Raw genomic sequence first — 226427 nt, 5'->3', positions numbered from 1 at the left:
TCGCCGCCCTTGAGACCCGGTCCAGTGCCGATCACCGGAATGCGCTCGCGCGTGTGATCGGTCCCGCCCCAGGTCGGGTCGTTGCCGTGGTCGGCCGTCAGGATGAGAAGATCGCCCTGCCGCAGCCTCGCAAATGCTTCCGGCAGCCGCAGGTCGAAGGCCTCGAGCGCGGCAGCATAGCCTGCGACATCGCGGCGGTGACCGAATTCGGTGTCGAAGTCGACGAAATTGGCGAAGACGAGGTCACCGTCGCCGGCATCATCGATCGCACCCAGCGCCTCGTCGAACATCGCCATGTTGCCTGCCGCCTTGCGCACTTGCGAAATTCCGCGATGGGCGAAGATGTCGCCGATCTTGCCGACGGCGATGACACGGCTGCCACGCGCCGTCAGCCGGTCGAGCAGGGTCGGTTCCGGCGGAGGCACGGCGTAGTCATGACGGTTGTATGTCCGCTCGAAAGTGGCGGTGGTTTCGCCGACGAACGGCCGCGCGATCACCCGTCCAATCCTCAGCGGGTCAACCAGCCTGCGCACCACCTGGCAGAATTCATAAAGCCGGTCGAGGCCGAAATGGACTTCATGCGCGGCGATTTGCAGGACCGAGTCGACCGACGTGTAGCAGATCGGCTTGCCGGTCCGGATGTGCTCCTCACCGAAGCGCTCGATGATCTCGGTGCCCGGCGCATGGCAATTGCCGAGAATGCCCGGCACCTTGCCTTCACGGATGATCGCCTCGGTCAGTTCGGCCGGAAAGGCCGGAACCGTATCCGGGAAATAGCCCCAGTCGAGGCGCACCGGCAGGCCGGCGATTTCCCAATGGCCGGATGGCGTATCCTTGCCGCTCGAAACCTCCTGTGCGGCGCCGTGAAAGGCAGTTGGGAGCATATCCGCCCCGCTGTTGGCAAATCCCAGTCCCGTCGCGGTTTCGGCAGCCTTGCCAAGCCCGAGTGAGGCCATATGAGGGACAAACAGCGGTCCACTACGAGACCCTTCGCGATCCGCACGGCCCTCCGCACAGGCCTCTGCGATGTGCGCGAATGTGTTGGCGCCGGCGTCACCGTAGCGGTCGGCGTCGGCCGCGCCGCCGATGCCGAAGGAATCCAGGACGAAGAGGAAAGCGCGCGCCATCAAGTTGTTGCCAGTTTGACCGACCAGACATAGGGTTCCGCGACTTCATTGGCAATTCGGAAACCAAACGGCAACGGGCAGGCGTGACAATCAGTGCATATCGCCCAAAAGTGCGCAGCGGTTTTGGGGGCAACGACTTGCCCAAAGCAAGCAGTGCGTCGCCCAAAAGTGCGCAGCGGTTTGGGAATGACGATCTGAGCATCGATCCGGGAAAACAGACGGCGGTTCTGTCATGAGGGTTGCGTTAAAGACATATGCCGCTCTGTTGCTGGGGCCGGGCGCGCTCGTCGGGCTCTGGTCCAACCCGGCGCATGCCGACTGGCGCGATGATATCGGCACGTTTCGCATAGGCATCGTTGCCGAGCCAGGTGCCGGCAACGCCGTTCCGGGGCTGGCTGTGTTGACCGACGCCTACACCAAAGCATTGGGCATGAAGGTCGAGTTTGTCGTTGCCCGCAATTATGCCGCGCTGATCGAGGCGCAGGCCGATTCCCGCATCGAATATGCGATCTATTCGGCCACCGCCTATGCAACGGCCTCGCAGCGCTGCTTATGTATCGAACCGCTTGTCGCTCCGGTCGATTCAGACGGCGCGATCGGCATCCGCTCCGTTCTGCTGACGCGGGACGGCAAGCTGCCCGACCTTGCGGCGATGGACCGCCATCGTATCGCCATGGCGCCTTCGGACAGCGTCGGCGGTTCTCTCCTGCCATTGGCGGCGTTGGCCGCGGAAGGCCGCAAGATCGCGGAAGATGCACCGTTTCTGGCCCGTGCCGATTCGGCCGCGGCGGCCGAGACGATGCTGGTCGACGGCAAGGCTGATGGCCTGTTTGGCTGGGTGACGGCCGCTGCCGACGGCCCGCGAGAACCGTCGGGCACGCAGGCCAGGTTGGAGGCGGCAGGGCTCTCGGTGACGGCGCTTCGTGTCGTGTGGACGTCGGGTCTGCTGAGATACGGCCCGCACGCGGTCCGCAGCGATCTCGACCCGGAAGCCAAGCGTCGACTTGCCGTGTTCCTCACCAACCTCAAGTCGACGACGCCCGATATCTACGCCCTCCTGGAATCGGGACATTCCGGCGGCTTCGCTCGCGTGGCGCCAAAAGACTACGAGATGGCCGCTGCTATCGTGCGCTTCGTTTCGGACCGTGAGCCGCAGCAGTAGCGGCCCTGCGCAGGGCCTAGCTGGTTCTGTTCAACAGTCGCTGCAAGGGATCGTCACGCTTCTGCGGGGGCGCAGATAATAGGTTTCGCCCATGGTTATGTTGCTGAAAGCCGAGGTCAGTCCAAGCTTCTGTTGACTGCTCGCGCTCCACGCGATGGCTGGCGTATAGCCGAGGTTGCTTTCGACGCGAATGAGAAACGTGTTGGCGACTCTGAGCGACGTCGGGATCGTTGTCTCGGTGGTGGCGCCGGCGCCACGGCTGGCGACGCCGGCGACCAATTTGCGTGACCAAACCACCAGTGCCCTCGTCGCATCGGGCGTAACCTGTATCGCCGTGATGGTGATGCTAGGGGGCGAGCGGTTGTAGGGCTGAAGGGTGACGCTGCCGATCTGCATGATGGCGTCGACATCCGCCTTGAGGACGCTTGTCTGCTGGGTGACGAGATCGGCCACCATGCTGCCGATACGGCTGACCTTCTTGCTGGTCTCGATGGCTTGCGACGCTTCCATTGTGAGGAAATACATGATCAGCAGAATTGGCATGATCAACGCGAATTCAACCGCCGCGATGCCACGGCGATCGGACCAGAATCGACTTGCTTTCCGCCAAACTCCCGTAATCATAAGATGTGCCCCCGCACGCATCATGCCCTTGCCCTTTTCTTATACTGCTCGTGCATTCCGCTCAGTTGTCGAACGGCTCGTTCTGCCAGGTCACCGATGCGAAATGCAGGGTCTTGTTGCCGCCCATCGACTGCGCCAGCAGATCGGTCATAACAGGCCACTTGTAGAAGACCCGAAGCATGTTCCTCGACTCCGCCGCACCCGCTGTCACTGAGAACGATTGGGTTGCGGTGCCTTTCGTCAGTACGACATCGCCGTTCTGGATCTTGAAGCCAGCCGTGGCCGCATCGGCGAACGACGTATATTGGCGAAGATCCACCAGCAGTTGATTGGGACAATCCTGGGAAACGATGATCTGCAGTTTCGTGCAGATCATGTCCCTCAAATTGGTTCCGGCAACGTCAGCCGCCCTCAACTGGCCGGTGCGCAGCTTGCGCGCCACATCGTCGGTGACGTTGGCCATCACCTCCTGGCCGGCAAACGAGATGCAGCTTTCCAGAATGGCAAAGACAAGCAGCGCGAAGGGGACTGAAAGGATCGCGAATTCGATTGCCGTGGCGCCGTGCCGGTCACGAAGGAAGCGGGCGAAAAACCTTCGGCGTCCCGCTCTGTGGTCGCCTGCGCAGCCGAATTCCGTGCTCATGTCCAATCCTGCCGATCTCTATGCGGTCTCGGAAGGAGCATTAGCGCAAACCGATTGAGGTCCGGTTTGGATGATCGTTAAAGTCGGCGCAGGCCTCTTAACCAGCCAATAACCGGAACGGCAGTCGGCAACGCCACCTATCGGCTGACGCTCATCTCCGCTTCCGAAGACTTCTCCGCTTCGCTCTTGTACGAGCTTTCGCAATAGGGTGTGCACGACATCGTCTGGATTTCGGCGCGCCGATAGATGCGCACGGACGAGGCGGCTTGCCGCACCACGGTAACCTGCTCGTCGACGATGGGGCTGCCGTCCGTATCGAGCACAACCAGATTGGTGACCCCAAAGCCTTTGCCGGTGAGCACGATCGTTGAAGCGTCCTGCACCGAAGCGTCGGCGATTGCCGGGTTGCCGACCACGATGGTGTCGGCGGGACGCGACAGTTTGACGATCTTGGCCTGGTTCATCGTGACCTCGATGCCGGCGCCGGCCATGGCGGGCGCGACGAAGCTCGAGACGGCAAGAAGCGCGGCAATCAGGATTGACGATCTCGGCTGGGCCATTGAGGCGCTCCACGCAGGCGGACTGATCAACGGAACATGAACGAGATTGGTGAACCAACGGTTAAGCATGCGGTGTCGCCAATGATGCGATGGCAGACAAGGACGCCCGCCGGGCGCTGTCCGGAAGTCCACAAACCCGGGGCGAGAAGGCTCAGTGGTATATTAGCCCCAGGTTAACCACGCAATATGTTCGAACCGGGAAAGGAATCGGTAAGGCTGTTTCTTAAGCCGATCGAAAGAGCTTCTCCCTAGATTGGCAGCATCCGATCAACCATCACAGAAGTTGACGGAAGTGCTGTAACACGTGGAGTAGGAGCTCTCGAATGTCTAATCTCATCGCACGTTTTGTGAAGGACGAATCCGGCGCGACCGCTATCGAATATGGTCTGATCGCCGCTCTCATCGCGCTCGCCATCATCACTGGCGCCGGCACGCTCGGCAATGCGCTCAATGCTAAGTTCACCAACATCGGAACCACCTTGAACGGCACGCCGAGCGGCAGCTGATCGGCCTTATCGCCGAGCATTTGGATTGCGTTCTGGAAAAGGGCCGCCACGTGGTGGCCCTTTTTCTATGCCGCCGCCAGTATAGGTCGTCTTTTCGTTCCTGGCCTCATCAATCGTTAATCGAACATACTTAGATTGAGCCCCGTGAAATCGGACAATAGGCATAGCGCCGATGCTTGAAGCCCTGATCTTCGTCGTCTTTCCGTTCTGCATGCTGTTTGCCGCGATCTCCGACATGCTGTCGATGACGATCGCCAATCGCGTGCCGGTGCTGCTCGTCGTCGTTTTCGCGCTGGTCGCGCCGCTGACGGGTATGGACTGGGCGGTCTATGGCGGACATTTCGCCGCCGGCGCCCTGGTCCTGGCTGTGACGTTCGGCCTGTTTGCAATGGGCGGCATGGGCGGCGGCGACGCCAAGCTTCTGGCCGCCAGCGCGATGTGGATGGGCCTCAATATCAATCTCGTCGAATATTTTGTCGCCTCGACAATCATCGGCGGCCTGCTGACGCTCGCCATCATCCTCTACCGGAAGTCGCTGCTTGCGGCCGTTACCGGCCAAAATCCGTTTCTGCGCCATTTCGCCGACGAGGCAAAAGGTGTCCCCTATGGCGTCGCGCTCGGCCTTGGCGGGTTGCTGACCTATCCGGATTCGCCTTTGATGGTATGGGCGCTTGCCAGGCTGGCGGCTTGAGCACGATCTTATTTTTATTGTCTGTCAGCATTGCCGAAACCCCGTTCTCAACAGGGCCGGCCCGGCCATTTTGGCCGTCCAGACCACATTCCGGCTAATTTATGTAAACCTTAAATTAATCACGATCGTAAGCATTACATTAACCTTGTTTTGACGATTGCCGCTGCAAAGTCCGGCTTGGCTACGTGGTTTGCCAGGGCAAGGGTTCGGACAAATGCCAGCATCGCGATTGATAATTCTGAGCGTGGCGGTGGCCGCGGCGGGTGGCGCTGGCTATGTCGCGAAGAACATGGTGGCACCGCCGCCCCAGGTCGTCGTCGATTCCGGTCCCCAGGCCCCGGCAGTGGCACTCCAGGATGTGCTTGTGCTTTCAGGCGACGTTCCGATGGGCAGCCCGATCCAAAACAACATCGCCTGGCAATCCTGGCCCGCCGACGGCGTCAACGCGAATTTCATCACCCGCACCGCCGAGCCCGAGGCACTGGACAAGCTGAAGAGTTCCGTTGCCCGTGTGGCGATGTATGCCGGAGAACCGCTGCGGCGGTCCAAGCTGATCGGCGAGGGGCAGAGCTTCATGTCGTCGATCCTGCCTTCCGGCATGCGGGCGGTCGCCACGGCCATCTCGGCCGATACGTCGGCCGGCGGCTTCATTCTTCCCAACGATTTCGTCGACGTCATCATGACCCGCAGGGCCGATGCCGCCAGCGGCGCCGCCGGCTTCAACACCGAGACCATCCTCAAGAACATCCGCGTCCTGGCCATCGACCAGACCATTCAGGAGGACGAGGAAGGCAAGAAGACCAGGGTAGGTCAGACTGCAACGCTGGAACTGACGCCCAAGCAGGCGGAGATCATCACCGTCGCCCAACAGATGGCGGATCGCCTGACCCTGGCGCTGCGGGCAGTCGCGGACACGCAGGAAAAGAATCTGGGTGAGGCCGACTATCTCGTTTCCGGCAATGGCCGCAGGGGAACGGTGAGGCTGATCAAGTCGGGCGAAGTTTCCGAAGTGGGAGCAAGGAAATGAGGCTAAGCGGTAAACTGCCGGCAATTGTAGCCGCGGCGTTCGGCCTGCTGCTCGTCGGATCGAATTTGCAAGGCAGCGTCGTCGAGGCAAAGAACGCGCAGGTCACGGCATCGACGGCCACCCAGCGCGTCAAGCTCGGCCTCAACAAGTCTGTGGTCATCGACCTGCCGAGCGATGCCTACGACATTCTCGTTGCCAACCCGGCAGTTGCCGATGCGGTGACCCGCACCGCGCGGCGCATCTATCTGTTCGGCAAGGCGGTCGGCGAGACGAACATTTTTGTCTTCGGCCCGAATGGCGAGCAGATCGTCAGCCTGGACCTGGCTGTCGAACGCGATGTTGCCGGCCTTGAGGATTATATCAGGCGCTTCCTGCCGACGTCCACCATCAAGGTGGAACTGCTCAACGACAACGTCGTCCTGACCGGAACGGTCGACACGCCGCTGGACGCAAAACGCGCGGTCGACCTGGCGACGATCTTCGTTTCGGGTGGTGAAGCGACGACGGGACAATATTCGCAGACGGCGGCCGGCGGTTCGGCCCAGAGCGGTGTCGACATCAACAACCCGGACCAGGAGCGCCGCACCAGCAAGATCGTCAACCTGCTGCAGATCATTGGCGACGACCAGGTCACGCTGAAGGTCACGGTCGCCGAAGTCAGCCGTTCGGTGATGAAGCAACTTGGCGTCAACATGGTCGGCAGCGGTGGCAGCAACGGCATCAGCTACGGCTCGATCAGCGACAACTTCACCGGCCTTGGCAAGCAGCTGTCGAATTCGGGCTTCCAGATCGGCGCGTCGGGGCTGCAGGCCTATATCAACGCCATGGAGCAGTCCGGGGTCATGAAGACCTTGGCCGAGCCGACCCTGACCGCCGTATCAGGCGAGAAGGCGACCTTCAAGGTCGGCGGTGAATACAATATGGTGAGCAGCGTCTCCCAGAACGTATCCTCCGACAACCAGACTGGCCTGAAAACCTACACCCTCGACAAGATCGAGTACGGCATCGGCCTGGAATTCCAGCCGGTGGTGTTGTCTCCCGGCCGCATAAGCCTGAAGGTCAGGACGTCGGTTTCCGAGCCGACAACCGAGGGATCCGTATCGCTCTCCTCGGGCGTGACCAGTCCCGGAATGAATGCCCTGTCGCTGCGCAAGCGTCTTGCCGATACGACGGTGGAACTGCCCTCAGGCGGCTCCATGATGATCGCCGGCCTGGTTCGCGACGATGTCAGGCAAGCCGTCAATGGGTTGCCCGGACTGACAAAGATACCGGTGCTCGGCGCGCTCTTCCGCAGCAGGGACTTCGTGCGCAACGAGACCGAGCTCGTGATCATCATCACGCCCTATCTGGTGAAGCCGGTAGCACGCAACGACCTTGCCAAGCCGGACGACAATTTCAACGCCGCCAGCGATGGCGCCGGCATGTTCCTTGGCCGCGTCAATCGCGTCTACGGCACCATGCAGACAGACAAGCCCAACGGCCGCTACCACGGCGTTGTCGGCTTCATCTACAAGTGAGCGGGGAAGCGGACATGTCTCAGTCAGCATTGAAGGCAAGCACCATCGCGGCAGCGATGCGCTTTGGCCGCTCGCGGGTCTGCCGGGGAGCCGTTCCTGTCCTGGCGGTTGCGGTGGCGGCTCTGCTGGCCGGCTGCGCCCAGCGCGACAGCATCACGGTCGGCGCCATTCCGGACGATTACCGCACCAACCATCCGATCGTGATCGCCGAGAAGAATCAAAAGATCGACCTCCCGGTTGGTGCCGGTGACCGCGGCATGACCGGCTCTCAGCGCGATACACTTCTTGGCTTCCTCGATGGCTATGACAGAAGTGCCGCCCCGACGCTGACGATCCAGGTCCCGAGCGGATCGGCCAACGAGGTCGCCGCGACCGCGGCGGCCCGTGATTTCGCCCGGCTCGCGATCGCCAGCGGCGTCAAGCGCAACCGGCTTGTCGTCACCTCTTACCAGGCCGCCTCGAGCGAGATATCCTCGCCGGTCCGCGTCGCTTATGTTGCGGTGAGGGCGCAGACCGACAAATGCGGACGCTGGCCAGCCGACCTCGTCGATACGTCGGAGAATAAGCACTATGCCGACTTCGGCTGCTCCTATCAGAACAATCTTGCCGCCCAGATGGCCAACCCGGCCGATCTGCTCGGCCCGCGCAAGCCGTCCACAATCGATGCTGAAAATCGCGGCGCGGTGATCGATGTCTACCGTGCAAGAGGCCTTTCGGATGAGTTCCTGGGCAATTCGGAAGTAGACTACTAAGCCGCCAGTCTCGGATAGAACAGGCCACGGGAAAGAGCATGACGATGAGCAACCTTGCCTACGACGCCCCGGTGGATGGCAGCGATACCTCGCAGCAGGACATCGCCGCGATGCAGGCGTTGCGGCCGATCCCGCGCATCTCGATCCAGGCATTCTGCGAGACCGAGGGTGTCGCCAACCCGGTCGAGCGCGCCGGCGAGGACCGCCGCATGACGAAGGCGCATCTCAAGGTCCATATGGGCGGCGTCCCCACCGCCATCGAATTCTACCAATCGGCGCCGACGCCCAACCTGATCCTGCTGGAATCGCGCAGCGAGCCCAAGCAATTGCTGGAACAACTCGCCCAGCTTTCGGAATATTGCGATCCGACGTCGAAGGTGGTGGTGATCGGCCACTACAATGATGTCGGCCTTTACCGCGAGCTCATCCGCAACGGCATTTCCGAATATGTGATCGCGCCGGTCTCGATGGCCGACATCGTCAGCGTGGTGTCGTCGATTTTTATCGATCCGGAAGCCGAGCCGCTCGGCCGCTCGATCGCCTTCGTCGGCGCCAAGGGCGGTGTCGGCTCCTCGACGATCGCCCACAATGTGGCTTGGGCGATGTCCTCCCTGTTCAAATCCGAAGTGGTCGTCGCCGATCTCGATCTGGCTTTCGGCACCGCCAACATGAATTTCGACCAGGATCCGGCGCAAGGCATCGCCGAGGCGGTGTTTTCACCGGAACGCATCGATGAAGTCTATCTCGACCGGCTGCTGACCCAGTGCGCCGAGCATCTGTCGCTGCTGGCAGCACCTTCGACGCTCGAACGGGTCTATGATTTCGATCCCGAGGCCTTCGTTCAGCTCATCGACACCGCCCAGCGCAGCGTGCCGCTTCTGGTGCTAGACGTCCCCCATGCCTGGACGGGCTGGACCAAGAACACCCTGGTCAAGGCCGACGAGATCGTCATCACCGCGACACCGGAACTTGCCAATCTGCGCAACACCAAGAACCTCGTCGATATGCTCAAGCGGCTTCGTCCCAATGATCCGCCGCCCAAGCTGATCATCAACCAGGCCGGCGTGCCGAAGCGCCCGGAGATTTCGCCGTCCGACTTCGCCGAGCCGCTCGGCTTGTCGCCAATGTCGGTCATTGCTTTTGATCCGTTGCTGTTCGGCAATGCCGCCAACAACGGACGCATGCTTGGCGAAATGGATGCCAAGAACCCGGTCGTCGCGATGATCAACGAAATGGCGCATGTGCTGACCGGGCGCAGCGAAATCAAGATCAAGAAGAAGGCCGGGCTCGGCAGCCTGCTCGGCAAGCTCTCGCGCAACAAGAAGTGACGCTTCAGCAGTGGAATCGGTAGTCGATCATGTTTGGTAAAAGAGGCAGCGACGACGGCAACCGGTTCACGCCGGAATTTCGCCAGCCAGCACCGGCGCCCGTTGCGCCGCCGGCTGCAGGTTCCATGGACACGGCGGTTCTGATCCGGCCCGCGGCGGCGCCAAGCGCGCCTGTCGCACCGCCGGCGCGCCGTGCGGTCGAGGCACCGCCATTGGCGCCTGAGCCGAAGCGGGCACAGCGCGAAAAGAGCGAAACTTATTACGATACCAAGAGCCAGGTCTTCTCCGCGCTCATCGACACCATCGATCTGTCGCAGCTTTCCAAGCTTGATCCTGAAAGCGCGCGCGAGGAAATCCGCGATATCGTCAACGACATCATCGCGATCAAGAACTTCGCAATGACGATCGCCGAGCAGGAAGAGCTGCTCGAGGACATCTGCAACGACGTGCTCGGTTATGGGCCGCTCGAGCCGCTGCTCGCCCGCGACGACATCGCAGACATCATGGTCAACGGCTCCAGGAACGTCTACATCGAAGTCAACGGCAAGGTCGAACAGACCGGCATCCGCTTTCGTGACAACCAGCAGCTCCTCAACATCTGCCAGCGCATCGTCAGCCAGGTTGGCCGCCGCGTCGACGAATCCAGCCCGATCTGCGACGCGCGCCTTCCCGACGGCTCCCGCGTCAACGTCATCGCGCCGCCACTCTCCATCGATGGCGCCACGCTCACCATCCGCAAATTCAAGAAGGACAAGCTGACGCTCGATCAATTGGTCAAGTTCGGCGCCATCTCGCCGCAGGGCGCCGAAGTCCTCAAGATCATCAGCCGTGTTCGCTGCAACATCGTGATCTCGGGCGGCACCGGTTCGGGCAAGACGACGCTGCTCAATTGCTTGACCAACTATATCGACCGCGAGGAGCGCGTCATCACCTGCGAAGACTCGGCCGAGCTGCAATTGCAGCAGCCGCATGTGGTACGCCTCGAAACCCGCCCGCCCAATCTGGAGGGCGAGGGTGAGGTGACGATGCGTGACCTGGTCAAGAACTGTCTGCGCATGCGGCCCGAGCGCATCATCGTCGGCGAAGTGCGTGGACCCGAAGTGTTCGATCTGCTGCAGGCGATGAACACCGGCCATGACGGCTCGATGGGCACGATCCACTCGAACAGCCCGCGCGAATGCCTGAACCGTATCGAATCCATGATTGCCATGGGCGGTTATTCGCTGCCGCAAAAGACAGTGCGCGAAATCGTCGTCGGCTCCATCGACGTGATCATCCAGGCGGCGCGCTTGCGCGACGGATCGCGCCGCATCACCCACATCACCGAGGTGATCGGGATGGAAGGCGACGTCATCATCACGCAGGACATCGTCCTCTACAACATCAAGGGCGAGGACGCCAACGGCCGGCTGCTGGGTGAGCACGTATCGACCGGCATCGGCCGTCCGCATTTCTGGGAGCGTGCACGCTATTACGGCGAGGAGCAGCGTCTCGCCATTGCGCTCGAGGCGATGGAGAAACGCGCTGACTGACGTATGCTGGGGTGTAAGGGTTCGGGCCAATGTTTGGAATTGACGGCACAGTACTGGCGTTTGTCGTGCTCGCCGGCTTCAGCGCCGGCGCCGTCGCCTATGCATTTCTGTTCACCCGGATCAGCAACGAGAAACAGGCCGGCAAGCGGCTCGAAACGATCAGGACCGCCGAGACGGATCGCTCCGTCGTCAAGGCCTCGCGCGACCGCGTGGCGGAAGCCACCAAGCGGCGCAAATCGGTTCAGGATTCTCTCAACGAACTCGACGCCAAGCAGAAAACCAAGGACAGCCGCGTCAAGAAACCGCCGCTGAAAGCCCAGCTTCGTCAGGCCGGCCTCAAGACCACCATCGAGTGTTTCTATATATATTCCGCAATATGCGGCATCGTTTTGACGATGGTCGCCTTTGTGGCCGGAGCCCCGCTGATCGCCTTGCCGGGCGTGCTGTTGGCCGGGGGGCTGGGCCTGCCGCGCTGGTTCGTCACGTTTCGTCGCGCCCGCCGGGTCAAGGCATTCCTCAACGAATTTCCAAACGCGCTCGACATCATCGTGCGCGCGGTCAAGTCCGGCCTGCCGCTGAACGACGCCGTGCGCTTGATCGCCAACGAATCGCCCGAACCCGTGAAGACCGAGTTTCGCCGCATCGTCGATTCACAGCAGATGGGCCTCTCTATCCCCGACGCGACCTTGCGCATGCCCGAAACCATGCCTTGCACCGAGGCAAGCTTCTTCGGCATCGTTATCCAGATTCAATCGCAGGCCGGCGGCAATCTCTCCGAGGCGCTGGGCAATCTTTCGCGCGTGCTTCGCGATCGCAAGAAGATGAAAGCCAAGGTCGCGGCGCTGTCGATGGAAGCGAAGGCGTCCGCCGCGATCATCGGTGCGCTGCCCTTCATCGTCGCCTTTCTCGTCTACCTGTCGAGCCCGGCCTACCTGATGCCGCTCTTCAACACCAGCGTCGGAAACCTGATCCTTGGTTGCTCTGCGGTCTGGATGTCGATCGGCATCCTGGTGATGCGCAAGATGATGAACTTCGAAGTCTAGGATGCTGGCATGACCGAGCAAGTCATCAAGACCCTGACGGATCCGAGCTTCCTGATCGCGATGCTGGTCGCGATAGCGGTGTTTGCGACCGTCCTCACCTTGCTGCCGGCGTTTGGCGGAAACCAGCTCAAGTCACGCATGAAATCCGTTGCGCTGGAACGCGACGAACTGCGTGCGCAACAGCGCGCCCGGCTTGCGGTCGAGGCCGACCGCCGTCGCAAGGGCTTGCGCGAGGAACAGTCGATCGGCATGCGCAACATTGTCGACCGGCTGGATCTGAGACGCGCGCTCGCCGATGAGAGCACATTGCAGAAACTCAAGGTGGCCGGTTTTCGTGGACAGAATCCGCTGACGCGGTTCCTTTTCTTCCGTCTCGTGCTTCCTTTTGTCGGTTTCGCGCTGGCCGCAATCTACATCTTCGTGCTCGGAGGGCTGCCCGACAAGCCACTGGTCATCAGGCTGTTCGTCTGCGTCCTCGTTGCTTACGGCGGCTTCTACGCACCGGTCATCTACGTCAACAACCGCGCCACCAAGCGCAAGCAGTCGATCCAGATGGCATGGCCGGATGGGCTCGATCTGATGCTGATCTGCGTCGAATCGGGCATGTCGGTGGAAGCGGCACTGCGCAAGGTCGCCGACGAGATCGGTGCGCAATCGGTGGCGCTGGCGGAAGAATTCATCCTCACCAACGCCGAGCTTTCCTATCTGCCGGAGCGCAAGCAGGCCTACGAGAACCTGGCAAGCCGCACCGGCCTGGATTCGGTCAAGTCGGTGTCGCAGGCGCTCGTCCAGGCCGAGCGTTACGGCACGCCGGTGGCGCATGCACTGCGCGTGCTTGCCGCCGAAAGCCGCGACATGCGCATGAATGCGGCCGAGAAGAAGGCGGCCGCCCTGCCGCCAAAACTTACCGTGCCGATGATCCTGTTTTTCCTGCCGGTGCTCTTCGCCATCATTTTGGGTCCCGCCGGCATTCAGGTCAGCCAACGCGGTATCTTCGGCGATCATGCGGCGCCGGCAACAAACGCCCAGTAGCGGCGAGGTAAATTCCTGCATTCCCTCAAACGAAGAAGCCGCGCATGCAGCGCGGCTTCTTCGTTGGGCATCGGGATTGTGGTCTCAGTTGGTCGCGGATTTCGGCTTGTCCTGGTCCTTGAGCTGGCTCCAGGCATTCTGCTGGGCCAACATCTGCCTGAGATAGGCGACGTTTGCCTGCGCCTGTTCGGGCGAGAGCTCCTGCGAGGCGATCTTCTCGGCCTCGTCGAACCGGCCTTGCAGGCCGACGACCAGTGCCAGGTTCTGGCGGACGCGGCTGTCCGCGTTCGGCTGTTGCGCGGCCGAGCGCATGTAGGTTTCGGCGGTGCGCAGGTCACCTTCCAGCACATACGACATGCCAAGATTGGAGAGCACGGAAGGCTCGTTCGGCTTGAGGTCGAGCGCCTTGCGGTAAAGCCTGCGCGCATCGTCCTTCTGACCGGTCTGGTCGAGAATGGCCGCTTCGGCCGACACCAGCTTCCAGTCGGGATATTCCGGTGTCTGAGCGCGGCGCACGGCGTCGAGCGCCGCCTCGAACTGGCCATTGGCGGCCAGCGCCTTGCCATAGGAGGCAAGCACGTCACGATCCTTGGGCAAAGCGATGGCGAGCTTGCGCATCACGGCCAGCGACTGATCGGCGTCGCCATCCATCTGCAATGCCGCCGCATAGTTCGTCGCTATCCGCTTGTCGTTGGGGTTCTTCGCGTAGGATTGGCCAAGTGCGCCGGTGGCATTGTGCAGTTCGCCGGCCGACATGCTTTCCAGCGGTTTGCCGCTGGTGCGTGCGATAGAGCCGGTGGAGAGCTTGTCGGTTCCGCAACCGGCGACGCCCGCCGTCAGCGCCAGCACAAGAGCCGTGGTGATGAGCCGTTTTCCCCTGGCATTCATCCTGCGGTTGGTCGGCATGGCACCCTAAGCCTCCATTCATGCGCGGCCATTGCGTGGCCGTCTTCCCTCCCGCAGAAATATTCTGTTAACCCTAACGGACGGTTAAGAACGGCGACTCACACGGAGAACATCGCATGCCTGTCGAACTCGTCGGGAAGACATTGCCGGGCGCGCTGCCGGTCCATCTGGTCGCCAGGGACGGTCTGGACGCGGCCGGCCTTGCGCCGGCCGCTGTCGCCTGGGCCAGGGCCAACGGCTTTTCCGGCGAGGCAGGCAGGACGCTGGTCGTGCCCAGCGAAAACGGGGCGCTCGGCGGCGCCTTGTTCGGCGTCGGCGATGGCGAAGGCGCGCTCGCCCTCGGCGCACTGTCGAAGGCCTTGCCGGAAGGCGACTGGCATTTCGCCTCGGCGCCGGTCGAGCCCGAACTCGCGGCCACCGCACTGGTGCTCGGCGGCTATGTCTTCACCCGTTACGGCAAGAAGTCAGGCAGGGCGCTACGCTTCGGCCTGCCGGCAGGCGTCGATGCCGGGCGCGTTCGCCGCATTGCCGATGGCGTCTTCCTGACACGCGATCTGGTCAACACGCCGACCAGCGATATGGGCCCGGAAGATTTGGAGGAGGCGGTGCGGACCCTGGCTGCCAGGCACAAGGCCGAAGTCTCGGTGGTCAAGGGTGACGATCTCCTCGACCGGAATTTCCCGATGATCCATGCTGTCGGCCGTGCGTCGGCCGGCGCGCCGCGCCTTATCGATATGCAGTGGGGGCAGCAAGGGGCGCCGAAGGTAACGCTGGTCGGCAAGGGCGTCTGCTTCGACACGGGCGGTCTCGACATCAAGCCATCGTCCGGCATGCTGCTGATGAAAAAGGACATGGGCGGTGCCGCCAATGTCCTTGGCCTTGCCTCGATGATCATGGCTGCCGGGCTGAATGTGCGGCTGCGCGTGCTCATTCCCGCGGTCGAAAATTCGATTGCCGGCAACGCCTTCCGGCCTGGCGACGTGCTGGTGAGCCGCAAGGGCATCACTGTCGAGATCGGCAACACGGATGCCGAGGGACGGCTGGTGCTGGCCGATGCGCTGGCGCTGGCCGACGAGGAGGAGCCGCAGCTTCTGGTCGACATGGCGACGCTGACCGGGGCTGCCCGTGTCGCGCTCGGCCCCGATCTGCCGCCGTTCTACACCGGCGACGAAATGCTGGCATCCGATCTTGCGGCGGCTTCCGTCGCGGTCGAGGATCCGCTGTGGCGCATGCCGCTGTGGCAGCCCTACGATGCAAAACTGTTGTCGAAGATCGCCGACATCAACAATGTCACCCCGGATGGTTTCGCCGGCTCGATCACCGCGGCGCTGTTCCTCAAGCGCTTCGTCGAAAAAACCGCGGGCTGGGCGCATTTCGACATCTTCGCCTGGAACCCGGCTGACCGTCCGCATGGCCCCGCCGGCGGTGAGGCACAAGGCATCCGCGCGCTGGAGCGGATCATCGCGAAACGCTACGGCTGACGGTTGCAGGCGAGAGACGGCAATCGCTTTGACTGAAACGGAACCGAAACAATTTGCCGTCATGCTGGCGCGATGTCGATTGCGATGCGCCCGAGCCAGGCCTTGCGACTGTGGCAGCAGGTGATGCTGTCGCAGGTGCGCGACGACGCGCCCGATCTGACCATGCGCCAGACGGCAATCCTGTTCACCATCTATCTCGACCCGCCGCCGCACACCGTGCGCGGGCTCGCCGCGCGCCTCAATGTCACCAAGCCCGTGATCACCCGCGCGCTCGACACGATGGGCGCTTTGAAACTCGTCTCGCGCCATCGCGACGAACTCGACAAGCGCAATGTTCTGATCAGGCGCACGGTCGAGGGCGCGCTCTTTGTCGAGCGCTTCGGCGATGGTATCATCGCCAAGGCGCTCGAACTGCCGATGTGAGCGGATTACCTTTTCAGCATAGGTGCTCGATTTGACTGCCAGGGATGCCCGCCTTCACGCTTTTCGTTCCGACCTCGCCGATGCAAGGCTGAAGGGCGAGGTCGCCGCCGACCGCTTCGTCGCCGGCCGGCCGGCGCGGGTCATCGCGTCAGTGGCCGATATGCGCAAGGCGCCGCGGCCTGCTGCCGGCGTCAACACGCAAGCGCTGTTCGGCGACGATGTTCTGGTCTTCGATGTCGCTGAAGGCTGGGCCTGGGTCCAGGCCGAACGCGACGGCTATGTCGGCTATGTCGCCGACACGATGCTCGGGGGCCGGGATCACGCGGCCACTCACATCGTCTGCGTGCCGCGCACCTTCCTTTACCCCGGGCCGGATCTGCGCTTTCCGATCGCCGGACAATTGTCGATGGGATCGACGGTGACAGTGACGGAGGCCGCCGAGACGCGCGGTACGCACTATGCGGTCCTGCCTTCCGGCGAGGCGCTGATCGCAGGTCACCTGCGGCCGCTCAGTGAAGCTGCCTCCGACTATGTCGCGGTTGCCGAGGCGTTTCTAGGAACACCTTATCTCTGGGGCGGTACTTCCGGTTTCGGCATCGACTGTTCGGGGCTGGTGCAACTGGCGATGCGCATGGCCGGCAGAGACGTGCTGCGCGATTCCGATATGCAGGCGGCGACACTTGGCGAGCCGCTGGAACCGGCACCTGATTTGTCCGGGTTGCGACGTGGCGATCTGGTGTTCTGGAAGGGCCATGTCGCCGTCATGACCGATGCCGACACGATGATCCACGCCAACGGCCACACCATGCTGGTGTCGCACGAGAGACTGAAAGACGCCGTCGCGCGCATCGGCTATCTCTATGGCAGCCCGACAGGGTTTCGGCGGCCTTAGGGAAGAACGATCCCCTTTTGTTCCGATTCTTCTTGGCGATTGACTGCCGTCGCGCTACCTCTGGCAGGTGACAGAGCAGCCGCGCCTTGCCGAACAGAATGCCGCCGTGGCCCTGCCCGAACCATTCATCAGATGGTTTGGCGAGAAAGGCTGGTCGCCGCGCGCCCATCAGATCGAACTTCTGGCGAAAGCCCAGGCCGGGCAATCAGTCCTGCTGATTGCGCCGACCGGTGCCGGCAAGACGCTGGCCGGGTTCCTGCCTTCGCTGACCGAACTGGCCAACCGGCCCAAGAGAAAGCCGGGCCAGGCGCGTCGCGGTATCCACACGCTCTACATCTCACCGCTGAAGGCGCTTGCCGTCGATATTGAGCGCAATCTCGGCAAGCCGGTGGAAGAGATCGGCCTGCCCGTCACCATCGAAACGCGCACCGGCGACACGCCGGCGCACAAGCGCCAGCGCCAGAAGCTGGTGCCGCCCGACATCCTGCTGACCACGCCCGAGCAACTGGCGCTGCTGATAGCGGCAGGCGATGCAAAACGTTTCTTCGAAGATCTGCGCTACGTCGTGCTCGACGAACTGCACTCGCTGGTGACGTCGAAACGCGGACATCTGCTGGCGCTCGGTCTGGCGCGGTTGCGCAGCTTTGTCCCTGGTCTGCAAACCATCGGGCTGTCGGCGACGGTGGCCGAGCCGGACGAGTTGCGGCGCTGGCTGGTCAGCCAGAATCCGCCCAAGGGTTCGACAGGCCATGACATGGCGGAACTGATCGTCGTCACCGGGGGCGCGAAACCGGAGATTTCCATCCTCGATTCCGAAGAGCGGGTGCCATGGGCGGGACATTCGGCGCGCTACGCCACGCCGGAAATCTATCGCGAGATCAAGCGCCACAAGACGACCCTGTTGTTCGTCAACACGCGCAGCCAGGCGGAGCTGCTGTTCCAGGAATTGTGGCGGGTCAACGAGGATACGTTGCCGATCGCGCTGCATCACGGTTCGCTCGACGTCGCCCAGCGTCGGCGCGTCGAAAAGGCGATGGGGGAAAACGCACTGCGCGCCATCGTCGCCACCTCGACGCTCGACCTCGGCATCGACTGGGGCGATGTCGATCTGGTTGTGCATGTCGGTGCGCCGAAGGGGGCGAGCCGGCTGGCGCAACGCATCGGCCGCGCCAACCACCGCATGGACGAGCCGTCCAAGGCGATCCTCATCCCGGCCAACCGCTTTGAGGTGCTGGAATGCCGGGCCGCCCTCGACGCCAACTATCTCGGCGCGCAGGACACGCCTCCCTTGATCGATGGCGGTCTCGACGTGCTGGCGCAACATGTACTCGGCTGCGCCTGCGGCGCGCCGTTCCGTGCCGATGATCTGTTCGAGGAAGTGCGAACGGCAGCACCCTATGTCAGCCTCGACCGGCCGACTTTCGACCGCGTCATCGATTTTGTCGCCACCGGCGGCTATGCGCTCAAGAATTACGAGCGCTACGCCCGCATACGCCTGAACAAGGATGGATTCTGGCGGGTGTCCAATCCGCGCGTCGCCCAGCAATACAGGCTGAATGTCGGCACCATCATCGAGGTTCCGGCGCTGAATGTGCGCTATATCAAGGCCGGCGGCAAAGGTGCGGCTTCGCGCGGCGGCCGGGTTCTCGGCAAGATCGAGGAGGCCTTCCTCGAAACGTTGACGCATGGCGACACCTTCATGTTCGCCGGCAAGGTTCTGCGCTTCGAAGGCATCCGCGAGAATGAATGCTTCGTGTCGAACGCGCCCGGCAGCGATGCCAAGGTGCCTTACTATGGCGGCGGCAAGTTCCCGCTTTCGACCTATCTCGCCGAACAGGTCCGCATCATGCTGGACGACTCGCAGCGATGGAAGAAGCTGCCCGAGCAGGTCGCCGACTGGCTGCGATTCCAGGCCGACAAATCGGTGCTGCCCAAACGCGATGACCTGCTGATCGAGACTTTTCCACGAGGCAACCGCCATTATCTGGTGGCTTATCCGTTCGAGGGCAGGCTGGCGCACCAGACGCTCGGCATGCTCCTCACCCGCCGTCTCGACAGGGCAGGAGCCAGGCCGCTCGGCTTTGTCGCCACCGATTATGCGCTGGCGATATGGTCATTGGGCGACATGGGCGCGATGTTCAAAGCCAGGAAGCCTTCGCTTGGCGCGCTTTTCGACCAGGATATGCTGGGCGATGACCTCGAAGCCTGGCTGGCCGACAGCTGGCTTCTCAAGCGCACTTTCCGCAATTGTGCACTGATTTCGGGATTGATCGAGAAACGCCACCCCGGCCAGGAAAAGAGCGGCCGCCAGGTCACGGTCTCGACCGACCTGATCTACGATGTGCTGCGCAGCCATGAACCGGACCACATTCTGCTGCAGGCAACACGCGCCGACGCAGCGACCGGTCTGCTCGATGTCAGCAGACTTGCCGACATGCTCTCGCGCATCCAGGGTCGAATCGTGCATAAGGCACTCGAACAGATATCGCCGCTCGCCGTGCCGATCATGCTCGAGATCGGCAAGATGCCGGTCCATGGCGAAGCCGATGAAACGCTTTTGATGGATGCGGCGACATTGGTCGAGGAGGCCATGGGGCCGGGAATGAGTGTGGAATGAAATTTTCGCTGGCGCGCATATCGCTGATCGCCGAGGCCGATCTCGTCGGCATCGCCGGCGAGCGCGCTGTCTGCGACCCGCGCGGCGTGCTCTATTTTCCGGATCTGCGGCTTCTGGCCGTGTCCGATCTGCATCTGGAAAAGGGTTCGTCGCTGGCACGGCGCGGCACGTTGATCCCGCCCTACGACACCGGTGCGACCTTGCTGCGGCTTCAGGCGGTGATATCAGACTACCAGCCTTCGATCGTCATCAGCCTGGGCGACAGCTTTCACGATGGCGGCGGCGCCCAACGTATGCACGCAAGTTTCCGCGAGCGGCTGGAAGCGCTGATATCAGGCCGGCAATGGTTCTGGGTCACCGGCAATCACGACCCGGAAGCGCCAGCCGATCTGCCCGGCGAAACGGTGCGTGAACTTGCTATAGGCTCGCTGCTGTTCCGGCATGAGCCGTCGAAGCAGCGTGTCGAAGGCGAAATAGCGGGCCATCTGCATCCCTGCGCCCGCATAGTCCAGCAGGGCCGCTCGGTGCGGCGCCGCTGCTTTGCCGGCGATGGCGGCCGCATGATCATGCCCGCCTTCGGCGCCTATACCGGCTCGCTCAACGTGCTCGACCGCGCCTATGCCGGGCTGTTCCGGCTGGACACGCTGATGGCTTATATGCTGGGCGCCCAACGCATCTTTGCCATTTCCGGCTCGATGCTGCGGCCGGGCTAAACAAACCTTACCTGCCATAGTAGAGCGTAACCGTGTGCTTCGCTTCGGCGAAGAACAGCCAACGTTCGACCAGCATGCCGGCGAACTGGATTGCAGCAGCAAGTACCGACAGCAACGCTGCCAGCGGCCATGGCAGGGCGAACACAATGGCGAGCAGCCCCAAGGGCAACACGAAAGCCAGAACCTGCGTGATCTGGCGCAGCCGCGCGCTGTGCTTGCGCGCGATGCGAAAACCCATTTCCTTGAGCAGGTAGTTCTCCTCGGTATGCGGCCATTCAAGTGACCGCACCGTGCCGCCAGCCAGCCCGGTCGCGGTGTTGGCGTTGGTCGAGATTTCCAGCCGGTCGTTGTAGCGCCAGGTCGCGAGCTTCCAGCCCCAGCCGAGCAAGGTGAGCAGCGCGGAAGCCACCAGAAGAATTTTCGAGCCGAGAGCAAACCCCTGCAAAAGCGCGTTCAGCAGCACGCTGCCGGTCATCGCCGAAAAGATGAGGTAGCCGGGCAGGGTGAAGCGGCTATGCCATTGGGCGATCGGCTTCAGCGACGCATAGATCATGCCGGTGGTGCAGACGGTAATGATTGCGCCGATGGCGGCCAGAGATCCGGCGATGCCGGCCCAGCCATCTGTCTTGCCGAGAAACACCCAGCCGATGCCGAACAGCCCCGCCGGAATGAAGGTGATGACCGAGGCGACGCCCTCGCGCGACAGCCAGGAACTGCGCCACTGCGAGAACGCCCGCCAGGCGCGTTCGGGGCGGCCGAGATGACCCGTTGAGGACAACAGGCCGGCCACGATCAGGCCGAGTGCCAGCCCCATGCCGATGAAGCCCAGCCAGAAATCGGGCGGGATGATCTGGAAGCCTCCGAGCACGCCCAGCAGCGCGAGCAGGCCATAGCCCGCACCGGTGGCGGTGGTGAAGAAGACGACGGAGAAGGCTGGATGCATGGGTCAGTTCGAAAGCATGCGGTCGACCCAGCCGAGGAAACCGCCTTCGGCCCGCACCGGTTCGAGGGCGGGCGCGGCCACCGAGGCGGCGCGCGTGGTGTGGGCGCGCGGCGGCAAATATTTGTTGGTCGGGCGATAGCCGAGCTCAGGCATCAGGTCGACGCCGCCACGCTCCGCCACCAGTTGCGAAACCGCCGACAGGGGATCGCCGAGATCGCCGAAATGGCGGGCACTGGTCGGGCAAGCGGCGACGCAGGCCGGCACGCGGTCCTCTTCGGCCAGATTGTCATTGTAGATGCGGTCGACGCACAGCGTGCACTTCTTCATCACCCCGACATCAGTATCGAATTCGCGCGCGCCATACGGGCAGGCCCAACTGCACAATTTGCAGCCGATGCATTTGTCCTCGTCGATCAGCACGATGCCGTCCGAGGCCCGCTTGTAGGACGCGCCGGTCGGGCAGACGGTGACGCAGGCCGGCGTCTCGCAATGCAGGCAGGAGCGCGGAAAATTGACGGTGCGCCCGCCCATCTCGGTCGTGTGCTCGTAAGCGTGCACGCGGTTGAACCAGACGCCGTCGACATGGCCGCCATAAGGGTCGATGTCGGTCAGCGGTGCCATGTGGCCGCCGGTGTTCCATTCCTTGCAGGCGGTGACACAGGCCTGGCAGCCGACGCAGGTATCGAGGTCGATCACAAGGCCGAGTTTCTTGCCGCTTTGGCTTGGCAGACAGGTCATTCGGTCGCCTCTCTTGCCCGGCGGAATTCAGCGCCGAAAGTCAGTCTGTCGGGTGAGGGTTCGAAATGCGGTGGCTGCTGGAAACGCTCGAATTGCGGCTCGGTGAAGCCGGCTTCTTCGGCCGCGCATTTGACGATGCGCACGCGTAAATCGAACCATGCCGCCTGGCCGGTCACAGGATCGGAGTTCGAATAGCGTTTGCCCTGAGCGTCAGCCGAGGTCTGGTCGCCGATGATATGGTTGAGCAGGAAGCCGCGGTTGCTCTCGGCCGCGTCGTCCTTCAGCCCCCAGCTGCCGCGCCTTTTGCCGATGGCGTTCCAGGTCCAGACCGTGCTTTCGTTGACCCCGTCGATCAGCTTGATCTGCCCCTTCACCCTGCCGTTGATGCTTTCGATCCACACCCAGTCGTCATCGACAAGGCCAAGGCCGGCTGCCGTCCGGTGATGCACGAACAGCCGGTTCTGGCTGGTGATCTGCCGCAGCCACGCATTCTGCGAGCCCCAGGAATGGTACATGTGCATCGGCCGCTGCGTCAGGGCATGCAGCGGATATTTTTCGAGATCGACGGCCGCTTCCTCGAAGGGCATGTGCCAGAAGGGCAGCGGGTCCATGTAGGTCTCGATGCGCTGGCGATCGCCCTTTGGTGGCAAGACAGAGCCATGCCCACGCGCGGCGAGCCTGAAGCGCTGCAGCGGCTCGGAATAGAGCTGGAAAACGATCGGTTCGGCTTTCGGGATAAAACCCATCTGCACCGCGAAATCGAGATAGGAGCGGTTGGCCATCTTGTAGTAGCGCTGGTCATCCGCGAAATCGTGGTGCCAGAAGCCGCCATTGTCGATGTAGCGCTGCAACTGGTCGGGATTGGCCTCGCCCCTGCCGGTCGAGGTCCCGTCCTTGCCGCGCCAGCCGGCGAGCGGGCCGATGCCTGATGTGCGCTCATGGTTGACGATGTAGTCGGCGTAGTCGGCATACTTGGCCGAGCCGTCGCCGTTGATGAAACCGGGCAGGCCGAGCCGGGCGCCAAGTTCGATCAGCACCGACTGGAACGGCCGGACGTCGCGGTCAGGCTCGACGACGGGATGGCGGATGGCGTCGCCCGGTCCATCGGCATGGCTGATCGGCCGGTCGAGCAGGCTGATGCAGTCGTGGCGCTCGAGATAGGTGGTGTCGGGCAGCACGAGGTCGGCGAACGGCACGGTCTCGGAATAATAGGCATCGGAATAGATGATGAAGGGGATCTTGTAGTTGCCCGCTTCGTCGCTGTCGGTCAGCATGGCAATGGTCTCGACGGTGTTCATCGAGGAATTCCACGCCATGTTCGACATGTACATCATCAGCGTGTCGATCTTGTAGGGATCGCCGGCCCAGGCATTGCGGATAACCGTGTGCATCAGGCCGTGCGCGGCCAGCGGCGCGTCCCAGGAATAAGCCTTGTCGATACGAAGCGGTGTGCCGGCCTCATCAACCAGCAAATCGTCCGGCCCACAGACGAAACCGAGTGGCATGCCGTCAAGCGGCGTCATCGGCTTGACGGTCTTGCCGGCTGGCTTGGGACCGGGCGGAGCGGAGCGGGGGTAGGGCGGCTTGAAACGGAAACCGCCGGGAACATCCACCGTGCCCAGCAACACCTGGAGGAGATGGATGGCGCGGCAGGTGTGAAAGCCGTTCGAATGGGCCGAGATGCCGCGCATGGCGTGCATCGAGACAGGCCGCCCCTTGATCGTCTCGTGCCGGCGCCCGGCCCAATCGGTCCAGGCGATCGGCAGTTCGATCGTCTGTTCGAAGGCGACATGCGCAAGTTCGGCGGCGATCCTGCGGATCGTATCGGCGGCAATGCCGCAGCGCTCGGCGACCGCGTCCGGCGCATAGCTCTCATCGAGGTAGCGGTCGGCGATGAGCTGGAACACCGGGACGCAGTGGCGCCCGCCGATCGTGAAGCTGCCCGTCAGTGCCGGCTTCGCACTGGCATCGGTGGCGCCGACAGGCGTCTTCGCAACCCTGTCCCACGCCAGGGGATTTCCGTCGGCGTCGCGCACGAACAGCCCGTCATCGGCGGCACCCGGCTCCTGCATGACGAGAACATGGGCATTGGTGTAGCGCAGCAGATAATCGAGATCGACGCGGCCCGCCTTGAGCAATTCGTGGATGAGGGCGAACACGAACAGCCCATCGGTGCCGGGCCGAACGCCGATCCAGTCGTCTGCAATGGCATTGTAGCCGGTGCGGCACGGATTGATCGAGACGACCTTGGCGCCGCGCGCCTTGAGTTTGCCGAGGCCGATCTTGATCGGGTTGGAATCATGGTCTTCGGCGACCCCGAACAGCATGAAATACCGGGTGTTGTCCCAGTCGGGCTCGCCGAACTCCCAGAACGAACCGCCGATCGTGTAGAGGCCGCCCGCCGCCATGTTGACCGAGCAGAAGCCGCCATGGGCGGCAAAGTTCGGCGTGCCGAACTGGCTCGCCCACCAGCCGGTCAAGGATTGGGATTGATCGCGGCCGGTGAAGAAGGCGAGTTTCCTGGGGTCGGTCCGGCGGATGGCCGAGAGCCGTTCAGTGGCGATCGAAAACGCCTCCTCCCACTCGATCTCGCGGAACTCCCCCGAGCCGCGCGGCCCGCTGCGCAGCAAGGGCTTCTTGAGCCTAGCCGGGCTGTAGTGCTGCATGATGCCGGAGCTGCCCTTGCCGCAGATCACGCCGCGATTGACCGGGTGGTCCTTGTTGCCGTTGATGTAGCGGACCTTGCCATCCTTGATGTGCACATCGATGCCGCAGCGGCAGGCGCACATGTAGCAGGTCGTCTTGGCGATGCTGTCGGAAACATCAGGCGAGGTGTCGACGCCGTCGCCTTCATCGGGCGCGCGCGTGTCGGCAAGCGGGCGTTGCGATGGTGCCGAATTCGCGCCGCGCGGCGGTCCCTGCATCATGATCCGGTGGCGCCTGTACGACCCATGGACTTGGCCCGCGTCTTCGGTCCGGGGCCGCGCATGTAATGCTCTTCCGGGTGGTAGCGATCGCCGGCCAGCCGCCGTCTTATGCCGCGGGTCCAATGCGCAAGCAGGGATCTGAACCGCCCGACCATTCTGCTCTCTGCGATCTCTCGGCGAATTTTTTCTAACTTCGTTCGAAAACTTAGAATAAAGCTATCGATCTGTCTAATCAGTTGTTCTTGTAAATTCGATCGATATTGGTTCTTAATGCAGACATGACCCTGGACCAGTTGCGGATTTTCGTCGCCGTCGCCGAGCGCGGCCATATGACCAAGGCGGCGGAACTGCTGGGCATTTCGCAGTCGGCCGCATCGGCCGCCATCCGGGCGCTTGAAGAACAGCACGGCGTCCATCTGTTCAACCGCGTCGGCCGCAACATCGAGCTTGCCCAGACCGGCCACCGGTTCCTGCCGGAGGCCAAGGCCGTGCTCGAGCGGGCCGCCGCCGCGCGCAATGTGCTGGAGCATGTCTCACAGACCGTCACCGGCAGCCTCTCGATCGCCGCCAGCCAGACCATCGCCAGCTACTGGCTGCCGCGCCGGCTGGCTTCCTTCCACGAAGCCTATCCGGCCGTCAGGCTGAGCGTCTCCATCGGCAACACCAGGCAGGTCGAGGCCAATGTCCTCGATGGCGCGGCCGATCTCGGCCTGGTCGAAGGCCGGACCGAGTCCGACATACTGCGCCGCACCAAGGTCGACGTCGACAGGCTGATGCTGGTGGTTGCCAGCGCGCATCCGGAGATCCCCGAAGTCGCGCCCGGCCGCCCTGACATCAAGGGCCTGCGCTGGATCATCCGCGAGGGTGGTTCGGGTACGCGCGAGGTGCTGGAGGATCTGGCGCGCCACGAAGGGATTTCGCTCGCCGACCTCCAGATATTCCTGGTGCTGCCGAGTAATGAGGCTATCCGCCAGGCGGTCGAGGCAGGAGCCGGCGCCACCATCATTTCGGAGCTTGTCGTGGCCCGCGCCGTGGCCGAAGGCAGTCTGAGATCGGTGCCGCTCGAACTGCCGAAACGCGACTTCGCCATGATCACTCATCGCGATCGCCAGGCAAGCCTGGCCCAGATGGCGCTCAAGGCGCATCTGGGTACGTCAGCAGACCATGGGTGAGGCAGGCCGGATCAGCCGAACTTCCGCTGGGCGTCCAGCGCCAGGCCAAGTCCGACTGAGCCGAACATGTCGCCCTCGATGACGGACGCCTGCGGCACCAGCGACAGGATTTCTCGCCTTGCCAGCGGGATCGCGGTCGATCCGCCGGTCAGGAACACCGCGGTGATATCGGATGGCTTCACCTCAGCGTCCCGGATGGTCTGCGCCACCGTCGCCGTGATCCGCTCGATGTCCCGGGCAATCGTGGCATCCAGCCCGTTGCGCGTGATTTCGGCGGCGAACTCCGCACCCGGCAGCTTCACCGCGACATCTGCGGACGATCTGTCGGTCAGCTGTATCTTGGCCTTCTCGACAAGAGCCGCCAGCGCATGTCCGTAGCGGTGCTCGACGATGTGGATGAAGCGGTCGACCAGGTCGGCGCGCTCGGCCTCGTAACGGATCTGGCGCAGATGCGTCATCGCCCTGGCGGTGTAGACCAGGTTGATGCGCTGCCATGTCGCGAGGTCGATGAAATAGCTTGCCGGCAGATTGCGCTTGCCGTCCTTGGTTGGCGTCAAATAGCCGAGCTGCGGCATCACATGGGCGATGCTCAGCTGCCGATCGAAATCCGTGCCGCCGATATGGACGCCGCGGCTGGCCAGGATGTCGTCCTTGCGGTCGAGCGACCGGGAGCGCTGCGGCGAGACGCGCACGATCGAGAAGTCCGACGTGCCGCCGCCCATATCGATGATCAGCGCCAGTTCCTCGCGCGTCACCTTCTGCTCGTAGTCGAGCGCCGCCGCGATCGGCTCGAACTGGAAAGCGATGTGCTTGAAGCCCTGGGCACGCGCGGCGTTCTCGAGTTCGCTTTGCGCCTTCGCGTCGGCCTCGGCATCGTCATCGACGAATTGCACCGGCCGGCCAAGCACGACGGTCTCGACCGTATCGCCGGCATCTGCTTCCAGCCTCTTCTTGAGATGGCCGAGGAACATGCCGACGATCTCCATGAAGCCGATCGACCGCGATTTGATGCGGGTCTTTTCATGGGCCAGCGAACTGCCGAGCACGCTCTTCAGAGAGCGCATCAGCCGGCCTTCGATGCTGTCGGTGTAGTTGGCGATGGCGTGGCGGCCGAAGCAGGTGCGGTTGTCCTCGAAGTTGAAGAACACGGCACTGGGCAGCGTGACCTGGCCGTCCTCAAGCACGACGAGGCGCGGCTGCCCGTTGCGGACCACGCCAACGGTGGAGTTCGAAGTCCCGAAGTCGATGCCGCCGAAGGCTGGTCGCATGACAAGTTCCTGTATTTGTCGTCGGCGAGCCAAGAGGCGCCATGAGAAATCGCGCGCTGTCCGGGGACGGGCTGCTCTGCCGAACCGAATTGTTTGTGTCTGCCATTTGGCTGGGGAGCGCGGTCTACCGCATGCCTCGGCAAAGGGAAACCACTTTTCGGGAAAAGTTCTGAAGTGCGTCGCGTTTGAGCGGATTCACGCGACGCACTTCAGGTCTTTGGTTCGATGCATGTCGTCTCCCAAAACCGGGGCCACTTTTGGGCGACATGCATTAATCCCGCCGGAAGATCAGCCTTCCGAGCCAGCCGGTCAGCATGGCCAGCGATATCGCGNATGCCGCCAAATGCCTGATGCATTGCAGCCTCCTGTCATTGGGTCGTCGCTGTGGCAGGCGTCACAAGACGCGCGCCGTCCAGAGGCCGGACCGTTCTGCCGAATGATTGTGCGTGTAACCCGAGGGTTGGGAGGCGGCGGTCTATCGCAAGACTGAGAAAAGGGGAACCCCTTTTCCCCGGAAATGGGTCCTGCGCGTCAATCCCTGCGGAAAATCAGCCTGCCCAGCCAGCCGGTGATCATGGCCAGCGACACGGAGAAGACGCCGTAGAGAAACGAGTAATCATGCGCGACGCGGAAGATCGACTGTTCGAAGCCCGATTTGCGGATTTCGAGCTGGGCCGAGCTTTCCTTGATGAACAGGCCGCTCTTGAACAGGAACGCGCGGGCTTTATGGGTTCCAACTGGCACATTCGGTGCCAGCCTGACGGTGGCGCGGAAAAGGTTCTGCGACAAAAATTGCACGCCGCCGACATTCTCGCTGTAGAGGCCGGTCGCCGACTTGCGCTCCCGCAGTGCCGCCGTGAACTCCTCGATCGTCGCCGGGCTGTCGCCGGCATCGGCGGGCTGCATGTAGAGATTGGAGGCGCCGAGCGACAGCTGCTTGTAGCTGTTGGGTTCGGTGATGTCCTGCAGCGGCCGCGTCGTCGCCACCGAATAGGAGACCGGCACGTTCTCGAAGGTCTCGGAGTCCAGATTGACCCAGACGCCGAGCACCCTGTCCTTGCGGCGCACCACCACCGGTTTGGGCGGACCTTCGAGCACGACGATGACGTCGTAGCGGCCCTGGCGCGCGACGAGTGGATCCGGGTTTTCCAGCGAACCGAAGATGGTCAGGTCAGCCCCGGAAAAGCCGGCGGTGATCGAGACGTTGTCGGTGGAGAGACCGATCTGGATGCCTTCGGTCAGCGGGACCTGTGCCTTCGCCGGCACGGCGGCCGCAAGCAGCGTCAGGAGAATGGCGGTTGCGAATGTGTTGCGAGCCTTCATCAGTTGAGGCCTGCGGCAGACAGCGAATAGAGGTTGGGCGGGGTGACGAAAAGATCGATCGCCAATCGTATCGCCACCGCCAGCACCAGCAGCGCCAGCAAGGCCCTGAGCTGCTCGCCGCGCAGCCTCTGGCCTGCCTTGGCGCCGTACTGCGCACCGGCAACGCCGCCCGCCATCAGCAGGAAGGCCAGCACGACATCGACCGTCTGGTTGGTGGTGGCGTGGACCAGCGTCGTATAGGCGGAGGTGAAGATGATCTGGAACAGCGAGGTGCCGATGACGACGTTGGTCGGCACTTTCAGCAGATAGATCAGTGCCGGCACCATGATGAAGCCGCCGCCGACGCCCATGATCGACGACAGGAAGCCGATGCCGGCGCCAAGGCCAAGTACGGGGATGACGCTGACGAACAGTTTTGACGCCCTGAACCGCATCTTCAGCGGCAAGCGGTGGATCCAGTTGTGCTGGCCGGATTTCTTCAGCACCGGCGCCGCACCGCTGCGCGTGGCGCGCAGCGCATTGACGCTTTCGACCAGCATCAGCCCGCCGACGGTGCCGAGCAGCACGACGTAGAGCAGCGAGATGAACAGGTCGAGCTGGCCGAGGCGGCGCAGGAAGGCGAAGACGTAGATGCCGCCGGTGGAGCCGACAATGCCGCCGGCCAGCAACACCCCGCCGAGCTTGAAATCGAGCGTACCCCGCTTCATGTGCGAAAGGACGCCGGAGACGGAGGAGGCGATGACCTGGTTGGCGCCGGTGGCGACAGCGATCGCCGGGGGTATGTTGTAGAAGATCAACAGCGGCGTGATGAGGAAGCCGCCGCCGACGCCGAACATGCCCGACAGGAAACCCACCGCCGCGCCCATGGCCAGCAGGACGAAGATATTGACGGAAATTTCCGCGATCGGGAGATAGATGCCCACCCGTCAGTCTCGATCAGTTCTGCCTGTCGGCGAATGCAACCGTTGCGGGCATCTTGGACCGACAAGCCAATTCGTTCTTGCGCCGGAGGTGCTGCGAAGTCAAACCACGCTACGCCGCCGAAACAAAAAACATCTCAATCAGTTAACAGGCGAATGTGTGGCAGAGGCGTCGTGGAAACGACGCCTCTGCCGTTATTTGCGCGCCAGCAGCGCCTTGACCAGTTTTTCATCGACTTCGCCGGTCGCCGGCATCTTGTTGTCGGTCTGGAAAGCCATGATCGCGGTCTTCGTCTTCTGGCCCATCTTGCCGTCGGCGCCGCCGGCGTCGTAGCCGTTCTTGTTGAGAATGCGCTGGATGTTCTGGACGGCTTTCTTCATGTCGATGCTGGCTGTCGTCTGCGGTGTGCCGTCCTGCCAGGATTCGGGAATGTCGGCCGAATTGGCCGCCGCATCCAGCGGCTTGGCCTTCCACAGTTCGGTCGCGGCGCGGGCGCGTTCGAGTTGCTCGGGCCGCAGCGCATTGGCGATCTCGTCACGCTTGGCCGCCGCATCCTTGTCGCCGGTCTTGGCGACGAGCGCGAACCATTTGTAGGATTCCTCGAGGTTCTGCTTCATGCCGACGCCCTTGGCGGCGAGGATGCCGAGGTTGAACTGGCTGTCCTTGACGCCGACGTCGGCCGCCGCCTGGAACCAGTGCGCGGCCGATTCATTGTCGGTCACGCCGTCTGCCGCCATGGCGAACAGGACGGCCAGATTGTGCATGCCGCTGGCGTTACCCTGTGCTGCGGCAAGCTGGTACCAGGTCTTCGCTTTCTTGATGTCGCGCGCGACGCCGATGCCCTTTTCGTAGAAATTTCCGATGCGGTATTCGGCCGGCGCGAAGCCGAGTTCCGCCGATTTCTCGTACCATTTGGCCGCTGCCGCCATGTCTTCCTTGACGCCGCGCGACTCGGCATAGCGCGAGCCGATTTCGAACAGCGCCTTGGCGTCGCCGCCGGCGGCGGCATCACGCAAGGCGGGCGGGCCGGCGTCAGCGGGAATGTCGAACTTTGCCGTCGTCGCCGGCGAAGCGTCCACCGGCGGAACCGCGCCCGTGGTGTCCTTGGCGATGGTCGGCTCTGCCGCCATAGGCTGGATGCCGGTGTCGGTATCGGCAGCTTCCGGGGCGACCGGAACGGTCGAGGGCGGCGCAGCCGGGGCTGTTGTCTCGGACACCGCTGGGTTCGCATCGGCCGATGTGGCCAAGGCGACGGGCGCCGGAACCGGCTCGGCGGTCGGCGCGGCACCCATCGACGGCTCGGCGCCTGACGGCGTGGCAATCATGCTTTGCGCGGCCATGTCGTCCTTGGTTGCCGGTGCGGACGGCTCGGCCTGTCTGACGGCATGGTCCGGCGCGCTTTCCACTGCCGCGGGCTGCGCGTCCGTCTTTGGCTGGCTCGCGGCATCGAGCGAGGCGGTCTGCACCGGCTGCGAGGCGACGATCGGCGCGACATCGTTGCTCGCCACCTGGGCCGGATCAGCGAAGAAGGCCTTGCCCAGTTGCAGAGCGCCCAGCGCCAGCAGGATCGCGGTTGTCCCCATCAGGATTGGCTTGCGCCGTGCCTTGAGCAGGTCGCCGATCCGCAGCGCCTTCACCGGTCCGGTCACCGTCGACTGGCGCTTCAGCGCATCGGCCTCGGCGGCCGCGGCCTGCGCCGCGCGCCGGGCCGCGGCGATGAAATCCGATTTGGCGGCATCGGTGTCGCTGGGCTTGGCCGGCTGGCCGCGCTCGTCACGCACGCGCTTCATGATGGCATTGAGGTCAGGTGCGCCGGAGCCGGGCTCCAGCGGCCGGTTGGCCATTTTCGGATCGAGCGGCTCGTCGAGATCGACGCTCGGGATCGGGGCACTCGGCGCCGAGCCGGCCAGTGGCGGCATGTCCGCCTCCTTCTTGCCCTTGAAGGCGCGAGCCAGGCCACCGAACAACGACTTGCGGCCGCCTGCCTGTTCGCCTTTCTCGGCGATCGTGTCCGAACCGAGCGCGGCCATGGCAGCCGCCGCCGCAGCCTCGGCCGGCGTGCGCGTGCCGATACCAATACCCAGGTCGCCACGCGTACCCAGGTCGCCACGCGCACTCGGCTCGTTGCGCAGGATGGCGGCGGCACGGCCATCGAGATCGGCCATGTCCCCGGTCAATGGCAGGGGCTGATCGATATCCATCGACGGCGCGTCGACAGCCATCTTGGGCCGCCGGGCGCCGCGCCAGTTGCTCGGCTCGGCCGGTGCCGCATCCAGCAATTCGCTCATCGCCTCGACCGGCTCGCCGGGTTCGAGCGAACCTAGCCGGTCGACGATCTTGAGCAACGTGTCGTGGATGGCCTCGAACGTTCTCGAATTGCGCTCGTCGGAGCGCCGCGTCAGCGTTTCAAGTGTCTTCAAATCCTGGGCGAGGCCGGAAACCGCGGTCGTATTGGCGCTCGAACCGGCCAGCGATTGCACTGCGTTCTCGGCCGCTTCGCGCGCCGCGCCAAGGATGGAATCGCGGGTTCCTGCGAGCGACTTTTCAATTTCGTTGAGACGCGGGCTGATGTCCTCGAATTCCGGCAGCGGGGTGCTGGGCTTGGAAAGATGAGCGGACAGGCCGGCAACCTGTGCTTCCAGGCTGCGGATCAGCGCCGGATCGATGCCGGCGACCTGTGCGGCCGACGCGTCCAGCCGGCTTGAAATGTCTTCGAGCCGGCTCTCCAGGCCGCGGATCGCGGCTTCGCCCGCGGGATCGGGCACACGCGTTTCCATACGCTTGGCGAGCGCCGTAAAGCGGGCATCGATGGCTTCCATGATGCCGGCGCTGTCGACCTGCGGCATGCGCTGGTCGAGCCTGTCGGCAACCTCGTCCAGTCTGCGCTCGAGATCGCGGAACAGCATGTTGCCCTGTTCGATGGCGTCACCCTGGCGGCGTTCCATCATGCTCGACAGCACGTCGAAGCGCTGCTCCAGCCCATGGAAGATGTAGTCGGCGTCAGGCATGGCGGGCGCCTGGTCGATCTTGTCGGCGATGAGTGCGATCTGCTTGGCCAGGCGCTCCATCGCCTGCTCGGGCAGATTGGCGCGACCGCCGAGCTCGTCGACCCGACCGGACAGCGTGCTCAGCCGGTCCATGACCGCGTTGCCTGGACGATCCTGCGCCACTTCCTCGATCTGGCTGGCAAGCGAGTCGATCCGCCTCTCGATGCGCTCGAAAGCCTCGTGGTCGAATGAATTGGCTTGCGCCGCGACCGTGGATGCGACGATGGCGCGGGAGATCTCGTCCAGCCGCTCGTCGATCATGCCAAGTGTGTCGCTGCCGCGATTGTCCTGCTGGCTGGCGAAATGGTCGACAGCGCCGGCAAGCGTGCGCACCTTCTCCTCCAGCGAGCGCAGCGACAACGATTCCGGCAAATTGTTGACGGCATTGCTGATCTGCTCCAGCCGGGCGGTCAGAGCGGACAGGCCCGGGTCGTCCGAGCGCTTGCGCTGGTCGGCGTCGACGCGGTCTTCGAACGCCGTCCAGCGGCGATCGAAATCGTCCCAGCGGCGGTCGACCTTCTGCACACTCTCTTCGCGTGCCAGCGTTTCGAGTGCGGCTTTGACCTGTTCAAGCTCGAGCCGCAGCATGTTGACGCTTCTGTCGTCGCTCTTCTCGGCCAGGGTCTGGATGGCGCCCGAAAGCCGCTCGAACTCAAGGCCGAGTTCAGCACTGCCCTTGGCCGAAGCACCGGGCCTTGCGCCTGACTGGAATGCCCGCTCGATGTCCTTGCGCAGCGCTTCGAATTCCCGCTGCAGACCTGCGGTCATCTGGTGGCGCAGTTCCTCGCGCATGCCGCGCAATTCGCCGGCGATCTTGCCGACCATGGCAACGCCATCCTCCTGGCCGCGCACGCGATCGATATCGCGGGCAATGGCCTGGTAATTCTGCTCGAAAGCGGCGGCTCCCTGCAGCGGGCTCTTCGGACGCGGCGCGGGCTGCGGGTCCTCATACCAGCGCTGCTGGCCAGAGGGCCGGGCGGCGGGATAGCGCGCGTCGGCACCATATTGGCGGGGATCGGGTTGGCGCAGATCTGGTTGGCGGGGATCGGGACGTGCCATCGGATCCTCGCGCGTCCGCTCCAGCCGCTGCTCCAGCGTCTCCAGCGACTGGTTCAACTGCTCGAGCGTGGTCTGCGGCCTGCGCTGCCTGCCGGCATTGAGTGTATCGAGATAGGACCGCTTGCTGTTCATCGGTGCGTCCGTCTTTCAGAATGGCTGGCTCGCGGCCAGTTCCCCCAGGTCCCTATCGGAACGAAGGCGACCGGCGGCGATGCCGCGGCGGAAGACGAGCTTCCCGGGCTCTCGCCCGCGCTCCGAAAAACCGTGAAAAATTCGATACAGGATAAACACGGGTAGCCGACGCGCCCACATTTCCCCCAACGTGGTAAACAACGCGTTAACCAAACTTAAGAAATTGAAAGGATGTCGGCTGCTGGCCTGACGGTGCGGCATAAAGGGCGGCGCGCAGAACGCCCTTGCGTCATCATGCGGCAATCGGTATAGAATTGACGTAAACGTAAAAGGCGCATTGAGCGCATGTTTGCGATTTGTTTGTTGAAACCACGACTGGAAGCAGGCCCCCGCTTCCAGTCAGGCGACGCACGGTCCGGGACCGCGACGCCACCAGACGGGGAAGCCAGTGACCATGAAGCTTATCTCGGCCGGCGAGACCGCGGCCAATACCAATATGTCTGCCGAAGCCGGCGAGGACCTCGTCCGCATCGGCGAGATGGCGAAGAAATATGGAGTGACGCTGCGCACGCTGCGTTTCTACGAAGACAAAGGCCTGCTCAACCCGCAGCGTGACGGGTCGACCCGTCTCTACACGCGCCGCGACAAGGCCCGCCTCAAGCTGATCCTGCTTGGCCGCAAGGTCGGGTTCTCGCTGCGTGACGTCAAGCAGATGATGGATCTCTACGATCCGACCGGTTCAAACACCAAGCAGCTCAAGCTCGCGCTGGACAAGTCGGAAAAGCAGCTTGCCCGCCTGCAGAAGCAAAGGGCGCTGATCGACGACGCCATCAACGAGCTGAGCGGCTCGATGTCGGCGGTGCGCCAGATGCTGAGCGAGCGTTCGGCGCCGCAGGCGAGCGCCGCCAGCTAAAGCAATTCCGTCAGGAGTTGCGCCAGACACCAAGTCGTCCGCTGATTGTCCGAGTTCTGTCGAGCCGCGTGGCCTGCCACGCGGCTTTCGTTGTCCTGGCCCACTCTTATGGCCTTTCGGCGCTGGCTTGCGCAACGTCGCGCCGCTACGCTCATTGCTCCAGTGGGCGGGGAATCTTGTCGCATCGAAAAAATTGACGTTTACGCAAACGTCAATTTTTGCTATCCCACTCCCAATATGGGTCCGCATGCCGCCCTGGCTTGTCTTCGGGGTATTCGGACCGGGTTTGCAGGGTGGAGAAAAAGCATGCCGACATACAGGGCTCCGGTACAGGATACGCTGTTCGTGCTCAACGAGGTTCTGGGTTACCAGCGTTATTCGAACCTTCCCGGATTTGCCGATGCCACGCCCGATGTACTCGAGGCGATCCTCGCCGAAGGCGCCAAGCTCGCCGAAAACGTCATGCATCCGCTGAACCGTGTCGGCGACATGGAAGGCTGTGTGCGTCACGACGATGGCTCGGTGACCACGCCGAAAGGCTTCAAGGAGGCCTTCGACCAGTATCGTGAGGGCGGCTGGATGGGATTGGCCGCACCCGTCGAGTTCGGCGGCCAGGGCCTGCCCTATGCCGTGCACACCGCTGTCGCCGAATATATGGTCTCGGCCAATATGTCCTTGATGATGTATCCGGGCCTGACGCAGGGTGCGATCGCCGCGATCATCACCCACGGCACCGACGAGCAGAAGGCGACATGGTTGCCGAGGATGATCGAGGGTGCCTGGACCGGCACCATGAACCTGACCGAGCCGCATTGCGGCACGGATCTCGGCCTGTTGCGCACCAAGGCGGTGCCGAACGGCGATGGCACCTATAAAATTTCAGGCCAGAAGATCTTCATCTCGGCCGGCGAACACGACATGTCGGACAACATCGTCCATCTGGTTCTGGCCCGCATCGAGGGCGCGCCGGAAGGCGTCAAGGGCATCTCGCTGTTCATCGTGCCGAAGCTCAAGCTCGACCCGTCGGGCAATCCGGGCACCAGGAACACCGTCTCCTGCGGCTCGATCGAGGAGAAGATGGGCATCCATGGCAATTCGACCTGCGTCATGAACTATGACGAGGCTGAGGGCACGCTGCTCGGCGAGGCCAATGGCGGCCTGAAGGCGATGTTCACGATGATGAACGAGGCGCGCCTTGGTGTGGGCCTGCAAGGGCTTTCGCTGTCGGAGATCGCCTACCAGAACGCTGTCGGCTACGCCAAGGACCGTTTGCAGGGCCGCTCATTGTCGGGGCCGAAGGCGCCGGACAAGAAGGCCGACCCGATCATCGTCCATCCCGACATCCGCCGCAGCCTGATGACCATGAAAGCCTTCAACGAGGCCGGCCGCGCGCTGGCGCTGTGGACGGCGATCAAGTCCGATATTGCCCACCGCTCCGGCGACGATAAGGACCGCCAGGCCGCCGACGATTACACCGGCCTGATGACACCGGTGGTCAAGGGCGTGCTCACGGACAAAGGGTTCGACCACGCCGTCATGGCGCAGCAGGTGTTCGGCGGTCACGGCTACATAGAAGAGCATGGCATGAGCCAGTTCGTGCGCGATGCCCGCATCGCCATGATCTATGAAGGCGCCAACGGCATCCAGGCGCTCGACCTCGTCGGCCGCAAGCTCGGCCTGAATGGCGGCCGCGCCGTGCAGGCCTTCTTCAAGGAGGTCGGTGAGTTCTGCGAGGAGAACCGCTCCGACGAGAAGATGGCGCCATTCACCAAGGCGCTGAAGAAAGGTCTCAACGATTTGCAGGCGGCGACCATGTGGCTGGTGCAGAACGGCATGGCCAAGCCCGACAATGCCGGTGCGGCCTCGACCGACTACATGCATCTCTTCGGCCTGGTTGCTCTGGGCTATATGTGGGCGCAGATGGCCAAGGTGGCACTTGGCAAGACTGACGCCAATGGCGCGCAATCCTCTTATGAAAACAACGTGGCTTTCTACGACAACAAGGTCGTGACGGGGCGCTTCTTCATGGAGCGGATCATGCCGGAGACGTCGGCGCATCTCGCCCGCATTTCGAGCGGCGCCGACACATTGATGGCACTGCCGGCGGAAGCGTTCTAAAGATGACCTGCGTCCCCCTCCCTCTCGAGGGGAGGGTGGCCCGAAGGGCCGGGAGGGGTCGTTGCGGCAGTGCGCCGGCTTCAGTTTCGATGATGCATCTCGGGAGGAGTATCATACCAGCATGACCAACCCAGCTGAAATCCTTGGCCTTCCGAAGCCCGCCTGGGCGGCGGACGAGGTCGGCATGCTCTACGACATGGCGCATCGCTTCATGTCGGAGGAGATCGCGCCGCGCTACGACGAGTTCGAGAAGAACGAGATGGTCGATCGCGAAAGCTGGCTGAAGGCAGGTTCCGCCGGCCTGCTCTGCGCCTCGATGCCGGAGGAATATGGCGGTTCCGGCGGCACATTCGCGCATGAGAGCGCTATCATCGAGGCCATCGGCCATGTCGGTGTCGACGGGTTCGGCATCGGCCTGCACAATTCGATCGTCGCCCCTTATATCCTCCACTACGGCTCCGAGGAGCAGAAAAAGAAATGGCTGCCGAAACTGGCGACCGGCGAGCTGATCGGCGCCATCGCCATGACCGAGCCCGGCGCCGGCTCCGACCTGCAGGGCGTCAAGACGCGGGCGCAGAAGGATGGCAACCAGTACAAGATCAACGGTTCCAAGACCTTCATCACCAATGGGCAGCTTGCGAACTTCATCATCGTCGTCACCAAGACCGATCCGGAGAAGGGCGCCAAGGGCACCTCGCTGATCGTCGTCGAGACCGACGAGGTCGAAGGTTTTCAGCGCGGCCGTAACCTCGACAAGATCGGGCTCAAGGCCAACGACACGTCGGAGCTGTTCTTCAACGACATGCGCGTGCCGACCTCCAACCTGCTCGGCCACGAGGAAGGGCAGGGCTTCGTCCAGCTGATGCAGCAACTGCCGCAGGAGCGACTGCAGATCGGCACCGGCGCCATTGCGATGATCGAGCGGGCGCTGGCGCTGACTATTCGTTACGTCAAGGAGCGCAAGGCGTTCGGCAAGGCGATCATCGATTTCCAGAACACCCAGTTCAAGCTGGCCGAACTCAAGACCGAGGCCACCATCGGCCGCGTCTTCTACAATGATTGCGTCACCCGCCACATCGCCGGCGGCCTCGATCCTGTGACCGCGTCGATGGCCAAGTACTGGCTCAGCGACCTGCAGGGAAAAGTAGTCGACGAATGCCTTCAACTGCATGGCGGCTATGGCTACATGAATGAATATCCGATCGCCCGCATGTTCCGCGACGCTCGCGTCCAGCGCATCTACGGCGGCACCAATGAGATCATGAAATTGCTGATCGGCCGCTCTCTCTGAGGGCAACGACCGGCAAACCCAAGGAGCAAGCAAATGGCTGAAGCTTATGTCTATGACGCTGTGCGCACACCGCGCGGCAAGGGCAAGAAGGACGGATCGCTGCACGAGGTGCCGGCGGTGCGGCTTGCCGCCAAGACGCTCGAGGCGCTGCGCGACCGCAATGGGCTCGACACCGGCAATGTCGATGACATCATCTTCGGCTGCGTCGATCCGGTCGGCGAAGCCGGCTCGGTCATTCCGCGCGCCGCCGCCTTCGAGGCCGGCTACGACACCAAGGCGCCCGGCATGCAGATCTCACGCTTCTGCGCTTCCGGGCTCGACGCCATCAATTTCGGCGCCGCCAAGATCGCGCAGGGCGCCGATGAGATCGTCATTGCCGGCGGCGTCGAATCGATGTCGCGTGTCGGCATGGGCGCCTCGGGCGGCGCCTGGTTCATGGATCCTTCGGTCGGCCTGCCCGGCTGGTTCGTGCCGCAAGGCATCTCGGCCGACCTGATCGCCACCAAATACGGCTTCAGCAGAGACGACGTCGACGCCTATGCGGTCGAGAGCCAGAAGCGCGCCGCCAAATCCTGGGCCGATGGCCGCTTCAAGAATTCCGTCGTCCCGATCAAGGACCAGAACGGCCTGACCATCCTCGACCATGACGAACATATGCGCCCGTCCACCGACATGCAGTCGCTGGCCTCGCTCAACCCGTCCTTCGTCATGCCNGCCAACATCGGCTCCGAGCCGGTGCTGATGCTGACCGGCCCGGTCGACGTCACCGAGAAGCTGTTGAAGCGCGCCAAGATGAAGCTCTCGGACATCGACCTGTTCGAGCTCAACGAAGCCTTCGCTTCGGTGGTGCTGCGCTACATGCAGGCGTTCGACATCGATCACGACAAGATCAACGTCAATGGCGGTGCTATCGCTATGGGTCATCCGCTCGGCGCCACCGGCGCGATGATCTTCGGCACGGTGCTGGACGAACTCGAGCGCCGCGATCTCAACACCGCTCTGGTGACGCTGTGCATCGGCGCCGGCATGGGAACCGCAACCATCATCGAACGCGTCTGACGGGGAGAGAAACGATGAGCTACACCAATTTCACCCTCGACATCGACGCCGACGGCATTGCGCTGGTCACCTGGGACATGCCTGGCCGCTCGATGAACGTTTTCACCGAAGAGGCGATGCGGGAATTGAACGCCATTGTCGACAAGGTGGCTGGTGATGCCGCCATCAAGGGCGCCGTGATCACTTCCGGCAAGGACACCTTCTCCGGCGGTGCCGACATCACCCTGCTGCAGAAGATGCTGACGACCTTCGCCGCGGAAAAGGGCAAGGACGCCGAAAAGGCGACCAAGGCGCTGTTCGACAATGCCGGCATGATGACCGGCCTGTTTCGCAAGCTGGAAACTTGCGGAAAGCCGTGGGTGTCGGCGATCAACGGCACCTGCATGGGCGGCGCCTTCGAATTGTCGCTCGCCTGCCACGGCCGTGTCGCCGCCGACAGCGACAAGGTGAAGATGGCGCTTCCGGAGGTGAAGATCGGCATCTTCCCGGGCGCCGGCGGCACCCAGCGCGTGCCGCGGCTGACCGATCAGCAGCAGGCGCTGCAGATGCTGACCTCCGGCCAGACACTGTCGCCGCAGAAGGCCAAGTCTATGGGCCTGATCCATGAGATCGCCGAGCCGGTCAGATTGGTCGAGACCGCCAAGGCGATGATCAGGAACGGCCTGAAGCCGGTCGCTCCTTGGGACGAGAAGGGTTTCAAGCTGCCCGGCGGCCCGATCTACTCGGTGGCGGGCGCCAATCTGTGGCCACCGGCCATCGCCATCCTGCGTCGCGAGACCTACGGCAACTATCCCGCCGCCGCCGCGATCCTCAAATGCGTCTATGAAGGCCTGCTGGTGCCGTTCGACACCGCCTTGCGCATCGAGCAGCGCTATTTCACCGAGATCATGCAGACCAGGGAAGCGGCGGCGATGATCCGCTCGTTGTTTGTGTCGCTGCAGGAACTGAACAAGGGCGCCCGCCGCCCGGCCGGCGTGCCCGAAACCAAGTTCAAGAAGGTCGGCATTCTCGGGGCCGGCTTCATGGGCGCGGGCATCGCCTATGTCACCGCCAAGGCCGGCGTCCCGGTGGTGCTGCTCGACCGTGATCTGGAGTCGGCTACCAAGGGCAAGGCGCATTCCGACGGCCTGATCTCGGATCAGGTTAAGAAGGGCCGCGCCAAGCCGGAGGACAAGGACAAACTGCTGTCGCTGATCACGCCGACGGCGGACTATGCCGACCTTGCCGGCTGCGATCTGGTGGTCGAGGCCGTTTTCGAGGATTCGAGCGTGAAGAAGAGCGCCACCGAACAGGCGGAAGCCGTGCTGAAGCCATCGGCGATCTTCGCGTCGAACACCTCCACCATCCCGATCTCGTCGCTGGCCAAGAATTCGGCGCGGCCGAAGAATTTCATCGGCATCCATTTCTTCTCGCCGGTCGACAAGATGATGCTGGTCGAGATTATTTTGGGCAAGAAGACCGGCGACAAGGCGCTGGCCACCGCGATCGACTTCGTTCGCGCCATCAAGAAGACGCCGATCGTCGTCAACGACACGCGCGGCTTCTACGTCAATCGCTGCGTGCTGCGCTACATGTCGGAAGCCTACAAGATGCTGATCGAGGGCGTTCCCGCGCCGATGATCGAGAACGCGGCGAAGGCAGCCGGCATGCCGGTCGGCCCCCTGGCGCTGACCGACGAGACCGCCATCGACCTTGCCCAGAAGATCATGAAGCAGACCATCAGGGATTTGGGCGACAAGGCGGTCGATCCCAAGCAGATGGCGCTGATCAACACCATGGTCGACGATCACGGCCGCTTCGGCCGCAAGAACGGCAAGGGTTTTTACGATTACCCGGCAAAGCCCGCCAAGAAGAAGCTGTGGCCGGGCCTTAGGGATCTCTATCCGCAGCTTGCACCCGAGAAGGTCGATTATGGGGAACTGCAGCAGCGGCTGCTGGTCACCATCGCGCTGGAAGCGGCGCGGGTGATGGAAGAAGGCATCGTCACCGACCCGCGCGAGGCCGATGTCGGCTCGATCCTCGCTTTCGGCTTCGCTCCCTACACCGGCGGTGCGCTGTCCTACATCGACGGCATCGGCGCCAAGGCGTTCGTCAAGATCGCCAAGAACCTGCAGAAGAAATACGGCGCCGAGTTCAAGGCGCCCAAGCTGCTGCTCGACATGGCCGAGAAGGGCGAGAGCTTCTACCAGCGCTTCGATCCCTATGCGAAAGGCGACGTGAAGCAGGCAGCCTGACGCATGAGCAAAATCAAGCGTCTTGCAGCGTCCTTTGCGCGTCCAAGAGGACGCGCGGCGCTGTAATGTATGTCTGGGCGCGCATGGTGCGCATGATGGCCACGGCACGCAGCCGTGGCCCCTATGTGATGGGCGGCGAAGGCCGGCTGGCTTTCCGCTGCCTGCCGACCGACATCGATTTCAACATCCATCTCAACAATGCGCGCTACATGATGCTGGCCGATCTCGGCCGCATCGACCTGTTTGTTCGTGCAGGCCTCATCACGCTGGCAAGGAAGAATGGCTGGGCGCCGATGATGGGCGGACTGCAGGCGGTCTATGCACGCGAGATCAGGCTGTGGCGCCGCTTCGAAGTGGTGTCCTCGATCGAGACCTGGGAAGGCACCCAGGTTGTCGGCAAGCACCGCTTCGTCCTCGACAATGGCGAGACGGCCGCGTTGATCCTGACGACGGCCGGCGTCTACGATCGCAAGGCTCGCAACTTCCTTGAGATTGACGAGGTCGTTGCGGCACTTGGTCGTGCCGTGAACCCGCGGCCACCGACGCAAACGGAGCGGATTTTCATGACATCGCACCAGGGTCTGCGCAGCTTGGCCAAGGGCGTCGATCGATCCCGGTAATCGGACTTTCCGCGATCGACGGGAACGTTTGCAACCACTCCACGACCGGTGGACAAAACGACATTCCAAGACTAGAAGGGAAAGGTATTTTTTCCTGCACCGAAGGAGAGCGAGCATGCTCTCGCACGACCGAGTCTGGGCTGCCATCGATGCTCTTGCCAAGCGCTATTCGCTTTCGGCCTCGGGTTTGGCCAAGCGTGCGGGGCTCGATTCCACTGCCTTCAACAAGTCGAAGCGTTTGTCGTCGGATGGCCGGCCGCGCTGGCCCTCGACCGAATCACTGGCCAAGATCATCGAGGCAACGGGCGCCTCACTCGACGAATTCACCGGTCTGATCGAAGGCCGGCCCGGGATAAGCAATGGTGCTTCGACCAGCCATGCCGCTTCGGTCGCCCGCAGAAGCTCCGTGCCGTTGCTCGGCTTTGCCCAAGCCGGCGCCGGCGGCTTCTTCGACGATGCCGGCTTTCCAGTCGGGCAGGGTTGGGATCTGGTCGAACTGCCGGCGCAATCGACCGAGAGCTCCTACGCGCTGCAGGTGCAGGGCGATTCCATGCTGCCGCTCTACCGCAATGGCGACGTCCTCATCGTCGAACCGGGCGCCGTCACCCGCAAGGGCGATCGCGTCGTTGTCAAGACCACATCAGGCGAGGTGATGGCCAAGGTGCTCGAGCGCCAGAGCCTCAAGTCGATTGCGCTGGTCTCGCTCAATCCCGATCATCCCGACCGCGACATTCCCATGCGCGATGTCGAGTGGGTGGCGCGGATTGTCTGGGCAAGCCAATAGGTCAAGCTGGTGCGGCTTCTCCATCATGCGCTGGCGGTTCTGATGGTCCCTGTGATGGCGGCCATGGTCGTCACCGGCGGTCGCACGTTGAAAGGAAGTGAAAGCGTCATTGCCGTGGACCAGCTTGATCCGGGCGCCGATACGATGGCGCAGCAGGCTGCCGGGACGGTGCCGCAGGAGCCGGCCACCTCAGCCATCGCAGCTCCACAGCCGCCGAAGCCGCATTCAAGGGCAATCGATCCCGAAATCGTCGCGCCGCCGGAACTGCCCGCCGACGGGCTTGAACGGGTCGAGCCGCGCGAGCCGTTGAGCAAGCTCGCGCTGGCTGTGCCACCCAAGCCGAAAATGCCTGACGATTGGAACGGCACAAAGCTGTTCCAGCCGGTTGCGCCGGCCGCCGGCCTGATCGAGGCAAAGGGTTACTCGGTCGCGGTTTCCGGCATCGATATCGTCAGGCAGGACGAGACCTGCAGCGAGGACGGCAAGCCCTGGCCGTGCGGCGTCCGGGCGCGGACGGCGTTCCGCGCCTTCCTGCGCGGCCGCGCGGTGGTCTGCACGGTGCCGCCGCAGGGTGGCCGCGACCTGATCGCAGCCGAGTGCCGGATCGGCAAGCAGGATGTCGGTCAGTGGCTGGTCGAAAATGGCTGGGCGCGCGCCGCCAAGGGTGGGCCCTATGTCGAGGCCGGCGACAAGGCACGCACGGCGAAGAAGGGCATTTTTGGGTCGGCGCCGAACCTTTCCGGCCTGCCGGCGATGCCGGCCGCACCGAGCCCGGCGCCTCAGGCGCCGAGTTCGATCCTGGAAGAGGCCGACGGCGTGCTCAAGCCAGCTGACCAGCCAGCGCCCGCTCAATGAGCGCACGTGTCTCGGCAACGCCATAGAGTGCTGCGAACGAGCCGAAGCGCGGGCCGCGCTCCTGGCCGATCAGCACCTGGTAGATCATCTGGAAGAAGGCGCCCGATACGCCGGGGCCGCCTTCCGGGCTCTGCTTGGAATGATCCTGATAGCGCTCGATCCTGCGTGCGACATTGAGCGAGGCGTTCTGGATCGCTTCGCCGCTGGCGTCCGCCGGCAGCGCGCCAAGCGCTTCGTCGAGGGCTGCCAGCGCCTCGCGCTCGACCTCGTCGGCGGGCCGGAAGGTTTTCGTCGGCTTCACGAAATCGTCGAAATAGCGGATCGCATGGCCGACCAGCCGGTCGAGCTCGGGATGCGTCTTTGGCGTCACGCCTTGCGTATGACGTGAAATGAACCCCCACAGCACATCCTTGTTCTGCGCGTTGGAGGCGCTGACCAGATTGAGCAGCAGCGAGAACGGCACCGGCATGTCGATCGCGGGCGGGTTGCCGTCATGCATGTGCCAGACCGGATTGCCCAGCCGTTCCTTCCAGTCCTGCCGGGGATAGGCGGCGAGGAACGTATAGTATTCGTCCACGGCCCGCGGGATGACGTCGAAATACAGCTTCTTGGCCTGCCGCGGCCGCTGGTACATGTAGAGCCCGAGGCTTTCGGTCGGCGCATAGGTCAGCCACTCGTCGATGGTCAGCCCGTTACCTTTCGACTTCGAGATCTTCTGGCCGTTCTCGTCGAGGAACAGTTCGTAGACGAAATGCTCCGGCGCCCGTCCGCCCAGAATGTTGCAGATGCGGTCGTAGACCACCGCATTGGTCTGGTGGTCCTTGCCGAACATTTCGAAATCGACGCCAAGCGCTGCCCAGCGCATGCCGAAATCCGGCTTCCACTGCAGCTTCACGCGGCCGCCGGTGATCGAAAGCGTGGTCTCGGTGCCCTCGTCGTCGAAGGTGATGGTGCCGGCCTTGGCGTCGACATGCTTCATCGGCACGTAAAGCACCCGGCCGCTCTTCGGCGAGATCGGCAGGAACGGGCTGTAGGTCGCCTGCCGCTCGGGCCCGAGCGTCGGCAGCATCACCGCCATGATCTGCTCATAGCGTTCGGCGGCGCGCAGCAGCATCGCATCGAAACGGCCGGCTTTGTAGTATTGCGTCGCGCTGGCGAACTCGTAGTCGAAGCCGAACGTGTCGAGGAAGCGGCAAAGCATCGCGTTGTTGTGGTCGGCGAAGCTCGCATAGTCGCCGCCGAAGGGGTTGGGGACCGACGACAGCGGCTTGTGCAGATGCGGCTCGAGCGCGGCGCGGTCCGGCACACTGTCGGGTATCTTGCGCATGCCGTCCATATCGTCGGAAAAGCACAGCAGCTTGGTCGCGACCTTGTCCTGCGTCAGGACGCGGAAGGCATGGCGCACCATCGAGGTGCGCGCCACCTCGCCGAACGTGCCGATATGCGGCAGGCCGGACGGCCCGTAGCCGGTCTCGAACAGGACTGTTTGCGGGAAGTCGGCGCCTTTGTAGCGCTCGATGATCTTTTTGGCCTCCTCGAACGGCCACGCCTTGCTTTCGGTCGCGGCCGCCAGTAGCTCGGGGTTGAGATCGATGATGTTTGATCCCGCCATGTCACAGTTTTCCAAATCATTTGCCGGCCCGAAGGCGGGCCGCAGCAAGGGTTTTTCAACCGGTCTCTAGGCGTGCAGCGCCGGAGCGTCAACGCGTGCGGCGCTTTTTCCTTGCGGTGCAGAATGGGCGTTCCTAACTTCGAGGTCCGGTTCGAGGAGAAAAAATTGCCGACACCTCATGAAGCCCTGATCTATCTGATGGTCATCACCTCGGCCTCCGACCGCGACATGACCGATGTCGAACTGGCGCGGATCGGCGAGGTCGTCCGCTCCTGGCCGGTGTTCGAGGACTTCAACCACGACAGGCTGGTCGGCGTCGCCCAGGACTGCCAGAAGCGCCTGCAAAGCATGGGCTGGAGGGCGTGCTGGCTGAAGTCGCCGAGGTCTTGCCTGAGCGGCTGCGCGATACCGCCTATGCCGCCGCCTTCGAGGTTGCCGCCGTCGACCTCGAAATGCGCATGGAAGAAGTGCGGGTGCTGCAGCTGATCCGTCGTCAGCTCGATCTCGACACGCTGACGGTTGCTGCCATCGGCCGCGCGGCCAAGGCGCGGCTGCGCACGCTGACCTGAAAGTCCTTGGCCGGGCGCTGTTGAGATGCAGCTCAGGCCGGCAAAGCTGACGGAACCGGATCAGAAAAAACTGACCGGAAAGTAGCGCAGATAAAATTCCGCGAACGTGCCTTTCATCGAAATTTCCTGCAGCGCGTAATCGATCGCGGCGGCCAGCGCCGGATTGTCCGCTTTGGTGGCGATGGCCATGCCAGTGCCCAGATATTCGGGCGCCAGATAGGGCCCGCCGGCAAAGCGGCAGCAGCCCGCCGCGTCCGAGCCGCCCAGCCAGAAAGCCAGGCGCATGCCGTCGCCGAAGGCGGCGTCGACCTTGCCGGCCTTGAGATCGGCATAGAGGTCTTCCGGCCTGTCGAAAGGGATGACCTGAACCGTGCTGAAATAGTCGCGCAGCATGCGCTCATGCGCCGAGCCTGATATCACGCCGACACGCTTGCCGTGCAATTTGTCAAAGATGGGCTCGGTCAGTGCCTTGCTCTTCGGCATGATGAAGCGCGCTGGAAACTGTAGATAGGAGCGCGAGAAGGCGTAGGTCGTGCGCGATTCCGGTGTTGCGGCGATGCCGGCGATGATCGCCTCGCCTTCGTCTTTCCGCAGTGCGCCTTCCAGCTCGGCCCAAGGCAGGGCCTGGATCTGGCATTTTTCGACGATGCCAAGCTCGGCGCAGATGGCGCGTGCCAGATCGATATGGAAGCCGGACAGCTTTCCCGCACCGTCGAGGAAGTTGAAGGGCGGGAAGTCCGTGGTGGTCAGGAATCTCAGCCGGGGCAGCGTCGAAAGGTCTGGTTTGGGCAGCCGCTCCTTGGCATCCCACAGCATCGGAACCTGAGGCGCCGCGGCGCGCGCGCCGTCGGCGAACGACAGCAATCCGATCAGCATCGCAAAGGCGAAGGATCTCCACCGGAACGCCAAGATAAAACTCCGCCACAGTCGTGCTCGCACCGGTTTTGGTACGAAAATGGTACAGGCACAATGGTTTTTGATTTCAACCCGCCGATTTCAGGATATGATTCAACCGGTTTGCAAATCAGCTCCGGCCGCCTCGGTGAGGGAAGCCACAAAATAAGTATGCGATTTGCAATCCGTGGTCGGTGGCGAAGTGTAAATCAGGCACGCATCATTGGCCGCAATGCACGAGGCAACATGGGGTTGATGTTGCGATGGGTCAGTTCGATCGCACGCTGGAATACATAGACCAACTGCAGCACGCCGCAACGGCGGCGGCGGTCTGTGAAAGGCTGCTGGGCATAACATCGGATTTCGGTCTCACCGCACTGATGGCTGGAACCGTACCGCAGCCAGGCACGCCGGCCGGCCAGCAAAAGCAGCATGTGCTTCTCTGCGATTGGCCGGGAGAGTGGCTGGAGCGCTATGTCGCGCGCAACTATGTCGATCATGACCCCGTCGTCAGCCATATGAAACAGTTGCAGGCGCCCTTCCAGTGGCACGAGGCGTCGCAGGGCATCCGCATCGACAAGAGCAGCGGCGAAGTGATGGGCGATGCCGGCGCCTTCAAACTGCGTGATGGATTGGCCTTTCCGTTGATCACGCTCGACGGCCAGATCGTCATGGTGTCGCTCGGCGGCGAGGCCGTGGAATTGTCCGTCGCCGAATTCGGCCAGGTGTCGCTGGTCTCGACCTACGCGGTTGGCCGCGCCATGCAACTCCACACCATGGCGAACAGCACCATCGATCATATCGTGCTGACGCCGCGGGAGCGCGAATGCCTGCAATGGGCCGCCGTCGGCAAGTCCGAATGGGAGATTTCGCAAATCCTCGGCATTTCCGAACACACCTCGGAGAAACATCTTCTTAACGCCAAAAGCAAACTAGGTGCCGTCAACAGGGTGCAGGCCGTCGCGGAAGCGATACGGCGCGGCTACATTAGTTAGGTCGGCCGTGCCGACCTGGAATTTTTGCCTACGCGATCACGCAATTTTCTCATCAAAGCACGGCCGTATCTTCCTCTGAACGCAGGAGACGGCGGAATGCTTTTTTCCCTTACAACCCAGGAATTGATGGAACGTCCCGACCTTTGGGAGGCCGTCCATCGGTTGCGCTACAAGATATTCGTCGAAGAGATGGGGTGGGATGACCTCAGGCGGCCTGACGGGCTCGAACTCGACCAGTTCGATCACGACGAGGCGGTCCATCAGATCGTCATCAGGGGCGGTGAAGTGGCAGGTTATCAGAGGATGTTGCCGACGACGCGGCCACATCTGCTGACCGAGGTCTTGACCGATCTTTCCGAAGGAACGCCGCCATCGGGTCCAAACATCTGGGAATTGACCCGCTACGCGGTGGCTCCCGGTTTTCGTGACGGCCGTCGCGGCGTTTCGACCGTCGGCACCGAACTGATTGCCGGTTTCGTCGAGTGGGGGCTGAAGCGCGGCGTCGACAAGGTGATCATCGAGTTCGAGCCGATGTGGGTGCTGCGCGCCTTGCAACTGCATTTCCTGGCGACCCCGCTGGGCTATCAGCGCACCTATGGCAACCAGCAGGTCGTCGCCACTTTGCTGACCTTCAACGAACACACCCTCGATGTGGTGCGGTCGCGCCGCAATCATTTTGCTCCCGTGCTGGCCAGGGGATATCCCGACATGCTCGGGCAAAGGCGTGCGTCATGAGATCGGAGACAGTCATGAGCACACATCCGCAACCTGAACTTCGCAACCACACGCTGGTGGTCACCGTGTCGTCGAGTGACGGCCGGCCGGTGCTGGACAGGAGGGCCTATGAAAGCCTGGCAAGGACCTTCCATGAAGCCGCCGACAATGAGGAGGTTCGCGTCGTCGTGCTGCGCGGCCTGGCAGGCTGTTTCTGCCTGGGCGGCGACTTCTCCGAATTCCTCGACGCCACCAAGCACCAGAAACTGATCGCCGCCGTCACCGACCTGTTCCGCACGCTGGCGACGTTTCCCAAGCCCATCCTTGCCTGCGTCGATGGCGATGCCGTCGGTGTCGGCTGCACCATCCTGTTCCATTGCGATATGGTGATCGCGTCCGATGAGAGCACGTTCAGGGTGCCGTTCGTCGATTTCGGCCTGGTGCCGGACGCGGCGACCAGCATCCTGGCACCGCAGAAGCTCGGCTATGCCGGTGCCTTCCGCTTCTTCTGCCTCGGCGACACGCTTCGCGCCGAAGATGCCAGGGCGCTCGGCCTGGTCGCGGAGATCGTGCCGGGGGGCACCGTCGAGGAGGCAGCCCTTGGCCGGGCAAGACAACTCGTCAAGAAGCCGGTCGCCGCCTTGCTGCAGACGCGCGGCTTGCTGAAGGGGAACACCGAGGCCCTCTGCGACCGCATCGATCAGGAGATTTCGCTTTTCCAGCAGGCGCTGCAGGACGACACCACGCTGCGGCGATTGCAGCGCATCGCCCGGCTCGCGGCCTGAGCGAAAGCAAGATCGGAAGAGCACACGTCTGAACNGCCGCGCGGCCAAGGCCGCGCGGCGCGGAAGCGTCAATCCTGCTTGCCGAGGAATGACGGCCCTTCGCCGATGATCTTCTTGTCTTCCTTGCCGATGATTTCGAGATCGCGCCCCTCATAGGGCAGAGACGACAGGATGCGCCGCATGATCGCCAGCCGCGCGCGCCGCTTGTCATTGGCCCGTACGATGATCCACGGCGCGAATTCCTTGTGGGTGCGCTCGAACATTGTGTCGCGCACCTTGGTGTAGTCGTCCCACTTGGTGATGCCTGCAACGTCGATGGGGGAAAACTTCCAGCTCTTCAGCGGGCTGTAGCGGCGGTCGTGGAAGCGCTCGAGCTGCGTTTCCCGGCCGATGTTCAGCCAGAATTTGAAAAAGTGGATGCCCTCGTTGGAGATCATCCGTTCGAAATGCGGCGTCTCGTCGAGAAACTGCTCGTGCTGCTGCGGGGTGCAGAAACCCATCACCGGCTCGACACCGGCGCGGTTGTACCAGGACCGGTCGAAAGTGACGAATTCGCCTGAAGTCGGGAAGTGGTCGACATAGCGCTGGTAGTACCATTGACCAAGCTCGGTCGGGGTCGGCTTGGTCAGCGCCACGTTGCGTGCCGTGCGCGGATTGAGGTACTGGCGCACCACGAAGATCGTGCCGCCCTTGCCGGCAGCGTCGCGGCCCTCGAACAGCGCCATCACCCGTTTGCCGGTCGACTGCAGCCAGGCCTGCGCCTTGACCAGCTCGATCTGCAGCTTCTCGAGCATCTCGTCATACTCGTCGCTTTTCATCTTCTTGTCGTAGGGATAGCCGCCGGCGGTCAGCTTGTTGTCCTCGACCCAGTCGGGAAGCACGGGATTATCGATGTCGAACTCCCTCTCCTTGCCGCCGATCCTGATCTTCAGCGGCCCCGAAGTTGGCGCGGCGGGACTTTCCTTGGCTTTTTTCATCGAGACGAACCCTTTCCAGCTTCCGGACTCATGCTATGGGGAGCCACTACAGCGCCGCGCGTCCGTTTGGATGCGCAAAGGACGCTGTAGCACTTTTAATTTGCGCATGATCCTTTCCGAAAATCGATTCCCGATTTTCGGGGTCATGCGGCAAGCGATCTGGTGGAAGTTTTCTGCCACCGTGCGACCGGGTGCGAAGACATTGGGGGGCAGGTCACGAGCGAATGGCTGACCTGGACACAGAGCAGAGAGGCATCACGCAAAGCATGGCCGCACGGCTGTGGCATAGCCGCTGGCTGCTTGCGGCCGGCGTCACCGCGGTCGTCGCCGTCTATGCCTTGGCCGGGATTTCAGCCTATGTCGTCCCCGCGGCGCTGCTGTTGCTGCTTGCAGCGGCAATACTGCCGACCGCCGGCGCGCGCCAATCCACCGGCAGCGGCGCTGCCATCGAGGCCATCGGCCTGCAGCGGCTCTCGGGTGAATATCTGGCCGCCGCCGTCGCCGATCCGCTGATCATCTTCGACCGGACCGCCACCATCGTGCATGCCAACGCCGCCGCCTTCGCCGCCTTCGGTGGCATCGCGCCAGGCATGTCGCTGTCGCTGAAATTCCGGGCACCGGAGATGCAGACCCTGCTGGACGGCGTGCTATCCGGCGATGTTGCCTCGGATGTCGTCGACTACATGGAGAAGCTGCCGGTCGAACGGGCCTACCGGGTGAGCGTGTCCTCGGTCGGTCACGCCACCGATCTCTATGTGCTGGTGTTCAAGGACCAGAGCGAAGCACGCAGGATCGACCGCATGCGCGCCGACTTCATCGCCAATGCCAGCCATGAACTGCGCACGCCGCTCGCCTCAATCGCCGGCTTTATCGAAACGCTGCGCGGGCCAGCCCGCAACGACGCGGCGGCGCGCGACCAGTTTCTGCAGATCATGCAGAGCCAGACCGGTCGCATGGCGCGTCTGATCGACGATTTGTTGTCGCTGTCGCGGCTCGAGATGAAACCCTATCTGAAGCCGGGAACCGAGGTGGACCTGCGGCAGACAGTCGACAGCGTCATCGATTCGCTCGGACCGCTGGCCAGCGAAAACGCCGTTGCCATCGAGCGGCACTACGCCGATGGGCCGCTTCATGTGCCTGGCGATCGAGATGAGCTTTTCCAGGTTTTCGAGAACCTCCTGGAAAACGCCTGCAAATACGGGCAGTCTGGTGGGCGCGTGGTTGTATCCATAGCGCATGGCGATGCCGGATCAGAGCCGGGCATCGACGTGACGATCAGGGACTTTGGCCCCGGCATTCCCGAGGAGCACATTCCGCGCATTACCGAGCGCTTCTACCGCGTCGACGTCGAGACCAGCCGGACCCAGAAAGGCACCGGCCTCGGCCTGTCGATCGTCAAGCATATACTGACGCGCCACAACGCCCGGCTTTCGATCAAGTCCGAAGTCGGCAACGGCGCGGCATTCTCGGTTCATTTGCCGACGCACTGATATCGCCCTAATTCAAGGGGACTGTTTCTTTTTTCTGTCATCCGGCTAGCGTATCAGCGGGGATTCGAGGAAACGACTCAAAATCAAAACATCCCGTGGGAAGGCATTTTGCCATGCAGTCCGTGCACATCGTCAGCGCCTATGACGAGGAGTTGAAATATCTGTCGAAGCGCATCGCCGCGATGGGCGGCCATGCCGAGCGCATGGTCGAACAGGCGGTCGCCGCTCTCGTCAATGCCGACCCAGGCCTTGCCCAGAAGGTCGTCCGCGACGATACCGTACTGGACGAGGGCCAGCGCGAAATCGACGACAAGGCGATCATCATCATTGCCAAGCGTCAGCCGATGGCGGGGGATTTGCGCGAGATCGTCGGGACCATTCGCATCTCCGCCGACCTCGAACGGGTTGGCGATCTCGCCAAGAACGTTGCCAAGCGGGTGGTCGCCGTCACCGACGGACGCCAGCCAACCAGCCTGTTCCGCGGCCTCGAGGCTCTGTCCAACCTGGCGTTGACCCAGCTCAAGGAAGTGCTCGACGTCTACGCGTCTCGCTCGGTGGAGAAAATCGGCTTCGTGCGCGATCGTGACGACCAGATCGACGCCATGTACACATCGCTGTTTCGCGAATTGCTGACCTACATGATGGAAGATCCGCGCAACATCACGCCCTGCACGCATCTGCTGTTTTGCGCCAAGAACATCGAGCGTATCGGTGATCACGCCACCAACATAGCCGAGACCATCTACTACATCGTCACCGGCGATCAGTTGCCGGCTGAGCGGCCCAAGGGCGACAAGACCGACAAAATCAGCCTTTCCGGGACGCAGCCGCTGAAGTGAACGCGCCTCTCGAACCGTAATCCGATTTACGCTAAGCTTTCCGGGCTTTGCCTCTATCCTCGTCCGTGGATTTGCTCCGGGAGGTCGTGATGGAAAATGTTCGGAACCTGACCCCGGCGCCTGGGCCGACATCCGGCATTATCGCTTGCGGCGTCTACACGGCCGGGCGCCGCATCGCCGACATTCCCATCGAGGAAGCCGGCGAATGGGCAAAGAAATCCGGTCATGTCGTCTGGATCGGCCTATTGGAGCCCGACCGTAACCTGTTGCTGCGCGTCCAGGCGCAATTTCACCTGCATGAGCTGGCAATCGAGGATGCCGAGCACCCGCACCAGCGGCCGAAGATCGAGCAATATGGCGACGCCTTGTTCATCGTCGCTCGCACCGCGCAGCTGATCGACGGTCGGGTCACCTTCGGCGAGACCCATTTGTTTGTTGGCTCAGGCTACATCGTCAGCGTCAGGCACGGTCCTTCGACGTCCTATGCCGCCGTTCGGCAGCACTGGGAAAGCTGCCCGCACTCGCTGGCCAAGGGTGAGGATTTCGTCCTTTACGCCATTCTCGATTTCATCGTCGACAATTACATGCCGGTGCTCGAGCAGATCGAGGACGAGGTCGAGGCGATCGAGGACAAGGTTCTGCTGAAGCCGATGACCGCTCCCGACATCGAACGGCTCTATATGCTGCGCCGCGATCTCCTACGCCTGCGCAATGCCGCGCTTCCGCTGGTCGAAGTCTGCCGACGGCTGACCAGCGCCGAGCTGCCGCAGATACACACCGCCATGCATCCGCTGTTCCGCGACGTCACCGATCACATCCGCACCGTCCAGGAGAAGATCGACAGTCTGCGCGAGGTGCTGGCGTTCGCTTTCGAGGCGAGCTTGCTGGTCGGCCAGAGTCAGGAAACCGCGAACACCAAGAAGCTCGCCTCCTGGGCCGCAATCCTGGCGGTGCCGACGGCGCTCGCCGGCATCTACGGCATGAACTTCAGCGACATGCCGGAACTGAAGATGGAATACGGCTATCCGGTGGTGCTGGGCGCTATCGTGCTGATCTGCACGTTTCTCTACTGGCGGTTCAGGAAGAACGGGTGGCTGTGAGGGTAGGCAGTAGGCAGTAGGCAGTAGGCAGTAGGCAGTAGGCAGTAGGCAGTAGGCAGTAGGGCAAGAAATTCAGAGCATATTGCCCCTACTGCCTACTGCCTACTGCCCAATCCCTAACTATCGGCTCCGCCGCCGCTCCGATGCCGGCTGGAATGCCACGCGGGCGTGGTACTTGCAGTACGGACCGGTTTCGGCGGCATCGTTGCCGCAGAAATGGAAGTCCTCTGAAAGCGGATCGCCGTTCGGCCATTTGCAGGTCCGCTCGGTCAGCTCGACCAGCTGCAGATGCCGCGAGATCGGCAGCACGACATTCTCAACCGGACGGATATAATGGCGCGCCACCGGTTCGGCGTCGAACTGCGTCTGCAGGGCGGTCGCGCCGATCGATGTCGTGACATGGCGTGCCGTGGTTGCAGCGCGTGATACCGATTTCTGGACGGTCGATCCTTGTGCCGCCTTTTTCTGGCGTGCCGGCGTGGCGGTCGAGCGACCGCGGCCCGAGAGTTTCAGCCGATGCACCTTCCCGATGACCGCATTGCGGCTGACCCCTCCAAGCTGCGCAGCAATCTGGCTTGCGCTCAGACCCTCCGACCACAGTTTTCTCAAGAGTTCTACCCGCTCGTCAGTCCAGTTCATGAGACCGCGCTCCTCTAAGCGTGCGGCAATCGGAATCCTTCTCCCGACCCGGCAACATTTGCCGGGGCAGACACCACATATATCTGGTGATTAGGTCCGCCGCACGAAATCTAGTTATTTCTCGACTACAACTACTCTATGCGCTGACTCGGTGACAAGAGTCCCAAGTGCAACACGAATCGGTTTTTTCGGTTTTCCCCAACTTGCCCGGTCGCTTATGAGCCGGCGTCCCGTCAGGGGGCTTGCCGCGCGCCACTACGCGACGTTTTCGTTGACTTCATGGCCGAAAAACGGGATAAGCCGCACAGGCCGCCGCTTTGGCGGCTTTTTTGATTTTCCGGTACCGGAGACGCATATAATGAGCGGTTCGGCGCTTTACGAGACCTTTGCTCGCGCACCCCTGGCCTTCGACCACGGGGAAGGCACATGGCTGATTACCGACAAGGGCGAGCGATATCTCGACTTTGCCGGCGGCATCGCCGTCAATTCGCTGGGCCACAGCCATCCGCATCTGGTCGCCGCACTCACCGAGCAGGCAGCCAAGCTGTGGCATGTCTCCAACCTCTACGAGATCCCCGGGCAGAGCCGGCTTGGCGAGCGGCTGGCCGACGCCACCTTCGCCGACAAGGTGTTCTTCACCAATTCCGGCGCCGAGGCGCTGGAATGCGCGATCAAGACGGCGCGCCGCTGCCAGTTCGTCAACGGACACCCCGAGCGCTTCCGCGTCATCACCTTCGAAGGTGCCTTCCATGGCCGCACGCTGGCGACCATCGCGGCCGGCGGCCAGTACAAATATCTCGAGGGCTTCGGCCCCAAGGTCGAAGGTTTCGATCAGGTCAGTTTCGACGACATCGACGCCGCCGAAAAGGCGATCACGCCGGAGACGGCCGCCATCCTGATCGAGCCGGTGCAGGGCGAGGGCGGTATCCGTCCGGTGCCGACGCAATCGCTGAAGCGGCTCAGGCAATTGTGCGAACAGCACGGCCTGCTGTTGATCTTCGACGAGGTCCAGTGCGGCATCGGCCGCACCGGCAAGCTGTTTGCGCATGAATGGTCAGGTGTAACGCCAGACATCATGGCGATCGCCAAGGGCATTGGCGGCGGCTTCCCGATGGGTGCCTGCCTTGCCACGGATGAAGCGGCCGTCGGCATGACCGCTGGCGTGCATGGCACCACGTTCGGCGGCAACCCGCTGGCCATGGCAGTCGGCAACGCCGTGCTCGACGTCGTGCTGGAAGACGGCTTCCTCGAAGATGTCCAGCGCAAGGCGCTGCTCATGAAGCAGGGGCTGGCGTCGGTCGCCGACGAGTTTCCCGAAATCATCGAGGACATCAGGGGTGCCGGGCTGATGCTCGGCCTCAAATGCGCCATGCCCAACACCAAGGTGAACATGGCCTTGCGCGACCAGCACCTGCTGGCGGTTCCGGCCGGCGACAACGTCATTCGCCTGTTGCCGCCGCTCACCGTCACCGACGCCGAGATCCATGACGCGCTCAACCGCATTCGCGCCGGCGCCAAGGGCCTGGCGGAGGCGATCGCTTCCGCCGCGGCGAAGTAATCCCGGAACCATTGCTGATGTCAGTTCGCCATTTCACCGATCTTTCCGCCGTTTCCGAAGGCGATTTGCGCTTCATGCTGGACGATGCGGTGGTGCGAAAGGCGCGCCTCAAGGCCGGCGAGCGCACCAAACCGCTCGAAGGCAAGGTGCTGGCGATGATCTTCGACAAGCCGTCGACGCGCACACGCGTCTCCTTCGACGTCGGCATGCGGCAGCTCGGCGGCGAGACCATCATGCTGACCGGCACCGAGATGCAGCTCGGCCGTTCCGAGACCATCGCCGACACCGCCAAGGTGCTGTCGCGCTATGTCGATGCGATCATGATCCGCACCACCTCGCATGAGCGACTGCTGGAGCTGACCGAGAACGCCACCGTGCCAGTGATCAACGGACTGACCGACGACACCCATCCCTGCCAGCTGATGGCCGATATCATGACCTTCGAGGAGCATCGCGGTCCGGTCGCCGGCAAGACCATCGCCTGGACCGGCGACGGCAACAATGTGCTGCATTCGCTGATCGAGGCCTCGGCCCGGTTCCGCTTCAACCTCAACGTTGCCGTGCCCGAAGGCAGCGAGCCGGCGCAGAAGCACATTGACTGGTCGCAGGCGCATGGCGGCAAGCTGCACTTCACCCGCTCGCCCGAGGAAGCCGTCGACCAGGCCGACTGCATCGTCACCGATTGCTGGGTGTCGATGGGCCAGGAGCATCGCGCCCGCGGCCACAATGTGTTCTCGCCCTACCAGGTCAATGCCAAGCTGATGGCCAGGGCCAAGCCGGACGCGCTGTTCATGCACTGCCTGCCGGCGCATCGCGGCGAGGAGGTGACCGACGAGGTCATCGACGGACCGCATTCGGTGGTCTTCGACGAGGCCGAGAACCGGCTCCATGCCCAGAAGGCCGTGCTGGCCTGGTGTCTCGGCGCTTGAAGTGTCTCGGCGCTTGATCCCCAGGAGCTTGATCTGCGGGGGTGTGATGCCTATTTGCGCCGCATCACGCAAATCAAGCGCGTTTCGACGCATGCGCCCCGGAGGGCGGCATGGCCGCGCCCTGGAGCTTTGTCATGTTGGAAACCTATCAAGTGACTGAACATCACCCCAAACTCGGCGAATTTGGCTATGCCGGCGACGATCACGTCGTGCCGTTCGAGGTCGGCCCGCTCGATGTGCGGGGCCGCACGGTCCAACTCGGGCCGATGCTGGACGCCATCCTCGGCCGCCACGATTATCCCGAGCCGGTCGCCCGCCTGCTGGCGGAGGCCTGTGTGCTGACCGTGCTGCTCGGCACTTCGCTGAAGTTCGAGGGCAAGTTCATCCTGCAGACCCGCACCGACGGGCCTGTCGACATGCTGGTCGCCGATTTTTCCACGCCCTCGGCATTGCGCGCCTATGCGCGTTTCGATGCCGACCGGCTGGAAGCGCTGGTCGCGGCCGGCGAAACCTCCCAGCAGACGCTGCTCGGCAGCGGCGTGCTGGCGCTGACCATCGACCAGGGCGCTCACACGCAGCGCTATCAGGGCATCGTCCAGCTCGACGGCGAGACGCTGGAGGATGCTGCGCGCACCTATTTTCGTCAGTCGGAGCAGATCCCGACGGATCTCAGGCTGTCGGTGGCCAAGCTTTTGACGCCCGGTCCCGGCGGCGCCCGCGAGCAGTGGCGCGCCGGTGGTATCCTGGCGCAGTTCCTGCCGCAGTCGCCCGAGCGCATGCGCGTCCCGGACCTGCCGGGTGGCGATGGCGATCCGCGCGAGGAGATCCACGATCCGGCCGACAATTCCTGGCAGGAGTTGCTGGCGCTGCTCGGTACGATCGAGCCGACCGAACTGATCGACCCGACGATCGGCGCCGAGCGGCTGCTCTACAGGCTGTTCCACGAGCATGGCGTGCGCGTCTTCGGCGGCGTTCCGGTCGCCGACCAGTGCTCGTGCTCCAAGGACAAGATCCGCGGCATCCTCGAGGGTTTTTCCGCCCAGGAGATCAAGGACAGCACCGAAGACGGCGGCATCCACGTCGCCTGCGAATTCTGCTCGAAGCAATATGATTTCGATCCGGCGGAATTTGCGGCCCAGTAGAGAAAAAAACCACGCCTCACCGGCCGCTCCGCGGCCGGTGAGGCGAAATCAATTCACCGTCCGCCGCGTCCCCGGCAGATCCAGCGAAAACGCCGGAATGGCGATGTCGAACGTCTCGCCCCGCTTGTTGCGCATCGTGTAGTGCCCGACCATGATGCCGGATGGTGTCGAGAGCGGGCAACCGGACGTGTACTGGTAGCTGTCGCCGGGATTGAGTTCGGGCTGGTCGCCGACCACGCCGGGGCCACGCACTTCCTCGACCCGGCCGGTGCCGTCGGTGATGTGCCAATAGCGCGACAGAAGCTGCACGAAATCGTCCGACTGATTGTCGATCGTTATCTGATAGCCCCAGACATAGCGGTTCTCCGAGGGATCCGAACGGTCCTCCAGATAGAACGGCCTGACCTGCACTTCGATGTTGCGCGTGACGGCGCTATACATAAGCGGCTCCAAACAATCTAGAGCATGATCCTGAAAAGTGGGAACCGGTTTTCAGAAGAGATCATGCTCAAAGAAACAGAGATAGAGCCCCATCCCGGTTCAATCGGGATGGAACAGGCTCTAGGTCGAACTTTCGGCGCTCCACGCGGGCTGGTCAACGGTGCGCGTCCTGTCATTGCGGACGGAACCGCAGGTGGCGGCAAAGAATGTCATTTAAGTGACACATGACAATGATGGTGTGCGCCGACCAGTGCCGCGCGACTCGGGCGCTCTGTCGAATTGTTGAATCGGTCGTCATGCCAGCCAGATTGTTCTGGCGGACCGGTTTTCCTGGAGTGACCGGATCTCGATGGAACTCACTCTCATAGCCGCCACGCTTTCAACTGCCCTCATCCTCTCAAATCTCGCCAGCATCGTGCTCGCCGCTTCGCGTCTGAAACGGCGCCGCGCCATTGCCGCGCCGGCCGGCAAGCGACGGCCGGTGTCGATCGTCGTGCCGTCGCGCGGCGTCGAGCCGTTCACGCAGGAGACGCTGGAGCGCGCCTTCTCGCTCGACTGGCCGCGCTACGAGTTGATTTTCTGCGTCGCCCATGCCGACGATCCGGTGGTCAAATTGATAAACAGGACGATCGTCCGGTTTTCGAAAGTGCCGGCCCGGCTGCTTGTCGGCGACGACCGCATCAGCGCCAATCCGAAACTCAACAATTGCGTCAAGGGCTGGGAGGCGGCGCGGCACGACTGGGTCGTCCTGGCCGATTCCAACGTGCTGATGCCGAGGGACTACATCCAGCATCTGATGGCTGCCTGGCGGCCCGGCACCGGCCTTGTCTGCTCGACGCCGATCGGCTCGCGGCCGGCCGGCTTCTGGGCCGAGGTCGAATGCGCTTTCCTCAACACGCTGCAGGCGCGCTGGCAATATGCTGGCGAGGCGCTCGGCCTTGGCTTTGCCCAGGGCAAGAGCATGCTCTGGAACAAGCCGATGCTCGACGCCAATGGCGGCATCCGCGCGCTGGCCGCCGAGATCGCGGAGGATGCCGCCGCGACCAAGCTGGTGAACGGTCTCGGCCTGCGCGTCAATCTCGTCGCCGCCCCCTTCGAGCAGCCGCTTGGCCGGCGCTCTTTTGACGAGATCTGGTCGCGTCAGGCCCGTTGGGCGCGCCTGCGCCGCGTCACTTTCCCGCTGTTCTTCGCACCCGAAATCCTGACCGGCGCCGTGGTGCCGCTGGTGCTTGCGCTGATTGCCGCGGCCAGTGCGGGCTTCAGCCTCTGGGCAACCGCCCTTGCAGTGCTGGTAGCCTTCTACCTTCCCGAGTGCGCGCTGGCCTGGTCCAAGGGCTGGTACCTGTCGCCACGCATGGTGGCCGCGATCATGATGCGCGACCTGATCCTGCCGGCGATGTGGGCGCGCGGCTGGCTTGGCGGCGCCGTCGACTGGCGCGGCAACGCGATGACCATCGGCACCAAGACGGCCGAACTGGAGGAGACGCCGTCCGGCGCCTGAAGGTCCTACCTGGCCTTCAGCGCCTGCGCGATGTCCTCAAGCAGATCGTCGGTGTCTTCCAGCCCGACCGACAGCCGGAGCGTGCCCGGCCCGATGCCGAGCTCGGCGCGCGCCTCGTCGCTCAGATTCTTGTGCGTCGTCGTCGCCGGGTGGGTGATCAGGCTCTTGGCATCGCCGAGATTGTTGGAGATCAAGACGATGTCGAGCGCGTTCTGCAAGGCGAAGGCCGCCTGCTTGCCGCCCTTGACGTCCAGGCAGATCAGCGTCGAGCCGCCCGACATCTGCTTCTTGACGATATCGGCCTGCGGGTGGTCGGCGCGGCCGGGATAGATGACGCGGGCGATTTCCGGCCGTTCGGCCAGGAAATCCGCGATCCTGCCCGCGCTTTCCGTCTGCTGGCGCACGCGCAGCGGCAGTGTTTCCAGGCCTTTCAGCAGCGTCCAGGCGTTGAAGGGCGACAGGCTTGGGCCGGTATGGCGGAAATAATCGTGCAGGTTCTCGTCGATCCACTTCTTGTCCGACAGGATCACGCCGCCGAGACAGCGCCCCTGGCCGTCTATGTGCTTGGTCGCCGAATAGACGACGATATGGGCGCCGAGCTGCAAGGGCTTCTGCTGCAGGGGCGTGGCGAAGACATTGTCGACGATCAGCCTTGCGCCGATCGAATTGGCAAGCGAAGCGACAGCGGCGATATCGACCACTTCCAGCGTCGGATTGGTCGGGCTTTCCAGGAAGAACAGCTTGGTGTTCGGCTTGACCGCCTTTTCCCAATTGGCGATATCCGTGCCGTCGACCAGCGTCGCCTCGATGCCGTATCTCGGCGCCAGCGTCTCGACCACCCAGCGGCAGGATCCGAACAGCGCACGCGCCGCCACGATGTGGTCGCCGGCCTTGGCGCTGCACAGAAGGGCGGCCGTCACCGCGGCCATGCCGGAGGCGGTGGCGCGGGCATCTTCGGCGCCTTCGAGGGCGCACATGCGCTTCTCGAACATGTCGACGGTCGGATTGGCGTAGCGCGAATAGATGAAGCCTGGCTCCTCGCCCTTGAAACGGGCTTCGGCGGCCTGTGCCGTTTCGTAGACATAGCCCTGGGTCAGGTAAATCGCTTCCGACGTTTCGCCGAAACCGGAACGCAGCGTTCCGCTGTGCACGAGTGCCGTCTGAGGCTTCCAGTTGTGCTTCTTGGTGCTCATCGCTTTTCTTCCAGACACAAAAAAACCGGCCGCGACAGTCGCAACCGGTCCATACGGCCTTGCGGCCCGACGGTCCTTTAGCGACTTGTTTAACGTGGCTGCAAGCCGACCGGCCAAATCACCACGGGATAACGACCCTTTAGACCCGCACCGCGCTTGCGTCAATTGCCGGCTTCATTAAGAGGTTTGTACCAAGCAGGTTCCGCAAAAGTGTTCCACGGTTTTGCGACAAGAACCTGCGACAAGAAAAACGTCTGACCTAGGAGTGGAGCCTTGCGGCAGACAGGCATTCTTCCCGATCAGGACATATCGGCGCTGTTCCAGTCCGGCGCGCTGAAGTCGGCGCGTGCGCTCGACGCCGACCAGATCCAGCCGGCCAGCCTTGATCTCAGGCTCGGCGACAAGGCCTGGCGGGTGCGGGCCTCCTTCCTGCCCGGCCCCAACCACAAGGTCTCGGAAAAACTCGACCGGCTGCAGCTGCACGAGATCAATCTTGCCGAGGGCGCGGTGCTGGAGACCGGCTGCGTCTATATCGTGCCCTTGCTTGAAAGCCTGGCGCTGCCGGCGGGCATTTCGGCCTCGGCCAACCCGAAGAGCTCGACCGGGCGGCTCGACATCTTTACCCGGGTCATGACCGATCGCGGCCACGAGTTCGACAAGATCGCTGCCGGCTATCACGGCCCGCTCTTTCTGGAAGTCAGCCCGCGCACCTTCCCGATCGTCGTGCGCACCGGCTCGCGCCTGTCGCAAATCCGCTTCCGCACCGGCAATGCGCTGCTCTCGGAAGCCGAGCTGCACGACCTGCATCGCGCGCAGACGCTGGTCGCCACCGAGCCGCCGAATATTTCCGGCGGCGGCATCGCGCTGTCGATTGACCTCAACGGCGACCAAAACGGTCTGGTCGGCTATCGCGGCAAGCATCACACCGGCCTCGTCGATGTCGACAAGCGCGCGGCCCAGGAAGTCGTCGACTTCTGGGAGCCGATCCACAAGAGCGGCGCCGGCGAACTGGTGCTCGACCCCGACGAGTTCTACATCCTCGTCAGCCAGGAGGCGGTGCATGTGCCGCCGCTCTACGCCGCCGAGATGACGCCCTTCGATCCGCTGGTCGGCGAGTTCCGCGTCCACTATGCCGGCTTCTTCGATCCGGGCTTTGGCCATTCCGCGTCTGGCGGCACGGGCAGCCGGGCGGTGCTGGAAGTGCGCAGTCATGAAGTGCCGTTCATTCTCGACCATGGCCAGATCGTCGGCCGGCTGGTCTACGAACACATGCTGAAGCGGCCGCAGGCCCTCTACGGCACCGATCTCGGCTCCAACTACCAGGCGCAGGGCCTGAAGCTGTCCAAGCATTTCCGCGCCGCGCGCTGACCTCATTGCCCCAAGGCAAAATACTTGCCTGTACCGGCGCGCCATGCTTGGCTGCCTTGCCGCCCGTCAAGATGCCGGCGTTCAAGGGGAACCAAGAAAATGCAGATTTCAAAATGGATCATATCGGCAGCAGGCGCTGCCATGCTGGTGATGGCGGCCGGCTCGCTTTCGCAGGCGCAGGAGAAAATCAAGATCGGCACCGAGGGCGCCTATCCGCCGTTCAACACCATTACCGCTGACGGCAAGGTCGAAGGCTTCGACATCGACATCGCCAATGCGCTGTGCGCGCAGATGAAGGTCGAATGCGAGATCGTCACGCAGGACTGGGACGGCATCATTCCCGCTTTGCAGGCGAAGAAATTCGACGCCATCATCGCCTCGATGAGCATCACCGAGGAGCGCAAGAAGCAGGTCGCCTTCACCAACAAATATTATACGACACCGCTCGCTCTGGTGGCGCCGAAGGACAGCGACCTGACCTCGACCGAACCGGCGGCCCTTGCCGGCAAGACGGTCGGCGCCCAGGCTTCGACCACGCAGGCCGACTATGCCCAGAATGAATATGGCAAGGCCGGCGCGGAGGCCAAACTCTATCCCACCCAGGAAGAGGCGATCACCGATCTGCAGAATGGCCGCCTCGATGCGGTCATTTCGGACAAGTTCGTGCTGGTGGACTGGCTGAAGAAGGCGAGCGAAGGCTGCTGCAAGATGATTGGAGACGTCAAGGGTACGGAGACGCAAGCCGGCATTGCCGTGCGCCTGGAAGACACGGCCCTGCGCGACAAGCTCAACGCCGCAATCGACGCCATCGTCGCCGACGGCACCTACAAGAAGATCCAGGCCAAATATTTCGACTTCGATATTTATTGAGACGTCGAAGCCGCCAATCTCCCCCCTCGTGGGGGAGATGCCCGGCAGGGCAGAGGGGGGCGCGAAGGAACGCGGCATTGCTGGCCTTCCAAAAACAGGCACAGACCTATCGGAAGTTCAGTTGATATCGTGGATACGCTGGCGGGACAGCGCCCCCCTCTGGCCTGCCGGCCATCTCCCCCACGCGGGGGGAGATCGGCAGCTTGGCCGATGCGCTACACCTTGTTTTCCTCGGCCAACCCAACCAACAGCCCCAGCGCCTCCTCCGCCCGGTCGACCGGCACGAACAGATGGTCGTGGTAGAAGGCCGAAACCGGGTTCACGCCCATGCCGGCGGCGGCGAGGCGCGTGGTGATGGCGGCGAGAAAGCCGACGGCTGCCAGCGACGAATGGATGTTGAGCGTGACCATCCGGCAGCGGAATGACGCGGTCAGTGCCGCAGCGATGGCCTTCTCCTCGTCTACGATCAGCGTCATGCCCCCGCGCTCACGAAACACCATCACCGGCTCGAGGCCTTCCGGCTGAACGACGCCAGGCGCCAGCGTGGCGAAGACATAGGTGCATGCCAGCAGCTCCGGCGTCATCGATGCCAGCAGTGTCTTCAGATCGGTCTCGCCGGTCATTTTTCTCTTCTCTCGACTGAAGTGGTGGGCCGCAGCCCGCAACTCCTCAATATCCACGCCCGTCGGGTGCCGATAGCCTGCAAGGACGACATGGCGGTGTCGCTGGCGGCTGGGCTTGCAGAGCTGTCGCATCGCACAATAAAGGAGGTGAGGGCCGATGGCGGTCCGTGAAAGGCCTTCGATGATCGTTCGCCCGCGCCCCACATTCCTACAGCTGTTCTTCATCATGCGCGGTTCGGTCGTGCCACGTATCCTGCCGCAGATATTGGGCTTCGCGCTTTATTCCGCGATCATCCTGGCCGTGGCGCGCCGGTTCCAGCTTGATTTCAGCGTCTTCAACATCACGCCTTTCGGCCTGGTCGGCGTGACATTGTCGATCTATCTCTCGTTCCGCAACAACGCCGCCTACGACCGTTGGTGGGAGGCGCGCAAGCTGTGGGGCGCGCTGGTCTTCGAAATGCGCAACCTGGCACGCGCCACCACCAGCCTCATCCCGGACCAGACCGAACAGCGCGCCTTGCTGATGGAAGCGCTCGCCTTCTGTCATTTCCTGCGCGGGCAGTTGCGCAAGATCGACAGCATGAAGGATGCCCGCGCCTTCATCGACGCCGAGGCGGACAAGGCAGCAGCCTTTTCCAATCCGGCGGATGAGATGGTCAGGCGCATGGGCCGGCGTGCCAATGCGCAGCGCCGGGCGGGCGACGTCGACTCGATCGGCTTTCGTATCCTCGATGAGAGGCTCGCGTCGATCGCGGCCATCCAGGCCGGCTGCGAGCGGATCGCCGGTACGCCGTTACCTTTCGCCTACACGCTGCTGGTGCATCGCACGGCCTATATCGTCTGCCTGCTGCTGCCGATCGGCCTGATCTCGACCACCGGTTGGGCGACGCCGCTGTTCACGGCGCTGATCGCCTACACCTTCTTCGGCCTCGACGCGCTTTCGGAAGAGCTCGAGGATCCGTTCGGCACCGAGGCCAACGACCTCGCCCTCGACGGTCTCTGCCGCGTCTGCGAGATCTCGGTGTTCGAGGCGCTGGGCGAAACGCCGCCGAAGATGATCCCGGCGGAAAAGTTCTATTTTTCGTAGGCGAAGGCGCGCGGGTTTAAAAGAATCCGCCCCGCTGTCGGATCGCGGCCCCATGCCACGTCCTTGGGTCGACCCCTGCGAAAGGGCTCGACCATCAGGAGGGACCACCATGAGCATTTCCGAAACCGCGCCCGTCTCGCCGGGCGCTTTGTGGACCGGCCGCGTGCTCAGCGGCGTCATCGTGCTGTTCATGATCTTCGACGGCGTCATCAAGCTGCCGCCGCTCGATGTCGTCACCCAGACGATGGTGCCGCTCGGCTGGCCGGCCGATGCCAATGTCGCGCGCATGCTTGGCGTCATCTCGACCGCGCTCTACGCCTTGCCGCGCACCGCGGTGCTCGGCGCCATCCTGCTCACCGCGTATATGGGCGGCGCAATCGCCACCAATGTCCGCGTCGACAACCCGCTGTTCTCGCACATGCTGTTCGGCGTCTATCTCGGCATTATCCTGTGGGGTGGCCTGTATCTGCGCGATGCCAGGGTCCGCGCGCTGATCCCGTTCAGCCGATAGATCCGATCGAAGCATCGCTTTCAACTCGAAGCCTGGAACCCTTTGCCGGGCAATGTCTTAGGGATCGAATCGCCGAGTTGCGAGTTAGAGATTCGCTTGGCGGCGGAGGCGGCTCCTATCGGAGAGGAACGACGATGAAGAAAACGATGCTTTTGATGGCGCTGCTGGTGCCGCTTGCCGCTTGTTCGCAAACGGAAAAAGGCGCGGCCGTAGGCGGCCTCGGTGGCGCTGCCGTCGGTGCGGCGGTCGCCGGCGATCCGGTTGAAGGCGCCGTCGTCGGTGGCGCTGTCGGTGCTGTTGCCGGTGCGCTGATCGGCCGGGCAAGCGAGAGCGGCGAATGCCGCTATCGCGATCGGCGGGGCCGCGTCTACATCGACCGCTGCCCGAGCGGTTATTGATCGGCAGCTCTTACAGACAGAACCGAACAGCAAAACGGCGGGCCTTGGCCCGCCGTTTTCCTGGATGCGATAGGGCAATACTTATTCGGCGGTGGCGGCTTCCGCCTCGGCCGGTGCTGCTGCGGCGGCCGCAGCCGCGGCAGCAGCGTCTTCCTGCGCCTTCTTCAAGAGCGAAGCACGTTCCTGCGCCTTCTTGCCCGGCTCGGCCTTCTTCGGGTTGGAACGGGCGTCGCGCTTGACGAGGCCGGCCTCGTCGAGGAAACGCAGCACGCGGTCGGTCGGCTGGGCGCCATGCGCCAGCCAATGCTTGACGCGGTCGGCGTCGACCTTGACGCGTTCGCCGTCCTTGGGCAGCAGCGGGTTCCACGAGCCGATCGACTCGATGAACCGGCCGTCACGCGGCGAACGGGCGTCGGCAATGACGACGTGGTAGTAAGGACGCTTCTTCGAGCCCGCACGGGCCAGTCGGATCTTCAAGGGCATTTATTTTCTCCTAAAAAGGCTGATTTGGTTGATCGGTTGGTGGCTGGTTTCTCAGCCGGCTTTCATCACGCCGTTGGAAGCGGCGATCTGTTCGTGGTGGCGGATCACTTCGCGGACGACGAAGTTGAGGAATTTTTCCGCGAAATCCGGGTCGAGATGGGCATCCTTCGCCAGCTGGCGAAGCCGGGCGATCTGCTGCTGCTCGCGTGCCGGGTCGGCCGGGGGCAGGCCATGCGTCGCCTTCAGCACACCGACCGCCTTGGTGCAGCGGAAGCGCTCGGCCAGCATGTGGATGAGGGCCGCGTCGATGTTGTCGATCGAGGCGCGGTAATCGGCCAGGAGAGCGCGAGCGTCGGCCATGTCCTTCTCTTCGTTCATGGCGTCCTCACTTCTTCTTGCCAAGGCCGGGCAGGCCGCCGCCCATTCCGGGCAGGCCGGGGAGCTTCATGCCGCCGGGCAGTCCGGGTAGGCCGCCGCCGGGAAGGCCTTTCATGCCGCCGCCGAGGCCGGCTGCTTGCGCCTGCTTCTGCAAGGCTTCGAGCTGCTTGGGATCCATCTTCGACAGGTCCGGCATGCCGCCGCCCATCATGCCGCCACCCATGCCCCCGGGGCCGCCCGGCATCATGCCGCCGAGGCCCATCTTGGAGGCGAGGCCGCCCATCATGCCGCGCATCAGGCCGCCGCCTTTGCCCTTGCCGCCCATCGCCTTCATCATGTCGGCCATGCCGCGATGCATCTTGAGCAGCTTGTTGATTTCGGCCGCGTCGGTGCCGGAACCGGCGGCGATGCGCTTCTTGCGCGAATGCTTGAGCAAATCGGGATTGGCGCGCTCGGCCTTGGTCATCGACGAGATGATGGCGAGCTGGCGGCCGAACATCTTGTCGTCGAGACCGGCGGCGGCCATCTGGTCCTTCATCTTGCCCATGCCGGGCATCATGCCCATGATGCCGCCCATGCCGCCCATCTTCGACATCTGCTGAAGCTGGCCGGCGAGATCGTTCAGGTCGAACTTGCCCGACTGCATCTTCTTGGCCATCGCCGCCGCCTGCTCGGCGTCGATGTTCTCGGCGGCCTTTTCGACGAGCGAGACAATGTCGCCCATGCCGAGGATGCGGTCGGCGATGCGCTTGGGGTGGAATTCCTCCAGCCCGTCCATCTTTTCGCCAGTGCCGATCAGCTTGATCGGCTTGCCGGTGACGGCGCGCATGGAGAGTGCAGCACCACCGCGGCCGTCGCCGTCCATGCGGGTCAGGACGAGGCCGGTGATGCCGACGCGCTCGTCGAAGCTCTTGGCCAGGTTGACGGCGTCCTGGCCGGTCAGCGAATCGGCGACCAGCAGGATTTCGTGCGGGCTCGACACCTTCTTGATGTCGGCCATCTCGACCATCAGCGGCTCGTCGATATGGGTGCGGCCGGCGGTGTCGAGGATGACGATGTCGTGGCCGCCGAGCTTGGCCGCCTGCACGGCGCGGCGGGCGATGTCGACCGGCGACTGGCCGTCGATGATCGGCAGCGTGGCGACCTTGACCTGTTCGCCGAGCTGGCGAAGCTGCTCTTGCGCGGCAGGACGCCGCGTGTCGAGCGAGGCCATCAGGACCTTCTTGTTCTGACGCTCGGTGAGACGCTTGGCGATCTTGGCCGAGGTCGTCGTCTTGCCGGAACCCTGCAGGCCGACCATCATGATGACGACCGGGGCCGGGGCATTGAGATCGATGGCGACGCCCTCGGCGCCGAGCATGTCGACCAGTTCGTCATGGACGATCTTGACGACCATCTGGCCGGGCTTGATAGACTTGACCACGGCAGCGCCGACGGCCTTCTCACGCACCTTGTCGGTGAAGGAGCGCACCACTTCCAGCGCCACGTCGGCTTCGAGCAGTGCACGGCGCACCTCGCGCAGCGCCGCCGAGACATCAGCCTCCGACAGCGCGCCGCGGCCGGTGAGGCCGTTCAGGATGGAGCCAAGGCGCTCCTGCAGCGATTCAAACATTCTTCTTCCTTTTTCCCAGGCACCCGGACGGTGACCGAGAAGTAATGCGTTCGCGCCAAGTGTCCAAGCAAAAGCCCGTCCAAGCGAAAAGCCAAAAAGCACCCGGGGGCGCTCAGCGCTGCCGGGTGTTGGCCTCCAGGATCGATTTACAGCACTTCACCTCGAAGAGGCTTCGGCGTCCTGGTCGGCTTGCTCGGAGGGATACTCGTCGCGGAATTCGGGGCGTGTAGACAGGAAATCGGACGCAGAGTCAAGACAAAGACCGGATTGCGTCGTTCCCGGGCCTGCAATCAGGCCGTGCTCGCCCGGTCCGGAAGCTCGGCGGCGACCTTGAGCGGCGAACGCGGATATAGAAGCAGCACGATGGTCAGCAGGCTGCAGGCGATGCCGATGAAGGCGATGAGAACCGCATCCGACGTCGCCCAGCCCGGTCCTTCGAGCGGCCTGGCATTGAACAGGGCGAAGGAATTGTAGCTTTCCTGATGCGAGATCAAGAGAAACCCGGTCAGGTTGTTGCCGAGATGAGCACCCAAGGCGCCGCCGAGATTGCCGGTTGCGTAGACGACAAGTGTCAGCAGCAGCGCGAAAGCGGCGATCGACGCCAGCACGCAAGCATTGATGGCTGGTGACGAACTCGCGCTCCAATGCAGCGAGGTGAACAGCAGGGCCGGCAGCAGCGCCCAGACGAACGGGCTCTTGAACCGGCTGGCGAGGCCGCGCAGCAGGTAGCCGCGAAACAACAGCTCTTCCGAAGAGGTCTGCAACAGGGTGAGCGCGGCGATCGGGATCGCAAACAGCAGCCAGGACGACAGGCTGATCGGGCCACGCGCGATCTGCGGCTGCAGCAAATAGAGCAGGATTTCGGATATGAACGACGTGATCAGCACCGCGATCAGCCCCTTGACGAAGCCGGACCATGAAACACGTCGCCTGTTGCCGAGCAGCGCCGACAGCTTCTCGCCATGCAGCCAGCGCATGGCGACCCACAGGCCGATCCAGATGCCGGCAAACGAGACGAGCGCGGTGAGGATGCCGAGGGGCGAAGCGAGGAAACCCTGCATGCCGGATGGGGCCGCCTGCCAGGCGAAAAAGGCATAAGTGCCGCCGACCAGCACGGCCACGGTGATTGCTGCCCAAAAAAAGACCACGATCCCCGTTCCGAGCAACAGGCGCGGCAAGGTCGTCCTGGCGTTCGGCGAATGCCTGTAACGCTCGAAGGCGGCCGGATCGATGGTCACGCGGGCTCCTTTGCCAAAGTCATCGCCTGTTGACTAACCGATGGCCGGGAAAATCGGAATGGTTTTCCGCAAAGGACTAAGCCAGAGCAAAGTCGGCGCAGGAGAGCGCCGCCTGCTGGCGGCCGCTACTGTCGCAGCGGCCGCTTGTGCCGCTTGTCGTCAGCGAACGACGTACATGATGCGCCGGGTCTGCGGATCGATCAGCGCCCGCTGGCCGTTCACATAGACATAGCGGTAATTGTAGTCCGGAATCTCGCGCAGCTCGACGGTGTCGGGCAGGGTCGCGCCGGTCACCACTTCGCCTTCGAGATAGATGGGATCGAGGCGATGCGTGTCGACATAGGTGCGGACTTCAGCCGGGGGCGAAGGGAAGTCATCCACGACCGGATCGCTGGCGATGATCGCGCCGGTATAATCGGTCGAGTAGTTGCCGATGTCCTCCGGCGGCGAGACGACAGCAACGCTGGAGCGCCGTTCCGTCAGCACCACCCGGCTGCCGCCTATATCGGCCGTCACATAGTCGGAATAGACCCAGCCCTGGCCGCCGGCCTCGGCTATGGTGCACCATTTGCTGTTTTCGATGCAGCCATTGAGCGTTGCCGACTGACCGGCGGCGAGCACGCCGATCACAGGGTATTGCGGGCCGGGCCCGGCGCGCACGTTAAGATCGGTGACGGCTGAGACGGCGGTATCGGCAAACGCGGCGCCCGACATCACGGTCAGCATTCCGGCTACCGCAGGAAACAATAGGGATTTCATGGTTTCTCTCCGTTTTCATGGTCCCTCGCCAGCGAAAACGGGGCAGCAGCTCATGCGTTCCCGCTAAAGCGCCTGCGCCAACTCACGATTTGTTCCGTGTTCTTTCGGCAAATCGGTCAGAAGTTCGTGAACGAATTCCAATTTCCGCGCCGTGACTTCCGAAATGACGAAGGGGTAGAGGTCGGGCAGGCCCATGCAGCGGTTGATCGAATTGGAGGCCTCCGACAGCACCAGCCAGCGGGCAAGGATCTTTTCGAAAGGCTCCGGCGCGGTCGCCGGCTCCGAGGGTGCTGCCTGCAATTCGCCGCCGGTGTCGCCGCGCGGCAAGTCGTTGGCCTCCACCGTCTCCAGCCGGCCGAGCGGAAAGTTCAGTGCGTGCACCATTTCCAGCGTGTCGGTGATGTGCAGGTGGTGAGCCCAGGTCTCGGCCCAGTCCTCCCATGGATGCGAGGTCGCATAGGCCGAGATGTGGCCTTGCTGCCAGTCGGGCGGCGCACCATTGGCATAATAGGCCTTCAGCGCCTGTTCGTAATCGGCGCGGTCGTCGCCGAACAGTGCGCGAAAAGCTTCGAGCCTGTGCGGATCGTCGCGGATCAGACGGTCCCAGTAATAGTGCCCGAGCTCATGGCGGAAATGGCCGAGCAAGGTGCGGTAGTTCTCGCCCATCTCGACGCGCCGCTTCTCGCGCTCGGCCGAATCCGCCTCGGCGACATTGAGCGTGACCAGGCCATTGTCGTGGCCGGTGAGAATCCGCTCGCCGCCGGGGCCGCCGCCGATCGGATCGGCGAGGAAGTCGAAGGCCAGGCCGACCTCGTCGGCAGGGGTCTGCTTGGGCGCCACCGGCAGCCCGAAGGCCAGCAGCGAGTAGATGGCGCGCTTTTTCGCCGCTTCGACACGGATCCAGCGGCGGCGGTTGCCGTCGACGGAGAGATCCGGGATCAGCTGGTTCAGCACGCAGGCGCGGCAAAAAGCGTGACCCGGTTCCGCCATCCAGTTGCAGGCGCATTTATCGGCGTTGGTGCACTGGAAGACGCCGTCGACGCCCGCCAGCGCAAAGCGCGCGTGCTCGGGATCGTAGAGCACCGGGTTTCCGCAGTTCAGGCACTGGGCGTTCTCGAAATAGATGCGATGGCCGCAATGCGGGCAGTCGAAGAGTTTCATGTCGATCTCAATTCACCGGAGGTGACATAAATGTTCACGGCGGCCCGTGCCCAACGCGAACAGCCGCGCGGTGTTCCACATTATGTCGAGCCGTTTGTGGAACATGATCTCTACAGAACGAGGTTTCGCAAAGCGAAGGCCAGGTTCCACCTCTCGTTTGCTCTGTCCTTCGGTTCGGGTCATGTCCTCGCCGCAAGCTGGGCGACAACCTGTCTTGCCACCGCTTCGCCCGACAGGCGTGCGCCGCCGCAGGTCTGCATCAGCGGACCGGCCAGGTGCTCGCCGGCGAAGAAGATCTTGTCGGCCACCGGCTGCATAAGGGCCATGCGCGCCAGTGAACGGCCGGGGCGGGCCGCGGCGTATGCGCCGCGCACGAAGCGCTCGCCGCCCCAATTGGTCATCATGGCGCGTCCGACATGCTTGCGCGTATCGCCGCCGAAGATGCCGCACAGCCGGTCGACGACGAAGTCGATGCCGGCCGCCTCGCCGGCCGCCGACATTTCCCAGGCGAAATCGCCGCCGACGAAGCCGACCATCAGGTCGAGGTCGAACGGGAAGCACAGGAAATAGATGTCGTGCCTGGCCATCCGTTCGATCAGCAGGTCGTCGAAGGGCTGCAGCCCGAGCCTGGTGCCCGATATTTCGACCGGCAATTTGGTCAGCATGCCCATCGGCAGGTCGAAGAAGGCGCCGAAATGCGTGTCTGGCAAGGCCGGCGAGAACGCGATCTCCTCGAAGGCGAGCACCGCCGGCGAAGCGGTGACGATCACCGCTTTGGCGCGGACGGTGCCGCGATCGGTGACGCAGGCGACGCCGGGCACGTCCCACAGGATCTTGCGCACCGGCGTCGAAAGTTCGACCGGCACGCCGGCGCCGAAACGCGCCACCAGTGCGCCAAGGCCCTCCTTGCTGAAGTAGTTCGGGTCGAGATCGGCAGCGGCCTGGAAGTCCAGGATCGAGATCTCGTCCTCGTCGGCGCCGAAATCCATCGGCCCGGCGAAGGTGGCGGCGGCGCGCGGTGCATGGCCTTTTGCCAACAGCGCCGAAAGACGATCGTCATCTCCGTCCTTCACTTCATGCCTGGCCAGCAGCCCGAACAGCTTTGCATCGGCGGCCTTCATGTCGGCTTCTTCCGCTTCACTCGCCTTGCGCTCGCGGTAGTAGAGATGATCGACGTTCATGTCATGATGATGCAACGTCCAGCCTGCCGCCTCGGCTTCGGGAAAATAGGGATTGCGGTCGGCGGCATGCAGCCAGGCGCAGCCGATGTCGAAAGGCACGCCGAAATGCTGGTTGCTGGTCCAGGCCCGCCCACCGATGCGGTCCATCGCTTCGAGCAGCGTGAAGGAAAGGCCCGCCGCCTGCAAGGTCCTGGAAGCGGCAAGACCCGCCGAGCCGGCGCCGATGATGACGACATCAACGTCTTGCATGCAGCCCCCTGCCACAATAATCACTTGATCCTAGGCAAATTCCACGGCATTCGCCAGCATTGCAGCGGTGACAGTGACAAGTGCGCGTTTGACTGGCAAGTTCGCAATGGGACGTGATTCAGGCAACCAGGAGATTAACATGGCATTTCTTGCCAAGGGAAAGATGTTTGCAGCGGCCGTGGTGGCGGTGCTTGCGCTGGCGACGGGCGCACAGGCAGCGGCGAGCTGCGGCAAGACCGGCGCCGGCTTCGAGGCCTGGAAGCAGGACTTTGCCGCGCAGGCCGGGTCGGAAGGTGTGGGCGCCAAGGGGCTGGCCGCCCTGGCTGGCGCGAACTACGCAAAAAAGACGATCTCCGTCGACCGCGGCATTCACAAGGCTTTCAGCGGCTCGGTGGACGATTTCATGCGGCGTCGTGGTGGCGCAGCGATTATTTCCAAGGGCCGGTCGCTGAAAAAGTCGAATGCGGCGCTGTTCTCCAAGATCGAAGCGAATTACGGCGTGTCGCCGGGCGTGTTGCTCGCCATCTGGGGTATGGAAACCGGCTTCGGTTCGGCCATGGGCAACCAGAACACCGTCTCTGCCATTTTGACGCTTGCCTATGATTGCCGCCGGCCGGGGTTCTTCTACCCGCATGCCATCGCAGCCCTGAAGCTGGTTGATCGCGGGGCGTTGACAGCCTCGTCGGTCGGGGCCGCGCATGGAGAGATCGGACACACGCAGTTCCTGCCCGGAAACGTCCTTAAATATGGCGTCGGTGGCGGAAACCTGCGCGACAAGGGCACGGCGCTGGCTTCCACCGCCAACTTCCTCAAGGGTCATGGCTGGCGGGCGGGCGCGAGCGCCAGTGCGAATATGGGCGCGATTGCCGGCTGGAATTCCGCGAGCGTCTATCAGCAGGCCATCGCCCGCATTGCCACGGCGATCGACGGCGATTGACGGACCATGCACCGGGCAGAAGGCCCCGGCCATTTCTGACTTGATCGAAAACCCGGCGCGAATGCCGGGTTTTATTTGATTTCGAGCGTGTAGGAGCAGCCGGCCAGGGTCTTGCCGGGGTGGGACTCGACGGTCGAGACGTTGAGCTTGACGTCCGTGGAGAAGGTCAATCCTTCCGCCTCTTCGGTGCTTTGGACAACGACCTTCTCGCCAAGGAATTTTTGCGGCGTGGAAAAAACGGCCATGACGTTGAGTTCTTCGGCAAGCTCCGGCGCGGCAACGCTATCGAGCACGGCCATCGGCCCCGCAGCGGTAAACACGATCGATCCTGTCTCGCGGTTGAACACGCGGATCTTGGCCGGCAGTTCGTATTGGCTGAGAAACGGATTGCCCGAGGCAACCTCCTTCCAGCCAAGCGTTTCAACGGCACCCGGTGCGCTGGACAGCCACAGGGCAAAGTCGTTGTAGGTCGGAACGTCCGCCCTGCACTCGATCAGCGCGGGAAGGTCGAGAGAGGCGGGATCGAACTCCTGACCGGCGGCCGGCGTCGCCAGAACAACCAGCGGCGCCAGGCAGCGACCGAAACCGCGCATCCGCGCTACTTGGTGCGGTTGCGCGCGGCCAGCGTCCTCAGCCGCAGCGCATTGAGACGGATGAAGCCGGCGGCGTCCTTCTGGTCGTAGGCGCCGCGGTCGTCCTCGAAGGTGACCAGCGCATCGGAGTAGAGCGTCTTCTTCGACTTGCGGCCGGTGACCATGACATTGCCCTTGTAGAGCTTGAGGCGCACCGTGCCCTCGACGTCTTCCTGGCTCTTGTCGATCATCGCCTGCAGCATCAGCCGTTCGGGCGCGAACCAGAAGCCGTTGTAGATCAGTTCGGCGTAGCGCGGCATGAACTCGTCCTTGAGGTGGGCGGCACCTCGGTCGAGCGTGATCGATTCAATGGCGCGATGGGCAGCGATCAGAATGGTGCCGCCTGGTGTTTCGTAGACGCCACGCGACTTCATGCCGACAAAGCGGTTCTCGACCAGGTCAAGCCGGCCGATGCCATTATCGCGGCCAAGATCGTTGAGTGCCGCCAGCATGGTCGCCGGCGACAGCTTCTTGCCGTTCAGCGCGATCGGATCACCCTTCAGGAACTCGATCTCGATCTCGGTGACGGTATCAGGTGCGTCCATCGGCGACACGGTGCGCTGGTGGACGAATTCGGGCGGCTCCACCCACGGGTCTTCCAGCACCTTGCCCTCGGAGGACGAATGCAAAAGGTTGGCGTCGACCGAGAACGGTGCGTCGCCCTTCTTGTCCTTCGGCACCGGGATCTGGTGCTGCTCGGCGAAATTCATCAGGTCGGTACGCGACTTGAACGTCCAGTCGCGCCACGGCGCGATGACCTTGATGTCGGGGTTCAGTGCGTAAGCCGAGAGCTCGAAGCGAACCTGATCGTTGCCCTTGCCGGTGGCGCCATGCGCGATCGCATCGGCGCCGGTTTCCCGGGCTATATCGACCAGATGCTTGGAGATCAGCGGCCGCGCGATCGAGGTGCCAAGCAGATAGGTGCCTTCATAGACGGTGTTGGCGCGGAACATCGGGAAGACGAAGTCGGACACGAATTCCTCGCGCACGTCGACGACGCGGATGTCCTTGATGCCCATCATCTCGGCCTTGCGACGGGCCGGCTCGAGTTCGCCGCCCTGGCCGAGATCGGCGGTGAAAGTCACGACTTCGGCGCCGAGTTCAGTCTGCAGCCATTTCAGGATGATGGATGTGTCGAGACCGCCGGAATAGGCAAGCACGACCTTCTTGACGTCTTTGGCCTTGGACATTTCTACTCCGTCGATGGCGGACGCCCCAGCCTGGGCGTCACGGATTGTCGCAGCGCCTTTTAGCAGGAACGGCAAAGCGAGCAAGCACGCGTGCGTGCATGGCTTCTGGTCCAGCGCATGGCCGGGGGCCGCCGGCAGCGGAAACAACCTGCTGCAATCAAAGGCTGCATTTGCTGGAAGGACTTAATCAAGTTTTCACGCCGTGCCGCTAACATTCGCGACAAAGCCGCCTCGACCATTTCCGGGCGGCTTCTTGCCTGCCTTGTCGCGGGTGTCCTCGGGCTCGGGCCGTTCTTGATGCGCGTTATATCATGCATCGCCATGGAGCATAATCTGTGGCTTGTCCTGCTGGCGGCGCTGATGTGCGTCACCGGCTGCTGGGTGACGATCGGCCTCTTCGACCGTTCGAGGAAAACCACCGGCGTGCAGATGAAGGGCTGGCTGTTCCTGACCGCGGTTGCCGCCGGCTCGTCGATCTGGTGCACCCATTTCATCGCCATGCTGGCCTACCAGCCCGGCGCGCCGATCACCTTCGATCCGGTCCTGACCATGGCATCCCTGGTCATCGCCATCGTCGGCACCGGGTTGGGCTTCACCCTCGCATCCGGCAAGAGCTGGCGGCTGGCTCCGGAATGGGGCGGCGTCGTCGTCGGCCTGGCGATCTCGGCCATGCACTACACCGGCATGATGGCCTATCACGTTGCCGGCATCGTCGAATGGGACGGCTCCTATGTCGTGGCCTCACTGGTCATCTCGGCGGTGTTCTCCGCCCTGGCCGTCGGCCATGCCGTGCGCCGGCCATACCGCTGGTCGCACTATCTCGCCATCGGGCTGCTGGTGCTTGCGATCGTCGGCCTGCATTTCACGGCTATGGCCGCGGTGGCGGTGACGCCGCTGTCCTTCATCAGCACAGGCACCAATCCCGATATTCTGGTGGCAATGGCGGTCGCCGTCGCCGTGGTGGGCCTGATCGTCGCGGCTACCGGCTTCGCCAGCTATCTGATCGATGAGCGTGGTCGTTTGGAGAGCTTCGAGCGGCTTCAGCATCTCGCCCTCAACGACGCCCTTACCGGCCTTCCCAACCGGGTCTCCTTCAACGACCGCCTTGACCATGAAATCGACCGGGCATGCGAGGGCGAGGACACAATGACGGCGGTCATCGTCATCGATCTCGACCGCTTCAAGGAGATCAACGACCTCAGGGGGCATGCGGCCGGCGACCAGGCGCTCAAGATCGTCGCCCGCAGGCTCTCGAAACTCATCGACGAGGGCGAATTCGTCGCCCGGCTCGGCGGTGACGAGTTCGCCGCGATCAAGCGCTTCAAGGATCAGAAGGACCTTCTCGGGCTGGTCTCGCGGCTGGAGAAATCCCTGTTCGAGCCGTTGCGACTCGACGATTTCGAAATCGCCGCCGGCGCCAGCATCGGCGTAGCGATCTATCCGCGCGACGGGGCCGACCGCGAGCGGCTGGTCAGCAATGCCGATCTTGCCATGTACCGGGCAAAGAACGACGTCACGCGAGCCGTCTGCTTCTACGAATCCGCCATGGACGAGACGGCGCGGGCGCGCCGCGCGCTGGCCACCGACCTTCGCCAGGCGATCGAGCGCGGCGAGCTTTCGCTCCACTATCAGGTACAGACCTCGGTCCCGACCGGCGCCACCTGCGGTTACGAGGCGCTGCTGCGCTGGACCCATCCGGTGCACGGCATGATCCCGCCCGCCGAATTCATCCCGATTGCCGAGGAGAACGGCTCGATCATGGCGATCGGCGAATGGGTGCTGCGGACCGCGTGCCGCCAGGCGGCCTCGTGGGGCAATGGCCACAAGATCGCAGTCAATCTGTCGCCGGTACAGTTCGCCCATGCCGATCTCGCCAAGCTCGTCCATCAGATCCTGGTCGAGACCGGACTGTCTCCGAAACGCCTGGAGCTGGAGCTGACCGAATCGACGATCGTCGCCGACAAGGTGCGCACGCTGCATGTCCTGCGCCAGATCAAGGCGCTGGGCGTGACCATCGCGATCGACGATTTCGGCACCGGCTATTCTTCGCTCGATACGCTGCGCTCGTTTCCGTTCGACAAGATCAAACTCGACCGTTCATTCATGGCTGACGTCGAGCGAAGCCCGCAGGCCAAGGCCATCATCCGGGCGGTGCTGACGCTGGGCCGCAGCCTCGACATTCCGGTGCTTGCCGAAGGCGTCGAGACGCATGTCCAGCTCACCATCCTGCAAGTCGAAGGCTGCAACGAGGCGCAAGGCTATTTCCTCGGCCGGCCCAAGCCGATCGACCAGATCACCGGGGACGCCGATGTCCGCAACGATCAACTCGTCGCGGAGGAGCCGGCGAGGATGCGGCTGAGCAGGCAGGCATAGGACGCCGCGGCCGGCCGTCCAGCGAATGCCGTGCGGACGCCTGCTGGATCGAGATCGGGTCGCTGCTGTGTCTGGCATCGTCATGGCGCATCCTGTATAGGCCTCGCAATCCCTTGGGGGCCGCTCATGTCGTTCATTCCAGACACCGCCACGCTGATCCAGTTCGCCATCGCCACGGTCATCCTGGCGATCACGCCGGGGCCGGACATGACCCTGTTCGTCTCGCGCACGCTGAGCCAGGGCCGTGCCACCGGCTTTGCCTCGATGGCCGGCGCGCTGTGCGGCACGCTGATCCACACCACACTGGTGGTTGTCGGTGTCTCGGCGCTGATCGTCGCCTCGCCGATGGCTTTCTTCGTGCTGAAGATCTTCGGCGCCGGCTATCTCGTCTTCCTGGCCTGGCAGGCATCACCAGGGGCTCGGCCTTTTCGCCGGAGAAGAAGACAGGCCCCGAGATTTCCCTGTTGCGCAGCTGGGCCGCGGGTCTTGGCGTCAATCTGCTCAACCCGAAGATCATCCTGTTCTTCATGACCTTCCTGCCGCAGTTCGTCTCCGCGCATGATCCGAACGCACCGGGAAAGCTGTTTTTCCTTGGGCTGATGTTCATTGTGCTGTCGGTCCCGGTGACGGTGCCGATGGTGCTGGCGGCGGAAAAGTTTTCGGCGGCGATGAAGGCCAGCCCGCGCGTCACACGGGCGGTCGACTATCTCTTTGCCGGCGTGTTCTCCGCCTTCGCCCTCAAGATCCTGACGGCGCAGGCGAAGTAGGCGCCGTCATCCTGTCTGGCCATCCTCTTTTGATCCTGGTTCGCCTTGCCACCAGCTTGCGGCCCAGCGCCCGGCGCTGAGCCAGTAAAAGATACCACCGACCATGCCGCTGCCGATCACGGCCATGATGGCGCTGGTGTCCCTGACGACGAAGGCGGTGTCACCGCTGCGGTCGGCAAGCCCGAGGAAAACACCGGCAACCACCGCGCCTGCCAGCGCATAGAACAGCCAGTCGCGCCGGCCCAGGATTTCGGCAAGCAGGATGACGACAGAGGCCGGCATCAGGGCGAAATAGGCGACGAACAGAGCGGCGAAGGGAATTGAGAAATACAGGGAAGCCGTCGCCGTCGGATGCGCATGCTCCGGCGTGTAGCCGAGCGATGCCAGCAACAGGATGTTGAGGAAGGCGCTCGCCGCCAGCGAGGCGACGGCATAGCCGAACAGGATGACGGTGAAACGGACGAGGTAGCCGACGAGACGCGCCATCAATCTCGGCCCAGATTCTGTCGCGTGCCGGACCTGCGTCCAGCCAGAAGCCAGTAGACCGAACCGGCGGCGATGCCGGCGGTGGCGAGAAAACCCAGAAAGCCCGGATTGAAGACAAAGCTGCTGGCCGAGCGCGGCATGGATACGCCAAAGGCGATGGACGTGATCGCACCGGTGGCGGCGAAGTAGAACCATCCCCGAAGTGAAAATCGTTCGGCGACAAAGAGCGCCGGGCCGACGATCAACAGCGCGCCGATCGTTACGGTCAAGACGGCGAGCGGGAACGAGCCCAGCCAGTCGAAAGCGAAAATGATGGACCAGTTGCCGTCTTCGATGCCTTCCAGGAGAGCGATCAGCAGCACCGGCACCAGGATCGAGGTCAGCACCGCGGCGACATAGCCGACCGCCATGATGGCGAAGCGTTTTAGCCAGGCGAAGGGGCGGCTCACGCCTCGCCGTGCCCCGCTATCATCATCGCTTCCAGCGCCAGCCGGTCGACCTTGCGCATGCGCTCGGAGTCGGATTTGAGCTGGCCGCAGGCGGCGAGAATGTCGCGGCCGCGCGGCGTGCGGATCGGCGAGGCATAGCCGGCATTGTTGATGTAATCGGCGAATTTCTCGATCGTCTCCCAGTCCGAGCACTGGTAATTGGTGCCCGGCCACGGGTTGAACGGGATCAGGTTGATCTTGGCCGGAATGCCCTTGAGCAGCTTGATCAGGCCCTTGGCGTCCTCGATGGAATCGTTGACGTCCTTCAGCATCACATATTCGAAGGTGATGCGCTTGGCGTTCGACAAGCCGGGATAGGCGCGGCAGGCGGCGATCAGCTCGTTGAGCGGATACTTCTTGTTGATCGGCACAAGCAAGTCGCGCAGATCGTCATTGGTGGCGTGCAGCGAGATCGCCAGCATGACGCCGATCTCCTCGCCGGTGCGGAAGATTTCCGGCACGACGCCGGAGGTCGACAGCGTGATGCGCCGCTTCGACAGGGACAGGCCGTCACCGTCGGAAGCGATCAGCAGCGCCTTCTTCACCGCTTCGAAATTGTAAAGCGGTTCGCCCATGCCCATCATGACGACGTTGGACACTTTGCGGCCCTCGGCCGGCACGATGGCGCCGTCGGGCGTGTCGCGGTCGGGAAAATCGCCGAGCCGGTCGCGGGCGGTGAGCAGCTGGGCGAGGATCTCCTCAGCCGTTAGATTGCGCACCAGCTTCTGCGTGCCGGTGTGGCAAAACGAGCAGGTCAGCGTGCAGCCCACCTGTGACGAGATGCACAGCGTGCCGCGACCCTCTTCGGGAATGTAGACAGTCTCGATCTCGACCGGCCGGCCGGCGCCGCGCGGCGGAAAGCGGAACAGCCACTTTCGCGTGCCGTCGGCGGAAATCTGCTCCTCGACGATCTCGGGCCTGGCGACGGTGAAATGCTTGTCGAGCTCGGCGCGCAGATCCTTGGAGATGTTGAACATGCCGGCGAAATCGGAGACGCCGCGCACATACATCCAGTGCCACAACTGCTGGGCGCGCATTTTCGCCTGGCGCTCGGGCACGGTGCCTGATGCAACCAGAGCCTCGGCGAGCTCGACCCGCGTCAGGCCGATCAGCGACGGCTTTTCGGGCTGTGCCGCGCGGGCACGCAACGCGTCGCGGGCGCCGTCAGTGGTGAGATCGAATGAAAGGGTCATGGTTGCACTGATATAAGCGGTTTGCGGCCGATTTCACGCATCGTGCCGGAAAGGAAGCGCGGCGCATAGCACAGGTTGACGGCAGAGTCATGGGTTGTGCGATGATGCACCCTCGCCAGAGATCCACCAACAGACCCAAAAACGAAAGGCCGGGCTTTGCGGCCCGGCCTTTCACTCAAAACAAAGCCTAGCCTATTTGCACTTGGCAATCGACGTCAGCGCCGCCGAAATACCTTTCAGGGAGAAGACATAGGAGGTGGGATTGCCGCGGCCAGACTTCGCCGTCACCTTCATGTCGGTGCCGGTCTTCATGGCGGCGATCAGCACCGGCTCCTCGGCGGCATTCTCGACCCAGGCCGATTTGCCGCGGGTGAACATCGAAAACGTCTTCTTATCGATGGTCACGGTGGCCTTGGAGCCGTCCTGGAAGTTGTAGCCGGCAATGAATTGCGGCTCGTACGACACTTGCTGGCCGGGCCGCTGGCTGACGAAGAAGAACATGTCGCCATGGTCGAGCGTCGGCGGCTGCTTGTCGGTCGGCACGGTCAGGACATAGCAGACCTTGCCGCCCGATGCCTGGTAGCTGTAGGTGCCCCAGGCATTGTGCTGGCCGATCTTGGTCGCCGACTGCGCCAGCGCCGGGGCTGCCACGGCCACCAGGACCAGACTCGAAACTATAGCAATCAATCCGCGCATCGCTTTTCCCGTATTCCAAATGGTGCGGAGGCAGGCCGGCTTGGCGTCCTGCCCGTCGCTTCATTTTGATTTAATCTGGGTTACCAAACGGTGAATTTCCGAAGAGAAAAGGACCCTCACCCCGAGGAAACCGCCGCCATTCCCGCGCCGCCGCCTTGCGAGCGGCTGGCGCGACATCCCTTTGGCGACTTGGAGGCCACGAAAGCGGCAAGAGTTTGACTTTTTACGCTGCCGCGGAAAGCCGGCTTCAACGGCGTTCCGTGCGCGTGTTCAGCCCTTGTCGGCCATGGCGTCCCTGGCCGCCTGCCGGTGCGCAGTGGTGATGTGGGCACTGACGGCGGTGATCGCGGCGGTGAGCACGGCGATGTCGTCGGTGAAGCCAAGCCCGAAGACGAAGTCGGGGATGACATCCACCGGCAGCACGAAATAACCGAGCGCGGCCAACAGAATGCCTTTGGCGCGCAGCGGCGTGTTCTTGTCCATGGCGCAGTAGTAGGCGGCCACGACCTCTTCCATGAAGGGGATCTGCCGCGCGGCTTTCTTGGCTGTGCGCCAGAATTTCTCGCGCACTTGGCTCTCGTCTGCCAGCTTGCTGCCAAAGCCGAAGAAATCAAAACCGGATTGTTGCGCCATCAGTTTCTCCTTGCGAGCGCCCATGCGCTTCCGGCGCATGCCCGCGGGGGAAAATGTGGTGAAACCCGACCCCCGCTACAAGATGCCGGTGCCGATTTGGGCCTCCCGAGGCGATACCAGGCCTCAGGCGCCGGCAAAACGGTTCATTTTCTTGGCCAGATCGATATCGAGCGCGGTGACGCCGCCGGCGTCGTGAGTGTTCAGCGTCACATCCACGGTCTTGTAGACATTCGACCAGTCGGGATGATGGTCCATCGTCTCGGCGGCAAGCGCGACGCGGGTCATGAAGGCGAAAGCCTCGGAGAAATTCGCGAAGGTGAATGTGCGCTTGATGGAAGCGCCGTCTTCCGCCAGCGCCCAGCCGTCGAGACCGGTCAATGCGGCTTCAGCGGCTTGCCTGCCCAGTTTCTCTCTCGCCATGTCCATATCCTGTGCTATTCGAAAACGACCCTCACCATAGCGACGGATCGATGAGCGCGAAGCCCATAAACTCCATTCTCTTCGTCTGCCTCGGCAACATCTGCCGGTCGCCGCTGGCGGAAGGTGTCTTCCGCGCCGTTTGGGCCGAGCGCGGATCGGCCCGGGATATCCTGCTCGATTCAGCGGGAACCAGTGACTGGGAGGCCGGCTCTGCCCCCGATCGACGCGCGATCGCGATCGCGGTGCGGCACGGAGTAGACATTTCCGGACAGAGGGCGCGCAAGGTCACGCCGCAGGACCTCCACCGTTTCGACCTGATCCTCGGCATGGACCGGTCGAATGTCGCCGACCTGAAGGCGCTGGCGCCGGCGGCCGTGCAGGACCGCATCCATCTGTTCCTGGAGTTCGCGCAGGGAAAGTCACGCGACGTGCCGGATCCTTATCATGACGAGGCAGAAGCCTTCGCTTCCGCCTATCGCATGATCCGCGAGGCGTCGGAGGCGCTGGCGACAAGGCTGGAGGCGCGGGCGTCCGTGCCTGACAGCGGCCAGGCTTCCTCGACGATATAGGGTCCGCCGCCGACCGAATCGCGCGACGACATCAGCACGAAACGGCCGATGCGGAACGGCAGCGTCGAGAAATTGCCGCGCGCCGACAGATATTGGGCGACGTCCAGCGGGGTCGAATTGCGTAAGCGCGCCAGCGTCACATGCGGCATGAATTTGCGCGGGTCGGCCGGGATGCCGAGCCGCTGGCAGATGCGGTCGATCTCACCTTGAAGCGCGGCCAGATCGGGCGAGGCGGAAGCGCCCGCCCACACCGCATGCGGCTTCTTCTGGCCGAAAGCGCCGACGCCGGACAGCGCCAGCGAGAAAGAAGGGCGGTGGACGCGGTCGAGCGCGTTGGCGATCTCGTCGGCGACATGGCCGGGGACATCGCCGATGAAGCGCAGCGTCAGATGGTAGTTTTCGACATCGATCCAGCGGGCTCCCGGCAAGCCGCCCCGCAGCAGGGACAGCGAAAGGGCAGCGTCACGCGGAATTTCGAGGGCGGTGAAAAGACGCGGCATGAAGAGCCTCCCTTCCTCGAATCGAACTGTCATCCCCAGCGAATCATCGATAGTCAAACGGAGCAAGAGGTTTGTTGGTCACAGTCCCTGTTAAAAGCTCGCCGGGCGGAAACAGTTCCAGCCCGCTAGGAATCGCCCGGCACCGCCGCGATCACCTTCTCGACCGTCGGCAGGATGCGTTCGACCATCTGGTCGACGCCTCGTGCGCTTGGATGCAGGCCGTCCTCGAGCTGCATGCCGGGCTGGCCGGCGACGCCGTCGAGAAAGAACGGGTAGAGCACGACGTCGTATTTCTTCGCCAGGTCCGGAAAAATGGCGTCGAACGCATTCTGGTAGTCGGGACCGAGATTGGGTGCGGCACGCATGCCGGCCAGAAGCACGGCAATCTTGCGCTGCTTCAGCTTGCTTAGCATCTCGTCGAGGTTCTTCCTGGCGATGTCGGGCGAAACGCCGCGCAGCATGTCGTTGGCTCCGAGTTCGAGGATGACCAGCTGCGTGCCGTCCAGCACCGACCAGTCGAGCCGCGCCAGGCCGCCGCTCGTCGTGTCGCCGGAGACGCCGGCATTGGCGACGGTCACTTCGTGGCCCTTGGCGCCAAGTGCCGCCTGCAGCCTGTTGGTAAAGCCCTGGTCCGGCCCAAGGCCGAAGCCCGCCATCAGGCTGTCACCGAAGCCGACGATCTTGAACGGCTCGGCGCTCGCCGAGGACATGGCGCCGCAAATGGCGAGGAAAGCCACGAAGCCTGCGGCAATACTGCGTTTGAAAGACATGCGGCAGGCCCCATATGAGCTAGGATTCTTCGACGGCTTCCGGCAAGCAGAGCCTTCATCTCCAGATATAGGACGATTTCATTTTGACAGAAGCGGTCATCGCGCTGAAAGATGTATCCCTGACCCTTGGCGAGGGCGCTTCATCGGTCCATGTGCTGAAGGGGGTGAGCCTCGATGTGGCGACCGGCGAGGCGACCGGCATCGTCGGGCCTTCGGGTTCCGGCAAGTCGACATTGCTGATGGTCCTTGCAGGACTGGAAAGGGTCGATTCGGGTACGGTCCGAATCGCCGGCGAGCTGCTCAACGGCAAAAGCGAGGACCAGATTGCTTCGTTTCGTGGCCGAAACATTGGCATCGTGTTCCAGTCCTTTCATCTCATTCCCAACATGACGGCGCTGGAAAATGTCGCGGTGCCGCTGGAACTGGCCGGCCATGCCGATCCGTTTTCGGTGGCGGCGCGCGAGCTGGCGGCGGTTGGCCTCAGCGACCGCGTCACCCACTATCCCGGCGAATTGTCGGGCGGCGAGCAACAGCGCGTGGCGATCGCCCGCGCATTGGCGCCGTCGCCGCGCATCCTGATCGCCGACGAGCCGACCGGCAATCTCGACCAGGCGACCGGGCGGCAGGTCGCCGACCTCTTGTTTGCCAAGGCGGCCGAGCGCGGCATGACGCTGGTGCTGGTGACCCATGATCCGGCGCTCGCGGCGCGCTGTTCGCGCCAGGTTTCGATGCGCTCGGGCCGGATCGAGGCACCGGCCCCCGTCAAGGTGACGGCCTGATGCCGCTGTCCCGGACGTTGAGGCTCGCGGTCCGCTTCTCACTGCGCGAGATGCGCGGCGGCCTGTCCGGCTTCCTGATCTTCCTCGCCTGCATCGCGCTCGGCGTCGCGGCCATCGGCGGCGTCAACTCGGTGGCGCGTTCGATCACCGCCGGTGTCGCCAATCAGGGCCAGACGCTGCTCGGCGGCGATCTTCGCTTCCAGATCAATCAGCGTGACGCCAGCCGGGCGGAGCGCAGCTTCCTTGACGGGCTCGGCACGGTTTCCCGGACCGCCAGCATGCGTTCGATGGCGCGTCTGGCCGACGGATCCGACCAGGCGCTGGTCGAGGCCAAGGCGGTCGACCATGCCTATCCGCTCTATGGCACGCTGGAGACCGAGCCGGCACTGTCGAAACAGGAACTGTTCGGCGAAGAGTTCGGCGTCTTCGGTGCGGCGGCACCCGATCTTCTGTTCGAGCGGTTGCACGTCAAGATCGGCGACCGGCTGAAGCTCGGCACCGCCACTTTCGAACTGCGCGCCAGGCTGGTCGCCGAACCGGACGCCGTGTCCGACGGTTTCGGCTTCGCCCCAAGGCTGATGATCTCGACCGACGGACTGGCGGCCACTGGACTGATCCAGCCGGGCAGCCTGGTCGAGAATGCCTACAAGATCCGGCTGCCGGCAGACGCCGACGAGGTGCGGCTGAAAGCCGTCCAGGACAAGGCCGCCACGGATTTCCCCGAAGCAGGCTGGTCGATCCGCACACGCAGCAACGCGGCGCCCGCGCTGTCGTCCAACATTGAACGTTTCTCGCAGTTCCTGACCCTGGTCGGGCTGACGGCGCTGGTGGTCGGCGGCGTGGGCGTCGCCAATGCGGTACGCGCCTATCTCGACGGCAAGCGCGGCGTCATCGCCACCTTCAAGAGCCTGGGCGCTTCGGGCGGCTTCGTCTTTGCCGTCTATCTCGTGCAGATCCTGATCATAGCCGGATTGGGTATCGTGCTGGGCCTTGTGCTCGGCGCACTGATGCCGTTCGCGGCGAGTGCGGCCTTGCAATCCGTCATTCCGGTGCCTGCCGAAGGCGGCTTCTATCCCGGCGCGCTCGGTATGGCGGCGCTGTTCGGCCTGCTGGTGACGTTGGCTTTCGCGCTGCTGCCGCTCGGCCGCGCCCGCGACGTGCCGGCAACCGCGCTGTTTCGCGAAATGGGGCTGGAAGGCCGCGGCTTGCCGCGCCCCGCTTATGTCGCGGCCGCCATAGGCATCGCGCTGTTGCTTGCGGCGCTGGCCATTCTGTTCTCGGGCGACCAGCGCATAGCCTCGATTTTTGTCGGCGCTACCGTCTTCGCCTTCCTGGTGCTGCGCGTGGTCGGCGCACTGGTGCAATGGGCGGCCAGGAAAAGCCCGCGCGTGCGCTTCGTGGCGCTCAGGCTCGCCATCGGCAACATTCATCGGCCAGGCGCCCTGACGCCATCGGTGGTGCTGTCCCTGGGGCTTGGCCTGACGCTGCTGGTGACGCTGGCGCTGATCGATGGCAATCTCAGGCGGCAGATCTCCGGCAGCCTGCCGGAACGGGCGCCGAACTTCTTCTTCGTCGACATCCAGAGCGCCGATGTCGCGTCTTTCTCGGCGCTGATCGGCAAGGAGGCCCCGCAGGGCGTGCTGGCCAAGGTGCCGATGCTGCGCGGCCGGGTGATGGCGCTGAACGGTGTCGATGTCGACAAGGTGAAAGTGCCGGCGGAAGGCGCCTGGGTGCTGAGGGGGGACCGCGGCCTGACCTATGACACCAGGCAACCGGAGAACGCGACGTTGACCGAGGGCAGTTGGTGGCCCGAAAATTACAGCGGCGAACCGCTGGTTTCGTTTTCGGCGCAAGAAGGCAAGGAGATCGGGCTGAAGCTCGGCGACACCATCACCGTCAATGTGCTGGGCCGCAATGTCACCGCCAGGATCGCCAATTTCCGCCAGGTCGAATGGGAGACGATGGGCATCAATTTCGTCATGGTCTTCTCGCCCAACACATTCGCAGGCGCCCCGCATGGCTGGATGGCGACGCTGACCGAAAAGAGTGCCTCGACGGCCGACGACGCCCGCATCCTCAACGCCGTCACCCGCGCCTTCCCCGCGGTGACGACGGTGCGGGTCAAGGACGCGCTCGATGTCGTCAACCGGTTGGTCGGGCAACTCGGCACGGCGATCCGGGCCGCCGCTGGCGTGGCGCTGATCGCCTCGGTGCTGGTGCTGGCCGGCGCGCTTGCAGCCGGCAACCGGGCGCGCATCCATGATGCGGTGGTGTTGAAGACGCTGGGTGCGACACGCACGACGCTGATATCGGCCTTCTCGCTCGAATATATGCTGATCGGGCTGGCCACCGCCATCTTCGCGCTGGCAGCGGGCAGTGCTGCCGCCTGGTTCGTCGTCGCGCGCATCATGACATTGCCGTCGCATTTCATGCCGGAGGTGGCGGTGGCAACCATTCTGTTTTCGCTGGTGGTCACGGTCGGCATTGGTCTCGCCGGCACCTGGCGGGTGCTCGGCCACAAGGCAGCACCGGTGCTGCGCAACCTGTGACGACAGGCCCGGAAAAGGCATCCTGGATTAAATCTTGGTAAGAAAGCCGTCCGGAAAGCCGAGGAATCGGCACTTGGTTGCCTCACGAACCGTTACATCCGGTTACGGTCTTGTTCTTGACGCGAATAACCATCATATTTCGCCACAGGCATGCTGGAGCCCTGCCAGCGGCGCCTGGGTCCGGAAGGACCTGACACCGGACGGGGCAGAAGCAATAGAGGACTACAATGGCTGATCCCATTCGCAACTACCAGACGCGCGCCGTGCCCGGCGTCAGCGTCGGTGCCGACATCGATCAGGGCCTGCGCGCCTACATGATCAAGGTTTACAATCTGATGGGGCTTGGCCTCCTCATCACTGGTCTTGCCGCTGTCGGCACGATCATGCTGGCCACCACCACCGATCCGGCTTCGGCTGTCGCGACGCTGCCAAGCGGCGAGATGCTGACCTCGTTCGGCTACGCGATCTTCGGTTCGCCGCTGCGCTGGGTGGTGATGCTGGCGCCGCTGGCCGCCGTGTTCTTCCTGTCGTTCAGGATTCAGTCGATGAGCGTCGCTGCCGCGCAGACCACGTTCTGGGTCTATGCCGGTCTCGTCGGCCTGTCGCTGTCGTCGATCTTCCTGGTCTACACCACGGCAAGCATCTCGCAGACCTTCTTCGCCACCGCCGCCGCTTTCGGCGCGCTGTCGCTGTTCGGCTACACCACCAAGCGCGACTTGACGGCAATGGGCTCGTTCCTGATCATGGGCGTGTTCGGCATCATCATCGCGTCGGTGATCAACATCTTCCTGCAGTCGTCGGCGCTGTCTTTCGCCGTGTCGGCGATCGGCGTGCTGGTCTTCGCCGGCCTCACCGCCTATGACACGCAGAAGATCAAGGAGATGTATTTCGAGGGCGATGCTACCGATGTCGCCGGCCGCAAGGCGATCATGGGCGCGCTGAGGCTCTATCTCGACTTCATCAACCTGTTCATGTTCCTGCTGCAGTTCATGGGCGACCGCCGCTAGTACAGCAGCGCTTGGACCATCGAGTTCCAGAAGGGCGGCCCAACGGCCGCCCTTTTCTTTTGTCTTGGCCTTTGCTGTTATTGCGAGCAGAGAAACGACATGCATAAACAATGAGCAATATTACGATCCGGCCTGTCACGGTGGCCGACCTCGACAGCGTCACGGCCATCTATGCCGACGCGGTGACCCAAGGCACGGCGAGCTATGAGCTGGAGCCGCCGAGCCGCGCGGAGATGGGTGTTCGATTCGACAGCCTGATGGCCGGCGGCTTTCCTTACCTGGTGGCGGAGAAGGACGGCACTGTTCTCGGCTACGCCTATGCCGGCGCCTTCCGGCCGCGCCCGGCCTATCGCTTCATCGTCGAGGATTCGGTCTATGTCGCGCCCGAGGCCAAGGGCCAGGGCGTCGGGCTCAAGCTGATGCAAAGCCTGATCGAGGCAGTGACGACGGCGGGCTTTCGCCAGATCATCGCGGTGATCGGCGATGGCCGTCCCGACAGTGCCTCGGTGCGGCTGCACGAAAAGCTCGGCTTTCGCTATTCGGGACGCCTCGAAGGTTCCGGCTACAAGCATGGGCGCTGGCTGGACACGGTGTTCATGCAGCTGTCGCTGAATGGCGGTGCCTCGGCGCCGCCCGATCCGAGCTCGCTGCCGGAGCGGAAGTTTCGTCTTAAAGGGGACTGAAGCGAGGAATTGGGGAACTGAAGAACTGAACAACTGAAGAACTGAAGAACTGAAGAACTGAAGAAGAAGGCGGTTACATCAGGCGTCGAGTGCCCAATTCTTCAATTCTTCAATTCTCCAGTTTCTTCAATTCCGTAGCTCAAGCCTCTACAACCTTGAGCTTGCTGTCGAACACACCAAGCACGCGGCCAAGTTCCTGACCGCGTTTCAGGATGCGGCCGCCGGCGGCGATGACGGCAAAAGCGCCCTGCTTGCGGGCCAGTTTCGGATCCTTGACGATCTGGAACAGCGGCACTTCACTGGTGCGGCGGAATACGGAAAACACGGCGCGGTCCGCAAGATGATCGATGGCGTAGTCGCGCCATTCATTGGCAGCGACCATGCGTCCGTAGAGCCTGAGGATCTGGTCCAACTCGCGGCGGTCAAACCGTACCGGCTGATCGAGACGTTCGCGTCGTGCCTCGTGCAGCGGGATCAATATCGCGGATGCGTCCCCATCCCCCGTCCCGCCGCTGTCATCCGTCATGCCTCGATCCTTCAAAATGAATCTTTGCCAACCAAAGTTGGCGTGTTCGCGACTGAATTGCAAGGCCTAGCGAACCGAGCCCCGCGCCGCGCCGTTTTCGTCACGTCCAGTCACTTTTATGAAACGCCGTGTTGGAATTGGTGATGTTCCGCCACATTTCTGCCTTTTTTTATCCGCGCTCATGCCCCAATGTCCGACGAATTTACCGGTGTTGCCTGAGACGGTTCGGTCCGGCACCGGCTCGTAAACCCCAAGCCCCCCGCCCACGGGTCTGCGTCGGATCGAACCAACCTCGGCTCTTCCTCGGAAGAACCGGGTGCGACGATCCCAAAACCTAAATGACCGACGTCAGAAGCAAGCTGACGTCGGTTTTTTATTGGGTGGTGAGTCGAGTGCGGTTTCACCGAGCGTCGCGTCCCCCTCACCCGGATTGCCAACCGAATTGCGAAGGGGCAATTCGGGACAATCCGACCTCTCCCCGAGGGGAGAGGAGATCGCGGCGGCGCTTTACCTCTTCTCCCCTCGGGGAGAAGGTGGCCGCGAAGCGGCCGGATGAGGGGCCTCCCATCCACAGTCCTAGCGAAGATGGGGGGCGCCGGCGTCCGTTACGGCTTGTGGATGAACGCGGCGCCGAGAATAGGACCGGGCATGCCGTCCTTGCCGACCGACTGCAGCAGCACGGCGCAGCCGCCCTTTTTGGCAATCTCGCTCATCGGCAGCTCGTAGCGCTGTGCCTTGCCATGCCACATGCCAGCGGTCTGAATCCCGGTGACGGCGTTCCAATAGGTCATCTTGCGGCCGGTATTCTCGCCCTCGCCGACCTTGACCGTCTGCGGCGGGTCGAAATAGACGATGACGACATGGGCGTCGCTGGGGCCGTTGCCGGCATCACCGGCGTCGATCGTCACACGGTCGCTGGTGCGGCTGACCTTGACGGCGACGCGCATGCCTTCGCCGTTCTTGGCCATGCGGGCGAGCGCGCCATCGACCTCGCCGCGGCTGGCGCCGTTGACGTGGACACGGCCGTTGATGACGGCCTGCGGCGTATAGACGGAGCGGCTGCCGAAGGCGCGCATGTAGTCGTATTGCCGCTCGGTGTTCTCCTTGCGGCCCAGCGTGTCCTGCCAGCCGAGATAGTCCCAATAGTCGACGTGATAGGCGAGCGCGACGATATCTTCCTTAGCGGCAAGTTCGGAGAACAGCGTATCGGCCGGCGGGCAGGAACTGCAGCCCTGGCTGGTGAACAGTTCGACCACGCCCAATGGCCTGTCGATCTGGAGCCTGTCGATCTGGACCCGGTCGGCATGGGCGCGATCGGATTCGCCGGCATGCCCGGCGCCGGCAGACGCCGAGAAGGCCAGCGCAAGAGCTGCCAGCCACAATGATTTTCGCGAGGCCATGGCCATTCCGATTCCCGCCGGTGGTGCCGGCTTTATCTTGATTGCTAAAATATGTGGCAGAACCGGAAGTCAACGGGAAGTCACGTTGCGGTGAAATTTTGCCATTGCAGCTGACCGCAACCCCGCAATAGGAAGGATCTGCGCTTCAGGATAGAAACCGATTCGGGCGGCAATCACGATGTGGCAAACGTTTTTGGCGCCGGTCGACCTCTATTGCGAGCGGACCGGCCCGGAATTCTGGTCCGAACCCGTCAACGCCCTGACCAATCTCGCCTTCATCGCCGCCGGCCTGTGGGGCGTGCGCGAGGTGCGAAGGCTGGGCACCGGCGCCTTCGCCGAGGTGCTGGCTTGGTGGGTGGTGGCGATCGGCATCGGTTCGACGATCTTCCACACCTTTGCCACCAAGGGCACGGTCTGGGCCGACGTGCTGCCGATCGCCGGCTTCACGCTGGCCTACACGCTGTTCAATTTACGCCGCTTCCTCGGCATGCGATGGGGCAAGGCCATTGCCATCTTCATTGCCTTCTATGTGCTTGCCGGGGCGATAACCCTTGCCGTGCCGGACTGGCTGCGCCAGGCGTCGAACGGTACGACGGGCTATCTGCCGCCGTTCCTGGCGCTCGCCTTCTTCGGTGTCTGGGTGACGGTGAGCGGCAATCGCGCCGGCTGGTATAATCTGGCGGGCTCGGCGATCTTCGTCGTGTCCGTCATCTGCCGGATGATCGACCCGGTGGTCTGCGGCAGCTTTCCGCTCGGAACGCACTTCCTCTGGCACATCCTCAACGGGCTGATGCTCAGCGTGCTTTTGGCGGCGGCGGCGCGGTTTGGGAAGCCGAAGGTAGGGGAATAGGGGAATAGGGGAATAGGGGAATAGGGGAATAGGTCTTCACCTTCCCTACTCCCTTACTCCCGTACTTAAGCCGCCAGATCGCGCAGCACGTATTGCAGGATGCCGCCGTTCTTGAAGTAATCGAGCTCATCCAGCGTATCGATGCGGCAGATGATCGGCACATTCTTCACCGTGCCGTCGCCATAGGTGACCTTGGCGATCATCGTCTGGCGCGGCTTGATGGTGCTCAAGCCGTCGATCTCGACCAGCTCGTCTCCCTTGAGGTTGAGCGATGCCCATGAGGTGCCTTCCTCGAAGACGAAGGGGATAACGCCCATGCCGACCAGGTTCGAGCGATGGATGCGCTCGAAGGACTGGGCGATGACCGCGCGGACACCAAGGAGATTGGTACCCTTGGCAGCCCAGTCGCGCGACGAGCCGTTGCCGTATTCGACGCCGGCGAAGACAACCAGCGGCACGCCTTCCCTTTTGTACTCCATCGCCGCGTCGTAGATCGATTCCTCTTCCTTCGACGGGTAGTGGATGGTGTAGCCGCCCTCGCGCCCGTTCTCGCCCAGCATGTGGTTGCGGATGCGGATGTTGGCGAAGGTGCCGCGCATCATCACCTCGTGATTGCCGCGCCGCGTGCCGTACTGGTTGAAGTCGGCGACGCCGACGCCGTGGTCGGTGAGGTATTTGCCGGCCGGCGAGGCCGCCTTGATCGATCCGGCCGGCGAAATGTGGTCGGTGGTGATCTTGTCGCCGAACAGGCCGAGCACGCGGGCGCCCTTGATGTCGCCGATCTTGCCGAAACCTGATGTCATGCCAGCGAAATAGGGCGGGTTCTGCACATAGGTCGAGTTGTCGTCCCAGGCATAGGTCTGGCCTTCCGGCGCCTTGACGTTCTGCCAGTACTCGTCGCCCTTGAAGACGTCGGCATATTTGCGGGCGAACAGCTCGCGGGTGACGTTCTTCTCGATGAACTCCTGGATCTCGGCCGAGCTCGGCCAGATATCCTTGAGGTAGACCGGCTCGCCGTTCTTGTCCTCGCCGAGCGGCTCGGTGGTCAGGTCCTTTGTGACGGTGCCGGCCAGCGCGTGCGCGACGACCAGCGGCGGCGAGGCCAGATAGTTCGCCTGCACGTCGGGCGAGACGCGGCCTTCGAAGTTGCGGTTGCCGGACAAGACCGCGGCAGCGATCAGGCCCTTGTCGTTGATGGTCTTCGAGATCGGCGCCGGCAGCGGGCCGGAATTGCCGATGCAGGTGGTGCAGCCGAAGCCGACCAGGTTGAAGCCGATCTGATCGAGTTCCTTCTGCAGGCCGGATTTCTCCAGATACTCGGCGACCACCTGGCTGCCCGGCGCCAGCGAGGTCTTCACCCATGGCTTCTGCTTCAAACCGAGGCGGTTGGCGTTGCGGGCCAGGAGGCCGGCGCCGATCAGCACACTCGGGTTCGAGGTGTTGGTGCACGAAGTGATGGCGGCGATGACGACGTCGCCATGACCGAGATCATGGTCGGTGCCTTCGACTGCGTAGCGTTTGGAGATTTCGGCGGCCTTCTTGTATTCGGTCTCCATCGCCTTGGCGAAACCTTCCGGAATGCCTTCCAGGGCGACGCGGCCCTCGGGCCGCTTGGGTCCGGCCATCGACGGCACGACGGAGCCAAGTTCCAGCTCGAGCAGATCGGTGAACACCGGATCGGTCGAGCCGGTCTCACGCCACATTCCTTGAGCCTTGGCATAGGCCTCGACCAGCGCGATGCGGTCCTCGCTGCGGCCGGACATTGTGAGGTAGCGGATGGTTTCCGAGTCGACCGGGAAGAAGCCGCAGGTGGCGCCATATTCGGGCGCCATGTTGCCGATGGTGGCGCGGTCGGCCAGCGTCATGTTGGAGAGGCCCGGCCCGAAGAACTCGACGAACTTGCCGACGACGCCCTTCTTACGCAGCATCTGGGTGACGGTGAGCACGAGGTCGGTGGCGGTGACGCCTTCTTTGAGCTTGCCGGTGAGGCGGAAGCCGATCACCTCAGGCAAAAGCATGGAGACGGGCTGGCCGAGCATGGCCGCCTCGGCCTCGATGCCGCCGACGCCCCAGCCGAGCACGCCAAGGCCGTTGATCATGGTGGTGTGCGAATCGGTGCCGACGCAGGTGTCGGGATAGGCTGTCGTTTCGCCGTCCTCGGTGTTGGTCCACACCACCTGGCCGAGATATTCGAGGTTGACCTGATGGCAGATACCGGTGCCGGGCGGCACGACGCGGAAGTTGCGGAACGCCTGTTGGCCCCATTTGAGGAATTTGTAGCGCTCCTCGTTGCGCTCATATTCCAGCTCGACATTGCGGGCGAAGGCCATCGGCGTGCCGAATTCGTCGACGATGACGGAATGGTCGATGACGAGGTCGACCGGCACCAGCGGGTTGATCTTCTGCGGATCGCCGCCGAGCGAAGCCATGGCGTCGCGCATCGCGGCAAGGTCGACCACGGCCGGAACGCCGGTGAAATCCTGCATCAGCACGCGGGCCGGGCGATAGGCGATCTCGACACCGGCGGTGCCCTTGTCGGTCAGCCAGCCGGCCACCGCCTGGATCGATTCCTTGGTGACGGAGCGGCCGTCCTCGTTGCGCAGCAGGTTTTCCAGCAGCACCTTCATCGAATAGGGCAGCTGCGAGATGCCGGTGAGGCCGTTCTTCTCGGCCTCAATGAGATTGAAATAGGCATACTCCGCGCCGCCTGCGGTCAGCGTGCGGCGGCAATTGAAACTGTCGAGGGATTTTGACACGTGCGATCCTTGTCTGTTCAGCCTGAAAGGGAACGGACGCCGATGGCATGCAATCACGCGCAAAGGTGCGGGTACGGCCATTTCCGCTGTCCGTTCCCAAGCAACCCGAGCCGTTCAAGGCGGCGCGTGCGCTGGTTCGGCGCTAATTCTGTTCCCGTGCCGACCGCTGGCACGGATGCACCGCATATAGAGAATTTTCTGGAATAGTTCTAGACAGTTGGAAAGCAATTTTGTGCGATGCGGCAGCGGCCGCGACACATGGTTTCAGGGCAGGCGAGGAATGCGGCTGATCGCCGAAAATCTGTGCGGCGAGCGAGGCGGCGACGCGGTGTTTTCCGGCATCGGCTTTGCCCTGGAGGAGGGTCAGGCGCTCATCGTTACCGGGCCGAACGGATCGGGCAAGTCGACCTTGCTGCGGGTCATCGCCGCGCTGCTGCCGGTGCCGCAAGGCAGCGTGAGGATCGAGGGTGCCATGAAGATTGAAGACGGGGGCGAAGCGTTCCCGTCTGTTGCCTCGGCCTGTCACTACCTTGGCCACCAGAACGCAATGAAGCCGGCGCTCAGCGTGGCGGAGAATTTGCGCTTCTGGCGCGACTTCAACGGCGACGGACAGCTCGGCGTCGAAGAGGCGCTGGAAACGGTCGGGCTCGGTGGCATCGGCCACCTGCCGTTCGGCTATCTATCGACCGGGCAACGGCGCCGGGCGGCGATCGCGAAACTGCTGGTCAGCCACCGGCCATTGTGGCTGCTGGACGAGCCGACGGCGGGGCTGGACAAGGCTTCGGAGGCGCGGTTCGCGGGGTTGATGGCGAAGCATTGCACGGATGGCGGGATGATTGTCGCGGCGACGCACCTGCCGCTGGGGATCGAGGGGATGGAGTTGAGGATGGGGGAAACGGGTTGATGATGGCGCCCGAGCATCTCATACCATGCTAGCCCTCTTCCTGCGCGACATCCGCCTCAACATCCGTGCGGGCGGCGGGGCGCTGACCGGGGTCATCTTCTTCCTCGCCGTCATCGCCACCATCCCGTTCGGAGTCGGGCCGGACCTGAAGCTGCTGGCCCGCATCGGGCCGGCGATCCTGTGGATTGGCGCGCTGCTGTCCTGCCTGCTCGGTCTCGATCGGCTGTTCCAGGCCGACCGCGAGGACGGCTCGCTCGATCTGCTGGTGCTCGGCAATGATCGCCACATGCTGGCCTTGACGGTGCTGGTGAAATGCCTGGCGCATTGGGCGGGCAGCGTGCTGCCGCTGGTGGTCGCCGCGCCCGTGCTCGGGCTGTTCATGAACATGGAGCCGCTCGGCATCGGCGCCACGGCGCTGACGCTGCTGGTCGGCACGCCTGCTATCACCTTCATCGGCGCCGCCGGTGCGGCGGTGGCGGTGGCGCTGCCGCGTGGCGGGCTGCTGATCTCGGTGCTGGTGCTGCCGCTGACCATTCCGGTGCTGATCTTCGGCGTTTCGGCAAGCTATGGAGCGACCGCCAATCCCGATCCGTTTCTGCAGCCCTTCCTCATTCTTGCCGCGCTGACCCTGTTTCTTGGCGTGCTGGGTCCGGTCTCGGCGGCGCTGGCGCTGCGCCATGGCACGGATTGACGCGGCGTATGACTGCGGATTGCGAAGCCGACGGAGCGAGGCTAAGGGAAAGCATGTCTAGACTGGGCGACATGATTGGCTTGGAAGGCCGCACTTCAGCGGGGCCTGCCGCATGAGCGCGCATGCACTCTATGTGACCGCTGCCTATGGCATCACTGCCGTGGTGCTGGCCGGATTGATCGGCTGGATCCTGCTCGACCAGCGGGCGCGCAAGCGTGAGCTTGCCGAACTGGAGGCGTCCGGCGTGAGGCGTCGCTCCGACAAGGTCGCAAAGCCATGAGCATCGAAACAGAAACGCCGCCCCCGCGCACTCGTCGCCTGTTCGTGCTGTTGCCGCTGCTGATCTTCCTCGGCCTGGCCGGACTGTTCCTGTCGCAGCTGCTGTCGGGGCGCGATGTTTCGGAAGTGCCGTCGGCCCTGATCGGCCTGCCTGCGCCGCAAACCAGCCTGCCGGCGCTGGAGGGCTCAAACCTGCCGGGGCTCGATTCGAAAACCTTCGCCGGCAAGGTCACATTGGTCAACGTCTTCGCGTCGTGGTGCGCGCCATGCCGCGAAGAGCACCCGGTGCTTCTGGCGCTGTCGCAGGACAAGCGTTTCAGCATGGCGGCGCTGAACTACAAGGACCGGCCGGAAAACGCACGCCGGTTCCTCGGCGATCTCGGCAATCCGTTCCAGGCGATAGGGGTCGACGAAGCGGGCCGCGCGGCGATCGACTGGGGCGTCTATGGCGTGCCGGAAACCTTCGTCATCGGCAAGGACGGCAAGATCGCCTACAAGCATGTCGGCCCGCTGACGCCCGAGACGGCGAGGGATCTCTTGCTGCCACAGATCGACAAGGCGCTGGCGGCGTCGAACTGACGTCGCGACGCACCTATACGCGTAGCTGCATCATCCTTGGGTCTTCGCAACGCCACGCGTCGCTACGCCCAAGGATGGCGAACGTGATGAGGCGATCGAATACTCAGCCGTAGATCTGCTTGTGGATCTGGTAGAGCATTTCCGAGCGGTCGGCGCGCATGTCGGCCAGATCGCGGCTGGAAAAGCTGTCGATTTCGGCGACAAGGCGGTTGTAGTGCTTGCGCTTGGCAATGCTGTTGCGAGCGCGGGTCATGAGACTGTCGAGGATCATAGCAAGGTTCCTTTTTGGCGCCGCGTTTCGGCGGCGGTTTCTTCCTCCCTTGATCGATACGAAGCATGACATAGTAATGGTGCATTGCAAAAAGAAGATGTTGCAATGCACCATTGCGCTGAACGCATAGCCGGTTAATGCGGCGCTAAAGCGCGTCGCGTTTGAACGGATTCAGGCGACGCGCTTCAGGTCTTTGTTTTTATGCATGTCGTTCTCCCAAAACCGGGGCCACTTTTGGGCGACATGCATTAACGTCATGCGCAGAGCCGGCAAGCGATCTTTTGCATCACACTGTGCGTACCCACATTGCCTTCTGTCCCTCCGGCTGTCTTGATCCGGTGTCATTGATGCCGGGAGGAAAAGCATGGCGGCTGCGGACTATTATGAAATTCTCGATCCGCGCTTCGCGCGCCTGTTCAACGGCAACGCGCAGGTCGAGAAGCTGTTCACCGGATGCCAGTGGGCGGAGGGGCCGGCCTGGTTCGCCGCCGGCCGCTATGTCGTCTGGTCCGACATCCCCAACAACCGCATGCTGCGCTATGACGAGACCGACGGCAATGTCAGCGTCTTCCGGCAGCCGTCCGGCAATTCGAACGGCAACAGCGTCGACCGGCAGGGCCGGCTGATCACCTGCGAGCATTCGGGCCGCCGCGTCAGCCGCACCGAGTTCGACGGCTCGGTCACCACGATCGCGGCCAAATGGAAGGGCAAGCGGCTGAATTCGCCCAACGACGCGGTGGTGAAATCCGACGGTTCTATCTGGTTCACCGATCCGAGCTACGGCATCGATACGGATTATGAGGGCGACAGGGCCGAGAGCGAAATCGGCGCCTGCCATGTCTACCGGGTCGATCCCGGCACCGGCGAGGTCGAAGCCGTCATCACCGACATGGTCCGGCCCAACGGCCTGGCCTTCTCGCTAGACGAGAGCCAGCTTTATGTCGTCGACACCGGCCGCACGCATGGCGCGCAGAATCCGGCGCATATGCGGGTGTTCAATGTCGGCAAGGGCGGCAAGAAGGTTTCGGGCGAGAAAGTCTTCGCCGACTGCACGGCCGGCCTGTTCGACGGCTTCAGGCTCGACGAGGACGGCCGCATCTGGACCAGTGCCGCCGACGGCATCCATTGCTACGATCCGGACGGCACGCTGATCGGCAAGGTCAAGGTACCGGAAGTCACCGCCAACTGCGTGTTCGGCGGCAACAAGCTGAATTGCCTCTACATCGCCGGCACCACGTCGCTCTACATGGTGCGGCTCATGGTCAACGGCGCCAAGACATACTGAGACTGGAGCACTGGCGGCCGTTCGACGGTTTCATCGAAGCGGGTCGCGAGCACGAACATCCCGGGAGGAAAAAATGCCATTCGTCAACATCCGCATCGTCAAGGAAGTGATATCAGCCGATCCGGCGGGCAAGAAGGCGGACATCGCCAAAAAGGTCACGGCGGCCATCATGGACGCCACCGGGCTGAGCAACGACGATGTCTGGGTGGTTTTCGAGGAGGTCAATGCGCGTGATTGGTATGTTGGGAAGACGGATGTGGAGACGCTGCGAAAGGGTTGATTTCGAAGGCATGGCGAAGCCCCTTTCCTTCGTCATCCTAGGGCGAAGCAGTCGCGAAGCGACGTCGCGGAGACCCTAGGATCCATGCCGCGACTTTCGAGCAGGGCACAACGGTGCAATACTGTCTTTGGCGGTCCGTGTAGTATCCAACGTTAGGCTGCCCTTCTTGGACCGATGCATTCTCGGCAAAGGTCGCGGCATGGATCCTAGGGTCTGCGCCGCGTCGCTTCGCTCCTTGCTTCGCCCTAGGATGACGAATGCGTGGTGGGTCGGCACTCAACGGGCGCGGATAAAGTCCGCGAAAGCATTCAGCGCATCGCGCATCGCCAGCCGGTTCGCCGGCTCCGCCAGGATGCTCTCGACCTCCGGCTGCTTCTTCCCCAACAGCACAATCTCCAGCATATCCTCGCACAACGCGAATGACATAGTGCGCATGATCTCGGCCAGTGCGGCGCGAGCGAACAGCGAGCGCGGCGAGGCGTGCACCAGCATGGCGGGCTTGGCGACGGCGGCGTCGCGCGAGACCAGCCAGTCGAGGGCGTTCTTCAGCCCGCCCGGCACGCCATGGGCATATTCCGGACAGGAGACGATCACGCCGTCGGCTCGGGTGACGGCATCGATCAGCTTGGAGGCTTCGAGCGGCGTCCGCTCGCCCTCATCATCGGGATTGAAGATGGGCAGACGGCCAAGCCCGTCATGGACGGTGACGCGGCAGCCGGACGGCGCTTCGCGGGCCAGTGCGGCGATCAGCGCCGAATTGGTGGAAGCCGCGCGCAGGCTGCCGGAAATGGCAAGGATGTTCAGCAAGGTATGGAATCGGTCCAGACGCGAATCGCGTCCGGAAACCTACCACATCGTCTTCTTGTATTCCTCGTCGAGCCAGCGGTCGGTCGCCTCGGCGGAATCGGCAACCGCCAGCTGATCGCGCATGATCTGGCCGAGCGTCGGCAGCGTCGCACGGTCGTACCAGGTTTCCGGCTTCCACAGGTCCGAGCGCATGAAGGCTTTTGCGCAGTGCATGTAGGCGGCCTTGACGCTGACCACGACGACGCTTTGCGGCTCCCTGCCGTCGACGGCGAGGCGTTCGCGCAAATTTGCGTCGACGGTGATGCGGGCATCGCCGTTGACGCGCAGCGTCTCGTTCATGCCGGGAATGAGGAAGAGCAGCCCGACAGAGGGATTGAGGAGAATGTTTTCCAACGTGTCGAGCCGGTTGTTGCCGGGCCGATCGGGAATGGCGATGGTGGTGTCGTCGAGAACGGTGGCAAAGCCCGGCTTGTCGCCCTTCGGCGTCACGTCGGCATTGCCGGCACCGTCGGACGAGCCGATCAGCACGAACGGGCTCTTGCCGATGAAGGAGCGGCAATGGCCGTCAAGTTTTTTCAGCTCCTTGCGGATAGAACCGTCGGTCGGCCGTGGCGTCTTGTAGATCGTCCTCAACTGGTCGCGCGTGGTGATGAATTCCATGTCCCTCTCCCCAGAACGGTTCATTGTTTCACGAACGCAGAACCGCTTTTTCTACTTTCCGGTTCTCTCTTCTTTGCCGGCCTTGTCCTCGAGTGAATGACGCAGGATCAGCGGCATCTGGCTGAAGGTGAACAGAAGCGTGATCGGCATGATGCCCCAGACCTTGAAAGTAACCCAGGCGTCGGTGGAAAAATTGCGCCACACCACCTCATTGACGATGGCCAGGAACAGGAAGAACAGGCCCCAGCGGAAGGTCAGTTTCCGCCAGCCTTCGGCGTCGAGGCTGAAGGCCGAATCGAAGACATAGCCAAGCAGCGACTTGCCGAAGTAGAGCCCGCCGAGCAGCACGCCGCCGAACAGCGTGTTGACGATGGTCGGCTTCATCTTGATGAAGATGTCGTCCTGCAGATAGAGCGTCAGCGCGCCGAAGATGAAGACGACGACGCCCGACACCATCGGCATGATCGGCAAGGTGCGGGTGAGCAGCCACGAGGCGATCAGGGCGATTGCCGTGGCGGCCATGAACAGCCCGGTGGCGACGAAAATCGGCCCGCCGAACTCGGCCAGAACAGGGAATTTCTGCACCAGCCATCCGCCGCGCGCATTGGCGAAGAAGAACACCATCAACGGACCCAGCTCCAGCACTAGCTTGAGCAGCGGATTGACGCCTTCCTTCTTCTGCTTCTGCGGGTCCGACGGATCGCGTTCGAGAATGGGTGGGTTCATGGAATCTCTTTCTTGCGCATGATCTGATCCAAAAAGTCTGCAACTTTTTGGGACATGCTTGTTAAGCTACTCCAGCGATCGCCCTGGCGAATTCGCTTGCCGAGAAAGGTTCGAGGTCGTCGACCTGTTCGCCGACGCCGATGAAATAGACCGGCAATTTGTGCTTTGCCGCGATCGCCACCAGAATACCGCCGCGCGCCGTGCCGTCCAGCTTGGTCATCACCAGGCCGTTGACGCCGGCGATATTGCGGAAGATCTCGACTTGGTTGAGCGCGTTCTGGCCGGTGGTGGCGTCGACCGTCTGCAGCACGGTGTGCGGTGCTTCCGGGTCGAGTTTGCCAAGCACGCGGACGATCTTTTCGAGCTCCGCCATCAGTTCAGTCTTGTTCTGCAGGCGGCCGGCGGTGTCGATGATCAGCACGTCGGAACCGGCCTCCTTGGCCTTCTCGAAGGCGTCATAGGCCAGTCCCGCGGCATCGGCGCCGATCTTTGAGGCGATCACAGGCGATTTCGTCCGCTCGCCCCAGATCTTCAGTTGCTCGATCGCGGCGGCGCGAAAGGTGTCGCCGGCGGCGAGCATCACCGACAGGCCACCATCGGTGAGCTTGGCGGCCAGCTTGCCGATAGTTGTGGTCTTGCCGGTGCCGTTGACACCGACCACCAGGATGACATGCGGCTTGTGTGAAAGGTCGAGCTCCAGCGGCATGGCGACATGGGCCAGCACTTTTTCCACCTCGGCCGCCATGATGGCGCGGACCTCGGTGTCGGAGACGTCCTTGCCGTAGCGGCTGGCGGCCAGCGCGTCGGTAACGCGCAAGGCCGTCTCCATGCCGAGATCGGCACGGATCAGCACATCCTCAAGGTCCTGCAAAGTCTCTTCGTCCAGCTTGCGCTTGGTGAAGACGCCGGCAATGTTGCCGGTGAGCTCCTTGGAGGAGCGGGCAAGCCCGTCCTTCATGCGCTGGAACCATGAGCGCCTCGGTGCCGGCTCCGGCGCCTTCTGTGGCTCGGCCTTCTGCTCGACCTTCTTGGTGACGGTCACCTTGCCGGGTGCGGCTTTTGGCTCCGGCGCGGGTTGTGGAAGAGACTGCGGCTCGGGCGCAATTTCCGCAATGACCGGCTGCGATTCGATCGGCGCCGGCTGGCGAATGGGAGGTGCGATTTCGGCAGGCGGGGCTTCGGGCGTCGGTGCTGAAACTTCTTCCTTCTCCCCGTCTTCAGACGGAGAGAAGGTGCCAGCAGGCGGATGAGGGGCGGCGCTGACCTCTGATAATGGCTGAGCAGGGGCCGGCCCCGGTGTCGGCACCTCGATCGGGGCTGGTGTCTCGGCCGGAACCTCGGCAGGCGTCGGCACTTCGACCGGTTCCGGTTCCGGCTGCTGTTCCGGGCGTGACGGGACGATCTCCGGCTCGGCCGGCGCGGGTGGCGGGACCTCCTGCGGCTGCGGTTCGGGAGCAGGCTCCGGAACGGCGGGAGGTGTTGGTATCTCCTCGGGCGCCGGCGGCTCGGCAGGCGTCTCGGGCGCGGGTTCTTCTTCCGGCTCGGGCTCCGGCAGGGGTTCCGGCTCGGAGGGAATAGTCGGCTCCGGTGCTGGCGGAATGGCCGGTGCCGGCTCGGGCACCGGCTTCTCGACAGGCGCCGATTCCGGCGCGGGGATCACTTCCGGCTCGACCGTCGTCGGCGTCGGCGCAGTTTCCGCCTCGCGCTCCAGCTCGTCACGCTTCAAGAACTCCGGAACGACCTGCTCGGCCGCCGGCTTCAGCGCCTCGAGCGCTTCCCATTTGATCGGCGGCAGCGGGGCGGTCTCGTCGACCCGCTCCTCGACCACCTCTTTCTTGCCGAACGAAAATATCTTCTTGAAAAAACCAGCCATGCTTTGCGTTTCTCAGGCCGCGCGGGCGGCGAGGGGCGCCGCGATCAGCCTGCTACCATCGTGGCCTGATATATCGGCCTCGACGATCTCACCCGGTGCGCCCGTGCCGAGTGCGGCAAGCGTAAAACCCTCGGTGCGGCCAAGGCCGTCGCGCTCGATCAGGATCGACTGACGCGTACCGGTGAGCGACGACAGATGCCTGATATACGCAACTTCACCGGCGGCGCGCAGCCGGGCGGCGCGCTGCTTGACCAATTCACGGCGGAGCTGGGGCATGCGCGCGGCAGGCGTGCCTTCGCGTGGGCTGAACGGGAAGACGTGGAGATGGGTCAGGCCACACTCCTCGACGATTTTTTCCGAGTTCTCGAACATTTCGTCGGTCTCGGTCGGGAAGCCGGCGATGATGTCGGCGCCGAAGACGATACCGGGGCGCAGCTTGCGCACATCCTCGCAGAAGCGGATCGACTGGTCGCGCAGATGCCGGCGCTTCATCCGCTTCAGGATCATGTCGTCGCCCGACTGCAGCGACAGATGCAGATGCGGCATCAGCCGCGGCTCGGTGGCGATGGCGTTGAGCAGATCGTCGTCGGCCTCGATCGAATCGATGGAGGACAGCCGCAGGCGCTTCACGTCCGGCACCTGTTTCAGGATTGTTTTCACCAGCCTGCCGAGCTTCGGCGCGCCCGGCAGATCGGCGCCGAATGATGTCATGTCGACGCCGGTCAGAACGATCTCGGCATAGCCGTTGCCGGCGAGCCGCTTGACCTGCTCGACCACGGCGCCCATCGGCACCGAGCGCGAATTGCCGCGGCCGTAGGGAATGATGCAGAAGGTGCAGCGGTGGTCGCAGCCATTCTGCACCTGGACGAAGGCGCGTGCCCGGCCCTCGATGGCGTCGACCATGTGGCCTGCGGTCTCACGCACCGAAAAGATATCGTTGACGCGTGCCTTTTCGGTGTCGTTGACGCCGAAATCCGGCAGTGCGCGATAGGAGTTGGCCTTCAGCTTCTCTTCATTGCCGAGCACGAGATCGACCTCGTCCATGGCGGCGAATTTTTCAGGCTCGGTCTGCGCGGCGCAGCCGGTGACGATGATGCGCGCCTGCGGGTTGTCGCGGCGCGCCTTGCGGATCGCCTGCTTGGCCTGGCGCACTGCTTCGCCTGTCACGGCGCAGGTGTTGAAGATCATGGCGCCACCTTCCAGCGCGCCCAGACCGGCACTTTCAGCCTCGCGCCGCATCACCTGCGATTCATAGGTGTTGAGCCGACAGCCGAAGGTGACGACATCGATGCCCTGGGACATCGGGCTCTTGGGCAGAGCGGACATCAGGCCGCGCTTTCGGTGTCGCGGGCCCATGTCCCGTTCGACGGGTCGAAGCTGCCGGAAAATTCCCATTCGGCGGCGCCCGTCAGGACCACGTGGTCATCGTCGCGCCATTCGACATGCAGCATGCCGCCGCCGGGGGTCAACAGACTGACGCTGCGGCCGGTCCGGTTGGTGCGGGCAGCGGCCACGACGGCGGCGCAGGCGGCCGAGCCGCAGGCCTTGGTCAGTCCGGCGCCGCGCTCCCAGGTGCGGATGATCATCGTTTCGGGCGAAGTAACCTGAGCGATGGTGATGTTGGCGCGCTCGGGGAACATCGGGTGGTTCTCGAGCAGCGGGCCGAAGCGGTCGAGCTCATAGGACCAGACGTCATTGTCGACCCAGAAGATGGCGTGCGGATTGCCCATCGAGACGACCGAGGGTGAATGCAGCACCGGCGCGTCGATCGGGCCGATCTGCAGCTCGATCATCCGGGTGTCGCGGAACTCCTCGGCCAGCGGGATATCCTGCCAGCCGAAGCGCGGCGTGCCCATGTCGACCGAGATCGAACCGTCGGCATGTTCGCGCGCATTGAGGATGCCTGCCACGGTTTCGAAGGTGAAGATCTTCTGGCCGGTCTCGGCGGCGAGCGCCTGGACGACGCAGCGCATGCCATTGCCGCAGGCCTGGGCGCTGGTTCCATCGGAATTCAAGATGTCGATGAAAAAGGCGGTGCCCGGCGTCCTGGCGTCATGGATCGCCATGATCTGGTCGAAGCTGGTCGCGGCATCGGCATTCAGCGCAATCGCCGCCGCCGCCGTCACCCGATCGGCACGGCCACGCATATCGGCAACGATGATCTCGTTGCCGATACCGTTCATCTTGGCGAAAGGGGCGGTGCTGGCCATTGCTCCGAAAAATTCCGTATCCGTTTGGCGCTATATGGCGGAAACGGGCAGGAATTACCAGTGCGCAGCCGCTTGGTCACGGCGAAAGCGCCGGACTTACGTGACGGCGAAAATGCCCAGCACCATCAGCAGGAAAATGATCAGAACGATGCCGATAAGGATGCGCGCACCGGTGGCGGCGGCACCTGCCAGCGCCGGCATGCCGAGCAGACTCGCCGCCGCGGCGACGATCAGGAGAACGACGATCCATTTGAGCATGGCAATGCCTCGCAAACCGGCAGATTTTTCAACCACATGAAAACGCGGTTGCCGCGCTGGGGTTCCGTCGAAACCGATCAGGGCGCTATGTGCTCCGGCACATCCCATACCTCACCCGGCCGCAAGGCGCGAAAGCGCTCGCGGGGGATGCCTTGATCGTCAAGCGCCTCGGTCAATTTGCGCGCCGGCTCGTCGATCGGCTCGTCGGTGAGCTGGAAAGTGCCCCAGTGGCAGCCGGCGGCATGGGCGGCATTGCACAGCGCCATGCCTTGCACCGCCTCCCAGGGGTTCTGGTGCTGCGGCGCCATGAACCAGCGCGGCTCATAGGCGCCGATCGGCAGGATGGCGAAGCGGAAACCGCCATGTTTCTCAGCCATCAGCCGGTAGTTGATGCCATCGTGGAAGCCGGTGTCGCCGGCGAAATAGAGCTTGCTGTCAGGCGTTTCGACGACGAAGCCGGCCCACAGCGCCATGCGCCGGTCGCGGGCGCCACGCGCCGACCAGTGATGCACCGGCTCGACATGGACGGCGGCGCCATTGCCGATCTCGACCCTGTCGCCCCAGTCATGCGCCGACAGTCGCATGCCGGGCACGGCGGCTTCGATGATGGCGTCGTTGCCGAGCGGAGTGAGCACCAGCGGGTCGTGGCCGGCCTTCAGCCGCTTCAACGTGGCGAGGTCGAGATGGTCATAGTGGTTGTGGCTGACCAGAACGAGGTCGATCGACGGCAGGTCGGCAAAGGCGATGCCTGGCGCATTGATGCGTTTTGGTCCGGCGAAGGAAAGCGGCGACGCGCGCAGCGACCACACCGGATCGGTAAGAATGTTCAGACCGGCCGTCTGGACCAGCAAGGTGGAATGACCAACCATGGTCACTTCCAGCGCAGCGCCCTCGACCCGAGCCGTCGGTTTCGCCTGCGGAAAGGGGCTTGCATCGCTCGCCGGCCATTTCGAGCGCTGGCCATTCAACTGCCATTTCAGCAGGTCGGCGAAACGGCCGGGTGGCTGGCCGTCGGGATTGAAGAACAATGCGCCGTCGAAATGGTCGCTGGGCGGGCCGCTGTAATAGCGATTGGCGGCAGTCTTTCTCGCGGCCAATTTGCGGCTCCAGCAGGGTTTCGTTTCCAGACATAGGCGCTAAGGCGGTTCGCGCAAGCGTCCACCGACGAAGTGTTGACCGGAATTCCCAAGCGACGGGCGACAAGCGGTCAGCCGTCCCCATTGCGATAAAATTGCAACACTTCTGGCTGCAAACTGTATTTTAACCATATCGGGTTGAAATTTCGCCACCTTCTCCATCTTGGTGGGGGTGAGATTGTGCGGACGGCTTCCCCCCAGCCGGATCCGACGGAGGTTGGAATGACTTTTTCGAAAACCGGTCTGGTGGCCGTATCGCTGGCGGCGCTCGTTGCGAGCGGCTGTTCGACCTCACGTTTTTCCTCGATGGATGACCAGCAGCCGGCACCGCTGGAGGCCGCGCCCGCCGGCAAGGTGACGGCGAACCAACTGCCGCCGCCGGCATCGCCCGGCACCACCGACCCTTCGCAATTCCCGACCGCTCCGGCGAACACGCAGGTCGCCGCGCTGCCTTCGGATGGTTCGGCGCCGGCCGGCGCTTCGGACGTGACCGCCGCCAGCGTCGCCGGTGTCTGGAACGCCAGCGTTGCGGGCCAGAGCTGCAAGGTGGCGACACCGCAGACCAAATTCGGCGCCGGCTTCCGCGCCGGTCCGCTGCATTGCCCGGCGCCGATGGACGGCATCAAGTCGTGGAACGTCGCCGGCAAGCAGCTGACGCTCTATGACGAGAGCGGCGGTGCGCTGGCGCGGCTCTATTCCTCGGGCGGCTCGAAATTCGACGGCCAGACTTCCAACGGCCAGCCGATTTCGCTTACGAGATAGTTTTTGTTTTACGCAATTCCGGTTCCCGGAATCGCTCCAGAACGACGTGACCGATGCATCTGCGTGACGGCCTCCAGACCCATGCGACCGTTAGGCAGCGCTACGACCATCTGGTGGAAACCGGTACGATCGACCGCGATCCGGCGCAGGAACGGATCGTTGCGGCGCTCGACCGGCTGACCGATGAGATCTCGGCCAAGCGGCTGGCGCATAAGTCGAGCGCGCTGGGCTGGCTGTTCGCCCGCAAGCGCGAGACGCATGAGGCCGTCAAAGGCCTCTACATCCATGGCGGCGTCGGCCGCGGCAAGACCATGCTGATGGACATGTTCTTCGACTTGCTGCCGGTGCGGCGCAAGCGCCGCGTCCACTTCAACGACTTCATGGCCGACGTGCAGGACCGTATCCAGAAGCACCGGCAGGCGCGCAAGAATGGCGACGTCAGGGAAGACGATCCGATCCCGCCGGTGGCCAAGGCCCTTGCCGAGCAAGCCTGGGTGCTGTGCTTCGACGAGTTCTCGGTCACCGACATTGCCGACGCGATGATCCTGTCCAGGTTGTTTTCGGCGCTGTTTGCCAGCGGCGTGGTGCTGGTCGCCACCTCGAATGTGGCGCCGGAAAACCTCTACAGCGACGGGCTGAACCGCCAGCTTTTCCTGCCCTTCATCGGCATATTGGAGCGGCACACACAGGTGCTGGCGCTCGATGCCGACAAGGACTACCGGCTGGAAAAGCTCGCCCGGACACCGGTCTATGTGACGCCGGCCGACGCGGCGGCGGACCAGCTACTCGACGAGGCCTGGCAAGCCATGACGCGGGGCGCGCCGACCGCCGAGACGTCGCTGGCCCTCAAAGGGCGGCAGGTGATCGTGCCGCGTGCGGCGGGCGATGCGGCGCGGTTCTCCTTCGCCGATCTCTGCGAGAAGCCGCTTGGCGCGCGTGATTTCCTGGCGATCGCCGGGCGCTTCTCAACCATTTTCATCGACCACGTCCCGGTGCTCGGCGAAGGCAAGCGCAACGAGGCCAAGCGCTTCATCCTGCTGATCGACACGCTCTACGACCATCGTATGCGGCTGGTGGCGAGCGCCGAAGCGCCGCCGCAAGCACTTTATGCAGCCAAGCGCGGCGTCGAAGCCTTCGAGTTCGAGCGCACGGCATCGCGGCTGATCGAGATGCAAAGCCGCGACTGGCTGGAGGATTGGGCGGAGCGGCAGAAAGGAAAGCCGGCGGTGTCGGAAGCGTCGCAGGCGCAGGCCTAAAGAAAGCAATTGGCAGCTTAGGCGCCCCGCTCATTCCTGCTTCGTTGAAGATTGGCGAAATCGCGTGGCAATCGATCTCCCCCCTTGAGGGGGGAGATGGCCGGCAGGCCAGAGGGGGTTGGTTCGACCGGGCGCGGCACAGATGGCGCCAGCGCTTCACGCGCGGCGACCCCCTCTGTCGCCTTCGGTGACATCTCCCCCCTTGCGGGCAGGGCTATCGCACATGGATTCTTGCGAAGAAGAACCCCCACCCTAACCCTCCCCACAAGGGGGAGGGAACGCTGCCGCGTGCCTNGGATTCTTGCGAAGAAGAACCCCCACCCTAACCCTCCCCACAAGGGGGAGGGAACGCTGCCGCGTGCCTTTAATTCTTCTTGGCGCCGAAAAGACAGGCGATGCTCCTGGGCCAGCGCCAACGGAAGTCTCCCTCTCCCTTGTGGGGAGGGGTTAGGCGTGGGGGTCCGTGCCGGGCAGACATCTCAGGAATTCCATATGCGATAGCCCTGCCCTCAAGGGGGAGATTTGGCGACCGCCATCACAAGGGCGTCATCGCCTGCATCCAGCCTTACGATTTCCATCTTCGTCGGCTATTTCTTCCCAAGTCGGCTTACAAACTTTGACGTTTACGTAAATCCCAAATGATCTAACCGATTGAAAATACTGACACCAAAATAATCGTTTGAATTTTTTGCGTGCCGGGGCTATTGGGTGCGGCGAAAATTCGCGGTTCCCCGCAGCATTCCGGCCTCTTCTTCGACGCCGCCATCAAATCACCAGAGATTTGAGACGTCGTCACCGACAAAGGGAAAACATCCTCACATGGCACGCAACAAGATAGCGCTTATCGGCTCTGGCATGATCGGCGGCACGCTCGCTCACATGATCGGCCTCAAGGACCTCGGCGACGTGGTGCTGTTCGATATTGCCGAAGGTATCCCGCAGGGCAAGGGGCTCGATATCGCGCAGTCGTCGCCTGTCGATGGCTTCGACTCCAGGCTCACCGGCATCAACGACTATGCCGGCATCGAAGGGGCCGACGTCTGCATCGTCACCGCCGGCGTGCCGCGCAAGCCCGGCATGAGCCGCGACGACCTTTTGGGCATCAACCTCAAGGTCATGGAACAGGTCGGCGCCGGGCTGAAGAAGTACGCGCCGAAGGCCTTCGTCATCTGCATCACAAACCCGCTCGACGCCATGGTCTGGGCGCTGCAGAAGTTCTCAGGCCTGCCCAACAGCCATGTCGTCGGCATGGCCGGCGTGCTTGACAGCGCGCGCTTCCGCTATTTCCTGGCAGAGGAATTCAAGGTCTCGGTCGAGGACGTCACCGCCTTCGTGCTCGGCGGCCACGGCGATTCCATGGTGCCGATGATCCGCTATTCGACGGTATCGGGCATTCCGCTGCCCGACCTCATCAAGATGGGCTGGACCTCGAAGGAGAAGCTCGACCAGATCGTGCAGCGCACCCGCGACGGCGGCGCCGAGATCGTCGGCCTGCTCAAGACCGGTTCGGCCTATTACGCGCCGGCCGCTTCGGCGATCTCGATGGCCGAAGCCTATCTCAAGGACAAGAAGCGCGTGCTGCCCTGCGCGGCGTATCTCTCCGGCCAGTATGGCGTCAAGAACACCTATGTCGGCGTTCCCGTGGTGATCGGCGCCGGCGGCGTCGAGCGCATCATCGAGATCGAACTCAACAAGAGCGAGCAGAAGATGTTCGACTCCTCTGTGGCGACGGTGCAGGGCCTGACCGAGGCCTGCGTCAAGATCGCGCCGCAACTCGCCTCCAAATGAATCTCCAGTAAGTGAACCCCCAGTCGATCCGGAGACCACCCAGATGAACATCCATGAGTATCAGGGCAAGGCGCTGCTGAAGAGCTTTGGCGCGCCGGTGGCCGAAGGTGTGCCGGTGTTCAAGGCGAGCGAAGCGGAAGCCGCCGCCAAGGCGCTGCCGGGCCCGCTCTATGTGGTGAAGAGCCAGATCCATGCCGGCGGCCGCGGCAAGGGCAAATTCACCGAGCTCGGCCCGGACGCCAAGGGCGGCGTGCGGCTGGCGAAATCGGTGGCCGACGTCGTCGCCAACGCCAACGAGATGCTGGGCAACACGCTGGTGACCAAGCAGACCGGTCCGGCCGGCAAGCAGGTCAACCGCCTCTACATCGAGGACGGTGCCGACATCGAACGCGAGCTCTATCTGTCGATCCTGGTCGACCGTTCGGTCGGCCGCATCGCCTTCGTCGTCTCGACCGAAGGCGGCATGGACATCGAAGCGGTCGCCCATGACACGCCCGAAAAGATCATCACCGTCGCCATCGATCCGGAAAAAGGCGTCACAGCAGCCGACCTGAAGGCGCTCAACGGCGCGCTCAAGCTCGACGGCGATGCGGCCAAGGACGGCGATACGCTGTTCCCGATCCTCTACAAGGCCTTCGTCGAGAAGGACATGAGCCTGCTCGAGGTCAACCCGCTGATCGTCATGAAGAACGGCCGGCTGCGCGTGCTCGACGCGAAAGTGTCGTTCGACAACAACGCGCTGTTCCGCCACCCCGACGTGCTCGAACTGCGCGACACCACGGAAGAGGACGAGAAGGAAATCGAGGCGTCGAAATACGACCTCGCCTATGTCGCGCTCGACGGCAATATCGGCTGCATGGTCAATGGCGCCGGCCTTGCCATGGCGACGATGGACATCATCAAGCTCTATGGCGCCGAGCCGGCCAACTTCCTCGATGTCGGTGGCGGCGCATCCAAGGAAAAAGTCACGGCGGCGTTCAAGATCATCACCAGGGATCCGGCAGTCAAGGGTATCCTGATCAACATCTTCGGCGGCATCATGAAGTGCGACATCATTGCCGAGGGCGTCATTGCCGCGGTCAAGGAAGTCGGCCTGGAAGTGCCGCTGGTGGTGCGCCTGGAAGGCACCAATGCCGAGCTTGGCAAGAAGATCATCAACGACAGCGGCCTCAACGTGGTGTCGGCCGATGATCTCGACGACGCAGCCAAGAAGATCGTGGCGGCGGTGAAGGGCTGAGCGGATGCCTCCGCGCAAGATAAACCTCGTCGAGGCGGCGGATCGGACCATCACCAAGGTTTTCGATCCGCATATCGCCGGCGATGTCAACGACAGCCAGGCGAAGGTCGCCAAGTTCGGCGAGATGTTCGACTGGCATGCGCATGACAATGAGGACGAAGCCTTCCTCGTGCTGCGCGGGCGTATCGCCATCGATTTCCGTGACGGTCCCGTCGAGCTCGGCGAGGGCGATTTCATCGTCGTGCCGCGCGGCGTCGAACACCGGCCGCGCTCGCTGACTGCGGAACCCGTCGTGCTGATGTTCGAGCCGGCAACGACGCTCAACACCGGCAATGCCAAAAGCGACCTCACCGTCGCCGACCTGAAGCGGCTGTAACGAACTTGCGACTGCCACACAGTTACACATATACTGTGTGAAGTAGGCGCAGGAGAAAAGAGAAATGAAGAACATCACTCTGGCAGTCGAAGACGAGGTCTTGGAGCAGGTCAAGCTGACGGCCGCCGAACAGCGAACGACCGTCAACGCCATGGTGCGGGAGTTTTTCTCGGCAGTGGCCGCCAAGCGGTACGCCAAGGACGAGGCACGGCAGGCCCTTCTGCGGCTCGCCCGCGAGGCGGCAGGCGACATGGGTGGCAAGAAATGGAACCGGGAAGCTCTCTATGATCGCTGACTGCTTCCTCGACACGAACATCCTCGTCTATGCCGCCATCGGACACAAGGCCGAGCGCGCGAAGTATGAGCGCGCCGTGGAGTTGATCGCCAAGGAAGACTATTCGACCTCCGCACAGGTGCTGCAGGAGTTCTATGTCAACGTGACCAAGCGGGCTGAGGTCACACTGGCGCCGGCGAAGGCGGCCGAATGGGTCGCCGCGATCTCCATGAAGCCCTGCCAGGATCTGGATAGCGCCGTTGTAATGCAGGGCATCGCGAACGCGCAACGCTACCAGATTTCATATTGGGATGGCGCCATCATCGCCGCCGCCGAGCGCCTTGGCGTCAAGATACTCTACACCGAAGACCTCAACCACGGGCAGTCTTATGGCTCCGTGGTCGCCATGAACCCCTTCCGCAATCACTGATCAGGTCGCAAAAAATGTCCATTCTCGTCGACAAGAACACCAAGGTGCTGGTGCAGGGCCTGACCGGCAAGACCGGCACGTTCCACACCGAACAGGCGCTGGCTTATCACGGCACGAAAATGGTCGGCGGCATCCACCCGAAGAAGGGTGGCGAGACGTGGACCGGCGCGAAGGGCGAGAGCCTGCCGATCTTCGCCACCGTCGCCGAGGGCAAGGAAAAGACCGGCGCCAACGCCTCGGTCGTCTATGTGCCGCCGGCGGGTGCCGCCGAGGCCATCCTGGAAGCGATTGAGGCCGAGATCCCGCTGATCATCTGCATCACCGAAGGTATCCCGGTGATGGACATGATCAAGGTCAAGGCGCGGCTCGACCGCTCGACGTCGCGGCTGATCGGGCCGAACTGCCCGGGCGTGCTGACGCCCAACGAATGCAAGATCGGCATCATGCCCGGAAACATCTTCCGCAAGGGCTCGGTCGGCGTTGTTTCGCGGTCGGGAACGCTTACCTATGAGGCAGTGTTCCAGACCACCAATGTCGGCCTCGGCCAGACCACCGCCGTTGGCATTGGCGGCGACCCCGTCAAGGGCACCGAATTCATCGACGTGCTCGAAATGTTCCTCGCCGATGACGAGACCAAGTCGATCATCATGATCGGCGAGATCGGCGGTTCCGCCGAGGAAGACGCCGCGCAGTTCCTCAAGGACGAAGCCAAGCGTGGCCGAAGCAAGCCGATGGCCGGTTTCATCGCCGGGCGCACGGCGCCGGCCGGCCGCACCATGGGCCATGCGGGCGCGGTCATCTCCGGCGGCAAGGGCGGCGCGGAAGACAAGATCGCGGCGATGGAATCGGCTGGGATAAAAGTATCGCCCTCGCCGGCGCGGCTAGGCACGACGCTGGTCGAGGCGATCAAGGGTTAAGGCAGTAAGGGAGTAGGGCAGTATGGCAGTAGGGGAATAGGAAGAACGGGACGAGCGGCGGCAACCGCCTGCTTTTCCTACTGCCTTACTCCCCTACTGCCCTACTCCCCTCCAAAAACAGGAGACGGAGCCAGGCTCCGCGGACAAAAATGGCAAGACAAGATCAGGCCAACGACCAATTTTCGCTCACCTCATTCCTCTATGGCGGCAACGCCGATTACATCGACGCGCTCTACGCCGCCTATGAGGACGATCCCGCCTCGGTCAATCCCGAATGGCAGGAGTTCTTCGCCGGGCTGAAAGACGATGCCGGCGATGTGCGCAGGAATGCCAAGGGCGCCTCCTGGGCCAAGCCCTCCTGGCCGCTGCAGGCGAATGGCGAACTGGTCTCGGCGCTCGACGGCAACTGGGGCATCGTCGAGAAGACGATCGAAAAGAAGGTCAAGGACAAGGCGGTCACCAACGGCGTCGTCCTGTCCGATGCCGACGTGCACCAGGCGACGCGCGATTCGGTGCGCGCCATCATGATGATCCGCGCCTACCGCATGCGCGGCCATCTGCACGCCAATCTCGATCCGCTCGGCATCGCCAAGCCGCTCGAGGATTACAACGAGCTGTCGCCGGAGAACTATGGCTTCACCGAAGCCGACTATGACCGGCCGATCTTCCTCGACAATGTGCTCGGCCTTGAATTCGGCACCATCCGGCAGATGCTGGAAATCCTGACCCGAACCTATTGCTCGACGCTCGGCGTCGAGTTCATGCATATTTCGGACCCCGAGGAAAAGGCCTGGATCCAGGCCCGCATCGAGGGCGCCGACAAGGAGATCACCTTCACCGCCACCGGCAAGAAGGCGATCCTGCAGAAGCTGGTCGAGGCCGAAGGCTTCGAGCAGTTCATCGACGTCAAGTACAAGGGCACCAAGCGCTTCGGCCTCGATGGCAGTGAAGCGCTGATCCCGGCGCTGGAGCAGATCGTCAAGCGCGGCGGCCAGCTCGGCATGAAGGAGATCGTGCTCGGCATGGCGCATCGCGGCCGGCTGAACGTGCTCTCCCAGGTGATGGCCAAGCCGCACCGCGCCATCTTCCACGAGTTCAAGGGCGGCTCGGCCGCACCCGACGAGGTCGAGGGCTCGGGCGACGTCAAGTACCATCTCGGCGCCTCGTCGGACCGCGAGTTCGACGGCAACAAGGTGCATCTGTCCCTGACTGCCAACCCCTCGCATCTGGAAATCGTCGATCCGGTGGTGATGGGCAAGGCGCGCGCCAAGCAGGATTACCTGTTCGGCCGCAGCCGCGAGGAGATCGTACCGCTGGAAGAGCGCGCCAAGGTGCTGCCGCTCTTGCTGCATGGCGATGCCGCCTTCGCCGGTCAGGGCGTGATCGCCGAGATCCTCGGCCTGTCCGGCCTGCGCGGCCACCGCGTCGCCGGCACGCTGCACTTCATCATCAACAACCAGATCGGTTTCACCACCAACCCGCGCTTCTCGCGCTCGTCGCCCTATCCATCAGACGTGGCCAAGATGATCGAGGCGCCGATCTTCCACGTCAATGGCGACGACCCGGAAGCCGTGGTGCACGCCACCAAGGTGGCGATCGAATTCCGCATGAAGTTCTTCAAGCCTGTTGTGGTCGATATGTTCTGCTATCGCCGCTTCGGCCACAATGAGGGCGACGAGCCGGCCTTCACCCAGCCGATCATGTATCGCAACATCCGCACCCACAAGACGACGGTCCAGATCTATGGCGACCGGCTGATCGCCGAGGGTCACATCAGCCAGGCTGAACTCGACCAGCTCAAGGCCGACTGGCGGGCGCATCTGGAATCGGAATGGGAAGTCGGCCAGCACTACAAGCCCAACAAGGCCGATTGGCTGGACGGCGCCTGGTCGGGCCTGCGCACCGCCGACAACCAGGATGAACAGCGGCGCGGCAAGACCGCCGTGCCGGTCAAGACGCTGAAGGAAATCGGCAAGAAGCTGACCGAGGTGCCGAAGGATTTCGAAGCGCACAAGACGATCATCCGCTTCCTCGAGAACCGCCGCCAGGCGATCGAGTCGGGCGAAGGCATCGACTGGTCAACGGCCGAGGCGCTGGCCTTCGGCGCCATCCTGCTCGACGGCAATCCGATCCGCCTGTCGGGCCAGGATTCCGAACGCGGCACCTTCTCGCAGCGCCATTCGGTCCTTTACGACCAGCGCGACGAGACCCGTTACATCCCGCTCAACAATCTGTCGGCGGCTCAAGCTGGCTACGAAGTCATCAACTCGATGCTGTCGGAAGAGGCGGTGCTGGGCTTCGAATATGGCTACAGCCTGGCCGAGCCGAAGGCGCTGACCTTGTGGGAAGCGCAGTTCGGCGACTTCGCCAACGGTGCCCAGGTGGTGTTCGACCAGTTCATCTCCAGCGGAGAGCGCAAGTGGCTCAGAATGTCGGGCCTCGTCTGCCTGTTGCCGCATGGCTATGAAGGCCAGGGTCCGGAACACTCTTCGGCCCGGCTCGAACGCTTCCTGCAGCTTTGCGCCGAAGACAACATGCAAGTGGCCAACTGCACGACGCCGGCCAACTACTTCCACATATTGCGCCGGCAGCTGAAGCGCGACTTCCGCAAGCCGCTGATCCTGATGACGCCGAAATCGCTGCTGCGCCACAAGCGGGCGGTGTCGACGCTGCCGGAAATTTCGGGCGAAAGCTCGTTCCACCGGCTGCTTTGGGACGACGCGCAACTGCTTTCCGGGCAGGCGATCAAGCTCACCAAGGATTCGAAGATCCGCCGCGTCGTGCTGTGCTCGGGCAAGGTCTATTACGACCTCTATGAGGAGCGCGAGAAGCGCGGCATCAACGACATCTATCTGCTGCGCGTCGAACAGCTCTATCCGTTCCCGGCCAAGGCGCTGATTACGGAACTGTCGCGTTTCCGCAATGCCGAGATGGTCTGGTGCCAGGAGGAGCCCAAGAACATGGGCGCCTGGTCGTTCATCGACCCGTATCTGGAATGGGTGCTGGCGCATATCGACGCCAAGCATCAGCGGGTGCGCTACACCGGCCGTCCTGCCGCCGCCTCGCCGGCGACCGGACTGATGTCAAAGCATCTCGCCCAGCTCGCCGCCTTGCTCGAAGACGCGCTTGGTGAATAGAGAATATCTGGGCGAACAACAGAACCGAAAGAAAACGGACAGGCACAATGGCTACCGAAATCCGCGTTCCCACTCTCGGCGAATCCGTCACTGAAGCGACCGTCGGCAAATGGTTCAAGAAGGTTGGCGATACAATCGCCGCCGATGAACCGCTGGTCGAGCTCGAGACCGACAAGGTGACGGTGGAGGTGCCTGCCGCCGCCGCCGGCACTCTGGGTGAGATCACCGTCAAGGAAGGTGAGACGGTCGGTGTCGGCGCGCTGCTGGGTTCGATTTCGGCAGGCGGCGCGGCCGCCGCGCCGGCAACCAAGCCGCAGGCGGTGTCGCAGGCCTCGTCGCCGGATGCGGCATCGACCGGCAAGCAGGCCGCGGCCGAGACCGCCAAGATCGCCGGCGACGCCGGCCCGGTCGAGCCGCGCACCATGCCACCGGCACCGGCCGCGGCGAAACTGATCGCCGAAAGCAATCTCTCGGTCGACCAGATCTCCGGTTCGGGAAAGCGTGGCCAGGTGCTGAAAGGCGACGTGCTCGACGCCATCTCCAAAGGCGCGCCGTCACAGCCGGCAGAGACGCCGAAGGCGGCACCTGCACCGGTTGCCGTGCGCGCGCCATCCTCCGGCGACGACGCCTCGCGCGAGGAGCGCGTGCGCATGACCAAGCTGCGCCAGACCATCGCGCGCCGCCTCAAGGAAGCGCAGTCGACCGCCGCCATGCTGACCACCTTCAACGAGGTCGACATGTCAGCGGTGATGGCGCTGCGCACCAAATACAAGGACGTGTTCGAGAAGAAGCATGGCGTGAAGCTCGGCTTCATGGGCTTCTTCACCAAGGCCGTCACCCACGCGCTGAAGGAAATCCCTTCGGTCAATGCCGAGATCGACGGCACCGACATCATCTTCAAGAACTATGCCCATATCGGCGTCGCCGTCGGCACCGAAAAGGGCCTCGTCGTCCCGGTCGTGCGCAATGCCGACCAGATGTCGATCGCCGAGATCGAGAAGGACATCGGCCGGCTGGGCATCGCCGCCCGCGACGGCAAGCTGTCGGTCGCCGACATGCAAGGCGGCACGTTTACGATTTCCAACGGTGGCGTTTACGGGTCGCTGATGTCGACGCCTATCCTCAACGCGCCGCAGTCGGGCATTCTTGGCATGCACAAGATCCAGGAGCGGCCTGTCGTGGTCGGCGGCCAGATCGTGATCCGGCCGATGATGTATCTGGCGCTCAGCTACGATCACCGCATCGTCGACGGTAAGGAAGCAGTGACCTTCCTGGTCCGCGTCAAGGAAAGCCTGGAGGATCCGGAACGGCTGGTGCTTGATCTCTGAGGTCTGGTGCTGATCCGGCTGTTGGAATGCGTGCCGGAGGAAGGGATCTGCGCGGCAGAATGACGACCCGTTCCCTTAGCCTTTCCAAGGTGCTTTCGATCGCATCGATCGCGGCCGGCATGGTGCTGGCCACCGCCGGCGCCCATGCAGCCTGTCCGATCGAGCTCGCCGTCTATGGCGACGCCCAGAGCGGCAGCGAAATCGATTTCACGCCGACCGGCACCTCGGCGACCGTCACCAACAGCTTCCGCATGATCCTCGACAACAATGTGGTGCTCAACGGTATCGTTATGTGGAACGAAGGCGTGTCGCGGCCGAACGGCGCGCTGATGTACAAATGCCCCGAAGGCGACGTCACCGGCGAGGAGCTTGCTGCCTGCACGCCCTGGCATGGCGTCATCTACACGTCGGATGACAAGGGCAACATCGGACTGCTGCCGGCCGAAGGGGTCGAAGCGCCGAAGACGCTGATCCTGCCGGACCTCGGGCCGGCGTTGCGCCAATCCTCGGCCTATGGCGGCAGCGGGTTTTCGAAAGTGCCGTGGGATGTGTTTGTCTTGAAGGGATGCCAGGAATGAGCGAGGCGAAAAAGGTGCTGCTGGTCACCGGCGGTAGCCGCGGCATTGGCGCCGCGGTCTGCCGGCTAGGATCGAAGGCCGGCTACCGCGTGGCGGTCAACTATGCCTCGAACCAGGCTGCCGCTGACGCAGTGGTCGCCGAGATCAAGGCCGGCGGCGGCGAGGCCTTAGCCGTCAAGGGCGATGTCGGCAGCGAGGCCGATATCGTGGCCATGTTCGAGGCCGTCGACCGCGCTTATGGCCGGCTCGACGCCTTCGTCAACAATGCCGGCATCGTCGACGTCAAGGCGCGTGTCGACGAGATGGACGTCGCGCGGCTGGAGCGCATGATGCGCATCAATGTCGTCGGCTCGTTCCTGTGTGCCCGCGAAGCGGTGAAGCGCATGTCGACCCGTCATGGCGGGGCGGGCGGATCGATCGTCAACATCTCGTCGGCGGCAGCGACGTTGGGCTCGCCGGGCGAATTTGTCGACTATGCCGCCTCCAAGGGTGCCATCGACACGTTCACCGTCGGGCTCGCCCGTGAGGTCGCACTGGAAGGCATTCGCGTCAATGCGGTGCGGCCCGGCCTCATCGATACCGAGATCCATGCCTCCGCCGGGCAGCCGGACAGGATAGAGCGGTTCCGCGACCTGCTGCCGATGAAAAGAGCCGGCACGGCTGATGAAGTCGCGGGCGCGGTTCTCTATCTTCTATCCGACGCCGCGTCCTATACGACGGGCGCGATCCTGAATGTAAGCGGCGGCCGCTGAGCGCCAAGCAAAGGGAAACAAACATGGCTTATGACGTCGTTATCATCGGATCGGGACCGGGCGGCTATGTCTGCGCCATCAAGGCGGCGCAGCTCGGGCTCAAGGTTGCGGTGGTCGAGAAGAATGCCACCTTCGGCGGCACCTGCCTGAACATCGGCTGCATCCCGTCCAAGGCCCTGCTCCATGCCTCCGAGATGTTCGCCGAGGCCGGCCACTCCTTCGACACGCTCGGCGTCGAGATATCAGCGCCGAAATTGAACCTGAAGAAGATGATGGCGCACAAGGATGCGACGGTGACGTCGAACGTCAACGGCGTCGCCTTCCTGTTCAAGAAGAACAAGATCGACAGCTTTCGCGGCACCGGCAAGGTGGTCGCGGCCGGCAAGGTCTCGGTGACCGGCGAGGACGGCAAGGTCGAGGAGATCGAGACCAAGAACATCGTCATCGCCACCGGATCGGATGTCGCCGGCATTCCCGGCGTCAAGGTCGACATCGACGAGAAGGTGATCGTGTCGTCGACCGGCGCGCTGTCGCTGGAGAAGGTGCCCGGCCATCTGGTGGTGGTCGGCGGCGGTGTCATCGGGCTCGAGCTCGGCTCGGTGTGGGCGCGGCTCGGCGCCAAGGTCACCGTGGTCGAATTCCTCGACACCATCCTGGGCGGCATGGACGGCGAGGTCTCCAAGCAGTTCCAGCGGCTGCTATCCAAACAGGGTTTCGAGTTCAAGCTCGGCGCCAAGGTCACAGGCGTCGCCAAGGCCAAGAAGGGTGCCGCGGTCACCTTCGAGCCGGTCAAGGGCGGCGCCGCCGAGACGATCGAGGCTGATGCCGTGCTGATCGCCACCGGGCGCCGGGCCTATGCCGACAGTCTCGGGCTCGGGGAAGCCGGCGTCGAGGTCGACGAGCGCGGCCGCGTCAAGACCGATGGCCATCTCAAGACCAATGTCCCGGGCATCTATGCCATCGGCGATGTCATCGCCGGGCCGATGCTGGCGCACAAGGCCGAGGACGAGGGCGTGGCGGTAGCGGAAACCATTGCCGGCCAGGTCGGCCACGTGAACTATGACGTCATTCCGAGCGTCGTCTACACCAGCCCGGAAATCGCCTCGGTCGGCAAGACCGAGGAAGAGTTGAAGAAGGCCGGCATCGACTACAAGGTCGGAAAGTTCCCGTTCAGCGCCAATGGCCGGGCGCGCGCCATGCTGCACACCGACGGTTTTGTGAAGATCCTCGCCGACAAGCAAAGCGACCGCGTGCTCGGCGTGCATATCGTCGGCTTCGGCGCCGGCGAGATGATCCACGAGGCGGCGGTGCTGATGGAGTTCGGCGGCTCGTCGGAGGATCTCGCCCGCACCTGCCATGCGCATCCGACGATGTCGGAGGCGATCAAGGAGGCGGCGCTGGCCACGTTCTTCAAGCCCATCCACATCTAAAAGGCCAATGCTTCGTCATCCTCGGGTTAAGCCCGAGGATGACGAAGGCACGGTGACACCACTAACCAAAACGGCCCGCTTTCAGCGGGCCGTTCGTATTTGATATCGAACCGATCAGTTGGCCGGTGCGGCAGGAGCCGGCGCTGGAGCCGGTGCGGGCGCTGGGGCCGGGGCCGGTTCTGCAGGGGCCGGTGCAGGTGCAGGTGCAGGTGCAGGTTCGGCTGGCTTCATCGGTTCTGCCGGTGCGGGCGCGGGGGCCGGTGTGCTGGCCGCCGGCGGCTCGGCTGGTGCCGGGTGCTCACCACTTCTTCCGAAAACATAATACGCGACAACCGCCAGAATAACGACGACCAGCGCAATCAGCCAGCCACTACCGCCGCCACCGCTCTGTTTGATGGTGGTGTTGGTGGTGTTGGGATTGAACGGATCGTTTGGATTCGGTGCGTTCGCCATAAAAGTGTCCTCCGTGGATGAAAAATATCAATCAACACCATTCAACGCGCAATCATTGAACTGGTTTCACGCTAGGGTTGGAAAACGCCAAAAACAAGGACAATCCTGCCTTTCCGCAGCCTGAACGGCGTCGTTTCGCCCCGCAGCGCGCCAAGTTTGCGTCTGTTAAGCTCGAATCAGAGGATTTTGCCGTGACAAATCCGTTAGGGCAGGTTGTCCCGAATCACTGCGATGCTCTCGCCGGAGCCCAGTTCGCCGACCGCTATGTGCTGGTCACTGAAGGTCTTTCTTTAACCGCACTCGGCGCGGCGGAACGCGCCTTGGGGCGAACACCGCCCTGGATCGGCAGGCTCATGGCGCTGCGCAACCTGGCCGTCAGGCCGTTCCGGCTGAAGACGGGCCTGGAAGCTGCGGTGTTGCCGTCGGGCCGGATCGGGATATTTCCGCTCATCAGCCAGTTTCCCGGCAAGGTTGTGCTTGGCCTCGACGACCGACATCTCGATTTCCGGGTCCTGGTCGAAGTCAGGGATCTCGGCATGGGCCGGCAGGAAGTGGCCGCGACGACGATCGTCAAGACGCACAATTGGCTCGGTCGCGCCTATCTCGCGATCATCATGCCGTTTCACCGGATCGTCGTTCCGGCGATGCTGGCCCAGATCAGATAAGGTTACAGGCCTACAGGCGTGACGGTGTAACCGGCCTTGCGGAAATCCTCGACGAGGCCTTCGGGACCGGGAAGGTGGAGGGCGCCGACCGCCATGAAGACGTTGCCCCTGGCAAGGATCGGTTCGGCATGCTCGACCATCACCTTGTTGCGGCTGGTGATCATGGTTTCCTCGAACGCCGCATAGCCCGCGGGGTCGTCCGTGCCATCGGGCATGGCCACGCGAAACAGCGGCCAGAACATGCCGGTGTCGCCGCGCTGGTAGAGCACGATCATGGTTTCGTTGATGTCGTTGATCTTATCGCCGAGCTTCAGCGTGTCGACGAGACCCTTCATGTGAAACGCCAGCGGCAGCGAGGCCATGGCCCGCAGCTGGCTTTCAGCCGTCTCCAATCCTTCCACCGGCTTGCCGGAAGCCTTCGCACCTTGGGCCAGCCTGACATCGAGCACCGGGGCGCCGCCTGACTGGCGGGCCAGCTCGCAGGCCGGCAGTGCCATCATGGCCGAGAGCATCCACGGCTTCATCTTGGCAACCGTTGCCGGAGGAATGCCGCGTGCGTCGAGCGCGGCGTTCATGGCCGCCGCATCGTCGGGCGACAGCAGCGACGCCAGCGTCGTCGAATCAGTGAACATCATCAGGTCCGGCTCCTGGAGCATCGCGACCATCATCTTCTGCTTGTCGAGCACGTCGGTGGTTTCGATGACGATGGTGCCGGCGGCGTCATAGGCTTTCTGCGCGTCGGGAGGCAGCGTGGTGACACGCGGGTCGGTCATATGCATGGTGCCGAACAGGAAGGACGGCTTCTCGCCGGGCTTTTCCAGCTTCCACAACAGGCCCTTGCCGTTCGGTGTCGCTGCGGCTTCCGCTTCGATCTTGCGGTAGGTCGCCGGATCGTTCTTCTGCAAGGCCGACAGCATGTCGGCGCCGGTGCAGGTCGGGATTCCGGCATGCGCCTTGCCGGCCGCGAACAGCAGCACGGCGAGGAACGACAGGAAGAACAGAACATTGAGTGCGACGAGCAGCTTCAGCGACACGGAAGCTGCACGGTCGGCGATGGCGATGACGCGTTTCATGGTTCTGTCTTCATGTTTGACCATGATCTTTTCCGAAAACCGGGTCCCACTTTTCGGGATCATGGTCAGTTCTAGAACCGAAAAGCGGCAAAACGGTTAATTGGTACTGCGAAATTGAAGGGTTCATGCCCGTGGATGGGCTGATTCGTAGATTTCGAGCAGCCTCGCGGTGTCGACGCCGGTGTAGATCTGCGTCGTCGACAGGCTGGCGTGGCCGAGCAGTTCCTGGATGGTGCGCAAGTGACCGCCGCGGCCGAGCAGATGCGTGGCGAAGGAATGGCGCAGCGCATGCGGCGTCGCGGTATCGGGCAGGTTGAGCGCCGAGCGCAGTTTGGCCATGTCGCGCTGGACGATGGCCGGGTTGAGCGGGCCGCCACGGGCGCCGCGAAACAGCAGGCCCTTGGGGTCGAGATGGTAGGGGCAGAGCCGGCGATATTCGGCGATCGCCCTGAGCGCCACCGGCAGCACCGGCACCAGGCGCGTCTTGCCGCCCTTGCCGGTGACGCGCAGCACCGTGTCGTCCGCCGACGCCAGATCGGCGCCCGCCAGACCGAGCGCCTCGGAAATGCGCAGGCCGGAGCCGTAGAGCAGTGTCAGCACAGCGGCGTTGCGGGCCGCGATCCAGGGTTCTTCCGCCAATTGGCCTTCGATGGAAACGATATGCTTGGCGTCGCTCGCCGTCAGCGGCTTGGGCAGCGATTTGGGCTGGCGCGGTGCGCGCAGGGCTGCCGCACCCGCCGCATTGNGGCGCGGTGCGCGCGGGGCTGCCGCACCCGCCGCATTGGCAAGGCCGCGCCGCTCGAGGAAACGCAGCAGCGAGCGGATGCCGGCGAGACCCCGGCCCAGGGTGCGGGCACCGGCGCCGGCATTGCGCCGCGCAGCGAGGAAGCCGCGCAGGTCGGCCGGGCGCAGATCGGCGATGTCCGAAATGCCGGGCGAGCCGCCGCAATGGCCGGTGAGGAAATGCAGGAACTGGCGCGTGTCGCGCTCATAGGCTTCCACCGTCTTAGGCGACAGCCGACGTTCTCGCGCCAGCATCTTCAGCCAGCTTTCACGCGCCGCCTGGAGATCGGGTTTAGCCGGGATGAGGAATTCCTGCATGGCGTCTGATCCAGTTCGCCGCCATTTTCTCGCAGGCAGGTTAGAAAGCGGTGAAGAGTCCGTCATTGAAAAGATGGCCGGCTGGGGCTAGGAGATCGTCGATTGGCGGCAAGTCACAAACCTTGGTGATTGGCTGAAATCTGCGCAGTCGCTTCGCGCCTGCTCCGCCCGTGGATGACGAAGGTAAAAGCGCCATGAGCAAGCCCCAGAACCCTGTCCAGATGGCCGTGATCGGCGCCGCCCATGGCATCAAGGGCGAATTGCGGGTGAAGACCTTCACCGGTGAACCGCTGGCGCTGGCCGACTACGGCCCGCTCTACGCCCGTGACGGCCGCGCCTTCCAGATCATCGACATCAGGCCCGCCAACACCGTCGTCGTGGTCCGCTTCAAGGGCGTTGCCGACCGCAACGCGGCCGAGGCGCTGGCCGGCACGGAGCTGTTCGTCGACCGTTCGATGCTGCCGGACGACGGCGAGGAAGACGAGTTCTACCATGCCGACCTCGTCGGCCTCGAAGTCCGCGACGACACGGGTGCCGTGCTTGGCAAGGTGGTCGCGGTGCACAATTTCGGCGGCGGCGACATTCTCGACGTGACGCTGGGCGGGCGCAAGGGCGTGCTGATCCCGTTCACACAGGCTGCCGTGCCACAAGTGTCGATCGCGGAGGGTTTCGTCCGCGTCGACCCGGCGGCGGCCGGACTTGTCGAGGACGAGGATGGCGACGGCCCGCGAGAGGAAGACTTCGATCCGAAGGGCAGGCCGCGCGGACCGAGCGATGCCGGGGGCAACCGGTGAGTTTTTCCGCTTCGGTGCTGACGCTTTACCCCGAGATGTTTCCCGGCGCGCTCGGCCTGTCGTTGGCCGGCCGGGCGCTCGAGGCCGGCACGTGGTCGCTGGAGGCGATCCAGATCCGTGACTTCGCCACCGACCGTCATCGCACCGTCGACGACACGCCAGCCGGCGGCGGCGCCGGCATGGTGATGCGCGCCGACGTGCTGGCGAAAGCCATCGACCACACGTCGCCGCCGGGCGACGCGCGGCCACGGCTGTTGATGAGCCCGCGCGGCAAACCGCTGACTCAGGCCCGCGTGCGCGAACTGGCCGCAGGACCGGGCGCGGTCATCGTCTGCGGCCGTTTCGAGGGCGNCGACCAGCGGGTGATCGACGCGCGGGGATTGGAGGAAGTCTCGATCGGCGACTACATCCTCTCGGGCGGCGAGCCGGCAGCGCTCGTTCTGCTCGATGCGGTGGTGCGGTTATTGCCGGGCGTGATGGGTAACGCGGTGTCGGGCGAGGAAGAAAGCTTTGAGAACGACCTGCTCGAACATCCGCACTATACGCGGCCGCAGGAGTTCGAGGGCCGCGAGATTCCCGAGGTGCTGATCTCGGGCAATCACAAGAAGATCGCCGCATGGCGGCGGGCGCAGTCGGAAGCGCTGACGAAAGAGCGGCGTCCTGATTTGTTGGGCGCCGCCGCTCAGCCTTTCCAAAAGTAATAGAAAGCCAGAAACAGGCCGACGGCGACGACGAAGCCGCGCACCGCGTTTTGCGGCACGCGCTTGGCGATCCAGACGCCGGCATAGCCGCCGAGCGCGCCGCCCGGGATCATGATGATCGCCTGCGGCCAGGCGACGACACCGCCCGAGACGAAGACGACGATCGCGACAGCGGCGATGACCATGGCCAGCATGTTCTTCAACGCGTTCAGCCGGTGATAGTCGCCGGCTTGGGTGAGGCCGAGCGTCGCCAGCATCATCACGCCCATGCCTGCGCCGAAGAAGCCGCCATAGATGGCGGTGAGAAACTGCGCCAGGGAGCCGGCGAGCGAGCCCACCGCCGCTTCATAGCCGGGCTTCGGCACCGGTTTCAGCCAGGGGCCGGCGGCGAACAGGGCTGTCGCGGCCAAGAGCAGCCACGGCACCAGAGCGCGAAACGAGGGATTGTCGAGCGCCAAAAGGATCAGAGCGCCGGCCAGTGCGCCCACGGCCGAGATCAGACACAGCATCAGCGCGCCGCGCCAGAAATGCCTGATATCGGCCGAGTAGGCGAGGGTCGAGGTGATGTAGCCTGGAAATTGCGTCACCGAGGAGGTGGCGTTGGCGACGATCGGCGGCAGGCCGACCAACGTCATGGCGCCGAATGTGATGAAGGTGCCGCCACCGGCGACCGCATTGGCGGCGCCTGACAGAAAGCCCGCCAGAAAGAGCAGGATGGCATCGAAGACAGACATGAATTGCGGCCGCTCAAAACTGTGTTATTTCAGGCTTAGAAAGCCTGAACGACCGGCGCAACCCGGCACGGCAGGATTACGATGGTGCCATGCGAGCAGAAAATGCGCTGCCAAGGCGTGACAAAGCGGCGAAATAGCTGTATGTGCCCGCCCGTACCGGCCAGAAAGAATCTGCCGGACCCGTCAACAATGACGGTGTAGTCGCCCCTGCCTGATGTTTCAAAGACAAATCTCTTGGAGACAAAGGGCATAGCCAAGCGGTCAATGGAACTGCAAGGCGAGTGTCGGACGCTCTGACTGTCGGAAGAACAAGAAGTGGACTTTTGAGATGGATATTCTCCGTCAGCTCGAGGCCGAACAGGCCGCCAAGATCGAAGCCAAGCGCAAGCTTCCCGAATTCCAGCCCGGCGACACCGTGCGCGTCCAGGTCCGCGTGACCGAAGGCACCCGCACCCGCGTCCAGGCCTATGAGGGCGTCGTCATCGCCCGCGCAGGCGCCGGCTTCCAGGAGAACTTCACGGTTCGCAAGATTTCCTACGGCGAAGGCGTCGAGCGCGTGTTCCCGGTCTACTCGCCGATGGTTGAAGGCGTTGAAATCGTTCGCCGCGGCAAGGTGCGTCGCGCCAAGCTCTACTACCTGCGCGATCGTCGCGGCAAATCGGCCCGTATTTCGGAAAACACCGGCGTGCGCGCCCGCAAGCTGAACGACGAGGAGCGCGATGCTCTGAACGCCGAGAAGGCCCGCATCGAGGCCGAGAAGGTGGCAGCCGCCGAGGCCCTGGCCGTCGAGAAGGCCGCTCAGGACGCCGCCGAGAAGAAGGCCGCCGCCGAGGCAGCTGAAGCCGCAAAGGCAGCCGAAGCAGCCACCGCCGAATAAGTTTTTCGGCGAGCAAGTTTGAAAAGGCGGCTTCGGCCGCCTTTTTTCGTTTCCGGGGGCTGGCTGGCGGAAAAGTCGGCGGTTGACTCGATTTACATCGTGTACTAAACAATCGTGCACGATTTAAATGGAGAAATGAAATGCCTGCATTGTATTCTACCCAAGCCCGCGCCGTCGGCGGCCGCGCCGGCCATGTCCAGAGCGATGATGGCTTGCTCAGCCTCGATCTTGCCATGCCCAAGGAGCTTGGCGGCAAAGGTGGCGCCACCAATCCCGAACAGCTTTTCGCCGCCGGCTATGCCGCCTGCTTCGAAAGCGCCATGCGCTTCATCGCCGGCAAGCAGAAACTGCCGCTGCAGGATGCCTCGGTGACGGCAAATGTCAGCCTGCACAGCAATGCGCAGGGCGGATTTGTGCTCGGCGTTTCGCTGGCAGCGGAAACAAAAGGTCTTGATCAGGCGGCGGCGGAAGCGCTTGTATCGGCGGCGCACCAGGTTTGCCCCTATTCCAACGCCATCAAGGGCAACATCGAGGTGGCGCTTTCGGCTAAGGCGCTTCCGGCAAAGGCAGCATGAACACAAAACAGACGGACGATACCACGCAGGCCTCGGCGGATTTCGCCGGGGTGCCGAAACTCGACGACCAAATCTGCTTCGCCCTCTATTCGGCTAGCGGGCTGATGACACGGCTCTACCGGCCGTTGCTCGAACCGCTCGGCCTCACCTATCCGCAATATCTGGCGATGATGGCGCTGTGGGAGCGAGCGCCACGCACGGTGGGTGGGCTCGGCGAGGTGCTGGGTCTCGATTCGGCGACGCTGACACCCCTGCTCAAACGGCTGGAGGCGGGCGGCTTCATCACCCGCCGGCGCGACGCTGCCGACGAGCGCCGGGTGCTTCTGGAGCTGACAGCCAAGGGACAGTCGCTACGCGGGCCCGCCAAAGACGTTGCTGTCCAGATACTCTGCCAATTTCCCCGCCTCAGCGCGGTCGAACTGGATGGCCTGCACCGCATCCTGGCCAAGCTCATTGCTGGGCTGCGCGAGACGGACGCCAAGGCACCGGCGGCTGACTGACCGCCGGCCAAGGCACGGATCTCCCGGAATCTTCCGATCGAGAGCATTGGAATCCGATTTCGCCCCAGGCGACACGGCAGAGCGTCTTGCATGACGCTTGCGGAAAGCTAAAGTCGGCGCCGGATTTTCCTGCAAGCCCGGCCATGCCCGGGTCATCAATTCCCGGGGAGTGTGTCATGACCAAATCGAAACTGCTGCTGGCGGGCCTGCTTGCCCTCGTCCTGGCACCCGTTGCCGCCTTCGCGCAGGCGCTGCCCGACCTCGGCGGCAAGAAGGTGGTGGTTGTGACCGAAAACGCCTATCCGCCGCTGCAGTTCATCGATGCCAAGACCGGCAAACAGATCGGCTGGGAATATGACGCGATGAACGAGATCGCCAAGCGGCTCAATTTCACGGTCGAGTACCAGAACACTTCCTGGGACGCGATGATCCAGGCGGTTTCCGACAACCAGTACAACATTGGCATGACCGGCATCACCATCAAGGACGACCGCAAGGAGAAGGTCGATTTCTCCGACCCCTATATGCGCTCGGAACAGTTCATGCTGGTGCGCGGCGATGAGAGCCGCTTCACCGACGCCAAGACCTTCGGCGCCTTCAAGGACGGGCTGGTCGGCGCGCAGGCCGGCACCACGCCCTTCTACACCGCCGTCTACAGCGTGCTCGACGGCAATGAGCAGAACCCGCGCATCAAACTGTTCGAGACGTTCGGCGCGACCGTGCAGGCACTGAAATCAGGCGACGTCGATGTTGTTTTGACCGATGGCACCGCCGGCAAAGGCTATGTCGACGCCTCCGAGGGCAAATTGAAGCTGATCGGGGGGCCGCTCGGTACCGAGGATTTTGGGTTTATCTTTCCGAAGGGTTCGTACCTGGTGAAGCCGGTCAACGCGGCCATCGCGGCGCTGAAGGCCGACGGCACCCTCGATGCGCTCAACAAGAAATGGTTTCTTGATTACAAGATGGGGCAGTAGTTCGCTGAACCTCACGCAGACACGGCGCTTGAACACCCCCCTCTGCCCTGCCGGGCATCTCCCCCGCAAGGGGGGAGATCAGCTGTCCGCCCTGCCTTCGCGTACCTCCAGCATTGAAGAAAAGGCGCGGGCATTGAAGCTGCCAATCTCCCTCCTTGCGGGGGAGATGGCCGGCAGGCCAGAGGGGGGTGCCTTGGCGCAATCCTTCTGATGCAGGTCCCTTGCTCTTCCTCCAAAGCCGACTTCCCCTGGTGGCTCGTCGTTGCCGTAACCCTCGCGATCGCGGTGGCCGTCTTCGTCGCCACCAGCAACCTCTACACCCAGGTGTTCGCCACGGTCGCCAAGGGCATCGGCGTCACCATCTTCGTCACCGTGATTGCCTTCGTGCTGGCTTCGGCCATGGGTCTCGGCATCGCGCTGATGGGAATGTCCGGCTCGCGCTGGCTGCGCCAGATCGCGCGCTTTTATGTCGAGATCATCCGCGGCGTGCCGATCCTGGTGCTGTTGTTCTGGATCGCCTTTGCCGGTGCACCGGCCTTCGTCGCGGCTTGGAACGCGCTGACCGCGCCGCTGCAAAGTGCGGGCCTGTTCGGCGAGCTTTTGGTGCGCGACGTGTCGCTGCTCTGGCGCGCCATCATGGCGCTGACCATCGGCTATTCGGCTTTCATCTCGGAGGTTTTCCGGGCCGGCATCCAGTCGGTGGAGAAGGGCCAGATCGAGGCGGCGAAGGCGCTTGGGCTGACCCGCGCTCAGCGCTTCCGGCTGATCGTGTTCCCACAGGCAATCCGCACCATCCTGCCGCCGCTCGGCAATGATTTCGTCGCGCTGGTCAAGGATTCCTCGCTGGTCTCGGTGCTCGGCGTTGCCGACATCACGCAGATGGGCAAGGTCTACGCCGCCGGCTCCTTTCGCTTCTTCGAGACCTATTCGATAACGGCCTACATCTATCTCATCCTGACCGTCGGCCTGTCGCTGGCGCTCAGGGCGCTGGAGCGGCGGCTGCGCCGCCAGCACGAGGAATAGTTTTTCGGCCAAGGCAGCGCTACGATCCCCGAGCATTCCCGTTAAGGAGGTCCCCATGATCGTCGACAAAGCCAATGCAGCGCTGGATTCCGTCTACACGGCCGACACGCCGGAAGCGCTTGAGGAGGCCTATGCCGCGTGGGCTGCGACCTATGACAGCGAGACCGCCTCGCTCGGCTACCTCCTGCCTTTCCTGATCACCGCCTGGGTGGCGCGTCATGTGCCGGCGGGCGATGGCCCCTTGCTCGATGCCGGCTGCGGCACTGGCCTGTCGGGACCGTCGCTGAAGGCGCTCGGTTACCGCGACATTGCGGGGCTCGACCTCTCGCACGATATGCTGAAGATCGCCGGCAGCCGCAATGCCTACAGCGACCTGAAGCAGGCAATGCTGGGCGGTCCGCTACCGTGGCCGGACGGGTATTTCCGCGCCTTCTTCTCGACCGGCGTGTTCACCATCAGCCATGCGCCGGCATCCGGCCTGCACGAGTTGGTGCGCATCACCCGCAAGGGTGGCCATGCCATCTTCACCGTGCGTGACCAGGTGTTCGAAAGTGGCGGCTTTCAAGCCGTGTTCGATGAACTGGAGCAAGCTGGGAAATGGCGACCGGTCGAGGAAAGCCCGTGGTTCCGCTGCTATGCGATCGCCGAGCCCGAAGCGCTGGTGAAGACGTTTGTGTTTGAAGTGGTTTGAGCGGAGAGGTTTGGGTTCTGCGAAGACACGCCGCAATTGCCGAAAACCCAAAACATTGGTATGAGCCACGCCATGGAAGAGCTTTTTGGCGATCCGGCCTACAAGGGGTTCGTGCTGCAGGACAGGAAACGCCTGCCGTCGCGCTTTTTCGCGCGCGTGTCCGGGGCGCTGACCAGCCGACTATCCTAGGCCGACCTGTCCAGGTCGTTTTCACCGGGCCGGAGGTCCGGCACCTGCTCTTTCCCATTCTCATATCGACGGATTTACGCACATGAGCGCACCGCGCACCCTCTACGACAAGATTTTCGACGACCATGTCGTCGACCGCCAGGACGACGGCACCTGCCTGCTCTACATCGACCGCCACCTGGTCCATGAAGTGACCAGCCCGCAGGCCTTCGAAGGCCTGCGCATGACCGGTCGTAAAGTCCGGCATCCGGAAAAGACGCTGGCCGTGGTCGATCACAATGTCTCGACCTCACCCGAGCGCAAGTTCGGCATCAAGAACGAGGAAAGCCGTATCCAGGTCGAGGCGCTGGCCAAGAACGCCAGGGATTTCGGCGTCGAATATTATTCCGAGAACGATATTCGCCAGGGCATCGTCCACATCATCGGTCCGGAGCAGGGCTTTACTCTGCCCGGCATGACCATCGTCTGCGGCGACAGCCACACCTCGACGCATGGCGCTTTCGGCGCGCTGGCGCATGGCATCGGCACGTCCGAGGTCGAGCATGTTCTGGCGACACAGACGCTGATCCAGCGCAAGGCCAAGAACATGCTGGTGCGCGTTGACGGCCAGCTGCCGCAGGGCGTCACCGCCAAGGACATCATCCTCGCTATCATCGGCGAGATCGGCACCGCCGGCGGCACCGGCTATGTCATCGAATATGCCGGCGAGGCGATCCGTGCGCTGTCGATGGAAGGCCGCATGACGATCTGCAACATGTCGATCGAAGGCGGTGCGCGCGCCGGCCTTATCGCCGCCGACGAGACGACCTTCGCCTATGTCAAGGACAAGCCGCGCGCGCCGAAGGGCGCGTCCTGGGATGCGGCGCTCGAATACTGGAAGACGCTGCAGTCCGACGAAGGCGCGCATTTCGACAAGGTGATCGTGCTCGACGCGGCCAAGCTGCCGCCGATCGTCTCCTGGGGCTCCTCGCCCGAGGATGTGGTGTCGGTGCAAGGCATCGTGCCGAACCCGGACGACATCGCCGATGAAAACAAGCGCACCTCCAAGCAGCGCGCGCTCGACTATATGGGGCTGACGCCGGGCACCAAGATCACCGACATCACGCTCGATCGCGTCTTCATCGGTTCCTGCACCAATGGCCGCATCGAGGATCTGCGCGCCGTCGCCAAGGTGGTCGAAGGCAAGACGGTCAGCCCGCATGTCGATGCGATGATCGTGCCGGGTTCCGGCCTGGTCAAGGAACAGGCGGAAGCCGAAGGTCTCGACAAGATCTTCCTCGCCGCCGGTTTCGACTGGCGCGAGCCGGGCTGCTCGATGTGCCTGGCGATGAACGACGACCGGCTGAAGCCGCATGAACGCTGCGCCTCCACCTCGAACCGCAATTTCGAGGGCCGGCAGGGTTTCAAGGGCCGCACCCATCTGGTTTCGCCGGCCATGGCGGCGGCGGCGGCGATCGCCGGCCACTTCGTCGACATACGCGAGTGGAAGTAACCCGGATTTGAACAGAACCCGAGCCGCGTGGGCTCGGGTTCAAAGCTTCCCGTCACGGCGGACGAGTTCGTGGAACTCCTCGCGGCGTCCCGGCTGTTCGGCGGCGACCACAAGCGCAAGCTGTTGTTCCTCGAAGAGCTTGAACCATTCGTCCCATTCGACGAGTTCATAGCCTCCCGCATTGAGCGGCCGTTCAGGCTGGTCCTGATCCTGATAGGCGTGCTGGCCGAAGACCAGCCTCAACATGGGCTGCGTCCCCGCCTCCGGCGATATGTCGACGATTGCGGGAAAGCCGGCGCGCCCGGCAGCCCATGAGCGGATCGCATCGTGGTCGGTCAGTGTGATCGTGTCGGCCATGGGTCGCTCCAGATTGTGAACGGAGGAACGCTGACTGGGGACTGCGGTTCCCTGACATTATTTTGAGGCGGCGGTCCTGCTTGCCGCATGGCTTAACCGCTTGTTTGGGCTTGCCCTCTAAGCTCTTCCCTGACGTAAGCCAGGGGAAGTCACAGTCGGTTGGACACGGGTCTGCTCATTGCGCTGCTCAACCCGACGATCGCGCTGGCGCTCGGCGCGGCGTTCCTTGTGCTATGGTCCTATCAGCGCCACCGCCCCTATCTGGCCGTTCTGGCGATCAGCTACAGTCTCTCGGCGGCTGGCTTCCTGCTCCAGTATTTCACCTTGCCCATCGGGATGCCGCTGACCAAGCTTACGTCGAACATCTGCTTCACCATCGCTGCCTGCTGCCTGTCCAGCGCCGTCATCCACCGTTATGGCCGCAAGGTGCCCTCTGTGGGAATCGCCGTGTTGGCGGGCGGCGGCCTGGCGTCGTTATGCTGGTTCCTGTTCGTCGCGCCGGATCTCACCTGGCGCATCCTGGCGATGAATTTCGCATTCGGCGGCATCAGCCTTCTGGTTGCCGCCGAACTGCGCCCGGTACGCAACAACGGCCCGACCGAAAAAATCCTGTTCGTGCTGTCGCTGCTGTCGGGCGTCAATTTCTTCGTGCGCACCCTTGCCGTCGTCATCGCGCATGGGCCCTTCGCCAGCTATGACGGGTTCTATGGCTCGTCCTACTGGACGACGGCGCTGCTGTCGCACGCTCTGCTCTCGCTGCTCATCGCGCTGTGCCTGTTTTCCGCCGCGGCACTCGACGTGTTGAAGGCATTGAAGACCGAGACCTATACCGACCCCCTGTCGGGCCTGCTCAACCGGCGTGGCTTCGAGGAGCGAGGCATGCTGCTCTTGCAGCACTGCGCCTCGGCCCGGTTCCCGGTCGCGCTAGTGCTGGCCGACCTCGATCATTTCAAGGCGCTCAACGATGTGCATGGGCATGGGGCGGGCGATCGGGTGATCGCCGACTTCGCCGCCAAGCTTCGGTCGGCGGCCGGCGCGCGCGGTGTTGCCGGGCGTATCGGCGGCGAGGAATTCGCGGTGCTGCTGCCCCTCAGCGATCTTGCGGCGGCGCGGCTGTTCGCCGAAGCGGTGCGCACCGTCTATTCGGCCGGCCATGTCGACGGGCTTCCCCAGGGAACGAAGGTGACGGCAAGCTTCGGCGTGGCGGCCCGCAGCGGTGGCGAGGCGCTGGAGCCGCTGATGCGCCGTGCCGACGATGCGCTCTACAAAGCCAAGAAGAACGGCCGCGACAGTGTACGCCTGTCCTATGAGCGGCCGGAAACGGCGTTCCTGCCGGAGCCGCTCAAGACCGGCTGAATCTGTCCGGCCGGGACGGCGTTAACGTCTTCTTCGCCCGTCGATGATTAGCTGTCGGCGCGGGTGCGGGAGAACATGAGCGGCGCCAACTTCATCCTGTTGATCAATCTGTCGGTTGCCGGCCTGCTGGCGGCATCCTTCATGGCGGTCGCCTTCCACGATGTCGGCCGGGCGCCGGCGCGCTGGCTGGCATTTGGCTATCTGCTGGGCATGGCCTATTCGGCCATCGAATTCTCCATTCCCGCTTTTGCCGACGCGCGGCTCCCGGTCGTTGCCGCCTTCGCGGTCTTCCTTGGCGCCACGCTTGCGTTCAATGGCGGGCTTGCCCGCAAATACGGCGTGGCGCCGCCCTGGAAGCCGATGCTGTTTTTCCTGTTGGCCACCACCATAGCCGTGTATTTCGTGCAGGACCTGCCTCGCCAGTCGCTCATCCGCATCATGGCTTACCAGCTTCCCTATGCGGTCATGCAGTTCGTCGGGCTGGCCATCGTCTGGTCATCGAGGCAAAAGCTTGCCCGTCTCGATCGCATATTGATGGCCGTGCTGGCGGCGAGCGGCCTCCAGTTTGCCTCCAAGCCGTTCATCGCGCATGCGCTCGGCGGCTGGGGCGCCAATCCGCAGGCCTATCTGCAAAGCAACTACGCGCTGGTGTCGCAATCGCTCGGCACTGTCTTTGCGCTGGCGCTGGCGCTGCTGATGCTGGCCATCCTGGTTCGCGACGTGCTTGCCGAAGTGACGTCGAAGTCGGAGACGGACACGCTTTCGCGCCTGCTCAACCGCGGCGGCTTCACCCGCCATGCCGAGCTGGCGGTGCTTGGCGCGATGCGGCAAGGCGTGCCGGTCGCGCTGGTCATTGCCGACCTCGATCATTTCAAGAGCGTCAACGACAGTTTCGGCCATGCGTCAGGCGACCGGGTGATCGAGATTTTTGCAGGCTTCCTGCGCGAAGCCGCCGCCGCGCATCACGTTGCCGGCCGCATCGGCGGCGAGGAGTTCGCCATCATCCTGCCGGGAACCAACCTTGCCGCGGCCCGGCTGTTCGCCGAGGGCACGCGCAGCGCCTTTGGCGGGCTGCCCATCGACGGGCTGCCGGCTGACAACCGCTGCACCGCGAGCTTCGGCGTCGCCGAACTTCATCCGAGCGAAGACTTTGCCGATCTGATGCGGCGCGCCGACCAGGCGCTCTATCAGGCGAAGAATGCCGGGCGCGATTGCGTGCGCGTCTCCGCCGGGCCTGCCGGCAATTGGTCGTCAGCCGGAATGGAAGCCAGAGCAATTTCAGGAAAAGTGTGAAACGGTTTTCCCGGGAAAAGCGCATGGCGCCTTCCCTTGGGAATTGCGTCCAGACAAAGAGTCTAGCGGCAGGGGCTGAGCTCGGGCATCTCGCCGTCGGAGAGACCGTACATATAGGAGCGGCCCTTCACCAGCACCGGCGGCCGGTAGCAATCGCTGTATCCGCTGATTTCGTCGGCTTCGTTCTCGTAGATCACCTTGGGCTGGCCGGCGCTGGTGTAGTCGGAAAGCTGCTTGGCCAGCCTGCCTTCGCCGACGATGATGCGCTTGTAGCCAGCGGCGCTGTCGACGACGAGGTTGCCGAAGGAATCGGCGTAGACGCGATCCTGATGCCGCGCGCCTGCAAGCGCTGGCGCTGCAAGGCCGACGGCCGACGCCGTCACGATGAGCGCCGCAAGGCGCGATCTGCCCGAATTCGAACGCATGGCGTCCTCCGTGTCTTGAGGGAAAGCCTCCTCGAATCAGAAATTAACGTTTTCTTAACCTTTGTTAAGAGGCCGGTGCGTTTGGCGGCAATGTCTCGGTAAACATGGTTAATATCCGTTAATATCCGACTGGATGGAAAACCCGTTGGCCATCATTCGGCCATGCTCGGCCGCACCATCGCGGCTGGTGTCCGTCTCGGCGTCGGGATGACCTTGATCTTGGCAAAGCATCGCGGCTGGTTTGCCGCGCGGGAGGACAGCATATGGCGCTACGCCGGCCGAATTGGGTGTCCGTTTTCCCGTTGCTCGGGATCGCCGCTGGCTGTGTGCCGCAGGACAGCGCGCCGAAGGCGGCCAATACCGTGGTCGTCTCACCTGCACCGGCTCAGCAGTCCGTCGCAGCCGCGGCGCCTCCGGCAGCTGCAACCAAGATCATCACCGACCTTACCGCGCCTCGGTCCGGCATAGGCGCGGCCACCTACAGATGCGGCAACAACGGTATGATTTCTATCCAAAATCTCGGTACATCGTTGCGTGTGGTCGGGTCCGACGGCGCGACCGAGGAGTTTGCGGCGTCGCCCGCCAACCAGAGCAGCCGCTACCAGGCGGTCACGCATGACGCAATCGTGATCGACGGACGCGAGGCGTTGGTGATGAAGAAGGGGTCGACGCCGCAGACCTGCAAACGCTGACGCCAATCTCAACACCGCTGGGCCCTTGGGTCAGACATGTTGCACTGCAGCGATATCGAGCCGGCTTCGGGCCTCCCGGCCTAATCGATTGAAGCCCAAGCCGGCCTTTTAGTCAGACTAAATTACGTTTTCGAAACGGTTTTCTGGCTTTGACGCGGTGCAAAAAGAGCATTAGAAACCGGCTGTCCGAAGTCGCAACCGGAAGCGGCAATGCCGCATTTCCACCTGAGGCTCCAGAGAGACGCCGAACTGGGGGAGCCATGAGCAAATCACCAGCCACCCGCGAATTTGTCAGACGTGAACGGCCGATTTCGCCGCACCTCACCGTGTACCGGCCGCCGATCACCATGACGATGTCGATCATTCACCGCATCACCGGTGGCGCGCTGTATTTCGGCACGCTGCTGGTCGCCCTGTGGCTGATGGCGGCGGCAAGCTCGCAGGCGACTTTCGATTGGGCCAATTGGGCCTTCGGCACCTGGCTCGGCCGGCTCATCCTGTTCGGCTACACCTGGGCGCTGATGCACCATATGCTGGGTGGCGTGCGCCATCTGGTCTGGGACACCGGCGCGGGTCTGGAGAAGCATACCGCCTCGAAGATCGCCTGGGCGACGCTGGCCGGCTCGATCCTGCTCACGCTGCTGATCTGGATCGCCGGCACCATAGCGCGGGGAGCCTGATCATGAGCGGCAAAAACACCGACATGCGCACGCCGCTGGCGAAGGTCCGCGGCCTCGGCTCCGCCCGCGAGGGCACCGGACATTTCTGGCGCCAGCGCCTGACCGCGATCGCCAACATCCCGCTGATCCTGTTCTTCGTCGGCTTCCTGATCGCGCTCAACGGCGCCGACTACGCACATGTGCGGGCAGCTCTTGCCAACCCGTTCGTGGCGCTAGTGATGGCCCTGGTGCTCATTTCCGGGCTTACCCATATGCGGCTCGGCATGCAGGCGATCATCGAGGATTACGTGCATGGCGAAGGCATGAAGCTGGCGCTGATCGCGCTCAATACATTTTTCACCATAGCGGTCGGCGTCGCCTCGATCTTCGCCCTGCTCAAGCTGGCATTCGGAGGCTGAGTTGGCCAAGGACGCGAAACAAGCCAACACGGCAGGCTATACCTTTGTCGACCACAAGTTCGACGTGGTGGTCGTTGGCGCCGGCGGCGCCGGCCTGCGCGCCACGCTCGGCATGGCCGAACAGGGCCTGCGCACCGCCTGCATCAGCAAGGTGTTCCCGACCCGCTCGCACACGGTGGCGGCGCAAGGCGGCATTGCCGCCTCGCTGTCCAACATGGGTCCCGATTCCTGGCAGTGGCACATGTACGACACCGTCAAGGGCTCGGACTGGCTGGGCGATGTCGACGCCATGGAATATCTGGTGCGCGAAGCGCCGGCCGCGGTCTACGAGCTCGAACATTACGGCGTGCCGTTTTCGCGCACCGAAGAGGGCAAGATCTACCAGCGGCCGTTCGGCGGCCACATGATGAACTATGGCGAAGGCCCGCCGGTGCAGCGCACCTGTGCCGCCGCCGACCGCACCGGCCATGCCATCCTGCACACGCTTTACGGCCAGTCGCTGAAGAACAACGCGCAGTTCTTCATCGAGTATTTCGCGCTCGACCTGATCATGGAGCCGGACGGCACCTGCACCGGCGTTCTTGCCTGGAACCTGGATGACGGCACCATCCACCGTTTCTCCGCCAAGATGGTGGTGCTGGCGACCGGCGGCTATGGCCGCACCTATTTCTCGGCCACCTCGGCACACACCTGCACCGGCGACGGCGGCGGCATGGCAGCGCGTGCCGGCTTTCCGCTGCAGGACATGGAGTTCGTGCAATTCCACCCGACCGGCATCTATGGCGCCGGCTGCCTGATCACCGAGGGTGCGCGCGGCGAGGGCGGCTATCTCGTCAATTCCGAAGGCGAGCGCTTCATGGAGCGCTATGCGCCGTCAGCCAAGGACCTTGCCTCGCGCGACGTCGTCTCGCGCTGCATGACGCTGGAGATCCGCGAGGGTCGCGGCGTCGGCAAGAACAAGGACCACATCTTCCTGCATCTCGACCATCTCGATCCCGCCGTCCTGCATGAGCGGCTGCCGGGCATTTCGGAATCGGCCAAGATCTTTGCCGGTGTCGACCTGACCAAGGAGCCGATCCCGGTGCTGCCCACGGTCCACTACAATATGGGCGGCGTGCCGACCAATTACTGGGGCGAGGTGCTCAATCCGACGGCGCTCAATCCAGACCAGGTGTCGCCCGGGTTGATGGCTGTCGGCGAAGCCGGCTGCGCCTCCGTGCATGGTGCCAATCGGCTCGGTTCGAATTCGCTGATCGATCTTGTGGTGTTCGGCCGCGCGGCCGCGATCCGCGCCGGCCAGGTCATCGACCGCAAGTCGGCGATCCCTTCGCCCAACGAAGCCTCGGTCGAAAAGATCATGGACCGCTTCGACCGGCTGCGCCACGCCAATGGCTCGACGCCGACGGCGGTGCTGCGTGAAAAGATGCAGAAGGCGATGCAGGAAGACGCGGCCGTATTCCGCACGCAGGAGTCCCTCGAAAGCGGCTGCAAGCGGGTTTCGCAGATCTGGGGCGAGTTGAAGGACATCAAAGTGTCCGACCGCTCGATGATCTGGAACTCCGATCTGGTCGAGACGCTGGAGCTGGAAAATCTGATGGCCAATGCCATCACCACGGTCTACAGCGCCGAGGCGCGCAAGGAGAGCCGTGGCGCGCACGCACGCGAGGACTTTTCGGCGCGCGACGACGCGGTCTGGCGCAAGCATACGCTGGCCAGGCTGAGCGAAGACGGCAAGGTGGCCCTCTCCTACCGGCCGGTGCACACCGAACCGCAGCTGGCTGAAAAGGACGGCGGCATCAGCCTCGCCAAGATCGCGCCCAAGGCCAGAGTGTATTGAGGATCGAACATGGTTGAACTCACGCTCCCGAAGAATTCGCAGATCAAGCCGGGCAAGACCTGGCCCAAGCCCGAGGGCGCCACCAATCTGCGGGAGTACCGCATCTACCGCTGGTCGCCGGACGATGACGAGAACCCGCGCATCGACACCTATTTCGTCGACATGGACGATTGCGGGCCGATGGTGCTCGACGCGCTGCTGTGGATCAAGAACAAGATCGACCCGACACTGACCTTGCGGCGTTCCTGCCGCGAAGGCATTTGCGGCTCCTGCGCCATGAACATCGACGGTTCCAACACGCTGGCCTGCACCAAGGGCTGCGACGACATTTCCGGCGCGGTAAAAGTCTACCCGCTGCCGCATATGCAGGTGGTCAAAGACCTTGTGCCGGACCTCACCAATTTCTACGCCCAGCACGCGTCGATCCAGCCCTGGCTGAAGACGGTATCGCCGGAGCCGGCCAAGGAGTGGCTGCAGAGCCATGAGGACCGCGAGAAGCTCGACGGGCTCTACGAATGCATATTGTGCGCCTGCTGCTCGACCTCGTGCCCGAGCTATTGGTGGAACGGCGACCGCTATCTCGGCCCGGCAACGCTCTTGCAGGCCTATCGCTGGCTGATCGATAGCCGCGACGAGGCCACCGGCGAGCGGCTCGACAACCTCGAAGATCCGTTCCGGCTCTATCGCTGCCACACCATCATGAACTGCGCGCAGACCTGCCCCAAGGGCCTCAACCCGGCCAAGGCGATCGCCGAGATCAAGAAGATGATGGTGGAGAGAAGGGTTTAGGCTGGCGGTCGGTTGCCGGCGAAAGCAAATCCAATGAGCGATGACCTTCCCACTCTCTCCCCCGTCGAAGCGCGCATACTCGGCTGCCTGATCGAGAAGAAGGAGCTGACGCCGGATGTCTATCCGCTGACGCTCAACGCAGCACTGGCCGCCGCCAACCAGAAGACGGCGCGCGAGCCGGTGATGGCGCTGGAGCAGACCGAGGTGCATCGGGGGCTGAAGCTGCTCGAACAAAAGGGGCTGGTGAGGCAGATGTTCGGTTCGCGTGTCGAGCGCTACGAGCATCAGATGGCGCAGCGCTTCTCGCTGACCACGCCGCAGACCGCTTTGATCGGCCTGCTGTTGCTGCGCGGGCCGCAGACGGCCCATGAATTGTCGGCGCGCACCGAGCGCATGGCACGGTTTTCGTCGATCGAAGATCTGCGCGCCGAACTCGACATGCTGATCGGACGTCGGCCGCCACTCATCGAGGAAATCCCGCGAGGACCGGGCCAGCGCGAGGACCGCTACGTGCATCTGCTGAGCGGCCCGGTGGACGTTGCCGCCCTTTCGGTGCAGCGAAGTGCATCGGCCCTGCCTGCTTCCGACCTGGAGGCGCGGTTGGAGGCACTGGAGCAGGAAGTCGCCGCACTGCGTGCTCGCCTGGACGCGCTGGGAGCATAGGCCGGCGCGCGCCTGGCGTTCGCGCCGGGTCTTTACACGGATGCAGCGCTTTCAGCCGAGCCGGGCATCAAGCGATACGTTTATGGCGCCGAGCGCCTTCGAGACCGGGCATCCGGCCTTGGCCTTTTCAGCCAACTCCCCAAATTTCGCCGCATCGATGCCAGGCACCTTGCCGACCACGGTGAGTGCGCTCCCGGTGATCCCCGTGCCGGGAACCAGCGTCACCACGGCCTTGGCGTCGAGTTCGGCGGCGGGGGTGCCGTTCTCGGCCAGGAAATGCGAAAACTGCATGGCAAAGCAGCCGGCGTGCGCGGCGGCGATCAGTTCTTCCGGATTGGTGCCGGATTTGCCGCTTTCGTCCTCGAAGCGTGCCTTGAACGAATAGGGCGTGCCTTTCAGGGTCCCGCTCTGGGTGTCGAGCGTGCCTGTGCCCCCTTTCAGATCGCCTTTCCAGATGGCGTTTGCGGTGCGGTCCATGAATTCCTCCTTGTTACAGCGGTGGCGCCGGCCAGGCGGCGTTCCTCCCAACTATAGCGCGGGCGCGAGGGAAGGCCACCGCGCTGTTTGCGCGCGCATGCAACGCCGGCGGACCGCGCCGAATCTTTTTTTGAAAAAATGTGCGTGGAAAAATGTCGACTTGCATCGGCCCCGACCGTCCTGCGGGGACCACGGATTCTCGTGGCGGATGGAGGTTCGGATGAACAATCTGTTTTCTGCCCATTGGACAAGCACCGGCCGAAGGGCTGATCTAGGGGAACGCGACCCGCTGCATGTGCCGCCCTCCGGCTTCGGCCGGCTGCTTGCGGCAATTGCCATTATCGGCATTGCGGTCAGCCTTCTCGACCATGTTGCTGCCGGCAAGGACTCAACCGATACCGTGATCGCCTATGGTTCGTCACAGCAAGGGAGCTGGAAATGAAATATGTCTGTCTGGTCTATGGCGAGGAAAACGACCTCCATGCCATGACGCCGGAGCGTCTGGCCAAGCTCGATGCCGATTCGATGGCTCATGACCGCTCATTGGATCAGCGTGGGATGCTGATCGTCGCACAGGCGCTCCAATCGGTGAAGACGTCGAAGACGCTGCGGCGACGCCAGGGCAAGCGGCTGATCACCGACGGCCCGTTCGCCGAAACCAAGGAGCAGTTGCTCGGCTTCGTCATGATCGAGGCGGACAATCTCGACCAGGCGCTGGAGATCGCTGGCGAGATCCCGCTGGCCGAAATAGGCACTATCGAGGTGCGGGCGATCTACGATGTGCCGGGGTCATAGCCCCCGCCATGTGCTACAGCCACGCGGAAACCAAGACATTCGACTGAACGATCGTCCTGGTTCATTTCGTGCGCAACTTTTGCGTGTTGAAGCAAGGCGAGAGTTCTCCTATCGTCGCCGGGGTTCTTGGGGATTTCGACATGCCTTTCCTGATTGCTATCCTTGGCGTGATGGGCGCGGCAGCGTTCTGGTGGTACCGGATGAAGGCGATGAACGACGCGGCTCGTGAGGTTGCGGACGTTGTCGGGCGCGTACAGGGCAACATCCGCCGCAAGAAGCTGCGCAAGCAGGCGGCGCTGTCGCCGCTGACGGCGATCGATGATCCGGTCGTAGCGGCAGCTACGCTGATCACATCGATCGTCTCCGAGGATGGGCCCATACTGCCGCAGCGCGAGGCCGTCATCCGCGCCGTGATTTCCGAGATCGCCGACAAGAAGAAAACGGACGAAGCGGTGGTCTACGCCAAATGGGCGGCGTCACAGATCGACGACACCACAATCGTCATCGACAAGCTGGCGCCGTTCCTGCGCGAGCGTCTGGATGTCGCCGAGCGAAACGATCTGCTGCAGATGGTCAACCGCGCCGCCCAGGGCGGCGAGAAACGCCTCGAAATATCCGACCAGAGGATATTGCGGCTGCGGCAAAAGCTGGGTTTTGAGGTCAATTGATCGCATACCTTGGCGATTGGCGGAAACGCCCATCGCTTTCGTCATCCTGGGGCGGAGCAAGGAGCGAAGCGACGCGGCGCAGACCCCGGGATCCATGCCGCGACTCAAACGCGTCACCACGGTGCAGAATTCTGCTCCGCTGCATTCTTCAGCCAAGGTCGCGGCATGGATCCTTGGGTCTTCGCTCCGCTTCGCGTCGCTACGCCCAAGGATGACGACGTTGGGGATGCTGGCGGCGGCTCAAATCGCCTCGCCCTTCAACAGTCTTGGCGTGCCGGCGGACAGTCCCGACGCCTGGCGGATGAAGAATTCCTTCAGGCGCGGCATGCGTTCGACGAGGCCGAGGCCGATGTCGCGGACGGTGCGCAGCGGGCCGATATCGTTGGAAAACAGCCGGTTCAGCGCGTCGGTGGTGACACCCATCTGCACCGTGTCGAAGCGGCGCCACTGCTGGTAGCGCTCGAGCACGTCGAGCGCGCCGATATCCTGGCCGAGCCGGTCGGCCTCGACAATCACCTCGGCAAGGGCTGCGACATCCTTGAAGCCGAGATTGAGGCCCTGGCCGGCGATCGGGTGGATGCCGTGGGCGGCATCGCCGGCGAGCGCGATGCGGGGTGCGACGAAGGCACGCGCAATGGTCAAGCCGAGCGGCCAGGCGCGCGGCTTATCGGCAACGCGGATCTCGCCAAGCTTCAGGCCAAAACGCTGCTCGAGCTCGTGTTCGAAGAGGAGATCGTCACCGGCCACCAGCTTCTCGGCATCGGGCGTACGTTCGACCCAGACGATCGACGAACGGTTGGTGCCGTCCTCACCGGGCTTGAGCGGCAATGTGGCGAAGGGGCCAGCCGGCAGGAAATGCTCTTCAGCGCGACCATTGTGCGGGCGTTCATGCGCCACGGTGCAGACGATGCCGGACTGGCCATATTCCCACTTCACCGTCTTGATGCCGGCCATGTCGCGCAGCTTCGAGTTGACGCCGTCGGCGGCGACCAGCAGCCGGGCCTTCAGCGTCGCGCCGTCGGCAAGATGCACGGTGATACCACTGCCGTTGGGTTCGAAACCCTGCACGGCGACGCCTTCGATGATGTCGATGCCGAGCTTTTCGGCGCTGGCCCGCAAGGCGCCGTTCAGCACCTTGTTGGCGACCATATGCGCAAAAGGCTCGCCCGGCGCCACTTCGCCGTCGAAGGTCAGGAAGACCGGACGCACCGGATCGGCGGTGCGCGAATCGGTGATGATCATCTCGGTGATGGCTTGTGCCTGCGGCGCGATCTCGGCCCACACACCGAGCTGGTCAAGCATGCGGCAGGCGGCGGCGGCAATGGCCGAGGCGCGGCCATCCCTTTGCCAGGCGCCGGCAGGTGCGGCATCGACGAGAGCGATGGCGAGACCCGGTCGCGCCTGCTTCAGCGACACGGCGGCGGCCAGGCCGACATAGCCGGCGCCGGCGACCAGGACATCGAGCCCAGATATTGTTTTCACGTTTGCCCCGGTTTTCGTGTCCGCCTTGCGTTCCATCATCTTCGCTCCTGCGCGCCGCCGGGTCCTGCACCCTTGACTGCCTGTTCGTCCTGTCGGAAACCGCCATAACACTTCTGCGGTGAGGGCGCGAAATATGACGGCAGCCATGGACGAGCTTCTCGGCATTCTCGACCTCGAGAAGCTGGAACACAATCTGTATCGTGGTCGCAGCCCCTTGCTCGACTGGCAGCGCGTGTTCGGCGGCCAGACCATCGCCCAGGCGCTGGTGGCGGCGCAGCGGACAGTGGATCCCGATCGGTACGTGCATTCGCTGCACGGCTATTTCATGCGGCCCGGCGACACCAAGGTGCCGATCGTCTACGAGGTCGACCGTATTCGCGACGGCGGCTCCTTCACCACGCGGCGCGTGGTGGCGGTCCAGCACGGCCAGGCGATCTTTTCGCTCGAAGCCTCGTTCCAGCAGGACGAGGTCGGTCTCGAGCACCAGGTGCCGATGCCGCAGGACGTTCCGGGGCCGGACACATTGCTGTCGCAACGCGAATTGCTGGGCAAATTCGGCGAGGCGGTGCCCGATGGCATCAAACGCTACTGGGAGCGCGACCGGCCGATCGAGATGAAGCCGGTGATGCTGAAGCATTACACCAGCCGCGAAAAGCTGGAGCCGAAGCAGAATATCTGGATCCGCACCACCGGTCCGGTGCCGGCGGACCGCGCCATCCAGGCGGCGGTGCTCGCCTATCTTTCCGACATGACGCTGCTCGACACATCGACCTTCGCGCATGGCCGCGCCATTTTCGATCGCGATATCCAGGCGGCGAGCCTCGACCACGCCATGTGGTTCCATCGCAGCCATGCGCTCGACGACTGGATGCTCTATACGCAGGACAGCCCGTCGACACAGGGGTCGCGCGGCTTTACGCGCGGGTCGCTGTTTGCCCGCGACGGCACGCTGATTGCCTCGGTTGCGCAGGAAGGGCTGATCCGGCTCAAGCGATCGCCTGCAGAGTAGGCATTTTTCAAAATTTGCCCAATTTTTAAGCAGATGCATCGCCGCAGCTATCAACAGGTTGCGTCGGAACGCTCCTCAATCTCTTTGTTTACAATGGGTTAACACACTGCTTCCGCACTTGGCACGGAGCTTGAATCCTCGTGGGCACTCTCCGGCTTTTTAGGATCGGTGAAGGTGTGCAAACGCGGGGGACCGCAACAGCGAAGGGTGAAACCTTATGAAAATCGTGATGGCAATCATCAAGCCGTTCAAGCTCGACGAGGTACGCGAAGCGCTTACCGCCGTCGGCATCCAGGGCCTGACCGTCACCGAAGTCAAAGGCTACGGGCGTCAGAAAGGGCATACGGAGATCTATCGCGGGGCGGAATACGCGGTCAGCTTCCTGCCGAAGATCAAGATCGAAGTCGCGGTCAGTGCCGACATGGTCGACAAGGCCGTCGAAGCCATCACCGCAGCCGCCAAGACCGGCCAGATCGGCGACGGCAAGATCTTCGTTTTCGGCATCGATCAGGCGGTGCGCATCCGCACCGGCGAAACAGACACCGACGCGCTCTGAGCGGCGATCACGTATTCCAATGGAGAGTTCAATGAATATTCCTTCCACCTTGAAGTCAGCGGCGCGCTCCGCGCTGCTCGGCTCGTTCGCGCTCGGAGCATTGGGCACGGTCGCCGCATTCGCGCAGGAAGCGGCTCCCGCCGCGGCCGCAGCAGCGCCAGCTTTCACCGTCGACAAGGGCGACACCACGTGGATGATGGTTTCCACCGTTCTGGTGCTGTTGATGACGGTTCCCGGTCTTGCGCTTTTCTACGGCGGCCTGGTTCGCAGCAAGAACATGCTGTCGGTGCTGATGCAGGTCTTCACCATCACCAGCGTGGTCATGATCATCTGGGTTTTCTACGGCTACAGCCTCGCCTTCACCCCGGGCAACGCCTTCGTCGGCGGCCTTTCCAAGATGTTTCTCTCCGGCGTCGATGTGACGACCCTGTCGGAGACCTTCACCAAGGGTGTCGCCATTCCTGAACTGGTGTTCGTCGTCTTCCAGATGACCTTCGCCTGCATCACGCCGGCCCTGATCGTCGGCGCCTTCGCCGAACGCGTCAAATTCTCCGCTTTGATCCTTTTCGTCATCCTGTGGGTCACTTTCATCTACTTCCCGATCGCTCATATGGTCTGGTTCTGGGGCGGCCCGAGCGCTTATAGCGATCCGACGGGCCTCATCTTCAGCTTCGGCGCCATCGACTTCGCCGGCGGCACGGTCGTTCACATCAATGCGGGCATTGCCGGCCTCGTCGGCGCGCTCATGATCGGCAAGCGCAGCGGCTACAAGAAGGATCTCATGGCGCCGCACTCGATGACGCTGACCATGGTCGGTGCTTCGCTGCTGTGGGTCGGCTGGTTTGGCTTCAACGCCGGTTCGAACCTTGAAGCGAACGCCTATGCGGTGCTGGCCATGATCAATACCTTCGTCGCCACGGCGGCGGCGGCGGTCACCTGGATCGTGCTTGAATCGCTGCTGCGCGGCAAAGCCTCCATGCTTGGTGCTGTTTCGGGTGCGGTGACCGGCCTCGTCGCCGTCACGCCTGCTGCCGGCTTTGCCGGCCCGATGGGCGCCATCGTGCTCGGCATCGTCGCGACCTTCGTCTGCTACTTCTTCGTCTCGGTGGTGAAGAACGCGTTCGACTACGACGACAGCCTTGATGTCTTCGGCGTCCACTGCATTGGCGGCATCATCGGCGCGCTCGGCACAGGCATCCTGGTCAATCCTGCCCTCGGTGGCGCCGGCATTGTCGACTATTCGACGGCCGACTTTGCTGCCGGCTATGCCGGCACGGCCACACAACTCCTGGCGCAGGCCAAGGGTGTCCTGGTGACCCTGTTGTGGTCGGGTATCGGCAGCGCCATCCTCTACAAGATCGTCGACCTGATCATCGGCCTGCGTCCGACAGCCGACGCAGAGCGCGAAGGCCTCGACCTCACCTCGCATGGCGAAGCGGCCTATCACTCGTAAGCCCTGTGCGAGGCGGCCTCGGCCGCCCCGCATTCTCCCATCCCGTCGTGACGCTCCCGAAAGGAGTTCACGCATTGAGGCCCGGATCATGTCCGGGCCTCTTTTTTTGGCAAGCCGTTCCGGCAATGCCCGGCTTCACGCAATCACGTTCGGGTGATCAGGTTTTTTGAGGAAACAACGACCGCTCTGGTTCCGAACAGTGGAGGCGATCGTCGTTCTGACGCTCGTGCCAACAACAGGGAAGGAAACCATCTCATGAACCTCAAGAACATCTGCCTCGGAGCGCTTGCTCTTTCCATGATCGGCGGCGTGGCATTTGCCGGTGCTCTGGATGAGCCCGACAACATGGCGCCGTTCTTCACGGATTCCGGCATGAAAACCATGAAGCCGATGGCGGATTTCAAGACAGCTTTCATGGCCATGCCGATGGAAAAGCAGGAAGCGATGAAGAAGGAATGCCAGGATGCGGCGATGAGCAAGCCGTATGCGGAATTCTGCGCCAATGTGCAGGCGCTCGGCGGCGCCAACTGATTTGCCGCGATCGGGCCGAGGCCCGATCCTTGTTCCAGACGACAATGGCGGGGCGGCAGCCCGCCATTGTGTCGTTCGATGGAAGCTCCCTCGTCCGTCATTGCTTCATACGGCTCAACCGGCGGTAATGAGGTTTGAGCGTCTCAACCTCTTATAGTTAATGCGCCCTTAACCTTCCCACCGATAGTCTGAGACCCGAATCTGCCGGAGTGCGCCACGCACCCGGCGAGACCATGACAGACGGGGAAGAGCATGCGTTCAGGGGCTTCAGCACCGCTCGCGCTGACCGATACGGGGCACGGCATCCAGGCGTTCGCGCGGCGTCAGGTCGGGCGGCTGGTCGGCGTCGGCCTGTTCGCGCTGGCCGCCTTTGGCGTTGCCAGCCTTGCCACCTGGAATGTCGCCGATCCGAGTTTCTCCCACGCGACGAACAACACCGTCACCAACGCCATGGGCTATGCGGGTGCCGTGTTCTCCGACCTCGCCATGCAGTTCTTCGGCCTCGCCGCCGTCGCCGCCCTGGTTCCGACGGTCATCTGGGGCTTCCTGCTGTTTTCCGCGCGCGGTGTCGACAGGCTGCCCAAGCGCGGGCTGTCCTGGTTCGGCTTCGCGCTGCTGGCCGCAGCGATGGTCGGCTGCGTTGTGCCGCCCAAGACCTGGCCGCTGCCCACGGGCCTCGGCGGTGTGTTTGGCGACATGGTGCTGAAGATCCCCGGCGTCGTCATCGGCGGCTATCCGACCGGGTTGATCGCCAGCATCATCGCCATCCTGCTGTCCGCTCCCGCGCTGTGGCTCTTTGCCCATGGCTCGGCGCTGATCGGACGCAAGAACGGCTTCGCCGTCATGGAGGACGAGCCCGCCGCCGATCCGCGCGAGGACGACCTTTTGTTCGACAATGACGAGGACGAAGGCGACGAGGGTATCCTGGCGCTCGGCGCCATCACCCATTGGTGGCTGTCGCTGCGCGCGTGGATGCACCGCCGTGCCTTGCGCCGCAGGCAGGAGCGGGACGAGTACGAGCCGGAGATGGAGCAGCGCTCCACAGCCTGGCGGCGCGCCGCCGAACGGGTCGAATCGGCGGAGTTTGCCGAGCAGCGGATGAGCCAGGATGGCCGCGCCCGCGTCGAACCCGAATTCTTCGCCGCCATGGTCAATGACCGCAGCGCCTCGCTCGACCCCGACGATGCCGATATCTTCGACGACCGCTTCGACAATGCGGGCGAGGATGCCGATTTCGACGATGAACCTGTCGTGCAACGCCGCGGCGCGTCGACCGCCAAGGTACAGCCGTTCCGCTCCGACGCAGCCACCCGCGTCGAGGCACCGGCGGCGCGCCCCGTGCCCGGCGCCCGTGTGCAGCGCGAGGCGCAGACATCGCTGATCGGCTCGGAAAAGTTCGAAATGCCGTCGCTGCACTTCCTCTCCGAACCGAAGAACGTGGTGCGCGACGCCAGCCTGTCCAAGGACGCGCTGGAACAGAACGCCCGCCTGCTCGAAGGCGTGCTGGAGGATTTCGGCGTCAAGGGCGAGATCATCGCCGTCCGTCCGGGCCCGGTGGTCACCCTCTATGAGCTCGAACCGGCGCCCGGCATCAAATCGTCACGCGTCATCGGCCTGTCCGACGACATCGCCCGCTCGATGAGCGCCATTGCCTGCCGCGTCGCCGTGGTGCCAGGCCGCAACGCCATCGGCATCGAACTGCCGAACGCCAAGCGCGAAACCGTCTATCTCAGAGAGATTCTGGCCAGCCGCGATTTCGAGACGACGAAGGCCAAGCTGGCGCTGGCGCTGGGCAAGACCATCAATGGCGAGGCGGTCATCGTCGACATCGCCAAGATGCCGCACGTGCTTGTCGCCGGCACCACCGGCTCGGGCAAGTCGGTCGCCATCAACACCATGATCCTGTCGCTGCTCTACCGGCTGACGCCGCAGGATTGCCGGCTGATCATGATCGATCCGAAAATGCTGGAACTCTCTGTCTATGACGGCATCCCGCATCTGCTCACGCCCGTCGTCACCGATCCGAAGAAGGCGGTGGTGGCGCTGAAATGGACCGTGCGAGAGATGGAGGACCGCTACCGCAAGATGTCCAAGGTCGGCGTGCGCAACATCGACGGCTTCAACGCCCGCGTCAGCCAGGCTGACAAGAAGGGCGAGAAGATCTCGCGCACCGTGCAGACCGGCTTCGACCGCCAGACCGGCGAGGCGATCTACGAGACCGAGAACCTCGATCTCGAGCCGATGCCGTATATCGTCGTCATCATCGATGAGATGGCCGACCTGATGATGGTCGCCGGCAAGGACATCGAAGGTGCCGTGCAGCGCCTGGCGCAGATGGCGCGCGCCGCCGGCATCCATGTCATCATGGCGACGCAGCGGCCGTCGGTCGACGTCATCACCGGCACCATCAAGGCCAATTTCCCGACCCGCATCTCCTTCCAGGTGACGTCCAAGATCGACAGCCGCACCATTCTGGGTGAGCAGGGCGCCGAGCAGCTGCTCGGCATGGGCGACATGCTCTACATGGCCGGCGGCGGTCGTATCCAGCGCGTGCACGGCCCGTTCGTCGCCGATGAAGAGGTCGAGAAGATCGTCGCGCACCTGAAGCTGCAGGGCGTGCCGGAATATCTCGACGCCATCACCGAGGATGACGGCGAGGACGACGACGAGCCGTCGGGCAAGGGTGGGTCCGGTGGCGGCAACAGCAATTTCGAGGATTCCGACGATCCTTACGATCAGGCGGTCTCCGTGGTGCTGCGCGACGGCAAGGCCTCGACCAGCTATATCCAGCGCCGGCTGGGCATCGGCTACAACCGCGCCGCCTCGATCATCGAGAAGATGGAGAAGGAAGGTATCGTCGGCCCGGCCAACCATGCCGGCAAGCGAGAGATCCTGGTGCCGACCGAAGACGACAAGTTCTGACTGGAAAGCCTGACCCTTGTGACATCCCGGTCCGGCAACCTTGAACCTTTCAAGGCGTTGAAGCGACCAAGGGACGCCCGACCCGCCAAATTTCAGCCTAACTGGGGGTCCAAGCACAGAACAACTCAGGAATCAGATGAGAGTGACCGACATGAAAAACGATCTTTCAGCGCTCAGCACATTTGCTCCCTCCCGGCGTCAGTTGCTGGGCCTCGGCCTGGCGTTTGCGGGGGCGGCAGCCTTCAACGCGGTGCCCGGCTTCCAGGTGCTGGCTTCGGCGCAGGCGGCTGTGCCGGCCGCTGCGCAGAAGATCGCCGACCACTTTTCCTCGGTCAAATCGATGAGCGGCGAATTCGTACAGTTCGGCCCCAAGGGCGAGCAGACCGGCGGCAAGTTCTTCCTTGAACGGCCAGGCAAGATCCGCTTCAACTATGACGGCTCTTCGAATTTCCGGGTGATTTCAGACGGCCAGTCGGTGGTCATCCTGAACAAGAGGCTCAACACGTCCGATCTCTATCCGTTGTCGAAGACGCCTCTGAAGCTGCTGCTCGACACCAGGATCGACCTCTCCGGCGACCGCGTCAAAAGCGTCAAGCAGGAGGATGACCTCACCACCATCCAGCTCGCCGACAAATCGGTGTTCGGCAATTCGAAGATCACCATGATGTTCGATCCGAAAACCTTCGATTTGCGGCAGTGGACGATCACCGACGCGCAGGGCAAGGATACGACGGTGATGATCTTCAACACCAAGGAAGGCGTCAGCTTCGCGCCGGATACTTTCGCCATCGACTACACGGCGAACCGCGAGCTCAACACCAACAAGGCGCGCTAACCCAGTTGTTATAGCTGTGGAAAGCACCGGGGCCGCGCCTCGTCGGGCGTGGCCCGGCTTGTCTTTGCGGCCCGCGGCTGGCAATTTCCCGGGCTGACTCCGTCAAAAGGCGTCTTCCCCGCCGGAACCCATCGGTTCTGGTCGGCCGCACGCTGTCCTGGATTGCCAATGCCCTTCTCCATCGCCACCTGGAACATCAACTCCGTTCGCCTGCGCATGCCGATCGTCGAGCGCCTGCTCGTGGAGCAGGCCCCCGACGTGCTGTGCCTGCAGGAAACCAAGGTTCCCGACGACCTGTTTCCCGAAAAGGCTTTCCGCAAGCTCGGCTACGAACACATCGCCTTCCATGGCCAGAAGGGCTACCACGGCGTAGCAACCGTGGCGCGGCGGCCGATCGAATTGGTCGAAAAGCGACGCTTTTGCGAAATCGAGGATAGCCGGCACCTCTCGGTGAGGGTGCGGGCCGGCGGCAAGGCGATCCTGCTGCACAATTTCTACGTCCCGGCGGGCGGCGACGAACCGGATCCCGTCATCAACAGGAAGTTCAAGCACAAGCTCGATTTCGTTGCCGAGATGAATGCCATCCGGGCAGAACATGACGAGGTGTCCGGCTCGGTGCTGGTCGGCGACCTCAACATCGCCCCGCTCGAGCATGACGTCTGGTCGCACAAGCAATTGCTCAACGTGGTCAGCCACACGCCGATCGAGACGGAAAATTTCGAGGCGATGCGCCGCGCCGGCGACTGGGTCGACCTGATGCGGCTCAACGTGCCGCATGAGCAGAAGCTCTACACCTGGTGGAGCTATCGCGCGCAGGATTGGGAGCTGTCCAATCGCGGCCGCCGTCTCGACCACGTCTGGTCGTCGCCAAACCTGGTGCCCAGCTTTTCCGGCTACGAAATCCTGCGTCCGGCGCGCGGCTGGGAGCGCCCGTCGGACCATGTGCCTGTGATCGCGCGGTTCGATCTGGACTAGCCTGCTCGAAGATGCGGGGCCTGCGGCAGTCAGTCGGTAGAGGTGGAGTCGGCTGGATCCACCCACGGACGGCCCAATCGTGTCACCATCGCCGCGTACCCAACGGCACCTGCCGCCCAAAGGAAGATGCCAAGCTCTTTGACGACGTCTTCGGCGATGGCGGCCGCAGAACCAGGGGTAGGAAACAGCTCTCCGGTCTGGTCAATCGATGCTGACATCGCGAGCAGGAAGCCTGCGGCCACAAAGACGATCGTGCCGTCGAATGTCTTTCGTCGCAGCCGAAAGAACCAGAACAACCCGGCGGCGGCGTAGACAATCATCGGAACGATCTCCGGTATCCCTACAATGGGCAGCACGTCCTCATGGATCAACAACAGGTCATCGAGGCCCAAGAACAGGGTAAGGCCGCCGAGAAACGTGCAATCCCATCGATGCGTGAGCAGGCCAGCAAACAGGGTCGCAGCGCCGGTGCCGATCCATAGCGAAGCACCCAGGGACGAAATCCACCCCGTATAGAAGCCGACTTCGGCGGCTGCAGATGGATCTCGATAAAAGATCCAAGCGTCCAGGCCACGAATTTGCGCGATGAACAGCGCGGCTAAGAGCATCGCAACATTAATCGCCGTCGCCGCCAGTACGACCAAGCGCCAGGCTATTATCCATTCGCCGCCATGCTTTGTGTTCAGCGCGTTTTTCTCTGGCATTGCTATTCTCATTGAGGACTGAGAGGAACTCCACTGGAACCAAAGTACGACAGCCGCCAGATCTGCCGCCGAGAACTCCGCCTGCATTGTGCCGGTGGCTTCGCCCCACCGAACCCATTGTACCATGGCGTCGATGTTCAGGTGAGGCTGGCCTGCAAATGGCCGACCTGAATCTCAACGCGCTTCGAAGCGCGACCAAATGAATTCAAGTTCAAACGGCGCGCTCAAGTCTTCATGCATGTCGTTGTCGCGAATTGCTGGGCTGACAGGCCAGCGAGATCCGGCAGATGGGGATGGTCGCGGCGGCGCGTCGCCAGCATCCGTTGCGCCGCTTCGATGATTGTCGACGCAGGCACATTGGCGACCAGGCCGGTCGGGCTTGCAAGACGGGATTCGATCACGTCCACGCAGTTCGAAAGCGGCCTCCAACGGGCCATGTTGGCGCCGCCACTGAGGATAACCATCGGCGTCATCACGGTTGCCATGAGATGTGCGGTACCGCCTTCGGCGCCGATGTAAAGATCGGCAAACTCGCCGAGCGCCAGCAAGATGTCGCCGATATCGACACCCTCGATCGCGGCGGAATCAACAAGCCGCAGCTTCGGTACGCGCTGAGCCAGTTCAGCCATATCGGGACCATCGCCGGGGGTTTTCACATAGAGAAGGTCCGCCCCGTCGGCGATCAGGCCGTCGGCGATCGCGGCAACCTGATCCGCCGACATGCGCTTGCTGGCGCTGCCGTGCGCCGCGATAATGATCAACGGAGCATGCTTGCCATGCGCAAGGCCCCTGGCCGCCGCTCGTGCGGCCGGGCCAGGCTCCAGCCGATGATCGAAAGGCAGCCGCTTGCCGGCAAGGCGTTCGATGAGACGGTGGTAGCGCCAGGCATTGTGCCCGGGTCGTGCTTCAGGCCTTTGGCCCAGGCGCCAGGAAAGGGCGAAAGCCGGAAAGTTTGCCTCATAGGCGATGCCGCGGCCGAGCAGTGATGCCGAGGCTTGAAGCAGCCAACGCGCCGAGATGCGGAAATCGACCACGGCCAACCGCCCCTTGCCGTTGCAGTGACCGGCGATCAGGCACGCCAGGGACGTCCGCACATTGATCGCATCGACCAAATGGCCGGCATGGCGATTGAGGCTATGTTCAAGGGACGACGATCGGGTGGTTCCGTAGACGATGAAACTATCGGGGAATGCCGTTCTGGCGGCGCGCAAAGCCGGAATCCGGATTAATCCGTCGCCGAACGCGTCATTGCGGGAATACAAGATAATCGTCTCGTACCGCCCTGACGGCATGGCTCGCTCCCCCCAGGAGCCTGGTGGTGGTGGCGCCTGCTGTGCCGGCCGCCTTCGAGGTGCTTTAGGATTTCACCTCATGCCTGTCAACGGACCCTTGCCTCTGGATCCGGGCGTCCGGATGAACGAGCCATTGGCGATTCCCGCTCCGGCCGCAGTGCGCCACGATCAGTTCATCGCGGCCAATGTCGTTGAAAACGCTGCCGCGCTTCCGCCTTTGGCCGCGAAACAACAGCTTCGCAGGCGGGCAGCCTTTAGCCGGAGAAGCGCGGCGCCAGTTCCTCGATGCGGCGGATCATCGCCTGAAATTCCTCCGAAATGCGCTGGTGGAGCTTGACCGCGATCTCGGGATATTCCTCCAGGATGCGGCGGAACATCTTGCGGCTGAGCCGCATCACTTCCGAATCGATCTCGGCCGAGGCGCTGGTCAACCGATTGGTGTCGGCGATCAATGCCAGTTCGCTCAGGATCGTGCCGGGGCCTGCCGTGCCAATCGGGATGCGTTCACCACCCTGCTCCCGGTAGAGCACGATGCGCCCACTGACGACGATATAGGCGGAATCGGCCTCGTCGTCCTCGCGATAAAGCTTGTGGTTGGCAATCAGCCTGGTGTTCTCGGCGCCAAAGGCGAGCAGGCGCAATTGTTCCTGTGTGAAGCCCTCGAAGAGCCTCACGGCGGACAGGACGCGGATGTCGTCATCCAGCGCCATCTAGCTATGTCCCCGAACCGACAGTCCGACTCCTCCTCTGCGAGTTCGATCCAAACCACCCTCCAACTGGATCGTACCCGAAAGCGGCCCCGCCCGACCGCTCATTGGATAATGAAATGTTTAAGGAACCAGCTTGTAGCCGCCGCTTTCTGTCACAAGAATTTCCGCATTGGAAGGATCGCGCTCGATCTTCTGGCGGAGCCGGTAGACATGGGTTTCCAGCGTGTGCGTGGTGACACCGGAATTGTAGCCCCATACTTCCTCGAGCAGCACGTCGCGCGTCACCACCTTCTGGTCGGCGCGATAAAGATATTTGATGATCGAGGCTTCCTTCTCCGTCAGCCGCACCTTGCCGCCGCGCGGGTCAAGCAGCAGTTTCTGGCTGGGCTTGAAAGTATAGGGCCCGACCGAGAAGGTGGCGTCCTCGCTCTGCTCGTGCTGGCGCAGCTGCGCCCGAATGCGCGCCAGCAGCACGGCAAAGCGGAACGGCTTCGTCACATAGTCGTTGGCGCCGGCCTCGAGCCCAAGAATCGTATCCGAATCGGTGTCGTGGCCGGTCAGCATGATGATGGGCGCCTTGTAGCCGCCCTTGCGCAGGATCTTCACCGCTTCGCGGCCATCCATGTCGGGCAGCCCGACGTCCATGATGAGCAGATCGATGAGGCCGCCGCGCGCTGCGGCGACACCTTTTGCCGCAGTCGATTCCTGCAGCACGTCGAATTCCTCGTAAAGGGATAATTGCTCGACCAGTGTGCCGCGCAGGTCGTCATCGTCGTCGACGATCAGTATGGTGCGTGAAGTCATGGATCAATCCGTTGTTTTGAAAAGAAAATTCAGTTGACCGCTGCCTGTTTATGCGGAAGCTGACCGGCGCAACAGCCGTTCACAGTGATTTGTTCCGTGGCACGATCATACAAGAAAAAACACGATCGCAATGCAGCCGGCGCAATTTTGCGAAAAGGGCTGCGTGTGCTGACCGTGCGGGCCAGGCCTGGGCATCCAAGCCAGGGCCTGCTGCAGGCCGGGAAAACGGTGTTTGCCTGTGCGTTGGGGCGCGGTGGCATCTCGGCCGGCAAGCGCGAAGGCGATGGCGCCACGCCGCTGGCCGCGATGCGGATACTGTCGGGGTATTTCCGGGGAGATCAGTTCTCCAGCGGCCGCAGGACCCGTCTGGCGATGACGCCGATCGGGCCCGATCTGGGCTGGTGCGAAGTGCCTGACGACCGCAACTACAACAGGCCCGTCAAGATACCCTATGGCGCCAGCCACGAACGCATGCGGCGCGACGACCGGCTCTACGACGCCTGTCTTGTGCTCGACTGGAACCTGTCGCCGCGCCGGCGCGGGCGCGGCAGCGCCATCTTCTTCCATCTGGCGCGCCCCGGCTTCACGCCGACGCAAGGCTGTGTGGCTGTCACGGCTCGTACGATGGCGCGACTGCTGCCGCTGCTGTCGGATCGGACGGTGGTGAGGGTGGTAAGATAGTAGGGTAGTAGGGTAGTAGGGGAGTAGGGGAGTAGGGGAGTAGGGGAGTAGGGACAGTCTCGGCGCAGCCTTAGTTTTTCCTATTCCCCTATTCCCCTATTCCCCTATTCCCCTATTCCCCTATTCCCCTACGACCAGGTTTCTGCCAACCGATGTCGAGCAGGCCCAGCCGGCCAAGTTCTCTGTCCATTGCGCGAGCGACGTCACGGCGCTCGCCGCCGATATCGCGCAGTTGGCGATCGGAGAGATCCTCGACGTCCTGGTAGGCAATGTCGCGGCGGGCGAGGCGTATCGCGACCCGGGCGTGGCGCAGCCAGTCGAGGGTTTCGGCCAGCCAGGCCGGGCGGGGTGTCGATGAATTCAAAACGATGATGGACATGGTTATGATCCGTTGTCTCCGGATATCAAATCCGGCTTGATGATGTGTCGATGATGGGATCATGCCAGATTGAAATCCCTGCGAGAAACGAGTAGTTTTCTCTGGATCATCAAGTTTTATTTGAGGATAGGATGGCTCGTCTTCTGCCCGGGACTCGTGCCTTGAGGACGCTGGAAGCAGCGGCCCGGCACCTCAATTTCACCCGCGCCGCCGACGAGCTCGGCCTGACACCGGCCGCCGTCAGCCATCAGATCAAGGAAATCGAGGATCAACTCGGGCTGGTGCTGTTCACACGCACCAGCCGCACCATCCGGCTCACCGAGGCGGGGACGGTGCTGTTCGACGCCTCGGCCGACGCGCTCGACCTGCTTGGCCGGGCCGTTTCGCGGGCGCAAAAGCTGGCGCGCGGCACCGCCCTTTTGAAGGTAACGCTCGACGCGCAGTTCGCGTCAAAATGGCTGATGCGACGCGTCGACGATTTTCGCAAGCATCACCCCGATATCGAATTGCGATTCGACATTGCCTATGAAGTGCGGGATTTCGAACTCGATGACATCGATGTCGGCATCCGTTTCGGCGCCGGCAAATATCCGGGTCTTCGCACCCACCGGCTGTTCGACAACATCCTCATTCCGGTGTGCAGCCCGAGCCTCTTGACGTCCGGTCCGCCGCTGCGTGAGCCGCGCGACCTCTTCAATCACACGCTTGCGCATATCGAATGGTCGCGGCAAGGCGTGACGTGGCCGAACTGGCGGATGTGGATGGCGGCGGCCGGCATCAATGATTTCGACGACAGCCGGACCGTCGTCTTCGGAAACTCCACGGATGCCGTCCAGGCAGCGCTCGACGGCAATGCCGTTGCGCTCGCCGATTTCGCCATGGTGGCGAACGACCTTTCCCTGGGTAGGCTGGTGCAGCCTTTCGAACTCGGCCTGCGGGTGGCGCCCGAGTTCGCCTACTTCCTGGTCTATCCCGAAAATACCGGCGACGATCCGCGCATCGTCGCCTTTCGCGAATGGATGCTCGAGGAAGTCGCCAAGACGCGGACCACGGACAAAGGGCAGTAGGGCAGTAGGGCAGTAGGGCAGTAGGGATAGCAGTCGGTGCCGTTTGCCCCCTATTCCCCTACTGCCTTACTGCCCTACTCCCTTCTTGATCAGGTTGCCGCCGCGCCGAACCAGCCGATCACGGCGCCGATGATCAGCAGCACGCCGAGCCAGTGGCCGCCGTCGATGAGGGTCAGGTCCCAGCCGAAATTCTCGTAGCGATGGTTGACCGAGAGCGTCGTGGCGACGAAACCCAGCCAGAGCACAAAGCCAAAGACTAGTCCGGCGATCCATGTCGGCTCGCCGCCGGTCATCGCGCCGACGACCAGGGCCAATGTGGTGGCCATGACCAGTTCGGCGATGAAGCTGATGACGAAGGGCAGCGGCGATTTTTTCATCGTCGCCGGATCGAGCTTGGCGGCCTTCAGCCACGGCTTGCTCAGGCCCATGTACCAAGCGGCGCCGAACAGCCACGCGGCGATCGCGGCAGCGACTACCGCCAGCCAGTTCACTGCTGAAAAATCCATGAGCTCCCCCTCTGATTTGTATGTGATGGAACGCCTGTTCGGCGATCGCGTCAAGCGAACCGCCAGACCGTCGTGCGCTTGACCAGCGCATCCTCCAGCGCCCGCGTGACGGCCACTTCATACACAGAAAGCGGCTCCAGCCCTGCCTTCGGCAGATACGACCGTCCGGGATCGCCGACGAGGATCTCGGCGCCGCGGGCCTTCAGCGTTGCGAACCATGGCATCAGCCGGTCCGCGAAAGATTTGTCGTAGAAAACATCACCGGCCAGGACCACGTCCCAACCTGCATCGGTGCCGATGCAATCCGTGCCGAGGAATTCGGTCCCGACACCGTTGATCTCGCTGTTGAGCCGGATCGCGGTGGCACAGAACGGATCGATGTCGGTTGCGATCACCTTGGCGGCACCTGCCTTGGCGGCAGCGATGGCGACAAGGCCGGAGCCGGAAGCGAAGTCGAGCACGCGCTTGCCCCGCACCGTGCCGGGATTGTCCAGGACATGGCGGGCAAGGCCCTGGCCGCCGGCCCAGGCAAAGGCCCAGAAAGGCGGTGGCAGGCCGATCTCGACCAGCTCATCCTCGGTCCGCTGCCACAAATCATGCGCTTCGTCGGCAAGATGAAGCAGGATCTCCGGCACGTGCGGCGGCGCCATCAGCGCCGTGTTGTCGAGAATGAATTGCCTCGCGCTGTTGGGCGTCAGCGCCGTCACGGAGCCGGCGTCAAGCCGCCCATGCGGCAGACTTCCTTCCACTCGGCCGGCGTCACCGGCTGCACGGAAAGCCGGCCGAGCCGCACCAGCGCCATGTCGGCAAGCTTCGGATTGGCCTTGACCTGTTCCAGCGTCGGCGGGTTCGGCACATCCCTTACGGCGCGGATGTCGACGCATTCCCAGCGCGGATCGTCCGAGGTGGTGTCGGGATGGGCAAGCGCGCAGACTTCAGCGATGCCGACGACGTTCAGCCCTTCGTTGGAATGGTAGAAGAAGCCGAGATCGCCGATCTGCATGGCCTTCATGTTGTTGCGCGCGGCGTAGTTGCGCACGCCGTCCCATTGCGTACCGGCCTTGCCCTTGGCCTTCAGCATCTCGAAGGAGAACTTGAATGGCTCGGATTTGAACAGCCAGTAGTTCATGTCTTTCTCCTCCTAGGAGTCGCGCGGCGACCGGGATTAACTAGCCGCCGGCTTGTTGAACGTCCAGTTCCACGGGCGGATTTCGACGCTTTCGAACAGCCCGGCCTTGGCGTAGGGGTCGGCGGCCGAAAGAGCCTGCGCCCCTGCCAGGTCGGACGCTTCAACGACCACGAGGCTGCCATTGGGCTTGCCCTCGGCATCAAGGAACGGACCGGCGAAGGCCAGCTTCTTGTCGCCGTTCAACCCTTCGAGAAAGGCGATATGATCGGGCCGCGTGTCGAGGCGCACCTGCAGGCTTCCGGGCTTGTCCTTGCAAATCACAGCAAACAGCATCTTTTTTCTCCTGATCGTTCAGTCGTGGGGATCAATCGTTGGTTTCGGTCTTCAGCGGCCGGGTCATCAAGGCCGTCACAGCCTGCCGGACGGTGATGGCACCGTCCAGTATGGCGGCGACGGCGGCAATGATCGGCGCGTCGATGCTGCGCTCGGTTGCGATGCGGGCGGCGATCGCCGCCGTCGGCACGCCTTCGGCCAGCGGCAATCCGGCAAGCGGCTTGCCTTGGCCGAGCGCCAGGCCATAGGCGAAATTGCGCGACTGGGTGGACGAGCAGGTCAGCAGCAGGTCGCCAAGGCCGGAAAGCCCCATCAGCGTTTCGGGCCTGGCGCCGAAGGCAGCGCCGATGCGGCGCAATTCGACAAAGCCGCGCGTCACCATGGCGGCCTGGGCGCTGGCCCCGAGACCCGCGCCAGCGACAGCACCTGCGGCAATGGCGAAAACGTTCTTCAAGGCGCCGCCGATCTCGACGCCGATCAGGTCGTCGTTCGAATAGCAGCGCAGGTTTTCGGCGGAAAAGCGGGCGGCGAGATCGGCGGCCAATGCCTCGTCGCGGGCAGCGACCACAACGGCCGTCGGCAGGCCGCGGGCGACGTCGGTGGCGAAGCTCGGACCGGACAGAGCGGCAACCGGATTGAGCGGCAGGATTTCTTCGACGATCGCCGACAGCAAGGCGCCGGTCTCGCTTTCGATGCCCTTGGCACACAGAACCAGCGGGACACCGGCCGGCATCTGGTCCTTCGCTGCCGCCAGCGTAGTCCGCAGCGACTGGGCCGGCGTCACCGCCAGCACGCAGTCGGCACCGTCGAGCGCGGCCTGGATGTTGCTCGTCGCCACGATGCCGGGCTGGAGCGCAATGCCCGGCAGATAGCGTGGATTTTCGCCACGGTCGATCGCGGCGACGGTCTCCGGGTCGCGCGCGTAAAGGCGGACGAAATGGCCGGCGCGCAGCATGGCCAAGGCCAAGGCAGTGCCCCAGGCCCCGCCGCCGAGCACGGCAACGCGCCAGCCGGTTGGCGCGGTGTCGTTGCCGCTTGCCAGCTCGTTCATGCCTTGGCTCCGCGTCGGCCGGAGCCGACCATCGGCGCCGAGATGCTGTCCAGCGGCCAGCGCGAGCGCGGCACGAAATCGAAGCCGTTCTCCTGCGCCATGCCGGCGCGCAGCCGCTCGATGCCGGCCCAGGCGATCATCGCCGCATTGTCGGTGCAAAGCTTCAGCGGTGGCGCAATGAAGGTGAAGCCGGTCTCGGCACAGAGCCGCTCCAGCATGATCTTGATCGTGCGGTTGGCGGCGACACCACCGGCAACGACGAGGGCCGGGTTTTTCGTGCCGGGAAATGTCTCGCGAAAGCGCGTCAACGCGCGGGAGACACGGTCGGCCAGCGCATCGGCCACCGCTGCCTGGAACGAAGCGCAGATGTCGGCGACGTCCTGGTCGCTCAGCGGCGCAATGGCGCTCGCCGCCTGGCGCACGGCGGTCTTGAGGCCGGAGAAGGAGAAGTCGGGCTGGGCCGAGCCCTTCATCGGGCGCGGAAAGGCAAAGCGCGAGGCATTGCCGGCCTGTGCCGCCTTCTCGACATTCGGTCCGCCGGGATAGGCCAGGCCGAGCATCTTGGCCGTCTTGTCGAAGGCTTCGCCGAGCGCGTCGTCGATGGTCGTTGCCCAGCGCTGGTAGTCGCCGACGCCGCGCACGGCGACGATTTGCGTATGGCCGCCGGAGACCAGCAGCAAGAGATAGGGAAAGTCGAGCCCGTCGGTCAGCCTTGCGGTCAGCGCATGGCCTTCGAGGTGGTTGATGGCGATCAGCGGCTTGTTCGCCGCCGCGGCGATTGCCTTGGCGGTCATCAGCCCGACGATCAGCCCGCCGACCAGGCCGGGACCGGCGGTGGCGGCAATCGCGTCGATATCGGCGAGCGCCGTGCCCGAATCGGCAAGCGCTGCCTCGATGATGCCGTCCAGCGCCTCGACATGGGCACGCGCGGCGATTTCCGGCACGACACCGCCGAACGCGGCATGTTCCTCGATCTGGCTGAGCACGATGTTGGACAGGATTTTTGGCGCGGCGTCGCCGTCGATGGCCACCACGCTGGCGGCGGTCTCGTCACAACTCGTCTCTATGCCCAGCACGCGGATCAATTCGTCGCTGTCCCTAAAGATTGTATCATTGGGCTTTCCCCGTTAGGAGAACCCCGGAAAAGCCTCGCTTGCCGGGGGGGTATCACGGACTGCGCGCCATGCAAACAATCTTGAGAATCGGAACACGCGGCAGCCCGCTGGCGCTGGCACAGGCGCGTGAAGCACAGGCGCGGCTGATGGCCGCGCATGGCATGCCGGCGGAGGCGTTCGAGGTGGTCGTCATCTCGACCAGCGGCGACCGCATCCAGGACCGGCCGCTGTCGGAAGCCGGCGGCAAAGGCCTGTTCACCAAGGAGATCGAGGAGGCGCTGCTGGCGGGCCGGATCGACATCGCCGTGCATTCGTCGAAGGACATGCCGACGCAACTGCCCGACGGTCTCGAACTCTCGGCCTTCCTGCCGCGCGAGGATGCACGCGACGCCTTTGTCGGCAAGGCGGCGAAGACGATCGCCGAACTGCCGCGCGGGGCGAGAGTCGGGTCGTCGTCGCTGCGGCGGCAAGCGCTGATCCGCCGGATGCGGCCGGATCTCGACGTGGTGATGTTCCGCGGCAATGTGCAGACGCGGCTGCGCAAGCTCGAAGAAGGCGTCGCCGCCGGCACGATCCTGGCCTATGCCGGGCTGAAGCGGCTTGGGCTCGAGCATGTCGTCACCGACCTGATACCGCTCGATGTCTTCCCGCCGGCGCCGGGGCAAGGCGCGATCGGCATCGAAACCCGTATCGGCGACCGCGATGTCGAAAAGATGCTGGCAGCCGTCCATGATGTGCCGACCGGCCAGGCGCTGGCCTGCGAGCGTGCCTTCCTGGCGGCGCTGGATGGCTCCTGCCGCACGCCGATCGCCGGCTATGCGGCGATAGCGGCCGGAAAGCTGTCGTTCGCAGGGCTGATCATCTCGCCCGACGGCATGCAGTCGCACACGGTCGAGCTGCAGGGGCCAGCGCAAGACGCCGCCCGCATCGGCGGTGAAGCGGCCCGGAGCGTGCGCGCCAAGGCCGGCGAAAAGTTCTTCGACGGCTGGCTCTGAAATGCTTCGCGTCCTGGTGACCAGGCCGGAACCGGGTGCTTCGCGCACAGCGCATCGGCTTGAGGAGACGGGCTTTAAGCCGGTTCTTTTGCCCCTGACCGAAACAAAGGCGTTGCCCGCCGCCGGACTGACCCTGGACGATGCCGTCGCGGTGGCCGTCACCAGCGCCAATGCCGTGCGCCATGCGCCGGAAGAAATCATCGCGACGCTCGCCGCCTTGCCTTGCCATGCGGTCGGCAAAAGGACGGCGCAAGCGGCGCGTCGAGCGGGGTTTTTGTCGGTCAGTGAAGGCCCGGGCGATGCGGAGGCGCTGGCCGACAGGCTCGCCGCCGATTTTTCTGGAAAGACGATTGTCTATCTCTGCGGGCGCGTGCGTTTTCCGGCGTTCGAACAGAGGCTCGTGACGGCGGGCGTTCGGGTCCACGCCGTCGAGACGTATGACACGCTGACAATGGGCTATCCGGACGAAGTCATCCTCGAACGCCTGTCCGGGCAACCTGCCGACGCGGTGTTGCTTTATTCAGCCAAGGCGGCGGCGGCGATGCAAATCCTGGCAAGACGGCCCGCTCTGCGCGGACTCTTCGAGAAAACATGGGTTTTTGCGCTTTCCACTCGCATCGCCGCAGCCTTCGACGGTGTCGCCAGTGAAAGGATCCGCATCGCCGCACAGCCTGACGAGGACGCATTGCTGGCGCTTTTGCAGGGGCCGCGCTGAGCCGCGTCATCACACCGCCCCTTTTCACCGCTTGGTGATGTGCTAGACCCTTTCTGAACCATCATGCGCCGCCAGGCGTTGAGACGAAGCGAATTGTGCGGAGCCCAGGCATGGTCAAGACGCCGAAGATGCGACACTCGAAAAGCCGCCGCGAGCCGGTGACCATCGATCTCGAGCCGGGCGCCGTCTCACGCATCGCCGACGAGGACGCCGCCAGGCAGGAGGCCCGGACAGACGAGGCGAAGGCCGAGGAAGCAGCGAACGCTTCGTTGCCTGAGGTTCCCGAAGAGCCGGTACACGCCGACCAGACCGATCTCGAGCCCTGGGAGCATACCGACGCCCGGGCCGAACCGGAGCAGCCGCCGGCAGCGGCGACAAAGCCCGCTAGGGAGGCCGAGATCCCCTATCCCGGATCGTCCGACGAGCCCGGATCGTCCGATGCGCCGGCCGGCAAGACCAAAGCCTATGACTACAGTTTCGAGGACGCATCGGTGAAGCGCACGCAGACCGACGGCAACAAGGCAAAACCCGAGACACGGGACGGGAAAATGGCGCCACCACCGGAAAAGCGCGGCGGCCTCAACGGCGTCGCCGCCGGCATCATCGGCGGCGTCATCGCGCTGGTCGGCGCCGGCGGGCTGCAATTTGCCGGCCTGCTCGGCGCGCCGGGTTCCGGTGCCGGCGTCTCGCTCGATAGCGTCAACGGCGACATCGCCTCGCTGAAGACCGAAATCGCCGGTTTGAAGGACGCCGGCGGCAACGGCGATGGAGCGGCGAAGATGGTCGGGCTGTCCTCGGGCCTTGAACAGGTCAAGGCCGATGTGGCGGCGCTGAAATCGGCTGTCGAGAAAGGTGGAGCAGGCGACGCGGCCGGGGTCGCCGCACTGGGCGACAAGGTCGCGCAGATCGAGACGGCGGTCGCCGCCCTCGGCAAGGCCGGCAGCTCGGCGCCGGTCGATCTCGGTCCGCTCAACGAGAAACTGGCAGGCCTCGACGCGCTGGTGAAGTCGGCCGGCGAGGCGGCGACGGCGCAGGAGGGCCGGCTGACAGCGCTGGAGCAGTCCGTGTCGCAGCTGTCCGGCAAGGTCGAGGCGGCGGCGGGACAGCCGAAGATCGCGCTTGCCATCGCGGCGTCCGCCTTGAAGGCGGCGCTGGAGCGTGGCGGGCCGTTTTCGGCCGAACTCGAAACCCTTGCAGCGATTTCGCCCGATGCGCCGCAGCTTGCGGCACTGCGCCCCTATGCCGAAAAGGGCGTTCCGACCCGCGCCGAGATCGCATCGCAGGCTGATGCCGCCGCCAATGCCATGGTCACAGCCGCGACGCCCGTCGATGAGAATGCCGGCTTCGTTCAGAGTCTTCTGTCGAGCGCCGAATCGCTGGTCAAGGTCAGGCCGATCGGCGCCGTCGAAGGCGCCGGCGCACCGGAAACCGTCGCGCGCGTGGAGGCGGCGGTCAACCAGGGCGACTACGCCAAGGCACTCAGCGAGTATGAAACGCTGCCCGAGGCCGCCAAGGCGGCTGGCGCCGACTTTGCCGGCAAGCTGAAGGCACGCATCGAGGTCGAAACCCAGGTCGATGCGCTGATCTCGGGCGCGATGAAGGCATGAGGGCAACACAATGATCCGCCTGCTCGCCTTCCTCATCGTCGTTTTCGCGCTCGGGCTGGGCTTTGCCTGGCTGGCCGACCGGCCGGGCGACATGGTCGTCACTTTCAACGGCTATCAATACCAGGTCAGCCTAATGGTGGCGGCGGTGGCCGTCGTTGCCGTGGTCGCCGCGGTGATGATCCTGTGGTGGCTGCTCAAGTCGCTGTGGAACAGTCCCTACACCATCTCGCGCTATTTCCGTGTCCGCCGCCGCGACCGTGGCTATCAGGCGCTGTCGACCGGCATGATTGCCGCCGGCGCCGGTGATGGCGCGCTGGCCCGCAAGAAGACCAAGGAAGCCGCTAAGCTGATCCGTTCCGACCAGGAGCCGCTGATCCACCTGCTGGAAGCACAGGCGTCGCTGCTCGAAGGTGATCATGAAGGCGCGCGGCAGAAGTTCGAAAGCATGCTCGACGATCCCGAGATGCGGCTGCTGGGCTTGCGCGGGCTTTATCTGGAAGCCGAACGGCTCGGCGACCGCAACGCCGCCCGACATTATGCCGGCCGTGCCGCGGTGATGGCGCCGCAGCTGGCCTGGGCGGCGGAATCGACGCTGGAAGAGCTGACCGCGCGCAGCGACTGGGACGGCGCCCTGAAACTGGTCGACGCGCAGAAATCGACACGGCAGATCGAACGCGATGCCGCCAACCGCCGCCGCGCCGTGCTGCTGACCGCCAAGGCGCAGGCGCTTGCCGACAGCGATCCCGCCGCCGCCAGGACGGCGGCGATCGAGGCCAACAAGCTCAGGCCGGACTTCGCGCCCGCCGCCGTTGCCGCCGCGGCCGCATTGTTCAAGCAGAACGATGTGCGCAAGGGCTCGAAGATACTCGAGGCGGCGTGGAAGGCCGAGCCGCATCCGGAGGTCGCCGAGCTCTATACCCATGCAAGGCTGGGCGACGCCGTGCTCGACCGCCTCAACCGGGCGAAGAAGCTGCAGGAAATGAAGAAGAACCACGCCGAGTCCTCGATGACGGTGGCGCGCGCCGCGCTCGACGCGCAGGATTATTCGACCGCCCGCCGCGAGGCCGAGGCGGCGATCCGGATGGACCGCCGCGAGGGCGCCTATCTGCTGCTCGCAGACATCGAGGAGGCCGAGACCGGCGATCAGGGCAAGGTGCGGCAGCTGCTGTCCAGGGCGGTGCGGGCGCCGCGCGATCCGGCCTGGGTCGCAGACGGCGTGGTATCGGAACGCTGGGCGCCGGTATCGCCGATCACCGGCCGGCTCGATGCCTTCGAGTGGCGCGCGCCGATGGAGCGTCTTGGCCAGTTGATCGACAGCCATGATGACATGCCAGCCGGTGCGGCGCCGGTCATCGAAGCATTGGCAAAGCCGACGAGCGAAAAAAGGCCGATCGAGGTGATCGATGATGCCGGCCCTGACATGTCGTCGAGCAAGGATGCCGAGCGCCACGAGGATCATGTCAGGCCGATCACGGCAGCGGCCTTCGCCGCGGTGCCGAGCGATGCCGAGGGTGTCGAGCCGGCCGAGGAGCCTGCGCGGTTGCCGGACGATCCCGGCGTCGATCCGGACGAGGAAGCGGAAAAATCGCCGCGCCGGTTTCGGTTGTTTTGAGTTGGGCCGGCCGTCAGGCCGTTGGGGTATGGATCTATGTTTGAACGCGTTCTGTCGTTTCTCAGGGATTTGCCGGCCGGTGCCGGCACGCGTGCCAGCACGGACGATCCGCGCATCGCCGCCTCGGCGCTGCTCTACCATGTGATGAATGCCGATGGCGTGCGCCAGGATGTCGAGTGGGAGCGGTTCAAGGCGGTGCTGGCGGAGAGCTATTCGATCAGCGGCGCCGAACTCGAAGCGCTTGCCGCCGCCGGCGAGCGGGCCGACAATGAGGCGATCGATCTCTATGCCTTCACCAGCGTCCTGAAGCGCCATCTCGATGCCGATGCGCGCAAGGCCTTCATCGGCCTGATGTGGGAAATCGTCTATGCCGACGGCGAGTTGCACGAGCTCGAGGACAACACCGTCTGGCGCGTCGCCGAGCTGATCGGCGTCGAACGCCATGATCGCGTCGAGGCGCGCCGCAAGGCGGCGGCGCACGCGCCGGGCGCCACCGGAACATCGAGCGACGAATAGGATCTTCGCTTCCCATGCCGCGCCAAACGAGTTCGAAGCCAAAGATCCTGATCGTGCTGCATCAGGAGAGTTCGAGCCCGGGACGTGTCGGACACATGTTGCTGGAAGAAGGGTTCGATCTCGATATCCGCCGGCCGCCGCTTGGCGACGCCTTGCCCGAAACACTGGACGACCACGCCGGCACGGTGGTGTTCGGCGGCCCGATGAGCGCCAATGACGAGGACGAGTTCGTTCGCCGCGAGACCAACTGGCTGGAAATACCGCTGAGGGAGAACCGGCCATGTCTCGGCATCTGTCTCGGCGCGCAGATGCTGGTCAACTGTCTCGGCGGTAAGGTCGAGGGTCACGGTGAAGGGCTGGTCGAGGTCGGCTGGTATCCCCTGAAGGCGACCGAAGCCGGCAAGCAACTGATGCACTGGCCGGAGATGGTCTACCAGTTCCACCGCGAGGGTTTTTCGCTGCCCAGGGACGCGACGCTGCTGGCGACCGCCGAAACCTATCCCAACCAGGCCTTCCGCTACGGCGACAATGCCTGGGGCATCCAGTTCCACGGCGAACTGACCAGGGTGATGATGCAGCGCTGGGTGGTGCGCGGCGCGCATCGCTTCGAATTGCCCGGCGCCCAGCCCGGCCGCGACCATCTCGGCGGCCGGCTGATCTGGGACATGCATCTCAAGCGCTGGCTGGACGAGTTCCTGCGGATGATTTTCGGCAAGCCGAGCGATAGCTAATGCATGTCGCCCAAAAGTGACCTCTGTGTTGGGAAGACGACATGCATAAAACAAAGATCTAAAGCGCGGCGCGTGAATCTGTTTCGACGCGACGCCTTTTAAGGTTCGAGCACCGGCCGCAGGAAGCTGCGCTCGTAGCTGAGAATGCTGCGATTGCGTTTTTCCATTTCAAACACTTCCTGGCATTCCGGGTCGGCAGCCATACGCTTGCGATAGTCCTCGTAGGCGGCGAGGCTCGGGAAGCTGAACATGGCAAAAGCGACATTGTTAGCCCCCTCGCTCGGAAGGAAATAGCCGTGATGGTTTCCGCCGAGGCGGTTGACCAGGCCTATCCAGCGACGGCCATAGTCTTCGAACTCGGCAAGCTTGTAGGGGTCGATGACATATTTCAGGTAGCAAGTGATCATGGGAGCTCCTGTGTATAGGCGAGGCATGTCGGCTGTCAGCCGTAAGAGATCAGTTGCGTCCGTTGAGGTGGCGCACCTTGCGCAGTTGCGGGAACAGCACCATCCACAGGCCCGCGACGGCGATGGCGCCGATGCCGCCGATCACCACGGCCGGCACCGTGCCGATCAGTGCGGCCATCGTGCCGGCGCGGAATTCGCCGACCTCGTTGGAGGCTCCGACAAAGACCTGGTTGACGGCGTTGACGCGGCCGCGCACCTCGTCGGGCGTCCACAGCTGGATCAGGGTCTCCCTGATGTAGACGCTGAACATATCGGTGGCGCCAAGGAAGACCAGCGCCACGATCGACAGCCAGGTGATGGTGGAAAGGCCGAACAGCACGGTGAAGGCGCCGAACGAGGCGGCGGCGGCCAGCATGATCATGCCCGCGTGGTTGCGGAGCGGATGCCCGGCCAGCCAGATGGCGACGCAAATGGCGCCGATGCTGGGCGCCGATCGCAGCAGGCCGAGACCCCAGGGGCCGAGCTGGAGGATGTCGCGCGCATAGACCGGCAGCAGCGCCGAGGCGCCGGACAGGAGCACGGCGAACAGATCGAGCGAGATGGCGCCGAGCACGATCTTCTCGCTCCAGATGTAGCTGAACCCGCCGAGCAGGTGCTGCATCGTCGGCTTGTCCGACTCGGTGCGCTGCGACGGCTTCGGGATGGTGAAGATCAGCAGCCCGGACACGAGCATCAGGACGGCCGCGGTTCCGTAGGCCGCTTCCGGCGACACGCCGTAGAGCAGGCCGCCGGCTACCGGGCCGACGATGGTCGCCGTCTGCCAGGCCGATGAATTCCAGGCGATGGCGTTGGCGAAATCCTGAGGCGGCACCAGATTGGCGAACAGCGAGGCGGAGGCCGGACCGAAAAAGGCGCGGGCGACGCCGAACATGGCCAGCACGCAGAAGATCGGCAGCGGCCCGCTGATGCCGCGCAGCGTCAGGAACAGCAGCGCCAGCGCGCACATCGCCTCCACCACGACCGCCAGCGCCATGATCAGGCGGCGGCCGAAGCGATCAGCGACGACGCCGGTGACCAGCACCAGAAGCAGCGACGGCAGGAACTGGACGATGCCGACAAGGCCGAGATCGAGCGGGTCGCGGGTCAAATCGTACATCTGCCAGCCGACCGCGACAGACACGATCATGGTGGCGAATGTGGTGAGGAAACGCGCCGCCCAATAGCTCAGGAAGGAGCGATGGCGAAACGCGGCATAGCGCTGGTCCGGCGATATCTGTTCTGCTGTCATGATTTAAGAGGCCCCGTTGCAGTGACGTCAGCTGGCGGGGCACTTCCACGATGGGCGCTGGTCCGGCTGGCGGAACTTTTTAGCTCAGTTCGCAGCGGATATGCGTCAAAATCAGTGCTGGATCAAGGAATTTTCAGCCCGTTTCATCGCCGGCACGCGGTAGTTACTGCCGCAGCGCGGCGGAGATGGCATCAAGGCCGCCGCGCAATTCGGCTTCCGTCGGCCAGCCAAAGCCGACGCGGAAGAAGCGCTTCTCCATCTCGAACCAGTGGCCGGGTCCGACATAGGTGCCATGGTTTTCCAGCAGGTCCGTATAGAACCGGTCGAGGTCGAAGCCGGTTTCGATATCGATGCGCGGGAAGCCGACGACGCCGCCTTCGGGCCGCACCCAGTCGACCAGCGGTTCGCGGTCGATCCAGGCCTGGACGATGTCGCGGCGCCCCGCCATTTCGGGCAGCAATGTCGCCAGGAAGACGTCCCGGCGTTCGAGCATGCCGCGGGCGATGCCTTCGTCGATGACGCTGCCGCAGATGCCGATCTGCTCCTTGGCGGCGAGGAATTTTTCCTGAAGCTCAGCGTCCCTGGTGATCAGCCAACCGATGCGGATACCGGGAATGCCGAAGGCCTTGGACAATGACGAGACGCTGATCGCCTTCGGGCTCAGCGAGGCAGCAATCGGCAGCCGCCGGCCGTAGGAAAGGTCGCGATAGGTCTCGTCGACCAGCAGACGGCAGTTGCTGCTTTCGGCAAGCGCCACCAGGGCATCGAGTTCAGCTCGGCTCATCATCGTGCCGGTCGGGTTGTGCGGGCAGGTGACGCTGATCAGCTTCGTGTCCGGCCGCATCGCCGCCTTGACGCGCTCGACATCAATGGCGAAGCCTTCCTCGAAGGCCAGGTCGACAAAGCTGATGGCGCAGCCGATCGCCCTTGGGGTTTCGATGTTGGTGGCGTAGTTGGGCCTGATGACGACGAGATGGTCATTGGCCGACAAAAGCGAGGTCGAGATGATGAACAGCGCACCCGCGGCACCGGCGGTGACCAGGACATCATCCGGCGAAATGCCGGCATCCTGCGCCGATATTAGTGCACGCAACTGCTTGTCGCCGCGATGCTCGCCATAGAAAAGCGTGAGATCAGGCAGCGACAGGCCGATGTCGGAGAGCTTCTGGTCGGCGATCGAACTTTCCGAAAGATTGTAGCGGATACGGTCGTAGCCGTATTCTTCCGGCGCTTCTTTCTCGATCACCATCCTGGTGTAGTTCATGGCTCGCTCCCCAAGGCCCCGTCCGTCCATCCAAGCCATAAAAACATCAAGCCTGCCAAGGCGGATTCGCCGGCAGGCTTCTGTTCCAGTCGTCCTAACTGTTGGCTCAGGACTGAACTAGATCTCTGCTTTAGGCAGGTCGTCGTCCCAAAACCGCTGCGCACTTTTGGGCGACATGCCTCAGGCCGAGGCCTTGGCCTTCCTGCCCTTGGCGGGTGCCTTCACCGGGGCCGCCTTGCGGCCGAGGCCGATCGATTTCGCCAGCAGCGAACGCGAGGCCGCGTAGTTGGGAGCGACCATCGGATAGTCCGACGGCAAGCCCCATTTGGCGCGATAGGCGTCCGGCGTCAGGCCGAAATGCACGCCCAGGTGACGCTTCAGCGATTTGAACTTCTTGCCGTCTTCGAGGCAGATGATGAAATCGGGCGTCACCGACTTCTTGGGGTTGACCGCCGGGACCAGGGGGGCAGCCACCGGGACCGCAGGCTTGCCGAGCCCGTTTATCGAGGCGCTGACGCTGGCGATGAGGTCGGCCAGGCCGGAGGCGGGCAAGCGGTTCTTCTCGACGTAAGCGGACACGATGTGAGCGGTCAGCTCGAGCAGATCGATGTCTTTACGGGCACTGTTGCTATCGTCGGTCACTCTATTTCTCCGTCTACAGCGAATGACCTGAAAATCGGATTCGACTTCCGGAAAGGATCATGCGCGAAATCAAAATGCTATGGCGTCCTTCGTGCGTCCACGGGACGAATGGCGTTGGTGTAGCGCGGAATTCCTAGTCGGCAAATCTGCGTATTGCAACGACTTGATGGCATATCACACGTTATTTTGAACAACTATATTAAACAATAACAGCATCAGACTATCAGCGCCTTGTCGCGCCACAAACGAAACCCGCCTTCGAAGGCGCGTGTGTTGTCGCCGCGCCTCGAGTCGGCGGGCAATTCATCGAGCTTGTCGACGTTGCCGCCGCCAATCACGACATAGTCCGGCTGCATGGCGGCACGGAGCCGGTCGACGACGTCGAAGACGTATTTGCGCCATTTCTTCTTGCCGCGCTTTTCCAGGCCGCGTTCGCCGACATAATCCTCGAAACTCTTGCCCTTCTTGTAGGGCAGATGCGCGAGTTCCATCGGTTGGGCGACGTTGTCGGCAATCATCGCCGCACCGAGCCCGGTGCCGAGCCCGAGGAACAGCATGCGCCCGCCCTCGTAGCTGCCGATGGCCTGCATCAGCGCGTCATTGACCACTTTCACCGGTTTGCCGAACGCACCCGCAAAGTCGAATCCAGCCCAGCCCGTGCCGAGATTGGCGGGGTCGGCGAGCGGCCTGTTGTGATTGACCGGGCCGGGATAGCCCATCGAGACGACGTCGTAGGACAGGCCTTCGGCGAGCTTGTTGACCGTATCGATCATCTGCCGCGGCGTCAGGCCCGGCCCCGAATCGGCGCGGCGCTCCTCGTCCCCGGCGCTGGTGAGGATCTTGACGTGCGAGCCGCCGATGTCGATCGTGAGCACGATTTTTTCAGTGTCCGGCTTCTCGGTGCCCGATGCTGGTTGCTTCACTTTCTTGGCCATCGTGTGATCCTCTCACTTCACCGGATCGATCCAGCCATTGGGCGGTCCGAACCCGGCCATGACGTCCGCGGGTCCCCATGTGAGCGGCTCGTAGAGGTGCGGCGGCGTGGTGTCGCCAAGCACCGGGCCGACGATGCGCCAGGCCAGTTCGCTGGCGTCCTGGCGGGTGAACAGCTGGCCGTTGCCGTTCATGGCATCACCGATCAGCCGCTCGTAGGGCGGCATGTCGCTTTTGCTGTCGTCGAGCGCCGTCAATTCGACCTGCTCGCCGATCATGTCGTCGCCCGGCGCCTTGCGCTGTGCTCCGATGGCGATCACCACCTGCGGGTCGATGCGGAAGCGGACGTAGTTCTGGTCGGCGGGCTTGATCGGATCGAAGACATCGAGCGGCGGCCGCTTCAGCCGCACCACCACTTCGGTGACGTGCACCGGCATGTTCTTGCCGGCGCGGATGAAAAACGGCACGTCCTGCCAGCGCCAGGTGTCGACGAAGAAACGCACCGCCGCGAAGGTCTCGACGGGCGAGTTCGGCGCTACGCCGGGTTCGGCGAGATAGCCGGTGAACTGGCCACGCACGACATCGTCTTTTGTCAGCGTCCTGATCGCGCGCAGCACCTGCACCTTCTCGTCGATCAGGTCATCGGCGGAACGGCCGACAGGCGGCTCCATGGCAAGCAGCAACAGGATGTTGAGCAGATGGTTCTCGATGACGTCCCTGATGCAGCCGACATCGTCATAGAAACGGCCACGTCCCTCGACGCCGAAATCCTCGGCCATGGTGATCTGCACGCTCTCGACGTAGTTGCGGTTCCAGATCGGCTCGAGGAAGGAATTGGCGAAGCGGAAATAGAGCAGGTTCTGGATCGCTTCCTTGCCCAGATAATGGTCGATACGGAAGATCGACTGTTCGTCGAACACCAGATGCAGGACGCGGTTCAGCCAGCGCGCCGATTGCAGGTCGTGACCGAAGGGCTTTTCCACCATCAGCCGCGCGCCATGCGCGGTGCCTGATTGCTCCAGCCCCTGGACGACGGTCTCGAACATGGTCGGCGGCACCGCCATGTAGTGCAGCGGCCGCTGTGCGGTGCCGAGCGCGCTCTTCAGTTTCTCGAACGTCGCTCCATCGCGGTAGTCACCGCTGACGTAGCGCAGCAGCGAGGCGAATTTGGCGAACGCTTTCTCGTCGATCTTGCCGAGCGCATTGACGATGCCGTCACGGGCGCGCGCCTGCAACTGCTTGAGGTCCCAGGCATCGAAGGCGACGCCGATCACCGGTTCGGTGAGCGTGCCCTTGGCGACCATCTGGTAAAGGGCTGGAAATATCTTCTTGTGGGCGAGGTCGCCGGTTGCCCCGAAGAGCACCAGCGTGTCGGATCGTTCCTGGCTCATGCGCGTGTCTTTCCCCGTGTCGTCACTTGCCGGCCTTCGGCTTCTCGACATGGCCGCCAAAGGCATAGCGCATGGCGGAGAGCAGCTTGTCGGCGAATTCGGATTCGCCCTGCGAGGAGAAGCGGTCGAACAGCGCCGAGGACAGCACCGGAGCCGGCACGCCGGTGTCGATAGCCGCCTTCAGGGTCCAGCGGCCTTCGCCGGAATCCGAGACGCGGCCGCCGAAATTCACCAGGCCCGGATCGCTTTTCAAGGCGCCGGCCGTCAGGTCGAGCAGCCAGGAGCCGATAACGCTGCCATGCCGCCAGACCTCGGCCACCTGGGGAAGGTCGATGTCGAACTGGTAGTATTGCGGGTTTTCCAGCGGACTGGTCTCGGCGTCCGCCGTCCGTTGCCGCTTGCCGGCATTGGCCGACTTCAGGATGTTCATGCCTTCGGCATAGGCGGCCATGACGCCATATTCGATGCCGTTGTGCACCATCTTGACGAAGTGGCCGGCGCCGCTCGGTCCGCAATGCAGATAGCCGAAGGGTGCAGTCCCGGCATCCCTGGGCGGATTGGAGCCGGCATCGGCGCCCGGTGCCAGCGTGGCGAAGATCGAATCGAGGTGCTGCACCGCCACGTCTGGACCGCCGATCATCAGGCAGTAGCCACGTTCCAGGCCCCAGACGCCGCCACTGGTGCCGACATCGACAAGATGGATACCCTTGCCGGCCAGTTTCGCGGCCTGGTCGACGGCGTCGTGGTAATAGGAATTGCCGCCGTCGATGACGATGTCGCCGGGCTCCATCAGGGCCGCCACCTGGTCGATGATCCTGCCGGTGATCGCCGCCGGCAGCATCAGCCACACACAGCGCGGCTTGGCCAGCTTGCCGACGAATTCTTCCATCGAGGCCGCCCCTGACGCGCCGTCGGTCACCAAGGCGGCGACGCTCGCCGGGTTGATGTCGTAGACGACGCATTCGTGGCCGTCGCGCATCAGGCGCCGGACCATGTTGGCGCCCATCCGGCCCAGTCCCATCATTCCGATCTGCATGGTTTCGTCCCTGTTTCCTAAGAGATTTGCGGGGTTTATCGAGGGAAGGTCTACTGGCTATGATCTACTGGCCATCTTGGTCGCCCGATATGACGGAGAAGTCGACATTCTCCCAATCGCCGGTTGCGGGCCAGAAAAAAGTGAAGATCAGCGTGCTTCCCTCGGAGAGGCTTGCCGCGGGCAGATCGGCAAGATGGATGCCGAAGGCGTTCTCCACCGTCTGGCTGTCATGGGCGGTTGCCCAGTTGTCAGTGCTCCAGTGGACTGTAGCCGGGTCCAACAATTCGACACGCAGCGTCTTGCCCTCCGGCATGGTGCGGATCTTGTTGTTGAACCGCCAGGTTCTGAACGGCGATACGGTCTTGTCCTCGATATAGCGCTGGACGCCTTGCGGCGGCATGTCGAAGACCGCGCTGTCGCGCAGCGAGCGCAACAGCTTGATATGCTCCGAATGCGCCCAGACCAGCGGCATGGCGCTGCCCGAGGGGCGGCCATGCAGCAGTTCGCGTTCCGGCAGATCGGCGCCGTCCCAGACCTGCTCCGGCAACAGGCCGACTGGGCCTGCGGACCTTTCAAGCGTCGCCAGCAGGCTGACCGCGATTTCCTTGCGCCCCGCTGCCAGCTCATAGTGGGCGCGTTCGCCGGCCAACAGCGGCCAGGGGCGACCCTGGCCGGTGCCATCGAAAGCTGCGCCGTCTTCGTGCTCGCCATAGCCATCGCCATTGTAGCGATACCAGAGCGGCCCTTGCGGCAGATCGCAGCGCAATTGCGCGTCGATGACCTTGACCGTGTCTGTCATGCGCGGGTCGTCAGCCGCCCGCAGACCGAAGCGCACCAGCGCCAGCGCATCCGGGCTGACGATCTCCTTGGCGGGCCGATCCGTGTCGCCGGGCGGCCGGTTCTTGATTGGGACATAGCCGTCCTTCGGTGAACTGGCCTCGGCGCTGTCGGGTGATGCTATGCGGACATAGTAGCCTTCGACGCCGACTTGATTGCAGGTCGCCGTGCCGGTGACGTAGGTCCAGCGCTCGACCTGGTCGTTCCAGACGTCTGATGTCTCGCGCAGGTAGGTCGCGGCGTCTGTCTTGCCGCAGGCGTCGAGCAGGTCTGCCGCGGCAAGCAGTGCGGCGATTTCGACGGCGAGCGTGAACGGGCTGTAGCCGGCATCCTCTTCCCAGCGGTCTTCGCCGGTGACGGGTCCGTTGCACACGACATAGCCGGCGGCGCGCTCGATCATCGGCAGGAAGGTCATGAGCCTGGCGCGCGGCAAATGGCCGGTGCGGCGCAAAGCATCGGCCAGCAGCAGCGGAAAGGCGCATTCGTCCATCTGGATGCCGGGCCAATAGGCCGATCCGTCGAGCCAGGCGTTCTGCGGCCAATGGCCGTCCGGCTGCTGGATGGAACTGAGGTAATCGAGGATTTGCAGGGCCGAGGCAGCATCGCCGGCAGCAAGAAAGCCGCCCGCCGTCTCGACCAGATCGCGCGGCCAGACCAGATGGTAGCCGCCGAGGTCGTCGTCACCCTTGTTGAAGCCCCACGGGATCGACAGGCTGGCGACCGCGGCGCCCGGTGTCGCGATCGACCGGTGCGTCGCCAGTACCGCCGTCGAGACACGATAGAAGTTGATCCCGGGCACCGCGTGCCGGTCGTCGAGCGGCAGCAAACCCTTTTGCCAATTGCGCCAGTTCTGGAGGTAGGATTTCGCCGCGGGTTCAAAACCCTGCTTCAGGCTGGCGAAAGCATGTTCCGTGGCCTCGTCTGATGTCGCGCCAAACCCAAGCGCCAGCAAGGCCTTGGTCTCTGTGGCGGAAAAGCCGATCTCGCCCGTCAGCGCGACATTGCCGTCCTCGGCCCGCTGGCAAGCTGGATCGAGTTCTCCGGTGTTGTGGAGTTGCTGCCAGCCGTCGGAAAAGCCGACATAGCCGGCCGAACCGGTTTTCCAGGGCAGCGACGAAGCCAGCGCCAGGAAAGAGCCGCGCCCCGAGGCGAACAGCACGGGCTTTCCCTCGTGCTCGCCGACCCATGCGGTGTTGCCCATGCCGGCATTGACCAGATGCGGCGCCAGAAGCGCGTAGACGCGGTAGTCACCGGGCACTCCTTTCAGCGCCGTGTAGGTGATTTCCTGCAGCAGCGCCGGGCGCGCCGGGTCGGCGAGGATGCGCTTTTCGATCCGCCAGGCGCCGTCGCTCGCCGTATTGACCAGCCGGTAGGCGGGCACGCCATCCTCGAACGGTTCGATCGTATGCACGGCATCGCGTTTCTCTTCCGAAAAATAGCCGCCGGGACCGGTGACGATCAAGCCGAGGTCGCGGGTGCAGGCGCTGTCGACACGCGGATAGTAGACTTCGTTGAGGATGCCGTGGCTGATCGTGAACCAGATCCGGCCGACCGGCGAAAGCGACGTTCCGACGCCACTCTTGGCGCTTGATGTCCAGCGCGCCGGGATTCCCGGGGCGCCCGGAGCAACGTTTTGCGTCACTGGCATTCTGTTCGGTCTCCTGGCCTCCTCCCTAGACCAGGACGCGAACCCTTTACAATCATTGCACCGCAAGTTGATCGGGCGGGGCCAATGGCAGGGCAACGAATTCGGGCTGACGGGTTTCTTCGGAGCCTTCGCCCGCGCATTGGCTGACGGAGCATCAAACGAAAAACCCGCCTGTGCGGCGGGTCATAGGCGCAAATCAGCACCATAGGCAAAAATGTACCATAGCTGAGGGCACCGAGTCAAGAAAAAATTCCTATTGCCGCCACAAGGCTGCCGACACCGCCGAGCTGTCGTCAGCTCTTTTGTCAAGCTGAGTGCGGGGCCCTATCGCCAACGGCGCCGTCGTTGACAGCGGCGGCGGCATGCGTCCACTATTTCGCGGCACGGGAGGATCGTGAAAACAATGGCGGAAGTGTCCCTGGTCCTGATCGACCGGCTGCTGGCGATATCGCGGGCGCTTGCCGGCCATATCGATCCCGGCACGGCGTTCCGCGCGACCGCCATCGAGATCGGCTCGCTCATTCCGCACGACCACATGGATCTGGCGGTGCTGTCGCATGACGGGCGCCGGCACGCCTGTTACGAAGCCGGCTTCCACACCAGCTGGAGCGAGCTTGCCCAGCATCCGCTGCCGACCGAAGTCAGCCCGATCCGCTCGGTGCTGTGGGGCGAAGTCCCCTATCTGCTCGCCGACGACGCGTTGAGCGACGAGCGGTTCCATTTCGCCACCGCTATCGACGGCCCGATCTTCGCCGCCAGGCTGCGCAGCCGCATCGTCGTGCCGCTCAGGGCGCGGGGCGGCATCATCGGCGCGCTCAACATCAGCCGGCACGAGGTCGACTGCTACACGCTTGCCGATGTCGCGGTCGCCCAGCAATGCGCCGACCTGATCGCGCCCTACATCTTCGCGCTGATCCAGACCGAGGAGGCGCGCCGCGCCATGCTGGCCGAGAGCGAGGCGCGCAACCGCGTCGAGCTGCTGCGCGTCGGCGCCTCGCAATTGACCGAAGGCATGGAGCGCGAACGCCGGCGCATGGCCATGGACCTGCATGACCAGACGCTTGCCGATCTCGCCCGCATCGCGCGCCAGCTTTCGGCGCTTCGCGGCCAGGGCGTGGCGCGGGCGGCACAGCTTGCCGATCTCGAAAAGGAGGTCGCCGGCTGCCTGACGGAACTGCGCCACATCGTCGACGACATGCGGCCGAGTGTGCTCGAACTGTTCGGCCTGCGCGACGCGGTCGAGGCGCATCTCAACCGCAGCGTCGCCAGGGCCAAGCCGCCGATCGCCGTGCGCATCGCCGACACCAGCGACGGTGGCGCCGACAGCCTGTCCGAGCCAGTGCGGACCGCGCTCTACCGGATCGTGCAGGAAGCGATCAACAATGCCGTGCGCCATGCCGCGCCGCACCGCATCGACGTGCTGCTGGCGTCGACCGCGAGCGTGCTGCGGGTGATCGTGACGGATGACGGCCAGGGCTGCGGCGCTGTTGATCCGGCCGCGTATGGCGGCATCGGCCATATGCACACGCGGGCAGCCCTTATCGGGGCGCGGCTGCGTATCGGCCAGGCCGGCCGCAAGAACGGCGGCACCCGTGTCGTCGTCGAGATCGACCGCCAGCCGTCGCGAGAATTGGCGGCGGCTGCAGCGGTGCCTGGCGAGTTCGCCGTATCGGAGGCCATGTGATGCTTGTGATGATAGCCGAGAATGACGGGCTGCACCGTAGCTTCGCGCGGCGAACGGTGGAGCAGCTGTGGCCCGGCGACGTCGAGGTGATCGAAGCGAGCGACGGCGAGGACGCCATCAACCTGGCGGCCGAACGCGAGCCGCTGCATGTCGTGCTCGATTTGCAGATGCCCAAGGCGACGGGAATCGAAGTTGCCAAGGCGATCTGGAACCGTCGCGCCGGCACGCACATCCTGTTCTGGTCGAATTTCGCCGACGAAGCCTATGTGCGCGGCGTGGCGCGCATCGTGCCGCCGGGCTCGGTCTATGGCTATGTGCTCAAATCGGCGACGGAGGAGGGCATGCGGTCCGCCCTGCGCGGGGTTTTCCGCGAAGGCCACTGCATCATCGACCGCGAGATCCGCGGCATCCAGCACCGCGTGCAGGACAAGTTCGAGGGCATCACCGACGGCGAATATGAGAGCCTGATCGACATCGCGCTCGGCCTGACCGACCGCGCCATCGCGGCACGCCGCGGCCTGTCGATCCGTGGCGCACAGAGCCGTATCAAGCATGTCTACGACAAGCTCGGCATCCTGCCGGCGGAGGACGGCGCCGGCGATGCTTCCGTGTTCAACTCGCGGACGCGGGCGATCTATCTCGCCATGGCGCGCGGCCTGATCAACATCGACGCACTGCGCCGCGAACAGGACCGGCTCGATGCCTGGCTGGCGGAGCACTGAAACAGCGGCGGCCACGCCCCGGAACATCGGAAGGTCCGGCGCATTGCTAGTGAACGCCAACTCAATGCCTGCGGACTCGAAGTGCGACCCTCAATCACAGATTCATGGCACCTGGTGCGTGAAAGCATAGTCGGCTTCATCAACGACAATGCGCTTAGCCATGGTGCGGCGATGGCCTTTTATGCCGCCACGTCGCTGGCGCCGATCTTGCTGATCGTGGTTGCGATCGCTGGTCTCGTCTTCGGCCACGATGCCGCACAATTGGCCTTGTCCGCGCAGATATCAGGGCTGATGGGACCGGAAAGCGCCGATCTCCTGAAGACTGCCTTGGAAAGTGCATCCGGCAGCCTATACGGCACCTGGGCCGCGATCATAGGGCTGGTCACCTTGCTGGTGGCCGCGTCTGGCGTTTTCGGCGAGATGCAGCAGTCGTTGAACACAATCTGGAAGATCGAACCGCAAGGCAACTCCCTGTCGCGTCTGGTGCGGGCGCGGGCCGCCAGTCTGGGATTGGTGGCCGCACTCGGGTTCCTGTTGCTGGTCTCTCTCATCGCAAGCGCCGCGATCTCGGCACTGGGCGCTTTCATCAACGCCCATCTGCCGTTCGGAACGATCATACTCAGCGGGATCAATGGCGTCGTTTCGTTTGCGCTTATCTCCGTGATGTTTGCCGCCATCTACAAGGTTTTACCCGATCGAACCCTGGAATGGCGCGATGTGGCAATTGGCGCTGTCGGGACCGCGGCCCTGTTCACACTGGGGAAATCGCTTATCGGCTGGTATATCGGCACCAGCGCGATTGCGTCTTCGTATGGCGCCGCCGGCGGACTGCTCGTCATACTGCTCTGGGTTTACTACTCGTCGGAAATTTTCCTTCTCGGTGCCGAGTTCACGCGGGCCTATTCCGTTCGGCACGGCAGCCGGTCCGATCTGAACACCTTGGTTCACAGCCCTCAACCCACGCAGCAAGACCCATTTCGCGCAGGGCAAAAATCCAACGCTGCCGGCGTGGTCGTGCTTGTGGCCGTAGCTTGCGCGAGCGCAACCCTGACCGCGCTTTTGCGGCGTGTTCGCCGGCCCTGATCTGGCGTCGCCCTATTCTATGCTCGATAGGCAGGGCCGACTGTGCAAACGCACACTCGGCCGTGCGCTTTGACCTGTATCGGCTCGTCGGTACCGCGCCTACGCTCTGCCCCAACAAGAAGACTGTATCGGGAAGCGTTCATGCCATTCGTCACCATGCGGAGCAGCACGGCTGTTCGCGCCGGGAGCCGATGATGTCGGTGTCGGCGCGTGCGCGCCATTCCGGCTTCGACGACGTCGTCGGCGATGCGACGATCGAAACGCTCGCGAGCGGCTTCGGCTTCCTCGAAGGGCCGGTCTGGCACCCCTACGAAAAATGGCTGGTCTTCTCCGACATTCCGGAAAGCCGGATGTATCGCCGCAATGCCGAGGGCGAGATCGAGCTGTTCCGCGCGCCGAGCCACAAGGCCAATGGCAACACGCTGGACCGCCAGGGGCGGCTGGTCACCTGCGAGCATGCGACGAGCCGGGTGACCCGCGCCGAGCCCAACGGCAGCGCGACGGTGCTTGCCACGCACCATCAGGGCAAGCAGCTCAACAGCCCGAACGACATCGTCGTCGCCACCGGCGGATCTATCTACTTCACCGATCCGGGCTATGGCCGGAAGGAATTCTATGGCGTGCCACGCCCGCAGGACCTGCCGTTCCAGGGCGTCTACCGCATCGATGGCGACGGCGCCCGGCTGACATTGCTGGCCGACGATTTCGGGCAGCCGAACGGGCTGTGCTTTTCGCTGGACGAGTCGCGGCTGTTCATCAACGACACCGAACGCGGGCACATCAGGGTGTTCGGCGTGGAAGCCAATGGCGACCTCAATGGCGGCGCGGTGTGGGCAGTGACCGAGGGCGAGGGGCCGGGAGCGCCCGACGGCATGAAGATCGACAGCCGCGGCAATCTTTACTGCACCGGTCCCGGCGGCATCCACATTTTCGACGCGTCGGGCGCCATTCTTGGCGTCATCCGGACGCCGGAAGATTGCGCGAATTTCACCTTCGGTGACGACGATTTGCAAAGCCTCTACATCACGGCGTCGACGTCGCTGTACCGGCTCAGGGTGCGCGTGCCGGGATTGAGACTGTTTTGAGCTCGCGACAATCCGTGCTCAAATCAGAGTTGAGGCCGGGGTCAAAGCCGGTGGGAATGCAGCAGTCAACACATCTGGGAGGATAACGACATGAAGAAACTGTTCGTTCTGGGCGCTCTGGCGGCAATGCTCGCCTCGGGCACGGCGCTGGCCGACACCAGTGGCAAGAAAATCGCTTTTTCCAACAATTATGCCGGCAATTCCTGGCGGCAGGCGATGCTCGACAGCTATGGCATCGTCACCAAGAAGGCGGTCGCCGACAAGATCGTCGGCGCGGCCGACATCTTCACCACCGCCGACAAGGAGGTGCCGACGCAGGCAGCACAGGTGCAGAACCTGATCCTGCAGGGCTATGACGCGATCGTCATCAACGCCGCCTCGCCGGATGCGCTCAACGGCGCCATCAAACAGGCTTGCGATGCCGGCATCGTCGTCGTCTCCTTCGACGGCACCGTGACCGAACCTTGCGCCTACCGTGTCGTCGTCGACTTCAAGGACATGGGCAAGCAGGAAATCGAGCAGATGGCCAAGTTCCAGCCCAAGGGCGGCAATCTTCTGGAAATCCGTGGGCTTGCCGGGACCTCGATCGACGATGCCATCCATGCCGGCATCCTCGAAGGCGTCGCCGCCCATCCCGAGTTCAAGATCGTCGGTTCGGTGACCGGCGACTGGGACCAGACGACGGCGCAAAAGGCGGTGGCGACCATCCTGCCGTCGCTGCCCGACATCGTCGGCGTCGTCGACCAGGGCGGTGACGGTTACGGTGCGGCCCAGGCCTTCGCCGCGGCCGGCAAGCCGCGTCCGACCATCATCATGGGCAACCGCCAGGACGAGCTGCAGTGGTGGAAGGAACAGAAGGACAAGGACGGCTACCAGACCTGGTCGGCCTCGATCGCGCCCGGCGTGTCGTCCCTGGCCTTCTGGGTGGCGCAGCAGGTGCTCGACGGCCGCACCGACATTCCGCACGATCTGCTGGTGCCGTACCTGGCCTTCACACAGGACGATTTCGAGGCCGAGCTGCCGAAGATCCCCAAGGGCGGCGTCGCCAGCCACGAATACACGCAGGAAGACGCGATCGCGGCCATCAAAGCCAACATCAAGTGAATGTCACGGCAGCGTTGCCGTCCGTATCGCCGAGCGGATATCGTTGAGCATGCCTGAAGGGAACGCTGACATCATCAGACTGAACGGCGCCGAAAAGCATTTCGGCGCCGTTCGCGCACTGGGCGGCGTCGATTTTCACGTCAGCCCCGGCGAGTGCGTCGGTCTCGTCGGCCATAATGGCGCCGGCAAATCGACGCTGATGCACATGGTGGCGGGCACGCTGGTGCCCGACAGCGGGCAGATCGGCGTGCATGGCGACACCGAGGACAACTACTCGGTGTCGCGCGCGCAGCAGCTCGGCATACGCTGCGTGTTCCAGGAACTGTCGCTGTGCCCCAATCTCAGCGTCGCCGAGAACACGCGCATCAACCACGCTTCGCTGCGCGGATTTGGCTGGCGGCGCAAGGCGGCCGAGTTGATCGCCGCCAAGCTCGACGAGATCTTTCCGGGCCACAGCATTTCGGCGGCGGACATCGTCGGCGACCTGTCGATCGGCCGGCGCCAGATGGTCGAGGTGGCGCGCGCCTTCACCGCCACTCAGGACCGGCTCGACCTCGTCATCCTCGACGAGCCGACCTCGTCGCTCGACGCGCATACGGCGGGCCAATTGCTGGCCTTCGTGCGCCGCTTCGTTGCCGGCGGTAAAAGCTGCATCCTGATCTCGCATGTGCTGGGCGAGGTGCTGCGCAACGCCGACCGCATCGTGGTGATGCGCGACGGCAAGGTGGTTGTCGCCGACGCCGCCAGCGCCTTCGACCGCGACCGGCTGGTGACGGCGATGGGCGGCGCGGAAGCGCGCCAGAAGATTGCGGCGCAAATCGCGGCTGCCAAGCCCGCCGCCAGTCCGCTGCGGGTTCGGGCGCGGCCCGCTGCGCAGAAGGACGGCACCGACCTTGTCGCCTGTGCCGGGGAGATCATCGGCCTTGCCGGGCTGGCTGGCCACGGCCAGACTGACCTGCTGCTGGCGATCTTCGCTGCGGCGTCGCGGGCCCGAACCGGCATCGAGGTGACGGCACCTGTGGCGCTGGTCGCCGGCGACCGTCAGTCGGACGGCATTTTCCCGCAATGGTCGATTGCTGAGAATATCGGCATCCGCTCGCTGGCGCGGCTGCGCAGCGGGCTGTTGATCTCGCCGCAGCGCGAGGCGGAGCTTGCTGCATTCTGGCAAAAGAAGATCGGCATCCGCACGCCGGATATGAACAACAACATCTTTTCACTGTCGGGCGGCAACCAGCAGAAGGCGCTGTTTGCGCGTGCGCTCGGCTCGGACGCGCAGATCGTGCTGATGGACGACCCGATGCGCGGCGTCGACATCGGCACCAAGCTGGAGGTCTACGACCTCGTGCGCGAAGAGGCCGCCCGAGGCCGCACCTTCCTCTGGTACACCACGGAAACCGAAGAGCTCGACAATTGCGACCACATCTATGTCTTCAAGAACGGCCGCATCGTCGCCAATCTGCGCCGCGACGAGTTGACCGAAGAGAAGATCATCCAGTCCTCCTTCGGCGATGCGGCCTGAGATGACGGCCGCCAGCCTCGACACCGCCGCCAGGACATCCGCCGAACGTGGCGCGCTTGCCCGCGCGCGCCTGCTGCGCGGGCTGCTGCCCGCGCTGTCGCTGGCGCTGGTGCTGCTCGCCATCGCCTGGCTCAACCCGCGCGCCATCAGCTATTTCGGCTTCAGCCTGATGCTGAACCTGGCAATCCCGATCGCCCTGGCGACGATCGCGCAGATGTTCGTCATTGCCGGCAACGAGCTCGACCTGTCGATCGGCACCTTCGTCGGCTTCGTCGGCTGCGTCACGGCGACCTGGCTGAAGGACGCGCCGCTCATCGGTGCCGCCATCCTGCTCGGATCGATCGGTGTCTATGCGCTGCTCGGCGCGCTGATCCATCTGCGCAATTTGCCTTCCATCGTGGTGACGCTCGGCATGAGCTTCGTCTGGCAGGGCCTCGCCATTCTCGTTTTGCCCAAACCCGGCGGCAAGGCGCCGGACTGGCTGCTCGGGCTGATGGCGTTCAAGCCGCCTTTCGTGCCGTTCCCGATCATCGCCGCGCTGCTGATCGGCCTCATCGTTCATTTTGGCCTGATGCGCACCTCCTACGGCGTGATCCTGCGCGGGTCCGGCGGCAATCCGGCGGCACTCGGGCGCGCCGGCTGGTCGCTGCTCAAGACCAAGATCGTGCTGTTTGCGCTCGCGGGTCTGTTCGGCGTGCTGTCCGGCATGGCGCTGATCGGCATCACCACCTCGGCCGATGCCAATATCGGCAATGGCTACACGCTGCTGGCGATCGCCGGCGTCATCCTCGGCGGCGGCGAATTCGTCGGCGGCCGGGTATCGCCGATAGGTGCTGTGATCGGCGCGCTGACGCTGGCGCTGGCCGCATCGCCATTGCTCACCTTCATGCACATCCCGCCCGACTGGCAGGTGGCCGCCAACGGCGCCATCCTGATCATCGTGCTGGCGGCGCGGGTGCTGATCAGCCGCAAGGAGAGGTGAGCGATGACATCGGTGAAATCGCTGCTCACCAAACCCTGGATCTGGTCGTTCATTGGCGCGCTTCTGGTGTGGCTGGCGACGATCGCCTTCACCGGCGGTTATGGCGCCGGCGGCATGGTCACTGCGGCCCTGTCGCTTGCGGTGTTCACCGTCATTGTCGGCGTCGGCCAGATGTTCGTCATCACGCTGGGGCCGGGCAATGTCGACCTGTCGCTGCCGGCCAATATCGGCCTTGCCAGCGCCGTCGCGATGAAAGTGATGGACGGCAACGATTCCATGATCGCGGTCGGGCTGCTGGCGGCGCTTGCCTGCGGGGCGGCGATCGGCGCCGCCAACTATCTGCTGATCTGGGCGCTGCGCATCCCGCCGATCATCGCCACTTTGTCGGCCAGCTTCATCATCCAGTCGATCGACATCAGCTACGGACGCGGCTTGCAGATCAAGCCGCCGCCGGGCTTCGCCGATTTCGCCAACCGGCAGGTGCTGGGCATTCCGGTGCTGGCGATCCTCACCGTGCTGTTCACCATCGGTGCGGCCGTCGCCCTGCAGCGTATGATCTATGGCCGCTCGGTGCTGGCGATCGGCCAGAACATTCGGGCGGCGTGGCTCGCCGGCGTCAATGTCGGCCGCATCCGCTTCCTCACCTACACGCTGTCGGGCGCGCTCGGCGGCATCGACGGTGCGCTGCTCGCCGGTTATTTCCGCGGCGCCAATGTCGACATCGGCAATGAATATCTGCTGGCCTCGATCGCCGTCGTCGTCATCGGCGGCACGTCGGTAGCCGGCGGCAAGGCCAATGTGCCTGGCGTGTGGGGCGCGGCGCTGTTCCTGGTGCTGCTTTTGACCATGCTCAACACGTTTGGGGTGAGTGCCGGGGTGCGATTGCTGCTCACGGGGCTGATCATTGTCGGGGTGATCACGGCGGCGGGCGGGCAGAAAGCGCCGCGGTAGCGGGAGCAGGACGCCGACGCTGGCGGGACAGCACCCCCCTCTGGCCTGCCGGCCATCTCCCCCGCAAGGAGGGAGATCGGCAGCTTCGCCGTTTCGTCCGCCTTTCAACGTTGAAAATTGGGAAGGCCGTCGTGACGTCCGATCTCCCCCCTTGCGGGGGAGATGCCCGGCAGGGCAGAGGGGGGTGTGAAGGATCTCTACTTCGGCGATGATGGCAGCCGGGCACCTCGAGCCGCTAATCATTGTGCCAGGCCTCCCTCTGGTTTCCATCCACGTCATAGCGCTGTAAATCCAATCGCGCGGCTGCAGGCCGTTCACCATTGTCCGGAGGTTTGCTTGTCCGATTTTGTGAAGGTCAGCCGAGACGGCGACGTCGCCATCGTCACCATCGACAACCCGCCGGTCAACGCGCTGAGCTTTCATGTCCGCGAACCGCTGATGCAGGCGCTGGTCGAGTTGCGGGATGATCCGTCGGTTGCCGCCATCGTCATTGCATGCGCGGGCCGGACCTTTGTCGCCGGCGCCGACATCACCGAATTCGGCAAGCCGATGGAACAGCCCGAGCTACGCGCCATTGTGGCTGTGCTGGAGACCATCGCCAAGCCGACGGTCGCCGCCATCCATGGCACCGCGCTCGGCGGCGGGCTGGAGCTGGCGCTGGGCTGCCATTTCCGCGTCGCCGATGCCGGCGCCAAGCTCGGCCTGCCGGAGGTGAAGCTCGGCCTGTTGCCGGGGGGCGGCGGCACGGTGCGGCTGGGNTGCCGCGCCTGGTCGGCGCGGTGAAGGCGCTCAGGATGGTCGTCTCCGGTACGCCGGTCGGTGCGACCGAGGCGCATGCCGCCGGTCTGGTCGATGCCGTCTTCGAAGGCGGTCTGACCACGCATGCCGTGAACTTCGCCAGGGAAATAGCCCGCAAGGGTGGTCCCTTTACGCCGGTGCGTGATCGCAATGAGGGGCTCAAGGAGACCGACCTCGCGGCTTTCGACGCCGAGGCTGCGGATCTTGCCAGGAAAGCGCGCGGGCTCGAGGCGCCGATCGCCTGTGCGCTGTCGGTGCGCAATGCCGTCATGCTGCCCTTCGATGCGGCGCTGGCGGCGGAGCGTGCGCTGTTCGTCAAGCTGGTCGCCAGCGACCAGTCGCGGGCGCAGCGCCATGTGTTCTTCGCCGAACGTGAGGCGGCAAAGCTTCCCGGAAAAGACATCGTCAAGCGCAGGATCGCCCGCGTCGGCGTCATCGGCGCCGGTACGATGGGCGGCGGCATCGCCATGGCCTTCGCCAATGGCGGCTACCCGGTCACCATGCTGGAAACCAGCCATGAGGCGCTGCAGCGCGGGCTGGCGACCATCGACAAGAACTACTCGGTGTCCGTCACGCGCGGCTCGCTGACGGCAGATGCCAAGCGCGAGCGCCTCGCCCTGTTCAAGGGCTCCACCGACTATGCCGATCTCGCCGATTGCGACCTGATCGTCGAGGCGGTGTTCGAGGACATGGCGGTCAAGAAGGAGGTTTTCGGCAAGCTGGAAGCCGTGGCCAAGCCAGGCGCGATCCTCGCCACCAATACCTCCTATCTCGACATCAACGAAATCGCCGCCTCGACCTCGCGGCCGCAGGATGTGCTCGGCCTGCATTTCTTCTCGCCGGCCAATGTCATGAAGCTCTTGGAGATCGTGCGCGCCGACAAGACCGCGCCCGATGCGCTGGCGACCGTCGTCGACTTGGCGCGGCGGATCGGCAAGGTGGCGGTCGTCGTCGGCGTCTGCCACGGCTTCGTCGGCAACCGCATGCTGGCCGCGCGTGGCTCGGAATCGGAAGCGCTTCTTCTGGAGGGTGCGACGCCCAGCCAGATCGACCAGGCCTTTACCGATTTCGGCTGGCCGATGGGGCCTTTCCAGATGGGCGATCTCGCCGGTCTCGACATTGGCTGGCGCAACCGCAAGGCACGCGGCCTGTCGGCCGTGATCGCCGATACGCTGTGCGAACAAGGGCGTTTCGGCCAGAAGACCGGCTGGGGGTTCTATCTCTACGAGAACGGTTCGCGTACCCCGGCCCCGGATCCGGAGGTCGAGGTGCTGATCCGCGACAAGGCCGCCGAGAGGGGCATCGCGCCGCGCGCGATCAGTGCGGAAGAAATCATCGAGCGCACGCTTTACCCCCTGATCAATGAGGGCGCCAAGATCCTGGAGGAAGGCATAGCGGCCCGCGCGTCCGACATCGATGTCGTCTGGGTCAATGGCTACGGCTTTCCCGTGGGCAAGGGCGGACCGCTGTTCTGGGCTGGCCTTGAAGGCCCGGCCAGGCTCATCGAGCGGCTCGAGTACTGGCATCAGCGGACGGGCAAGGACGTGTTCAAGCCCGCGCCGCTGCTGAAGCGGATGGCCGAGACCGGATCGTGGGAAGCCGGCGGTTAGGGGTCCTGCCGGATCCGCGCGTCGATGATCTCGACGAAACGTGCGAACAGGCCAGCCTGCGACTTGATCTTGAGCTTGCGATAGATGTTGCGTCGATGGACCTTCACGGTGCCCGGCACGATGCGCATGGCCCTGGCGATCGATTCCGTCGAATGCCCTTGCAGCACCAGGTCAACGACATGCTTTTCGCGTGGCGTCAGCGACAGGCTTTGCCAGATATGGGCGCGGTCGAACTCGTTGACTGGAGCGGTCGTCTCGTCCTGCTGCGCCTCTGCCGGTTCGTCGGTCGGAAGGATAGGCCAGCGCAGCCTGGCGAAGCTGATCACCGCCGGCGCCATGTCGCGCAGCAACCTGGCATCGGCGGTGCCGAACGGGCCCGAGGCGCGCAGCCGCATCAGCGACAGCACCAGCGCATCCTTGCCCGGCAACGGCACGAAGAAGCCGACCTCCTCGGCCAGCCTGGTCTGGCTGTAGTAGGAGCGGAAATACTCGCTGGCATAGAAACGGTCCGGCGCCAGTTCGCGCATGCGCCAGAACCCTTCCTTGCGCTCGACCGCCGCGTGATGGAACGGGTCGAGCAGATACGGCCCCTCCTGATAGAGCGCGACGAAGACGTGGCTTTCGGTGGGCGAGAAGGTCTCGAACAGCAGCGGCGGGCGCGCCGCGCCGCGATAGCCGAACACCACGCAGTGATCGAAGCTGACATGCTGCCGCAGCCAATCGACCAGCGCCTGGCCGAAGAGGTCGCCGCTGGTCTCCCGCGTCGCCGCGACGAGCGTGGCGAGCTGGCTGTATTCGTCGCTGCGGGACAATCCATACCCCCTGAAACGAGAAAATAGGTCAGATATACCACCTCAGAGGTATATACTAGCCGCCATTGGCTCTGGTAGCGTCCCGATATTGCCCTGTTGCTGGAGTCATCAGCCTTGACCGCAGTGCCCGACATCGAGTTTCGCGGCGTCACCAAACGCTATGGCGCGGTGACCGCGGTCAGCGGCATCGATCTCGCTGTCCCGCCCTCCGCCTTTGTCGCGTTGCTCGGGCCGTCCGGCTGCGGCAAGACCACCTGCCTGCGCATGATCGGCGGCTTCGAACAGCCGAGCGAAGGCCAGGTGTTCATTCGCGGCCAGGACATGGCCGGCACGCCGCCCTACCGGCGGCCGGTCAACATGGTGTTCCAGCAATACGCGCTGTTTCCGCATCTCGATGTCGAGGACAACGTCGCCTACGGGCTGCGTCAGGCGCGGCCAAGGCTGTCGTCGCGCGAGATCGCTTCAAGGGCGGGCGAAGCGCTCGAAATGGTGCGGCTCGCCGGCTATGGCCGCCGCAAGATCCACGAGCTGTCCGGTGGCCAGCAGCAGCGTGTCGCGCTGGCCCGTGCGCTGGTCAACAAGCCGGCCGTGCTGTTGCTCGACGAGCCACTGGCGGCGCTAGACAAGAAGCTCCGCATCGATATGCAGATCGAGCTGCAGAACCTGCAGCGCGAGATCGGCATCACCTTCGTGCTGGTCACCCACGACCAGGAGGAAGCGCTGTCGATGAGCGATTTCGTCTGCGTCATGAATGGCGGCCGCATCGTCCAGCTCGGACAGCCAAGCGAGATCTATGACGAACCGGCCGATTTGTTCGTCGCCGATTTCGTCGGCAAGACCAATCTCTTGAGCGGTACCGTCGCCGGACATATGGGCGATCTGGTGGAGGTGGCGCTAGCGGACGGCACCGTGATTGCCGCGCGCAAGCGCACCGCCTTGCAGCAAGGCGAGGCCGTGTCAGTCAGCCTTCGTCCTGAATCGCTCAGTCTCGGCGCTCCGGGAAGCGGCCGCTTCAAAGGCATCGTTCGCAACCGGATTTTCCTGGGCTCGACAGCGGAATACGCGATCGAGGTCCAGGGCATCGGAACGCTGCTGGCCAAGGCCGATCATCTGATCGGCCACGGCAATCTCTTCAAGCCGGGTGAACCCGTCGCCATCGGCTTTGCCTCCGGAACGCCGCTGGCGTTTCCGGAAACCAAAAACAACGGGACCAACCAGAGGGTAGATAAACATGTCGAAATCATATCGTGATGGACTGCCGATAAGCCCTGAAAACTTCGTCGACCAACTGATGCGCCTGAAGCGCGGCTCGATCGGCCGCCGCGATTTCCTCGGCCTCACCGGCCTTGGTATCGCGACAGCAGTGATGGCGCGCGAGATCGGCATCATGCCGACACCGGCCTTTGCCGCGGAAAGCCTTGGCGACCGCATGTCGATCGCCACCTGGCCGAACTATCATGATCCGGCGACATTCGAGAATTTCAAGAAGGACACCGGCGTTGCCGTCGAGGTCAACGTCTTCGGCTCCAACGAGGAGATGCTGGCCAAATTGCAGGCCGGCGCTTCGGGCTGGAGCCTGTTCGTACCGACCAACTACACGATCTCGACTTACAAGAAACTCGGCATCATCGAGCCGCTGGAGATGGCGAAGCTGCCGAATTTCGATGGCTCGCAGGAGGATCCGCGCTTCACTGGGGAAGGCACGATCGAAGGGGTGACCTACGCGGTGCCGAAGAACTGGGGCACCACCGGCTTTGCCGTCAACACCAAGAAGCTGACCAAGCCGATGACGAGCTGGAAGGAGTTCTGGGACACCGCCATGGCCGAAGGCGACAGCCGCACCATGGTGCACGACTACCAGCTGACCACGATCGGCAATGCGCTGAAATATTACGGCTACTCGTTCAACTCGCTCAAGCAGGACGAACTGGCCAAGGCGGAGGAACTGCTGCTGAAGGTCAAGCCGCATCTGTTCGCGGTCTCCTCCGACTACCAGCCGGGCATGCGCGCCGGCGACGCCTGGATGACGATGTGCTGGACGAACGATGGCGCGCAGCTGCATCGCGACATTCCGGAGATCGCCTATGTGCTGGGCAAGGAAGGCGGCGAGATCTGGACCGATTTCTACGCCATTCCGAAGGATGCGCCGAACAAGCCGGCCGGCTACGCCCTGCTCAACTATCTGATGAATCCGCAGGTGGCGGTGAAGGAGCACCTGGCCAATGGTGCGCCCTCGACCGATGCGCGGGTCAACAAGCTGCTGCCGAAGGAAGTGCTCGACAATCCGATCCTCTATCCGGCGGCCGACCTGTTGACGCCGCTGGAATTCGGCGCGGCGGCAACGCTGACGGATCCCGGCCGCGCCGAGCTGATGGCGCGCTTCAAGTCGGCCTGAGCGACGGCCTCGAATTCGATTCGGATAATTTGACCGGCGGGTTCATACCCGCCGGCACGGGGCAAATCTCTCCATGCACGGCAGCCGTCTTCGCAGGAATTTTCTGACCGCCATGCTGCTCGGTCCGGCGACTGCGTGGCTGGTGGTGTTTCTGGTGCTGCCGTTCATCGCCATCGCCGTGTTCAGCGTCGGGGAGCGGGCGCCGGAAGGCGGCTATCAGGCGGCTTTTACCTTCGCGCAATATGCCAATCTTCCAGCGCGGGCGACCGCCTTCTGGAACACGATGGTGCTGGCGCCGATAGGGGCGCTCGCCTGTCTGCTCGTCGCTTATCCCGTTGCCTATTATCTCGCCTTGCGCGCACCGCAGCGCTGGCGGCTGATCCTGCTGGCGCTCGTCGTCATTCCGTTCTGGACCAGCCTCCTGATGCGGACCTATGCCTGGATGTATGTGCTGGGCGGGCGCGGCATTCCGGCATTGCTCGCTTACATCGGGTTCGAGGATGTCAGGCTGATCAACACGCCGGGCGCGGTGCTGCTCGGCATCGTCTATGGCTATCTGCCGCTGATGATCCTGCCGATCTATGTCAGCCTTGAGCGGCTCGACCGCAGGCTGCTGGAAGCCTCCGCCGATCTCGGCGCGACGCCGCTCTCGACCTTCCTCAGCGTGACCCTGAAACTGTCGCTGCCGGGCGTGATGACCGGCTTCTCGCTGGTCATGATCCTGCTGCTCGGCGAATATCTGATCCCGACGCTGCTTGGCGGCGGCAAGGTGTTCTTCATCGGCAACGCACTGGTCGACCTATTCCTGCAATCGCGCAACTGGCCGTTCGGATCGGCCATCGCGATCACGCTGGTGCTGGTCTCGGTGGTGGTGCTGATTGCCGCCAACCGCATTTCGACCCGGGTTTCGGGCGCTCGCCGGGTGGATTTGATCTGATGCGCACCTTCGTCATTGCCGTCTTCGCTTTCCTCTATCTGCCGATCGCCCTGGTCGTGCTGTTCTCCTTCAATGCCGGCCGCCATGCCAGCGAGTTCACCGGCTTTTCGGTTCAGTGGTACGGTACGGCGCTGGCGAACCCGTTCCTGGTCGAAGCGCTGAAGAACAGCCTGTTCATCGCTACCACCAGCGCCTTGCTGGCGGCATTGTGCGGCACTGCGGCGGCACTCGGCCTGGCGCGTGTCGGCATCAGAACACGCGCGGTATTCGATGCGCTTCTGGGCGCCGCGATCGTCGTTCCGGGCGTCGTCATCGGCATTTCGACGCTGGTCGCGCTCGTCCAGCTGTTCACGGTCGTCAATCCGTTCCTCGCCTCGATCTGGCCCGACGACCAGCCGCCGCGCCTCGCGCTCGGTTACGGCTCGATCATCGCAGCGCACGGCCTGTTCTCCATGGCGCTGGTGACGATGATCGTCGGCACGCGGCTCGGCAGCCTCGACCGCAATCTGGTCGAGGCGTCGAGCGATCTCTACGCCACGCCGTTGACGACGTTCCGCTCGATCGTGCTGCCGCAGATCATGCCGGCCATCGTTGCCGGCTTCCTGCTCGCCTTCACCTTTTCCTTCGACGATTTCATCATCGCCTTCTTCGTCGCCGGGGCGCAGACGACGCTGCCGATCTATGTCTTCGCGTCGATCCGGCGCGGCGTGACGCCGGAGATCAATGCTATCGCGACGATCGTGCTCGTCGCCTCCGTGCTGCTCGTGGTGCTTGCCCAATGGCAATTGCGCCAGCGCAAGCCGTCGAACTGAAAGTCGCATCATGATCCTCAAAGACCGCATCGCCGTGGTGACAGGCGCCGGCTCCGGCATCGGGCGCGCCGGCGCCATGATCATGGGCAGGGAAGGCGCGGTGGTCGTCATCGCCGACAGGGATCAGGCCGCTGGCGAAGCAACGGCTTCGGAGATGCGGGCAATGGGCGGGCAGGCCGAGGCGATCGCGACCGATGTCGCGGACGATGGGGCGCTGGAAAAGCTCATTGCCGGCACGATCGAGAGGCACGGGCGCATCGACATCCTGCACAATCACGCCGGCATCCAGGTCGGGGGAACGCTGACCGAGGTCGAGGTCGGCGGCATGGACGCGTCATGGCGGGTCAATGTGCGGGCGCAGTTCCTGGCGGCCAGGATGGTCATGCCGTCGATGATCGCACGAGGCAACGGCGTCATCCTGAACACCGCCTCCAATTCGGGTGTGTTCTACGACCGCGAGATGATCGCCTACGCCACCTCTAAACACGCGGTGGTGGCAATGACGCGGCAGATGTCGCTCGACTATGCCCGGCACAATGTCCGCGTCAACGCGCTCTGTCCGGGCTGGGTCGACACGCCGTTCAACGAACCGTTCATCGCCCAGATGGGCGGACGCCAGGCGATCGAAACCTATGTCCGCACCAAGATTCCGATGGGACGCTGGGCCAGCGCCGATGAGATCGCGGAAGCGATCCTGTTCCTCGTCTCCGACCGCTCATCCTTCATGACCGGCCAGGCGCTGGTGATCGACGGCGGTGAAAGCATCGGCTGAGACTTGTGCTTTCGTCACCAACCTCCTTTATTTCAGCGCCTTTCCAATACACTGCTCTACGACCTTCCTGGTGCCGCTGGTCGGCTGATAGGACTATGGTCCGGCCGGCATGGGACTTCAGTGCCATGGCCGATCAAGAGCGTTGATTTATGTTTAATATCAAATGGTTATGGTGCCGGCGGGTTGTCAGATCGCGTATTGAGACAACATTTGTCTAAAGTTTACTCTGTACAATTAGTAATTCCTCATACGACGGTCGCCTAGCGGTTGGGCGAAGGGCGGCGATTCCCCGAGGAGATTACCATGACAAACCGAAAAACTCTGTTCGCGGCGCTTGCCGCATTGGCGCTTCTGGCATCTCCGGCGATAGCCGGCGGCAACGGCCACGGCGGCGGCAATGGCGGTGGCAATGCCGGCGGCAACGGCAACGGCGGGGGAAATGCCGGCGGTAACGGCGGCAATAGCAATGGCAAGAGCGGCGCTTCGCACGGCAAGTCTTCCTCGGCTCGGGGGCAGGTGGCAAAGGCCAAAACGGATGACACCACGGTCGACAAGACCACAAAGGTCTCGTCGGTTCCCAAGGAGAAGAACATCCACGCCAAGCTCGGCCGGCTGAACTCGCTTCAGCGCAACATCAACGCCTATATGAACTCGAAGAGCAAGAAGTTCGCCGCCATCCAGGCTTTCGTGACGCAGTCCGCGAAAGCCAAGGTCGCCGAGGCCGCCGCTGAGGCGGCCCAGGAGAAGCTGGATGCGCTGAATTCTCAGTTGACCGCGCTGACGTCGCTGACGCCCGAGCAGATTGCCGCCATGACGCCCGAGGATCAGGCGGCCTTGCCTGGGAAGATAACGGATCTGCAGGCCGAAATCACTGCCCAGGAGGCAGAGGTCACCGCCGCCAATGAGGCGGCTGCCGCGGCAGAGGTCGGCACCGATGATGCATCGCTCGACGCGGCGCTGACGGACATGGCCAACAAGCCGGTCGACGACGACGTCACGGCCTGGGCCCAAGGGGTCCTTGCCGGCAAGATCGACCAGACGGCTGCCGCGATGGAAGCAGAAACGACGCCGTAACGACTTGCCGTTGAAACGGCAGTAGCCAATCGAAGAAAGATGCCGCCGGACTTCGCCCGGCGGCATCTTTCTTTTTCCCGGCCATGGACTGGCATCCGGAGCTGGCGAGGTTCGAAACACTCAGACGTGCTTGCGGCCGCCGGTCGCGCGGAACCAGCTGTCGGGATAGGGATACCACCATTCCTGGATTGTCGGTTTGTGGTCGATGATCACCATTTTGGAGCGGCGGAAGGCATCCAGCCCCTGGCGGCCAAGCTCGCGGCCGAGGCCCGAGGCCTTCCAGCCGCCGAAGGGCAGGGCATCATTGTCGATCAGCGGGTTGTTGACCCAGACCATTCCGGCTTCGAGCCGTTCAGCCGCCTCGTGGGCTTCGGCCAGATCGGTGGTGAAGACAGAGGCGCCGAGCCCGAACGGGCTGTCATTGGCAAGCCGGATCGCCTCATCGAAATCCCTGACCCGGCAGATGGCGGCGACCGGTCCAAAGCATTCCTCGCGCACGATGGCCATGTCCGGGGTGACGCCGGTCAGGATCGTCGGCTCGTAGAACCAGCCGGTGTTGTGCGCAGGCGGGATGCGTCCGCCGGTGATCGCCTCGGCGCCGTGGGCAATGGCATCGTCGACAAGACGCATAACCTTGGCCCGCGCGGCTTCGCTGACCATCGGGCCGATCTCGGTCTTGTCCATGCCATTGCCGACACGCAGGGCACGCGTCTTTTCGGCGAACAGCGCGACGAAACGATCATGAACGGCATCGACCACGAAGAAGCGCTCGGCCGAGGTGCAGACCTGGCCGGTAAGGTGGAAGGCCGCGGTGACACTGCCGGCCGCCGCTACATCGAGCGGCGCGTGTTGGCTGATGATAAGCGGATCGCTGCCGCCGGCCTCGATGACGCAAGGCTTCATGCGTTCGGCGCAGGCCACCGCCACCGCCTTCCCGGCGGCGACCGAGCCGGTGAAGGCAACCGCGTGGGTGCGTTCGGAGGCGATCAGCGCTTGCGCCGTGGTCGCTCCACCAGGCAGGCAGGAGACCAGCCCCTCCGGCAGCGAGCGGAACACGGTCATGTAGTCCAGCGTCGACAGCGTCGTCGCCTCGGCCGGCTTGATGATGCAGGCATTGCCGGCGGCGAGTGATGCGGCGACCGTCCAGCACATCAGCAGGATCGGGAAGTTGTAGGGCATGATGTGGACGGATACGCCATAGGGCTCGTAGCGCGCATACTGGAACGAACCGGCCTGTGTCGTGCCGGCGATCTTGCCGGCATCGTCGCGCGCCATCTCGGCGTAGTAGCGGAAGATCGGCGCGCAGTTGGCGATCTCGCCGATCGCTTCGGGGTAGGGCTTGCCCATCTCGCGCACCATCAGTTCGGCGCAGCGGGTGAAGTCCGCCGCCTCGATGGCGTTGGCGACGGCATGCAGGTGCTTGGCGCGGCTCTTGGCGTCGAGCTTCTTCCAGGCAGCCTGCGCCCTGGTCGCGGCGGTGAGCACGGCATCGATCTCGCTATCGCTGGCTGCAGCGATGGCGCCGACGGTTTCCAGCGTCGCCGGATCGATCACCGGCTTTGCCGTGCCTGCCATCGGCCGGTAGTCCGGGTTGACGAAGAAAGCCGGCCGGTCAGGGGAGAAATCCATGGACATCCTCTCGGATCCGCTCAGCGGATCATGTAGACCTTCTTGATGGTCTCATGGACGGTGCAGACGCCCTTCCAGTCCTGCGGGAAGAAGGCGGCCGTGTCCGGCTCGATCTCGATCACCTCGCCGGATTCGTGCACATAGGTGCAGCGCCCTTCGAGGAAGTGGCAGAACTCGTCGCGGGTGACATGGCAATGCCATTTGCCTGGTGTGCAGACCCAAAGCCCGCATTCGGAGCGGCCTTCCGGCCCCTTGTACAGCAGCTTGCCCGAGGTGTGGGATTGCCCCTCGATCATGGTCGGTATGACGCCCCAGTCGACGAGGTCGGTAATGGTGAGCGGGGAATTCATGATGGGTGTGGTCATGTCGATTTCCTTGAAAAGAGTGCTCAGCGGCACATGAAGGCCTTGGTCAGCGTTTGCGTGATGATGGAGATGCCGGTCCAGCCGGCGGGGAAGAATACAAGCGTGCCGGCCTCGACCGGGATCTCTTCGCCGTCGTCATGGACATAGCTGCCACGGCCTGAGAGGAAGTGGCAGAACTCGTCGGCGGCAAAGGTGACCTTGCGCGTGCCCGGCGTGCACGACCACAGGCCGCATTCGCTCGATCCGTCCGGGTTTTGCGACAGGATCTTGCCCGAGGCGCGTGGCGAACCGGCGAGCGTGTCAGAACCCGCGCCCCAATCCTCCAGTTCCACGGTCGAGGCCTTCGGCCAGTGCGGTGTCGGCATGTCATGCTCCCATGAAGTGTCAGGCCAGCATGTAGACGTTGCGCATGGTCTCATGCACGGTGCATTCGCCCGCCCAGCCGGCTGGGAACATGACCACGGTCCCGGCGGAGACTTCTATCACCTCACCGACATCGGACCGGTAGGTCGCGCGGCCGGCGACGAAATGGCACAATTCGTCGCGCGGGATGCTCAGGCGCCAGCGGCCTGGCGTGCACACCCAGATGCCGGATTCCGGCTGGTTGTTCGGCCCTTTGTGCACGAGTTTGCCGGTCGAGTGGGAGGCACCGTCCAACGCATCCGGCTGGGCGCCCCAGTCGACGAGATCGGCGCGGGTGGAGGCCTGGTAGAGGTGGGGAGCGGAGGAGGTCATGAGCGTGCTCCGGTGGCGCGATGCCTAATGACATGCCGAGCCAAGGCACCCCCCTCTGACCTGCCGGCCATCTCCCCCGCAAGGGGGGAGATCAGATGTCGTCTCGACTTTCGCCAATCACCAAGATTGCAGAGTGAGAACCGGTGGCGAAGCTGCCAATCTCCCCCCTTGCGGGGGAGATGGCCGGCAGGCCAGAGGGGGGTGCTCAGGCTCGGCGTATCAACGACTTCAATCACAGCAGCGCCTCCAACAAACCCGCCGCTTTCTCCGGCCCATTCTGCCCCTGCATCTGTGCCGAGGTCTTTGCCAGCTTGGCCTTCATCTTGGGATCGGACAGGCAGGTTTCGACCCTGGCAGCCAGCTCGGCATCGGTCCAATCGTAGCGCGGCATGCCGAAGCCGTGGCCGGTTTCCTCGACGCGGGTGGCGTTGTCGTGGCCGTCCCAGACATAGGGCATGATGATCGCCGGCTTGCCGAAATAGAGGCACTCGGTGAACGAGTTGTTGCCGCCATGGTGAATGACAGCATCGACCTGCGGGATGACCGAAGGCTGCGGGAACCAGCTCTCGACGATGACATTGCCGGGCACGTCCGTGTACTGGTCCTTGTAGCCGCCGACATTGACCAGCGCCCGGTAGCGCGTCATGCCCAGCGTCGCGATGATGCGCTTCAACAGCTCGACATCGCCGGCGCCGAGGCTGCCGAAGGAGACATAGAGCAGCGGCCCGTCATTGTTTTTGGCGAATGTCGGCACCGTGTAGGGTTTCTCCTGCCGCACGCAGCCTTCCAGATACTGGAACTTTGCCGGGTCGAGCGGATGGCGGCGCTTGAACTTTGCCGCTTCGGGATAGAGCAGCAGGTTCAAATAGGGCGAGGCCTCGAAGAACTGGCCGATCGGATAAGGCGCCTCGTTGTTGGCGGCGAGGAAGGCGTTGAAGTCGTCATGGATCGGCTTGATCACCGCGTTGAAATGATCGCGGTAGCGCTGGTGACCGGCATGGTCGTTCTCGCCGCAGCCGGAGAGATGCGGCGGGATGTCCTCGTCGTCGATCTCGTTTTCCGAGCAGGAGATGACGCGCACCCAGGGTTTGCCGAACTGCTTGATCGCCGGGAACAGGATGACGTTGTCGACGCAGATCACATCCGGCTTGATAGCTGAGAGAACGCGCGGCAGATCCTTCTGCGCCCATTTTGCGCTGTCGACGATCGCCGTCCAGCAATCCTTGACGTAGTTGTCGACCTGGTCGTAGGGCGATTTGCGGAAGTTCGGGATGTGGCCGTTGATGAAATCCTCCCAGAATTTCGCCATCTGCTCGGGCGGCATCGGCTCGGACAGGTTCACCGGATGGGCCTCGAAGCCGTAGCCCTTGTAGACGTCGACGAAGCCGGGATCTGACAGGAACACCGCTTTATGGCCGCGCGCCTCGACCGCCTGGGCGATGCCGACGGAATTGAGCGCCGGGCCATAAGCTGCTTCTGGAAAAAACGCGATCGTCTTCTGCGCCATCAGGCTTCTCCTTTATTCTGCGAAAACTCTGACATCGGCGGCGTCCCAGCCGAGTTCGACCTGATCTCCCGACGCGACCGGCCGGCGGTCGGCGGCATCAGCGGTGACGCGCACCAGGAACGGCTTTGGCGACAGGGGTGTGCGGACATGCAGCTGCAGGTCGAGCCCCTGATAGGCCAGCGCCTCGACCGTGCCGGTGGTGCGGTTGGCGGTCTGAGCTTCCGGGAACAGCCGGATGCGCTCCGGCCGCACCGAAGCGACAGCGGATGCGCCGGGCGAGAGCGTTGCTGGAACCTTGCCGGATATTCGCGCGCCATTCGCGGCGACAACCCCATCGGTGGCGGCCTTGCCCGGCACAAAATTCATCACGCCGATGAAGTCGGCGACGAAACGGTCGGCCGGATGCTCATAGATCGCGTGCGGCGTGTCGCATTGCAGCAGCTTGCCGTCCTTGAGCACCGCCATGCGGTCGGCCATGACGAGCGATTCTTCCTGGTCGTGGGTGACGATGACGAAGGTGATGCCGACCTCGTGCTGCAGGCGCTTCAATTCCAGCTGCATGGCGCCGCGCAGTTTCTTGTCGAGCGCGCCAAGCGGCTCGTCGAGCAGCAGCAGACGGGGCCGTTTGACCAGCGCGCGGGCGAGCGCGACGCGCTGCTTCTGGCCGCCCGACAGCTGCTCCGGCTTGCGGTCGGCGAAGGGGACCAGCTCGGTTGTCGCCAGGATGGCGTCGACGCGGGAGTGGATTTCTGGCGCCGGCAAGCGCTCCATCTCCAGGCCGTAGGAGACATTGGCGCGGACGCTCATATGCGGAAACAGCGCGTAAGACTGGAACATCAGATTGACCGGCCGCTTGTTGGGCGGGGTTTTCGCAATGTCGTGACCGTCGAGCAGGATGCGCCCGCCACTAGGCGTCTCGAAGCCGGCCAGCATGCGCAGCAGCGTGGTCTTGCCGCAGCCCGACGGGCCGAGCAGTGCGAAGAACTCATTCTCGCGGATGTCGAGCGAGATGCCGTCGACAGCCGTCACCCGGCCGAAATTCTTCGACACCTTGTCGATGGCCAGCAGCGTGCGCGGTTCGCTCATTGGCCTATGATCCCACGGTTGAGCCGCTGCGACAGGGTCAGCGCGGTGATCGAGACCGCCATGACGATGGTCGCCAGTGCGTTGATCTCCGGCGTGATGCCGAAGCGGATCATCGCGTAGATCTGCATCGGCAGCGTCGTCGAGGAGCGGCCGGCGCCGGCGGTGAAGAAAGCGATGATGAACTCGTCGACCGAGAGCGTGAAGGCGAGCAGCGCGCCTGCGATCACCGCCGGCGCGATGACCGGCAATGTCACCCGCCTGAAGGTGGTGAGCGCGGAGGCGCCGAGATCGGCGGAAGCCTCTACGATCGACCAATCAAAACTCTTCAGCCTGGCGCGCACCACCGAGCAGACAAAGGCAAGGTTGAAGACGACATGGGCGAGGATGATGGTGTGCAGGCCCATGGTCAGGTTGAGCATGGAGAAGAACGAAAGCAGCGCGATCGCCAGGACGATGTCGGGAATGATCATCGGTGCGAAGATCAGCGCTTCGAGTCCCCTGCCATATTGCCGGCGCATCTCGATGCCGATCGCCAGCAGCGTGCCGAGCAGAGTGGCGATCGCGGTCGAGACCAGCGCCACGATCAGCGTGTTGAGCGCAGCGGAGAGGATCGCCGAATTGCCGGCCAGCGAGGCATACCATTTCAGCGAAAAGCCCGACCATGCCGTCGGCAGCCCGCCTTCGTTGAAGGACAGCGCCACCAGCACGGCGATCGGGATGTAGAGGAAAGCGAAGACGAGGCTGAGCACGAGCCAGAGCGTGCGCCGCGTGGCGGGAGAGCGCTCAGCCATCGGTGTCTCCGCCGGCTCGCGCGGCGTGGCCCGAGGCGCGATTGGCGGCCAGCGCCTGCGCCATCAGCACCAGAAGCATGATGGCGATCAGCGCCATCGCGAGCGCGGCGCCGAACGGCCAGTCGTTGGCGGTCAGGAACTGGTCGTAGACGAGGTTGCCGATCATCTGGAAGCGGCCGCCGCCGAGCAGCGCGGGCGTGACGAAATTGCCGATCGACAGCACGAAGACGAACACCGCGCCGGCAGCAATGCCGGGCACGGTCAGCGGCAGGATGACACGGCGGAATGTGGTCATGGCGGAGGCGCCGAGGTCGCGCGAGGCCTCGGCGAGTTCCGGGTTGAGGCGAGACAGTGGCGCGTAGCAGGCGAGGATGACAAAGGGCAAATAGTTGTAGATCAGGCCGGCGATAACGGCGCCTTCGGTGTAGAGCATCGACGGTGGCTCGCCGGTGTAGCCGAACCAGCGCAGCAACTGGGTGATCAATCCTTCGCGGTTGAGCAGCACGATCCAGGCATAGGTGCGGATCAGGTAGTTGGACCAGAAGGGCAGCACGGCGAAGAACAGGAACACCGGCTGCAGCCGGCGGGGTGCCGCTGATATCGCATAGGCGGCGGCGTAGCCGATCACCACCGCGATCAGCGTCGCGGTGCCGGCGATGCGCGCCGAGTTGAGGAAGATGCCGGCATAGAGCGGGTCGAAGACCAGCCCGAAATTCTCCAGCGTAAAGGTGTATTCGATGCCGCCATAGATACCGCGCCGGAAGAAGGCGAGCGCCAGCACCAGCGCGCACGGCACCACCATCAGTGCGGTCAGCCAGACCAGCGCCGGGGCCATCAGCAAGGAGGAGCGAGAGGGTAGGTGCTTCACGAAGTGCCCCCCTCTGCCCTGCCGGACCTGGCCTTTCGCTTTCGCTTCGGGCGTTCGTCGTTCGGAAAGCCAAGCAATTGGCTTTCCGTCCGTTGCGCGGACCACTTCTCACCCCCTTCAAGGGAGGAGATCGGCAGTTCCAACCTTTCGCTTACTTTGAAAAATCGAAGATTGGCGAAAGCAATGCCACAGCCAATCTCCCCCCTTGAGGGGGAGATGGCCGGCAGGCCAGAGGGGGGCGACACGGGACGCAAGCTTGATTCCAAGATGCTGCTGGAACAGTCCCTACTGCGCCGCCTTGATCTCGCTGACGATCTTCGAATAGTCGCGCTGGGCGTCGCCGACGTCACGCAATTGCTCGAACTTGACGAGGTCGGCCACCGGCATCGCCATGTTGGGGAATTTGGCCAGGAAATCGGCAGGCAGGCTTTCCATGGCCGGCTTGTTCGGCACCTTGTAGTCGATGTTCTGCGCTGCCCAGGCGTGGTTCTTGGCGTCGAGCATGAAGTTGATGAACTGGAAGGCGGCGTCCTTGTTGGCGGAGGCCTTCATCACCACCATCGTGTCGACCCAGAGGTCCGAACCTTCCTTGGGAATGACGTATTTGATCTCGGGTTTTTCGGCGATGCCGTAATTGCACCAGCCGTCCCAGGCCTGCACCATCAGCGCCTCGCCGGACACCAGCTTGGAATAGAAGGTGGTGTCGTCATAGGCGAGCAGGGTCTTCTTGGCCGAGATCAGCAGATCCTTGACCTCAGCCATCTTGGCCGGGTCGGTTTCGTTGACCGAATAGCCCTTGTCGAGCTGGCCGGCGGCCAGCAGCCAACGGTCGGTCGCCAGCATGGTGGTCTTGCCCTTCAATTCGTCGGAGGGCGCGAGCAGGTCGCTCCAACTGGTTGGTGCGACCTTCATCAGGTCCGAGCGATAGCAGAGGCCGGTGGTGCCCCAGGTGTAGGGCACCGAGAATGCATTGCCGGCATCGTGAGGCAGCTTGGTTGCTTCCGGATAGAGGTTGGCGAGGTTCGGTATCTTGGTGTGGTCGATCGGTTCGGTCAGGCCGAGCTTGTTCAGCACCTCGGCGAAGGGCGAGGAGACAAAGACCACGTCATAGCCCTTGCCGCCGGCGGCGATCAGCTTGCCCATGATCTCTTCATTGGTGGCGTGCACCACCACTTCACCCGAAACGCCGGTCGCGGTCTTGAAGGCGGCCATCGCGTCGGGCGCCATGTAGCCATCCCAGTTGGAAATGACGAGATCAGCAGCCATCGCCGGCGCGGACAGCGCCAAGGCCAGGCCAAGTGCGAGCGAAGATGTTTTCAGCGCACGGCGCCGCAGGCTGGTAGCGGTCATGACAGACTCCCATTCCGGTTGATCGTCGAATTTCATTCGCCGGACCAACGCCTGCGACCTTGCCGCTGCCTCGATCCTGTTCCCTCGGTCTTTTTCTCGCCGATTGTCGTGACAGTACTATTGCAGAAAAAAGTACGTCAATCCATAATTTGCCAAGCGACCGAGGAATCTGGCCGATTGCGTCCGTGCGGGCGATCGGTCAAATCAATGCGGTCATGTCGTTTTCCACTGGACCAGTCATGCAAGCCGTAGCCAGACGACCTCGCACCAACCATCTCGATCTGGCGCAGCGCATCCTGGATGTGGCGCGGCAGCGCGGCTTTGGGCCCGGCGCACGCTTGCCGGAGCAGCAGATCGCCTCGCTGTGCAATGTTTCCCGCACACCGGTGCGGGCAGCGCTCGGCCTGCTTGCGGAGCGAGGCGTCGTACGGTGGGAGGCGGATTCCGGGTATCATCTGGCCATCGACCTCACCGCGCAGGCTTCGGTCGCCACGGAATTGCCCGCTGCCGAGGAGGACGAGCTGGCCGAGGCGATCCTGCGCGACCGGTCGGCGCGGCGGCTGGACCAGACAGTGACCGTTGCGGGGTTGATGCGGCGCTACAGTTCCGACCGAAAGACGGTACTAAAAGCGCTCAACAAACTGACCGAAGAGAATTTGTTGGACCGTGCGCCCGGCCAGTCCTGGCTGTTTCGACGCACGCCAGACGATCCGGAGGCGCAAGGCGACAGTTATGAATTCCGTCTGCTGCTGGAGCCCGCGGCCATCCTGACGCCGGGTTTCCGGCTGGATGGCGCGCGGGCGGCGACGTTGCGCCAGGGCATGGAAGCGCTGGTGGCGCTGCCGGACGCCGCCTTCGACACACGCGAGTTCCAGCGGCTGGACATCGATTTTCATGGCATGCTCGCCGAAGGCTGCGCCAACCGCTTCGTGGCCGACGCACTCGCCGATCACCTCAGGCTGCGCCGGCTGCCGGGCATCTATGCCGGCGTCAACGTCTTCCGGTTGCGGCAATCGCTGCGCGAACACCTTGTTATACTCGACCATCTTGAAAGCCTGCAGTATGAGGTGGCTGCCGATCTACTGCGCATCCACCTGCGGCTCTCCCGCAACCAGCGACCGCAAGCGGCCAGTCGCGGGGCGCCTGCCCTGTTCGGCATGATCAGCCGGCCGGATTGACGAGGATTAATTGACGCGTAAAGCCAGCCCGACCATCGCGCTGTTCCCCGAAGCAAGCTTCGGCGCGGCGTTGAATTGCGTCGGCATCGCGCAGGCGTTGCGCGCGAGAGGCGCCCGGCCCGTCTTCATCTGCCATGCCGGCTTTTCCGGCGTCTTTGCCGACTATGGTTTCCAGGAATACCAGTTGCCGACAGAAGAGCCGCTGAGCGACAGCGAACGCCAGAGCTACTGGCAGGCTTTCGTGCGCCGGCACCTGCCGCATTTCCGGCTGAGCCCGATCGACCAGCTGGAAACCTATGTCGCGCCGACCTGGCAGGCCATCGTCGACACCGCGGTCAATGCCGAGGCGCCGCTGCGTCAATTGCTGGCGCGGCTGAAGCCGGACGCGGTGGTGCTCGACAATGTCATCATGTTCCCGGCGATCGCCGCCGCCGGCTGCCCCTGGGTGCGCGTCGTCTCCTGCGCCGAGACCGAGCTTCCGGATGCACAGGTACCGCCCTATCTGTCGGGGCTTGGCGTCGACGACTCGCAACGCGCCGCGTTCGAGGCCAGGTATCTGGCGGCTTGCACGCCCGCACATGATCGCTTTGACCGCTTCCGGATGGATGCCGGCCTGGCGCCGCTGCCGAAGGGCCTGTTCCTGGAGACGTCGCCCGACCTCAATTTGCTGCTGACGCCTTCGATCGTGCGCCGCGAGCGCGCCGAGCCGCTCGACCCGGAGCGCTTCGTCTATCTCGAAGGCTGCGTGCGTTCGGAAGGGCCATTCGAGGTGCCGGTATTCCCGCGCAATGGCGGGCCGCTGGTCTATGTCAGCTTCGGCAGTCTCGGCGCCATGGATGTCGGGCTGATCGAGCGCATGCTGGCGGTGTTCGACAGGCTGCCGGCGCGCTTCATCGTCAATGCCGGCGGCCTGCGCGACGCCTATCGCGCGGTGCCCGACAATGTCTATCTCGACGCCTGGTTTCCGCAGCCCTCGGTCGTGGCGAAGTCGGATCTGTTCATTCATCATGGCGGCAACAACAGCTTTTGCGAGGCGCTGCGCTTCGGCGTGCCGTCGCTGATCATGCCCTATTGCTGGGATGGGCACGACAATGCGCGGCGCGCCGGAGAGACCGGCGTCGGAGACCATATCGGCCGTGACGCCTGGACCGAAGGAGTGTTGGAGAGAGCCATTCTCGGCCTGCTGGCCGACGATGCCATGCGCACCCGCCTCAAGGACAATGCAGCCCAAATGGCGCTGAAACCTGGAACGGATGCGGCCGCGCAAGCCATACTCTCTCTGATACGGACATGAACGAAATGCCTGACAACGATACGAATATCTCGCTCCTTGGCGGTAACGACCCCAAGATCTGGCTGGCCCGGCACGGCATAAACGAGGTCGAATGCCTGGTGCCCGACATGAACGGCGTGCTGCGCGGCAAAGCGCTGCCTACGGCCAAATTCCTCCAGGCGCTTGAAGACCGCGCGCTCTACCTGCCGAGCAGCGCTTTCCTGGTCAGCATCGACGGCCGCTATTCCGGTTCGGTCGACGAGGGCTTTGCCTATTCGGACCCCGACATGCGCATGGTGCCTGATGTATCGACGCTGTGCCTGGCACCCGGTGCCAGCGCCGGCAAGGCCTATGTCTTTGCCGATGCCTTCCATATGGACGACCGGCCCTGGATGGCCTCGCCGCGCCATGTGCTGCGCACCGTGCTCGATCTCTACGCCAAGCGCGGCTGGCGGGCGGTGGTGGCGCCGGAGTTGGAATTCTATCTGACCGCGCCCAATCCCGATCCCGACCAGCCGCTGACCGCGCCGATCGGCGCCAATGGCCGTGCCGAGGGTGTGCAGCATCCCTATGACATGGCCGCGCTCGAGGAGTTCGAGCCGGTGATCCGGCGCGTCTATGACTATGCGGCGGCGGCCGGACTGCCACTCGACACGCTGATCCACGAGTCAGGTACGGCGCAGCTTGAGATCAACTTCCTGCATGGCGATGCGCTGCCGCTGGCCGACAAGGTGCTGCTGTTCAAGCGGTTGACGCGCCAGGCCGCGCAGCAAAGCGGAATGCATGCGACCTTCATGGCCAAGCCGATCGCGGCGCAGGCGGGAAGCTCGATGCATCTGCACATGTCCATCATCGACGAGGCCGGCAAGACGCTGTTTGCCGGAAACGACGATGCCGACACCGAGATGTTCGGCCATTTCATCGGCGGCCTGCAGACATATGTCCCCGAGATCATGCTGCTGTTTGCGCCCAATGTGAACTCGTTCCGCCGCATCCGCCCGAACCACAGCGCGCCGGCCAACATCGAATGGTCGCATGACAACCGTTCCTGCGGCCTGCGCGTGCCGGCCGGCGGCCGCTCCGCGCGGCGGGTGGAGAACCGGTTGCCGGGTGCGGATTCCAATCCTTACCTGGCGATCGCCGGTTCGCTTCTCGCCGGCTACCTCGGTGTCGAACAAAAGCTCGCACGGTCGCCCGAGGCGTCGGGCAACGCCTACAAGATCAAGAGCACGCTGCCGAAAACCATGGAGGAGGCGCTGGACCGCTTCGCTGCTTGCGATCCGGTGCGGGAATTGCTCGGCGAGGATTTCTTCCAGACCTATCTGCGCGTCAAGAGCGTCGAACTCGACCTGTTCCAAGGCGTGGTGACGAGCTGGGAACGCGACCACCTGCTGCTGAAGGTGTGATCATGGCTTCCAGTTCAACGGGTTTCAATTCGGGCCTCGATATCGGTAAATCCTATTATGTCGCCACGGCCAATCGGGCGCCGGACCATCCGGCGCTGGTCGGCGATGTCGATGCTGACCTGGTGGTTGTCGGCGGCGGCTGCACCGGCCTGTCGGCCGCCCTTCATGCCGCCGAGCGTGGGTTGAAGGTGGTGCTGCTCGAAGGCGGCAAGATCGGCTGGGGCGCATCGGGCCGCAATGGCGGCCAGATGATCCCCGGCCTGCGCAAGGGCGCCAAGGGGCTGGTTAAGCTCTACGGGCCCGAGCGGGCAAAGGCGCTGTTCGATCTTGCCTTCGAGGCACGCGGGCTGGTGCTCGATATTATCGAGCGCCATGCCATCGACTGCGATCTCAGGCTGACCGGCCATCTGGTCGGCGCGGTCAACGGCTCCGACCTTAGGGATCTCGAGGAAGAGGCCGAGTGCCTGGCCACGGTGATGAAGTTCCCGCATGCGGAAATCCTATCGGCGGCTAAAGCCCGAGCCAAGGTCGATACACCCTACCATGGCGCGATGTATGAGCCGCTCGGCGGCCACATGCATCCGCTGAACTATACGCTCGGCCTTGCCCGCGCAGCGGTTGCTGCCGGCGTCACCATCCACGAGAATTCGGTCGCCGTGCGGCTGGAGCGCGAGCCTTCGGTCCGGGTCTCGACATCAAAGGGTTCGGTGCGTGCCAGACATGTCGTGCTGGCGGGTGACGCTCTGCTCAACGGGCTGGAGCCGCGCGTCAACAGCCGCATCATGCCGGTCGGCAACTACATCGTCGCCACCGAGCCGCTGGAGGGCAAGCGCAATGTCATCCCGGCCAATGTCGCGGTGTCCGACACGCGCTTCGTCGTCAACTACTACCGCATGTCTGCGGATGGCCGCCTGCTGTTCGGCGGCGGCGAACGCTACACGCCGTCACCGCCGGCCGATATCGCCGGCTTCGTGCGGCCGCATATGGAAAAGACCTTTCCGCAGCTCAAGGGCTGCCGCATCGATCATGCCTGGGGCGGGCTTGTGTCGGTGACGACATCGCGGCTGCCGCACGTCGGGCACTATGGCGAGGTCTATTTCGCGCATGGCTATTCCGGCAAGGGCGTCATCCTGTCGACGCTGTCCGGTAAGCTGCTGGCCGAAGCGATCATGGGCGACGCCTCGCGGCTAGATTTGTTCTCGACGCTGACGCCGATGCCGTTTCCGGGTGGGACGGCACTGCGTGGGCCGCTCTATGTGCTCGGCATGCTGTGGTACGCGATGCGGGATCGGATCAAGCATTGAAGTCGCGTTGCTGCAACGGCACAAAATAGTACCCGTAGCGATCCTTCACACCCCCTCTGTCCTGCCGGACATCTCCCCCGCAAGGGGGGAGATTGGCAGGTTCAGCGCTGCGCTCACCCTACAACGGTGTAGATTTGGCGAAAGCCGCGATAACAGCTGATCTCCCTCCTTGCGGGGGAGATGGCCGGCAGGCCAGAGGGGGGTGCTGTCCCGCCGACGTCGAAGGTTGGATGAAGCTTCTTAAACCACAAAAAAATCCTCAATCCGCTGCTTGGCCTCCAGTAGTGCCGGCAGTATCTCCCGCTCCATCTCCGCGACCGAAAACCGCGCCGACTGGGTCGAGACGTTGATGGCCGCGACCGTGCGCTCTGCCCGGTCGCGGATCGGCACGGCGATCGAGCGCAGGCCGAGTTCCAGTTCCTCATCGACGATGGCAAAGCCGTCCGCTTTCGCCTTGCCGATGGCGCCGGCCAGCAGCCTGACATCGATGATCGTCTTCGGCGTCCGTCTCTCGATGGTCGTCTGGTCGAGGAATGCGTCCAATTCCTGAGGCGTCAGGCCCGCGAGCAGGATGCGCCCCATCGAGGTGCAATAGGCAGGCAGCCTGGTGCCGACATCGAGTGACACGCTGAGGATGCGGCGGCCGGGAATGCGGGCGACATAGACGACATCCTCACCCGACAGGATGGCTGCCGAGCAGGCCTCGTTCAGCTGAGCGGCGACCGCGCGCATGATGGGGGCGGCGAAGGCCCATAGCGAGGCGCCGCCGAGCCAGGTGCGGGCAACCGTCAGCAGGCGCGGCGACAGCGAGAACACGCGGCCGGCCTGTGTTGCATAGCCGGTGGCGGTGAGTGTCAGCAGGAAGCGGCGGGCGCCGGCGCGGGTCAGGCCCGCTTCCTCGGCCATTTCAGTCAACGTCATGCCCGAGGGATGGCGGGCCAGGATCTCCATGACGGCAAGGCCGCGTTCAAGCGAGCCGACATGATCACGGGAAACAGCCTCTTCGTCCATCTTGTCTCCGCAGAACGACATCAGCGTCAGGATTGACTCCACGCCTCTGCTCAGCATAGAAAGTATCGCATATAAAACATATGTTCGCAATACGAACTTTCTCAGCCTGGAGCCGATGCGATGGTCAAGTTCCTGCCGCTCAAACAGGCCGTGGCCGAGAATTTGAAAGATGGTGACACGGCTGCCTTCGAGGGCTTCACCCATCTGATCCCGACGGCAGCGGCGCATGAGGCGATCCGCCAGGGTTTTCGCGACCTGACCTTGATCCGCATGACGCCGGACCTGATCTACGACCAGATGATCGGCATGGGCATGGCGAAGAAGATCGTCTTCTCCTATGTCGGCAATCCCGGCGTCGGCCTGCTGCGCCGCGCCCGCGATGCCATCGAGAACGGTTTCCCGCGCTCACTTGAAATCGAGGAGCACAGCCATGCCGGCATGGCCAACGCCTATGAAGCGGGTGCTGCCGGCCTGCCCTGCGCGGTGTTTCGCGGCTATCGCGGTGCTGGCCTCGCGGCGGTCAACCCGAACATCAAGTCTGTCACCTGTCCGTTCACCGGCGAGGTGCTGGCCGCTGTTCCTTCGATCCGGCCTGACGTCACCTTCATCCATGCGCAGAAGGCCGACAAGAAAGGCAATGTGCTGGTCGAAGGCATCATCGGCATCCAGAAGGAAGCGGTGCTGGCGGCCAAACGCGCGGTGGTGACGGTCGAGGAAGTGGTCGACAATTTCGACGATCTGCACCCCAACCTGACCGTGCTGCCGCGCTGGACGATTGCCGCGATATCGGTCGTGCCCGGAGGCTCGCATCCGTCCTACGCGCATGGCTATTATGCGCGCGACAATGCCGCCTATCTCGAATGGGACGAAATCGCCGCCGACCGCGAGAAATTCCAGGCGTGGATGCGGGCCAACGTCATCGAGAAGAGTGCCGGCGATTTCGAGGCCCGGGTCGAGCATCTGAGGAAAGCGGCATGAGCGACAATCAGGGCTTCACCCCCAACGAGATGATGACGATCGTCGCCAGCCGCGCGCTGCGCAATGACGATGTCTGTTTCGTCGGCATCGGCGCGCCATCCGCCGCTTGCAATGTGGCGCGGCTGACGCATGCGCCCGACATCACCTTGATTTACGAGAGCGGCACGATCGGCACCGCGCCCGACGTGCTGCCACTGTCAATCGGCGATGGCGAATTGTGCGAAACCGCCGTCACCACCGTCGCGGTGCCGGAGATGTTCCGCTACTGGCTGCAGGGTGGGCGCATCTCGATCGGCTTCCTCGGTGCGGCGCAGCTCGACAAGTTTGGCAACATCAACACCACGGTCATCGGCGATTATTTTCACCCAAAGACCAGGCTGCCCGGCGGCGGCGGCGCGCCGGAGATCGCGACGTCGTCGAAGGAGATCTACATCACCATGGCGCAGACCAAGCGCGGCATGGTCGAGAAGATCGATTTCTTCACTTCCTTCGGCCATGGCGAGGGTGGTGACCATCGCAAACGGCTTGGCATAGACACCGCCGGCCCGACGCTGCTGATCACCGATCTCGCCATCTGGAAGCCGGACCCGGTGAGCAAGGAATTCACCGTCGTGTCGCTGCATCCAGGCGTCACCCGCCAGCAGGTGCAGGAGAGCTGTGGCTGGGTGGTTAAGTTCACTGATACTCTTGACGAAACGCCGGCGCCAGGCGAACTCGAATTGAAGACATTGCGCGACCTGCAGGCCCGCACCAAGGCGGCGCATGAGGGAACCGGAAAAGCAAAGGCTGCATGACATGGCCGAGGCCTATATCTGCGACTACATCCGCACGCCGATCGGCCGTTTTGGCGGCTCGCTGTCTTCGGTACGATCAGACGATCTCGGCGCGATACCGCTGAGGGCATTGGTCGAGCGCAATCCCGGCATCGACTGGCAGGCTGTCGACGATGTCGTCTATGGCTGTGCCAACCAGGCCGGCGAGGACAACCGCAACGTGGCGCGCATGGCGCTGCTGCTGGCAGGCTTGCCGAAGGAGATTACGGGCTCGACCGTCAATCGCCTTTGCGGCTCCGGCATGGATGCGCTGATCATCGCAGCCAGAGCTGTCAAGGCCGGCGAAGCGGAGCTGATGATCGCGGGCGGCGTGGAATCGATGAGCCGGGCACCCTTCGTCATGCCCAAGGCCGACACGGCGTTCTCCCGCAATGCCGAGATCTACGACACCACCATCGGCTGGCGCTTCGTCAACCCGCTGATGAAGAAGCAGTATGGCGTCGATTCGATGCCGGAGACCGGCGAGAATGTGGCAGAAGAGTTCGCCATCTCCCGCGCGGCCCAGGATGCCTTTGCCGTGCGCAGCCAGGACAAGGCGGTCGCCGCGCAAGCCAATGGCCGGCTGGCCAAGGAGATCACGCCAGTGACGATCCCGCAGCGCAAGGGCGATGCGGTTGTCGTCTCGAAGGATGAACATCCCCGTGCTGGCACGACGGTCGATGCGCTGGCCAGGCTGCCGACACCGTTCCGCCAGGGCGGCACGGTGACGGCCGGCAATGCCTCCGGCGTCAATGACGGGGCGGCGGCCCTGATCGTTGCCTCCGAGGCAGCCGTGAAAAAGTATGGCCTGACGCCGATCGCCCGCATCCTCGGCGGCGCTGCCGCCGGTATTGCGCCGCGCATCATGGGCATCGGCCCGGTGCCGGCGACGCAAAAACTCTGCGCGCGGCTTGGCCTGACACCAAAACAGTTCGATGTCATCGAGCTCAACGAAGCCTTTGCCTCGCAAGGCATCGCCGTATTGCGCCAGCTCGGCATTGCCGAGGATGCACCGCACGTCAACCCGAATGGCGGCGCCATCGCGCTCGGCCATCCCCTGGGCATGTCGGGTGCCCGCATCTCCGGCACGGCGGCGCTGGAGCTTCGTGAGCGCGGCGGCCGCTATGCGCTTGCCACGATGTGCATCGGTGTCGGCCAGGGCATCGCGATCGCGCTGGAACGGGTTTGATCGGCGGCCCTTGCTTGGCCGGCTAAGATCAAGAATCCGGTGCGCGGTTCAAATTTGACCACGTGGACAAAAGTCTGGCGTCGTTCCATACTTCCCCGTCTGACATTTTCACGAACAGCCGGCTCGACACGGCTGTCGAACAGAGGGGAATGCAATGGAAAACCGGAACAATAAATCGCAGATAAAACGCGAAGGGCTTTCGCGACGCAATGTGCTGGAGCTGGGCGCGCTTAGTTTGGCGGCAACGATGCTGCCGGGCGCCGCCTTCGCGGCGGACAAGAAGCTGAAGGTGGCGGCGATCTTCGCCACGCCGATCGAGGAGCCATGGGACAACCAGATCCATGTCGCCCTGCAGAAGGCCGAGAAGGAACTCGGCATCGAATACAAATGGTCGGAGAAGGTGCAGACCGCCGATTTCAGCCGCGTCATGCGCGAATATGCGCAAGGCGGCTACCAACTGGTGCTGGGCGACGCCTTCGCCGCCGAGCGCGAATCGCGCCGCACCGCCAAGCAGTTCCCGAAGACCGCCTGGCTGTTCGGCTCCGGCGCCGGCCCGGCGGAACCCAATTTCGGGGTGTTCGACAACTGGATCCACGAGCCCGCCTATCTCTCGGGCATGATCGCTGGCAAGATGTCGAAGTCGGGCACGATCGGCGCCGTCGCGGCGATGGGCATTCCGGAGGTGAACCGGCTGGTCAACGCCTTCTTCGCCGGCGCCAGGGAGGTCAATCCCAACATCAAGAAGAAGGTCGCCTTCATCGGCTCGTTCTTCGATCCGCCCAAGGCCAAGGAAGCGGCGGTCGCGCAGATCGACGCCGGCGTCGACGTCATCTACGCCGAGCGCTTCGGTGTCATCGAAGCCGCGGTGGACAAGAAGATCCTCGCCATCTCCAACATGTCCGACCAGTCGAGTCTCGGCCCCGACACGGTCATCACCGGTCCGGTCTGGGACATGTATCCGACGGTCGAGCAGGCGATCAAACTGGTCAGGGCCGGCGTCTTCACCGCGCAGGACTATGGCGATTTCTCGCGCATGGCCAAGGGCGGCTCGCATTTGGCGCCCTACCACAAGTTCGACAAGACGCTGCCGGCGGACGTCAAGGAGCTGGTCGAAAAGAAGAAGGCGGAGATTCTGGAAGGCAATTTCCGGGTGGATGTGGACGAGAATACGCCGGTTTCGGATTGATTTCTTTACCCTCCCCCTTGTGGGGAGGGTCGCTCCGCGCAGCGGAGCGGGGTGGGGGTCTTTTGCAGCGCCGCGCCNGGGGGGGGGGGGGGGGGGGGGGGTCCTCGTAGGGCGCATCCCCACCCCGTCTCGCAATCTCCGCTTCGCTCCGACTGCGAGCCGACCCTCCCCACAAGGGGGAGGGTGAAGCAGAGCCTCTCTCCGCAGGAGCATCCTTGTCCGCCCCACTCATCGAAATGCGCGGCATCACCAAGAGCTTTGGCGCCGTCAAGGCGAACGAGGCCGTCGATCTCAGCGTCGCGCCCGGCGAGATCCTCGGGCTACTGGGCGAAAACGGCGCCGGCAAGACGACGCTGATGAATGTGCTGTTCGGCGCCTATGCGCCNACCTCGCGCCGCGGCTGACGGTGCTGGAAAACCTGCTCATCGGCATTCCCGGCAAGACAGGACGGATCGACCGCGCCGGCGGGCTGGCGCGGCTGGCCGAGATCGGCCGCCAGCATGGGCTGGTGCTTGACCCGGACCTGCCGGTCTCGGCGCTGTCGGTCGGCGAGCAGCAGCGGCTCGAAATCGTCAAGGCGCTGTTTCGTGGCGCCAGGCTGCTGATCCTCGACGAGCCGACGGCGGTGCTGGCGCCAAGCGAGGTCGACGGGCTGTTTTCGGCGTTGCGTTCTATGGCGGCGCAAGGTCTCGGCATCATCTTCATCTCGCACAAGCTCAACGAGGTGCGGGCGCTGACGCATCGCTGCACGGTGCTGCGGCATGGCCGCGTTGCCGGCCGCGTCGATGACCCGGCCAACACGACATCCTCGGAGATGGCAACACTGATGTGCGGCCATGAGATCGTGCCGCCGGCGCGGGGACCATCGGCGCCGGGTGCTGATGTGCTGACGCTCGACGGTATCTCAACCTCGCATCATTCGGGCACGGCGCTGCGCGACGTATCGCTTGCCGTCCGTGCCGGCGAAATCCTCGGCATTGCCGGGGTGTCGGGCAATGGCCAGCGGGCGCTGGCGGAGGTGATCTCCGGCGTGCGGGCGCCCGATGCCGGCCGGATGACGATTGCCGGCCAAAAGGTCTCGCGGTTCTCGCCGCGCGAGGTGCAGGCGCTCGGACTTGGCCGTATCCCGGAAGACCGCATGACGACCGGACTGGTGACCAATCTGCCGCTGGCCGATTCGATGGTGCTGCCGCGCATCGGCACCACAGCGTTCAGCAGCAGGGGCCTGCTCAAGCCCGATGCGGTCCGCGCCTTCACTGAGGCGCAGATCAAGGCCTATGATATCAGGTGCCCCGGGCCGATGACCCGCGCCGGGGCGCTGTCCGGCGGCAATCTGCAGAAGGCGTTGTTGGCACGCGAGCTTGCCTTCGATCCGAAGGTGCTTGTTGTCTCGCAGCCGACGCGCGGCCTCGACATCGGAGCCGCCCGCTTCATCCACGAAAAATTCCTCGACATGCGCGCCAAGGGCTGCGGCATCGTCGTCATTGGCGAGGATCTCGAAGAACTGCTGGTGCTCTGCGACCGCATCGCGGTGATGTATGAGGGCCGCATCGTCGGCACGCTCGACAGCGCCGATGCAACGATCGCACGGCTCGGCCTGATGATGACCGGGGCGGAGGGAAGAGCCTAGATGGACCTTCCGGCGGCGCTGACCCCCACCCCTAACCCCTCCCCACAAGGGGGAGGGGGATGCTGCCGCTCGCCGTTCACACAGCTTCTGAGCCCGGACTTCTGCTGTTTTGTCGTGGTCAGTGCCTGCGAGAGTTCCCCTCCCCCTTGTGGGGAGGGGATAGGGGTGGGGGTCCCTCTTCGTCAGAATTCTTGTTCGACAGACAGAACAGAGGGTGCCGCCTAATGTTCCGCCTGGAAGCCCGGACAAGCACTCCTGCCTGGTTCAACCTCGCTCTGCCATTGCTGGCGATCGGAGCAACGCTCATCTTGTGCAGCGGCCTTATTGCGCTGGCCGGCGCCGGCGTGCTCGAAGCTTATGGCGTGATGTTCACGGCGTCGCTGGGCGACAGCTATGCGATCACCGAAACGATGGTGCGTGCAACACCCATGATCTTCACAGGACTGGCGGTCGCGGTCGCCTTCCGAGCAAAATTCTGGAACATCGGCGCCGAAGGGCAATTGCTTGCCGGCGCGGTGGCCAGCTGCTTTGTCGGCGCCATTCCAATGCCGGGGCCGCTCGCCATGGTCTTGATGGCGGTGGCGGGCGCCGCAGCGGGAGCCGCAGTCGCGTTGGTGCCGGCGACGCTCAGAGTAAAATTCAAGGTCGATGATGTCGTCAGTTCGCTGTTGCTCAACTCGGTCATCTATTACGCCTTGATGGCGCTGATCGAGGGGCCGTGGAAGGACAGTTTCAGCGGCTATCCGATCTCGCCGCCGATCGAGGATTCGGCCAATTTCCCGGTGCTGCTCGAAGGCACGCGGCTGCATCTCGGCGTCGTCGCGGCACTGATCGCGGCGCCGCTGATCTGGTTCCTGATCGTGCGCACGACGCTCGGCTTCAGGATCAGGGTCACCGGCGAAAACCCGGAAGCCGCCAGATATGGCGGCATCCACGTCGAGCGGGTGCTGATCTCGACGGCGCTGCTGTCCGGCGCGCTGGCCGGATTGGCCGGCGTCGGCGAGGTCGGCGGCGTGCATTTCCAGGTGATGAGCGACATCTCGCCGGGCTACGGTTATTCCGGCATCGTCGTTGCGATGCTGGCGCGGCTCAATCCGCTCGGCGTCGTGCCGGCGGCGATCTTCCTTGCCGCCGTGATGACCGGCGCCGAGGCGATGTCGCGGGCGACCGGCGTGCCGGCCTTCCTCAGCGACGTCATCCAGGGCACCGCATTGCTTGCCATGCTTGTGGCGCTGCTGTTCACCGCCTATCGCATCCGTCGCGTCGGAGTTGCCCGATGAGCGCGGTGTTCGAACAAATATTCCAGGTCGGCTTCCTGGCCGCGATCATCCGCATTGCCACGCCGCTGGCTTTCGCGACGCTCGGCGAAATGTTTTCCGAGCGGGCCGGCGTGCTCAATCTCGGCATCGAAGGCATCATGCTGTTGTCGGCGATGACGGGCTTCACCGCCGCCAGCCTCACCGGCAGCCTGTGGCTTGGCGTGCTGGCGGCGGTGCTCACCGGCATGCTGATGGGCGCGCTGCATGCGCTGTTCACCGTGGCGCTCGGCCTCAGCCAGCACGTCTGCGGCATCGGCGTGACGCTGTTCTCGTCGGGCCTCGCCTATTTCCTCTACCGGCTGATCTTCGGCCAGCAATCGGTGCCGCCCAGCATCAAGGGTTTTCAGACGCTGTCGATCCCGGTCCTCTCCGACATTCCAGTGCTCGGGCCGGCGGTGTTCAACCAGTTCGCGCTGGTCTACATGGCGATCCTCGCCATTCCGCTCGCCGCCTTCGTGCTCTACCGCACGCCATGGGGCCTGTCGGTGCGCATGGTCGGCGAAAACCCGCGCGCCGCGGATTCGGCGGGGGTCAGTGTCACCGCCACGCGCTTCCAGGCAGTCATCCTCGGCGGGGCGCTGATGGGGCTGGCCGGCGCCTTCCTGTCGATGGCGCAGTTCAACGCTTTCACCTTCGGCGTGGTGTCGGGGCGCGGCTGGGTGGCGATCGCGCTGGTCGTGTTCGGCCGCTGGGATCCGTGGCGCTCGGCGGGTGCGGCACTGCTGTTCGCCTTCGTCGATGCGCTGCAGCTGCGCATGCAGGCCAGCGGGCTCGGACACATCCCCTACGAGGCGTTCCTGATGCTGCCGTTCATCTTCACCATCGTCGCCATGGCGGTGATGTCGCGCAACGCGGTGGCACCGTCGGCGCTGCTCAAGCCGTTTCGGCGGGAAGAGCGGTAGCAAAGCTTGGGTTCCTCGCCCCGCAAAGCGGGGAGAGGTGGCCGCGAAGCGGTCGGAGAGAGGCCTGCGACGCTGGCGAGTTGTCGCCGAAGCAAGGCAAGGTCGAGCCATTCCCCCTCTCCGTCTCGGCTTCGCCGAGCCACCTCTCCCCCCATTCGTGGGGGCGAGGAACCCGCATCCTGCCAAGTTCGCGCCTTCTTTGAGCGTCTCACATCGCGGTAAAGCCGTTATCCACAAACAGATGCGTGCCGTTGACGAAGCTCGACTCGTCGCTGGCCAGGTAGAGCGCTGCCCTCGCCACCTCTTCCGGTTCGCCGATGCGGCCCTGCTGCGCGGCCAGCGCCGCGTCGGAGACGTCGACGCCGAGCCTGCCGAGGTCGGCGACCTCGCGCAGGCCGTGCGGCGTGCGGATGAAGCCGGGGCAGACCGCATTGCAGCGGATGTTGCGGTCGCGGAACTCGACGGCGATGGCGCGGGCGAACATGTGGCAAGCGCCCTTGGTGGTGTCATAGAGCACTTCGTTGGGAGTCGCCGCCACCGCCGAGATCGACGAAGTACAGACGATCGAGCCGCCGCCGGCCGCAATCATGCCGGGCAAAACGGCGCGCGTCATCAGGAACATCGAGCGCACATTGACGGCATGCAGCCAGTCCCATTCCTGGACCGTCGTCTCCAGGAAGGGTTTGATGACGATGGTGCCGGCGTGGTTGAACAGCACGGTGACCGGTCCGAGTTTTTCGATAGCACCCTTCACCGCCGTTTCGACCTGGGCTTCGTCGGAGACGTCGGCGATGAAATGCTCGGCTATCTGTCCCCGCGCGCGTATCGCCGCTGCGGTTGCGGCGGCCGCCTCGCCGTTGCGGTCGATGATCGCCACCTTGGCGCCTTCGGCGGCGAACAGCTCCGAAGCCGCTCCGCCCATTCCCGTCGCTCCTCCCGAAATGATGGCGACCTTGCCGGCCAGTCTTGTGCCCATTTTTCTGCCCCTGTGTGACGATTTCGCTTTGCTGGTTGGGCGATGCTACCGCGCCCGTGCCGGGCGGCCAATCCACGAATTGAGCGCAGCGAGGGCAAGGCCATAGGTCCATTCGGACGCAGAAGCAAAAAACGGACGCGCCATATGGATCGGCCGTCCGAGCGCTCCCTCTAAGCAAGTGCCTACCAACTTCCGGCATCATAGGAGAAAATTATTCTGTCTTTAGCCCAAAAATAGCAATCGACAAAGTCTACCAGTTTTATAGATTAATCGCCGAGACGGAGGTCGATATGTCCTACATCCAGAACGCCCAGACGGATCGCAGCGCTCAGCGGTCGGCCAATGCCCAGGCCTTTCGCCCGGCCTATGCCGGGGCTTTCGCCTATCTCGTCTTTGCCCTTGCGTTCGTGTTCACCGGGGCAGTTGTTCTGGGCCTTATTCCCTGAGTCGTCAGATCGACCGGGGTTAGCTGCCCACCGCTTTCAGGCAATCGGAGTTGAATGAACCGAATCCTCGGCGTGCTTTCGCGCGCCCGACACAACGGAGGACATGGCAATGCCGATCGAGTTCACGCATATTCCGGGTAAGACCGCCGATGCCGCGGTTCCCTTTTTCTACGACTTTGCCGAGACCGCGACCAAGCTCGGGCTGATCGAGGATGGCGGCTTCCGCAAGATCGTCGTCGACGATTCGGCCGGGCTGCTGACCAACATGGATCTTGCGGCCCAAGTGCTCGATCGCACCTCGTCGCTGGAAGTCGTGCTCACCCATTGGGCGGGCGTGGTCGAACCGACCGTGGCAGCCCGCCAACTGGCGTCGATCGACAGGAAAAGCGGCGGACGCCTGGCGCTGAGGATGATCAGCGAGCCGCTGAGCGACGCCGACGCCGAAACACGGCCGGTCGGGCACACCGTCATTTGGCAGCGCATAGACGAATATCTGGTGTTGCTGAAGCGGCTGTGGTCGAACGACCGGCCCTTCGACCACGAAGGAACGTTCTACAGCATCAAGGGCGGCTACGTGCCGCACAAGGGACCGCACGGCGCCGACCTGGTCATCCGCATGGGCGGGCAGTCCGGAACGGCACTCAAAGTTGCCGGCCGGCATGCCGATGTCTTTGAATTGGCACCGGGCTCGATCGATGAGATCCGGCAATTGATGGAGCGGGTGCGCCGCTCGGCCGCCGAACATGGCCGGGCCGGCAAGCTGCGCTTCGCGCTTCCGGTCGGGATTCACCAAGGTGCTTCCGCCTCCGGCCACAAGGCGATCGATGTTGCCGGGCCGCCAGCCCAGGCCGCCCTGTCGCTGCTTGCCTATGCAGCCCTCGGGATCGATGAATTCATGATTGTCGGCGTCGACACGCCGCGTGAGATCGCAACGGTCGGCCGGGAAACCATCGCCCTGCTGCGCAATTCGCTGGCGCGTCGCGAACACGAGGCATTCCAGCCTGGGGCATATGCGTCTCGTGCAGGATTGGAGACGCGCGCAACGGGCTGAGTTCTGGCCTACGGAATGAAAGCTATTCCGGTAACGCCGAGATCCTTCACACCCCCCTCTGTCCTGCCGGACATCTCCCCCGCAAGGGGGGAGATCGACAGCTTCACCCGCAGCGCTCGTCTTGCCACGTTGGCGATTAGTGAAAGCCGAGATGACAGCCAATCTCCCTCCTTGCGGGGGAGATGGCCGGCAGGCCAGAGGGGGGTGCTGTCCCGCCGGCATTGATCTTGGCGCCCTAACTCGCCATGCCCGACAATCGCGACAAGCCTTCAATGACAGCGCTGGAATCAGCGAGCGCGCCAAAGACGCCATCCTCAACCGTCACCATGTGAAGCGCTGCTTCGTGCGCTTGTCTGTCGCCGCTGGCGCAAGCGTCCGAGATCGTCAGGCATTGGAAATTCCGGTCGCAGGCTTCGCGCAGCGTGGTGTGGACGCAGACATCCGTCGTGCATCCGGAAAACATGAGATGCGTGATGCCTTGCGCGCGCAGGACAAGCTCGAAATCCGTATAAATGAAGGCGCTGTTGCAGGTCTTGTCGACAATGATGTCCTGCGGCGCCACATCGATCTCCTGAACGATCTGGAACCCCGTGCCCGAGCGCAGCAGGATATCGGTGCCGTCGAGACCGGCGCGCTTGCGGCGCCATTTTTCGTAAGGCGTCATATCGGCCATATCGGCCCGCTAGCCCTGCCTCGTGTGGATGACCCTGACGCCGGCCTTGCGCGCGGCCGCGATCAGCCGGCTCACCGTCGGCAGGATCGCCCTAGAGGCGACGGGTCATAGCCCTGCCTGGCGAAGTAGCCTGATGTCGAAAGGAAATCCTGCTGCAGGTCGATGACGATTAGCGCGGTGTTTTCGGCCACCAGCCTGCCGTCATAGGGGAAATCGAAGGGCGTTGCCTTGATCATCCGGGGCTCCCTGCTTTGGGCCGCCACCATAGTGGATCAGCGCGACGACACCAGATGCTGGGCGTCGTGCAGGCGCCGATAGATGCCGCCGGCGCGGAGCAGTTCGCTGTGCGAACCCTGTTCGACGACGCCGGACTCCGAGACGACGACGATGCGGTCGGCGCCGCGGATCGTGGCCAGCCGGTGTGCGATGACCAGCGTGGTCCGACCCTCGGCAAGTTCGGCCAACGACTTCTGGATTTCGCGCTCGGTCTCGGTGTCGAGCGCCGACGTCGCCTCGTCGAGGATGAGGATCGGCGGGTTCTTCAGGAACATGCGGGCGATCGCCAGCCGCTGCTTCTGGCCGCCGGACAATTTTACGCCGCGCTCGCCGATGATCGTGTCAAAGCCGGCCGGCAGGCCCGATATCATGCCGTCTAGCTGCGCCCGCCGCGCGGCATCGGTGATGGCCTCGTCGGAGGCGCCGAGACGGCCATAGGCGATGTTTTCGCGGATCGAGCCGCCGAACAGGAAGACATCCTGCTGGACGATGCCGATCTGGCCACGCAGCGAAGCGAGCGTCATGTCCCTGATATCGATGCCGTCGATGCTGATCCGCCCGGCGCTGACTTCGTAGAACCGCGGCAGCAGCGAACATATGGTGGTCTTGCCGGCGCCCGACGGGCCGACGAAGGCGATGGTTTCGCCGGCGTGAATGGCGAGATCGATATCCCTGAGCACCGGCTTGCCGTCACCATAACCGAAGCTCACACCGCGATATTCGATGTCGCCCTTGAGCCCGCTGGCGGTAACGGCATCAGGCCGGTCGGCGATGTCGGGTTCGGTGTCGAGCAGCTCGGTGTAGCGGCGGAAGCCTGCAATGCCTTTTGGATAGGTCTCGATCACCGAATTGATCTTTTCGATCGGCCGCACGAAGACGCCGACCAGAAGCAGGAAGCCGACGAAGCCGCCATTGCTCAGGCCTCCCGTAATGACGAGGTAGCTGCCGGCGATCATGACCACGAGCTGGATCAGCCTGATGCCCATATAGTTCAGGGAATTGCTGGCCGACATGATGCGGTAGGCGTCGAGCTTGGTCTGGCGGTAGCGCTGGTTGTCATGCGCGAAAAGCGTGCGCTCATGCTCCTCATTGGCGAAGGCCTGGACGACGCGCATGCCGCCGACATTCTCCTCGATGCGGACGTTGAAATCGCCGACACGCCGATAGAGCGCCTGCCAGTTGCGCTCCATGCGGTCGCCGTAGCGCATCGTCACCCAGGCGATCAGAGGCACGATCACCGCCGTGATCAACGCCAGATGCATGTTGACCGTGAACATCAGCACGAAGGCGCCGGCGAAGGTCATGATGGCGATGAACAGGTCCTCGGGGCCATGATGCGCGATCTCGCCGATCTCCTCGAGATCCTTGGTGACGCGGCCGACGAGATGGCCGGTCTTGTGATTGTCGTAAAAGCGGAACGACAGTTTCTGCAGATGATCGAAGCTCTTGCGCCGCATCTCGGTCTCGATGTTGATGCCGAGCATGTGGCCCCAATAGGTGACGACCGCCATCAGCACCGTGTTGAGCAGATAGATCACCAGCAGCCCGGTCGAGGCGATGATGATCAGCGTCCAGTCCTGCTGCGGCAGCAGCTGGTCGACGAAGGTGCGGACCGCCATGGGAAAGCCGAGTTCGAGCAGACCGGCCAGCACCGCGCAGGAGAAGTCGGGCGCGAACAGCCCCTTCCAGGGCGCGTAGTAGGAAAGGAAACGTCTGATCATCGAGGTGAACCGCAAGCTGTCTTGATGGACGCGGCGAGGGCGCCGGCCGCCATCGATGGGCGCTGCTTACAATCGGCAGGGCAGGGCCGGCAATATGCCAGGGCCGACTTCATTGCCTGCCTTTCCACATCAGCGCCATGAAATAGGGGCCGCCCACGAAGGCGGCGATGAGGCCGGCCGGCACTTGCCAGGGAAAGATCAGCGTCCGCCCTGCCCAGTCGGCGGCAACGAGGATCAGCCCGCCTGTCATGGCCGAGGCCAGAAGCTGCGGCACGGCGCGGCGGAAGCCGAGCATGCGTGCGAGGTGCGGCGCCATCAGGCCGACGAAGCTCAGCGGGCCGATGACCAATGTCGCGGTTGCGGTGGCTAATGCGGTGAGCGCAAGCAATGTGGCGCGAACACGTCCCAGTCGCAGGCCAAGGCCACGCGCGGCGGTTTCGCCGAGCGGCAGTATATCGAGCCAGCGCGCGGTCAGCGGCGCCAGCGCGAGGACGGCGACCGCGACCGTTGCGGCGGTGAGGGCATCATTGGGTGTTGCGCGATAGGTCGATCCCGACAGCCAGGTGAGCAGGAAGTCCATGCGCGGATCGCCGCTGGCCAGAAGCAGCGCGGCGAAGGCGGACGCGACCGTCGCAACGGCGACGCCGGCAAGCAGCAGCCGTTCCGGCGACAGGGCATTGCGCCGCCCGGTCAAAACAACGATCGTCAGCGCCAGCATGGCGCCGGCGAGGGCGGCGCCGAGCATTGCCGCGCGGTCGAAGCCGTCGCTGAGCAGCAGCAGCGCCAGCACGCCGAAAGAGGCGCCGCCGGAAATGCCCAGGACCTCGGGCGCGGCCATCGGGTTGCCGGTCATGCGCTGCATCAGCGTGCCGGTGACGGCGAGCAGGACGCCCGCCGACAGGGCGACGACGACGCGAGGCGCGCGCAGGGCAAGCAGCTCGGTCAAATCCGCGGATGCGATCCAGTGCCAACCGCCTGCGGCACGGCCAAAGCCGATGGCGAGGAAAACCGCGAGGATAAGCGCCAGCAGGCCCGCGATCAACGGCAGGCCGTTTGTCGGCAGGCGTACCGATGACATCATGTCGGCTTGCCTTTCGGGAGTGGTTCGCATTCGCGGCAACAGGAACAGCAGCAGCGGTGCGCCGAGCAAAGCGGTCGCGGTGCCGGCGGGGATTTCGCCGGCGAACGGCAGATGCTGCACCAGCCGGTCGGTGAGCCAGAGCAGGGCGCCGCCGACCAGCGGCGACCAGACCAGGCGGCGGCCAAGCGTGCGCGCTCCGGCCAGCCGCGCCA

At 63.7% G+C, this 226427-nt stretch carries 218 protein-coding genes, 5 pseudogenes and 1 riboswitch (1 of these 224 running past the window's edge); of the genes and pseudogenes, 134 read left to right on the top strand and 89 right to left on the bottom strand.

Annotation, left to right across the window (positions count from 1 at the left end):
- Positions 1–1127: the 5' portion of a phosphopentomutase gene (locus tag X735_RS150730; RefSeq protein ID WP_023811383.1), read on the bottom strand. The gene continues 115 nt to the left of window position 1, outside the view; the window shows 1127 of its 1242 coding nt (coding positions 1–1127); its start codon is at positions 1125–1127; its stop codon lies beyond the left edge, outside the window.
- 232 nt (positions 1128–1359) lie between these two features.
- Between X735_RS150730 and X735_RS150735 the strand changes: the two genes are divergently transcribed.
- Positions 1360–2289, top strand: coding sequence for a PhnD/SsuA/transferrin family substrate-binding protein (locus X735_RS150735; protein ID WP_023811382.1), 930 nt, complete (start codon positions 1360–1362; stop codon positions 2287–2289).
- Between the two features lie 30 nt (positions 2290–2319).
- On the opposite strand, the gene X735_RS150740 is transcribed toward X735_RS150735, so the two are convergent.
- From X735_RS150740 to X735_RS150750, 3 genes are all read right to left on the bottom strand, one after another.
- Positions 2320–2937, bottom strand: a complete 618-nt coding sequence (locus X735_RS150740) for a TadE/TadG family type IV pilus assembly protein (RefSeq protein WP_023811381.1) — start codon at positions 2935–2937, stop codon at positions 2320–2322.
- Between the two features lie 37 nt (positions 2938–2974).
- Positions 2975–3556 carry a TadE/TadG family type IV pilus assembly protein gene (locus X735_RS150745; RefSeq protein ID WP_023811380.1) on the bottom strand — a complete coding sequence of 194 codons (582 nt, stop codon included), beginning with the start codon at positions 3554–3556 and terminating at the stop codon, positions 2975–2977.
- Positions 3557–3693: 137 nt separating this feature from the next.
- Positions 3694–4116, bottom strand: coding sequence for a pilus assembly protein N-terminal domain-containing protein (locus tag X735_RS150750; RefSeq protein WP_013533687.1), 423 nt, complete (start codon positions 4114–4116; stop codon positions 3694–3696).
- Between the two features lie 323 nt (positions 4117–4439).
- Here X735_RS150750 and X735_RS150755 point away from each other — a divergent pair, with 323 nt between their 5' ends.
- The 9 genes from X735_RS150755 to X735_RS150795 all read left to right on the top strand — a co-directional run bounded on the left by X735_RS150755 (position 4440) and on the right by X735_RS150795 (position 13544).
- The gene (locus tag X735_RS150755; protein WP_023811379.1) at positions 4440–4622 is read left to right on the top strand and encodes a Flp family type IVb pilin; all 183 of its coding nucleotides are present in this window, start codon (positions 4440–4442) and stop codon (positions 4620–4622) included.
- A 172-nt stretch (positions 4623–4794) separates the two neighbouring features.
- The gene (locus X735_RS150760) at positions 4795–5313 is read left to right on the top strand and encodes a prepilin peptidase (RefSeq protein ID WP_023811378.1); all 519 of its coding nucleotides are present in this window, start codon (positions 4795–4797) and stop codon (positions 5311–5313) included.
- Between the two features lie 214 nt (positions 5314–5527).
- Complete coding sequence (gene cpaB / locus X735_RS150765; RefSeq protein ID WP_023811377.1) at positions 5528–6340, top strand: Flp pilus assembly protein CpaB; 813 nt, start codon at positions 5528–5530, stop codon at positions 6338–6340.
- The gene (locus X735_RS150770) at positions 6337–7857 is read left to right on the top strand and encodes a type II and III secretion system protein family protein (RefSeq protein WP_023811376.1); all 1521 of its coding nucleotides are present in this window, start codon (positions 6337–6339) and stop codon (positions 7855–7857) included. The genes cpaB and X735_RS150770 overlap by 4 nt, the downstream gene beginning before the upstream one ends.
- Before the next feature lie 14 nt (positions 7858–7871).
- Positions 7872–8609, top strand: a complete 738-nt coding sequence (locus X735_RS150775; protein ID WP_023811375.1) for a CpaD family pilus assembly protein — start codon at positions 7872–7874, stop codon at positions 8607–8609.
- 38 nt (positions 8610–8647) lie between these two features.
- Complete coding sequence (locus X735_RS150780) at positions 8648–9937, top strand: CpaE family protein (protein ID WP_032909185.1); 1290 nt, start codon at positions 8648–8650, stop codon at positions 9935–9937.
- A 29-nt stretch (positions 9938–9966) separates the two neighbouring features.
- On the top strand, positions 9967–11469 hold the full coding sequence (locus X735_RS150785) for a CpaF family protein (RefSeq protein ID WP_023811373.1): 1503 nt from the start codon (positions 9967–9969) through the stop codon (positions 11467–11469).
- 29 nt (positions 11470–11498) lie between these two features.
- Positions 11499–12512 (top strand): type II secretion system F family protein, encoded by a 1014-nt coding sequence (locus X735_RS150790; protein WP_023811372.1) that lies wholly within the window; start codon positions 11499–11501, stop codon positions 12510–12512.
- 9 nt (positions 12513–12521) lie between these two features.
- Positions 12522–13544: a type II secretion system F family protein gene (locus X735_RS150795; RefSeq protein ID WP_023811371.1), complete on the top strand. Its 1023-nt coding sequence runs from the start codon at positions 12522–12524 to the stop codon at positions 13542–13544.
- A gap of 84 nt (positions 13545–13628) precedes the next feature.
- Here the strand turns inward: X735_RS150795 and X735_RS150800 are convergent, their stop codons facing one another.
- Entirely contained in the window at positions 13629–14450 is an 822-nt protein-coding gene (locus tag X735_RS150800) for a tetratricopeptide repeat protein (protein WP_023811370.1), read from the bottom strand.
- A gap of 116 nt (positions 14451–14566) precedes the next feature.
- Between X735_RS150800 and X735_RS150805 the strand changes: the two genes are divergently transcribed.
- From X735_RS150805 to pdeM, 5 genes are all read left to right on the top strand, one after another.
- Positions 14567–15931, top strand: coding sequence for a leucyl aminopeptidase family protein (locus X735_RS150805; protein WP_023811369.1), 1365 nt, complete (start codon positions 14567–14569; stop codon positions 15929–15931).
- 72 nt (positions 15932–16003) lie between these two features.
- Positions 16004–16354 carry a MarR family winged helix-turn-helix transcriptional regulator gene (locus tag X735_RS150810; RefSeq protein WP_013533675.1) on the top strand — a complete coding sequence of 117 codons (351 nt, stop codon included), beginning with the start codon at positions 16004–16006 and terminating at the stop codon, positions 16352–16354.
- 31 nt (positions 16355–16385) lie between these two features.
- Positions 16386–17246, top strand: coding sequence for an NlpC/P60 family protein (locus tag X735_RS150815; protein WP_023811368.1), 861 nt, complete (start codon positions 16386–16388; stop codon positions 17244–17246).
- Between the two features lie 67 nt (positions 17247–17313).
- Positions 17314–19863: a ligase-associated DNA damage response DEXH box helicase gene (locus X735_RS150820; RefSeq protein ID WP_023811367.1), complete on the top strand. Its 2550-nt coding sequence runs from the start codon at positions 17314–17316 to the stop codon at positions 19861–19863.
- On the top strand, positions 19860–20576 hold the full coding sequence (gene pdeM, locus X735_RS150825; RefSeq protein ID WP_023811366.1) for a ligase-associated DNA damage response endonuclease PdeM: 717 nt from the start codon (positions 19860–19862) through the stop codon (positions 20574–20576). Before X735_RS150820 ends, pdeM begins: the two co-directional genes overlap by 4 nt.
- Positions 20577–20583: 7 nt before the next feature.
- Here pdeM and X735_RS150830 read toward each other — a convergent pair whose 3' ends face one another.
- The 3 genes from X735_RS150830 to X735_RS150840 are packed head-to-tail and all read right to left on the bottom strand — an operon-like array spanning position 20584 to position 25184.
- Positions 20584–21519, bottom strand: coding sequence for a DmsC/YnfH family molybdoenzyme membrane anchor subunit (locus X735_RS150830; protein WP_023811365.1), 936 nt, complete (start codon positions 21517–21519; stop codon positions 20584–20586).
- 3 nt (positions 21520–21522) lie between these two features.
- Positions 21523–22257 carry a 4Fe-4S dicluster domain-containing protein gene (locus X735_RS150835; RefSeq protein WP_023811364.1) on the bottom strand — a complete coding sequence of 245 codons (735 nt, stop codon included), beginning with the start codon at positions 22255–22257 and terminating at the stop codon, positions 21523–21525.
- Complete coding sequence (locus X735_RS150840; RefSeq protein ID WP_031213297.1) at positions 22254–25184, bottom strand: molybdopterin oxidoreductase family protein; 2931 nt, start codon at positions 25182–25184, stop codon at positions 22254–22256. Before X735_RS150840 ends, X735_RS150835 begins: the two co-directional genes overlap by 4 nt.
- A 278-nt stretch (positions 25185–25462) precedes the next feature.
- Here X735_RS150840 and X735_RS150845 point away from each other — a divergent pair, with 278 nt between their 5' ends.
- Entirely contained in the window at positions 25463–26356 is an 894-nt protein-coding gene (locus X735_RS150845) for a LysR family transcriptional regulator (protein ID WP_023811362.1), read from the top strand.
- 11 nt (positions 26357–26367) lie between these two features.
- Here the strand turns inward: X735_RS150845 and X735_RS150850 are convergent, their stop codons facing one another.
- The 4 genes from X735_RS150850 to X735_RS150865 form a co-directional block, all read right to left on the bottom strand.
- The gene (locus X735_RS150850; protein WP_023811361.1) at positions 26368–27624 is read right to left on the bottom strand and encodes an Hsp70 family protein; all 1257 of its coding nucleotides are present in this window, start codon (positions 27622–27624) and stop codon (positions 26368–26370) included.
- Positions 27625–28155: 531 nt separating this feature from the next.
- A complete protein-coding gene (locus tag X735_RS150855) occupies positions 28156–28947 on the bottom strand; it encodes a TIGR02186 family protein (RefSeq protein ID WP_023811360.1) in 792 nt (263 codons plus the stop codon).
- On the bottom strand, positions 28947–29870 hold the full coding sequence (locus X735_RS150860) for a sulfite exporter TauE/SafE family protein (protein ID WP_023811359.1): 924 nt from the start codon (positions 29868–29870) through the stop codon (positions 28947–28949). Before X735_RS150860 ends, X735_RS150855 begins: the two co-directional genes overlap by 1 nt.
- Before the next feature lie 192 nt (positions 29871–30062).
- Positions 30063–34106 carry a peptidoglycan-binding protein gene (locus tag X735_RS150865; RefSeq protein WP_023811358.1) on the bottom strand — a complete coding sequence of 1348 codons (4044 nt, stop codon included), beginning with the start codon at positions 34104–34106 and terminating at the stop codon, positions 30063–30065.
- Between the two features lie 454 nt (positions 34107–34560).
- Between X735_RS150865 and X735_RS150875 the strand changes: the two genes are divergently transcribed.
- The 8 genes from X735_RS150875 to X735_RS150910 all read left to right on the top strand — a co-directional run bounded on the left by X735_RS150875 (position 34561) and on the right by X735_RS150910 (position 43980).
- A complete protein-coding gene (locus X735_RS150875; RefSeq protein WP_013533661.1) occupies positions 34561–35019 on the top strand; it encodes a MerR family DNA-binding transcriptional regulator in 459 nt (152 codons plus the stop codon).
- A gap of 306 nt (positions 35020–35325) precedes the next feature.
- A complete protein-coding gene (locus tag X735_RS150880; RefSeq protein ID WP_023811356.1) occupies positions 35326–37137 on the top strand; it encodes an acyl-CoA dehydrogenase in 1812 nt (603 codons plus the stop codon).
- Between the two features lie 121 nt (positions 37138–37258).
- A complete protein-coding gene (locus X735_RS150885; protein ID WP_023811355.1) occupies positions 37259–38428 on the top strand; it encodes an acyl-CoA dehydrogenase family protein in 1170 nt (389 codons plus the stop codon).
- A gap of 33 nt (positions 38429–38461) precedes the next feature.
- Positions 38462–39487 (top strand): acetyl-CoA acetyltransferase, encoded by a 1026-nt coding sequence (locus X735_RS150890; RefSeq protein ID WP_023811354.1) that lies wholly within the window; start codon positions 38462–38464, stop codon positions 39485–39487.
- Between the two features lie 14 nt (positions 39488–39501).
- Positions 39502–41721 carry a 3-hydroxyacyl-CoA dehydrogenase NAD-binding domain-containing protein gene (locus tag X735_RS150895; RefSeq protein ID WP_023811353.1) on the top strand — a complete coding sequence of 740 codons (2220 nt, stop codon included), beginning with the start codon at positions 39502–39504 and terminating at the stop codon, positions 41719–41721.
- A 65-nt stretch (positions 41722–41786) separates the two neighbouring features.
- Positions 41787–42341: a thioesterase family protein gene (locus X735_RS150900; RefSeq protein WP_023811352.1), complete on the top strand. Its 555-nt coding sequence runs from the start codon at positions 41787–41789 to the stop codon at positions 42339–42341.
- Between the two features lie 115 nt (positions 42342–42456).
- Positions 42457–43125: a helix-turn-helix transcriptional regulator gene (locus X735_RS150905; RefSeq protein ID WP_023811351.1), complete on the top strand. Its 669-nt coding sequence runs from the start codon at positions 42457–42459 to the stop codon at positions 43123–43125.
- Positions 43126–43134: 9 nt separating this feature from the next.
- The gene (locus X735_RS150910) at positions 43135–43980 is read left to right on the top strand and encodes a hypothetical protein (protein WP_031213292.1); all 846 of its coding nucleotides are present in this window, start codon (positions 43135–43137) and stop codon (positions 43978–43980) included.
- On the opposite strand, the gene X735_RS150915 is transcribed toward X735_RS150910, so the two are convergent.
- Positions 43946–45592 (bottom strand): lysine--tRNA ligase, encoded by a 1647-nt coding sequence (locus X735_RS150915; RefSeq protein WP_023811349.1) that lies wholly within the window; start codon positions 45590–45592, stop codon positions 43946–43948. The genes X735_RS150910 and X735_RS150915 overlap by 35 nt on opposite strands.
- A gap of 123 nt (positions 45593–45715) precedes the next feature.
- Between X735_RS150915 and X735_RS01000000165865 the strand changes: the two are divergent.
- Positions 45716–46161: pseudogene (locus X735_RS01000000165865) on the top strand (tellurite resistance TerB family protein).
- A gap of 60 nt (positions 46162–46221) precedes the next feature.
- Here the strand turns inward: X735_RS01000000165865 and X735_RS150920 are convergent.
- On the bottom strand, positions 46222–47070 hold the full coding sequence (locus X735_RS150920) for a transporter substrate-binding domain-containing protein (RefSeq protein ID WP_023811348.1): 849 nt from the start codon (positions 47068–47070) through the stop codon (positions 46222–46224).
- A gap of 248 nt (positions 47071–47318) precedes the next feature.
- On the opposite strand from X735_RS150920, the gene X735_RS150925 reads away from it, so the two are divergent.
- The 3 genes from X735_RS150925 to X735_RS150935 all read left to right on the top strand — a co-directional run bounded on the left by X735_RS150925 (position 47319) and on the right by X735_RS150935 (position 49549).
- Positions 47319–48050, top strand: a complete 732-nt coding sequence (locus X735_RS150925) for a LuxR family transcriptional regulator (protein WP_023811347.1) — start codon at positions 47319–47321, stop codon at positions 48048–48050.
- A gap of 96 nt (positions 48051–48146) precedes the next feature.
- The gene (locus X735_RS150930; RefSeq protein ID WP_013533650.1) at positions 48147–48785 is read left to right on the top strand and encodes an acyl-homoserine-lactone synthase; all 639 of its coding nucleotides are present in this window, start codon (positions 48147–48149) and stop codon (positions 48783–48785) included.
- A 14-nt stretch (positions 48786–48799) separates the two neighbouring features.
- On the top strand, positions 48800–49549 hold the full coding sequence (locus X735_RS150935) for an enoyl-CoA hydratase-related protein (protein ID WP_013533649.1): 750 nt from the start codon (positions 48800–48802) through the stop codon (positions 49547–49549).
- 68 nt (positions 49550–49617) lie between these two features.
- Here the strand turns inward: X735_RS150935 and ppk2 are convergent, their stop codons facing one another.
- Positions 49618–50526 carry a polyphosphate kinase 2 gene (gene ppk2 / locus X735_RS150940; RefSeq protein ID WP_023811346.1) on the bottom strand — a complete coding sequence of 303 codons (909 nt, stop codon included), beginning with the start codon at positions 50524–50526 and terminating at the stop codon, positions 49618–49620.
- A 224-nt stretch (positions 50527–50750) separates the two neighbouring features.
- Here ppk2 and X735_RS150945 point away from each other — a divergent pair, with 224 nt between their 5' ends.
- The 3 genes from X735_RS150945 to X735_RS150955 all read left to right on the top strand — a co-directional run bounded on the left by X735_RS150945 (position 50751) and on the right by X735_RS150955 (position 53955).
- Positions 50751–52016, top strand: a complete 1266-nt coding sequence (locus X735_RS150945; protein ID WP_023811345.1) for an ATP-binding protein — start codon at positions 50751–50753, stop codon at positions 52014–52016.
- A gap of 113 nt (positions 52017–52129) precedes the next feature.
- Positions 52130–52855 (top strand): phosphate signaling complex protein PhoU, encoded by a 726-nt coding sequence (phoU, locus tag X735_RS150950; RefSeq protein ID WP_023811344.1) that lies wholly within the window; start codon positions 52130–52132, stop codon positions 52853–52855.
- An 89-nt stretch (positions 52856–52944) separates the two neighbouring features.
- A complete protein-coding gene (locus tag X735_RS150955; protein WP_023811343.1) occupies positions 52945–53955 on the top strand; it encodes a magnesium and cobalt transport protein CorA in 1011 nt (336 codons plus the stop codon).
- Between the two features lie 120 nt (positions 53956–54075).
- Here X735_RS150955 and X735_RS150960 read toward each other — a convergent pair whose 3' ends face one another.
- The gene (locus tag X735_RS150960) at positions 54076–54594 is read right to left on the bottom strand and encodes a GcrA family cell cycle regulator (RefSeq protein WP_023811342.1); all 519 of its coding nucleotides are present in this window, start codon (positions 54592–54594) and stop codon (positions 54076–54078) included.
- 358 nt (positions 54595–54952) lie between these two features.
- On the opposite strand from X735_RS150960, the gene X735_RS150965 reads away from it, so the two are divergent.
- The 3 genes from X735_RS150965 (at position 54953) to X735_RS150975 (ending at position 58223) form a co-directional block, all read left to right on the top strand.
- Positions 54953–56152, top strand: a complete 1200-nt coding sequence (locus tag X735_RS150965) for an aspartate aminotransferase family protein (RefSeq protein WP_023811341.1) — start codon at positions 54953–54955, stop codon at positions 56150–56152.
- Between the two features lie 17 nt (positions 56153–56169).
- On the top strand, positions 56170–57081 hold the full coding sequence (argF, locus tag X735_RS150970) for an ornithine carbamoyltransferase (RefSeq protein ID WP_031213288.1): 912 nt from the start codon (positions 56170–56172) through the stop codon (positions 57079–57081).
- A gap of 110 nt (positions 57082–57191) precedes the next feature.
- Complete coding sequence (locus tag X735_RS150975; RefSeq protein WP_031213286.1) at positions 57192–58223, top strand: Hsp33 family molecular chaperone; 1032 nt, start codon at positions 57192–57194, stop codon at positions 58221–58223.
- 48 nt (positions 58224–58271) lie between these two features.
- Here the strand turns inward: X735_RS150975 and apaG are convergent, their stop codons facing one another.
- Positions 58272–58664: a Co2+/Mg2+ efflux protein ApaG gene (gene apaG, locus X735_RS150980; RefSeq protein WP_013533640.1), complete on the bottom strand. Its 393-nt coding sequence runs from the start codon at positions 58662–58664 to the stop codon at positions 58272–58274.
- 24 nt (positions 58665–58688) lie between these two features.
- Here apaG and X735_RS1000000168740 point away from each other — a divergent pair, with 24 nt between their 5' ends.
- On the top strand, positions 58689–58892 hold the full coding sequence (locus tag X735_RS1000000168740) for a hypothetical protein (RefSeq protein ID WP_155930578.1): 204 nt from the start codon (positions 58689–58691) through the stop codon (positions 58890–58892).
- Between the two features lie 121 nt (positions 58893–59013).
- Complete coding sequence (locus X735_RS150985; protein ID WP_023811338.1) at positions 59014–60165, top strand: ceramide glucosyltransferase; 1152 nt, start codon at positions 59014–59016, stop codon at positions 60163–60165.
- Between the two features lie 5 nt (positions 60166–60170).
- Here X735_RS150985 and X735_RS150990 read toward each other — a convergent pair whose 3' ends face one another.
- Positions 60171–61358 (bottom strand): O-succinylhomoserine sulfhydrylase, encoded by a 1188-nt coding sequence (locus X735_RS150990; RefSeq protein ID WP_023811337.1) that lies wholly within the window; start codon positions 61356–61358, stop codon positions 60171–60173.
- A 57-nt stretch (positions 61359–61415) separates the two neighbouring features.
- A riboswitch (SAM riboswitch) is annotated at positions 61416–61493 on the bottom strand.
- 138 nt (positions 61494–61631) lie between these two features.
- Here X735_RS150990 and X735_RS150995 point away from each other — a divergent pair.
- Both X735_RS150995 and X735_RS151000 read left to right on the top strand, forming a co-directional pair.
- Positions 61632–62726, top strand: a complete 1095-nt coding sequence (locus X735_RS150995; protein WP_023811336.1) for a 2'-deoxycytidine 5'-triphosphate deaminase — start codon at positions 61632–61634, stop codon at positions 62724–62726.
- 99 nt (positions 62727–62825) lie between these two features.
- Positions 62826–63596, top strand: a complete 771-nt coding sequence (locus X735_RS151000) for an ABC transporter substrate-binding protein (RefSeq protein ID WP_023811335.1) — start codon at positions 62826–62828, stop codon at positions 63594–63596.
- 215 nt (positions 63597–63811) lie between these two features.
- Here the strand turns inward: X735_RS151000 and X735_RS151005 are convergent, their stop codons facing one another.
- Complete coding sequence (locus X735_RS151005; protein ID WP_023811334.1) at positions 63812–64219, bottom strand: ACT domain-containing protein; 408 nt, start codon at positions 64217–64219, stop codon at positions 63812–63814.
- Positions 64220–64376: 157 nt separating this feature from the next.
- On the opposite strand from X735_RS151005, the gene X735_RS151010 reads away from it, so the two are divergent.
- The 3 genes from X735_RS151010 (at position 64377) to X735_RS151020 (ending at position 66215) form a co-directional block, all read left to right on the top strand.
- A complete protein-coding gene (locus X735_RS151010) occupies positions 64377–65306 on the top strand; it encodes a bestrophin family ion channel (protein WP_245273215.1) in 930 nt (309 codons plus the stop codon).
- Positions 65307–65415: 109 nt separating this feature from the next.
- The gene (locus X735_RS151015) at positions 65416–65817 is read left to right on the top strand and encodes a DoxX family protein (RefSeq protein WP_023811332.1); all 402 of its coding nucleotides are present in this window, start codon (positions 65416–65418) and stop codon (positions 65815–65817) included.
- 134 nt (positions 65818–65951) lie between these two features.
- Entirely contained in the window at positions 65952–66215 is a 264-nt protein-coding gene (locus X735_RS151020) for a YMGG-like glycine zipper-containing protein (protein WP_023811331.1), read from the top strand.
- A gap of 81 nt (positions 66216–66296) precedes the next feature.
- On the opposite strand, the gene rpsP is transcribed toward X735_RS151020, so the two are convergent.
- The 7 genes from rpsP to X735_RS151055 all read right to left on the bottom strand — a co-directional run bounded on the left by rpsP (position 66297) and on the right by X735_RS151055 (position 73276).
- Positions 66297–66698 carry a 30S ribosomal protein S16 gene (gene rpsP, locus X735_RS151025; protein ID WP_023811330.1) on the bottom strand — a complete coding sequence of 134 codons (402 nt, stop codon included), beginning with the start codon at positions 66696–66698 and terminating at the stop codon, positions 66297–66299.
- Positions 66699–66749: 51 nt separating this feature from the next.
- Positions 66750–67076 carry a chorismate mutase gene (locus X735_RS151030; RefSeq protein WP_023811329.1) on the bottom strand — a complete coding sequence of 109 codons (327 nt, stop codon included), beginning with the start codon at positions 67074–67076 and terminating at the stop codon, positions 66750–66752.
- A gap of 7 nt (positions 67077–67083) precedes the next feature.
- A complete protein-coding gene (ffh, locus tag X735_RS151035) occupies positions 67084–68688 on the bottom strand; it encodes a signal recognition particle protein (protein WP_023811328.1) in 1605 nt (534 codons plus the stop codon).
- A gap of 290 nt (positions 68689–68978) precedes the next feature.
- Positions 68979–69926: a type II CAAX endopeptidase family protein gene (locus X735_RS151040; protein WP_023811327.1), complete on the bottom strand. Its 948-nt coding sequence runs from the start codon at positions 69924–69926 to the stop codon at positions 68979–68981.
- A gap of 159 nt (positions 69927–70085) precedes the next feature.
- Positions 70086–70685, bottom strand: a complete 600-nt coding sequence (locus tag X735_RS151045) for a DUF1236 domain-containing protein (RefSeq protein ID WP_023811326.1) — start codon at positions 70683–70685, stop codon at positions 70086–70088.
- Positions 70686–70748: 63 nt separating this feature from the next.
- Positions 70749–71846, bottom strand: coding sequence for a putative zinc-binding metallopeptidase (locus X735_RS151050; RefSeq protein WP_023811325.1), 1098 nt, complete (start codon positions 71844–71846; stop codon positions 70749–70751).
- A gap of 179 nt (positions 71847–72025) precedes the next feature.
- Entirely contained in the window at positions 72026–73276 is a 1251-nt protein-coding gene (locus X735_RS151055; RefSeq protein ID WP_023811324.1) for an NAD(P)/FAD-dependent oxidoreductase, read from the bottom strand.
- 139 nt (positions 73277–73415) lie between these two features.
- Between X735_RS151055 and X735_RS151060 the strand changes: the two genes are divergently transcribed.
- A complete protein-coding gene (locus X735_RS151060) occupies positions 73416–74213 on the top strand; it encodes a lytic transglycosylase domain-containing protein (RefSeq protein WP_023811323.1) in 798 nt (265 codons plus the stop codon).
- A gap of 71 nt (positions 74214–74284) precedes the next feature.
- On the opposite strand, the gene X735_RS151065 is transcribed toward X735_RS151060, so the two are convergent.
- Together X735_RS151065 and X735_RS151070 are read right to left on the bottom strand one after the other, a co-directional pair.
- Positions 74285–74806, bottom strand: a complete 522-nt coding sequence (locus tag X735_RS151065; protein WP_023811322.1) for a hypothetical protein — start codon at positions 74804–74806, stop codon at positions 74285–74287.
- Positions 74807–74811: 5 nt separating this feature from the next.
- Positions 74812–76035 carry an argininosuccinate synthase gene (locus tag X735_RS151070; protein WP_023811321.1) on the bottom strand — a complete coding sequence of 408 codons (1224 nt, stop codon included), beginning with the start codon at positions 76033–76035 and terminating at the stop codon, positions 74812–74814.
- Positions 76036–76332: 297 nt separating this feature from the next.
- On the opposite strand from X735_RS151070, the gene X735_RS151075 reads away from it, so the two are divergent.
- Together X735_RS151075 and X735_RS01000000165860 are read left to right on the top strand one after the other, a co-directional pair.
- Positions 76333–78408, top strand: a complete 2076-nt coding sequence (locus tag X735_RS151075; protein WP_050592691.1) for a bifunctional diguanylate cyclase/phosphodiesterase — start codon at positions 76333–76335, stop codon at positions 78406–78408.
- 126 nt (positions 78409–78534) lie between these two features.
- Positions 78535–79175, top strand: a pseudogene (locus X735_RS01000000165860) (LysE family translocator).
- Positions 79176–79181: 6 nt separating this feature from the next.
- On the opposite strand, the gene X735_RS151080 reads toward X735_RS01000000165860, so the two are convergent.
- From X735_RS151080 to X735_RS151105, 6 genes are all read right to left on the bottom strand, one after another.
- Positions 79182–79661 (bottom strand): hypothetical protein, encoded by a 480-nt coding sequence (locus X735_RS151080; protein ID WP_023811319.1) that lies wholly within the window; start codon positions 79659–79661, stop codon positions 79182–79184.
- Positions 79661–80110 carry a hypothetical protein gene (locus tag X735_RS151085; RefSeq protein ID WP_023811318.1) on the bottom strand — a complete coding sequence of 150 codons (450 nt, stop codon included), beginning with the start codon at positions 80108–80110 and terminating at the stop codon, positions 79661–79663. The genes X735_RS151080 and X735_RS151085 overlap by 1 nt, the downstream gene beginning before the upstream one ends.
- Complete coding sequence (rlmN, locus tag X735_RS151090) at positions 80107–81342, bottom strand: 23S rRNA (adenine(2503)-C(2))-methyltransferase RlmN (protein WP_023811317.1); 1236 nt, start codon at positions 81340–81342, stop codon at positions 80107–80109. Before rlmN ends, X735_RS151085 begins: the two co-directional genes overlap by 4 nt.
- A gap of 192 nt (positions 81343–81534) precedes the next feature.
- On the bottom strand, positions 81535–82038 hold the full coding sequence (locus X735_RS151095) for an invasion associated locus B family protein (protein WP_023811316.1): 504 nt from the start codon (positions 82036–82038) through the stop codon (positions 81535–81537).
- Positions 82039–82308: 270 nt separating this feature from the next.
- Positions 82309–82671 (bottom strand): YkvA family protein, encoded by a 363-nt coding sequence (locus X735_RS151100; RefSeq protein WP_023811315.1) that lies wholly within the window; start codon positions 82669–82671, stop codon positions 82309–82311.
- Between the two features lie 123 nt (positions 82672–82794).
- Positions 82795–83091, bottom strand: coding sequence for a 4a-hydroxytetrahydrobiopterin dehydratase (locus X735_RS151105; RefSeq protein ID WP_023811314.1), 297 nt, complete (start codon positions 83089–83091; stop codon positions 82795–82797).
- Between the two features lie 50 nt (positions 83092–83141).
- Here X735_RS151105 and X735_RS1000000167545 point away from each other — a divergent pair, with 50 nt between their 5' ends.
- Positions 83142–83660: a low molecular weight protein-tyrosine-phosphatase gene (locus X735_RS1000000167545; RefSeq protein WP_081734850.1), complete on the top strand. Its 519-nt coding sequence runs from the start codon at positions 83142–83144 to the stop codon at positions 83658–83660.
- Here the strand turns inward: X735_RS1000000167545 and thpR are convergent.
- Together thpR and X735_RS151120 are read right to left on the bottom strand one after the other, a co-directional pair.
- A complete protein-coding gene (thpR, locus tag X735_RS151115) occupies positions 83564–84160 on the bottom strand; it encodes an RNA 2',3'-cyclic phosphodiesterase (protein ID WP_023811312.1) in 597 nt (198 codons plus the stop codon). The genes X735_RS1000000167545 and thpR overlap by 97 nt on opposite strands.
- 125 nt (positions 84161–84285) lie before the next feature.
- The gene (locus X735_RS151120; protein ID WP_023811311.1) at positions 84286–84930 is read right to left on the bottom strand and encodes an arylesterase; all 645 of its coding nucleotides are present in this window, start codon (positions 84928–84930) and stop codon (positions 84286–84288) included.
- Between the two features lie 83 nt (positions 84931–85013).
- Here X735_RS151120 and X735_RS151125 point away from each other — a divergent pair, with 83 nt between their 5' ends.
- The 4 genes from X735_RS151125 to X735_RS151140 all read left to right on the top strand — a co-directional run bounded on the left by X735_RS151125 (position 85014) and on the right by X735_RS151140 (position 89948).
- Positions 85014–85709, top strand: a complete 696-nt coding sequence (locus X735_RS151125) for an ABC transporter ATP-binding protein (RefSeq protein WP_023811310.1) — start codon at positions 85014–85016, stop codon at positions 85707–85709.
- Positions 85709–88258 carry an ABC transporter permease gene (locus tag X735_RS151130; protein ID WP_023811309.1) on the top strand — a complete coding sequence of 850 codons (2550 nt, stop codon included), beginning with the start codon at positions 85709–85711 and terminating at the stop codon, positions 88256–88258. Before X735_RS151125 ends, X735_RS151130 begins: the two co-directional genes overlap by 1 nt.
- 227 nt (positions 88259–88485) lie before the next feature.
- The gene (locus X735_RS151135) at positions 88486–89265 is read left to right on the top strand and encodes a Bax inhibitor-1/YccA family protein (protein ID WP_023811308.1); all 780 of its coding nucleotides are present in this window, start codon (positions 88486–88488) and stop codon (positions 89263–89265) included.
- A gap of 110 nt (positions 89266–89375) precedes the next feature.
- Positions 89376–89948 carry a GNAT family N-acetyltransferase gene (locus tag X735_RS151140; RefSeq protein ID WP_023811307.1) on the top strand — a complete coding sequence of 191 codons (573 nt, stop codon included), beginning with the start codon at positions 89376–89378 and terminating at the stop codon, positions 89946–89948.
- Positions 89949–90087: 139 nt separating this feature from the next.
- On the opposite strand, the gene X735_RS151145 is transcribed toward X735_RS151140, so the two are convergent.
- Both X735_RS151145 and X735_RS151150 read right to left on the bottom strand, forming a co-directional pair.
- Entirely contained in the window at positions 90088–90474 is a 387-nt protein-coding gene (locus X735_RS151145; protein WP_023811306.1) for a DUF2794 domain-containing protein, read from the bottom strand.
- A 605-nt stretch (positions 90475–91079) separates the two neighbouring features.
- Positions 91080–91880 (bottom strand): thioredoxin family protein, encoded by an 801-nt coding sequence (locus X735_RS151150; RefSeq protein ID WP_023811305.1) that lies wholly within the window; start codon positions 91878–91880, stop codon positions 91080–91082.
- Between the two features lie 172 nt (positions 91881–92052).
- Between X735_RS151150 and X735_RS151155 the strand changes: the two genes are divergently transcribed.
- Positions 92053–92724, top strand: a complete 672-nt coding sequence (locus X735_RS151155; protein ID WP_023811304.1) for a ceramidase domain-containing protein — start codon at positions 92053–92055, stop codon at positions 92722–92724.
- A 65-nt stretch (positions 92725–92789) separates the two neighbouring features.
- Here X735_RS151155 and acnA read toward each other — a convergent pair whose 3' ends face one another.
- Positions 92790–95480, bottom strand: a complete 2691-nt coding sequence (gene acnA / locus X735_RS151160; RefSeq protein ID WP_023811303.1) for an aconitate hydratase AcnA — start codon at positions 95478–95480, stop codon at positions 92790–92792.
- Between the two features lie 280 nt (positions 95481–95760).
- Between acnA and ccmA the strand changes: the two genes are divergently transcribed.
- The 4 genes from ccmA (at position 95761) to X735_RS151180 (ending at position 97933) form a co-directional block, all read left to right on the top strand.
- On the top strand, positions 95761–96384 hold the full coding sequence (gene ccmA, locus X735_RS151165) for a heme ABC exporter ATP-binding protein CcmA (protein ID WP_023811302.1): 624 nt from the start codon (positions 95761–95763) through the stop codon (positions 96382–96384).
- 25 nt (positions 96385–96409) lie between these two features.
- Complete coding sequence (gene ccmB, locus X735_RS151170) at positions 96410–97075, top strand: heme exporter protein CcmB (protein ID WP_023811301.1); 666 nt, start codon at positions 96410–96412, stop codon at positions 97073–97075.
- Between the two features lie 112 nt (positions 97076–97187).
- Positions 97188–97355, top strand: a complete 168-nt coding sequence (gene ccmD / locus X735_RS151175) for a heme exporter protein CcmD (RefSeq protein ID WP_013528831.1) — start codon at positions 97188–97190, stop codon at positions 97353–97355.
- On the top strand, positions 97352–97933 hold the full coding sequence (locus X735_RS151180; RefSeq protein WP_023811300.1) for a DsbE family thiol:disulfide interchange protein: 582 nt from the start codon (positions 97352–97354) through the stop codon (positions 97931–97933). Before ccmD ends, X735_RS151180 begins: the two co-directional genes overlap by 4 nt.
- Positions 97934–98036: 103 nt before the next feature.
- Here the strand turns inward: X735_RS151180 and X735_RS1000000167540 are convergent, their stop codons facing one another.
- Entirely contained in the window at positions 98037–98204 is a 168-nt protein-coding gene (locus X735_RS1000000167540; protein WP_013528833.1) for a hypothetical protein, read from the bottom strand.
- Between the two features lie 364 nt (positions 98205–98568).
- On the opposite strand from X735_RS1000000167540, the gene X735_RS151185 reads away from it, so the two are divergent.
- Together X735_RS151185 and X735_RS151190 are read left to right on the top strand one after the other, a co-directional pair.
- The gene (locus X735_RS151185; RefSeq protein ID WP_023811298.1) at positions 98569–99489 is read left to right on the top strand and encodes an SMP-30/gluconolactonase/LRE family protein; all 921 of its coding nucleotides are present in this window, start codon (positions 98569–98571) and stop codon (positions 99487–99489) included.
- A gap of 73 nt (positions 99490–99562) precedes the next feature.
- Positions 99563–99769: a 4-oxalocrotonate tautomerase family protein gene (locus X735_RS151190; RefSeq protein WP_023811297.1), complete on the top strand. Its 207-nt coding sequence runs from the start codon at positions 99563–99565 to the stop codon at positions 99767–99769.
- A gap of 276 nt (positions 99770–100045) precedes the next feature.
- Here the strand turns inward: X735_RS151190 and X735_RS151195 are convergent, their stop codons facing one another.
- From X735_RS151195 to X735_RS151230, 8 genes are all read right to left on the bottom strand, one after another.
- Positions 100046–100576, bottom strand: a complete 531-nt coding sequence (locus X735_RS151195) for an NADPH-dependent FMN reductase (protein WP_023811296.1) — start codon at positions 100574–100576, stop codon at positions 100046–100048.
- A 39-nt stretch (positions 100577–100615) separates the two neighbouring features.
- Complete coding sequence (locus X735_RS151200; RefSeq protein WP_023811295.1) at positions 100616–101236, bottom strand: pyridoxamine 5'-phosphate oxidase family protein; 621 nt, start codon at positions 101234–101236, stop codon at positions 100616–100618.
- A 51-nt stretch (positions 101237–101287) separates the two neighbouring features.
- A complete protein-coding gene (locus X735_RS151205) occupies positions 101288–101962 on the bottom strand; it encodes a septation protein A (RefSeq protein WP_023811294.1) in 675 nt (224 codons plus the stop codon).
- A gap of 61 nt (positions 101963–102023) precedes the next feature.
- Complete coding sequence (gene ftsY / locus X735_RS151210; protein ID WP_023811293.1) at positions 102024–103835, bottom strand: signal recognition particle-docking protein FtsY; 1812 nt, start codon at positions 103833–103835, stop codon at positions 102024–102026.
- Positions 103836–103847: 12 nt separating this feature from the next.
- On the bottom strand, positions 103848–105161 hold the full coding sequence (gene mtaB, locus X735_RS151215) for a tRNA (N(6)-L-threonylcarbamoyladenosine(37)-C(2))-methylthiotransferase MtaB (protein ID WP_031213274.1): 1314 nt from the start codon (positions 105159–105161) through the stop codon (positions 103848–103850).
- Positions 105161–106045 carry a diaminopimelate epimerase gene (dapF, locus tag X735_RS151220; protein WP_023811291.1) on the bottom strand — a complete coding sequence of 295 codons (885 nt, stop codon included), beginning with the start codon at positions 106043–106045 and terminating at the stop codon, positions 105161–105163. Before dapF ends, mtaB begins: the two co-directional genes overlap by 1 nt.
- A 96-nt stretch (positions 106046–106141) precedes the next feature.
- Entirely contained in the window at positions 106142–106303 is a 162-nt protein-coding gene (locus X735_RS1000000167525; protein WP_023811290.1) for a DUF1328 family protein, read from the bottom strand.
- 77 nt (positions 106304–106380) lie between these two features.
- Complete coding sequence (locus X735_RS151230) at positions 106381–107400, bottom strand: MBL fold metallo-hydrolase (RefSeq protein WP_023811289.1); 1020 nt, start codon at positions 107398–107400, stop codon at positions 106381–106383.
- A gap of 261 nt (positions 107401–107661) precedes the next feature.
- Between X735_RS151230 and X735_RS151235 the strand changes: the two genes are divergently transcribed.
- From X735_RS151235 to X735_RS151300, 14 genes are all read left to right on the top strand, one after another.
- Positions 107662–108201 (top strand): protease inhibitor Inh/omp19 family protein, encoded by a 540-nt coding sequence (locus tag X735_RS151235; RefSeq protein WP_023811288.1) that lies wholly within the window; start codon positions 107662–107664, stop codon positions 108199–108201.
- A 53-nt stretch (positions 108202–108254) separates the two neighbouring features.
- Positions 108255–109457, top strand: a complete 1203-nt coding sequence (gene zapE, locus X735_RS151240; RefSeq protein WP_023811287.1) for a cell division protein ZapE — start codon at positions 108255–108257, stop codon at positions 109455–109457.
- Between the two features lie 819 nt (positions 109458–110276).
- Positions 110277–111245, top strand: a complete 969-nt coding sequence (mdh, locus tag X735_RS151245) for a malate dehydrogenase (RefSeq protein ID WP_013528846.1) — start codon at positions 110277–110279, stop codon at positions 111243–111245.
- A 43-nt stretch (positions 111246–111288) separates the two neighbouring features.
- Positions 111289–112482 (top strand): ADP-forming succinate--CoA ligase subunit beta, encoded by a 1194-nt coding sequence (gene sucC / locus X735_RS151250; RefSeq protein ID WP_023811286.1) that lies wholly within the window; start codon positions 111289–111291, stop codon positions 112480–112482.
- A gap of 4 nt (positions 112483–112486) precedes the next feature.
- Entirely contained in the window at positions 112487–112858 is a 372-nt protein-coding gene (locus X735_RS151255; protein WP_023811285.1) for a cupin domain-containing protein, read from the top strand.
- Between the two features lie 64 nt (positions 112859–112922).
- Entirely contained in the window at positions 112923–113153 is a 231-nt protein-coding gene (locus X735_RS151260; RefSeq protein ID WP_023811284.1) for a hypothetical protein, read from the top strand.
- Positions 113143–113562, top strand: a complete 420-nt coding sequence (locus tag X735_RS151265) for a PIN domain-containing protein (protein ID WP_023811283.1) — start codon at positions 113143–113145, stop codon at positions 113560–113562. Before X735_RS151260 ends, X735_RS151265 begins: the two co-directional genes overlap by 11 nt.
- 14 nt (positions 113563–113576) lie before the next feature.
- Positions 113577–114479 (top strand): succinate--CoA ligase subunit alpha, encoded by a 903-nt coding sequence (sucD, locus tag X735_RS151270; protein WP_023811282.1) that lies wholly within the window; start codon positions 113577–113579, stop codon positions 114477–114479.
- Between the two features lie 149 nt (positions 114480–114628).
- On the top strand, positions 114629–117616 hold the full coding sequence (locus tag X735_RS151275; RefSeq protein ID WP_023811281.1) for a 2-oxoglutarate dehydrogenase E1 component: 2988 nt from the start codon (positions 114629–114631) through the stop codon (positions 117614–117616).
- 47 nt (positions 117617–117663) lie between these two features.
- A complete protein-coding gene (gene odhB, locus X735_RS151280) occupies positions 117664–118944 on the top strand; it encodes a 2-oxoglutarate dehydrogenase complex dihydrolipoyllysine-residue succinyltransferase (protein WP_023811280.1) in 1281 nt (426 codons plus the stop codon).
- Between the two features lie 59 nt (positions 118945–119003).
- Positions 119004–119522: a hypothetical protein gene (locus tag X735_RS151285; RefSeq protein WP_023811279.1), complete on the top strand. Its 519-nt coding sequence runs from the start codon at positions 119004–119006 to the stop codon at positions 119520–119522.
- The gene (locus X735_RS151290; RefSeq protein WP_023811278.1) at positions 119519–120274 is read left to right on the top strand and encodes an SDR family oxidoreductase; all 756 of its coding nucleotides are present in this window, start codon (positions 119519–119521) and stop codon (positions 120272–120274) included. The genes X735_RS151285 and X735_RS151290 overlap by 4 nt, the downstream gene beginning before the upstream one ends.
- A gap of 23 nt (positions 120275–120297) precedes the next feature.
- Positions 120298–121704 (top strand): dihydrolipoyl dehydrogenase, encoded by a 1407-nt coding sequence (lpdA, locus tag X735_RS151295; RefSeq protein ID WP_023811277.1) that lies wholly within the window; start codon positions 120298–120300, stop codon positions 121702–121704.
- 644 nt (positions 121705–122348) lie between these two features.
- Positions 122349–122822, top strand: a complete 474-nt coding sequence (locus X735_RS151300; RefSeq protein WP_050592690.1) for a DUF2867 domain-containing protein — start codon at positions 122349–122351, stop codon at positions 122820–122822.
- A 2-nt stretch (positions 122823–122824) separates the two neighbouring features.
- Here X735_RS151300 and X735_RS151305 read toward each other — a convergent pair whose 3' ends face one another.
- Both X735_RS151305 and X735_RS151310 read right to left on the bottom strand, forming a co-directional pair.
- Positions 122825–123895, bottom strand: a complete 1071-nt coding sequence (locus tag X735_RS151305) for a TraB/GumN family protein (RefSeq protein WP_023811275.1) — start codon at positions 123893–123895, stop codon at positions 122825–122827.
- 123 nt (positions 123896–124018) lie between these two features.
- Positions 124019–124996 (bottom strand): tyrosine recombinase XerC, encoded by a 978-nt coding sequence (locus tag X735_RS151310; protein WP_023811274.1) that lies wholly within the window; start codon positions 124994–124996, stop codon positions 124019–124021.
- A 194-nt stretch (positions 124997–125190) separates the two neighbouring features.
- Here X735_RS151310 and rimM point away from each other — a divergent pair, with 194 nt between their 5' ends.
- Both rimM and trmD read left to right on the top strand, forming a co-directional pair.
- Positions 125191–125790 (top strand): ribosome maturation factor RimM, encoded by a 600-nt coding sequence (gene rimM / locus X735_RS151315; RefSeq protein ID WP_023811273.1) that lies wholly within the window; start codon positions 125191–125193, stop codon positions 125788–125790.
- Entirely contained in the window at positions 125787–126491 is a 705-nt protein-coding gene (trmD, locus tag X735_RS151320; protein ID WP_023811272.1) for a tRNA (guanosine(37)-N1)-methyltransferase TrmD, read from the top strand. The genes rimM and trmD overlap by 4 nt, the downstream gene beginning before the upstream one ends.
- On the opposite strand, the gene X735_RS151325 is transcribed toward trmD, so the two are convergent.
- Positions 126473–127225 (bottom strand): sulfite exporter TauE/SafE family protein, encoded by a 753-nt coding sequence (locus tag X735_RS151325; protein WP_023811271.1) that lies wholly within the window; start codon positions 127223–127225, stop codon positions 126473–126475. The two genes, trmD and X735_RS151325, sit on opposite strands and share 19 nt — an antisense overlap.
- A gap of 328 nt (positions 127226–127553) precedes the next feature.
- On the opposite strand from X735_RS151325, the gene rplS reads away from it, so the two are divergent.
- The 7 genes from rplS (at position 127554) to leuC (ending at position 133546) form a co-directional block, all read left to right on the top strand.
- Complete coding sequence (gene rplS, locus X735_RS151330; protein WP_023811269.1) at positions 127554–128102, top strand: 50S ribosomal protein L19; 549 nt, start codon at positions 127554–127556, stop codon at positions 128100–128102.
- Positions 128103–128242: 140 nt separating this feature from the next.
- On the top strand, positions 128243–128677 hold the full coding sequence (locus tag X735_RS151335) for an organic hydroperoxide resistance protein (protein WP_023811268.1): 435 nt from the start codon (positions 128243–128245) through the stop codon (positions 128675–128677).
- Positions 128674–129177 carry a MarR family transcriptional regulator gene (locus X735_RS151340; protein ID WP_023811267.1) on the top strand — a complete coding sequence of 168 codons (504 nt, stop codon included), beginning with the start codon at positions 128674–128676 and terminating at the stop codon, positions 129175–129177. The genes X735_RS151335 and X735_RS151340 overlap by 4 nt, the downstream gene beginning before the upstream one ends.
- 176 nt (positions 129178–129353) lie before the next feature.
- On the top strand, positions 129354–130151 hold the full coding sequence (locus tag X735_RS151345; protein ID WP_023811266.1) for a transporter substrate-binding domain-containing protein: 798 nt from the start codon (positions 129354–129356) through the stop codon (positions 130149–130151).
- A gap of 210 nt (positions 130152–130361) precedes the next feature.
- A complete protein-coding gene (locus X735_RS151350; protein ID WP_023811265.1) occupies positions 130362–131174 on the top strand; it encodes an amino acid ABC transporter permease in 813 nt (270 codons plus the stop codon).
- Between the two features lie 55 nt (positions 131175–131229).
- The gene (locus tag X735_RS151355; RefSeq protein WP_023811264.1) at positions 131230–131865 is read left to right on the top strand and encodes a class I SAM-dependent methyltransferase; all 636 of its coding nucleotides are present in this window, start codon (positions 131230–131232) and stop codon (positions 131863–131865) included.
- 271 nt (positions 131866–132136) lie between these two features.
- A complete protein-coding gene (gene leuC, locus X735_RS151360) occupies positions 132137–133546 on the top strand; it encodes a 3-isopropylmalate dehydratase large subunit (protein ID WP_023811262.1) in 1410 nt (469 codons plus the stop codon).
- 39 nt (positions 133547–133585) lie between these two features.
- Here leuC and X735_RS151365 read toward each other — a convergent pair whose 3' ends face one another.
- A complete protein-coding gene (locus X735_RS151365) occupies positions 133586–133903 on the bottom strand; it encodes a hypothetical protein (protein ID WP_023811261.1) in 318 nt (105 codons plus the stop codon).
- A gap of 159 nt (positions 133904–134062) precedes the next feature.
- On the opposite strand from X735_RS151365, the gene X735_RS151370 reads away from it, so the two are divergent.
- Positions 134063–135259 carry a GGDEF domain-containing protein gene (locus X735_RS151370; protein ID WP_023811260.1) on the top strand — a complete coding sequence of 399 codons (1197 nt, stop codon included), beginning with the start codon at positions 134063–134065 and terminating at the stop codon, positions 135257–135259.
- 75 nt (positions 135260–135334) lie between these two features.
- A complete protein-coding gene (locus tag X735_RS151375) occupies positions 135335–136552 on the top strand; it encodes a GGDEF domain-containing protein (protein ID WP_023811259.1) in 1218 nt (405 codons plus the stop codon).
- Positions 136553–136614: 62 nt separating this feature from the next.
- Here the strand turns inward: X735_RS151375 and X735_RS151380 are convergent, their stop codons facing one another.
- Complete coding sequence (locus tag X735_RS151380) at positions 136615–136977, bottom strand: hypothetical protein (RefSeq protein ID WP_023811258.1); 363 nt, start codon at positions 136975–136977, stop codon at positions 136615–136617.
- A 263-nt stretch (positions 136978–137240) separates the two neighbouring features.
- On the opposite strand from X735_RS151380, the gene X735_RS151385 reads away from it, so the two are divergent.
- The 6 genes from X735_RS151385 (at position 137241) to X735_RS151410 (ending at position 142036) form a co-directional block, all read left to right on the top strand.
- On the top strand, positions 137241–137669 hold the full coding sequence (locus X735_RS151385; RefSeq protein ID WP_023811256.1) for a hypothetical protein: 429 nt from the start codon (positions 137241–137243) through the stop codon (positions 137667–137669).
- 260 nt (positions 137670–137929) lie between these two features.
- On the top strand, positions 137930–138349 hold the full coding sequence (sdhC, locus tag X735_RS151390) for a succinate dehydrogenase, cytochrome b556 subunit (RefSeq protein ID WP_023811255.1): 420 nt from the start codon (positions 137930–137932) through the stop codon (positions 138347–138349).
- Positions 138350–138351: 2 nt separating this feature from the next.
- Positions 138352–138747, top strand: coding sequence for a succinate dehydrogenase, hydrophobic membrane anchor protein (sdhD, locus tag X735_RS151395; RefSeq protein WP_023811254.1), 396 nt, complete (start codon positions 138352–138354; stop codon positions 138745–138747).
- 1 nt (position 138748) lies between these two features.
- The gene (gene sdhA, locus X735_RS151400; protein WP_023811253.1) at positions 138749–140584 is read left to right on the top strand and encodes a succinate dehydrogenase flavoprotein subunit; all 1836 of its coding nucleotides are present in this window, start codon (positions 138749–138751) and stop codon (positions 140582–140584) included.
- 9 nt (positions 140585–140593) lie between these two features.
- Positions 140594–141373 (top strand): succinate dehydrogenase iron-sulfur subunit, encoded by a 780-nt coding sequence (locus tag X735_RS151405; protein ID WP_013528877.1) that lies wholly within the window; start codon positions 140594–140596, stop codon positions 141371–141373.
- Positions 141374–141406: 33 nt separating this feature from the next.
- Positions 141407–142036, top strand: coding sequence for a DUF480 domain-containing protein (locus X735_RS151410; RefSeq protein ID WP_023811252.1), 630 nt, complete (start codon positions 141407–141409; stop codon positions 142034–142036).
- A 51-nt stretch (positions 142037–142087) separates the two neighbouring features.
- Here X735_RS151410 and X735_RS151415 read toward each other — a convergent pair whose 3' ends face one another.
- Complete coding sequence (locus X735_RS151415) at positions 142088–142513, bottom strand: OsmC family protein (protein ID WP_023811251.1); 426 nt, start codon at positions 142511–142513, stop codon at positions 142088–142090.
- Between the two features lie 220 nt (positions 142514–142733).
- Between X735_RS151415 and X735_RS151420 the strand changes: the two genes are divergently transcribed.
- The 3 genes from X735_RS151420 to X735_RS151430 all read left to right on the top strand — a co-directional run bounded on the left by X735_RS151420 (position 142734) and on the right by X735_RS151430 (position 143976).
- Positions 142734–142955 carry a hypothetical protein gene (locus tag X735_RS151420; protein WP_023811250.1) on the top strand — a complete coding sequence of 74 codons (222 nt, stop codon included), beginning with the start codon at positions 142734–142736 and terminating at the stop codon, positions 142953–142955.
- Complete coding sequence (locus X735_RS151425; protein ID WP_023811249.1) at positions 142952–143308, top strand: YciI family protein; 357 nt, start codon at positions 142952–142954, stop codon at positions 143306–143308. The genes X735_RS151420 and X735_RS151425 overlap by 4 nt, the downstream gene beginning before the upstream one ends.
- A gap of 140 nt (positions 143309–143448) precedes the next feature.
- Complete coding sequence (locus X735_RS151430) at positions 143449–143976, top strand: hypothetical protein (RefSeq protein ID WP_023811248.1); 528 nt, start codon at positions 143449–143451, stop codon at positions 143974–143976.
- A gap of 240 nt (positions 143977–144216) precedes the next feature.
- Here X735_RS151430 and X735_RS151435 read toward each other — a convergent pair whose 3' ends face one another.
- On the bottom strand, positions 144217–145494 hold the full coding sequence (locus X735_RS151435; RefSeq protein ID WP_023811247.1) for a ubiquinone biosynthesis hydroxylase: 1278 nt from the start codon (positions 145492–145494) through the stop codon (positions 144217–144219).
- Between the two features lie 97 nt (positions 145495–145591).
- On the opposite strand from X735_RS151435, the gene tesB reads away from it, so the two are divergent.
- The 7 genes from tesB (at position 145592) to X735_RS151470 (ending at position 153739) form a co-directional block, all read left to right on the top strand.
- Complete coding sequence (gene tesB, locus X735_RS151440) at positions 145592–146467, top strand: acyl-CoA thioesterase II (RefSeq protein WP_013528888.1); 876 nt, start codon at positions 145592–145594, stop codon at positions 146465–146467.
- Between the two features lie 217 nt (positions 146468–146684).
- Positions 146685–147023 carry a P-II family nitrogen regulator gene (locus X735_RS151445; protein ID WP_013528889.1) on the top strand — a complete coding sequence of 113 codons (339 nt, stop codon included), beginning with the start codon at positions 146685–146687 and terminating at the stop codon, positions 147021–147023.
- Positions 147024–147054: 31 nt separating this feature from the next.
- Positions 147055–148476, top strand: coding sequence for an ammonium transporter (locus X735_RS151450; RefSeq protein WP_023811246.1), 1422 nt, complete (start codon positions 147055–147057; stop codon positions 148474–148476).
- A gap of 255 nt (positions 148477–148731) precedes the next feature.
- The gene (locus tag X735_RS151455) at positions 148732–149007 is read left to right on the top strand and encodes a hypothetical protein (RefSeq protein WP_023811245.1); all 276 of its coding nucleotides are present in this window, start codon (positions 148732–148734) and stop codon (positions 149005–149007) included.
- A 252-nt stretch (positions 149008–149259) separates the two neighbouring features.
- Complete coding sequence (locus X735_RS151460) at positions 149260–151929, top strand: DNA translocase FtsK (protein WP_023811244.1); 2670 nt, start codon at positions 149260–149262, stop codon at positions 151927–151929.
- A 151-nt stretch (positions 151930–152080) separates the two neighbouring features.
- Positions 152081–152764 carry an outer membrane lipoprotein carrier protein LolA gene (locus X735_RS151465; RefSeq protein ID WP_023811243.1) on the top strand — a complete coding sequence of 228 codons (684 nt, stop codon included), beginning with the start codon at positions 152081–152083 and terminating at the stop codon, positions 152762–152764.
- A gap of 168 nt (positions 152765–152932) precedes the next feature.
- Positions 152933–153739 carry an exodeoxyribonuclease III gene (locus X735_RS151470; protein ID WP_023811242.1) on the top strand — a complete coding sequence of 269 codons (807 nt, stop codon included), beginning with the start codon at positions 152933–152935 and terminating at the stop codon, positions 153737–153739.
- A gap of 29 nt (positions 153740–153768) precedes the next feature.
- Here the strand turns inward: X735_RS151470 and X735_RS1000000166750 are convergent, their stop codons facing one another.
- From X735_RS1000000166750 to X735_RS151485, 4 genes are all read right to left on the bottom strand, one after another.
- A complete protein-coding gene (locus X735_RS1000000166750) occupies positions 153769–154443 on the bottom strand; it encodes a hypothetical protein (RefSeq protein WP_081734855.1) in 675 nt (224 codons plus the stop codon).
- 224 nt (positions 154444–154667) lie between these two features.
- Positions 154668–155705, bottom strand: coding sequence for a hypothetical protein (locus tag X735_RS151475; RefSeq protein WP_210164045.1), 1038 nt, complete (start codon positions 155703–155705; stop codon positions 154668–154670).
- Positions 155706–155989: 284 nt separating this feature from the next.
- On the bottom strand, positions 155990–156445 hold the full coding sequence (locus X735_RS151480) for a cyclic nucleotide-binding domain-containing protein (RefSeq protein WP_023811239.1): 456 nt from the start codon (positions 156443–156445) through the stop codon (positions 155990–155992).
- A gap of 120 nt (positions 156446–156565) precedes the next feature.
- The gene (locus X735_RS151485; protein ID WP_013528898.1) at positions 156566–157249 is read right to left on the bottom strand and encodes a response regulator transcription factor; all 684 of its coding nucleotides are present in this window, start codon (positions 157247–157249) and stop codon (positions 156566–156568) included.
- A gap of 144 nt (positions 157250–157393) precedes the next feature.
- Between X735_RS151485 and X735_RS151490 the strand changes: the two genes are divergently transcribed.
- Positions 157394–157930, top strand: coding sequence for a L,D-transpeptidase (locus X735_RS151490; protein WP_196815328.1), 537 nt, complete (start codon positions 157394–157396; stop codon positions 157928–157930).
- 112 nt (positions 157931–158042) lie between these two features.
- Here X735_RS151490 and X735_RS151495 read toward each other — a convergent pair whose 3' ends face one another.
- Positions 158043–158309 (bottom strand): hypothetical protein, encoded by a 267-nt coding sequence (locus tag X735_RS151495; RefSeq protein ID WP_023811237.1) that lies wholly within the window; start codon positions 158307–158309, stop codon positions 158043–158045.
- A gap of 131 nt (positions 158310–158440) precedes the next feature.
- Here X735_RS151495 and gcvA point away from each other — a divergent pair, with 131 nt between their 5' ends.
- A complete protein-coding gene (gcvA, locus tag X735_RS151500; RefSeq protein WP_023811236.1) occupies positions 158441–159376 on the top strand; it encodes a transcriptional regulator GcvA in 936 nt (311 codons plus the stop codon).
- Positions 159377–159465: 89 nt separating this feature from the next.
- Here gcvA and X735_RS151505 read toward each other — a convergent pair whose 3' ends face one another.
- From X735_RS151505 to tsaD, 6 genes are read right to left on the bottom strand one after another with little or no spacing between them, the layout of a single operon-like run.
- Positions 159466–159882, bottom strand: a complete 417-nt coding sequence (locus tag X735_RS151505) for a DUF1761 domain-containing protein (protein WP_023811235.1) — start codon at positions 159880–159882, stop codon at positions 159466–159468.
- Between the two features lie 50 nt (positions 159883–159932).
- Entirely contained in the window at positions 159933–160589 is a 657-nt protein-coding gene (locus X735_RS151510; protein WP_023811234.1) for a methyltransferase, read from the bottom strand.
- Positions 160586–161011: an EVE domain-containing protein gene (locus X735_RS151515; RefSeq protein ID WP_023811233.1), complete on the bottom strand. Its 426-nt coding sequence runs from the start codon at positions 161009–161011 to the stop codon at positions 160586–160588. The genes X735_RS151510 and X735_RS151515 overlap by 4 nt, the downstream gene beginning before the upstream one ends.
- Before the next feature lie 36 nt (positions 161012–161047).
- Positions 161048–161344: a YciI-like protein gene (locus tag X735_RS151520; protein WP_023811232.1), complete on the bottom strand. Its 297-nt coding sequence runs from the start codon at positions 161342–161344 to the stop codon at positions 161048–161050.
- Positions 161345–161375: 31 nt separating this feature from the next.
- A complete protein-coding gene (locus X735_RS151525) occupies positions 161376–162395 on the bottom strand; it encodes an NAD(P)H-dependent glycerol-3-phosphate dehydrogenase (RefSeq protein ID WP_023811231.1) in 1020 nt (339 codons plus the stop codon).
- Positions 162392–163477, bottom strand: coding sequence for a tRNA (adenosine(37)-N6)-threonylcarbamoyltransferase complex transferase subunit TsaD (gene tsaD, locus X735_RS151530; RefSeq protein WP_196815327.1), 1086 nt, complete (start codon positions 163475–163477; stop codon positions 162392–162394). The genes X735_RS151525 and tsaD overlap by 4 nt, the downstream gene beginning before the upstream one ends.
- Positions 163478–163578: 101 nt before the next feature.
- Here tsaD and hemC point away from each other — a divergent pair, with 101 nt between their 5' ends.
- The 6 genes from hemC to X735_RS151560 all read left to right on the top strand — a co-directional run bounded on the left by hemC (position 163579) and on the right by X735_RS151560 (position 169686).
- Positions 163579–164505 carry a hydroxymethylbilane synthase gene (hemC, locus tag X735_RS151535; RefSeq protein WP_023811229.1) on the top strand — a complete coding sequence of 309 codons (927 nt, stop codon included), beginning with the start codon at positions 163579–163581 and terminating at the stop codon, positions 164503–164505.
- A gap of 1 nt (position 164506) precedes the next feature.
- Positions 164507–165220: a uroporphyrinogen-III synthase gene (locus tag X735_RS151540; RefSeq protein ID WP_023811228.1), complete on the top strand. Its 714-nt coding sequence runs from the start codon at positions 164507–164509 to the stop codon at positions 165218–165220.
- Positions 165221–165330: 110 nt separating this feature from the next.
- On the top strand, positions 165331–166827 hold the full coding sequence (locus X735_RS151545; RefSeq protein ID WP_023811227.1) for a COG4223 family protein: 1497 nt from the start codon (positions 165331–165333) through the stop codon (positions 166825–166827).
- 10 nt (positions 166828–166837) lie between these two features.
- A complete protein-coding gene (locus X735_RS151550) occupies positions 166838–168439 on the top strand; it encodes a heme biosynthesis protein HemY (RefSeq protein WP_023811226.1) in 1602 nt (533 codons plus the stop codon).
- Positions 168440–168475: 36 nt separating this feature from the next.
- Positions 168476–168955: a TerB family tellurite resistance protein gene (locus X735_RS151555; RefSeq protein WP_023811225.1), complete on the top strand. Its 480-nt coding sequence runs from the start codon at positions 168476–168478 to the stop codon at positions 168953–168955.
- 14 nt (positions 168956–168969) lie between these two features.
- The gene (locus X735_RS151560) at positions 168970–169686 is read left to right on the top strand and encodes a glutamine amidotransferase (RefSeq protein ID WP_023811224.1); all 717 of its coding nucleotides are present in this window, start codon (positions 168970–168972) and stop codon (positions 169684–169686) included.
- Between the two features lie 98 nt (positions 169687–169784).
- On the opposite strand, the gene X735_RS151565 is transcribed toward X735_RS151560, so the two are convergent.
- The 8 genes from X735_RS151565 to X735_RS151600 all read right to left on the bottom strand — a co-directional run bounded on the left by X735_RS151565 (position 169785) and on the right by X735_RS151600 (position 179132).
- Entirely contained in the window at positions 169785–170093 is a 309-nt protein-coding gene (locus tag X735_RS151565) for an NIPSNAP family protein (RefSeq protein ID WP_023811223.1), read from the bottom strand.
- A gap of 49 nt (positions 170094–170142) precedes the next feature.
- Positions 170143–171381, bottom strand: a complete 1239-nt coding sequence (locus X735_RS151570) for an MFS transporter (protein WP_023811222.1) — start codon at positions 171379–171381, stop codon at positions 170143–170145.
- 163 nt (positions 171382–171544) lie between these two features.
- Entirely contained in the window at positions 171545–172645 is a 1101-nt protein-coding gene (locus X735_RS151575) for an aminotransferase class I/II-fold pyridoxal phosphate-dependent enzyme (protein WP_023811221.1), read from the bottom strand.
- A gap of 180 nt (positions 172646–172825) precedes the next feature.
- Positions 172826–173287 (bottom strand): MucR family transcriptional regulator, encoded by a 462-nt coding sequence (locus X735_RS151580; protein ID WP_023811220.1) that lies wholly within the window; start codon positions 173285–173287, stop codon positions 172826–172828.
- A 215-nt stretch (positions 173288–173502) separates the two neighbouring features.
- The gene (locus tag X735_RS151585) at positions 173503–174222 is read right to left on the bottom strand and encodes an ROK family protein (protein ID WP_023811219.1); all 720 of its coding nucleotides are present in this window, start codon (positions 174220–174222) and stop codon (positions 173503–173505) included.
- Positions 174223–174234: 12 nt separating this feature from the next.
- Positions 174235–175611, bottom strand: coding sequence for a glucose-6-phosphate dehydrogenase (gene zwf / locus X735_RS151590; RefSeq protein ID WP_023811218.1), 1377 nt, complete (start codon positions 175609–175611; stop codon positions 174235–174237).
- Between the two features lie 22 nt (positions 175612–175633).
- Positions 175634–176647, bottom strand: coding sequence for a phosphogluconate dehydrogenase (NAD(+)-dependent, decarboxylating) (gene gnd / locus X735_RS151595; protein WP_023811217.1), 1014 nt, complete (start codon positions 176645–176647; stop codon positions 175634–175636).
- Between the two features lie 64 nt (positions 176648–176711).
- Positions 176712–179132, bottom strand: a complete 2421-nt coding sequence (locus X735_RS151600; protein WP_023811216.1) for a glucan 1,4-alpha-glucosidase — start codon at positions 179130–179132, stop codon at positions 176712–176714.
- A 403-nt stretch (positions 179133–179535) separates the two neighbouring features.
- Between X735_RS151600 and X735_RS151605 the strand changes: the two genes are divergently transcribed.
- The 9 genes and pseudogenes from X735_RS151605 (at position 179536) to X735_RS01000000165855 (ending at position 190670) form a co-directional block, all read left to right on the top strand.
- Positions 179536–180816, top strand: a complete 1281-nt coding sequence (locus X735_RS151605; protein ID WP_023811215.1) for a histidine kinase — start codon at positions 179536–179538, stop codon at positions 180814–180816.
- Positions 180816–181538, top strand: coding sequence for a response regulator transcription factor (locus X735_RS151610; protein ID WP_023811214.1), 723 nt, complete (start codon positions 180816–180818; stop codon positions 181536–181538). Before X735_RS151605 ends, X735_RS151610 begins: the two co-directional genes overlap by 1 nt.
- Before the next feature lie 171 nt (positions 181539–181709).
- On the top strand, positions 181710–182621 hold the full coding sequence (locus X735_RS151615; protein ID WP_245273214.1) for a YihY/virulence factor BrkB family protein: 912 nt from the start codon (positions 181710–181712) through the stop codon (positions 182619–182621).
- Between the two features lie 62 nt (positions 182622–182683).
- On the top strand, positions 182684–183706 hold the full coding sequence (locus X735_RS151620; protein WP_245273213.1) for an SMP-30/gluconolactonase/LRE family protein: 1023 nt from the start codon (positions 182684–182686) through the stop codon (positions 183704–183706).
- 90 nt (positions 183707–183796) lie between these two features.
- Positions 183797–184810: an ABC transporter substrate-binding protein gene (locus tag X735_RS151625; RefSeq protein WP_023811211.1), complete on the top strand. Its 1014-nt coding sequence runs from the start codon at positions 183797–183799 to the stop codon at positions 184808–184810.
- Positions 184811–184859: 49 nt separating this feature from the next.
- Entirely contained in the window at positions 184860–186329 is a 1470-nt protein-coding gene (locus X735_RS151630) for a sugar ABC transporter ATP-binding protein (protein WP_023811210.1), read from the top strand.
- A gap of 1 nt (position 186330) precedes the next feature.
- Positions 186331–187311 (top strand): ABC transporter permease, encoded by a 981-nt coding sequence (locus X735_RS151635; protein WP_023811209.1) that lies wholly within the window; start codon positions 186331–186333, stop codon positions 187309–187311.
- Between the two features lie 3 nt (positions 187312–187314).
- The gene (locus tag X735_RS151640; RefSeq protein ID WP_023811208.1) at positions 187315–188262 is read left to right on the top strand and encodes an ABC transporter permease; all 948 of its coding nucleotides are present in this window, start codon (positions 187315–187317) and stop codon (positions 188260–188262) included.
- A 336-nt stretch (positions 188263–188598) separates the two neighbouring features.
- A pseudogene (locus X735_RS01000000165855) lies at positions 188599–190670 on the top strand (3-hydroxyacyl-CoA dehydrogenase NAD-binding domain-containing protein).
- Here X735_RS01000000165855 and X735_RS151645 read toward each other — a convergent pair.
- On the bottom strand, positions 190667–191482 hold the full coding sequence (locus X735_RS151645) for a LuxR C-terminal-related transcriptional regulator (RefSeq protein ID WP_023811207.1): 816 nt from the start codon (positions 191480–191482) through the stop codon (positions 190667–190669). The pseudogene X735_RS01000000165855 and the gene X735_RS151645 overlap by 4 nt on opposite strands.
- A 114-nt stretch (positions 191483–191596) precedes the next feature.
- Between X735_RS151645 and X735_RS151650 the strand changes: the two genes are divergently transcribed.
- The 6 genes from X735_RS151650 to X735_RS151675 all read left to right on the top strand — a co-directional run bounded on the left by X735_RS151650 (position 191597) and on the right by X735_RS151675 (position 197472).
- Positions 191597–192733, top strand: coding sequence for an ABC transporter ATP-binding protein (locus X735_RS151650; protein ID WP_023811206.1), 1137 nt, complete (start codon positions 191597–191599; stop codon positions 192731–192733).
- Positions 192714–193877 (top strand): spermidine/putrescine ABC transporter substrate-binding protein, encoded by a 1164-nt coding sequence (locus X735_RS151655; RefSeq protein ID WP_023811205.1) that lies wholly within the window; start codon positions 192714–192716, stop codon positions 193875–193877. Before X735_RS151650 ends, X735_RS151655 begins: the two co-directional genes overlap by 20 nt.
- 73 nt (positions 193878–193950) lie before the next feature.
- Complete coding sequence (locus tag X735_RS151660; protein ID WP_023811204.1) at positions 193951–194814, top strand: ABC transporter permease; 864 nt, start codon at positions 193951–193953, stop codon at positions 194812–194814.
- The gene (locus tag X735_RS151665; protein ID WP_023811203.1) at positions 194814–195626 is read left to right on the top strand and encodes an ABC transporter permease; all 813 of its coding nucleotides are present in this window, start codon (positions 194814–194816) and stop codon (positions 195624–195626) included. The genes X735_RS151660 and X735_RS151665 overlap by 1 nt, the downstream gene beginning before the upstream one ends.
- Before the next feature lie 10 nt (positions 195627–195636).
- Entirely contained in the window at positions 195637–196398 is a 762-nt protein-coding gene (locus X735_RS151670; protein ID WP_023811202.1) for a glucose 1-dehydrogenase, read from the top strand.
- 303 nt (positions 196399–196701) lie between these two features.
- Positions 196702–197472 (top strand): hypothetical protein, encoded by a 771-nt coding sequence (locus X735_RS151675; RefSeq protein ID WP_023811201.1) that lies wholly within the window; start codon positions 196702–196704, stop codon positions 197470–197472.
- 120 nt (positions 197473–197592) lie between these two features.
- Here X735_RS151675 and X735_RS151680 read toward each other — a convergent pair whose 3' ends face one another.
- The 9 genes from X735_RS151680 to X735_RS151720 all read right to left on the bottom strand — a co-directional run bounded on the left by X735_RS151680 (position 197593) and on the right by X735_RS151720 (position 205803).
- Positions 197593–199101: an aldehyde dehydrogenase family protein gene (locus X735_RS151680; RefSeq protein WP_023811200.1), complete on the bottom strand. Its 1509-nt coding sequence runs from the start codon at positions 199099–199101 to the stop codon at positions 197593–197595.
- Between the two features lie 20 nt (positions 199102–199121).
- Complete coding sequence (locus tag X735_RS151685) at positions 199122–199466, bottom strand: cupin domain-containing protein (RefSeq protein WP_023811199.1); 345 nt, start codon at positions 199464–199466, stop codon at positions 199122–199124.
- A gap of 23 nt (positions 199467–199489) precedes the next feature.
- Positions 199490–199831, bottom strand: coding sequence for a cupin domain-containing protein (locus X735_RS151690; RefSeq protein ID WP_023811198.1), 342 nt, complete (start codon positions 199829–199831; stop codon positions 199490–199492).
- 19 nt (positions 199832–199850) lie between these two features.
- A complete protein-coding gene (locus X735_RS151695; RefSeq protein WP_023811197.1) occupies positions 199851–200201 on the bottom strand; it encodes a cupin domain-containing protein in 351 nt (116 codons plus the stop codon).
- 232 nt (positions 200202–200433) lie between these two features.
- On the bottom strand, positions 200434–201708 hold the full coding sequence (locus X735_RS151700; protein ID WP_023811196.1) for a glycosyltransferase: 1275 nt from the start codon (positions 201706–201708) through the stop codon (positions 200434–200436).
- A 12-nt stretch (positions 201709–201720) separates the two neighbouring features.
- Complete coding sequence (locus tag X735_RS151705) at positions 201721–202794, bottom strand: ABC transporter ATP-binding protein (RefSeq protein ID WP_023811195.1); 1074 nt, start codon at positions 202792–202794, stop codon at positions 201721–201723.
- Complete coding sequence (locus X735_RS151710) at positions 202791–203585, bottom strand: ABC transporter permease (protein WP_023811194.1); 795 nt, start codon at positions 203583–203585, stop codon at positions 202791–202793. The genes X735_RS151705 and X735_RS151710 overlap by 4 nt, the downstream gene beginning before the upstream one ends.
- A complete protein-coding gene (locus X735_RS151715; RefSeq protein WP_031213256.1) occupies positions 203578–204420 on the bottom strand; it encodes an ABC transporter permease in 843 nt (280 codons plus the stop codon). Before X735_RS151715 ends, X735_RS151710 begins: the two co-directional genes overlap by 8 nt.
- 318 nt (positions 204421–204738) lie before the next feature.
- Entirely contained in the window at positions 204739–205803 is a 1065-nt protein-coding gene (locus tag X735_RS151720; protein ID WP_023811192.1) for a spermidine/putrescine ABC transporter substrate-binding protein, read from the bottom strand.
- A 239-nt stretch (positions 205804–206042) separates the two neighbouring features.
- Between X735_RS151720 and X735_RS151725 the strand changes: the two genes are divergently transcribed.
- The 4 genes from X735_RS151725 to X735_RS151740 are packed head-to-tail and all read left to right on the top strand — an operon-like array spanning position 206043 to position 210964.
- Complete coding sequence (locus tag X735_RS151725) at positions 206043–206981, top strand: GntR family transcriptional regulator (RefSeq protein ID WP_023811191.1); 939 nt, start codon at positions 206043–206045, stop codon at positions 206979–206981.
- A 10-nt stretch (positions 206982–206991) separates the two neighbouring features.
- Entirely contained in the window at positions 206992–208275 is a 1284-nt protein-coding gene (locus X735_RS151730; protein WP_023811190.1) for a glycosyltransferase, read from the top strand.
- 5 nt (positions 208276–208280) lie between these two features.
- Positions 208281–209660 (top strand): glutamine synthetase family protein, encoded by a 1380-nt coding sequence (locus X735_RS151735; RefSeq protein WP_023811189.1) that lies wholly within the window; start codon positions 208281–208283, stop codon positions 209658–209660.
- A gap of 2 nt (positions 209661–209662) precedes the next feature.
- Positions 209663–210964: an FAD-binding oxidoreductase gene (locus tag X735_RS151740; protein ID WP_031213254.1), complete on the top strand. Its 1302-nt coding sequence runs from the start codon at positions 209663–209665 to the stop codon at positions 210962–210964.
- A gap of 240 nt (positions 210965–211204) precedes the next feature.
- Here X735_RS151740 and X735_RS151745 read toward each other — a convergent pair whose 3' ends face one another.
- The gene (locus X735_RS151745; RefSeq protein WP_023811187.1) at positions 211205–211975 is read right to left on the bottom strand and encodes an IclR family transcriptional regulator C-terminal domain-containing protein; all 771 of its coding nucleotides are present in this window, start codon (positions 211973–211975) and stop codon (positions 211205–211207) included.
- Between the two features lie 120 nt (positions 211976–212095).
- Here X735_RS151745 and X735_RS151750 point away from each other — a divergent pair, with 120 nt between their 5' ends.
- From X735_RS151750 to X735_RS151775, 8 genes and pseudogenes are all read left to right on the top strand, one after another.
- Positions 212096–212953, top strand: coding sequence for a CoA transferase subunit A (locus X735_RS151750; protein WP_023811186.1), 858 nt, complete (start codon positions 212096–212098; stop codon positions 212951–212953).
- On the top strand, positions 212950–213747 hold the full coding sequence (locus X735_RS151755; RefSeq protein WP_023811185.1) for a CoA-transferase subunit beta: 798 nt from the start codon (positions 212950–212952) through the stop codon (positions 213745–213747). The genes X735_RS151750 and X735_RS151755 overlap by 4 nt, the downstream gene beginning before the upstream one ends.
- Position 213748: 1 nt before the next feature.
- On the top strand, positions 213749–214954 hold the full coding sequence (gene pcaF, locus X735_RS151760) for a 3-oxoadipyl-CoA thiolase (protein WP_023811184.1): 1206 nt from the start codon (positions 213749–213751) through the stop codon (positions 214952–214954).
- A gap of 154 nt (positions 214955–215108) precedes the next feature.
- Positions 215109–216140, top strand: a complete 1032-nt coding sequence (locus tag X735_RS151765) for a BMP family protein (protein ID WP_023811183.1) — start codon at positions 215109–215111, stop codon at positions 216138–216140.
- A 236-nt stretch (positions 216141–216376) separates the two neighbouring features.
- Positions 216377–216705, top strand: a pseudogene (locus X735_RS1000000169785) (ATP-binding cassette domain-containing protein); the annotation flags it as partial.
- A gap of 108 nt (positions 216706–216813) precedes the next feature.
- Positions 216814–217770, top strand: a complete 957-nt coding sequence (locus X735_RS1000000169780; protein ID WP_348625589.1) for an ATP-binding cassette domain-containing protein — start codon at positions 216814–216816, stop codon at positions 217768–217770.
- A gap of 224 nt (positions 217771–217994) precedes the next feature.
- Positions 217995–219050, top strand: coding sequence for an ABC transporter permease (locus X735_RS151770; protein WP_023811182.1), 1056 nt, complete (start codon positions 217995–217997; stop codon positions 219048–219050).
- Entirely contained in the window at positions 219047–219991 is a 945-nt protein-coding gene (locus X735_RS151775) for an ABC transporter permease (protein ID WP_023811181.1), read from the top strand. Before X735_RS151770 ends, X735_RS151775 begins: the two co-directional genes overlap by 4 nt.
- Positions 219992–220199: 208 nt before the next feature.
- Here X735_RS151775 and X735_RS151780 read toward each other — a convergent pair whose 3' ends face one another.
- Positions 220200–220967 (bottom strand): SDR family oxidoreductase, encoded by a 768-nt coding sequence (locus tag X735_RS151780; RefSeq protein WP_023811180.1) that lies wholly within the window; start codon positions 220965–220967, stop codon positions 220200–220202.
- A gap of 290 nt (positions 220968–221257) precedes the next feature.
- Between X735_RS151780 and X735_RS1000000167495 the strand changes: the two genes are divergently transcribed.
- A complete protein-coding gene (locus X735_RS1000000167495; protein ID WP_023811179.1) occupies positions 221258–221413 on the top strand; it encodes a hypothetical protein in 156 nt (51 codons plus the stop codon).
- Positions 221414–221522: 109 nt separating this feature from the next.
- Positions 221523–222464, top strand: coding sequence for an LLM class flavin-dependent oxidoreductase (locus X735_RS151785; RefSeq protein WP_023811178.1), 942 nt, complete (start codon positions 221523–221525; stop codon positions 222462–222464).
- A 235-nt stretch (positions 222465–222699) separates the two neighbouring features.
- Here X735_RS151785 and X735_RS01000000165845 read toward each other — a convergent pair.
- The 3 genes and pseudogenes from X735_RS01000000165845 to X735_RS151795 all read right to left on the bottom strand — a co-directional run.
- A pseudogene (locus X735_RS01000000165845) lies at positions 222700–223373 on the bottom strand (isochorismatase family cysteine hydrolase).
- A gap of 36 nt (positions 223374–223409) precedes the next feature.
- Positions 223410–225134, bottom strand: a complete 1725-nt coding sequence (locus tag X735_RS151790; RefSeq protein WP_023811177.1) for an ABC transporter ATP-binding protein — start codon at positions 225132–225134, stop codon at positions 223410–223412.
- 109 nt (positions 225135–225243) lie between these two features.
- Positions 225244–226427: iron ABC transporter permease (locus X735_RS151795; RefSeq protein WP_023811176.1), on the bottom strand; the 1184-nt coding region annotated here is incomplete at its 5' end.

This window comes from Mesorhizobium sp. L2C084A000 (assembly GCF_000502875.1).
In the GTDB taxonomy this organism is placed as follows: Bacteria; Pseudomonadota; Alphaproteobacteria; order Rhizobiales; family Rhizobiaceae; genus Mesorhizobium.
Note: the sequence above shows the minus strand (reverse complement) of the source record. Positions and strands in the feature narration are given on the sequence as shown.

Bases quoted from the DNA above. Each gene is read 5' to 3' on its own strand.
- gcvA (WP_023811236.1), top strand. From the start codon at position 158,441: ATGGCTCGTCTTCTGCCCGGGACTCGTGCCTTGAGGACGCTGGAAGCA.
- apaG (WP_013533640.1), bottom strand. From the start codon at position 58,664: ATGTATAGCGCCGTCACGCGCAACATCGAAGTGCAGGTCAGGCCGTTC.
- X735_RS151355 (WP_023811264.1), top strand. From the start codon at position 131,230: ATGATCGTCGACAAAGCCAATGCAGCGCTGGATTCCGTCTACACGGCC.
- X735_RS151605 (WP_023811215.1), top strand. From the start codon at position 179,536: ATGGCGGAAGTGTCCCTGGTCCTGATCGACCGGCTGCTGGCGATATCG.
- X735_RS1000000167540 (WP_013528833.1), bottom strand. From the start codon at position 98,204: ATGATCCTCGACAGTCTCATGACCCGCGCTCGCAACAGCATTGCCAAG.
- X735_RS151455 (WP_023811245.1), top strand. From the start codon at position 148,732: ATGAACCTCAAGAACATCTGCCTCGGAGCGCTTGCTCTTTCCATGATC.
- tesB (WP_013528888.1), top strand. From the start codon at position 145,592: ATGACGGCAGCCATGGACGAGCTTCTCGGCATTCTCGACCTCGAGAAG.
- X735_RS150930 (WP_013533650.1), top strand. From the start codon at position 48,147: ATGCTTTTTTCCCTTACAACCCAGGAATTGATGGAACGTCCCGACCTT.
- X735_RS151120 (WP_023811311.1), bottom strand. From the start codon at position 84,930: ATGTCTTTCAAACGCAGTATTGCCGCAGGCTTCGTGGCTTTCCTCGCC.
- X735_RS151740 (WP_031213254.1), top strand. From the start codon at position 209,663: ATGGCTTCCAGTTCAACGGGTTTCAATTCGGGCCTCGATATCGGTAAA.
- X735_RS150785 (WP_023811373.1), top strand. From the start codon at position 9,967: ATGTTTGGTAAAAGAGGCAGCGACGACGGCAACCGGTTCACGCCGGAA.
- X735_RS150790 (WP_023811372.1), top strand. From the start codon at position 11,499: ATGTTTGGAATTGACGGCACAGTACTGGCGTTTGTCGTGCTCGCCGGC.
- X735_RS150925 (WP_023811347.1), top strand. From the start codon at position 47,319: ATGGGTCAGTTCGATCGCACGCTGGAATACATAGACCAACTGCAGCAC.
- X735_RS1000000166750 (WP_081734855.1), bottom strand. From the start codon at position 154,443: ATGCCAGAGAAAAACGCGCTGAACACAAAGCATGGCGGCGAATGGATA.
- X735_RS150745 (WP_023811380.1), bottom strand. From the start codon at position 3,556: ATGAGCACGGAATTCGGCTGCGCAGGCGACCACAGAGCGGGACGCCGA.
- X735_RS151425 (WP_023811249.1), top strand. From the start codon at position 142,952: ATGAAATATGTCTGTCTGGTCTATGGCGAGGAAAACGACCTCCATGCC.
- X735_RS151615 (WP_245273214.1), top strand. From the start codon at position 181,710: ATGGCCTTTTATGCCGCCACGTCGCTGGCGCCGATCTTGCTGATCGTG.
- X735_RS151265 (WP_023811283.1), top strand. From the start codon at position 113,143: ATGATCGCTGACTGCTTCCTCGACACGAACATCCTCGTCTATGCCGCC.
- X735_RS151255 (WP_023811285.1), top strand. From the start codon at position 112,487: ATGCCTCCGCGCAAGATAAACCTCGTCGAGGCGGCGGATCGGACCATC.
- X735_RS150985 (WP_023811338.1), top strand. From the start codon at position 59,014: ATGGAACTCACTCTCATAGCCGCCACGCTTTCAACTGCCCTCATCCTC.
- X735_RS150775 (WP_023811375.1), top strand. From the start codon at position 7,872: ATGTCTCAGTCAGCATTGAAGGCAAGCACCATCGCGGCAGCGATGCGC.
- X735_RS151150 (WP_023811305.1), bottom strand. From the start codon at position 91,880: ATGGCCATGGCCTCGCGAAAATCATTGTGGCTGGCAGCTCTTGCGCTG.
- X735_RS150770 (WP_023811376.1), top strand. From the start codon at position 6,337: ATGAGGCTAAGCGGTAAACTGCCGGCAATTGTAGCCGCGGCGTTCGGC.
- X735_RS150850 (WP_023811361.1), bottom strand. From the start codon at position 27,624: ATGCGACCAGCCTTCGGCGGCATCGACTTCGGGACTTCGAACTCCACC.
- X735_RS151540 (WP_023811228.1), top strand. From the start codon at position 164,507: ATGCTTCGCGTCCTGGTGACCAGGCCGGAACCGGGTGCTTCGCGCACA.
- X735_RS151565 (WP_023811223.1), bottom strand. From the start codon at position 170,093: ATGATCACTTGCTACCTGAAATATGTCATCGACCCCTACAAGCTTGCC.
- X735_RS150800 (WP_023811370.1), bottom strand. From the start codon at position 14,450: ATGCCGACCAACCGCAGGATGAATGCCAGGGGAAAACGGCTCATCACC.
- X735_RS150795 (WP_023811371.1), top strand. From the start codon at position 12,522: ATGACCGAGCAAGTCATCAAGACCCTGACGGATCCGAGCTTCCTGATC.
- X735_RS151070 (WP_023811321.1), bottom strand. From the start codon at position 76,035: ATGTCCAAGGCCAAAGACGTCAAGAAGGTCGTGCTTGCCTATTCCGGC.
- lpdA (WP_023811277.1), top strand. From the start codon at position 120,298: ATGGCTTATGACGTCGTTATCATCGGATCGGGACCGGGCGGCTATGTC.
- X735_RS151625 (WP_023811211.1), top strand. From the start codon at position 183,797: ATGAAGAAACTGTTCGTTCTGGGCGCTCTGGCGGCAATGCTCGCCTCG.
- ccmB (WP_023811301.1), top strand. From the start codon at position 96,410: ATGCTAGCCCTCTTCCTGCGCGACATCCGCCTCAACATCCGTGCGGGC.
- X735_RS150990 (WP_023811337.1), bottom strand. From the start codon at position 61,358: ATGAGCACCAAGAAGCACAACTGGAAGCCTCAGACGGCACTCGTGCAC.
- X735_RS151430 (WP_023811248.1), top strand. From the start codon at position 143,449: ATGCCTTTCCTGATTGCTATCCTTGGCGTGATGGGCGCGGCAGCGTTC.
- X735_RS151655 (WP_023811205.1), top strand. From the start codon at position 192,714: ATGTCGAAATCATATCGTGATGGACTGCCGATAAGCCCTGAAAACTTC.
- X735_RS151705 (WP_023811195.1), bottom strand. From the start codon at position 202,794: ATGAGCGAACCGCGCACGCTGCTGGCCATCGACAAGGTGTCGAAGAAT.
- X735_RS151045 (WP_023811326.1), bottom strand. From the start codon at position 70,685: ATGAAATCCCTATTGTTTCCTGCGGTAGCCGGAATGCTGACCGTGATG.
- X735_RS151635 (WP_023811209.1), top strand. From the start codon at position 186,331: ATGACGGCCGCCAGCCTCGACACCGCCGCCAGGACATCCGCCGAACGT.
- X735_RS150945 (WP_023811345.1), top strand. From the start codon at position 50,751: ATGGCTGACCTGGACACAGAGCAGAGAGGCATCACGCAAAGCATGGCC.
- X735_RS151010 (WP_245273215.1), top strand. From the start codon at position 64,377: ATGGCGGTCCGTGAAAGGCCTTCGATGATCGTTCGCCCGCGCCCCACA.
- X735_RS150865 (WP_023811358.1), bottom strand. From the start codon at position 34,106: ATGAACAGCAAGCGGTCCTATCTCGATACACTCAATGCCGGCAGGCAG.
- X735_RS151470 (WP_023811242.1), top strand. From the start codon at position 152,933: ATGCCCTTCTCCATCGCCACCTGGAACATCAACTCCGTTCGCCTGCGC.
- X735_RS150960 (WP_023811342.1), bottom strand. From the start codon at position 54,594: ATGAACTGGACTGACGAGCGGGTAGAACTCTTGAGAAAACTGTGGTCG.
- X735_RS151075 (WP_050592691.1), top strand. From the start codon at position 76,333: ATGCGCGTTATATCATGCATCGCCATGGAGCATAATCTGTGGCTTGTC.
- X735_RS150840 (WP_031213297.1), bottom strand. From the start codon at position 25,184: ATGATGCAGGGACCGCCGCGCGGCGCGAATTCGGCACCATCGCAACGC.
- X735_RS151715 (WP_031213256.1), bottom strand. From the start codon at position 204,420: ATGGCCCCGGCGCTGGTCTGGCTGACCGCACTGATGGTGGTGCCGTGC.
- ftsY (WP_023811293.1), bottom strand. From the start codon at position 103,835: ATGGCTGGTTTTTTCAAGAAGATATTTTCGTTCGGCAAGAAAGAGGTG.
- X735_RS151050 (WP_023811325.1), bottom strand. From the start codon at position 71,846: ATGAAACTCTTCGACTGCCCGCATTGCGGCCATCGCATCTATTTCGAG.
- X735_RS1000000167495 (WP_023811179.1), top strand. From the start codon at position 221,258: ATGTCCTACATCCAGAACGCCCAGACGGATCGCAGCGCTCAGCGGTCG.
- pcaF (WP_023811184.1), top strand. From the start codon at position 213,749: ATGGCCGAGGCCTATATCTGCGACTACATCCGCACGCCGATCGGCCGT.
- X735_RS150835 (WP_023811364.1), bottom strand. From the start codon at position 22,257: ATGACCTGTCTGCCAAGCCAAAGCGGCAAGAAACTCGGCCTTGTGATC.
- X735_RS150780 (WP_032909185.1), top strand. From the start codon at position 8,648: ATGACGATGAGCAACCTTGCCTACGACGCCCCGGTGGATGGCAGCGAT.
- X735_RS151610 (WP_023811214.1), top strand. From the start codon at position 180,816: ATGCTTGTGATGATAGCCGAGAATGACGGGCTGCACCGTAGCTTCGCG.
- X735_RS151465 (WP_023811243.1), top strand. From the start codon at position 152,081: ATGAAAAACGATCTTTCAGCGCTCAGCACATTTGCTCCCTCCCGGCGT.
- X735_RS151435 (WP_023811247.1), bottom strand. From the start codon at position 145,494: ATGGAACGCAAGGCGGACACGAAAACCGGGGCAAACGTGAAAACAATA.
- X735_RS151505 (WP_023811235.1), bottom strand. From the start codon at position 159,882: ATGGATTTTTCAGCAGTGAACTGGCTGGCGGTAGTCGCTGCCGCGATC.
- X735_RS151555 (WP_023811225.1), top strand. From the start codon at position 168,476: ATGTTTGAACGCGTTCTGTCGTTTCTCAGGGATTTGCCGGCCGGTGCC.
- sdhC (WP_023811255.1), top strand. From the start codon at position 137,930: ATGAGCAAATCACCAGCCACCCGCGAATTTGTCAGACGTGAACGGCCG.
- X735_RS151745 (WP_023811187.1), bottom strand. From the start codon at position 211,975: ATGGACGAAGAGGCTGTTTCCCGTGATCATGTCGGCTCGCTTGAACGC.
- sucD (WP_023811282.1), top strand. From the start codon at position 113,577: ATGTCCATTCTCGTCGACAAGAACACCAAGGTGCTGGTGCAGGGCCTG.
- X735_RS150755 (WP_023811379.1), top strand. From the start codon at position 4,440: ATGTCTAATCTCATCGCACGTTTTGTGAAGGACGAATCCGGCGCGACC.
- X735_RS151775 (WP_023811181.1), top strand. From the start codon at position 219,047: ATGAGCGCGGTGTTCGAACAAATATTCCAGGTCGGCTTCCTGGCCGCG.
- X735_RS151055 (WP_023811324.1), bottom strand. From the start codon at position 73,276: ATGCAAGACGTTGATGTCGTCATCATCGGCGCCGGCTCGGCGGGTCTT.
- mtaB (WP_031213274.1), bottom strand. From the start codon at position 105,161: ATGTCCGCTCTGCCCAAGAGCCCGATGTCCCAGGGCATCGATGTCGTC.
- X735_RS150810 (WP_013533675.1), top strand. From the start codon at position 16,004: ATGTCGATTGCGATGCGCCCGAGCCAGGCCTTGCGACTGTGGCAGCAG.
- X735_RS151675 (WP_023811201.1), top strand. From the start codon at position 196,702: ATGACAAACCGAAAAACTCTGTTCGCGGCGCTTGCCGCATTGGCGCTT.
- X735_RS151080 (WP_023811319.1), bottom strand. From the start codon at position 79,661: ATGGCGCGTCTCGTCGGCTACCTCGTCCGTTTCACCGTCATCCTGTTC.
- dapF (WP_023811291.1), bottom strand. From the start codon at position 106,045: ATGGCCAGCACCGCCCCTTTCGCCAAGATGAACGGTATCGGCAACGAG.
- X735_RS150955 (WP_023811343.1), top strand. From the start codon at position 52,945: ATGGAAAATGTTCGGAACCTGACCCCGGCGCCTGGGCCGACATCCGGC.
- X735_RS151585 (WP_023811219.1), bottom strand. From the start codon at position 174,222: ATGGCCAAGAAAGTGAAGCAACCAGCATCGGGCACCGAGAAGCCGGAC.
- X735_RS1000000169780 (WP_348625589.1), top strand. From the start codon at position 216,814: ATGGCGGCGCAAGGTCTCGGCATCATCTTCATCTCGCACAAGCTCAAC.
- phoU (WP_023811344.1), top strand. From the start codon at position 52,130: ATGCAGTCCGTGCACATCGTCAGCGCCTATGACGAGGAGTTGAAATAT.
- X735_RS1000000167525 (WP_023811290.1), bottom strand. From the start codon at position 106,303: ATGCTCAAATGGATCGTCGTTCTCCTGATCGTCGCCGCGGCGGCGAGT.
- ccmD (WP_013528831.1), top strand. From the start codon at position 97,188: ATGAGCGCGCATGCACTCTATGTGACCGCTGCCTATGGCATCACTGCC.
- thpR (WP_023811312.1), bottom strand. From the start codon at position 84,160: ATGCCGCGTCTTTTCACCGCCCTCGAAATTCCGCGTGACGCTGCCCTT.
- X735_RS151785 (WP_023811178.1), top strand. From the start codon at position 221,523: ATGCCGATCGAGTTCACGCATATTCCGGGTAAGACCGCCGATGCCGCG.
- X735_RS151060 (WP_023811323.1), top strand. From the start codon at position 73,416: ATGGCATTTCTTGCCAAGGGAAAGATGTTTGCAGCGGCCGTGGTGGCG.
- X735_RS151710 (WP_023811194.1), bottom strand. From the start codon at position 203,585: ATGGCTGAGCGCTCTCCCGCCACGCGGCGCACGCTCTGGCTCGTGCTC.
- X735_RS151445 (WP_013528889.1), top strand. From the start codon at position 146,685: ATGAAAATCGTGATGGCAATCATCAAGCCGTTCAAGCTCGACGAGGTA.
- X735_RS151155 (WP_023811304.1), top strand. From the start codon at position 92,053: ATGTGGCAAACGTTTTTGGCGCCGGTCGACCTCTATTGCGAGCGGACC.
- ffh (WP_023811328.1), bottom strand. From the start codon at position 68,688: ATGTTTGAATCGCTGCAGGAGCGCCTTGGCTCCATCCTGAACGGCCTC.
- X735_RS151190 (WP_023811297.1), top strand. From the start codon at position 99,563: ATGCCATTCGTCAACATCCGCATCGTCAAGGAAGTGATATCAGCCGAT.
- X735_RS151460 (WP_023811244.1), top strand. From the start codon at position 149,260: ATGCGTTCAGGGGCTTCAGCACCGCTCGCGCTGACCGATACGGGGCAC.
- X735_RS151200 (WP_023811295.1), bottom strand. From the start codon at position 101,236: ATGGAATTCATCACCACGCGCGACCAGTTGAGGACGATCTACAAGACG.
- X735_RS151670 (WP_023811202.1), top strand. From the start codon at position 195,637: ATGATCCTCAAAGACCGCATCGCCGTGGTGACAGGCGCCGGCTCCGGC.
- X735_RS151015 (WP_023811332.1), top strand. From the start codon at position 65,416: ATGAGCATTTCCGAAACCGCGCCCGTCTCGCCGGGCGCTTTGTGGACC.
- zwf (WP_023811218.1), bottom strand. From the start codon at position 175,611: ATGAGCCAGGAACGATCCGACACGCTGGTGCTCTTCGGGGCAACCGGC.
- X735_RS151450 (WP_023811246.1), top strand. From the start codon at position 147,055: ATGAATATTCCTTCCACCTTGAAGTCAGCGGCGCGCTCCGCGCTGCTC.
- X735_RS150875 (WP_013533661.1), top strand. From the start codon at position 34,561: ATGAAGCTTATCTCGGCCGGCGAGACCGCGGCCAATACCAATATGTCT.
- X735_RS151560 (WP_023811224.1), top strand. From the start codon at position 168,970: ATGCCGCGCCAAACGAGTTCGAAGCCAAAGATCCTGATCGTGCTGCAT.
- X735_RS151180 (WP_023811300.1), top strand. From the start codon at position 97,352: ATGAGCATCGAAACAGAAACGCCGCCCCCGCGCACTCGTCGCCTGTTC.
- leuC (WP_023811262.1), top strand. From the start codon at position 132,137: ATGAGCGCACCGCGCACCCTCTACGACAAGATTTTCGACGACCATGTC.
- X735_RS151640 (WP_023811208.1), top strand. From the start codon at position 187,315: ATGACATCGGTGAAATCGCTGCTCACCAAACCCTGGATCTGGTCGTTC.
- X735_RS151765 (WP_023811183.1), top strand. From the start codon at position 215,109: ATGGAAAACCGGAACAATAAATCGCAGATAAAACGCGAAGGGCTTTCG.
- X735_RS151335 (WP_023811268.1), top strand. From the start codon at position 128,243: ATGCCTGCATTGTATTCTACCCAAGCCCGCGCCGTCGGCGGCCGCGCC.
- X735_RS151520 (WP_023811232.1), bottom strand. From the start codon at position 161,344: ATGCTGTTTGCTGTGATTTGCAAGGACAAGCCCGGAAGCCTGCAGGTG.
- X735_RS150760 (WP_023811378.1), top strand. From the start codon at position 4,795: ATGCTTGAAGCCCTGATCTTCGTCGTCTTTCCGTTCTGCATGCTGTTT.
- X735_RS151145 (WP_023811306.1), bottom strand. From the start codon at position 90,474: ATGACGGATGACAGCGGCGGGACGGGGGATGGGGACGCATCCGCGATA.
- X735_RS151375 (WP_023811259.1), top strand. From the start codon at position 135,335: ATGAGCGGCGCCAACTTCATCCTGTTGATCAATCTGTCGGTTGCCGGC.
- X735_RS151275 (WP_023811281.1), top strand. From the start codon at position 114,629: ATGGCAAGACAAGATCAGGCCAACGACCAATTTTCGCTCACCTCATTC.
- X735_RS150740 (WP_023811381.1), bottom strand. From the start codon at position 2,937: ATGATGCGTGCGGGGGCACATCTTATGATTACGGGAGTTTGGCGGAAA.
- X735_RS151185 (WP_023811298.1), top strand. From the start codon at position 98,569: ATGGCGGCTGCGGACTATTATGAAATTCTCGATCCGCGCTTCGCGCGC.
- zapE (WP_023811287.1), top strand. From the start codon at position 108,255: ATGCATCTGCGTGACGGCCTCCAGACCCATGCGACCGTTAGGCAGCGC.
- X735_RS151525 (WP_023811231.1), bottom strand. From the start codon at position 162,395: ATGAACGAGCTGGCAAGCGGCAACGACACCGCGCCAACCGGCTGGCGC.
- X735_RS151770 (WP_023811182.1), top strand. From the start codon at position 217,995: ATGTTCCGCCTGGAAGCCCGGACAAGCACTCCTGCCTGGTTCAACCTC.
- X735_RS151345 (WP_023811266.1), top strand. From the start codon at position 129,354: ATGACCAAATCGAAACTGCTGCTGGCGGGCCTGCTTGCCCTCGTCCTG.
- mdh (WP_013528846.1), top strand. From the start codon at position 110,277: ATGGCACGCAACAAGATAGCGCTTATCGGCTCTGGCATGATCGGCGGC.
- X735_RS151365 (WP_023811261.1), bottom strand. From the start codon at position 133,903: ATGGCCGACACGATCACACTGACCGACCACGATGCGATCCGCTCATGG.
- X735_RS151235 (WP_023811288.1), top strand. From the start codon at position 107,662: ATGACTTTTTCGAAAACCGGTCTGGTGGCCGTATCGCTGGCGGCGCTC.
- X735_RS151410 (WP_023811252.1), top strand. From the start codon at position 141,407: ATGAGCGATGACCTTCCCACTCTCTCCCCCGTCGAAGCGCGCATACTC.
- X735_RS150895 (WP_023811353.1), top strand. From the start codon at position 39,502: ATGAGCTACACCAATTTCACCCTCGACATCGACGCCGACGGCATTGCG.
- X735_RS150805 (WP_023811369.1), top strand. From the start codon at position 14,567: ATGCCTGTCGAACTCGTCGGGAAGACATTGCCGGGCGCGCTGCCGGTC.
- X735_RS150880 (WP_023811356.1), top strand. From the start codon at position 35,326: ATGCCGACATACAGGGCTCCGGTACAGGATACGCTGTTCGTGCTCAAC.
- X735_RS151480 (WP_023811239.1), bottom strand. From the start codon at position 156,445: ATGGCGCTGGATGACGACATCCGCGTCCTGTCCGCCGTGAGGCTCTTC.
- rpsP (WP_023811330.1), bottom strand. From the start codon at position 66,698: ATGCCCTTGAAGATCCGACTGGCCCGTGCGGGCTCGAAGAAGCGTCCT.
- X735_RS150965 (WP_023811341.1), top strand. From the start codon at position 54,953: ATGAGCGGTTCGGCGCTTTACGAGACCTTTGCTCGCGCACCCCTGGCC.
- X735_RS151005 (WP_023811334.1), bottom strand. From the start codon at position 64,219: ATGACCGGCGAGACCGATCTGAAGACACTGCTGGCATCGATGACGCCG.
- X735_RS151140 (WP_023811307.1), top strand. From the start codon at position 89,376: ATGAGCAATATTACGATCCGGCCTGTCACGGTGGCCGACCTCGACAGC.
- X735_RS1000000167545 (WP_081734850.1), top strand. From the start codon at position 83,142: ATGAGCGCGAAGCCCATAAACTCCATTCTCTTCGTCTGCCTCGGCAAC.
- X735_RS151325 (WP_023811271.1), bottom strand. From the start codon at position 127,225: ATGTCTGTCTTCGATGCCATCCTGCTCTTTCTGGCGGGCTTTCTGTCA.
- X735_RS150935 (WP_013533649.1), top strand. From the start codon at position 48,800: ATGAGCACACATCCGCAACCTGAACTTCGCAACCACACGCTGGTGGTC.
- X735_RS150735 (WP_023811382.1), top strand. From the start codon at position 1,360: ATGAGGGTTGCGTTAAAGACATATGCCGCTCTGTTGCTGGGGCCGGGC.
- X735_RS151020 (WP_023811331.1), top strand. From the start codon at position 65,952: ATGAAGAAAACGATGCTTTTGATGGCGCTGCTGGTGCCGCTTGCCGCT.
- X735_RS151690 (WP_023811198.1), bottom strand. From the start codon at position 199,831: ATGCCGACACCGCACTGGCCGAAGGCCTCGACCGTGGAACTGGAGGAT.
- X735_RS151735 (WP_023811189.1), top strand. From the start codon at position 208,281: ATGCCTGACAACGATACGAATATCTCGCTCCTTGGCGGTAACGACCCC.
- X735_RS1000000168740 (WP_155930578.1), top strand. From the start codon at position 58,689: ATGATCCTGAAAAGTGGGAACCGGTTTTCAGAAGAGATCATGCTCAAA.
- X735_RS151285 (WP_023811279.1), top strand. From the start codon at position 119,004: ATGACGACCCGTTCCCTTAGCCTTTCCAAGGTGCTTTCGATCGCATCG.
- X735_RS150750 (WP_013533687.1), bottom strand. From the start codon at position 4,116: ATGGCCCAGCCGAGATCGTCAATCCTGATTGCCGCGCTTCTTGCCGTC.
- X735_RS151695 (WP_023811197.1), bottom strand. From the start codon at position 200,201: ATGACCTCCTCCGCTCCCCACCTCTACCAGGCCTCCACCCGCGCCGAT.
- ccmA (WP_023811302.1), top strand. From the start codon at position 95,761: ATGCGGCTGATCGCCGAAAATCTGTGCGGCGAGCGAGGCGGCGACGCG.
- X735_RS151495 (WP_023811237.1), bottom strand. From the start codon at position 158,309: ATGTCCATCATCGTTTTGAATTCATCGACACCCCGCCCGGCCTGGCTG.
- X735_RS151630 (WP_023811210.1), top strand. From the start codon at position 184,860: ATGCCTGAAGGGAACGCTGACATCATCAGACTGAACGGCGCCGAAAAG.
- X735_RS151685 (WP_023811199.1), bottom strand. From the start codon at position 199,466: ATGACCACACCCATCATGAATTCCCCGCTCACCATTACCGACCTCGTC.
- rimM (WP_023811273.1), top strand. From the start codon at position 125,191: ATGAGCAAGCCCCAGAACCCTGTCCAGATGGCCGTGATCGGCGCCGCC.
- X735_RS151660 (WP_023811204.1), top strand. From the start codon at position 193,951: ATGCACGGCAGCCGTCTTCGCAGGAATTTTCTGACCGCCATGCTGCTC.
- X735_RS151680 (WP_023811200.1), bottom strand. From the start codon at position 199,101: ATGGATTTCTCCCCTGACCGGCCGGCTTTCTTCGTCAACCCGGACTAC.
- X735_RS151135 (WP_023811308.1), top strand. From the start codon at position 88,486: ATGGCTGATCCCATTCGCAACTACCAGACGCGCGCCGTGCCCGGCGTC.
- X735_RS151420 (WP_023811250.1), top strand. From the start codon at position 142,734: ATGAACAATCTGTTTTCTGCCCATTGGACAAGCACCGGCCGAAGGGCT.
- X735_RS151305 (WP_023811275.1), bottom strand. From the start codon at position 123,895: ATGAAACGCGTCATCGCCATCGCCGACCGTGCAGCTTCCGTGTCGCTG.
- X735_RS151100 (WP_023811315.1), bottom strand. From the start codon at position 82,671: ATGGCGCAACAATCCGGTTTTGATTTCTTCGGCTTTGGCAGCAAGCTG.
- X735_RS151030 (WP_023811329.1), bottom strand. From the start codon at position 67,076: ATGAACGAAGAGAAGGACATGGCCGACGCTCGCGCTCTCCTGGCCGAT.
- X735_RS151340 (WP_023811267.1), top strand. From the start codon at position 128,674: ATGAACACAAAACAGACGGACGATACCACGCAGGCCTCGGCGGATTTC.
- hemC (WP_023811229.1), top strand. From the start codon at position 163,579: ATGCAAACAATCTTGAGAATCGGAACACGCGGCAGCCCGCTGGCGCTG.
- pdeM (WP_023811366.1), top strand. From the start codon at position 19,860: ATGAAATTTTCGCTGGCGCGCATATCGCTGATCGCCGAGGCCGATCTC.
- gnd (WP_023811217.1), bottom strand. From the start codon at position 176,647: ATGCAGATCGGAATGATGGGACTGGGCCGGATGGGCGCCAACATGGTC.
- X735_RS151105 (WP_023811314.1), bottom strand. From the start codon at position 83,091: ATGGCGAGAGAGAAACTGGGCAGGCAAGCCGCTGAAGCCGCATTGACC.
- X735_RS151780 (WP_023811180.1), bottom strand. From the start codon at position 220,967: ATGGGCACAAGACTGGCCGGCAAGGTCGCCATCATTTCGGGAGGAGCG.
- X735_RS151515 (WP_023811233.1), bottom strand. From the start codon at position 161,011: ATGAACTACTGGCTGTTCAAATCCGAGCCATTCAAGTTCTCCTTCGAG.
- X735_RS150975 (WP_031213286.1), top strand. From the start codon at position 57,192: ATGGCCGCGCCCTGGAGCTTTGTCATGTTGGAAACCTATCAAGTGACT.
- X735_RS151570 (WP_023811222.1), bottom strand. From the start codon at position 171,381: ATGACAGCAGAACAGATATCGCCGGACCAGCGCTATGCCGCGTTTCGC.
- odhB (WP_023811280.1), top strand. From the start codon at position 117,664: ATGGCTACCGAAATCCGCGTTCCCACTCTCGGCGAATCCGTCACTGAA.
- X735_RS151000 (WP_023811335.1), top strand. From the start codon at position 62,826: ATGCAGATTTCAAAATGGATCATATCGGCAGCAGGCGCTGCCATGCTG.
- argF (WP_031213288.1), top strand. From the start codon at position 56,170: ATGTCAGTTCGCCATTTCACCGATCTTTCCGCCGTTTCCGAAGGCGAT.
- X735_RS151790 (WP_023811177.1), bottom strand. From the start codon at position 225,134: ATGATCAGACGTTTCCTTTCCTACTACGCGCCCTGGAAGGGGCTGTTC.
- X735_RS151575 (WP_023811221.1), bottom strand. From the start codon at position 172,645: ATGAACTACACCAGGATGGTGATCGAGAAAGAAGCGCCGGAAGAATAC.
- X735_RS151665 (WP_023811203.1), top strand. From the start codon at position 194,814: ATGCGCACCTTCGTCATTGCCGTCTTCGCTTTCCTCTATCTGCCGATC.
- X735_RS151065 (WP_023811322.1), bottom strand. From the start codon at position 74,806: ATGCGCGGTTTCGGTCGCTGCCTGGCGCCGCTGGTTGTTCTGGCGACG.
- X735_RS151290 (WP_023811278.1), top strand. From the start codon at position 119,519: ATGAGCGAGGCGAAAAAGGTGCTGCTGGTCACCGGCGGTAGCCGCGGC.
- cpaB (WP_023811377.1), top strand. From the start codon at position 5,528: ATGCCAGCATCGCGATTGATAATTCTGAGCGTGGCGGTGGCCGCGGCG.
- X735_RS151545 (WP_023811227.1), top strand. From the start codon at position 165,331: ATGGTCAAGACGCCGAAGATGCGACACTCGAAAAGCCGCCGCGAGCCG.
- X735_RS151750 (WP_023811186.1), top strand. From the start codon at position 212,096: ATGGTCAAGTTCCTGCCGCTCAAACAGGCCGTGGCCGAGAATTTGAAA.
- X735_RS151380 (WP_023811258.1), bottom strand. From the start codon at position 136,977: ATGCGTTCGAATTCGGGCAGATCGCGCCTTGCGGCGCTCATCGTGACG.
- ppk2 (WP_023811346.1), bottom strand. From the start codon at position 50,526: ATGAAAAAAGCCAAGGAAAGTCCCGCCGCGCCAACTTCGGGGCCGCTG.
- X735_RS151720 (WP_023811192.1), bottom strand. From the start codon at position 205,803: ATGACCGCTACCAGCCTGCGGCGCCGTGCGCTGAAAACATCTTCGCTC.
- X735_RS151600 (WP_023811216.1), bottom strand. From the start codon at position 179,132: ATGCCAGTGACGCAAAACGTTGCTCCGGGCGCCCCGGGAATCCCGGCG.
- X735_RS151725 (WP_023811191.1), top strand. From the start codon at position 206,043: ATGCAAGCCGTAGCCAGACGACCTCGCACCAACCATCTCGATCTGGCG.
- X735_RS151755 (WP_023811185.1), top strand. From the start codon at position 212,950: ATGAGCGACAATCAGGGCTTCACCCCCAACGAGATGATGACGATCGTC.
- X735_RS151405 (WP_013528877.1), top strand. From the start codon at position 140,594: ATGGTTGAACTCACGCTCCCGAAGAATTCGCAGATCAAGCCGGGCAAG.
- X735_RS151415 (WP_023811251.1), bottom strand. From the start codon at position 142,513: ATGGACCGCACCGCAAACGCCATCTGGAAAGGCGATCTGAAAGGGGGC.
- X735_RS151385 (WP_023811256.1), top strand. From the start codon at position 137,241: ATGGCGCTACGCCGGCCGAATTGGGTGTCCGTTTTCCCGTTGCTCGGG.
- X735_RS150915 (WP_023811349.1), bottom strand. From the start codon at position 45,592: ATGGCGGGATCAAACATCATCGATCTCAACCCCGAGCTACTGGCGGCC.
- X735_RS151700 (WP_023811196.1), bottom strand. From the start codon at position 201,708: ATGGCGCAGAAGACGATCGCGTTTTTTCCAGAAGCAGCTTATGGCCCG.
- sucC (WP_023811286.1), top strand. From the start codon at position 111,289: ATGAACATCCATGAGTATCAGGGCAAGGCGCTGCTGAAGAGCTTTGGC.
- X735_RS151205 (WP_023811294.1), bottom strand. From the start codon at position 101,962: ATGAACCCACCCATTCTCGAACGCGATCCGTCGGACCCGCAGAAGCAG.
- X735_RS150855 (WP_023811360.1), bottom strand. From the start codon at position 28,947: ATGAAGGCTCGCAACACATTCGCAACCGCCATTCTCCTGACGCTGCTT.
- X735_RS150900 (WP_023811352.1), top strand. From the start codon at position 41,787: ATGTATGTCTGGGCGCGCATGGTGCGCATGATGGCCACGGCACGCAGC.
- sdhD (WP_023811254.1), top strand. From the start codon at position 138,352: ATGAGCGGCAAAAACACCGACATGCGCACGCCGCTGGCGAAGGTCCGC.
- X735_RS151350 (WP_023811265.1), top strand. From the start codon at position 130,362: ATGCAGGTCCCTTGCTCTTCCTCCAAAGCCGACTTCCCCTGGTGGCTC.
- X735_RS150885 (WP_023811355.1), top strand. From the start codon at position 37,259: ATGACCAACCCAGCTGAAATCCTTGGCCTTCCGAAGCCCGCCTGGGCG.
- X735_RS151485 (WP_013528898.1), bottom strand. From the start codon at position 157,249: ATGACTTCACGCACCATACTGATCGTCGACGACGATGACGACCTGCGC.
- X735_RS151550 (WP_023811226.1), top strand. From the start codon at position 166,838: ATGATCCGCCTGCTCGCCTTCCTCATCGTCGTTTTCGCGCTCGGGCTG.
- X735_RS151095 (WP_023811316.1), bottom strand. From the start codon at position 82,038: ATGCGCGGATTGATTGCTATAGTTTCGAGTCTGGTCCTGGTGGCCGTG.
- X735_RS150830 (WP_023811365.1), bottom strand. From the start codon at position 21,519: ATGCATCCAGCCTTCTCCGTCGTCTTCTTCACCACCGCCACCGGTGCG.
- X735_RS151130 (WP_023811309.1), top strand. From the start codon at position 85,709: ATGCCGCTGTCCCGGACGTTGAGGCTCGCGGTCCGCTTCTCACTGCGC.
- rlmN (WP_023811317.1), bottom strand. From the start codon at position 81,342: ATGACCCTTTCATTCGATCTCACCACTGACGGCGCCCGCGACGCGTTG.
- X735_RS150905 (WP_023811351.1), top strand. From the start codon at position 42,457: ATGCTCTCGCACGACCGAGTCTGGGCTGCCATCGATGCTCTTGCCAAG.
- X735_RS151260 (WP_023811284.1), top strand. From the start codon at position 112,923: ATGAAGAACATCACTCTGGCAGTCGAAGACGAGGTCTTGGAGCAGGTC.
- X735_RS150845 (WP_023811362.1), top strand. From the start codon at position 25,463: ATGACCCTGGACCAGTTGCGGATTTTCGTCGCCGTCGCCGAGCGCGGC.
- rplS (WP_023811269.1), top strand. From the start codon at position 127,554: ATGGATATTCTCCGTCAGCTCGAGGCCGAACAGGCCGCCAAGATCGAA.